Source organism: Flavobacterium humidisoli (genome assembly GCF_023272795.1).
GTDB classification, from domain to species: Bacteria; Bacteroidota; Bacteroidia; order Flavobacteriales; family Flavobacteriaceae; genus Flavobacterium; species Flavobacterium humidisoli.
Genome location: NZ_CP096829.1, coordinates 1210580 through 1441265 on the forward strand (window position 1 = coordinate 1210580; position 230686 = coordinate 1441265).

Here is a 230686-nt window from a genome sequence, read left to right on the forward strand (position 1 = left end):
AGTAGCTGTACTTTAACGTTTAATGAATATGCTCCTAAAAGAGGTTATACAGTTACGTTAAAAGCACAACATCAAAGAGGAAAAATTTATGATCAAATTTCAGTTCCAAAAGAATTAACAAAAAGAGTTACCATTAATTTACAAGGAGATCCAACTCCATTACCAGTTCCGCTTACCGCAAGTTTTACAGGCTCTAGCTATGTAACACAAAGTTCAATGGGATCTTGGTCTGCGACAGCATCTGGAGGAACAGCACCATATTCTTATTATTGGTGGCTCAAACGACAACAAGATCCAGATTCATTTTACTTGCAAGTAGCAACAGGTTCTATTTTATATATGTCAACAAATACATCTGTGAAATCGACATACTATAATTTGTATGTAAGAGTTGTTGATGCCAATGGGCAGTCATTCACAACACAGCCAAAAGTAGTTCAGTCAACAGGGCCATTAGTACCTTTTGATCTCTAAAACACAAAAAGCCTAGTTTATTAAAACTAGGCTTTTTTTTATCTCTTAAACAGAAAGTTTATCTATAATCAAAAAATCGAATTGGTTTTCGGCTCATCGGATTAAAAACCAACGGATTCAAAACTTCTTTTGAAGCAAATTCTATTTTTGGAGTTACCCTTAATTTGGCTCTAAAATGATCTTTTATTTCCTGAAGAAATTCGGGAGTTTGATTTTTGGCAGCAATTTTAATCAGGATTTCGTCTGTGCCTAAATCGTTAGTTGAAATTTCAATCAAATGATTTTCAATATTATCAAAGCTGCTCAAAACATCGTTCATTGCCGGCGGATAAAGAGTTGTGCCTTTATATTTAATCATTTGTTTTTTACGGCCAACAACTGGACCAACACGTAAGGTGTTTCTTCCGCAAGCGCAAGGCTCATCATGAAACTGAACCATATCTCCAGTTTTAAAACGCAGAAGAGGCATCGCTTCAATTCCTAAAGTAGTAAATGTTAACTCGCCCGTTTCCCCGTTTTTTACTGGCTGATTATTTTCGTCCAAAACTTCTACAATGATTAATTCTGGGTGATGATGTCCGCCCTTTCCGTGTTCACATTCTGTAAAAGCGGTGCTCATTTCGGTAGAAGCATAAGTCGAAAACAACTTAATATTCCATTTATCGGTGATTTTTTTGGATAGAATATTCATTGAAAAATCTTGTTCTCTCAAAGACTCTCCAATGCAAATTGCGCCTTTTATGCTCGAGTTATTATAATCGATTCCGTGGGCTTCAGCGTATTCAATTAATTTCAAAAGGAAGGAAGGAACCGTAATTAAATAAGACGGATTGTATTTTAAAATAGAATCCCACTGCATTTCTGGAATTCCAGCACCAACACGAATTACGCCGACTTTCAGTTTTCTAAGTCCTAGAAAATAGGCAAGACCTGCCATAAATTTTCGGTCAATTGTGGTCATCAATTGTACAACATCTCCTTCTGCAATTCCGGCGCAAGCAAATGAGATCGCTTCATTATAAGCTAAACGATCCAAATCTGAATCAGTTAAACCGAAAGTAACGGGATCGCCTAAAGTTCCCGAAGTCGAAGCGTAATCTATAATTTTATGTTGCGGAACGCACAAAAAATCATCGTTATATTGCTGTAAATCTTCTTTGGTTGTAACAGGTAAATGCTGTAAATCTTCCAGTGTTTTTACTTTCGAAATATCAATATTTTGTCCTGCAAAAAGTCTTTTATAAAAAGGAGAATTCTCACTGATGTAAGCTAAAAGTTCGGCTAATTTTTTTTCTTGAAAAATTTTAATCTCTTCTAAAGAATCTTTTTCTATTGCTGGAATCATTGTAATTTTCTTTTGACTTTTTTTAAATATTTTTCAATCTCTTCTTTTTGAGGAACTGTCGTGATTTCATGACTTAAAGCCTTTTCAAAATTAAGCTTTGCCTGAAGAAATTCCTTTTTTTGGTAAAAGTACAATCCTGCCTTATAATATACAACCCAATAATTAGGGTTTAACGCTTGATAATTCTGAAGAAACTCGGGAGAAACGTTTTTTTTCTTTTCTAAAATCGAATCTATTTTATGATCTTCAATTTTAAATTTTTTAAAATTCTGAAAAGCGGTCGTTTCTAAGAAAGGATCTTTGGCAATATTCAAACTTTCGTTCTGAAAAGATTTTGTTGCACTGTGGTTTTTACCAAAAATCGAATCTAAATCATAACAGATAAATTCACCCAATTGAAAGGGATTTGCGGAAACCCAGACTAATTTTTCTTTTGGTTTAAAGATAATTCCGTGATGCGCCAGTAACTGATTGAGTGCTTTTTCATTTCCATATCCTAAAGCAATATTTTGTAAACCGTCTTTATTTCGAAGAATTTCTGATGCAATTTCAGGATTTACTTTTGAATTCTCAGCCAGTAATTCCTGCATTCTTTCCAATCGATATTCAGAATGGCTGTTTGCAATTTGTTCCAGATTTCGTTTATCAGCTGCAAAAGCATCACCTTGAAAATGATTGGAACAAATGATTTGATCGCTGTTTGGAACATCATAAACATCCATTTTATTTGGTGAAACTTCTATTAAAATGGCTTTGTTATCATTGGCACTTCCCACCATAATGGATTCAGAAACAAATACTTTTCTTTTTTTTGCAATAGCAATAGCTTCATCTAAATTTTTGGCGTGTTGCAAAATTTCGCGTGTCAGAATTGAAATCGGAGTTTTCGCGCTAAGCGGAATCTTAGATTTGGAAGCATTTATTGTAACAGTCAATCCTTCGTAATTCATTCCAGAAACCGCTCCGATCATTCCTGGCCAAGTTACCATCATAAACGGATATCCTTCTTTTGGTTTGATAAAGGCGGCGATTTTATTTTCCGCGAAAGCGTCATTCACATAAAAATCAAAATTTCGTGCCAGAATTAAATTTCCATCTTCCGATTTTTCGTTCCAAGCCGCAAAAGAAGAACATCCCACCAAAGCCAAATCCTGTAACGCATGCCCAATATCATGAGCGGCATGTAAATATAAACTGCGCTGATATTGCGGTGCTATATTATCAAAGTCATTCGAAGTATATTGCGAAATGCCATAAATTTCAGTTTGATATTCGTCTGGAACATTCAAGTATAATTTTCGATTGTACCATTTTAAAAAATGGCGAAGCATTTTCTGCTGGAATTTTGACGGAATTAAATCGGTTATTTTGGAGAAAAAAATACGCTGCTGTTTTTGCAATAGAGAATCAGTTAAAGCACCGGTTGAAAGTCCAATTTCGAGTGGATCGCCTTCTACATACAGTTCCCAAAGACCTTGTTTATTTTTTAAAAGCGAATTTTTTCCAGAGAGAAAGATACTATCTGATATTTTTTCAACAACAGGTTTTGTCGAATTAAAAGCAGTGATATCGGGTATATGTTTTTTTGATTTTGAAGTGCCGCAGGAACCCATCAAGCTTAAAAAACCGATAAGGAAGAAATAAAAAATTCGGCTTTTCATGATTCAATTATTCAGATGCTTTTTTAATTTTTGCCAGCAGATATTCTTTTCCTACAATTTCAGAGCAAGTTATGACCGCTCCAACCGTAACACCCAAGACACCATGCATATTAATACTTTGGCCTGTAAGATAAAGATTTTCTACCTTAGTTTTAGCAGGAATCATAGTTTTCATCGGATTATTTGAATCTTTAACATATCCGTACATATTTCCACTGTCTCCACCAATATAATCACGATAAGAAAGCGGGGTAGAAGTATGAACCGATTTTATACAGTCTTTAATTCCAGGAAATTTCTTTTCAACTTCTTCTAAAAATTTTGCCGCTTTTTTAGCTTTGAATTCGTCATAACTTTCCCCTCTATCATTCTCTTCAAAAGTGGTGTTAAAAGTATTTTCCCAAACTTTGACATCATCATATTTCATATAAGTCAAAAACGTCATTCCGTCTGCCCATTCTTCATTTTTTTTCGAAGGATTCATAGAAGCCATAAAGGTTTTTGGCCATGAATTTTCGTCATAATCATAAGAACTCCAAACATCATCAGTACTTTTAAAATGGTAATAATTATGATTAATGTATTTAAAAGTTTTGGGCTTAAAAACGATATACAAACTGAAAGCAGAGAGTACGCTTTCAAGATTTTGAATTCTATTGAAAAACGGTTTTCTGAAATTTTCCTGACCCGCCATTTTCAAAGTCGTTTTTGGTTCGATGTTTGAAATAAAATACGTTCCAGAAACTTCAGTTCCGTCTTTCATTTTAACCGAATTTACCTTTTGGTTTTCGACTTCAATTTTGGTGACTTCTTTGTGTTTGAAAAACTCGCCGCCATATTTTTTTAATTGTTTCAGCAGTTGTTTGGTAATCTGACTTCCGCCATTTACGCATCGCCATGAACTTTCGATATACGAGTTGACTACAAGCGCATGAACGTAAAAAGGCGATTTATCTGGAATTCCAGCATATAGAAAATTGGATCCCGCGAGAACAGCTTTTAGTTTTTCATTTTTAGTAAAAGAATCGATGGTTTCTTTCGCGTTAAGCGCTAAAATTTCATCATCATATTTTCCTTCCGATTCTAGATTGTAAAGCGGAAATGCTTTGCAGACCTCCTTTATCTTTTGACAGTAGTTCCAGAGGTTTTCTTTTTCTTCGGGAAAGTAATTGGTTAATTGTTGAATGAAATTTTCGAAACCTTGTGCGTGCGGATATTCGGTTTGATCTTTATCAAAAGAAATAATATCAAAACCATTTTCGTCTAGTTTTTTCAGATTCAAATGATCCATTATTCCAATATATTTGAAATATTGATGAAGATTCTGGCCTTCGCCTAAACCTCCAATATAATGAATTCCCGTATCAAAAATGGTTTTATCTCTTACGAAAGTCTGAAGATTTCCGCCATATTGATTGTTTTTTTCGAGTACACAAACGCTGTAGCCTTCTTTCGCCAGAATTACCGCAGAAACCAATCCGCCTAAACCGCTGCCAATTATGACTACATCGTATTGTTTTTTCATTCTTTTTTATTTAAAACGAGCAAAGCATTTTCTTCAGAAACAATTTCAAAATTCTCAAACTGATTTTTCAAACGAGAACAATTGACTAAAATTATAGTAGAAACATTAGAAATTACTTTTTCGATTTCATTGTTATAACTTTCATCAGAAATTAAAAGCAAATCAAAATGAGTTTCAAGCACTGATTCTAGTTTATCGAGATAAACTATTTTTCTCTTTGTAACTATATAATTGGTTTTGGCAACCAGCAATTTTTCTTGATCATTTATAAAAGAAAATATTTTTCGCTGTGGTTCTTGTAATGCCAGTAAAACATCCAGCTGTCCGTAATCATTTCCTAAATGCAGTACTTTTGCTTTTGGCGCAATGTGTTTGTTTAAATTATAATAGACTTCCAGATTCTGTTTTAAATCTTTTTTTACATTATTTCCAATTTCGATTTCTTTATAATCGTAACTGTTGATTAGCATTGTTTTAAAATAATCCGGACCTTCAAGTTTTTGTCTTATTTTACGATATTCACCTTTAAAGAACGAACTGATTTGTTTGGTTCTTTCGGTATAATTAGTTCCAAATGAAAGATTATCAGGAGCAATTCTTTCTAAAATGGTAACTGTCAATTTTCCGTGATGAATGACAAAATCACCTTTTGGAATTAACTCCGAAGCACCGTGAATGACCACAGGAACAATATCAATTTTAAATTCTTCAGCCAAGAAAAAAGCACCTTTATGGAATCGTTTTACAACATTATTTTCGGAACGCGTTCCTTCAGGAAAAACCATTAGCGAATATCCCTGTTGTATTTTTTTTCGTAAATGTTCAACTCCGCCTTCTAAACCTTCAGAAACAGGATAAAATCCAGCTTTTCTCACCACACCGCCAAAAATAGGGGAGTTGTAAACCCAGTCGCTTACCAAGAAAATAATTTTTGGGCTCAGCATTCCAATGGCTAAAATGTCTAGAAAGGAAGAATGATTGGCAATAATTACGGCTGGTTTTTCGAAAGTTTCATTGAAATTATTAACGATTTTTTTACGAATAAAAGGATTGGAATACAATACCGATTTCATGAATTTTGAAATCACATATCGGAACGCTTTCATTTTTGATTTTTTGCTGAAAGGCAAAATCGGCATAATGGTAAAACTGAAAATCGACATTACGATTCCGCCCAAACCATAATAGGCAAACGAAATTACGCCATGAATAAAAGTTCGCAATTGAAAAGCCGGATTTCCTTTTTTAGGGCGATTCGATAAAAACAGCTTGAATAGAATCGGATAGAAAATGAACGTAATAATCAATGCGGCAAAAACCCCAATTAGGGAAACCAATGAAATGGAAGTAAGCGCAGGGTGTTTGGCAAAAATCATTGCACCAATTCCTAAGATCGTCGTGATAACGGCTAGAATAATCGAGGTTCTGTAAATGGCAATTTCGTTAACGCCGGTCGAATATTCTTTTTGTAATGCGCTCGTCATAAAAATACTAAAATCGACTCCGTGACCAAAAATCAAAGTACAGACAATCATACTGAAAATATTCATTTGAATGCCAAAAATGCCCATAATTCCTGCGGTTACAATTCCTGTTAGAGCAATTGGAATACAGCTGATTATAACCAATTCGATTCTTCGGAAAAAGAAAAACAGAATCAAGATTACGGCAACAAATGAATAATTGACAAGTGAATTGAAATCGGTTTTTAAAGTACTGAAAAACGTTTCGTTCATCTGCTGACGGTCAATTGCAATTATGTTTTCTTTTGCCGAAGCAGATTTTACAAAAACATTACGCTGTTCTGGCGATACTTTTACTAAGGTTGAAACCGTATAAAAGCCATTTTTTTCGGTTATAAATTCTTGTAATTGAAGCGCTTTAATCTTTAAAAAATCAGCTGCAGCAACAGGTTTAAACTCAAAATTTAAATGATCAAAAAACAGATCGTAAGTTGAAGGTTTAAAACCAAGTTTTGATCCTTCATTAATTAATTCGGATTTTATGAATTGTTTTTTCTGTGAAGTCCAAAATGAATTCCATTTATTAATTTTTTCAATTTGTTCTTTTTGCGAAAGTACAATACCGCCAACTGAACTGAAATTTAAAATTTTATCCTGCTGTTTTTCTTTAGATAAATCTTCAAAAAGCTTACTGTTATGTTGCAAAGCTTCTTCCATACTTTTTCCGTACGAAGCGACATAAATAGTTTTAGAAGTTAAACTCGTGCTTTCTTCCAATTGTTTTTCGGCAGCTTTGATTTCTTTGGGAATAAAATTCAGTTGCGATAAATCATTATTGAAGCCCACATCATTATAGGTAAAACAACAGATAATGGTAATGATAACACAAAGTCCAATTAAAATTTTATTGTTGTGAAAAGAAAAATGTGCCATTTTATCAATCACATTTTTCTTGTGTTCTGCCGGATTTTCTTTTGGATTATATAAATGAGGAACAATCAAAAGGGAGAAAATAGCCGAAGCCATAACGATAACAGCAGCGAAAATTCCGAGATCATTCAGCGCATCAGATTTTACAAAAAGCAGACATAAAAACGCCACGGCAGTTGTAGAGCTACTCATAATAACGGGCATTGTAATGTCTTTGTACAACGTTTTTACATCGCTATTATGTTTGTAATGTGTGAGAATATGAATAGAATAATCAATCGTAATTCCCAATAAGATAGAACCAATTCCTAATGAAATTGCCGAAATCTGTTCTTTAACGAAATATAAAAATGCCACAGCAAACAAGCCGCCAAAAACGGTTGGCAGAAAAATAATAAGCGGAATTAAGACTTTTCGATAAAACAAAATCAAAATCAGCATTAAAGTAAACATCGCGATTGATGTTGTCAAAATAATATCTCCTTTAATCTGATTGGCATTGGCAACAGCGATTAAAGCAGAACCAAAATAACTGATAGAAGTTTTTCCTTTAAATTGTGTATTTATATTTTCTTGAATCGATTTCAGTTTTTCAGCAAAAATCGTATTCTTTTCTGTTTCGCTCGAAGGAATATTAGAAGTGATAAAAAGCAGCAATTTCTTTTTATCCTTCGTCATTACAAAACCATTTTCGAGTGTAAAATCGTCTCCAATATTTAATTGCTGTAATTTTTTTAAAGCGATAAATGAAATCCCAAACGGATCTTGCAAAATAAAATCTTTGGTAACAAATCCAGAAGGAGAAATAATTGACTTGTAATTTCCTTGAACGGTTGCTGCAATACTATCTTTTTGGAGCTTCTTTTCAATAGCTTTATAATCGTTATCATCTAGAAAAAGAGGTAGATTATTGTAAACAAAATCTATGGTTTCCTGAATATTTTCTTCGTCAATTTTTCCTTGAATTCCTGTTATGTAAGGTTTGCAGGATTTAGAAACGCTATCTGAAAATATAGTTGCCATTTCTTTCAAATCCTCAGCGGAGCCATTTTTATCCAAGCTGAAAATTACGGTAGTTTTATCGGCAAAGTTTAATTGTTTTAAAACTTTGGCGGTAACATCGGTTTTGTCGTTGGTTGGGATAAGTTTGGTAATGTCTTCTTCAAACTTTAATCTTGAAGCAAAAAATCCAAAAACTAAAAGCATCAAAACAGCCAAAAAAACCGAAAGCGATTTTCTTCGATTTACAAATAAATGAATGGCATAAAAGTACTGATGCATGGTTTAGGTTTAAAATTTTTTTTGCAACGAATTTCACTAATTTCCACGAATTAATTTGTGCTAATTCGTGAATTCGTGGCGAAAATAAATAAATTTTATTTGATGCGTTTTTTACTAAAAGCCGTTAAAAGTAAATAACTAATAAGACCAACTGATAGTGCTGAAACGGTTGCTAAAATAAGACTTCCGACGATATATTGTGCAGCATTTTTTTGAATATCATCAAATGTCATCGAACTATCTAAAATTAGTGGGGCATCGCTGGAAACAAAAAAGCTTCCTACTTTCAAAGAACCGTAAATAATAAAGGGTATAAAAGGCGGAAAACTCACATTAGAAGTTAAATATGCGATTACTTTGTTCAGCCTAAAAATCGCGGCAAAAGTAAAAAGCAAAATAGTCTGGAATCCCCAAAAAGGAGAAAGTCCGATAAAAATTCCCAAAGCAATAGCAGCCGATTTTTTAAAATTAGAATCGTTGCTTTCTAAAATATCTTCTAGAAAGAATTTTTTAAAACCTTTTTTTTTTGCTCTTCTAAAGAAATCTCGAGGCTTAATATATAACAAAGCATTGGTTACCAAAACCGTATTCAAAATACTGATTCGGGTAAAATCTCGAAATGGACGGAAATGCGAAACTCTTTCTGCAGGATCGTATAAAACCTGAATCGGAATATTTTTAACTACAATTCCTTTCCAAGCAGCGCGTACGATAACTTCGATTTCAAATTCAAATTTATTGGTATAAAATCGTTTTGGCAGTAATCGAAGCGGATACAATCTAAATCCAGATTGTGTGTCGTCTAGTTTAATTCCAGTTTCAAACTTGAACCAGAAATTAGAAAACTTGTTACCAAAACTACTTTTCTTCGGAACATTTTCCTGAGTCATATTGCGGCTTCCAATCAAGAGAGTGTTTGGCTCATCTTGAATTGCTTCCAAGAAAACAGGAATATCTGCTGCAAAATGCTGTCCGTCAGAATCGATTGTAATGGCATATTCAAAATCCAATTCAAGCGCTTTTCTAAATCCGTTTCTCAGTGCTCGTCCTTTTCCTAAATTTTGAGGATGGTGAATTTGAGTCAGTTGCGAATATGATTTTAGAATTTCGCTCGTAGAATCGGTTGAACCGTCATTGATAATAATGACATTTGTGGTGAAATCTAAGATAGAATCCAATACTTTTTTCAGCGTTTTTTGATTATTGTACGTGGGTACAATAACGCAAAAGTTGGTCGAACTAAGTAATTCTTGTTGTGATTTCATGAGGTGTTTTTGAGCTTACTTCACGAATTGTTTCTCTTTTTCAGAGAAACTTTTAGATTGTAAAACAAAGTCTTTAAGATAATCTTTCAATGCCGCACCTTGAGATGCATAATATGTGGTTATGAATTTTTTATCTTCTTTAATGTTTTTCTTGTAGCCCGTAATACCAGGAACATCTTCCTGAACGCTTAATCGGATCATTCGCATTTCTATATTACTTGGATCACTTTTTATTGTTGCTTCAAGCAATTTTGCGCCTTCTTTAAAACGCTCAATTTTTTCACCTAATTTCTTTTCAAATTTAGAATCTACTAAAATAGAAGCAGCTTTGTAAGCTACTAAAATTTTATCATCATTACTTGAAACACCCGAAAGTTTGGCTACAAAGTCTTTGGCATTGCTTTCTGATTTTGCCACATCAGAATACATTTTGCGGATTGAAGCCAAATCTGGCGTTCCAGCAAAACTTACCCATAAAAATAATGTCAGTAATAGTTTCATAATTATATTTTTTTGTACACATTACTCAATTTAAGAGCAGTTGTGTCGTTAAAGTAAGTCGTGTTTTTCACTTTTACTAAACCGTCTTCAGTAGTTGTAACGTCCAATTCCAATCGTAATTCTGGAGTAGCTTCTGGATTAATCAGTGCCATGAATTTTACATTTGCCAAAGACTGGATCATCAGCGAACTTTTGGTAATTGATTCTGTAAGTTCTTTGATAATCTGAATCATACAAACACCAGGCATAATTGGATTTCCAGGGAAATGTCCTTTAAAAACCTCATGTTTTTCGTTGACTAAAATTGTAACAATATATTTTGAATCAGATACTTTTTCTTCTGATACTATTTTATAAAAATCTTGTAAAATCATATTTTTTATTTTCCAAATGAATAGGAAACCCCTAACTGAAAATTAATATTGGTGTTATAATCTCCAAACAAATAATGGTTATTGGAGTCATTTTGATAATAATCGCTGCTTAAAACATCTAGCAGACCTTTTTTAAATCGAGCTTCAAATGTCACACCTGAAGGCAGGGCATAAGCAACTCCTAAAACAAGGCCAAGATCATTTTGTGCTTTTCTAACCGCAAGATTATCATTCAATAAAATATCTAATGTTGGTCCTGCTTGAAACTGAATTCCTTGTGGCAGAGTAAATTTATTTATTACAGAAAGAGACAAATAGTTTATGTCAAGATCTAAATGCTCAACTTTATTTGTCTGTGTGTTTTCATCAAAATAATTTCGCGCAACATTATTAGAACCTTGTCTGCTGTAATTAATTTCAGGCTGAAGGGAATAAATTCTTGTTATCTTAATTTCCGTAAAACCACCAGCATAAAAATCAGTTTTATAATCGGCATGCATTTCAGAAATAGTCGAAAAACTAAATCCAGCTCTTAAACCTGGTTTAACTGATACTTGGGCTTGTATGTTGAATACTGTAAAAAAGACAGCAATTAAAAGTACTATTTTTTTACTCATGCTTTTTTATTTTGTCTTGAACGTATAGCTAATTCCAATCTGAAAAACCTGATTTAAGATTGCATCGTTAGTGTAATATCCATCATTATTATAATAATCATAGCCATAAATATCAACCAATCCTTGTTTAATTCTTGCTTCAAAAGTTAGTCCGTTTGGCAATGTGTAACCAACACCTCCAACTATTGCAAGGTCAAAATCTTCAGGATTAGAATTGATATAATTATCACCAACTTTTACATCTAAAGACGGACCTGCCAATATATGAAAGCCTCCTCCATTAAAATTAAACTTTGCAACAGCTCCAAACGTTATATAATTCAGTTCATAATTTACATTACGATAACTGCCGTTGTCAAAATATTCTCTTCCTTCATCACCTTGTCTTGAGTAAGTTATCTCAGGTTGTAAAGTGAAAAATTTATTAAATTTAATATCTATTAATCCACCAACATAGAAATCTGTCTTAGAACTGTTATCATCTATATTTGTTAATGTCGATACATTTAAACCTCCTCTAAGTCCAGGACTTACTTTTACCTGAGCTTCTGCTTGGATTCCGATTAATAAAACAAATGCAAGTACAACAAAATTTCTCATTTCTAATTGATTTAAAGTTTAGGATTAGTTTAAGTTTTTATTCTGATTTGAAATAATTCAGCTCAATTTTCAATTTAATATTCTGATGGATTATCTGAATCTTTTCCGCAAAAATATTGTTTTCTGAACTGAAAAGCAGGGTAAATTTTTCTTTTGTTTGAGAAGCATGGACGATCTTTTCTAATTTCTGATCTTTTTTGGAGATAAAAATATAATTGTCGCGCTTGCCATCTGCCGATTTATAAATGTCATCCGATTCGTTTTCAAATTGCTCTTGAATCTGATATTCTTTTTTTAAAAGCAGACGAAAATCTTCTTTTAAAGTATTAATCAAGATTTTTCGATCTAATTCTGATACAATTGAGTTGACTTTAAAATCGGTTTCAGATATTTCAAAATCCATTAATTTATTTCCGAATTCTGTCGTAAAAACAATTCGGTGTGTGGTGTCGTTTATTTTTTTAGCGATAAAAATTCCCGACAATTCATTTCCGTAAACACTAATATTGGTTTTATAAACATAATCTGTTTTGGAATCTGAAAAATACGGAACCGTATAAGACGTTTTGTCCAATTTTTTAGGCGTATAATTTTTTGTGACCGAGCCACAAGAAACCAATATAAAAGCCAGAAAGCAATTAATTAGTAAAAACTGAATCGTCGATTTTTGCATTGATCACTTTATTTTTAAGTACAATTCTAGTATAATCTTCAGATGATTCTAACAATTTTACTTGAACCACAGTTGCTTCTTCTTTATCAAAAGTCAGTTCTATTTGTTTGATGTATTTTTTCAAAGTCGCATCTTTCGGAACAAATTTCGCTAGATTCTGACCTTTCAGTTTAAAATAGGAAATTGTAAATTCTTTGTCGTCAAACATATTACCACTCACACTTCCCACAATTAATTTATTGATTCTTGCGAAGATTTTGCTGTTTCCAATATCAACCGCGCTTTTCTTTCCTTCATCGTTAATTAGGATTTTTCCATTTTTAAAAGTAATGCTGTAATTGTACGGTTTTTTGTATTGCCATTGCAGAAGTGCAGGTTCTTTAAAAACCATTTTTCCCGAAGTTTCAATGTCTTTAGATAAAAAATCTAAATGTTTGTATTGAACGAAATCGGTACTTAAAGTTTTGATTTTTTTGGCCACAACATTTACATCTTGCTTAAAAGAAGCAATTTCGGCATCGGTCATTTTTTGTTCCTGCGCGAACAAACCACTTGAAATAAATAGAATTAGTAATGCTATTTTAGTTTTCATATTTTTCAAAAATGTGCTTTAATTTGTTTGCCACTGATTAAAAAGATTCACACAGATTATTTTATTGAATAAAAATCCGTTTTTATCCGCGTCTTCGCGATAGCGAATCTGTTTCATCCGAGTTCAATTTCCATAAGCTCTAAGATTCAAAAGTTCTTCAATCGAAATCACTTCATAACTGTTTTGCTCTAAAAATTGCAAAAACTGTTCCAGTACCAAAACAGAGTGTTTTCCTGTATCGTGCAAAAGTACGATTCCGCCAGGAGAAATATGCTTAATTAGCCAATTGAAAATTAAGTCTTGATTTTTAGTTCCTCCGTCAAGCGAACGAATATTCCACCCGATTGTTTTATGTCCGGTTACATTTAAAGCTCTTCTTATCGAAGGAGTTGTAACTCCATAAGGCGGACGGAAAAAGTTTATTTTTTTGGAAGTATATTTTTCTAGAAGTTCATCCGTTTTCTGAATTTCTTCTCGGATTTGTTTGGCATTATAAAAATCAAAAAACTTTGAATGGCTGTAGGAATGGTTGCCAACTAAATGCCCTTCTTCAATAATTTGTTTGATAATTTTAGGATGTTTTTCGATATTTTTTCCAATGCAGAAAAAAGTAGCTTTGGAATTGTATTTTTTCAGAAGTGCTAAAACTTCTAAGGTAAATTCACTTGGACCATCATCAAAAGTTAAAGCAATTTTTTTTTGAGTTTCTAATGGATTGCTGCAAAAAGCTTTTACATGATAATTGGATGAAATTCTCGCAGAACCAACGGCATTTATTCCCAGCCAAAGAAAAATTACAGCAAAAAAACACCATATATTTATCGCTATATAAAAGTTTACAAGAAACATTAAAAGCAATAAAAAGATAAAAAATATCGAGATGTTTTTATGCGTTATCATTTTGATAGTAACGTAAAACTATGATTTTTCCCGTTTAATTGATTGTACAATAAAATCGTTTTATAAGATGGTTTTGAAACCGAATTCACTTTTACAATTTCCGGAATTTCTTGTGTTTTTAAAATTTTAGCCGCCATCCAAAATGCAAAAGCAGAAGCCGTATCATATTCGCCGCTCAAATGTTTGTAATACAAAACAGGCGTTTGTGTAAAAGCGTTTTCAGTCAGATTTCTGTAGTAATTTTCGAAAGCTGCGTTTCCATCAAAGCCTAAAACCAATGCATCAACATCTGAAATTTCTAAATTATGAGATTTTAGAAAAGATTTAATTTCAGTTTCAATTTCGTTTTCTTCCAGCGTATTTACAATCGCAATATCCAGAAGTTCAGCGTATGTGTTTTCTTTTCTTTCGTTTTCTAAAACAAAAAAACTAGCACCTTCGCCATAAACTGCACCACTTGTTGTAGAAGTTAAAACATCATAAGGAGCTGTATTGTCTGCTTTAATACGGCCGTTTAATTTAAAAAGAGCGGTTGTATATTCACCGTTTTCATCAACACCGCCCACCAAAATTGAATTGGCTTCGTCTTCTTCAATCTGCATTTTAGCATCCAAAAGAGCCGATTCAAAAGAAACTGCTCCATTTACATACGTAAAATTATAACCTTTACATTGCTGTAAAAGGGCAATCTGTGCGCCAACCGTATTGTGCGTCGATTGAATAAAAGAAGTTGGCGTTAAAAATTCTTCTTTATTGTCGAGAATGCTTTTCAGGAATTTTTCAGAATCTTCAATACATCCTAAACCAGTTCCGGTAATAATGGCGTCAACGTTTTCAACATTCGCATCTTTCATGGCTAGGGCAGAAGCTACAATTCCGTTTTTTACACCTTTTGCCATGCGTCGGCTTGCAGCAGGCGAAATATATTCTTTGTATGCCGGCGGAACAATCGCCAGTACATTTTCATCATGATTGACAATGGCTTCTTCTAAAAAAACAGTATCAAATGTTTTTTGAGTCGAAATACAGCCTACTCCATTTATATATGTTTTTTTCATTAGCTTTTTGAAAATATAAGGGTTGAACAATTTCCTCCAAAACCAAAAGAGTTAGATAAAACGTGTTCGATATTTTTATTTTTTAAGGAAGTCTGAGGTGTCAAATCGAATTCTTCCATCTGCGTTTCAAAATTCAAATTTGGATAAACGACATTATTTTGGATTGCCAAAACACTATAAACCGCTTCAATCGCAGCCGCAGCCGCTAAAGTGTGTCCTGTAAAAGGTTTTGTCGAGCTAAAATCGGGAACTGTTTCATTTTCGTAAATTCGGCGTAAAGCTCTTCCTTCAGATAAATCGTTATTTGGCGTTGCTGTCCCGTGAACGTTGATGTAATCAATTTCAGAAGGTTTTAATCCCGAAACTTCAAACGCTTTTTTCATAGCGAGAAAAGCACCGTCTCCATTTTCAGAAGAAGCAGTTTGGTGAAAAGCATCGTTTGCATTTCCGTAACCGGAAACTCTTGCCAACACTTTTTTATTTTGTTTCTCGACAATCTCATCCGATTCTAAAACCAAAAAAGCAGCAGCTTCTCCTAGGTTTAATCCTTTTCTGTTATTGTCAAAAGGTTTGTTGTAATCGTCAGATAAAATCATCAAAGTCTTAAATCCGTTGATGGTGAATTTAGACAAAGCATCAGCTCCGCCCACAATAACACGGTCCAATTTTCCAGTTTTGATTAATCTCGCACCCAGCATAATCGAATTTGCTGCAGAAGAACAAGCGGTGCTGATCGTAGAAACCATTCCTTTTAAACCCAGTTCTTCGGCAATTTTATCTGCAACATCGCCGCCGTCGTGACACGCAATATATTTTACGAGTTCCGGTTTCTCGAAATAATCGTAATAATGCTTCTCCGTCATGTCCATTCCGCCCACGCTTGTAGCCGAAATAAGTCCCGTTCTAAATTCGTTAATTGAGGTTATGCCGGCATTTTCAACAGCTTGTTTTGCTGCCAAAGTACCAATCATAGCGGTTCTCGAAAAATTATTATCGCTGTTTAAGTTCAATTCGGCGATGAGATCATCGTTGGTTTTTTTGATTTCACCCACTTTAATAACATCTGCATGAACTGTAGAAATATTGGAGATACGGGAAATCCCGATTTTATTTTCGATTAACGAATGATAATTCTCTTCAACCGAATTTCCGATTGAAGAAATAATTCCCATTCCCGTTATTGCAACACCTTTTGCCATTTTAGATTTTAGATTTATGATTTTAGACTATGGATTCTAAATGTTTCTTTCTAAGAAATCTAAAATCTAAAGTCTAAAATCTAAAATTTATTTAGTTCTATTCGCGCTAATGTAAGCAGCCATAGTTTCGATAGACTGGAAAATTGTTTTTCCTTCTTTCGGATCTACTAATTTAATTCCGTAGTCTTTATCTAAAATCACGATCAATTCAAGCGCATCAATCGAGTCTAAACCTAAACCGTCTCCAAACAAAGGATCGTTATCAGCAATGTCTTCGATTGTGATATCTTCAAGGTTAAGAGTCGTAATGATTTTATTTTTTAATTCTTCTTTTAATGCTTCCATGATTATTTATTATATAATGTATTGATAGTTTCGTTTGTATATTTTTCGTTTTCTTCCTTGCTGATCGTGCAAAGAAAAGCCTTATAATTATCATTAAAAAATTCAACCCAGCCACAAAGAACTGTATCCGCTTTATTTGTGTTTAACAAAATCCCCGAATAGTTCCACAAAAACTCAGAATTGAAAGCATCAAATATAAAGAAAGAATTTTCACTTTTTAGCTGATGGCGGATACTTATTTCGCCCAAACATATATTTGGCAACGTATAAACAAAAACCGCCGGACTTGGAAAATAGTTTTCTTTGTCTGAAATCGATTCCTGATATTTTACATCGGTATCTAAACTTGAAGATTTATTGGCCAAAACCAAAGCAATATTATTTTCCTCTTCATTTGAAGTGATCGGACTCAAAAGCAATTCTGATCCTAAAAAAGCCAGTTTGCTCAAAGCATCCATTTTGAAAAACTTTGGATATTGCATTTCAAAATTACGGTACGCTTGTTTGGCAAAATCTGCAAAATCGGTTGGGTCTATTTTGAACACAGATTTTCCATTGAGAACAATTTCGTTGTTTTCGATTTGGATATAGGATTGTATGTATGTTTTTTGAGTCATTTTGTTTTTAGTATAAATTGAAAATCTATACAATATAAATGGTTACATTTTCCATTGGTTTTGTAAAGCTTCTAATTTTGGTATTAAGCACGAATTGGATTCATTGGTTTCCGAAACAAAGATTTTGATTTTATCATTTTCTTTTTTTTCATTAATAATTGAATAATCTGAAGTATTAGATTTTCCAAAGATCTTTTTTCCGTCAGATCCGATATAATAATAATTAATCGAAACTTTTTGCGCGATATTGAATAATGGAATTCCAGAATTTAAAATAATAGAAATTATATTTGCGTCTTTTACAATACCATTTTTATATAAATTATATTCTCTCAAAGAAGGTTTTAGTGTAATCAATAAAAATGTCGCCCCAACTATAAAAAAGATAAAAGGGAGTAAATAAAAGATATAAAAAGGAAAAGTAAAAGGCTCCAAACCACTAATTTTTGATTGATTTTCAAACATTTTAATTTTAATCTCATCTCCAATTTTTATATTCTGAGTCTTATCAAAATCCATTGTCTGAAATTTATCAGAAACAATTTTGCCATTAGTTGTATATTGATAATTAAATAATAAAGGATGTTCCCCATTTATGGAAACATTTTTAATCGATTTAATATTTATTATTCTTGCTTTTTGTTCCAAACCATATTTCTTTATTTCATCTAGATTATATTTTTGATAAGGATCAAGAGTAAGTTCTGAAATAAAAAATACAAATGGAAATAGTATGAATAAAGAAGAAAATGTAAAAATAAATCCCATCAAAGAAATTGGCCCTTTTGATTTGATTAATTTTATTAGAATGGAAAATGGAACTTCTCTTTTTTTCATATTTTTCTTTTATTTTATCTTTTCAAAAACCACAGCCGTATTACAACCTCCAAATCCAGAAGCTGTTTTTAAAAAATAATCAATATTCGCCTCCTCATTTTTCTCAATCACATTAATATTTTCGCTTACCCCAATTTCATCAAAACCTTTCGATTCAAAAAGTATATTTTGATTGGCTGATTCTATTGCAATTACTGTTTCCAACAATCCCGAAGCGCCTAATGTATGCCCATAAAATCCTTTTAGACTATTTACAGGAACATTTTGTAAGCCCAAACGGCTGAGTGCAATGGCTTCCATTTCGTCGTTAAATGGAGTTGCGGTTCCGTGTGCTGAAATATAATCTAATTTATTAGCTTCGATTTGAGCTTCTTTCAAAGCATTTTGAATACTTCTAAACAAACCTTCGCCCGTTCTTGAAGGCCCAGAAATATGATTCGCATCGTTTATCGAACTGTCTCCAATTACTTTTATTTTTGCATTTTTGGCTTCCGCCGAAATTAAAACAGCTGCCGTTGCTTCGCCTAAACTTACTCCTGTTCTATTTTTAGAATATGGTTTACATGGCAGATCGCTCATTGCCTGAAATGCATTAAATCCAGACAAAACAAATTCTGAAACTTCATCGCCGGCAACAACAAAAACATTGTCATAAAGTTCAGACTGAATCATTCTTTTAGCAATTGAAACGGCTAAAATTCCAGAAACGCAGGCATTTGAAACTACGATTGGCTGTGTTTGAAATTGGAAAAAATCCGCAACATTTTTTGCTAAAACATCTAAATGTGCATTATTAAAACTTTCTTCAGAATTGTTTTTTAGAGCCGTAACATTTCCTTTTGTAGTAGAAAGAATAAAAGCCGTTTTTGAATTGAATTCAACTCCAGCATTTTTGATAATCGGATCTAAAGCCAAAATCATCAATTTCTCTAAACGGGAATATTGGGTTTCAGTACTGATTTTTGCAAAAGCACTGTTTATTTTTTCATCAGAAATGATTGAAGCATAAAACGGATTAGGCATCAAAGAAATATCATTTTGAAGCTGAATGCCAGAATCACCACGAAGAATCGTTTCGATATTGGACTCAACATCAAAACCTAACGGCGTGATACAATTTGTTTCGGTAATGTATATTTCTCTTAACATTTTATGATTTTATTTCTCCTACAAGGTTTCCAAATCCTTATAGGCATAGAATTTAAGCACAAACCTATTTGGATTGTGTTTTGCTTTTTTAAGTTATTTGATATAAATGAACTATTAAATTATGTTCATGACTGTAAAACACATATATTTTTTTATCGCATGAATCTTCACAAAATGGATAGGTTTCTATTTCGGTTACAAATATCATCTTATTACCACTTGGATCGTTTGGTGTTGCATCTCCTTGCCACCATTCCGGTTCTCCACCAATTTTTATATTAGCTATATTGAATTGTTTTCCAGTATTTAAAAACTCATTTTTTGAGTCTTCAAATTTTTCCTTTGTTTCAATTTGATATTTTTTCCAATCATCTGTTACATCAAAATAGCCTAAGTCAGTATCAAAGTCATATTTTCCGTTGGTAATTGTAAACGAAATCATTGTGTCATTACAATATTCAGTGAAATATTTTACAGTTTCTCCGTTATAAGGATCTTCATTAAATTGTATAACATGAAAAAATCCTTCCCAATTTTCATTAATTAATGATTTTGGAATTGAAACGACGGGCATAAATATTTCTGAATGTCTATCTGTTATCTTGTTAAAAGCATCTTCCAATTTTGGAAACAAGATTAATTGATTGGGCATAATATTATTTTTTCGACTACTGTTTTTTATTTTATACCTAAAAGGTTTTAAAAACTTTCTAGGAAAACGAAAACAAAAATGAATTCGTGTAAATTAGTGCAATCCGTGTTTTATTTCAACAACCCCACTTTTCGTTTCCATTGCTCATAAAAAGGAGGATTCGTCAGCATTAAATTCCCTTCTTTATCTAAAAAAACTTGAGTGGTTTCACCCGTGCAGGCTACTTCGCCTTTGTCGTCAATAATTTTAAAACGATAAATCATTTTGGCTGCGGGTGTATCAACAACTGTGGTTTCTATCGTTACCACATCTCCATAACGCAAAGACAATTTGTGTTCGCAAGTCGATTTTACAATTGGCGTCGTATAACCAGTTTTGGCAATATCCAGATACGTAAGTCCGTGCTGACGGCCAAACGCCTCTCGTCCATCTTCGAAATACGTGATATAATTGCCGTGCCAAACAATTCCAAGCGGATCTGTTTCGTTAAAACGAATCCTGATTTCGTGTGAAACGGTTAGATCTGTAGCTTCTTTAAACTGCTCTTTTCTTTTTATCATAAAATAATGCGATGGAAGTGGTAATAATGAAAAACAAAAATAATAAACTTATTCTTGGTATGATTTCGACGAAAGAAACGTTGCGCAATAAAACATCGTAAAAAGCTTCTAATCCCCAGTTCATTGGAGAAGATTTTGCAATAAACTGCATGATTTTCGGCATAGCAAAAACAGGAACCCAAACGCCTCCAATTGCAGCTAAAATAATAACGCTTGTTGCACCAAATGGCGCAGATTGTTCTTGTGTGCTGGCGATAGTTCCTAATAAAATTCCGAAACCAATTGCTGCGAAACCTGAAAATAAGGCTACAACGCTAGTCAATAAGAAATGGCCTTCGATATTAAGAGAAGGCAATCCGATTGAGGGAAATAAAAATACCGCCACAGCAACCATCATATAAAACTGAATCATACAAATGATTGAGTAGGTAATGGTTTTGCCAATAATCACAACCAGATTAGAAACAGGATTGGTTTTTAATCGGACAAAAGTTCCCTGTGATTTTTCTTTTACGATATTGATGGATAATGGAATCACAATGAAAAATATCGCAAAAAGTGTCCACGCAGGAACATTATGCTGTACCGAATTCGGGCGAACTTCTTTGTTGTTGATTCTTGGAATTATTTCTTTGAAAGTAATAAAGTTTTTTTGCTCAAAGTCAATCGTTTCTTCTCCTAATTGTTTTTGAAAAGTGCTGTAGATCGATTTGGTTTCAATCTGCGAAATCATTTTGTCGATTGAACTCATGACCGCATTCTTGAAACTCATCTGAACCGCTGGATCAAAATACAGTTTAACTTCTTTTTCTTTTATGATGCGTTGAGGTTCAGCTGTTGAAGTGCTGTCTGTCAGACCTAAATTGCTGACAATTTTCTCTACATTCTGTTCTACTTTAGTCTGTAAATCAGAACTTAGATTTTCAGGAATTACAATTGCCAGCTGAAATTTTCCTTTGTAAACATTTTCTTTGGCAATTTCTTCTGTAATTGGCTTATTGTCAATTTGTGTTACAACGGTAAAATATTTGCTTTTTTCTAAATTTTCAAAAACGGTTTTTGAAACAGATCCTTTGTCATTATCCACCAAAAGAATCTGAAGTTTAGAATCGGTTACGGCTTTAAAAGTGCTGTCTTGAATTAAGGTTACAGCGATTACCAAAACCAAAGGCATGACAAATAAAATAATCAGTCCGCCTAAATCTCTTTTTAGCAAAAGGAATTCTTTTACTACCGACATCCAAATTTTATATATCATCTCTCAAAGCTTTACCAGTTAATGAAATAAAAACATCTTCGAGATTTCGGGCATCTTTTGTAGATTCAATTAATGCCGATGGAGTGTCTTGCGCATAAATTTGTCCCTGATCTAAAATCGCGATTTGAGAACAGAAATCTTCGGCTTCGGCCAAATGATGCGAAGTATAAATAATGGTTGTTCCGTTTTGGTTTAGAACTTTCAAATAATCAATAATTGCCTTTTTAGAATGCACATCGACACCAACCGTTGGCTCATCCAAAAATAAAACTTTTGGATTGTGAAGAATTCCTGCGATCAGGTTTACACGGCGTTTCATTCCGCCCGAAAAAGTCTGAACTTGTTTATCGGCAAATTTCAATAAACCTAAAAGATCTAAAGTTTCGATTACTTTATCTTTTAAATCAGAACCTTTTAAACCGTACATGCTACCAAAATAAAGCAGATTTTCTCTGGCCGTCAAAGTCGGATACAAAGCATATTCTTGAGGAACAACGCCTATGATTTTTTTTATTTTTGAAGAATGATGCTGATAGTCTAAACCATCGATTGTAAAATGTCCAGAGGTTGGTTTTACCAATCCACAGAGCATGGAGATTAAGGTTGTTTTTCCGGCACCGTTTGGACCTAATAAACCAAAAATCTGGCCTTCATTTATATTAAGCGAAACATTGTTCAAAGAATACATTTCTGCATTTTTGTACTTTTTCGAAAGGGATTCTATTTGAATGATAGACTGCAAAATATTTTTTTAGCTGATCGCTTTTTTTAGTTTTTTGAAAAAGATTTCTTCTCTATTGGCAATGTCCAAAAGTTCATCGGCAATAGTGTTGTAGGCGTCTTCTTTTGCACTTCTGTTTTTATAAATGCGAGAAGCTTCAACGGCAAAATCACGCCATGAATCTCCAATTTTTGTCATTTCCTTAGAAAGATCTTTTAGTTCTTCATTATTTAAAATAACCGAAGCTTCCTGTAAAAATGCGGCATAAATAAAACGGAAACCACCGCCTCCGGTTCCAATTTCTTCCTGCATACGAACCATTTGAGCCAAGTAATGATTGGCTTTTCGTACTCCATGCTTTTTAGGCCATTTTCGAATTTGGCGCGAAACCATTTTGATTCCGCGAACACCAACAATTGGCATTGGCGCCAGCATATCTCTACAGGTATTTTTGATTCCCTTAATAATGGCGCTTTTTAAATCAATATTTGCCGGAATCTGAATTGGATAGTACATCTGTCCGCGAGGCGCAAAAGCTCCTTTGGCAAAACGTACTTTATTCATGTCTTCGTAGGTTAAAGTCGTAACGGTTTCCATTACAGGATCGCTCACTAAATATTCAGTTTCGGTTTTTCCGTAAACGACTAAATTGTGTGCGTTGAAGTGGAAACGATATTCGTCTGGGAAATAACTTAAATTGTAAACGCCAACCTGTAATCCGGTTGGAATATTGTTTTTTAAATTTTCATCTAATGCTTTATTAGCATTTGCCACAGAAGAAAATTTTTGTCTTTTTATTTTTAAGTTTAAACGGGTTGCCACTTTATTGAAAATCTGTCCAGGCAAAGTTCTATAACTGATTGCGGGAGCATAATTTACTTTAATGAAAGGCAGATATACAAAAAACAATCCTGAGCCAATACCAAAAACCATCGGTTCGCTAATGTTTAGTCCGCTGTTTTTTAGCAGATTTGACGCTACTCCATTCTCGCAATGAGCAGACTGATGATGTGTGAAATTTAATTCCATTTATTTGGTAATGCTGTTTTTTAATTCTTCGATTGATACTTCAAAAGTATCGGCATATTTCTGCAAAATCTTATCGTTTAATTTTGCAAAAACGCTTGGTTTAAAATGTCTTTTTACGCGCCATTTCCAGAATCCAACATAACTAGCTAAAATAGTAAGATCCATTTTATTGACTTCCATAAAATAAACTATCGGACTTACTTCACCATCTAAAACCTGTTGTCTGGCATCGGCAATTCGTTCGTTTATTTCATCAATAGAATTTGAAAGGGCAATTGTTTTAGGTTCCCAGCCAGTACTTAAAGTTGTGGTATAATTGCCATTTTCATCAGTTGCGTACAAAAGCTCCTTAACGTTGTTTTTTGTTAAATTGCTTTGATCCTGAGGTACTTTATCTTTTTCCATTACCTAGTTATTATTTTCAAGTGAAATTATTGCGAAACGGAAATTGTTTTTTGAATGAACAAATTAATTTCGCATTCTAAGAGAATCTGGTCTTCTACTAAGCTTTTGCATTTCATTGTGCATAAAGTATAATCGTCTCCAGTAAATTTAGAAACCAAATCGGCTTTAGTTATAATGTTGTCGCCAACTTTTGGCAGAGCATGAATTTTTACACTTTTTAAAGCGCTGATAAATCCAATTACATTTACGTTTTCATTTTCGATTCCGTTGTCGTCAAAAAAGTATTTTTTTCCAACAATTGCCGAACACGTCTGGGCTGTATTTTCGATTAATCCTGCTTCAATAAAAACCTTGTTCTGAACAAAAATATTGTCCTCTTTTATCAAAAAGATGGTTTCTACAAAGTCGGAATCTATATCCAAAATCAAATCCACCATAAGCATCGGTGCTCGGTGTGGTAAATAATTTTGTATGTCAACAGCAGAAGTAGTTTTCATCGATTGCTTTTATTTTGCCAAAACGGTTTTCATTTGTCCTCTGGCAATCTCTTCATTATTTAAAGTAGTAACAATATCCACTAAAGTAATTCCCGCAAATTCTTGTAGAATCGTCACTTCAGATTGAATAGTATCGCTAAGCTTTGGAAGCTTCTTAATTTCAATTTCTTTAATAGAACCAATGTATCCGGTCGGAGCAATTTCGTTTTTCAAAAAATATTGATATCCTGTATGCAATGCCACAGATTGTGCCATATGTTCTACTAATCCAGCTTCAAGAAAAACATCGTTTGACACGAAAATATTATCTTGCTGAATTTCTAAACCCGAAACCAAAGAAGTTTCAGAATAAGAATGCATAGCGTCTACCATAACAAAAGGAAGCTTTTGAGGCAGTAAATTTTCGACCATTTCTTTTTCTAAAAGCATTGTTTCCATTAACAAACCGTTAAATAGGCATAAGCAAAAGAGAATCTTCCGCTTTCTGGAACAGATAATAAAATTTTATCTCCTTTTTTCAAATTCCCTGAACCCATCAATTCTTCAAGAGCCAAGTAAATAGAGGCAGAACCTACATTTCCAACTCGAGAAAGATTCATGAACCATTTGTCATCGCTCATTCCGATACCTTTTTCGTTTAATCCTTTTTTCAATCCTTCAACAAAAAAGTTAGAAGAAACGTGAGGAATAAAATAAGTAATATCTTCTGATTTAATATTGTTTTTATCCATGGCGTCTTTCATGCTTTGAGCACCTTTTGACAGGATAAATTCGTCTAATAATTTAACGTCTTGTTTTATTGAAAAAACAGATTCGTTTAGCCATTGTTCTGGCGAATAATCGCTCCAGCCTTTAATTTCACCATTTTCCAATTTATCACCTCCAGCATACATACAGGTTTCTAATTCGTACGCATACGAAAAAGCTTCCATCCATTCGATTTTAAGAGAAATTGGTCCTCTTGGTTTGTTTTCCAAAAGAAAAGCTCCAGCACCATCTGACAGCATCCAACGAAGAAAATCTTTTTTGAATGCAATAATTGGCTGTTCTTCAAGGCTTTTTAAATTGTCAGCCTCGTGATTGTATTTTTGAGCATTCAGCCAAGTCGAAACTTTTTCGGATCCTGTGCAGATTGCATTTTTTGAATTTCCAGATTTAATAGAAAGAAAACCAAATTTAAGAGAGTTCATTCCGGCACAGCAAACTCCAGTTGAAGAGTTTAATTCTACCGATTTATTTTTTAGCAGACCGTGAACCATCGCAGCGTGCGAAGGTAAAAAAATGTCAGGAGTTGAGGTCCCGCATGAAAGTACTTCTAAATCTTGAGGCGTAAAATTTTCGTCGAATAACGGTAAAATAGCATTTTTGGTTAATTCGGCATTGCTGTGTGTGCTTTTTCCTTCTTTGTCAACAGCGTAATATCGGCTTGTAATTTTATTGTTGCGCAAAATAATGCGTCTTGCTTTAGAAGCAGTATCATTGATAAGGCCCAAGTAGGCTTCCATTTCTTCATTTGAAACGGCTTCGTTTGGCAAATATTTTGCAGCTTTTGTAATATATACTTCAAACATAATTTAAATTTCGTCTTCTAAACTCCCTGATAATATTGAGTTTCCTTTTTTATAGATTTTAACTTAAGCGGATAGGTAATAAGGTGCAATATATACACTATTGGTGAGATTAACCATATCGCAAGGAATAAATAAACATTAAATACTTTAAGCAGCTGTTTTCGGTTTTTTTGATTTTTATAAATGATATTTGACCATTTATTGAAAATTTTGTTGGCCGTTTTGTCAACAGTTACCAGATATGAGCTTATTTTTACAGCTCCAGCATCGACTAATTTGGGCTGTAATTGGGCAAAATTATTTTTCTGTAAAGAATCAAGCATGATTTCTCCAAACTGACTTGATTCTTGTATGTCTTTTTCTGAAACTCCCGGAAGCGGAAAAATACCTAAATATTTTTTCTTAACTCCAGAGAACATCCATTCTACAATGGTGATTACACTGATTAAATTTCCAACACGGTCTACCAAAGCTACGTTTCCGACCAAATTTGCATTGGCTTTTCTCAACAAAACTTTGATTTTTTCCTGAGCCATAATCCACATGTTTCTAGAACCGCTGATGGTAATAACAGGTGTATTGTTCAAAATTTTCTTGGCATCGTCACTTTTCAAAAATGAATTGATCGGAATAGAAGGAGACAAATACCAAACCTGATAATGAAATAATACTAAATCAAATTTTGTGTTTAAAATTTCCTCAGAAACAGGTTTTAATGCGGTCGGAATCTGTAAAAACGATTCTGGAAAGGCATCAAAAAACGATTCTTTATTCCAAGGAAAAGGAAACGGTTTCTCTAATTGTATTTCATGAAATGTGAGATTTATTTCTTCTGAATCTAGAAATGGTTTTGCAATATTTCTTGCAATAGATTCCAGCTGTCCAGATTGCGTATAATAAATTACGAGAACATTTTTCATTTTAGGTTTTTGGGCTTTGATGGTCAGCAAAAATAAGTAAATTTATTTAAACGAATTTTCTTATTTCGACCAAAGACATAGAATTCCCAATTTTTTGATTTATTGAAAAAAACTGAACCGAAAAGTGTTTGTTTGATGTTATTTTGGCAATGAATTTTTATTTTCTAACTGGTTCCAAAAATCAAAATAATTAAACCATTGCAAAGGATAGGTGTGTAGAATGCTTTCGACGCTTTTTACATATTCCTTCAAAAGCGCTTTTTCGTCTCGGTGTTTTACTTCGGCTTCTCTTGCGTATAAATGATAATGAAGATTTGGTTCTTTCATTACATAAACAAAAACCACAGGAACTTTTAATCTTGAAGCAATTAAAAATGGACCCGCAGGGAAATTGGCTTCTTTACCTAAAAAGTTTTCAGAAAGTGATTTTGTTCCTTCAAAATAGCGATCGCCTGTAAAGCAGATTAATTCGTTATTGGCTAAAGCGGCATTGATCTCAAAAATATGAGACAAATCTTCTTTGATGATAATGAACTTTACAGTTGGTTTTTGAGAAACGCTTTCGAGATAATTCTTGATGGCAGAATGCTCTAGATCTGTCGTAACAAGATTAATTTGGAAATTAAGATCAATATCTCCCAAAAAATGTTCGGCAATTTCAAAATTACCAACATGTGCACTAATCAAAACACCACCTTTTTTCTCGGCAAGTAATTTTTTTAGTGTTTCTATTCCGTCAAATTCATAAGTGAATTTGTTTCGCATTCCTGCGGAAATAGAAATTTTATCAATAATAGTCTGTCCAAAAGTATAATAGCTTTTGAAAACCATTTTTTTGGATTTGAAATAGGAGTATTGCAGTCTTTCTTTAAAATAATAGAAAATGGCTCTGTTGCTTTTTTTTAGAAATAAAAAATAATAAGAAGCAACAAAATAAAGTAGGACATAAGCCTCCTTTACACCCGCTTTTTGAATTAAAAAAACGAATATTTTATAACCTAATACAGTTCCTTTGGATTTACCATCCCATTGACTCATTTAAGCTGATTTGGCTTTTATTTTAGTTTCGATTAAGTCATAAAAACTTTGAAAATCAGAAATTCCAACAAAATCTGCTTCAACTAGTTTTACACCAAAGTTTGCCTCTATTGAAACGACTAAATCAACATAATCCAGACTGTCTAACCCAAGTGTATCTTTTAAATTAGCATTTGGTTCAATGTCGTCATTGTCTACTTCAAATTCATCAACTAAAAAACCATTAATTTTTGCTATAATCTCTTCTTTATTCATTGTTCAATTTAAACTTTTTAACCACCAACGCAGAGTTGGTTCCTCCGAAACCGAAAGAATTGGACAAAAATATGTCAAATTTTTTGTTTAACGTAGTTTTAACTAAATTTAATTTTGACGCATCTTCATCTGGTGTTTCCAAATTGATGTTTGGCGCGATAAAATCGTGCTGCATCATTAATATAGAATAAATGATTTCGCTGGCTCCAGCCATCCAGCATTCGTGGCCAGTCATTGATTTTGTAGAACTTACTGGAGGATTTTTTTCTCCAAAAACTTCAAAAATGGCTTTGGCTTCATTGGCATCTCCAACCGGTGTCGAGGTTGCATGAGCATTTATATATTCAATATCTGAAGCTTCTAATTTTGCATCGTCAAGTGCGCGTTTCATTGCTGTTGCTGGCCCTTCAACGTTTGGAGTAGAAATATGCCCTCCGTTTGATGAAAATCCGTAACCTCCGATTTCTGCAATGATATTGGCGCCACGTGCAATGGCAGATTCGTAACTTTCTAAAATTAAAGTTGCACCACCGCCACTCGGAATTAATCCGTCACGGCCAATATCAAAAGGTCTTGAAGCTTTTGTAGGATCGCCTTCTCTGTTGGAAAAAACGCCTAATCCGTCAAAACTGCTCATGGCATATTTGTTGATTTCCTGCGCTCCGCCAGTTATCACAATATCTTGGAAACCGCTTTTAATTAAAAAATAAGCCAAGCCAATAGAGTGAGAACCACTCGCACAAGCGGCACTTACCGTAAGATTGATACCGCGAAGTTTAAAAATCGTAGAGAGATTCATGGTTACCGTAGAATTCATCGATTTAAAAATAGCACCAGAACCAATAAGAGCAGTGTCTTTTTTCTCGCGAACAATGTCTGTTGCGTCAATGATTGCTTTAGAAACGCTGTCGTTTCCGTACATAATACCTACTTCGTGTTCATCAAAAAAAGCATCATCAATGTTTGCATTTTTTAATGCTTCTATAGTGGCCATATAAGCATATTCGGTTTCCTCACCGATGCTCATACGTTGTCTGCGCGTCAATAAATTTTTAAGATCGGCTTTCGGAACCATCCCTGTTAAGGCCGACTGGAAACCAAATTCTTTACGTTCAGAATCAAACTGAATACCAGATTTTCCTTCGTATAACGAATCTTTTACTTCGTCTAAAGAAGTTCCGATACAAGAATAAATTCCCATTCCAGTAATTACAACTCGTCTATTCATCGTCTTTCAAAAGTAATTTTTTATCCTTAAAGTGTAATTTTTAAAACAAAGGCACAAAGTTTTTATTTTTTAATCTTGCCGCAAAGGCACTAAGACACAAAGTTTTTTTAAGTCTTTTTTGCTAAAAACTTTGCAACTTAGCTCCCGATAGCTATCGGGATTGCGAGCAATTTTTAAAACTTAAAAACAAACTTCGCAAACATAGTATTCTTTAAGAATATATTCCGCCGTTAATATTGATAATTTCTCCTGTAATATAGCTTGCTTTTTTAGAAATCAAAAAGCTTACCAAATCTGCAACTTCTTCGGCTTCGCCAAAACGGTTTACCGGAATAAGTTTTAATAATTCTTTTTCGTCCAGCTCGCTCGTCATATCAGTTCTGATAAAACCTGGGGCTACAGCATTAACTGTAATATTTCTTTTTGCAACTTCCTGAGCCAGAGCTTTGGTTGCTGCTACAATTGCACCTTTTGCAGCCGAATAATTGGTTTGTCCCGCAGTACCTTTTACTCCAGAAACCGAAACCATATTTACGATTCGGCCGTATTTATTGCGTAGCATTTTTTGAATAAAAAATTGTGTAACATTAAAGAAACCGTTTACACTTGTATTCATAACGCCGTTCCAGTCTTCTGGTGTCATCCACATAAAAAGACCGTCTTTAGTAATTCCAGCATTGTTGACAATTGCTTCAACCAATTTTTCAGGATTTGCTTCCTGCCAAGCAGTTAAAACACTTTGTACGTTTTCAAAATTAGAAACATTAAAGCCTAAGATTTCTCCTGTCGCGCCTAATTTTTGTACTTCTTGTAATGTTTCTTCGGCAGCTGTTTGATTCGAATGATAGTTAATCAGAATATGATAATCGGATTCTACGGCCAGTTTTTTACAAATCGCACTTCCAATTCCTCTCGAACCGCCTGTTACTAATACACACTTCATTTATGTAGGGTTTATTTTTATTCGTCATAAAATGAAACCGCTTTATAGAATGCGATTTCATTTATGCAAATTTCTAATTTATTTGGAGATAAATATTATTTCTTTTTTTTCGGTGCTGATTTTGCAGCTGGTTTCGCTGCAGGCTTAGTTTCTTGTTTTGGTTTTTCGGCAGAAACAGGAGCTGCAGCTGGCTGAGGTTTTTCAGCGCTTTTAGAAAACAATTCAGCATTTTCAAACCATTGGTTGGCTAAAACGGTTCCATCTGGTTTTAGAAATCCCCATTTTCCTTCGTTTTTTACTCGGGCAACGCCATCAATAAATCCTTTGTCTTGTTGCACAAACATCGCAATAATAGCGTTTGTTGTAATGCCGTATTGTGTTGGAATTACCAGTTTTCCAGATTCGTTGATGAATCCCCAATTGCTTTCTTTTACTGGAGCCAGACCGTTTGTGCTAAAAACTTCTGCGTCACTGTAAGTTGGTTCAATTACAAATTTTCCTTCTGGATTAATGAATCCCCATTTTTTTCCAACTAAAACTGGCGCTAGATTTTTTGAGAACGCTTTTCCTTTATCATAAATAGGAAGAATGGCCCAATTTCCTTTTAAATCGATATAACCAATTTTTCCGTTCTTTTTGGCAAACGTCAAATCTTGAGTTTCAAAATCCCAGATTTTTTCAGCTCCATCAACGGGAATAAATTTTCCGCCGCTTACCAATCCGAAAGTTTTCTCTTTTCTAGCCCAAGTTGTTCCTTTAAAATAATTTCCAACTTCGGCATAAACCGGTTCAACCAATTCTTTTCCGTTGGTATCAATAATTCCCCAGTTTTTGTTCAGTTCTACTCTGGCGTAACCATTTTCAAAAGGTTTGATCTGATCGTATTTTGGTTCTAAAACAACAGTCATTTTATTGTTGATTAGCCCCACTTTATTGTTTTGTCTGAAGAAAGCAACTCCATCATTAAAATCAAATACTTTGTCAGAAACCGGTGCTTTTTGAATTTCTCCTTTTGTATTAATATAAACCCAGTCTTTATCTTTTTGTACAACTGCGATTCCGCTATTAAAATCTTTAGCATCTTTAAAATCGGCTGGAATTACCCAGGTTCCTTTGGCATCTATAAATCCCCATTTTCCGCCATTTTCTACAGCAGCTAAGCCTTCAGAAAAACTTCTGGCAGATTTGTATTGCGGTTCGATTTTAAAAGATCCATCTTTAGAAAGATATCCAATTTTGGAATTTTTCTTCACTAATGCCAATTCTTGACTATTAACAAATTGAATGCAGCTTAGCAATAAAAAAACAAGTGACTTTTTCATGATTTTAAGATTCAATATTAATACTGTAAAACAAATATTTTTAACTGTTTATCAAATAATCTTTTACTTTTTGAACAAAAGGATACATTACCTGATCTTCTTTAAATTCTGGAATTATTTTACGAACATCGTCGTACCAGTTTCTTGTAACAGACGAAATTTTATCTTTTTGTGCTAAATAATCAATTGCCTGAACGATTGTGATTAATTCGATAGCTAAAACTTCAAAAGAATTCTCAATAACTTTTGATGTAATTACCGCAGCATTGGTTCCCATACTTACAATGTCTTGATTGTCATTGTTGTTTGGAATACTATGAACGTACATTGGGTTTGACAGCATTTGGTTTTCGGCAGTTGTTGAGGTTGCAACAAACTGTACTCCCTGCATTCCGAAATTAAATCCTAACGTTCCTAAGTTTACAAATGGAGGAAGGATTTCGTTGATTTTTGAATTCAATAAATAATTCAACTGACGTTCTGCAAGCATCGTTAATTTGGTAATAACGATTTTCAGTTTATCCATTTCAAGGGAAATATAATCTCCGTGGAAATTTCCTCCGTGATAAACGTGTTTGTTTTTTACGTCTATAATTGGATTGTCATTTGCCGAGTTAAATTCGTCCTCTAAAATAGAAGCTACATTATTTATAGTTTCTAAAACAGGTCCCAAAATTTGAGGCACACATCTTAGTGAATAATATTCTTGAACTTTTTCTTTGAAGATTTCTTCGGTATTTTCTCCAGAATATAAATGGTCTTCTCTTTTACGGATTAAAGTACTGTCAGAAAGATTTTTTCTCATTCTTTCCGCCACTTCCTGCTGTCCTTTATGACGTTTGGTTTGGTTTAATTCTGCTGAGAAATGATCATCATAAGCTTGAACCAATTCGTTAATTGCGCAAGAAGCTTTTAGCGACCAATCTAATAATTTTTGAGCATAATGAACATTTACAACGCCAATTCCTGTCATTACAGAAGTTCCGTTGATTAATGCCAGACCTTCTCTAATTTCTACTTGAATTGGTTTTAAACCTTCAATTTCGAAAACTTCTGGAGTTGGTCTTCTTTCTCCTTTATAAAAAACCTCGCCTTCACCAATTAACACTAAAGCTAAATGCGATAATTGCACCAAGTCACCGCTGGCACCCACGCCGCCGTGTTCAAAAATTAAGGGCGTAATATCTCTATTGATTAGTTCTGCCATTAAATGAATTACAGAAGGATGAACTCCTGAATTTCCTAAAGACAAAGTATTTAATCTTGCTAAAATTGCAGCTTTTGCACACTCAGGACTTAATGGTTTTCCTGTTCCAGAAGAGTGGCTTCTAATTAAATTATATTGTAATTGAATTTGATCAGACTCTTTAATTCTATATTGAGCCATTGGGCCAAACCCAGTATTTACTCCGTATATAACTTTGTTTCCTGAGAATTCTTTTAAGAAATTAAAACTCTCATTTACTCTGTTTAGAACGACATCACTAATTTTAACTTTTTGATTTCCAAATATTATGGATTCAAATTCCGTTAAACTTAAATATTCATTAATTGTATTCATTAAATCGATTTTGGTTGTGCTAATTTAATTTTATTTATCAAAATAAATGTAGTTATTTTGATGTAGGCAAATGTAGGCTAATTAATGATAATAATTCTAATATGACAAAGGAGTTTGTTGATGTTTTAGTGATTGGTGCAGGACCATCTGGATGTGTTTCGGCATCGTATCTTTATAAAAACAACGTAAAGGTTAAGGTTGTAGAAAAAACAAAGTTTCCGAGACTTGTAGTAGGAGAAAGTCTTATTCCTCGAGTTATGGATCATTTTGCTGAAGCAGAATTGTTTGAAGCGCTTGATGCGATGAACTTCGAAAAAAAATTAGGAGCTCGTTTTATTAGAGGGGAAGAAATCTGCAATTTTGATTTTAGTATAAAATTTGGCGAAGGCTGGGACTGGACTTGGCAAGTTCCTAGAGCTGATTTTGACAATACAATGGCGCAGGAAATTGTTAGAAAAGGAATTGATCTGGAATTTGAAACAGAGGTTTTGGAAGTTTCTTTTGAGGGGAAAAATTCAAAAACTATCGTAAAAGATGCAGCGGGAAACCTAAAAGAAATTCACGCTAAATTTATCATCGATTCAAGCGGATACGGACGTGTTTTGCCAAGACTTTTAGATTTGGATACTCCGTCAAAACTAGACCCGCATTCTTCTATTTTTACACATGTTAAAGATATTAATAGAGAAGAAGGGGTAGAGGGAACTCAGATTTCTTTTGATATTTTGGAAACCGAAGTTTGGCTTTGGGTAATTCCGTTTTCGAATGGAAATACGAGTTTGGGAGTTGTTGGTCCGACCGATTTTATCAATTCTCTTTCTGAAAATAAAGATAATGCTGAGGCTCTCCGAAATGCCATTCAGAAATCGGATTATTATATTAAAAGATTTGCCGGAACTGAATTTTTATTCGAGCCAGTTAAATTAGAAAATTATTCAAGGGCAGTAAAAAGAATGTACGGCGATGGTTTTGCTTTAACTGGAAATAGTTCTGAATTTTTAGACCCAGTTTTCTCATCTGGTGTAGCTTTTGCAACTGAATCTGGAATGCTGGCGGCAAAATTATACTTAAAAGAATCGCAAGGAATTTCTGTTGACTGGGAAGTTGAATTTACGCAATACATGAAACGCGGAATTGCGGTTTTCACGACATACGTACAAGAATGGTATACAGGAAATCTTCAGACTTTATTTTTCCATCAGCCTGAAAATCCAGATGTGAAAGAAAAAATATGTTCTGTATTGGCAGGATATGTTTGGAATGAAGAAAATCCGTTTGTTAAAAAACATGATCACGTAATAGCCAATATGGCGTATTTATTAAATATGCAAAAAGAACAAAGCCCTGAATAATCAGGGCTTTTTTATAGAAAGATAATTCATTTTCTAGATTCATTCCGTAGGAATGTCTCATCGGTAGAATATGAAATTTGAATTGCGATAATACGTTCCGTAGGAACGTTTGATTAATTGATTCAGGTATATTATTTCCGTAAATCAGATGTCCCTACAGGACATTCATGCAAAACGACAATATTTTTTTCTACCGATCAGATATTCCTAACGGAATATTTTTAATCAATTACAATTCGAATATTTTATCCATTACAATCCATTTTTGTCCGGGTTTTGCCCAAGGTAAAGCTTGCTGAAATTTCCACATTAAAGTTTCCCATTCCTGAACTTTTTCATTTTCAGCATCGGCTTTGTCTTTTTTCTCAAAAGAAAAATTCTCGTCGCCTTCGATGATCATAAACAATCTATTTCCTGTGCAATAAATATCCAAAACTAAAATTCCAGCATCTTGAATGCTTTTTTTTATTTCTGGCCAAATACTTTCATGCAGTTGTTTGTATTCTGCAATTAAATTTGCGTCGTCTTTTAAGTCTAGTGCAAGACAAAATTTTTGAGCTGCCATAATTTTATTTTTGTTGATAAGCTACAGCAGTCTGTTTACTTGTACCTAAACCTTCAATTCCTAATTCGATTACGTCGCCTGCTTTAATGTAAATTGGATCTGGTTTGATTCCTAAACCAACTCCTGGAGGCGTTCCTGTACTGATAACATCGCCAGGAAGCAGGGTCATAAACTGACTTAAGTAATGTAATAAAAACGGAATTTTAAAAATCAAGTTTGAAGTGTTACTGTTTTGGAATGTTTTTCCGTTTACAGTTAACCACATTTTAAGATTGTTTACATCACCAATTTCGTCTGGAGTCGCCATAATTGGTCCAAGAGGAGCGAAAGTATCAGAACCTTTTCCTTTTGCCCATTGTCCGCCACGCTCGATTTGGAATGCTCTTTCGCTGTAATCGTTCAAAAGACAGTATCCAGCGATATAATTTGGTGCATCTTCTTCAGAAACATAGCTGGCTTTTTTACCTACGACAAATGCCAATTCTACTTCCCAGTCTGTTTTTTCGCTGTTTTTTGGGATAATCAAATTGTCATTTGGCCCGCATAAAGAAGTTGTAGATTTAAAGAAAATAATTGGTTCTTCTGGAATTGCAGCGCCAGTTTCTTCACAGTGATCTACATAATTTAATCCGATGCAGATAATTTTTGAAGGACGCGCAACCGGCGAACCTAAACGTACTGAATCGCTTACTTCTGGTAAAGATGGATTGTTTTTTAAAGCTTCTTCTAATTTTGCTAATCCGTCATTTTCAAAAAAAGCTTCGTTATAATCTGTTACGATAGACGAAACATCATATCTTTTATCATTTAGTAAAACCCCTGGTTTTTCTTTTCCTTCTTCTCCAAATCTAATAAGTTTCATAATCTTTAATTTTTTAGTAAAGTGTTTTTTCTGCCACGAATTCACGAATTTTTATAAATCATAATTTGTGAAATTCGCAGTTATTTTTTTGACGCAAATTTCACAGATTTTTTAATCCTTTTAATTCGTGAATTCGTGGCTATTTTTTCGGACAAATTTGAACTCTTTAATCTGTGGCTATTTCTTTTCTTAGTTGTTTAATTTAATAAAACCTCCATCAATTGGGTAATCAGAACCTGTGATGAAAGAAGATTCGTCGCTGCATAAAAACAAAGCGAGCGTTGCAATTTCTTCTGGTTTCCCCATGCGTCCGATTGGTTGTGACTGAGATAATTTTTCGAAGATTTCTTCTTCTTTTCCAGGATAATTTTTAGAAATAAATCCGTCTACGAAAGGGGTATGAACTCGCGCAGGAGAAATAGAATTACATCTGATTTTATCATTCAAATAATCTTTTGCTACTGATAAAGTCATCGCCATAACCGCTCCTTTTGCAGTAGAATAAGCAAAACGATCCGGAATTCCAACCCAGCAGGCAATAGAAGCCAAGTTTAAAATTACACCTCCGCCAGAACTTCTAAGCGCAGGAATCGATGCGTGAAGACAGTTGTAAACTCCCTTTACGTTTACATTCATAATACGGTCAAAATCAGATTCTGGAGTTGTGTCTACTTTTCCAACGTGAGCAATTCCTGCATTGTTTACCAGAATATGAATATTTCCGATTTTTTCGAAAGTTGATTTCACCTGTTCGTGGTTTGAAACGTCGCAGGCGTGAGCAAAAACATTTCCGCCGTTTGATTTTATTTCTGCAACCGTTTCTTTTGCGCTTTCTTCAGTTAATTCTAAAATATGAACTTCAGCTCCTTGTTTAGCAAATAAAACCGAAATCGCTCTTCCAATTCCGCTTCCACCGCCCGTGATAATTGCTTTTTTATTTTGTAATGAAAACATTTGATATAAATTTTTATGAGTTGTTTTTAATAGTCTTTTACAAAGATACGCCGCGTTTCCACGGAATAAAATCGTCTTGGTTTAATTGCACTGCTTTCGGAATAATTTCGCCGCTTGCCGCTTTGATGCAGTATTCTAAAATTTCCTCGCCCATTTCTTCAATAGATTTTTCACCACTAATGATTGGTCCGCAGTCAATATCGATAATATCTTTCATTCTGGTTGCTAGAACAGAGTTTGTTGCCACTTTAATTACAGGACAAACTGGGTTTCCAGTCGGAGTTCCCAACCCTGTAGTAAATAAAATTAAAGTTGCTCCAGAAGCCGCTTTTCCAGTTGTTGCTTCCACATCATTTCCTGGTGTACAAACTAAACTCAATCCTGGTTTTGTAACCAATTCGGTATAATCTAAAACGTCAACAACAGGAGAAGTTCCGCCTTTTTTAGCCGCTCCGGCACTTTTGATAGCATCTGTAATTAATCCGTCTTTGATGTTTCCTGGTGACGGATTCATGTGGAAACCAGAACCCACTTTATGAGCCAGTTCATCGTAAGATTCCATTAAATCTATGAATTTTTTGGCTTTATCTTCCGTAATACATCTGTCAATTAAATTCTGTTCAGCTCCACATAATTCTGGGAATTCGGCCAAAAGAATTTTTCCGCCTAAAGCTACTACTAAATCAGAAGTATAACCCACAGCAGGATTTGCAGAAACTCCGCTGAAACCATCGCTTCCGCCACATTTTACACCAATGCATAAATCGCTCAAAGGCGCATCGGTTCTTTCATATTGGTTGATTTCAATTAAACCTTCAAAAGTCTTTTTAATGGCATTAGTAATCAAAACTTCTTCGCTTTCTGTCTGCTGCTGTTCAAAAATAAACAAAGGTTTGTCAAATTCTGGGTTTTGTCTTTTTACGTCGTTTACAAAATCCTGAACTTGTAAATGCTGGCATCCTAAACTCAAAAGCGTGATTCCACCAACGTTTGGATGATTGGCATAAGAAGCCAATAAAGCGCTTAAAGTAGAAGCATCCTGACGCGTTCCACCGCAGCCGCCTTGGTGATTTAAGAATTTAATTCCGTCCACATTTTCAAAAACACGTTTGTTTTTCGGAGTCGGATTTAATTCAATATTAATATCGTTGATGTCATTTCCGTTCAAATAACCTTCCAGTAATTCGTGCGTAAATTGATTGTATTTGTCTGTTACAGCATAACCTAATTGCTTGTGCAACGCCTCTTTGATAACGTCAAGATTTCTGTTTTCACAAAAAACTGTCGGAACAAAAAGCCAGTAATTGGCAGTTCCAACACGTCCGTCTTTTCTTTTATAACCTTTAAAAGTTCTGTTTTCAAATTTAGAAACATCAGGGGCATTCCATTCGTAAGAAGCGTTTCTGTAAGCGTAAGGATCTGCGGCGTGTTTTAAGTTTTCGGTCGTCATTAAACTTCCTTTTGCCACATCACATTGTACTTTTCCGACCAAAACACCGTACATGTTTACTTCTTCTCCCTGCTTCATGTCCTGCATGTAGAATTTATGTTTGGCTTTGATGAGGTCTTGTAAAACGTAAGGTTCGTTTTCAAAAAGAATGGTTTCTCCTTTTGGTAAGTCGGTTAAAGCTACCAGAACATTATCGTCTGGGTGCAGTTTTACGACTAATTTTTTAGTTGTATCAAGCATTGTCTTGTTGTTTTTTTTCTTTTTTGTGTTGTCGTTTGCTGTAGTTAGGGAAGAAGTTAAGCACTTTGATTTCACTAAAATTTGGGCAGTAAACGAAAAATAAAATTAGTTTTTTTAGCCTTTTGTTATTAGTCTAATATTATCCGTGTATAATCTTTAATTATCTTTGCAGAATGAAATTGGAACAAACCAAAATAGCGTCTTATCTCAATACAAAAGTTTCGGTATTAAATCGTGTTGAGCCTTTTTTTCAGGCGCCCTTTCATTCGCATCCAGAATTGGAATTGGTGTATGTAAAAGAGAGTTACGGCAAGCGAATTATTGGAAATTCGGTAATGCCATTTGAACCTGGAGATATGGTTTTTTTAGGTTCGGATATTCCGCACGTTTGGCTGAATGATGAGAAATATTATCAAGGAATTGAAGATTTGAAGGCGAATTCGATTGTTGTATATTTTCATAAAGATATTTTTGGACCGACTTTTTACGAATTAAAAGAAACGCAAAAAATCAATGAACTCTTTTTTCAGGCTGGAAAAGGGATTTCGATTATCGGAAAAACCAATAAGCAGATTGCTAAAAAATTGGAGAAGTTAGTTTCAAAAAAAGACTTTGAGGTAATTGTCGGACTTTTTGAGATTTTGTCTATTCTTTCAGAAAGTCAGGATACAATCTATATCAATGACGAAATTTATTCTTTGATGCAGAAAGATTCAAAAGTAGATCGTCTTTCAGAAGTTTTTCAATATGTGAATAAAAATTATAAGAAGAATATTTCCTTAGAAGAAATTGCCGCTGTTGCGAATATGACTCGGACTTCTTTCTGCAGAATGTTTCGAGTTAAAACGAAGAAAAACTTTGTGGATTATCTGCACGAAATCAGAATCTCGAATGCCTGTAAATTGTTGCTGGAAACCGATAAAAGTATGTCTGAAATTGCGTATGAATGCGGTTATAAAACCGCTTCAAATTTTAATAAACTTTTCAAAAAAGTTAAAGGAATGACGCCATCTGATTTTAAAAATAATGCGAAGATGAGTTTTGCCACTCCCGATAGCTATCGGGATTAAAGATTAAAAGGATTTGAATTAAAATCTGCTCAATCTGCCAAATCTGCGTGAGACAAAAAATAGCCACGAATTCACGAATTATTCTTTGACAATCTTTGAGAATAAATTTGTGAATTCGTGGCTAAAAAAAATTAAATAGATCGATCTAAATGAGTGTAACCACCATCAACATAAATGATCTGTCCAGTGGTATGACTTGATTTTTCAGACAGCAAGAAAACCACCATGTTAGCAATTTCTTCTGCTGTTGTCATTCTGTTTTCTAGCGGAATATTTTTTGTAATTGCGGCTAATTTTTCTTCTTTATTTTCAAAAGTATTAATCCACGTTTCATAAAGCGGCGTGTAACATTCAGCTACAATTACAGCGTTTACACGAATGCTGTATTTTAATAATTCAACTGCCCATTCTCTGGTTAAAGCATTTCTTCCTCCGTTTGAAGCAGCGTAAGCTGAGGTTCCGCCTTGACCTGTTTCGGCAGTTTTAGAACCAATGTTTACAATGGCTCCTTTCGATTCTTTCAAATACGGAAGCGCATGCTGTGCCATTAAATAATAATGCACTAAATTTTTGTGAAGAGAAGCAGCGAAATCTTCATAATTTCCGTTCTCTAATCCTACACCGTCATTAACTCCGGCATTATTTACAAGCCCGTCAATTCGGCCAAATTTTGCGATTACGGTGTCAACGGCTTTTTTGCAGTCTTCAGGTTTTGTCAAATCGGCGGCAACTTGATGCGCTTCTTTTCCAATGGCTTTTAATTCTTCTACGGCTTTGATGTTGTCATTTTCGTTACGTCCAACGATAAACGGAATTGCATTTTCTTCGGCTAGAACTTTAACGATTCCTAAACCGATTCCTTTTGCGCCTCCAGTAACGATAATGATTTTTTGGGTTAATGATAACTGCATGATTTTTATTTATTATAATTTAAAGACTCTATAAAGGTATAGCAAATGTATTTCAAACCTATAGAATCATAGTTCTAACTTTATCTAAAAAGATATCTCATTTATCTAGTTTGAATATTTTTTGTTTCAATTTAGATTTAGTTTCTTACTCTTTTTATTTATTTCTAAAACTGATATTTATATGTATTAGGTTTATTTTTAAAAATTTACAGCTGTTGTTCAGATAAACAACAGCTGTAAAAATAGAGAGAATAGAACTGATAATTTATTACCAGAACTTAACATAAAGAGCCACAATAATCAGTAATGTAATTACTATTAAGACCGTAGTCTGTGGCTGTACTTTGAACATTCCAGGTTCTGTCTCGAATGCTTTTGGGTTTACTTTTGGACCAGCGAAACTTATCACAATCATGGCAATCATTGTAAATAAGAATGACAATCCCATACAAATATGGAACGGAATTTCGAAAGCTCCTTTTCCGTTATTATAAGCAGTATATAAAAGTGTATCATTTCCAAATAAAGCTGGAGCATATTCGTTGAATAAAACAGATAATAAGAATCCTAAAATTACTCCCACGATTGCAGCTGTTCCAGTAGTTCTTTTCCAGAACATACCTAAGAAGAACATCGCGAAAACTCCTGGACTAATAAATCCAGTATATTTTTGGATGTATGTAAATCCTCCAACTCCACCAATTCCTAAAACGTCATTCCAAGTAAATAGAACCGCTAAAAGCATGGCAGCAAAAACGGCAAGTCTACCAATGTTTACCTGTTGTTTTTCGCCAGCATCTTTCTGGATGTATTTTTTATGAATGTCTAAGGTATAAATTGTAGAAATACTGTTTACTTTTCCAGCTAAAGATGCTACAATTGCAGCAGTAAGTGCGGCAACAGAAAGACCTTTTAATCCTGTTGGAAGGAAAGTCAATACAGCAGAATAAGCTCCGTCTTTTCCTCCAACTAATTGTGGCAAATGCCCGTTTGTGTATAAAACATAAGCAGCAATACCAGGAAGCATTACGATAAGTGGCATTAATAATTTTAGCATACCCGCAAATAAGATTCCTGTACGAGCGGTTTGTAAATCTGCTCCAAGTGCTCTTTGTGTAATGTATTGGTTACATCCCCAATAGTTTAAGTTGATGATCCAGATGCCAGCTGCATAAGATAACAATCCAGGGAAAGTTAAATATTTATCGATTTCAAGTTGAGATGATGCTGCAGTTGGTTTTGGAATAATCATTTTGAAATGCTCCGGCGCTTCTTTCATTAAAACTTTGAAACCTGCAATTGCATTTTCGCCAACACCAAAATACTGCCCAACAGTAGTCAAAGCGATGTAAGAAGTTACCAAACCTCCAATGATTAAAACCGCAACCTGAATAACGTCTGTATAAGCTACAACTTTCATTCCTCCAAGAGAAATAAATAAAGCAAATACAGCCAAACCGATCATAATAGCGTGAAGATACTGACCTCCCGCAAGACCATTAATAGCAACTGCTCCCAAATAAAGAATAGAAGTTAAGTTTACAAAAACATACAAAAACAGCCAGAAAACTGCCATAATCAATGCAGTAGATTCGTTGTAACGTGTTTTTAAGAATTGTGGCATCGTGTAAATCTTGTTTTTAAGATAAACAGGAATAAACCATACAGCGACAATAATAAGTGCAATAGCGGCAAGCCATTCGTAAGCAGCAACAGCGATTCCTAAGAAGAATCCTTCACCGCTCATTCCGATGAATTGTTCTGCAGAGATATTAGAAGCAATAAGAGAAGCTCCAATTGCCCACCAAGTTAAATTTCCTTCAGCCAAAAAGTAAGCTTTAGCATCTTGTTCGTCTTGTTTACGTTTGCGGTAAACGGTGTAACCGTAGACCGAGACTACGATAAAATAAATAATAAAAACCGCATAGTCTGCGAAAGCGAGGTTTTGGTTCATTGTTAGTAGTATTTTAAATAATTATTATAGGGTTGTTTGTTTATGTGGTTTTAAATCAGTTTTTGTGTTGTCAAATCTTGTTAAAAATGCAAGATGTGTTTTATTTCTGTTATTTTTTTGCGAAAATAAAGCAGAAGCCAAATGTAAAATAAAAATTTAGAAATCAACTATTAGTAAATGTGTTTTTTACATTTATTCAATAGGAATTGTGTTAAATTTTTAGTTTTGGATTAAGTGCAACACGAAACCGTTAAGCTTTTACTAGGCTTTTGTAATGTACATCTGAAAGCTGTCTCAAAATTTCGGCGCTTTTTTCGGGTGTAATATCGCGCTGTGATTCGCCCAACATTTCATATCCAACCATAAATTTCTTTACCGTTGCAGATCTCAACAAAGGCGGATAAAAATGCATGTGGAAATGCCATTCTGGATGGATTAAACCATCTGTTGGCGATTGGTGAATGCCTGACGAATATGGAAATGAAGTATTAAATAAATTATCATACTTCGTTGTAAGTTGCTTTAAGATTTTCGCGAAAGCGGTACTTTCAGCTGCTGTAAAATTGGTGATTTTGTTTACAGCTCTTTTGCTGATAATCATGGTTTCATACGGCCAGATTGCCCAAAACGGAACTAATGCCACAAAATGATCATTTTCGATTACAATGCGATCGCCAGCTTTCAATTCGGCCTTTACGTAATCTTCTAACAATGTTGTCTGATTTTTATCGTAGTACGATTTTAAGCTATTTTGTGTTTTTTCAACCTGAGTTGGTAGAGAAGATTGTGCCCAAATTTGGCCATGCGGATGCGGGTTGCTGCAGCCCATAACACTTCCTTTGTTTTCAAAAATCTGAACGTGGTTGATGAATTTAATATTTCCTAAATCGGTATATTCTTTCTGCCAAGTTCTAATGATGTTTTCAATATCTCCAATTTCCATTTCTGGAAGAGTCAGATCGTGTCTTGGCGAAAAGCAAACCACTCTTGAAATTCCCTGTTCTGGTTTTGCCTTAAAAAAAGTATGTTTGATATCGTCTTCAAAAATGATTTCGTCCTGTTTCATGGCTGCAAAATCATTTTCAAAAACAAAACTGCTTTCGTATTGCGGATTATTCATTCCGTTGGCACGAACATTTCCAGGACACAAGTAACAAGTTGGGTCGTATTTAGGAAGTTCTTCTGTAGAAATAGTTTCATTTTGTCCTTGCCAAGGGCGTTTTGCACGGTGAGGTGAAACCAAGACCCATTCGTTAATTAATGGGTTGAAGCGTCTGTGCGGATCTTCGTTAATGTCAAAATTTTTCATTGTACAGTTGTGGTTTTAAAGTAGCGTTGTTCCGTTAGAGATTTTTACATCATAGAATTTTAATTCAATTCCAAATGTATCTAAATAAAGTTTAGAGAACTTACGCTTTACCTCATTTTCATTTCCTTTTTTAACTAAATTGATAGTGCAGCCTCCAAAACCGCCTCCCATAAGTCGGGAACCAATAATGGCATCATCTTCTTTTGCGGTATCAACAAGCATGTCTAATTCTTCGCAGCTTACCTCGTATTCTTTAGATAAGCCATCATGTGTTTCAAAAAGCAGTTCTCCTAAAAGTTCTATATTTCCTTGGTCTAAAGCTTCGCAAGCTTTGATAACACGATTGATTTCTTTTACAACAAAATGAACTCTGTCAAAAACTTTTTCAGTCATCTTATCCTTTAAGCTCAAAACTTGTTCTACAGAAGAATCTCTGAAACTTTTTACTTCTGGGAAGTGATTTTTTATGATAGATAAACCTTCCTCGCATTCAATTCTTCTCGTATTATATTCTGATGTAAAAAGTGAATGTTTTACATTAGAATCAAATAAAATTAGAGAATAATCTTTGAAGTCGGCATTGTGATATTCAAAATCTAAAGTGTTGCAATCTAATTTGATCACTTTATTTTCAAGACCGTGAACGCTTGAAAACTGATCCATAATTCCGCAGTTGATACCAACCCAGTGTTCTGCTTTTTGCCCTAATAATGAAATGTCTTTTTTCTCAATTTTTAAATCAAAAAGAGATTTGATTCCGAAAATCATTCCGCATTCCAAAGCTGCAGAAGAAGACAATCCAGAACCAACCGGAATATTACTGCTGAAAACACAGTTAAAACCATCAAACGAAAATCCGTTATCTTGCAATTGTTTGATTACGCCACGAATGTAATTGGTCCAGACCACATCGCTCAGTTTTACTTCCTGAGTTAAATCGATTTCAAATTCTTCATTCAAATCGATGGCAATTATTTTAGAAGTTTGAGTATTGTTTTTTTCAAAAGCAAAGCAAATCACTTTGTCAATTGCAGCAGGCAAAACATAACCGTCATTGTAGTCAATATGTTCTCCAATGATGTTGATTCTGCCTGGAGAAAGTACCGTTTTTTGAGGAGAAGACCCGAAGGATTTCTCAAAAAAAGCAACGGTATTTTGTATTAAAATATCATTCATTATAGTTGTTGTAATTGTGGTATTGTGTAAATAGTTAGTTTAAAGTTTCAAATTTGTAAAGTGTTTTTTGAGTGTATTCTTCCCCCTTTTTCAAAACAGCATTTGGAAAATGAGCATGATTTGGTGCATCTGGGAAATTCTGCGTTTCAAAACAAATTCCGCTTTGGGCATTGTAATCAACGTTTTCTTTTCCTTTCAGTTTTCCGAAACAATTTCCGCCTACATATATATGTACACTTGGCTGATCGGTATAAACATTCATTCTTAGGTTATTTTTTAAGCTGATTAATTGCGCTACGATTTCAGTTTTAGAATTCACTACAAAAGAATTGTCAATTGGAAACGGACAGCTTTTTGGGTTTCTAAAGTCAAAATCATGATTGCTTAAGTCGGTAAAATTTCCTGTTGGAATATTGTCAGAATTGGTCTCCAGCATTTTAGCCGATTTGATAAACATTTGCTGTTCTAAAACATTTCCGTCATGTCCATCAAGGTTAAAATAACTATGATGCGTCAAATTGATGATGGTATCTTCTGTTGAGGTTGCTCTGTATTCTAACTTCAATTCATTTTCTTCAGTCAAAGTATAAGTTAAATAAACCGTCATTTCGCCAGGAAAATTTTCGTCCAAATGGGCACTCAAAAGGGCAAAAGTAATAGAAGGATTTTCGCCAGAAGTTGCATTAACTACATTCCATGCTTTTCTTCCAAATCCCATTACTCCTCCATGAAGCGTGTTGCCGTTGTTGTTTCTATCTAGCTGAAACTTTTTATCATCAAGGCTAAAAGTTGCATTATGAATACGACCTGCATAACGGCCCACAGTAGTTCCGAAATAAGGAGCGCTTGGCAAATTATAGGATTCTAAATACGATTCTAAATTATCAAAGCCTAATACAACATCTGTTAGTTTTCCGTTTACCGGAATTTGGATTGAAGTTACAGTTGCTCCATAATTGATGATCTGAACCTTCATTCCAGTTTTATTAACCAGATCAAAAGAATAAATTTCTTCCTTATTCGGCATTAAACCAAATAATTTGCAATTATGAGTCTCTTTTAAATGCGATATGTGTTTTATTTCCATAAAAATTTTACCAAAAATGAAATCCAAAAATAGAAACATTTATTATTTTTGCATACCAGTACCTACCAGTTTTTGTTATTTATAGTCAAAATGACTTTTATTATGAACATTATTTCAATTCAAAATAACATCGGTCTGCCAAAATATAAGCAGATTATTCTTTCAATCGAAAAAGCGATTGAAGAAGGAAATTTGATTAAAGGCGATAGGCTTCCATCGGTAAATAAAGTCTGTCTGGCTTTTTCTTTATCTCGTGATACGGTCTTGCTGGCGTATGACGAATTGAAGAAAAGAGGAATCATTTACGCTATTCCAGGAAAGGGATATTACGTTAAAAGCGTTGAAATCACTATAACTCAGAAGGTTTTTTTACTTTTTGATGAGTTGAATATTTTCAAAGAAGATATTTATAATTCATTTTTAAAAAACATCGGAAAAAATGTTCAGGTCGATATTTTTTTCCACCACTTTAATGTTCAGGTTTTCAAAAAGCTGATAAATGACAGCAACGGAAATTATACAAAATACATTATTATGCCGACGAACTTAAACGATATCGTCGATTCTATAAAAACCCTACCAGTAAGCGACGTAATTATTTTGGATCAGACCAATTCAGATTTAAAAATGTTTCCTGCAATTTATCAAAATCACCAAAAAGATATTTTTGAAGGTTTGATGAAAGGCAAATCGCGATTATCAAAATACAAGAAACTGATTTTAATTTTCCCAGGTTTTAGAGAACCTCCAGGAATGAAATTAGGATTTGAATCGTTTTGCCAGACTTATGGTTTGGATTATGAAATTATTTCAGATTTTAGCAATCAATCTATTGCGTTGGGAGATTTATATATTATACCGCATGATCGTGACTTGCTCTTGGTTATAGAAAATGCAATGAGCAGAAATTTAAAATTGGGAGAAGATTTCGGAATTATATCGTACAATGAAACTCCATTGAAGAAAATTGCCGCAAACGGAATTACCACTATTTCAACCAATTTTGAGTTGATGGGAAAAATTCTGGCAGATATGGTTTTGAAAGGAACAAAAGAGCAGATCGAAAATAGATCTGCTCTTATATTACGTAACTCTTTATAAGCTATTGGTGTAAATTATAAATTGAGTACAAAATTATTTAGTAGTTTTTCTTCATATTTCTCTTTGTTGAAGGTATATAAGTAAGAACCTTTTCGAGAAGACTGCATGTCTTTTTCTTCTAGTTTATTTAGAATTTCCAGAGAATTTATTTTACTGATGAAATTTCTTTTGTCCAATTCTTTGCTCAAAATAGCTTCGTACAGTTCTAAAAGCTGGCGCATTGTGAATTTCTCAGGAAGCAATTCAAAGCCAATTGGTTTTACAGAAGTTTTGTATCGAAGCCTCTTAATAGCATTTTGAACCATTTCGTTATGGTCAAAAATTAAGTTTGGAGCGTCGTTAATCGGGAACCATTCAGCGTGGTAATTCTGGATCAATTCTGCATTGTGGTTTTCGATATTAATTAAAGCAAAGTAAGAAACCGAAATGGTTCTTTCTACAGGGTCACGATCAATTTCACTGTAAGCATAAAGTTGCTCCATATAAATATCGTTAAGACCTGTATAGGTATTTAAGATTCTAGTTGCGGCAGCATCTAAAACTTCATCACGTTTTAGAAAACCTCCAATTAAGGACCATTTCCCTTTTTCAGGCTCAAAATCTCTTTGAATCAAAAGGATTTTCAGACCATCATTGTCGAATCCGAAAATGATGCAGTCTACTGCCAGTAAAACTTTATCAGCAGAGCTATAACTATTTAGCATATATAATTAATTTGGATGGGTAAATATATGAACTTCTTAAAACGTATCATAATTTATTAATGTAGATTTTACACTTACATAATTAACTATTCAAATGTATAGTTAAAAAAGTTACTTTTTAGATAAAAATAACATACAAATCCTCTTTTTAAGATTTTTTTAAGAAAAAAACAGGACAGTCAAGGATAGTTTTTTGCAAAAATTGGTTCTGTTTAGACAAAAACACTAAAAAATAAACAATCTTTTACCTACAAAATAGTCTTTTTTATGAATTCAAAACATTAAAAAACAGATTATTTATGCTTTTTTTTCTCCCCTTCTTTTTTTGATTAAAAACCTTCTTTTTCATTAAAAGTGTATTTTTTACACAATTAAAATCAACAAAACAGCAGTTTTTTTGAAAAAACCTTGAATTTTTAAATGTTAATTTGACACTTAATTTGCGATATGTGTTTTTTTTTAGCTCTTTTTTTGTGATATTAATTTGTTTACATGATTTTTTTTTAGTTAAATTTACAAATGTAAGATTAACACTTATTAACTAAAACCACTAACCAATCTTAACTAAACCATTATGATTACAAAACAAAAATTACTTTTGTATTGCAATTTTCTATTGCCAAAAACAAATTGGATTTTAGCAGTATTAATGCTATTATTTTCTGTTAATCAGATGTCTGCTCAAGGCAAAACGATAACAGGGGTTGTTACATCGGCGCAAGACAATCTTCCTTTGCCGGGTGTAAACATTATAATAAAAGGAACCAAAACAGTTGCTACAACTGGATTTGATGGAGAGTATTCGATTAAAGCATCAACAAATGATGTTTTAGTTTTTTCATTTATAGGATTTCAGAACAAAGAGATAGTCGTAGGAAGCCAGTCTAAAATTGATGTGGCTTTGGGCGAAGACACCAATAAACTTAACGAGGTAGTTGTTATTGGTTACGGAACTCAAAAGAAATCAGATTTAACAGGTTCTGTAAGTGTTGTTAATTTAGAATCGGCTAAAAAAGTAGTTACGTATGATGCTGCAAAAATGCTTCAAGGACAAGTGCCAGGTGTTACTGTACAATCTTCAGGAGAACCCGGAGGTTTTGTGAATGTGAAGATTAGAGGTATAACTTCATTTAGCAACAATAATCCACTTTTTGTAATCGACGGAATTATGGTCGATTCACCTTATGATTTTGCTCCAGGAGAAATTGAATCAATGCAGGTTTTAAAAGATGCATCATCGGCTGCTATTTATGGTGTGCGCGGTGCAAATGGTGTTGTAATTATTACGACTAAAAAAGGAAAACAAGGCAAAATGGACATTAAGTTCAAGTCTATTGTAGGTCTTCAAAATGTTGCTAAAAAATGGGATGTTACCGATCGAGTTGGGTATCAGAAAATTACTAGCGAGGCTGAAAGAAATAGAGATATTAGAGCAGGTGTTCCTGTAAGTATTGCTCCAGGAAATGATCCAAATAGTCCATCGTACATATCGAATGTAAATACAGATTGGCAAAAAGAATCTTTTCAGACGGGTGTTGTACAAAATCAAGCCTTGACATTTACAGGAGGTGCAGAAAGTATTGCTTACAGCTTTAATGTTGACTATTTTAAAAATACAAGTTACATTAAAACACCTCAGGACTATGAAAGATTGTCTACCAATTTAAATTTAAATGGTAAAAAAGGAAAATTTAAATATGGTGCAAAAATAGCTTATACACAATCTGATAAGGAAATTTTTAATGAATACAATGCAGGTCAAACGGTTGTAAGTGATATTTTAGGAGCTATTCCGACTATGCCAGTTTATGATGCAAATAGACTTGGCGGTTATGGAGGTACAGACAACCTGACTCAGAGAGCAATTTCTATGAACCCTATTGGATACAACAATCTGATTGATAATAATGGAAAAAGAAATCGCTTCATTGGAGATGTTTGGGGAGAAGTCGAAATCGTAAAAGGTCTTAAATACAAACTGGATGTAAGTTATGACAGAACGGACTGGGAAAATAGAAAATTTATTCCGCCAAGTGATTTAGGATGGTATTATATTACTACAAATGACGAAGCATCTCTAGATGTTGAAACAGGAAACGAATTAAGAACGTTTTTGAATAATTTGCTAACTTATGAAGTGACTCTTGGTAAGCATAAAATTGATGCTCTTGCAGGTTGGATTCAGGAAAAAAGAGATTATCACAGATACAATATGAGAGGTGTAGGTTTTACGCCAAACGACATTCCGATGCTTCAATATGCAGATGCTAGAAATGCATCCGAATATAAATTTACGATTACAGGAATATCATATATCAGTAGATTAAATTATGCTTACGATGACCGTTATTTATTGCAGGCTAATTTTAGACAAGATAAAACGTCTCTTTTCAGTGAGAAAAATAATTCGGCAAATTTTTACTCTTTTTCCGGAGGATGGAAAATTAGCAACGAAAAATTCTGGACATTGCCAGAATGGATAAGCAATATTAAACTTAGAGGAGGTTACGGGACATTAGGAAATAATACCATTTCGCAATATTTCTTTGCTTCAACCGTAAACAGTTTTGCAGGTTATGATTTTAATAATGAACTTGCCCCAGGAACAACTGTAGTTGCGGCCCTTGACCCGAATGTAAAATGGGAAAAATCTACAAACTCAAATGTGGGTATCGAATTAGGTTTTTTAAACAATGATTTACAGTTTACAGCAGAATACTTTGTAAAAAAATCAGATGATTTATTGTTAGGAGTTCCGCTTCCGTTTTCTACAGGTGCATTTCCGGCAAGTGTTACCACAAATGCGGGATCAATGAAAAATTCAGGGGTTGAGTTTACAGCAGCTTACAGCAATCATCATCATAAATTTAAATATGATATTTCTGCAAACTTTGGAACACTGAAAAATGAAGTTACTAAAATCGGTGTAAACGGAAATCCGATCTACGGAGCAGTTTCTAAAACTGAAGTAGGAAGATCTGTTGGCGAAATGTTTGCTTGGGAAGCAATTGGAATTTTCCAAAATGCAGCTGAAGTTGCGGCTTCTCCAACACAAACCGGTGCAGCTCCTGGAGACGTGAAATTTAGAGATGTAAATGGCGACGGAATAATTACAGATGCAGATAGAACTTTCCAAGGAGTAACAATTCCTAAATATGGCTTCGGATTTAATTTCAGTGCTTCTTATTCTAACTTTGATTTCTCAATGTTTTGGCAGGGAGCAGGAGGTAACAAAGTATTTAATGCGATGTACCGCAATTTAATGATCGGACAATATACAAATCATCATACAGATGAGTTAAATTATTGGACACCAACTAATACCAATACAAATATTCCAGCTCCAGTTATTGGAGATCCAAATGGAAACAGCAGAGATTCAAACAGATTTATTGAAAGCGGCGATTATGTGAAGCTGCAAACAATGGAAATCGGTTATAACATTCCGATAAAAGATAAATTTATTGAAAAGGCTAAGGTTTACCTAAATGGTCAAAATCTGTTGATTATCTCTAAATATAAAGGATATGATCCTGACTTTAACAGTGACGGATTACTTTCAAGAGGATATGATGCAGGATCTTTTCCAAATCCAAGAACAATTTCTTTAGGAGTAGAAGTGAGCTTCTAACCAGGTCTAACCATTAAAACGTATTAAAATGAAATCTAAATTTTTTAGCTATATAACCGTTTTCCTTTCACTAGCCTTGGTAACCACAAGCTGTGTGGATAACGAAGATTTGACTCAACTAGATCCAAACAATGATTCAGTCGATAACTTTTGGAAAACAGATGAAGATGCATTGCAAGGTGTAAATGCTGCTTACGGAAGTTTACTGACAGACGGAACTTACATGAGAAGTACACCATTATTGCTGGACGCAAAAGCAGATGATTCTCGTACAAACAGCCCTTGGGCTTCAATGTACAATGTGGGGCACTTTAACTCAAACGTTGCAGATGCAGCGATTTATGGGTGGGCTTACGAAACCTATTATCAAGGTATTTACCGTGCCAATCAAGTGTTGACAAATGTACCCGGAATTGAATTTGAAGACGAAGCTTTAAAAAACAGGATTATAGGACAAGCTTATTTCTTAAGAGGATTGTATTTTTTTCATGCAGTAAACATGTTTAAGAATGTGCCTCTTCCAACAGATTTAGCGGTTTATTATCCTCAAAAAACACAAGAGGAAGGCTGGGCGCAAGTTATTGCAGATTTTAAAGCAGCAGCAGAATTACTTCCAAATTCTTATGTTGGCATTTCAGGATTAGATGCAGGACAAAAAGGACGTGCAACTAAAGGTGCTGCGTTAGGATATTTAGGAAAAGCCTATTTGTTTACAAAAGATTTTACAAATGCAAAAACAACTTTTAAGCAAGTAATAGATTTAGGGGTGTATTCTTTGGTAACAAATTACCGTGATAACTTCACAACAGCAAACGAAAACAATTCAGAATCTCTTTTTGAAGTACAATTTAGCCGTGATGCTGGAGGTGTTGATTTAGGTTGGGGTGGTGCTCCCGCTTCTGGATGGGGAAAAACATCTGCAAGAGCTATTACCTATGCACCACGTGCTTTTGGATGGACAGACGTTCAGCCAACTTGGGCATTGTTTAATGAATTTCACGATGAAAAAACAAAAACAGGAGAGCTTGATCCTCGTTTAGATGCTACTATTTTCTACAATAAGCCAGGAGGAATGCAATTGTACGGAAAAGATTTTGCCACATTCTATGCTTCAAGTCCAGCCGATTTAAATGATTTATTCTGCAGAAAGTACCAAAACTCTGACGGACAATTTGCAGACGAATACGATTGGCGTTCGGGAATCAATGAGCGTTTATTAAGATATGCCGATATTCTTTTGATGTATGCCGAATGTTTAAATGAAACAGGAGATACGCAAGGAGCTTATACTTATATTCAAATGGTAAGAGACCGAGTTAATCTTCCTGATTTAGCAACTGCGAAACCTGGAATGTCTCAAGCACAGATGAGAGAACAGATTGGGCATGAAAGATTTTTAGAATTCCCTCTTGAAGGACACCGTTTTGATGATATCCGTCGTTGGGGATGGCTTCAGGATCCTACTAAATTAGCTTGGTTAAAAGCAAGAGATGCAGAATTTAATTCTTATACAGCAGGAAGAGAATATTTCCCAATTCCACAATTAGAAATGGATAACAACCCGGGAACAATCCAAAACGACAGTTATTAAGTTTACAGTCTGGGCTTCAGTCGCAGTCTCACTGTATACTGGAACTGAAAAACAAAGACTAAAAATATTTTTGAGTTAGTTAAATACCTAATATCATGTGAAGGTGTGGATTCTTCACATGATATTATGCCTTAGAATTTGGAATACAAGAGAATTAATTTTTAACAGTAACTAAAATTAGAACAATGAAAACAATTACAAGTTTGGTTTTATTAGCGATATTATTTGGGAGTTGTCAAAATGAAGATATTGTCCTAACAGAAGAAGTAGCAACAGTTGTTAATGCTCAGGATTCACAGGTTACCAATTCAACAGCTAAAACAGTCAGCGGAAATGTGCCATCGCATGATCCAAGTACAATTGTAAAAAGTGGTGTTAATTATTATGTTTTTACTACAGGAGATAATATACCAGTAACATATTCTACAAATTTAACCAGCTGGGCATGGGGAACATCGGTGTTTTCATCAACGCCAAGTTGGATTACAGGATATGTTCCAGGATTCGTTAAAACCTTTTGGGCACCAGATGTTGCTTGGTTTAATAACAGGTGGAATATGTATTATTCCTGTTCGACATTTGGGTCAGCAACATCAGCTATTGGATTGGTTACAACACCAGCCATTTCGCAAAGTGCAGGAACAACATGGACAGATAGAGGTGTTGTCGTTTCTTCTTCATCAGCATCAGATGTTAATGCAATCGATCCGTCAATTTTAGTAGACGGAAGCAATGTCTATATGGCTTATGGTTCATGGCACGCAGGTATTGGCGTAATTCAAATTAATCCTTCGACAGGAAAAACAACAGGAAGCAGAACCATTGTTGCGGGTGGAAACAGCGCATCTTGGGAAGCTCCTTGTTTAATTAAAGAAGGAAGTTATTATTACTTATTTGTAAACCGAGGAACTTGCTGCAATGGAGTGAACAGCACCTATTATATTGTAGTTGGACGTTCTACAAGTCCGTTTGGACCTTTTGTGGATAAAAACGGAGTGTCTCTAAAAAGCGGCGGCGGAACGACCGTTTTGGCCTCACAAGGAAATTATATCGGTCCAGGGCATTTGTCCAGAATTACAGGAACTCAAAAAGGAGCTGTTCATTATTATGACGGAGCCGACAACGGAAATCCAAAACTTGAAATTGTATACTTTACTTGGTCATCAGGATGGCCGACACTTTCTTATTAAAAAATTAAAATTCAGAGGAAAGTTTTCGGGCTTTCCTCTACAATAAAAACCACTATGAAAAAAGCACTTTTAATTACAATTCTTATTTCGTTTTGCAGTCAGCTGAATTTTGCGCAGACCACAATTACCATTAAAAATACGGCCGATGCGCCAACAATTGACAAAAATATTTACGGTCATTTTGCAGAGCATTTAGGTCGTTGTATTTACGGAGGATTTTTTGTTGGAGATACTTCGAAAATTCCAAATACAAAAGGAGTAAGAAATGATATTATTGCAGCTTTAAAAGATTTGAAAATTCCAAATTTAAGATGGCCAGGAGGCTGTTTCGCTGATACTTACCACTGGAAAGATGGAATCGGACCACAAGAACAAAGACCAACTATTGTAAACAAATGGTGGGGCGGTGTTACAGAAGACAACAGTTTTGGAACTCATGATTTCCTTAACATGTGTGAACTTTTAGGTGCGGAACCTTATTTATCTGGAAACGTAGGAAGCGGAACGGTTCAGGAATTGGCAGACTGGGTTCAGTATACGAACTTCAGCGGTAAAAGTCCGATGAGTGATTTACGTGCTAAAAATGGAAGAAAAGAACCTTGGAAAGTAAAATACTGGGGAATTGGAAATGAAGCTTGGGGATGTGGAGGAAATATGACGGCAGAATATTATGCAGGAGAATATCGTAAATATGCGACTTTCATGTCAGACTGGGAAAATACTGGAGGAATCACAAGAATTGCTTCTGGATCAAACAGTGCAGATTATAATTGGACAGAAGTTTTAATGAAAGGTATTCCGCTGAATATGTTAGGCGGAGTTGGAGTGCACCATTACGCTGTTATTGATTGGGGTAAAAAAGGAGACGACAGAAATTTTACTGAAGAAGGTTATTTCAAAACCATACAGTCAGCTTTAAAAATGGAAGAATTGGTTACCAAGCATTCCGCTATTATGGACAAGTACGATCCTGAGAAAAAAGTAGCCATGATTGTTGACGAATGGGGAGGCTGGTATGAAGTAGAAAAAGGAACTAATCCTGGATTTTTATATCAGCAAAATACAATGCGTGATGCAGTTTTAGCAGGAGCAACGCTGAATATTTTCAATAATCATGCAGATCGTGTTCGTATGGCCAATTTAGCGCAATGTGTGAATGTTTTACAAGCCGTAATCCTTACCGATAAAGCAAAAATGATTGTAACGCCAACCTATCATGTAATGAAAATGTACAGCGTGCATCAAGATGCAAAATTATTGCCAGTAAGTTTCGAATCACCATCATATACTTTTAATGGAGAAAAACTTCCTGCGGTTTCAGTGTCAGCATCCAAAGATAAAAACGGAGCGGTTCATATCTCATTGGTGAATGTGGATGCAAAAAACAAAAACAAAATTGAAATTGATGTAAAAGATTTAGGCGTGAAAAACTTCACAGGAACGGTTATAACATCGGCTAAATTGCAAGATTACAATTCATTCGAAAATCCGAATAAAATTGTTCCGACAGCTTTTAAAGGTTTCGAAAATAAAAAAGGAAAACTGGAAATCACGATTCCTCCTTTCTCAGTAGTTGTTTTAGAGGGAAAATAAAATTATAAAGATGAAAAAATCAAATTTCATTCTCCAAACCGTTTCATACATTGGACTTTTAGTTGTGACGCTTATTGTGATAAGCTGTTCCAAAGATGATCCAGCGGTAGAAACGCCAGATCCAGATCCTGTGGTGACACCTCCGGTGGTAACGCCAACATTTGCAGGGCCAACTTATGCAGATAATTATACTGCATTTGCAAGCTGGGCCAGTAGATCACAATGGAATCTGGCAAACGTACACGATCCGTCAGTCGAAAAATCGGGAGAATACTATTATATGTATCAAACCGATGCTTCGTATGGAAATGCGCATGATGGCAACGGACATTTTTTCTACAGAAGATCAAAAGATTTAATCAATTGGGAATTTATGGGACCTTCAATGCTTCAGGCTCCGGCTTGGGTAAAAGATTCTTTAAATAATAAAAGAGCCAGAATGAGTCCAGCACTTCCTCCGATAGAAAATCCAAATTATGGATTTTGGGCGCCATGCGTTCGAAAAGTAGGGAATGTTTTCAGAATGTATTACAGCATTGTGGTTACCAATCCAATTACAGGAACAGACACCAATACTTCTTGGACAGAACGTGCTTTTATTGGTTTGGCTGAAACAACAGATTTGGCTTCTAATAATTGGGTTGATAAAGGAATGGTAGTCTGTTCTGAACCAGACGGCGTAAAAAGTTATGTTAGAAACGGAGGAAACGATTGGGATGCTTATTTTAAATTCAACGCCATTGATCCGAGTTTTATTGAAACCCCAGAAGGCGAACAATATTTAATTTATGGTTCTTGGCATTCTGGGATCGCGGCTTTAAAACTAAATCCGACAACAGGAAAACCAGATAAATTAAAAACAATCGACGATTACGGAGTTCGAATTGCAGGACGAGGAAACGTAAATTTAAATCGCTGGCAAGCACTTGAGGGACCAGAAATTATCTACAATCCCGATACTCAATATTATTATCTGTTTTTGGCTTATGACGAATTATCGGTTGCTTATAACACGCGTGTAGCTCGTTCTAAAAATATTCTGGGTCCTTATGTAACCAATACTGGAATGAGTATAACAAACGGTGCAGAATGTTTTCCGTTGATAACGCATCCGTATCAATTTAAAAATCATACAGGTTGGGTTGGATTTGCGCACTGCGCTGTTTTTCAAAATCCAGAAACAAAACAATGGTTTTATGCTTCGCAGGCCCGTTTGCCAGAAGGAGTTGCGGGAATTGCGGTTTCAAATGCAGTCATGATGGGACATGTGCACGGAATTCAATGGACAGAAGACGGCTGGCCTGTAATAGAACCAGAACGTTATGCTGGAGTACCAACAACCACTTTTGCAGAAGGAAATCTGGTAGGAACTTGGGAACAAATTACCATGAATTACCAATACAAAACCATGCAGAAATCGGTTACGATTTATTTAACGGCCGACAAAAAAGTAAGTGGCGATATAACGGGAACTTGGTCTTACGATCCTGCCAAAAAAATCGCGACCATAAACGGAGTTAAATGTAATGTAATTGATGCATGGGATTGGGAATCGGCAACCAGAAAAGTGACTTTAAGTTACACCGGAATCAATAGTGCGGGCTTGGCTGTTTGGGGTAAAAAGATAAATTAGAAAGTTCCAATTTTTTAAATACCAAATTCCAATTCGAAATTAAAAATAAAATCTGCGCAATCTGCCAAATCTGCGAGAGAAAAAATAAGCCACAAATTAAAAAAATCAATTTAATCTGTGAAATCTGTGGCAAAAAAAAGTAACAAATGAAAAATCTATTTATAAACCTTTCTGTTTTGCTTTTATCGATTGCAGCAACTGCTCAATCGGTAAAATTCAACAACCCTATTATTACAGATAAGTATACAGGAGACCCTGCAGCATTGGTTTACAAAGACAAAGTGTATTTGTATGCAGGTCATGACGAAGCGCCAAACGATTTTAATTTTTATAAAATGAATGAGTGGCTGGTGTATTCTTCTTCTGACATGAAAAAATGGGAGTCCCATCCAGTGCCATTAAAAGTAACCGATTTTAAATGGGCAAAAAGTGATGCATGGGCTTCACAGGTAATAGAAAGAAACGGCAAATTTTATTGGTACGTAACGGTTGAACATGAAACTGTTTCAGGAAAATCGATTGGAGTTGCTGTTGCAGATAATCCGCTGGGGCCCTTTAAAGATGCATTAGGAAAAGCATTAATCACCAACGATATGACCAAATTTAGCGATATAAGCTGGGATGATATTGATCCAACGGTTTTTATCGATACTGATGGACAAGCATACCTTTTTTGGGGAAATACAGCTTGTCATTACGCTAAATTAAAAGAAAACATGACCGAAATAGACGGCGAAATTCATCACATAAAACTGCCAAATTTCACCGAAGCACCATGGATTCACAAACATAACGACTGGTACTATTTGTCATACGCTTATGAGTTTCCAGAAAAAATTGCCTACGCCATGAGCAAATCCATTACAGGGCCTTGGGAGTTTAAAGGAATTTTGAATGAATTAGCAGGAAACAGCAACACCAACCATCAATCCATAATTGATTTTAAAGGGCAATCTTATTTCATTTATCACAACGGAGCATCAAAACCAAACGGAGGAAGTTTTAGAAGATCTGTCTGTGTTGACAAATTATTTTATAACAAAGACGGAACAATGAAACGTGTCGTAATGACATCTGAAGGAATTCAATAGTTTTCAGTCAACCCAAAACTTAAATTTCTTATATCACTTATATGGTTTATAAAAATATAAAATATACAATTTCGGCTTTTCTGATGTTTACCGTTTCTGCGGTTATGGCGCAGGAAATTGTTGTACACGATCCTGTTGCTATCAAACAAAAAGATACCTATTATTTGTACTGCACAGGCAACGGAATCAGTGTTTTTAGTTCCAAAGATTTAAAAAAATGGAACAAAGAACCACAGATTTTTGCAGAAAAACCAGTTTGGGCTAATGGCGTTGCAGCTGATTTTAAAAATCATATTTGGGCGCCAGATATTTCATTCCACAACGGTACATATTATTTGTATTATTCTGTTTCGGCTTTCGCTAAAAACACTTCGGCAATTGGCGTTGCAACCAATACGACTTTAGATCCAAAAGATAAAAATTACAAATGGGTCGATCACGGTATTGTAATTCAATCTCAACCCAATCGAGACATGTGGAATGCCATTGACCCGAATTTGGTTTTTGATGAGAATAATACGCCTTGGCTTTCATTTGGTTCTTTTTGGGAAGGATTAAAATTGGTAAAATTAAATCCCGATTTAAAATCAATTGCAGAACCTCAAGAATGGCATACGATTGCAAAACGCAAAAGAAGTTTCGAATTAGCAGATTCAGATCCGGGAGACGGTGCGCTTGAAGCTCCTTTTATCTTTAAGAAAAACGGTTATTATTATCAATTTCTTTCTTGGGATTTATGCTGTCGCGGAGAAAAAAGCACTTACAAAGTGGTTGTTGGAAGAGCTAAAAATGTAACAGGACCCTATTTGGATAAAGATGGAAAACAACTCGATCAAGGTGGAGGAAGTTTAGTTGTTCAAGGTGATGAAAATTACTTTGGAGTAGGGCATAATAGCGCTTACACTTTTGACGGAAAGGACTATATGTTTTACCATGCTTATGAAAAGAAAACGAATGGAAAGCCAAGATTAGTGGTTAAAGAAATACAATGGGATACTGATTTGTGGCCTGTTTTAAAATAAATAAAATCATCAGCTACAGATTTTAGGATTAAAAAAATTAAAATAAATCAGCTCAATCTGTGGGAAACAAAAAAATAAACACATAGAAACATAGATTTTAAAAATGAATAAAGAGTTAAGAAAACAAATCTAGATTTGAACACATAGCTATGTTTTTTCTATAAAATGAAATGCCTTTTTACAGATAAAGCAAAACTATGATTCTATGTGTTTAAAAAATAATTACACCGAATAGTTCAGTATAAAACAATATAATGAAGAAATACAATTTACCAATTTTACCAATTTTCATATCACTTCTGATTTTAGTTTCCTGCAAAGAGACCAAAAACGATGTGGTGCAGAATAAAACATCTGTTTTAAAAGCAGGTTACGAAATAGAGCCAGTTAACATTCAAAATGTAAAACTGACCGATTCTTTTTGGCTTCCAATTATCAAAAGAGTGCAGGAAGTGACAATCGAATATGCGATTAAGAAATGTGATGAAGAAGGACGTTTTGAAAACTTTTTAATTGCTGGAAAACAAAAAGCTGGAAAAGTGAGAGGCGATATGCCTTTTGATGATACCGATGTTTATAAAATCATAGAAGGAGCATCAAATACTTTAATCAGTGCACCAAATCCGAAATTGGAAAGAGTTTTAGATTCGATGATTGCCATTGTAAAAATTGGTCAGGAACCAGACGGATATATTACCACTTGGAGAACGATAAATCCTGCAAAACCACCAGCACCTTGGGTTCCTGTAATTGAAGGAAAACGTTGGGAATCTTTGCAGATTAGTCATGAATTGTATAATCCAGGGCATTTAATTGAAGCGGCGATTGTGCATTACGAAGCAACAGGAAAGACCAATTTTCTTGACATTGCTATAAAAGCTGCCGATATGCTGGTACGAACTTTTGGAGATAATCCAGGACAGGTAAAAGGAGTTCCAGGACATCAGATTGTAGAAACGGGCTTAATAAAATTATACCAGATTACAGGAAAAGAAGATTATCTGAAATTGGCGAAATACTATTTGGACAATCGCGGCAATCCAAACAATCATAAATTATACGGAGAATATGCACAGGATCATATTCCTGTAATTCAGCAAAATGAAGCAGTCGGGCATGCTGTTCGTGCCGTTTATATGTATGCAGGAATGACTGATATTGTTGCCATGACCAAAGATAAAGCGTATGAAAATGCCGTAAATAATTTATGGAACAATATGGTCAATAAAAAAATGTACATCACAGGCGGAATCGGATCAAGACATGACGGCGAAGCTTTTGGAGCAAACTACGAATTGCCAAATCTAACTGCTTACAACGAAACTTGTGCTGCAATTGGTGATGTATATTGGAATCACAGATTGCATAATTTATACGGAAAAGCACAATATTTTGATGTGATCGAAAGAACCATGTACAACGGATTAATTTCGGGTATTTCGCTTGACGGAAAACAATTTTTTTATCCAAATGCCTTAGAAGCAGATGGTGTTTACAAATCAAATAGAGGTTCTTGCACGCGTCAGGCTTGGTTTGATTGTTCTTGCTGTCCGACTAATTTAATTCGTTTTATTCCATCAATTCCGGGATTGATTTATTCGAAAACTAAAAACGATTTATATGTGAATTTATATGCTTCAAACAACGCTTCTTTCACAATAGGAAAAACCGATTTACAGATTTCGCAACAGACTTCTTACCCTTGGGACGGAAAAGTGGGAATTTCAGTTAATCCGAAAAAAGAAGCCAAATTCACTGTTAAACTTCGTGTTCCGGGTTGGGCAAGAAACGAGGTTTTACCGGGAGATTTATATACATATAAAAAAGTTTCAACTCAAAAACCAACTATCAGCATAAACGGAGAAACATTGGCAATTCAGCCTGAAAAAGGCTATTTCAATGTTACCAGAAACTGGAAAAAAGGAGACAAAATCGCTCTCAATTTCCCGATGGAAGTTCAGGAAGTTGAAACCAATTCTAAAGTAGAGACAAACAAAAACAAAGTTTCTTTAGAATATGGTCCATTAGTATATGCAGTTGAAGAAATTGATAATAAAAACAATTTCGATAAGATCGATATTTCATCTTCGGACACTTTCAAAGTGAGAAAAGAAGCAAACTTATTACAAGGCGTAAATGTAATCGAAAATTCAAAATTCAAAGCCATTCCCTATTATTCATGGTCAAACCGTGGCGTTGGAAAAATGAAAGTGTGGATTGATTTTAAAGACTGAATTTCTCACAAATAAATTAAACTCAAACAAACCAATATAACATGCAAACAAACATATTAAAAAATTGGGCACTTTTAGCCGTTGTTTTTGTAAGTGTTTCTTCCTGTACTGATAAAAAAGCAGAAAAAGAGCTGTCTAAAAAAGAAGTGACTACTACAAAAACAACCTTAACCAACAAACCTATAGTGTTGCAAAGAGCAGATCCTTTTATCTACAAGCATACAGATGGGTATTACTATTTTACAGGATCGGTACCAACCTACGACGCTATAGAGTTAAGACGTGCAAAGTCTATTGATGAACTTCAAAATGCCGAAACCTTTAGAGTATGGGAAAAACATAAAAGCGGACCAATGAGCCGTCATGTTTGGGCTCCTGAAATTCATTATTTAGATGGAAAATGGTATGTGTATTTTGCAGCAAGCGAAGAAAATGATATTTGGAAATTAAGACCTTATGTCTTGGAATGTACAGGTCAAGATCCTCTGCATGATAAGTGGATCGAATTGGGGCAAATGCAGGCAGCTGACGCAGATCCAAAAAGCTTTACCGATTTTTCTCTGGACGGAACGGTATTCGAACATAAAAATAAACGCTATTTCTGTTGGGCAGAAAAAACAGGCGGGCAGTTCGCAGCTTCTAATTTGTATTTAGCCGAAATGGAATCTCCTGTAAAACTAAAAACTGTTCAATTCATGCTAACGACTCCAGATTATGATTGGGAACGCATAGGTTTTTGGGTAAATGAAGGTCCTGCAGTTCTTAAACACAATGGGAAAATTTACATTACTTTTTCGGCAAGTGCTACCGGTTCTTGTTACAGTATGGGAATGATGGAAGCAGATGAAAATGCTGATTTACTGGATAGAAATTCTTGGAAAAAATCTAGATATCCAGTCTTGAAAACCAATGAAGCAAAACATATTTATGGGCCAGGGCATAACTCATTTACAGTAGATGAAAACGGAGAACCATTAGTAATTTATCATGCAAGGGATTACGAAAAAGCCGTTGGTGATCCAAAAGTTGTGCCTGCGACAGATAAAAGACCGTTGAAAGAAATTATTGCAGATCCGTTATATGATCCTAATCGTCATGCGAGAATGATGAAATTAAAATTTGATAAAAACGGTACACCAATATTCGAATTTAACTAAGTTGATTAAGATTTCTTATCTAATTCTGCGACTGTTTTAATGATTAAGATGAAATAATCGCAACATTATAAATGTAACATTGACATTTATTTTTTGTTTTGAGCTTAAATCTTTGTTTTGATGCATTTTTAGTAAAAATTAAGGAGCAGAATTTTATTAAGTGTTTTTTGTACACTTATAAAATTTTAATAATTATATTTGTCAATATTTTAAAAATAAAATACGAATGAAAAATTATGTAATAGGATTGGACTACGGAACAGATTCTGTTCGTGCGGTGCTTATTGATACAGAAAATGGGCAGGAGCTAGCATCAAATGTTTCTCATTACAAAAGATGGAAAAACAAACAATATTGTGACGCTTCTATAAACCAATTTCGTCAGCATCCTTTGGATCATATCGAAGGATTAGAAATTACGATTCAAAACGTTGTAAAAGAAAGTAAAGTAGATCCTTCATTAGTAAAAGGAATTTGTATTGATACAACGGGATCATCTCCAGTTCCAGTTACAAAAGATGGAACGCCATTGGCTTTGACAAAAGGTTTTGAAGAAAATCCGAATGCCATGATGGTATTATGGAAAGATCATACTTCGATTAATGAAGCAAACGAAATCAACGAACTAGCAGTAAGCTGGGGCGGAGAAGACGTGACCAAATACGTTGGAGGAATTTATTCTTCTGAATGGTTTTGGGCAAAAATTCTTCACATTGCAAGACAAGATGAAGCGGTTCGTAATGCAGCGCACACATGGATGGAGCATTGCGATTTAATGACGTATTTGTTAATTGAAGATAAAGATTTAAAAACATTTAAAAGAAGCCGTTGCGCCGCAGGACACAAAGCAATGTGGCATGCAGACTGGAACGGATTACCACCAGTTGAATTCTTAGAAAAATTACATCCGTATTTAGCGCAACTTCGCGGTAATTTATACGATGAAACGTATACATCAGATTTAGTTGCTGGAAATCTAAGCAATGAATGGGCAGAACGTTTAGGGCTTTCAACAGAAACAGTTGTGGCTGTTGGAACTTTCGACGCGCATTCTGGTGCAGTTGGAGCTAAAATCGAAGAAAATACTTTAGTTCGCGTTATGGGAACTTCAACTTGTGATATCCTAGTTGGTTCTTATGATGAAGTGGGAACCAAAACCGTTCGCGGAATCTGCGGACAAGTTGACGGTTCAGTTATTCCAGGCTTTATTGGTTTAGAAGCAGGACAATCTGCTTTTGGAGATTTATTGGCTTGGTACAAAGAACTTTTAATGTGGCCGACAGAACATTTATTAGGTTCTTCATCTGTTTTAAATGAAGAACAAAAAGAACAATTGAGAGAAGAATTCAGCGATAAATTAATTGTTGAATTAACGAAAGAAGCAGAGAAAATTCCAGTTTCAGAAAGTCTTCCAATTGCTTTGGATTGGATTAACGGGCGACGAACTCCAGATGCCAATCAGGAATTAAAAAGCGCTATTTCGAACCTTTCTTTAGGAACAAAAGCACCTCATATTTTCAAAGCTTTAGTTAACGCCATTTGTTTCGGAGCGAAGAAAATTGTTGATCGTTTTGAAGAAGAAGGAGTAAAAATCGACAGCGTAATCGGAATCGGAGGTGTTGCTCGTAAATCGCCTTTTATCATGCAGACTTTGGCTAACGTATTGAACAAGCCAATTAAAATTGCAGCTTCAGACCAGACACCTGCTTTAGGTGCAGCAATTTACGCAGCGGTTGCAGCAGGAATTTATCCAAACGTAATCGAAGCAAGCCAAAAAATAGGAAGCGATTTTGATGGAGAATATTTCCCTCAGACAGATAAAGTTGAAGCGTATCATAAACTGCTTTTAGGATACGAAAAATTAAGTGCTTTTGCAGATCCAAACTTAAAAATATCGCAACATGAGCTCTCTTTATAAAGATTTAAAACAAGAATGTTACGAAGCCAACATGCAGTTAAATGCATTGAATTTGGTGGTGTATACTTTTGGAAATGTAAGCGCTGTGGATAGAAAAAATGGTGTTTTTGCAATTAAACCAAGTGGCGTTCCTTACGAAGATTTAAAACCTGAAGATATTGTAATTGTCGATTTTGATAACAATGTTATTGAAGGCACAATGCGCCCGTCTTCAGATACTAAAACGCATGCTTATTTGTACAAACATTGGCCAAATATTGGCGGAGTGGCACATACGCACGCAACCTATTCTGTTGCCTGGGCACAATCGCAGCAAGATATTCCTATTTTCGGAACAACGCATGCCGATCACTTAACAGCTGATATTCCGTGTGCGCCCCCGATGGCAGATCACTTAATTGAAGGAAACTACGAACACAATACCGGAATTCAGATTCTAGATTGTTTCAAAGAAAAAAATCTTTCTTACGAAGAAGTAGAAATGGTTTTAATTGGAAATCACGGTCCGTTTGCTTGGGGAAAAAATGCAGCAAAAGCCGTTTACAACAGTAAAGTTCTAGAAGTGGTTGCCGAAATGGCGTACCTGACTTTGCAAATAAATCCAAACGCGCCAAGATTAAAAGATTCCTTAATAAAGAAACATTACAACCGCAAACACGGAAAAGATTCGTATTACGGACAGTGATAAAGTTTGGTTTCAGGTTTCAGGTTTTTTTGTTTCAAGTTGTTGGAACGTGAAACTTGGAACGTGAAAAATGAAAGAGACAAAACAAAAATAATAACATAACAATAAGATTTTCCGCATTTCAGAACCTGAAACCTGAAACAAAGAAAACTTGAAACAAAATAACAAAATGATAGACATTTCTCAAAAAGAAGTATGGTTTGTAGTAGGAAGCCAGGAATTATACGGTGAAGAAACATTAAGAAAAGTAGCAGAACATTCTCAGATAATTGCAAAAGGATTAGACGCTTCATCTAGTATTCCAGTAAAAGTGGTTTACAAAGATGTGGTAAAATCTCCATCTCAAATATTAGATGTTTGTTTGGCTGCGAATTCGGCTAAAAACTGTATCGGAATTATTGCCTGGATGCACACTTTCTCTCCAGCAAAAATGTGGATTGGTGGTTTAAATATCCTTAAAAAACCATTATGCCATTTACATACACAATACAATGCTGAAATTCCGTGGGGAAGCATCGACATGGATTTCATGAACTTGAACCAATCGGCTCACGGAGATCGTGAATTTGGTTTCATTATGTCTAGATTACGTAAAAAACGTAAAGTTGTGGTTGGACATTGGGAAGATCAAAGAGTTCAAAAACAATTAGGAATTTGGTCTAGAGTTACTCTTGGATGGGATGAACTTCAAAACCTAAAAGTAGCTCGTATTGGAGACAATATGCGTGAAGTTGCCGTTACAGAAGGAGATAAAGTAGAAGCTCAAATTCGTTTCGGAATGTCTGTAAACGGATATGATTCTTCAGATGTTACAAAACATATCGAGAAAGTTACAGACAAACAATTAGCTGATTTATTAGCAGTTTATGAGTCTTCTTATAACTTAACTGATTCTTTAAAAGAAGGCGGAGCACAAAGAAGTTCATTAGTTGAAGCAGCAAAAATTGAATTAGGATTAAGAGCTTTCCTTGAAGAAGGAGGATTTGGAGCTTTTACAGATACATTTGAAAACCTTGGAGTTTGGAAACAATTACCAGGAATCGCAACACAAAGATTAATGGCCGATGGTTATGGTTTTGGTGGAGAAGGAGACTGGAAAACAGCTGCAATGGTTAGAGCTTTAAAAGTAATGTGTGTTGGTTTAGAAGGCGGAACTTCTTTCATGGAAGATTACACTTACCACTTCACACCACAAAAATCATACGTTTTAGGTTCTCACATGTTGGAAATTTGTCCATCAATCGCAGACGGAAAACCTTTTTGCGAAGTTCACCCGTTAGGAATTGGAGGAAAAGAAGATCCAGCTCGTTTGGTATTCAACTCACCTGCAGGTGACGCAATCAATGTTTCTTTGGTGGATATGGGAACTCGTTTCCGTTTAATTGTGAACGAAGTGGAAGCTGTAAAGCCAATGGCAGAATTACCAAAACTTCCTGTTGCTAGAGTTTTATGGGATTGCAAACCAAATTTAGAAGTGGCAGCAACAGCTTGGATTTTAGCTGGTGGAGCGCACCATACAGTTTACAGTCAATCAATCACAACAGAATATATGGAAGATTTTGCTGATATTGCCGGAATCGAATTATTGGTAATTGATGAAAAAACAACGGTAAGAGACTTTAAAGATAAAATTAATGCAAACGAGGCATACTATCATTTGTTTCAGCATGGACTATAAATTAGTCAAAAGTCGAAAGTCATAAAGTCCGAAAGTTTTAGTTACTTTGAAGAAAAGACTTTATGACTTTTGACTTTAAAACTTTACTAACTAAAAAAAATAACCATTTATGAATGTATTAAAACGTTGCGTTTTCGGTTTAAGCCTTTTGAGTCTGGCTGCAGTTTTTGTTCAATGTAAAAACGATAAAAAAGCAGACACAGAAAAGGTTGAAACTGATGAAAAAGCTTTAGTTACAATTGACAAATCGGAATACGGAACTACTGCTAAAGGCGAAAAAGTAGAGAGCTATAAATTGAAAAACCAAAATGGGATGGAAGTAGATATCATCACTTTTGGAGGAAGAATTACAGATTTGAAAGTGCCTAATAAAGCAGGCGTTTCTGAAAATGTAGTAATCGGATTCAACTCTTTGGCTCAGTACGAAAAAGAAAATCCATTTTTTGGAGCTTTAATCGGAAGATACGGAAACAGAATTGCTAAAGGTAAATTTTCGCTTGACGGAAAAGAATATCAATTGGCAATTAACAATGCGCCAAATGCTTTACACGGAGGTCCGCAAGGATTTTTTAACGTAGTTTGGAAAGCTGATGAGGTTAAATCTGGAGATACAGCTTCTTTAAAATTATCTTATGTAAGTAAAGATATGGAAGAAGGCTATCCAGGAAACTTAAAGGTTTTTGTGACTTATACATTGACGAATGACAATCAGTTAGAAGTTTTGTATGAAGCAACAACAGACAAAAAAACGGTTGTTAACTTGACACAACATTCATACTTCAATTTATCTGGAGATTTTACCAAAACAATCTTAGATCACGAACTGACATTAAATGCAGATAAATTAGTTCCGGTTGATGCAGATTTGATTCCTACAGGAAAATTAGAAGATGTGGCTGGTACACCTTTCGATTTCAGAACTTCTAAATTAATTGGAAAAGATATCAATGCTAAAAATGAGCAGTTAGAAAAAGGAAAAGGTTACGACCACTGCTGGGTATTGAATAACCCTGAAAAAGGAAAAACAATTATTGCAAAAGTATATCACGCAGCAAGCGGAAGAGTTATGGAAATGACAACAGACGAGCCTGGAATTCAGTTTTACTCAGGAAATTTCCTTGACGGAACTCTGCCAATGCCAAACGGAGGAACTTTTGCACACAGAACAGGATTATGTCTAGAAACAGAACATTATCCAGATTCACCAAACCAGAAAAATTTTCCAACAACGGTTTTAAACCCAAGAGAAAATTATAAAACTAAAACTACTTTTAAATTCTCGGTAAAAAAATAATTTTAGAATCTGTTAATTAATTTAGTAATTCTTTAAAAACCTCGGAAGCTCTGTGTTTTCGAGGTTTTTTTTAAACAAATAAAAAATGCATTAAGATTATAGAGACTTTGTTAATTTGTTAAATTATTTCTTACGTTTGTGATATAACTATAACAAAAACCTCCCTTATGAAAAAAATATTTAAAGCATTACTAATGCTATTAACATCTTCATTATTTGGAATCGTAAATGCTCAGGTTCAGATGAATTTTAAATTCGACACGCCTTACGGTAAAAATACTGCTGTCGGAAAATTTGCTGAACTCAACGGAGCTAAAATCTACTATGAAGAATATGGAAAAGGAGAGCCTTTGTTATTGATACATGGAAACGGAGGAAATATTGAATCAATGGGAAATCAAATTGATTATTTTAAAAATAAATATAGGGTTATTGTTGCCGACAGCAGAGGACAAGGTAAATCGGAGTTGAAAACAGATTCTCTAACATATGTCCAAATTACAAAAGATACAGAAGCATTGGTTAGTCACTTAAAACTGGATTCGATAAGTATTATTGGATGGAGTGACGGAGGAATTGTTGGATTGCAAATGGGGATTTCGGGGAAGTCAAAAATAAAGAAAATTATAGCTATGGGGGCCAATTTAAGACCTGATTCTACGGCTATTTATTCGTGGGCGGCAAAAGATGTTCAGAATTTGAAAAAAACGATTGCTTCAAAGATTAAAGAAAAAGATACTAGCGAGAATTGGGGTCTAATGAAACAAATTTCTGGACTTTTAGTAGATCAGCCTAGTATTGCAACAAAAGATTTATCAAAAATTAAAGCAAAAGTCCTTGTAATAGCTGGAGATAGAGATGTAATCAGAAATGAGCATACGGTTGAAATTTTCGAAAATATACCAAAAGCGCAGTTGGGTATTATGCCTGGAGAGACGCATTTTGCGCCAGCTTCAAGTCCAGAATTATTTAATGCATTAGCAAATAAGTTTTTATCTGAACCCTTTAAAAGACCAGATTCAGATTGGACTAAATGGGGTAAATAAAATTCAATCAGCAGAATTATGTTATTTTAGCTACGAATTTCAGCTTCATTTAATTCGTGGCTAAAAAAACAAAAAAATGACTTCCAAACATACATTCAAAGCAGAAGCAAACTGGACTTCCAAGCAAGTTGCATCAGATTCTTCCAAAAGATTCTACAGCAAAAGCCATCAAATAAAAATTGAAGGGAAACCAGTTTTAGATATTTCAGCGGCCAAAGCCTTCAAAGGCGATCCGTCATTATACAATCCAGAAGATTTGTTATTGAGCAGTTTGGTCTCGTGCCACATGATGTCATATTTGTACGTGTGCTCTCAAAACGGAATAGAAGTTATCGAATATTCAGATAACGCAGAAGCAATATTAGAAGTAAATCCAGATGGGAGCGGGCGTTTTGTTGAAGCAAGATTATATCCGAAAGTAAAAATCTCAAATCCAGATCAAATTAACTTAGCATTAGAATTGCATCAAAAAGCAAATCAATTGTGTTTTATTGCTAATTCGTGCAATTTTCCGGTTTTGCATGATGCGAGTTGTGATGCAGTATAAAATCAAAAAAACCTCTTCCGTTAAGAAGAGGTTTTTGTACCCGGAGCCGGAGTCGAACCGGCACGGTTTCCCACAGGTGTTTGAGACCAGCGCGTCTACCAATTCCGCCATCCGGGCGTAGCAGACGAAAAAATAATCAAAAGCGATTATTTTAACGCAATAGAATGAAGTCATAAATGGCGCCATTCCTTTAACACGGTGCAAATGTAAAAAATAATTTTAAACGAACTACTAAAAATACTTAAATTTTTGCTTTCAGTGTTCAATAAATTTTATAAATTTGCAGCTCGTTAAAACGAAGCACACACAACTAACTACATCCGAGACATTTATACGCATTCCGCTTTATTGAAATATAAAGTTGAATTTTTTTAAAAGTAACGGGATAAAACAACAAATTACAATGTCGCACCTAGAACCAGAAGCTAAAATTTTTGCTTGTTCACAAAGTGTTTATCTTGCAGAAAAAATTGCAAAAGATTACGGAATTCCGTTAGGAAAAGTAACGATGTCAACGTATAGTGATGGAGAATTTCAGCCGTCTTACGAAGAATCAATAAGAGGTTTGCGAGTATTTATCGTATGTTCAACTTTTCCAAGTGCAGATAATCTGATGGAATTGTTGTTAATGATTGATGCGGCAAAACGTGCATCAGCAAGACATATTACAGCTGTTATGCCTTATTTTGGTTGGGCAAGACAAGATAGAAAAGACAAACCAAGAGTTCCAATTGGAGCAAAGTTAGTAGCAAACCTATTGACTGCTGCAGGAGCAACAAGAATCATGACTATGGATTTGCATGCAGACCAGATTCAAGGATTCTTTGAAAAACCAGTAGATCATTTATTTGCATCTACCATCTTTTTACCATACGTAGAAAGTTTAAAGTTAGAAAATCTGACAATTGCATCTCCAGATATGGGAGGTTCAAAAAGAGCATATGCTTACTCTAAGTTTTTAGAATCAGATGTAGTAATCTGTTACAAACAAAGAAAAGCAGCCAACGTTATCGATACTATGGAGCTTATTGGTGAAGTAAAAGGACGTAACGTAATCTTAGTAGACGATATGATCGATACAGGGGGGACTTTAGCGAAAGCGGCAGACCTAATGATCGAAAAAGGAGCGCTAAGTGTTAGAGCAATTTGTACGCATGCTATTTTATCTGGCGGGGCATACGAGAAAATCGAAAACTCAAAATTAACAGAGTTAATCGTGACAGATTCTATTCCGTTAAAGAAAGAATCAAAAAAGATAAAAGTGGTAAGCTGTGCGCCTCTATTTGCTGAGGTTATGCAGATGGTTCACCACAACAATTCCATCAGTGGAAAATTTATAATGTAAAAGCAATAGGCTTTAGGCTATAAGCCGTAAGCTAATCGCAATTATAAAAAGCTTAAAGCCTAGTGCTTAAAGCTTACAGCAAAATAGAATATTTATATTAATAACTATATTTTTTTTACAATGAAATCGATTACAATTAAAGGATCAGAAAGAGAAAGCGTGGGCAAAGTGTCAACTAAAGCCTTACGTAATGCTGGAGCGGTTCCTTGCGTGTTATACGGAGGAAATCAAGCAGTACACTTCTCAGCAGACGCTGCAGCGTTCAAAAACTTGGTTTACACTCCAAATGCACACACAGTTGTGATTGAGCTTGGAAAAGGAAAATCATTCAATGCAATTTTGCAAGATATCCAAGTTCACCCAGTAACTGACAAAATTTTACACATTGACTTCTTCCAATTATTTGATGATAAAGAAATCACAATGGAAGTTCCTGTGAAAATCGTTGGTACATCTAAAGGTGTTCTTGCAGGAGGTGTTTTACGTTTAAACCAACGTAAATTAAAAGTTAAAGCTTTACCAGCAAATCTTCCTGATTTCGTTGAAGCTGACATCACTCCACTTGAAATGGGTAACAAATTATATGTTACTAAAGTTGGAAAACCAGAGTACAAAATTATGCACCCAGACAACACAGTTGTTTGTCAAGTGAGAATCTCTCGTGCTGCTATGAAAGCTGCTCAAGAGGCTGCAAAAGCTGCAAAAGCTCCTGCAAAAGGAAAGAAAAAATAATTTTTTTCAAAACTCAATACAAAAAGCCTCAATCTTACGATTGGGGCTTTTTTTTTAGATGCTAAGTTTCTAAGATGCTGAGATGCTAAGGTTTTTTATTTAGGAAATTATCTAATTGACACATTTTCTAATTATCTAATTATCCAATTGCTACATTCTCTAATTAATCTTACTTTTGCAATCATGATAAAATGGATAACAAACCTGTTTTCATCAACGCCAAAAGAAGAGAACATAGAAAATATGAAAAAATATTTAATCGTAGGATTAGGAAATATCGGTGCAGAATACGTAAACACTAGACACAATATCGGATTTAAAGTATTGGATTATTTAGCCAAAAAAGAAGGGCTTTCATTTGAAACCGTAAAATTAGGTTCAATGGCTGAATATAAATTTAAAGGAAGAACCTTTTTTCTTTTAAAGCCAAATACTTACATGAACTTAAGCGGTAAGGCGGTAAAATATTGGATGGATAAAGAAAATATACCATTAGAGAATATTTTGGTCATTACAGACGATTTAAATCTGTCATTTGGTACGATTAGAATTAAGCCAAAAGGAAGCGACGGTGGTCATAATGGTTTAAAAAACATTAATCTAGTTTTAAATACGCAAAACTATACACGTTATAGATTTGGTATTAGTGATGAATTCAAAAAAGGACAGCAGGTAGATTATGTTCTAGGAGAATGGACAGCCGAAGAAGAAGTAAAACTCCCAGAACGTTTAGAAACTTCAGCAGAAATTATTAGAACTTTTGGAACCGCTGGTTTAGAAAATACAATGACAACATTTAATGGAAAATAAAGATTTTCAGATGTTTATATTATAAAAATGTAAATTATCAGTGAATTTAATTCAATTATAACGAAATAGTATTTTCAATTCCAAAGTTAAATGTCTAAATTTGGGATAAATTATTTATAAACCATAAAAATCATAATACCATGGCTTTTGAATTACCACAATTACCTTATGCATACGATGCATTAGAACCACATATTGATGCACGTACAATGGAAATCCATCATACAAAGCACCACAATGCCTATACTACAAATCTTAATGCAGCTATTGCTGGAACAGATTTAGAAGGAAAAACAATCGAAAACATCTTAATCAACTTAGATAAATCTAACGCTGCAGTTCGTAACAATGGTGGAGGTTTCTACAACCATAATTTATTCTGGACTGTAATGTCTCCAAACGGAGGAGGATTGCCTACAGGTGATTTATTGGCTGCAATTGAAGCTTCTTTCGGATCATTCGAAGAATTTAAAGCAAAATTTGCTAAAGCTGGAGCTACACAATTCGGTTCTGGATGGGCTTGGTTAACAGTTCAAAAAGGAGGAAAATTAGAAGTTGTAGGTACTCCAAATCAAGACAATCCATTAATGCCAGAAGTTGCTGGTAACGGTGGAACTCCAATCTTAGGAATGGACGTTTGGGAGCACGCTTACTACTTAAACTACCAAAACAGAAGACCAGATTATATTGAAGCTTTCTTCAGTGTAATTAACTGGACAGAAGTTGCTAGAAGATTTGCTTTAGACAAATAGTCTATTTAAAGAAAATAGAATATAGAAAAAAGACGGATGATCGAAAGATTGTCCGTCTTTTTTTATCTATACTTTTTTATTTCTCTTTGGTCTATAATCTATATTCTCTTATCTTTTTTCTCTTCTTACAAAATAAAAAAGGTGGAACTTCTTCCACCTTTTTTGCCCCAAATCTACCATAAACTTAACCTACTAATGTTATGGTTCAGTAAAGATATGGCGACTATTTTTTTGAAAGAAACTTTTCGGATAAAAAGCAACTATATCCGATTAAAGGTCTAGAATGGCTGTTTTATTAATTTGTTGATTTTCAACAATAAAAAAGGCGGAATCTCTTCCGCCTTTTTTGCCCCAAATCTACCATAAACTAACCTACTAATGTTATGGTTCAGTAAATGTATGGCGGACATTTTTATAAAGAAAATTTTTTAGATGAAACGCAATTATATCCGATAAAAACATCGTAACAACCTGTTTTTCAATTGATTGATTGTTTTAATAAAAAAGGCGGAATTTCTTCCACCTTTTTTGCCCCAAATCTACCATAAACTAACCTACTAATGTTATGGTATAGTAAATGTATGGTGGTTATTATTGTGATGAAAAAAATTTAGATGAAAGGTAAGTAAATCCGATTAAGAGATATAATCGGCTGTTTATAAATTGTTTGAGTTAATTCCAATAAAAAAGGTGGAATTTCTTCCACCCTTTTTGCCCCAAATCTACCATAAACTTAACCTACTAATGTTATGGTATCTCAAAAGTATCATAGCTTTTCAATTTCACCAAAGAAATAGGATGAACGGCAAAAAAAACCGATGAAATGCACAATTTAACCTTTTGTTAGTATTTTATTAATAAGCTCGAGCGTCTTTTCCTTCGTAAAAATTCATGAAGGCACGATTTACAACTCGATTTCCACCAGGAGTAGGGTAGTCTCCTGTAAAGTACCAGTCTCCTAAATTTTTAGGACATGCCTTGTGTAAATCGTCTACAGTTTGGAAGATGATTTTTACTTCGGCATTTATTTCTGGTGAGCTTAACATTTCTGCAATTTTATCTGAAATCTCCTCGTCTGTAAATTGGTCGTAAATTGCTGTTACGTAGTTTACCACATCTTTATCAAGGAAATTTTCTTGTGCTTTACATTTTGCATATACTTCATCTACAATATGGTAAAGGTTTCTTTCTTTTAATAAAGCAAGAGCTGCTCTAAAGGCTACTAGACCTTCTAGTTTTGCCATATCAATTCCATAACAATCTGGGTAACGAATTTGTGGTGCAGATGAAACGATTACGATACGTTTTGGTTTCAAGCGATCCATCATTTTAATGATGCTCATTTTCAATGTAGTACCACGAACAATACTGTCGTCTATAATAACCAGATTATCTTCTGGTTTAATTACGCCATACGTAACATCGTAAACGTGGGCAACTAAATCGTCACGGCTGCTGTCTTCGGTAATAAAAGTTCTAAGTTTAGCATCTTTAATTGCTACTTTCTCTGTACGAATCTTTACAGCTAAAAGTTCTTGAAGGGTTTCTGTTGTTAATGTATTTCTATTTTCAAGAATATAATTGTTTTTTCTCTGGTTTAAGAAATCCTGAGCAGCTTCAACTAAACCATAAAAAGAAGTTTCGGCTGTATTTGGAATATAAGAGAAAACAGTGTTATCTGTATCGCTGTCAATTGCTTTAAGAACAGCAGGTAAAATTAATTTTCCTAAATCTTTACGTTCTTGGTAAATTTCGGCATCACTTCCTCTTGAGAAATAAATTCTTTCGAACGAACAAGCTTTTTTGATTGTTGGTTCCAAGATTTGATTCATAGAAACATTTCCGTTTTTCTTGATGATTAAAGCGTGGCCAGGATCGATTTCTTGAACGCTTTCAAAAGGAACGTTGAATACAGTTTGAATAACAGGTCTTTCAGAAGCTACAACTACGACTTCGTCATCTTGATAAAAGTAAGCTGGACGAATTCCTGCCGGATCTCTAAAAACAAATGCATCACCATGGCCTAATAAACCTGCCATAGCATAACCTCCGTCTAAGTTTTTAGCCGAACGCCCTAATATTTTGGCAATATCCAAACGTTCTGCAATTACTGGAGAAGCTTCTCTTTTTGAGTAACCTTCAGCTTTACAGTCTTGATACAATTGCATTACTTCCTTATCCAAGAAGTGACCAATTTTTTCCATTACCGTAACAGTGTCAGCCATTTCTTTTGGATGCTGCCCTAATTCAACAAGATTTTCGAAAAGCTCTTTAACATTGGTCATGTTAAAGTTCCCAGCCAAAATCAAGTTACGGTGCATCCAGTTACTTTGACGTAAAAATGGGTGAACACTCTCGATGCTGTTTTTCCCAAAAGTTCCGTAACGAACGTGGCCTAAAAACAATTCTCCAACGTACGGGATATTTGCTTTTAGTTCTTTCATGTCGTCTCCAAGTTCTGGATGCGCTTTTAGTTCTTCGCTAACGCGCTCATTGATTTGTTTGAAAACATCTTGGATAGGCTGCGAATGATTTGATCGAACTCTGCTAATATAGCGCTGTCCAGGTTCAACATCAAATTTAATGCTAGCAAAACCAGCTCCGTCTTGTCCGCGGTTGTGCTGTTTTTCCATCATTAAATACATCTTCTGGATTCCGTAGAAAGCAGTTCCGTATTTTTCTTTATAATATTCAAGCGGTTTTAGTAGTCTAACTAAGGCTATACCACATTCGTGTTTTAAAGCGTCGCTCATTGTTTTTTGTTGTTTGTGTGTTGTTGTAAGTTGTGTGTATTAACGTAATAAAAAAGCCCCGTTTTATCGAGGCTCTTAGGCATTATATTTCTATGTCAAACTGAGTTAACGACTTAAATTGCTGTAATCGAATCGCTACTTCGGCTTTGCTTAATGATTCCATCCTTTCAGTTCCAAATTTCTCCACACAGAATGAAGCTAAATTTGAACCGTAAATAATTGCATTCTTCATGTTGTTGAATGAAATGTTTTCGCTTTGTGCTATAAATCCAGAGAAACCACCTGCGAAAGTATCTCCAGCTCCTGTTGGATCAAAAACATCTTCTAATGGTAAAGCTGGTGCAAAGAATACTTCTCTGTTGTGGAATAAAAGTGCTCCATGCTCTCCTTTTTTGATCACCACATATTTTGGTCCCATGTCTTGGATTTTAGAAGCTGCTTTTACTAATGAATATTCGCCAGAAAGCTGTCTCGCTTCTTCGTCATTGATTGTAATAACATCTACACGTTTAATAACGTCTAATAATTCTGGAAGAGCGCAATCCATCCAAAAGTTCATTGTATCTAGAACAACTAATTTTGGTTTTTTCTCCATTTGGTCTAAAACACTGCTTTGTACTAATGGGTGTAAGTTTCCTAACATTACAACATCAGCATCTTTGTAGTTTTGAGGAACCTTTGGCTGAAAATCAGCTAAAACATTCAATTCCGTTACAAGAGTGTCTCTAGAGTTTAAATCATTGTGGTATAAACCGCTCCAGAAAAAAGTCTTTCCACCTTTTACAATTTCGATACCAGAGATATCAATATTTTTTGAAGTTAAAAGATCTAAATGTTCTTGAGGGAAATCGTCGCCAACTACAGAAACAATGGCCGATTGCAAGTTAAAAAAGGATGCTGATAAACCAATATACGTTGCAGCACCACCTAATATTTTATCTGTTTTTCCGAAAGGAGTTTCAATCGCGTCGAAAGCAACTGTTCCAACAATCAATAGTTTATTCATTTTATGAATTTCGAATTAGGGTGCAAAGATACTTCATAAGTTACAATCTTGCAATGGTTTAGGTTCTCAAAATTTTCTTAAAAAAATGACAACGATTTCGGAGTAAAACTATTGTAAATGAATTGGTTAAAATTGATTTTTTGACGAGATTAAAATATGTTTTTTAGATTTAAATTGCAAGTTTTTTGAAAATAATTGCGAATAATTTACAACTGATTCTTCTGTCTTAATTTTTTAAATCAAGAAGATTTTCTTTTCTCACTTATAACACGAAAAATTATTTGCGTATGATTCTTTATTTATTTTATATTTTTAATCCAATTGATAGCATCTTTCATAGGTTCTTCAGAGCTTGAAAATGCGGTATTGTGACCCAAGTTTGGAAATAACTTATATTCGTAAGCTTTTCCTTTTAATTTTAATTTATCAAGATATTCAATTGATAATTTCACAGGAACTTGAATGTCTTTGCCTCCAAAAATCCAGATTCCTGGAATTGATAATTTAGAAAGAACACCTTCAGGATCTGTGTCAATAAATTCGTATTTATCAGGGTCATTGAATACATGTTTTCTTGCTTCTTCTTCTGAATGTGTGTCCCAAAATAAATTATTTCCATTTGTATAAAATTGGAATCTCAATTGTTCTTTAACCGTTATAAGAGCTCCGCTAAATATTGTCATAAATTTGACTTTCTTATTTTTCTCTGCAGCCAATGGAATGATCCAGCCAGCTTGACTACCACCGATTAAGCCGATTGGTATTTTAGTATTTGACAGAGATTTAGATAAAGTGTTTACAGCAGCGCTTGCATCTAAAGACAAAAGATTTAGATTGGAGAAATCAACATTGTTGGTTCCTACTTCTGGTCCGGCATATACACCCGCTGATTCACCGACTCCGCGTTTATCATACGTTAAAACCGCAATTCCATTGTTGGCTAGAATTGTAGCAAAGTCTAACATTCTTTTTTCTTGCCCAGATCCATGAACAATAACAACGGCAGACTGAATGTTATTAGGTATAAAAACAGTTCCAGCGAGTGAAATTCCTTCACTTACAAATTTTATTTCTTTAGTAGCAAAGTTTGTTGGAATTGCTGTGGCATAATTAGTGACAGAAAACAACAATATTAAAAGAGAATATGTATATGTTTTTTTTGCTCTTAAGATGCGTTTAAATATTGTCGTTTTATTTTTCATTTTTAATTTTATAGTTGATATTTCTTATCAAAGTAATTTTTCAAAATCCCAACCTGAATCAAAATCATAATGGGAACTATTAAAATGGCATACAAAATATTTTTAGAGAAATGAATTCCTGAAAAGGCTGTTGACATTCTATCAGAGTATAATTTCCCAACTTCGTCAATTTTGAAATCAGTTTCTGAAACTGAGAATAGAGATACATAAATTACTAATGCTGCTATAGCCAAGCCAATCGAAATCCAGATTGGTTTAGAAATTAAAGGCTTGTACGCTTTCAATTTTTTCTCTTCTAAAATTTGAACATTTGCCATAATTTTTGAAGTGAAATCTATTGATGGTGACTGCAGTTTTTCCTCAGCCATCATTTTATCAATAAGTTGTTCTATATTTTTATCGCTCTCTCTCATAACATTCTATTATTTCTGGTTCTAACTGCTGTCTCAAAATTACAGCTAATTTCTGTCGGCTCCTAAATAATTTTACTTTCGCATTATTGGCCGAAATGTTCATTATTTTTCCGATTTCTTCTAAATTCTGATCATCAAAATAAAATAAAGTTAAAAGAAAGTTTTCGTCGCTGGGTAATAAATTTAAACATTTTTGAATGGTTTGCTTTCGTTCTTTTTCTTCCAAAGCACTTAAAGCATTGTCCATTGTTTTGATTAAATGAGACGAAAAATCATCGATAGAAATATTTAAATCTTCCTTTTTATTTTTCTTTAAACGATCCAGACAAGTATTATAAGCAATTTTATAAATCCAAGTCGAAAATTTAGATTCTCCTTTAAATTTCGTCAGCGAATTATAAATCTTTATAAAAGTGTCTTGGGCAACTTCTTCTGCTTCTTCCCGGTTTTTAACCATTTTAAGAGCCAAAGTAAAGATCATATCTTTATAACGATCCACAAGAACGGCAAACGCACTGGTTTCGCCTTGCAGAATTTTATCGATATAATGTTGATCATGTATTGTGCTCATATTATATAGGACGACAGTTTGTTTGTTTAGGTTACAAGAATTGTGAAATAAATTCCAAAAAATAAATTCCAAAAAATAAATTCCAAATTCCAATCTTAGCATTTATATCATATAAAGTAGGAGTAAACTTTGACAAGTCTGAATGTGATATAACTTTGTATTTTAAATTTAATAAAGAGGGGAGTTTCTAAAATAATTTTAGACTTTAAAATTAACTGATTATCAGTAGTTTTTGATATTTTGAGCCTAAAATTTGAAATTTTTCACCAAAAGTTGTAACCTCAATTTAAAAACCCTCGTCATATGGGATATATCAATCAATTAAAAACGTAAAATATCATGGACGACAAAATTTTAATTCCAATTAGCTTTTTCTTAATGATCTTCGGAATTGTTTATCTTATTTATTCAACAAGAAACAGAGAGCGTCTGGCTCTTATAGAAAAAGGGGTAGATGCCAGTATTTTTATTCAGGGAAAAGGAAATGGAGTTCCAGCTTGGAAAATCTTTGTGGTAAATCTAGCATTCTTATTAATAGGTAGCGGTGTCGGAATTTTTCTTGCACTGTTAATTACCACTTATACCTCTTTAAACGACGGAGCGGTTTATCCTTCAATCATTTTCATCATGGCGGGAATCGGACTTTTGACTGGATTTAAAACAGCAAAAGATTTGGATAAAGAGTAAATTAAGGAATAAAGTTAGTACAAAAAACGCATCAAGTAATTGATGCGTTTTTTTATTCTTTTGATCCGATGGTTTCGTAATAAACATCAACCGAAAGTTTTGGTTGCATAGATGCCATAACAGCCAATTGATCGCAACGCTCATTTTGCGGATGATTGTTGTGGCCTTTAATCCATTTAAAATCGACTTGATGTTTTCGGTAGACAATTAGAAAACGTTTCCATAAATCTGGATTTTTTTTATCCTTATATCCTTTTTTCTCCCACCCAAAAACCCATTTTTTTTCTACAGAATCTACAACGTATTTAGAATCGGAAACGACAAGGACTTTCATGTTTGGTTTTTTGAGTTTTTCTAAACCTACAATTACGGCTAGAAGTTCCATTCTATTATTAGTAGTAAGACGAAAACCTTCATAAAATTCTTTTTTATGAGGAGTGCCAACCAATTCCATTACCACGCCGTAACCTCCATTGCCAGGATTTCCTTTTGCTGCGCCATCTGTATATATATGTACTTCGTGATTCATTTAATTTTAGATTTCAGATTTTAGATTTCAGATTGATCTAAAATTGATTTTTGTAATTGTAATTGATTTTTGAATTTGATTTTATTCTTCCAATATTCTATGAATAATCTCTGGGAAATGTTTTTGTTCCAGTTCATGAATCTTTTCTGCCACCGTCTCTGGAGTGTCTTCATCAGTCAAGGCCACATTTGCTTGAAAGATAATAGCGCCTTCATCATAGTTTTCATTAACGTAATGAATCGAGATTCCTGTTTCTTTCTCCTTATTGTTTACAATTGCTCTATGAATGTGCATTCCGTACATTCCTTTACCTCCATAGTTAGGCAAAAGTGCAGGATGAATATTAATTATTTTGTTTGGGTATTGCTCGATGATGTTTTCTGGGAACTTTAGTAAGAAGCCAGCCAAGATTATTAAATCTGGGTCGATTTCTTGTACTTTTTGTAGTACGTTTCTCTCTAAAAGTTCGTTTTTTGAGAAGATTTCGACAGGAATTTGATGATTTTTTGCTCTGTCAATAACTTTTGCCGAAGCATTATTGGTGAAGACTGAGACAACCTTCGCGATTTCGGTGTTCGAAAAATATTTTATAATGTTCTCTGCGTTAGTTCCTGATCCTGAGGCGAAAACGATAATTTTTTTCATAGAGTTGTGTGTTTTAAGACTGCAAAAAACGGAATAAAAATCGAAAATAAATAGCTTTAAAAGACCTTTCTTGAAATTAATTTTATAAATTAGTGTCACATTTATAAACTAAATAGTTGTTTTAAAATAAAGTTTTTTATTTTTGCCAACAAATTAAATTCTAAAATTAAAGATTATGTCAGACATTGCATCAAGAGTAAAAGCGATTATCGTAGACAAATTAGGTGTTGACGAAAACGAAGTTGTAACAGAAGCAAGCTTCACTAATGATTTAGGAGCTGACTCATTAGACACTGTTGAGCTTATTATGGAATTCGAAAAAGAATTTGATATTCAAATTCCAGACGATCAAGCAGAAAACATTGCTACTGTTGGTCAAGCTATTTCTTATATCGAAGAAGCAAAAAAATAATAATACCACACCCGAATTTTAAAAACTCCAAATTTGAATGATCAAATTCCAAAAAATGGGATTTGTTTTTAAAAAATGGGATTTTCTAAAAATCGGGTGTTATTATTTTTTAAATTTTTAAATTTCGATTGATTTTCAATCAAACAAGATATATTTATATAAATACCCATGGCTCTTAAGTAGCAATACGATTAAGAAAGCAATGGGTTTTATTTGTTTAAGACACAAAATACATATTTATGGCATTAAGGCGAGTTGTTGTAACAGGATTAGGTGCACTTACTCCTATTGGGAATAATATCCAGGAATATTGGAATGCACTTGTGAATGGAGTTAGCGGAGCCGCTCCGATCACATATTATGATACCGAAAAACACAAAACGAAATTTGCCTGCGAAGTAAAAAACTTCAATATTGAAGATTACATGGATCGCAAGGAATCTCGTAGATTAGATAAGTTTGCACAATATGCAATTGCTGCCAGTGATGAAGCTATTAAAGATGCTGGAATCACAAACGATAACGTAAACAAACAAAGAGTTGGTGTTATCTGGGGAGCAGGAATTGGAGGTTTAGAAACTTTTCAGGATGAAGTATTGTACTATGCAAAAGGTGATGGAACTCCAAAGTTCAATCCTTTCTTTATACCAAAAATGATTGCCGATATTGCTCCTGCACATATTTCTATGCGTAACGGCTATATGGGACCAAATTATACAACGGTTTCTGCTTGTGCATCTTCTGCAAATGCATTAATCGATGCTTTCAACTACATTCGTTTAGGAATGTGCGACGTTATTGTTTCTGGTGGTTCTGAAGCTGCAGTTACAATTGCTGGTATGGGAGGATTTAGCTCAATGCACGCTTTATCTACAAGAAACGAAAGCCCAGAAACGGCTTCAAGACCTTTTGACGCAACTAGAGATGGTTTCGTTTTAGGAGAAGGAGCAGGAGCTTTAGTTTTGGAAGATTATGAGCATGCTAAAGCAAGAGGTGCAAAAATCTACTGCGAAATTGGCGGTGGAGGTATGTCTTCTGACGCTTACCACTTAACAGCACCACATCCGGAAGGAATTGGAGTTATTGCAGTAATGGAAAATACATTGAGAGATGCAGGAATGACTCCTGATCAAGTTGATCATATCAACACTCACGGAACTTCTACTCCATTAGGAGACGTTGCAGAATTAAAAGCAATTAGTAAAGTGTTTGGTGACCATGCTAAAAACATCAACATCAACTCTACAAAATCTATGACAGGACACTTATTGGGTGCTGCTGGAGCTATTGAAGCAATTGCTTCTATCTTGGCAATGCAACACGGAATTGTTCCTCCAACGATTAACCATACAGTTGTTGACGAAAACATTGACCCATCTTTGAACCTTACTCTAAACAAACCTCAAAAAAGAGAAGTAAATGTTGCTATGAGTAATACATTTGGTTTTGGTGGACACAATGCTTGTGTATTGTTTAAAAAACTAGCTGATTAATTTTCTGTATATGAATATTATCAAAAAAATATTTTCTAAATCCCGTTCTCTAGAAGACGGGATTTTTTTTGACACTATTCAGAAAATTCTTGGTTTTCCGCCTACAAATGTTGATTTTTATCGAAGAGCTTTTACACATCGTTCTTCTAATAAATTAGATCAAAATGGGCATCCTATAAATTACGAACGCTTAGAATTTTTAGGAGATGCGATGTTAAGTGCCGTTATTGCTGCACATTTATTTAATAAAGCTCCAAATGGCGATGAAGGTTATTTAACCAAAATGCGTTCGAAAATTGTGAGCCGAGAGCATTTGAACGAATTAGGAAAAGATTTAAATTTAGTACAGTTTGTAGAAAGTAAAGTGCCGATTCAGCACTTTGGAGAAAACATCCACGGTAATATTTTTGAGTCTTTGATTGGAGCAATTTACTTAGATAAAGGCTATTCTTTTTGCGAGAAATTCATCCAGAAAAGGGTAGTTACTCCTTATGTTGACATTGCTCGACTAGAAGGAAAAGTTATAAGTTATAAAAGCTTAGTTATCGAATGGTGTCAGAAGGAAAAAAGAGTTTTTCATTATGACATTTTTGAAGATAATGGTATAGATGGCCAGCGTTTATTTGGTGTCAAATTGAGTATTGATGATAAAGTTGTCGCAAGAGCGCGAGCAACATCAAAAAAGAAAGCAGAAGAAAAAGCATCGCAACGAGCTTATTTTGCATTTCAAGAAAAAATTGACAAGAAATAGCTGCAAAAATGTTGTAACTATCACAAGGCTACAACGTTTTCGTTTATAATTTAACAAAACAAGCATGTCATAACTGTTGATGCTCCGTTTAGAAATAGTATATTTACAACTTGATTTTTCAAGACATGGCTATTCATAAATTGGATTTAGACGAATTTGACGAAATTGATTATTATTTAATGGCAATTCATACTTCATTAGAAGATTATAGATTAGCCTATTTTATCAATAAAATCCTTCCGATCAACTTAAGTAAGAGCAAAAACGAGATCCATGCTCAGACTAAGGAAGGTGAAGCAAATTTTTCGAGATTCTATTATTATGATGAAGAAAAAGCTGTTTCCTGGAATTTAATTCAGAATAAAAATGAAATCATTTCTGTGAGTACAAATGATTTTCAGAATTTGTTTTCTAATGAAACAAGTGAGGTTTCTACAACAATTCATTTACTTCCTGAATTTAAAAAAGTCGATTTTTTCCTGAAAATTGATAATAGCGAAGAGGCGCTTAATTTTTCAGAAATTCAACAAAAATTAAACACAATAGAAAGTATTGCGGCTATTTATGCCGTTGATACAGACAAAATAAAATCAAAAAACAATCTAATTTTTTAAAAAAAATGCTAACAAACAAGAAAACCAAAATTGTTGCTACACTTGGCCCCGCTTGTAGTACAAGAGAGATCATTAAAGATATGATCGATGCAGGTGTTAATGTGTTTAGAATCAATTTTTCGCATGCAGATTACGAAGGAGTAAAAGAAAAAATCGATATCATTAGAGGATTAAACGAAGAGTTTGGTTACACAACTGCAATCTTAGGAGATTTGCAAGGTCCAAAACTTAGAGTTGGTGTAATGGAAGAAGGTACTGTAGTACATGATGGTGATGAAATCACTTTTACAACTGCAGAAGATATTATTGGAACATCGAAAAAAGCGTTCATGAAATATCAAAATTTCCCAAATGATGTTAACGTTGGAGAGCGTATTTTGCTTGACGATGGTAAACTTATTTTCGAAATTGTTTCTACAGATAAAAAAAGTGAAGTTGTTGCTAAAGTTATTCAAGGTGGAGAATTAAAATCTAAAAAAGGAGTTAATCTTCCAAACACAAAGATTTCTTTACCAGCATTAACTGAAAAAGATATTGCCGATGCTATTTTTGCAATCGAACAAAGAGTGGACTGGATTGCTCTTTCGTTTGTAAAAACACCTCGTGATTTACAAGACTTACAAGAGTTAATCGCTAAGCATTCAGATGTTAAAATTCCAATTATTGCTAAAATTGAAATGCCAGAAGCTCTTGAGAACATGGATAAAATTGTAGCATACTGCGATGGTTTAATGGTAGCTCGTGGAGATCTTGGTGTTGAGCTTCCTGCTCACGAAGTTCCATTGGTTCAAAAAGATTTGATCAGAAGAGCTAAAACAGCTAGAATTCCAGTTATCGTTGCAACTCAAATGATGGAGACAATGATTACAAGTTTGACTCCAACAAGAGCAGAGGTAAACGACGTTGCAAACTCAGTAATGGACGGTGCAGATGCTGTAATGTTATCTGGAGAAACTGCTACAGGAAATTATCCAGTACAGGTTATTCAAAGAATGGCGCAAATTTGTGAAGCGGTAGAAAATTCTCCGCTTATTCAAGTGCCTCAAAATACACCACAAATAAAAACTAAACGTTTTGTTACTAAAACAGTTTGTCACCAAGCAGCATTATTAGCAAACGAAATCGAAGCTAAGGCAATCTGTACTTTGACAAATAGTGGTTATACAGCTTTCCAAATTTCAGCTTGGAGACCTTCAACGGCTCATATTTTAGTATTTACTTCAAATAGACGAATCTTAACACAATTGAATTTATTATGGGGAGTTAAATCTTTCTACTATGATAATGAAGAAAGTACAGATGATACTGTAACAGATGTAAATCAAATTGCAATTGAAAAAGGATATGCGCAAAAAGGAGATTATTTAATCAACCTTGCTGCAATGCCAATTAAAGATAAAGGAATGGTGAACACGATGAGGGTATCTGAAATCGAATAACTTTTTCTAAAATAATTTTAAAAAGCTGCTTATTAAAGCGGCTTTTTTTTTGGAATATTTTTTACAGAGCTTTATTACTCTTCCTGCTTTAGATGTTTTTGTCTTTTAAAGGGCATTTCGTCAATTAATTTTCCGATAAATTGCTGATTTCTATCTAAAAAAGGAGATTTTAGTGTTTCATTTCGCCATTTTTTTAGAAATATCATCTTCAAAATGGAATTTCAATCTTTATTTACTTCTTATTTGTCTTTTTTAATTAAAAAGATAACTTCTTAATTTTCTGACGTTTTTAGTGTGTTTCATTTTACAAAATGAAACCTTGTGGTGCAGATTCTTAAATTTTCTTGTTTCATATTATAAAATGAAACAAGCTCTTGCCCTATAAATCCAATTGTTCGCTCTTTTATTAGTTAAATTTGAGATATTAATAAAAAGTTAAAAATATTTTGTTTCAGATTCTTAAAGTAAAATGAATTTGCAACATTATGAAAACGAGACATCTATTTGGAAGTATTGTTTGAAAGTTTATCCTTTCCCATTTTTATTTTTTTGGATTTTCAAACTCCTAAAATATTAACAAGAATCATTAACGAATTTTTTTATTATGAAACAAATCAAATTTAATTATGGATTTGCATATACCTTAAAAGTATTAGCATTGCTGTTTTTTTCTGGAGTTTCTGCTACAGCACAGAGCAAAAAGCCAAATATTCTAGTGCTATGGGGTGATGATATTGGAACAACTAATATTAGTGCCTATAGTGATGGAATTATGGGATATACTACTCCAAATATTGATCGTTTAGCCAATGAAGGAATAAGATTCCTGCATTATTATGGAGAACAGAGCTGTACTGCTGGTCGTGCTGCTTTTTTAACAGGACAGCATGGTCTGAGAACCGGATTGACAAAAGTTGGTTTTCCTGGCGCTCCAATGGGAATGAGTCAGTTAGATCCTTCTGTTGGAGGAATCATGAAAAGCCTTGGATATGTAACGGGGCAGTTTGGTAAAAATCACGTGGGAGATCGTAATGAGAGTTTGCCAACAGTTAATGGCTTTGATGAATTCTTCGGAAATCTGTATCACCTAAATGCAGAGGAAGAGCCAGAATTGCCAGATTATCCAAAAGATCCTGAGTATCTTAAAAAGTTTGGACCTAGAGGAGTATTAAAATGTACGGCAACAAATGTTGATGACGGAACTACAGATCCTCGTTTTGGAAGAGTTGGAAAACAAAAAATTGAAGATACTGGAGCACTTACCAAAAAAAGAATGGAAACTATAGATGATGAAACGTCTGCTGCTGCAATTGATTTTATTAAAAGACAAAATGCTGCAGGTAAACCATTTTTCTGCTGGTTTAATGCTACACGTATGCACTTGCGTACCCATGTTAGAGCAGAACATAGAGGAAGATATACACATGGCGATAGCGAGTATATCGATGGTATGATCGAACATGATGAAACGATTGGAAGTATTTTGAAAGCATTAGACGATTTAGGAATTGCAGATAATACTATTGTCGTGTATTCTACAGATAATGGTCCTCATATGAATACTTGGCCTGATGGTGCAATGACACCATTCCGTTCAGAAAAAAACACAAACTGGGAAGGTGCTTTCCGTGTGCCTTGTTTGGTACGTTGGCCAGGACATATTAAGCCAGGTACTGTAACTAATGAATTAATGAGCCATAATGACTGGATTCCTACATTTGCTTCCATTGCAGGTGAGCCAGATATAGTAAATAAACTTTTAAAAGGTTACTCTGCAAATGGAAAAACATATAAAGTGCATTTAGATGGTTTTGACCAAAGTAAATTTTTGGAAGGCAAAACACCAAAAAGTGCCAGAGATAAATTCTTTTATACAGATGATGACGGACTTTTGGTTGGTTTGAGAGAAGGAGATTATAAATATGTTTTTGCAGAACAAAGATTAGGTGGGACATTAGGAGTCTGGGCAGAACCTTTTACTAAACTTCGTTTACAAAAAATATTTAATTTATATCAAGATCCTTTTGAGAGAGCCGATATAACATCAAATACTTTTTGGGATTATCAGTTAAATCATGTGCAACTAATGTATGGAGCGATACAGGATGTAGTTGTATTTGCAGAAACATTCAAAGAATATCCTCCAAGATCAATTCCACCAAGTTTCTCTGCTTATACTATTATGGAAGAAGCGATGAAAGATATTAAAGCACAAAAATATATTGAGAAAAACGTTCTTCCTAAATTAAAAGAGGATGAAGCAGAAACAAAAAAGAAAAAATAGAAATAGTATTTAATAAAAAAAAGCTTGAGTTACCCCATAACTCAAGCTTTTCAATAACTTAAAAATCAATATCATGTATAAGAATATATATATATTGCCCTTATTTTTATTGTTGCTGGTTTCTTGCAAAAAGGCGGATAATATTTCAACAACTACTACTACTTCTGATTCTGATACTACAAAAATTGCAACAAGCGCTGATCCGTTGCCAAGCTGGAATGATACTCCGTTGAAGAAAGAAATTATTGATTATGTGACCAAGGTAACCAAAGAAGGAAGCCCGGATTTTATTCCAGTTGAAAACAGAATAGCCACTTTTGATAACGACGGAACGCTATGGGCTGAAAAACCGTATGTTCAGGAATTATTTGCTTTTAATAGAGTTAAGAAAATGGTAGAAGCCAATCCGGCTTTAGCGCAAAAACAGCCTTTTAAAGCCGTGGTCGAAAAAGATAAAACTTATTTTGAAAAAGGCGGCGATAAAGCACTTATCGAATTAGTGGCCGCAACCCATACCGGTATGACAGAGGATGAGTTTGAAGCTTCGACAAAAGAGTTTTTTGGAAGTGCCCAATATCCTGGTAAAAATGTACCGCTGAAACAAATCAGATACCAGCCTCAATTGGAGCTTTTGAACTATTTGCGTGCAAATGGTTTCAAAACTTTCATTGTAACTGGCGGAACTGTTGAAGTGGTTAGAGCAATATCTCAGGATTTTTATGGAATTCCAAAAGACCAAGTTGTAGGAACTTCTTTCAAATATAAGTTTGATGATGCTAAAAATGCAGTCTTAAGAGAACCTGCTTTAGATCATTTTAATGATAAAGAAGCAAAACCAGTTGGCATACAATTGCATATTGGCCAACGACCTGTTTTTGCCTGCGGAAATGAAGGCGGAGCAGGTGATCTTGCCATGTTACGATATTCGCAAGGAAATAAATATCCTTCCTTTCAATTAATTGTAAATCATAATGATTCTATTAGAGAATACAGTTATCAGGAAAAAGATAACTTGTCTTTAAACACTGCAGCAAAATATAAATACCATGTAATTAGTATTAAAGACGACTGGAAAAAAGTTTTCCCAGATAAATAATTTGAATTTAGTTAAAATCTAAAATGAACAGCTTTTGCTGTTTAAAGACTGCTTCATTCTGATTTTGAAAGTTAACTCAAAAATTTAAAATAAATTGTTATGGAACAAATTAAGCTTTTTATCAGTCACAAATTGTTTTTTAGCACGCTTTTTCTTGCCATATCAATAGGAGCTTTTGCACAAGAAGAGCCAAAAGCAGGTTCAAGTGCACAAGAACTCGCCGATAAAATGGCAAATCCAGTTGCAAGCTTAATTAGTGTTCCGCTTCAAAATAATCTAACTTATGGAATAGGTGCTTATAACGGGTCAAAATATCAGATCAATATACAGCCAGTTGTTCCTTTTAAATTAAGTGAGAATCTAAACTTAATTACCCGTTATATCCTTCCAGTTGTAGATCAGCAGGATGTTACAGGAGAAAACACACATGAGTTTGGCTTAAGTGACGCAACAGTTACAGCATTTTTTGCTCCTAAAACTAAAGGAATTATCTTAGGAGTAGGTCCTGCTTTTTTAGTGCCAACTGCTACTGAAAAACTTTTAGGAACTGAAAAATTTGGAATTGGACCAAGCGTTTTGGTGATGCATCAGGGAAAAGGACTTTCGGTAGGTTTTTTAACCAATCAGATTTGGTCTGTAGCAGGAAATGCTGACAGAGCAGATTTCAATCAGTTCTACACACAGCTATTTCTAACACATAGTTATAAAAGTGGTGCAAGTTTAGGTATCACTTCAGAAATTACACAAAACTGGCAGGGAAATACAACCCTTATTACAGTTAGTCCAAATGTTGGCGCTATTACAAAATTAGGCGGTCAGACGATGCAATTTGCAGTTATGCCTTTAATACCAATTGTGGGGCATTCAAATATAAGACCAGATTGGGGACTAAGAGCGGTAGTTGCTTTTATATTTCCACAGTCTTAAAAACTTCCTCATTTAAAAAAAAAAAATTTGCCTATCAACTCCTGCAGGAAAAGGTTTTGCTTTAGATAAAACTTACATATGTTTAAAAAAAAAGATAATTCTTAACGAATCAAGATTTCCAGCTCCAATTGAAGAAAAAAATAACGCTTTTTAATACTCAAAAATAAAAGTTATGAAAAATAAAAGTCTCGTTGTCCTTGTGGTTTCTACACTGATTCTTGCTGTTGGATGTGAAAAAAAAACAGTCATAAATGAAGCGTCAACATCAGATACTGCTTCTGAATATGGAACTGAAATAAAAATGGATGGTGAATTGCCTTCAAAAGAATCTATTCCAAAATTGTTTGATGAAATGGATTTTCAGCAGGCAACGCAATGTTATTTGTGGGGATTGCCAATTGTGGCTTTTGCCGAATGGCAGCAGATTCATTACAAAACATTTAACGCAACCAGTAATGATCTCGTTTTTTATAACTCCTATAATGACCGTTTAGGAATATTGACAGGAAACGCTACGACGCCTTATATTATGTCATTTATTGATCTTGCAGCAAATGGGCCTACAGTAATCGAAATGCCGCCAGGACACACTGCAGGCGGACTTGGAGATTTTTGGCAGCGCGAGCAAGCCGTAATTGGCGAAATGGGACCTGATAAAGGAAAAGGAGGAAAATATATTTTGGTTCCACCAACAATGAAAGATTTTAAACCCGCTGGATATTTTATAGTTCCTTGTACAACGGTAAATATGTTTTTCGGATTCAGAGCTTTGGATCCTGATCCGAAAACAACTGAAACATTGGTAAAACAAGTAAAAATTTATCCATACGCACAACGTGCCAATCCCACGCCGACAAAAGTGGTGAGTCCGCCAGCAGGCAAAAAATGGTACGGAATTCAGCCAACAGGAATTGCTTATTGGGAACGCCTTCATGCTATTTTACAAAATGAACCTGTTGAAGACCGCGATCGTTTTTTCATGGCTTGGCTTAGAAATCTTGGCATAGAAAAAGGAAAACCTTTTACGCCAGACGAACGTCAGAAGAAAATTTTAATTGCTGCTGCTGCGAAAGGACAACAAATGGCGATGGCAAATTCATTCGAAAAACGCTTTAAGGATGTAAAACACTGGCCGGGTAAAAAATGGGATTATGTAATGATTATCAAAGATCCGTCTCAGCATGCAGATAATTACGATGAATTCTTCGAAAGAACTTCTTATTTCTATGAAGCCGTTACGTATTCAAAAGCTATGATTACCAAAATTCCAAATGTAGGTCAGGCTTATTTAGGAGCGTATTTTGACAATGAAGGAAACTGGTTAGACGGAGGTAAAAATTATACATTAAATGTTCCGGCAAATCCTCCAGCAGTTAATTTCTGGTCAATAACAGTTTATGATTCTGCAACTCGCTGTTTGATAGACAACCCACAAAAAAATGCCGATTTATCTTCTCGAAAAGACTTGATAAAAAATACAGATGGTTCTGTCGATTTGTATTTTGGACCAAAAGCTCCGGCCGGAAAAGAGAAAAACTGGGTGCAGACTTTACCAGGAAAACACTGGTTTACCTATATGCGTTTTTACGGACCAACAGCAGCTTATTTTGATAAGAGCTGGAAAATGGATGATATTAAAGAAGTAAAATAAACAGTAACCGACAAATCAATTAAAATGAAAAAGCAAATAATTTTATTTCTCTCGATCCTTATATTGATATTAGTTTCGTGTAAAAAAGATAAAGAAGACGAAGCTGTTGTCAATTCAGACGCATCTATTTCAGTTGATTCTGCCAGAGCAATTGCAAAAGAATCTTGGATATATGGTTTTCCGATATTTTACAATTACAAAACGGTATATTCTTATGCTTTAGACAAAAACAACGCAAATGGTGCGAAGAACTTTAATACTTTTAAAAATTATTCTAAAAGTTTTACAGCACTAGATACCACTATTGTAACTCCTAATAATGATACTCCATATTCGTGGGCAATACTGAACCTTTCAGATGAACCTATCGTGCTCGAAGTTCCTGAAATTACAAATAACCGTTATTATGTCATGCAGCTTATAGATGCGTACACCTACAATTTTGCCTATGTAGGTTCAAGAGCTACGGGAAATAAAGCGGGTAAGTACCTTATTGCAGGTCCTAAATGGAAAGGAGAAACGCCTAAAGGAATCGATAAAGTCTTTACTTCTGAAACTAATTTAGTAACGATTTTGGGACGTACCGAAATGGATAATGTGGGTGAAACAAACATTATCAAAAAAATCCAAAGCGGTTATCGAATAATTCCATTGCATGAGTATACTAAAACAACTGCTCCAGAAGTAGTGAAATATAATATGCCGTTGCCAGAGTGGAAAGAATCTGATTATAAGTCACTTGAATTTATTAATGTTCTAAATTCTTTACTGCAATATACTGTTCCTGATAAAAGTGAAAAAGAGCTGTTGGCACGTTTTGCCAAAATCGGAATTGTTCCAGGTGTGCCTTTTGATAAATCTAAATTTTCTCCCGAGATTCTTAAAGCAATTGAAGAAGGCATTGCAGAGGGAGGGAAAGTTTTAGAAGAAAGTATTAGTAAAACCACAAGTTCTCTTAATATTTTTGGTAGTCGGGCTGATTTAAAAAACAATTATGTTTTACGAGCCACTGCAGCAGCAATGGGAATATATGGTAATACAAAAGAAGAAGCAGTTTATGTTGGTTCGATGAATGATAAAGATGGAAAACCATTAGACGCTGCAAACAAATATATCCTTCATTTTAAGAAAGAACAGTTACCGCCTGTAGATTATTTTTGGAGTATAACGATGTATAATTTACCACAACGTAATTTGGTGAAAAATCCAATTAACAGATATTCTATAGGAGACCGTACAAAAGGACTTAAATATGAAGCAAATGGAGATTTAATTATCTATCTGCAAACAGATTCACCAGGAAAAGACAAAGAAAATAATTGGCTGCCATCACCACAAAAAGGTGGCTATAATATCATTGTAAGGCTTTATGGACCAGCCAAAAATGTTACAAGCGGAGATTGGAAAATACCATTGCCAGAAAAAACAAATTAAGTTATATTAAAACTGCTCTTATGGCTGAAAAATTCAAAAACACAAACAATATTTCATTTGATGTCGTAACATCAAAAGCGGAACGTTTTGAGAAAGGCGTTGCGATTAGAAAAGTTGTGCCCCTTTCAGCCCATCAGCAATTGAATCTCGCAGAAAATCGTGAAGATCCTGTAGAAATTCTCATTAAAACAAGTATTGGAAGAATCGAAAATCTATTGCCTATTCGATACAGCAGAATGATGGAGTCGCCTTTTGCATTTTATAGAGGAGCAGCCGCAATTATGGCTGCCGATTTGGCTCAGACTCCAAATACTGGAATTCATTTGCAGCTTTGTGGTGATTGCCATTTGATGAATTTTGGAGGATTTGCAACCCCAGAACGGCAATTGGTTTTTGATATTAATGATTTTGACGAAACATTTCCAGGTCCGTGGGAATGGGATTTGAAAAGGCTCGCGGCTAGTTTCGTTATTGCCGGAAGATGGCGAAAATTTTCCAATAAAAATTGTAAAGAATTTGCTTGGAATGTTGCAGACAGCTATAAACGGCACATGTTGGATTATAGTAAACTCTCAGCGCTTCAAATTTGGTATGCCGATATTGATCTCGCAGAATTGATCGAATTAGGCGGAGACAAAGACTTTAAAGAATTTGATCAGAAGAGAATAAAAAAAGCATTAGAATATACCGCGCATGAAAAGGAGTTTGCTAAAATGACCTATTTTGATGGAGCCAGAGCACGTATAAAAGACGACCCGCCTTTGATATTTCATCCAACCGGAGATCTTGAAAAACAAGTTGTCAAAGAAGGCGAAATTATCCATAATAGATATTTAGAATCCCTTTCAGAAGAAAAACAAGTTTTGCTAAGCAGATATAAGCTTCATGATATTGTCATAAAAGTTGTTGGGGTTGGCAGTGTTGGAACGTTGTGCGGAATTAGTCTGCTGATGTCGGCAACTGGAGAACCTATTTTTTTACAGTTTAAAGAAGCCAGAAAAAGCGTATTGGAAGGAAATGTAAAAACACAAGGAAAATACAGCCATCAGGGCGAGCGAATTGTAATGGGACAAAAACTAATGCAATCTGCATCTGATATGTTTCTAGGCTGGACAGACGACAGCAAAAACAAATTTTTCTACATACGCCAGCTTAGAGATGCCAAAGTAAAACCAGTTCTAGAAGTTATGAAACCTAAAAATATGGCAGAGTACGCCAAAGCCTGCGGGTGGGCACTTGCAAGGGCTCACGCACGTTCGGGAGATCCTTCGCTGATTTCCGGCTATATTGGAGATACCAACGAATTTGCCAATGCCATTTCGGAGTTTTCAGTTTTATACGCCGACCAAAACGAATCGGATTATAATAAAATGCTGGAAGCGATAAAACACGGAAAATTGCCTATCGCTGCAGAAATTTAATTCTTTCTTAATTGATATTTTCAAAAGACAGAGAATATTGATGTAGCTGTACAAAGTAAATTAAACATTAAAAAATTGCACAAAAAATACTAAAAAATGTAAAGTAAGATTTTATTTATTTAATACTGTTAATTAAATAAAATGATTTATCTTTGAGAGTAGTCTAAGTGATTGTTTAGTAGGTATTTGTGTCGTGCTGACAATTATTAGTACATTTTTACTCTCCGTTCAAGATTTTTACGATTTTAATACATTCGAGTTAAACTGATTTAATTATTAATTTAATAAATACCAAAACATGAATATTAAAAGAACAAGTCTTCGTATAATCCCAATCTTATTTTTGGGTTTGTTTTACAGTTGCTCTCCAACTGTAAAAGTTACAACTGATTATGATCATGCAGCTAACTTCAGCGAATACAAAACTTTTGCAGTTTATGACTTAAAAGCGCAGCAAGGTCAGGTAAATCAGTTAAATGTTGATCGTGTTGCAAAAGCAATCCGAAATGAAATGCTTGCAAAAGGATTTACAGAATCCAGCAATCCTGATTTAAAAGTTAATGCTGTTTCTATTCTAAAAAATAAAACTCAAGTGACAGCCGATTCTAATTTTTATGGCTATGGAGGAATGTATCGTCCATACGGATATTGGGGCGGCGGTGCCATGATGGGCGGCGGTAGCACAACATTTAATACCTACGATTATGTTGATGGCTCGCTTGTAATAGACATTGTATCTACAAAAACTGGCAAATTGGTTTGGCAGGGAATCGGAAATGCTGAAATTGACAGTAAACCAGATAATCCAGAACAGTTTATCAATGATGCAATCAAAAAAATATTAACTGGTTTCCCTCCAGGAGCAGTTAAAAAATAACTACAGCCAAATATTGTACTTGCCAGACTTCGGCAAGTACAATGTTTTATACTTCTGCATACGCCCCCATCGTATTCTATTTTTAAGATTTTAAGAAAAACCATTCACTAATTAAGCTAAAAAAAATGATCGATATTTTACTTTCCCTTTTCTTTTTTATAGCCACAATTGCTGGCCTTGCCACTGCAATTATGGTTTTATTTTCCAAAAAAAATTACTCAAAAAGTTTCTTTTTGGGAATGTTTTTATTGAGTCTTGCGTTGGTAAGTATCTACAATTTTTATTTGTCGGCCAATTTGTTTAAAAATTTCCCAGATCTATTTACCATTACAAAAGCGTTTATATTTTTAACCGCTCCTTGCTCTTTTTTGTACGTTAGAAACATTTTATCATTAAATAAAAGTTTCAGAAAATACGACTGGCTGCATTTTGTGCCATTTGCTATTTATTTCTTTTTAACGCTCGTTGTTTATGTCGGAAGTTACACGAATATAAAAGTGGTCCATTATATTGCGGGATTAATTAAAAATCCATTTTCTGTTTTAACACTGACGATTTGGCTTTTCTATGTCTTTTTTCAAACCATGTTGATTTTAAACTATGATCTGAAAAAATTTACAGGAAATCAATTTCATCAAACTAAAGTAATTAACTGGATTAGAGTATATAATCTCATGATTTTGTTTCTATTTTCGGCACTTTTTGTGCATCATTTTTTATTGCAAAAAGTAGAGGCAACAGATCTTTCGTGTTACATTCTCATTTCTTCTGTATTGTTTTTTACAGTGGGCTGGCTTTATTTCAAGCCCCAAATCTTTCTTGACGAAGAAGAGTCATTCGATTTTGTTGTCGACAATACAGTAGTGGTAAAAACAAAAGAAACAAAGAATACGCTTCCAATTGCAAACGAACTGACTCTTGAAAAAAGAGAAGAATACCTTTTTAAATTAGATTATGAGTTAAACGCTAAAAATCTATTTTTAAAGAAAGATTTTGTAATCAGAGACTTGTCTGATGAAACAGGAATTTCTGTGCATCATTTGTCCAATTTAATCAATTCTGAATTTGGTCTTCATTTTCAAGATTATGTTAATCTTAAAAGGATTGAATATTTTAAAGACAAAATAAACGATCCCGAATGGAAAGATTTATCCTTAGAAGGTATGGCCTGGGGTTCTGGTTTTAAATCCCGAACAACTTGTTTCAGGGCATTTATAAAACATACCGGGAAATCTCCATCAGAATATTTTAAAACAATCCGAATAAATCCTGATAGTGCAGGAGCATACTACTTTAAGTAAAGTTTTTTCTGGAAAATAATTAGTAATGACTATTACAGCGTTTTAATGCAAAAATATTCCACAATGAAATTAAAAATTAATAGTTCAGGAAAAAAAGTACAGTTGGCTTTTGTGCTCATACTGTTCTTCATTTCTTTTTATTGCAATGCCCAGCTAAAAGGCGGCCATATTCTTGGCGCAATGGGACTTCAATCTGGAACTCAGACACCCGAAAGAACCTTAAGCGTCTATATTCCGGGTTATATTTATAGCGCATCTTCTTTAAGAAACGGAGACGGAGACAAAGTTGGTAATCCAGATGTCACCATGTTTATTACCGGTGTCGGCGCGTCTTATGTAACTGATTATAAAATTTTAGGAGCCAATTATGGTGCTACTATTTTATTGGCAGGCGCTTCCAATACTATTCAGGGAAGTTATATAGATTCTAAAAGCGATTTTGCGTTTACAGATATGTACATACAGCCTGTTCAGCTAGGCTGGCACAATAAAAAGGCTGACTTTGTTTTTAGTTACCAGTTGTATCTTCCAACAGGAAAATATGAACTTGGAGGAAGTAACAACAGCGGTTTAGGAATGTTTATGAATGAGTTTTCAGCGGGAACAACTTTATTCTTTAATGATAAAAAAACATTTCATTTTTCAGCATTAGCCTCTTATGAAATCAACGGAAAAAAGAAAGACACTGATATAAAAACAGGCGATATCTTAAGTATTGAAGGAGGTTTAGGAAAAACTTTTTATTGTATGAATGCCGAAAAAACCGCACCCAAAGGAATATTCAATGCAGGGTTGATTTATTACCTGCAATATAAAGTGTCAGACGATAAAATTCCAGTAGGAAGCATTTTGGTTGTCGAGCCCGACAAAGATAGAGTAGGCGGACTAGGTGCTGAGGTTAATTATTTGCATATCGGCAGCATGACTTCGGCAGGTTTTAGATGGATTGGAGAAGTAAATGCTATAAATAGATTTCAAGGAAATACTTTTTTTATCACGCTGGCACATGTATTCAGCTTTAAGAAAGAATAATTCCTAAATAGTGTTTTCGAAGGGATCAAAATGTAAATCTAAAACGATAAATATTATATGTATAACAAATTGACATCACAGAAAAAAGTCCTGTTTTTGCTTTGGATAATACTATCGTTTAATGTTTTAAATGCGCAAAAGCACCATGTCGTTTTAAAAGATTCGTTAGATGGAGCTATTGATTTAAGTGACTTCTTAATTTACGCCAACGGATTCTTAATAGTGCCCACTATTGTTACAGAACCTGCCCTTGGAGGATTTGGAGCTGCCGTAGCTCCCGTTTTTTTAAAGAAACGCCCGCCTGTTATTGAAGCAGATGGAACCAAACGTATGGTAAATCCAGATATTACGGGTGGAGTTGGAATGTATACTGCCAATAAAAGCTGGATGGCAGGAGCTTTCCGCTCAGCCACACTTGTAAAACCTAAAATACTCTATCGAGCTTTTGCAGCTTATGGCGACATGAATTTATCCTTTTATGCCAATAATCTGCCCAATCAATCAGATCAGGAATTTAAGCTCAATTTTAGATCGACGATATTTTATACACAATGGCTCAAACAGTTTAAGAATGCCAAATGGAGTGCAGGACCGCAATATTTATTTTTAAATTCGAAAATAAATCTGCCCGATTTTAATCTTCCCCCGCCATTTGTAGATCCAAAAGACATAAAAAGCACCATCAGCCAGCTTGGGCTCGCGCTTCAGTTTGACGGACGTGACAACATATTTACGCCAGATAAAGGAATACGGCTTCAATCCGATTTTTTCTGGTCAGATAAAGCGCTGGGAAGCGATTATCAGGCGTGGCGCATCAATTTATCGGCGATTGGATATTATCCGTTGGCCAAAACACTAATTGGCGGACTAAGGATTGAAGGAGAACAGGCGTTGGGGAGTCCGCCTTTTTATTTAAAACCAGGAATCAATATGCGCGGAATTCCAGCGGCGAGATATATGGGAAACACCAGTATTGTGAGCGAGTTAGAATTTCGATGGGATCTTTACAGAAGATGGAGCTTAATGGGTTATGGAGGTCTTGCAAGCGCCTTTAACGATTGGGATCAAGCTTTTGCCAAACCTGTTGTTTACAGCTACGGAACAGGTTTTAGATACCTTATTGCCAGAAAATTCAAACTCCGAATGGGAGTCGATGTTGCCAGAGGGCCAGAAGAGTGGGCTTACTACATCGTTTTTGGAAGCAACTGGCTTCGATAAAATAAAGAATTAGAAAAACTTGTAAGAAGTTGTTTGTAAAATAAAAAAAGATACGAAACCTCAATACAGTGTTATTGGGGTTTTTTATGTTAAATATCTTAATAATCAGAGCTATTAAGAAAACATTAACAACTAAACATTACACAAATTGTATAATATTTAATTTTTTTGTAACAAATTAGAAACATTGCAGACTAATTTTAGTAAACTTTAATCATAACTTATGAATACATTTTCATTCAAATCAGTGTTTGCTGCTTCAATCTTTTTGGCTGGAACTGCAGGCTGTTTTGCGCAAGACATTTTAGTAAATTCACTTAAACTAAATGCGAGCGACAAAAGTAAAGAGAACTTCAAATTTACAGAAGTAATTAACTTAGGTACAACATCGGTAAAATCTCAAGGATCATCTGGAACTTGCTGGAGTTACTCAACAAACTCATTCTTAGAGTCAGAAATGATTCGTTTAGGAAAACAGCCAGTTGAGCTATCTCAAATTTATTCTGCAAGAAACGTATATGTAGAAAAAGGAGTAAACTATGTTCGTATGCACGGAGCAATTACACTTGGAGACGGAGGAGCTTTGCACGATGTAATTAACATGTATAAAAAATACGGAACTGTGCCAAGAGAAGTTTATACTGGATTAAACTACGGAACAGACAAAAACAAATTTGCCGAAATGGGCGCTCTTATCGAAGGTGTTCTTACAGCAGTGGTGAAAAACCCGAACGGAGAATTGACTCCAAACTGGCAAAAAGCTTACGCAGCTGTTATTGATTCTTATTTAGGAAAAGTGCCAGATAACTTTACATACAAAGGAAAAAGCTATACGCCGCAATCTTTTGCTAAAGAAGTAGTAGGTATTAACCCAGACGAGTATGTAGAAATGTCATCTTTCACCAATGCTCCGTACTACCAAAAAACAACGATGATGGTGCCAGACAACTGGTCATTGGATCAAGTTTACAACGTAAAATTGAACGATATGACAGACGTTATCGACAATGCACTTAAAAAAGGATATACTGTAGCTTGGGCAACAGATGTTAGCGAGAAAAGCTTTAGCTGGAAAAACGGTGTTGCTTACGTTGCATCTAAAAAATTCGACGATATGACGGCTGAAGAAAAAGCAGACATGTTTAACGGACCAAAAGCAGAACCAGAAATTACTCCAGAAATGCGTCAGGCTGCGTTTGATAACTACACTACAACAGACGACCACGGAATGCACATTATTGGTCTTGCAAAAGATCAAACTGGAAAAGAATACTATATCGTAAAAAATTCTTGGGGAGAAACAAACGATTACAAAGGTTTCTTGTTTGTAACTAAGAACTTCGTAAAATATAAAACTACTGCATTACTAGTAAACAAAGGAGGAATTCCTGCTGAAATTGCTAAGAAACTAGGGGTTTAATTATCCTGAGAGTTTTGTAAGAAATAGAAAGCGCCACAATGAAAATTGTGGCGCTTTTTTGTTTTAATGAATTATCAGAATATTAATTTTAGAATTATGGATTTCCATAATATTATACCATTCGGAATTTTTAATATTGTTTAAGATAGGATATCTTGTAATTGATTATATTTGAATTCCTTCATATAAATTAACAAGATATTTCGTTTGTGAAATTATAAACAATAGCCTATGGAAGTTAAAAAGATAGTATTGCATAGAATTGATAAAGAAAAAAAAGAAAAAGGAACTCTTAAATTCTCAAATAAATTGATGGAAATTGATGAAACTGTAATCGGTTTTGTCGAAAGATTAATTAAAATCTATAATTCAAAAAATCCTTCTCAAGGAACTTTTGAAGAAGATGACGTTAACTATCCTTTTCAAGTCAAAGTGAAAGAATATTTAGAAAACCAAGATTTTTTAACTTTTACTACAGATGCAATGCATATTTTGAAGAGTAGGATGGATATCAATACAACAACTGGAGGATATGTGGTATTTATTCATTATGTAGAAAAACAAGTAGATTTTATCATCAGTTCGATGATGGATAAAGATACCCAATATACTAATACAGAAGAATTAGGTATACAGAAGCTAATGACATTAAATATAGAGAAATTAGCAAGAGCAAATAGATTAAATCTAGACAAATGGAAAAATAATAACGGAAGGTATTTGACATTTATAAAAGGAACGCGAGCAGTATCTCAATATTTTGTAAAATTTATCGGAGCTACTGATATTTCTTCAGCAAAAGAAAACTTTAAAAAATTGAAAGATACAATTAAGCAATATGTTGTAGAAGAAAAAATCTCTAGAAAGCAACAAGATGCAATTAGAGAGAAAGTTTCTTCTTACATAAACAAGTGTTTTTTAGATAAAAGTGATGTTGAAATAGAATCCGTTTCTGCAATCGTTAATACACAAAGTCCTTTGTCATTTTTGGAGTTTATTTCTAAAAATGAAATTGAAATTAGTGGAAGAATTGGAATACATTCAAAAGGTGATTTCGATAATTTTACAAGAAGCATTTTAAAAGAAGATGGTTATCATTTGGTATTCGAAAAGGAATTAATAAAGAAAGGAAAGATAACAAGGGATGGTAATTGTATTGTAATACATGATGTGCCAACGGATAAATTAAATTCTACTTTTGATATTATTAATTCAGAAAAAGATGAATCAATTACAGAATAATGTTTTAAGCAGTGCTATTTCATTAATTAAGAAAATAGAAAGTAAAATATTTGAAGGAAGTTTTGTTTCAGGTACAATTTCACTGACAAGTGAGTGTATTAATGATGTAAAAGTTCTTAAGAATAGAAGCTTAATAGAATTGTTTACGGGAAATTATACTAGTATTGATAATGAGGAACTAGATGCTTATCTTAACGATGATTTAAGGATTGAAATAAAAATCGGGGATATTCCAAATTATTATTACCTTTTAGATGATTTTGTTTCTGGAAATAAATTTGAATGTGTACAGAATGATTATTTTATCGAAGAAATCAATTATAGAAAAGGTATCGATGTTAATTCTTTGATCGCTCAATATGAGAATAATCTTCTGATTATCGATTTTTTGCAAAATATTGCAGAGAATAAAAAAACAATTGGTCATCGATTAGAACTTTTCTTTTATAAGTCAGGAAAAGGTGCAGATTTAAAGATTGAATACGACATCAAGCAATTGAAAAAATTTAATATATCAGTCCCAAGTGATATAAAAAAACAACTGCTAGATTCGTTTTCTGGGAATGATAAAAAACAACTTTTTATTAATGAATTAGTCATATTTATTGAAAAGTATGGAAATTCATATGTGAAACTTGTTGAAAATTGGGATAACCTGATGTCAAACTACGAAAAAAGCTATGCTTTATTTATATCCGGGTTTTCATTTGAAAAAATAAAAACATCATCAAACGAACATTTCCAAAAATTAGTAGATCGAATTTATGATTCAATTAGTAAAGCATCAAATTATATTTTTGGGATTCCAATAGGTTATATATTGCTTCTTAATAATTTTGATTTTACAGGCTCTTTAATTTTAAAAAATTTAGGATTGTTAATTTTATCTCTAATATTTTTTATACTTATTCGATGTGTATTATTCAAAAACATTAGAGAATCTATAAAAGCGATCGAAAATGACATAGATGATTTTGTTCAAAAGATTAAAGATGTCAATGAATTACAAGAAATATATAACCGACTAGAAAAGTTAAAGAAACAGGAGCTTAAAAAACAAGAAATGAAGTTAAGTTTAGTTAAAATCTTAACGACTGTTATTTTTGCAATAACAGTTTTTAGTTATTTATATATATTTATAGATTTAAGTATATTTTTACTTCCCTTTTAGCAACCTCTCCAAATACTCCACTTTATCCTTTTCAGCCTGAACCAAACGCTCATAAAGTTCTACAACTTTATCAAGTGGGTTGAAGTTGCAATTATGGTTTACAGTTGGTCCGCTATGAATAACAGAACCTTCATGATTATTTTGAATGTTGTTTAATACAACTTCGTCACTATAATTCTTAATAGCATCAGCTGAAACACCCAAAGCTTCTGCAATAGAGTTTAGTCTTTCATCGTCAACATTTTCGCTTCCTTCAATGGTAGAAACATATTGCTGGCTTACACCTATCGCAATAGCAAGTGCTTCTTGTTTCATTCCTCTAAGCTCTCTAATTCGGCTTATGTTTCTCCCGATATGTTTTGGTTTTGTTGCTGTGCTCATACTTCAAAGATATTAAAAATCCTTAAAAATTAGGAATATAGTAAAATACAATCTTTTTACTTGTGAGATAAAATCGTAATCTATTTTGTTAGAATGTATTCTATCGTTTATTTAGTTAAAGCAAAAATACAATTTTTCGTACAATAATTATTCGTGTCCAAACCATAAATAAGCTCCATGAAAACAGAAAAGAAAAGCAATGCAAATCAAAATAAAATAATAGAATCGATAGCCAGATTGGTGTCAGATATTAATTTCGATGGAGAATTTAAAAACCATCCAGAATATTTAACCGAGATTTTTGAGCATCTGCTAGAAACAGAATCAGGAGACAGTCGTTCCTTACGACTTAAAATGCTAAGCTGTATTAGAACCAGTAAAATGTTATCAAAAGCGCTAGAACCATTTTCAGACGAAGAAATACAAAAAGCCTGCGTTCAAATGATAAATTCATAAAAAGCGGTACTTTATCGTTTTTCTAAGTAATTTACAGTCAGAATAAAAGCTAAGTAAAAGAAAATCAGTAACTTTAGGCTGAGTTTTTTAATTGGGGCATCTAATTTTATTCAAAAATCATGAAAAAGTATGAAGCAATTTTATGTACACTTGCGTTCGTATTTTCTCTTGGCTGTTTTGCCCAGCGCACCAACCATGCCTCCGCTTCTCCAGCAACAGGAAAAACGACACTATTGACGGATAATCTTGCTAATAATAGTGATTATGTTATACAATCTTATTATGTAGAAGAAAGAATAAATAAGCTTTTTGGCGGTAGAATTATTACCTACCAAGTTTCAAAATTGGACATGGTCGATACTTACGATCTAGGTCCTAACAATACAAGAACAGTAATTCCTAATTACGTAAAAAGAAAACCTAAGGTAGCTCCAAATGCAATAGAGGCTAAAACGCTTGTTGCAAGTTCGTCTGTCTCTGTAGAGCCCGTTAAAGTCGAAATTACAGCTCCCGCTCCAACAACTTCAAAATATGTAACTGTTAATATGGTTGACACGTACACAAAAGTGGTGGACAAAGGGTATAAATCTGTAGATATGCTTAAAAAAGTTGCAGATCGTTTTTATTTTGATGGCAATCTAAGTGCAGCAGCAGGTTATTATGCTCAATTATTTGAAGAAACCAAAGATTTGGATGCTATTTATTATTACAGATATGCACAGTCTTTAAAAGCAATAAATGAAGATGAAAAAGCGAATGCTTTGATGAAAAGGTTCAAGAGTGAAACTTTGACAATGAAGTAAGTTGCTGTTATTTTTTTACCGAAGAGGGCGCTGAGATTTTACGCAGAGTACGCAAAGGTTTTTAAGCTTTTGCGAACTTTTCGTTTTACTTAAAGAATCAGTTTTGTCATTTCGACCGAAGGGAGAAATCCCACATGTGGATTGACACAGATTGGGAATGAACTTTGTGGAGTTTCCAGTGTGATTTCTCCCTTCGGTCGAAATGACAAGATTGGCGGTCTGCGTAAAACCTTGCGCTCTTTGCGGTTAAATAATCAGTCCTACGTATTGTAATTTGTAATTTTAAACTTTGGAATAATTCAAAAAAAAAAGACGATCAATTTGATCGTCTTTTTTTTAAGCTCCCCCTCTTGGGCTCGAACCAAGGACCCTCTGATTAACAGTCAGATGCTCTAACCAACTGAGCTAAGGAGGAATCACCTTAAAAGGTTAATATGTTTGCTAAAAAAAGTTGCTCCCCCTCTTGGGCTCGAACCAAGGACCCTCTGATTAACAGTCAGATGCTCTAACCAACTGAGCTAAGGAGGAAGTTGTTGCTCTTTTTAGCGAGTGCAAATATAAAACTATTTTTAGTTTCTCAAAAACATTTTCACTCTTTTTTTGACTTTTTTTTACTTGCCTACAATCGCCTTGTAAATGTCGTTACCGTTAGCAAACAGTAGTAGTGAAATAAGTAAAACAAAACCAACCATTTGCGCATTCTCTAGGAATTTATCGCTCGGTTTTTTGCCGCTAATTATTTCATACAATAAAAACATCACGTGTCCACCATCTAGTGCAGGAATTGGCAATAAATTCATAACTCCAAGCATAATCGACAATAAAGCCGTGATCGACCAGAAAACTTCCCAGCTCCAAGAACTAGGGAAAATGTTGTAAATCGCAGCAAAACCACCCACTTGTTTGTAAGCTTTAGTTTCTGGATTAAAAATCATTTTTAATTGTTTTCCGTAACCTACTAATTGATCTTTTCCTTTTTGAAGACCAACTGGAATAGATTCGAAGAAACCGTATTCTTTAGTGCTTATTTTATAGTAACCTAATTTTTCTAATGATTTCATGTCTAAACCACCAGCAAAAACGCCTAAAGTTCCTTCTGGAGAAACTTTCACAGTAAGAGGAGTTTCTTTCAAATCACGTAAAACAACAGCTGAAATTTCTTTTCCTTTATTAGCGGCTAAGATTGCTTTTGCTTCGTCAAAATATTTAATTTTTTGTCCGTTAAGAGAAAGAATCAAATCTTTTGCTTTTAAATTTTGGTTCTGAGATTCTTCTGTAACTTTTCCAATTGCAAAAGGTCTGCGAATATCAACAAGCATTCCTTTCTCTGTTTTAGAAAGCTGGTCTACAAAATCTGTTGGCATAGTAATCGTTTGCTGTTGTCCGTTTCTTTCAATCAAAACGTGTTTTGCCATGATTACATTCATGTTCATATCACTGTCAAAGTTTTCTACCGCTTTACCATCAATAGAAATGATTTTATCGCCAGTTTTAAAACCAGCTTTCAGCATAGCAGGATTTTCAATCGCAACACCATCTTTTAAGTCAGAGTTTGCAATGTAAGTATCTCCGTAAGCAAAAGCCATTCCGATATAGATAATAAAAGCCAGGATAAAGTTTACGGTAACACCACCAAGCATAATAATTAAACGTTGCCAAGCCGGTTTTGTACGAAATTCCCAAGGCTCAGGCGGAAGCGCCATTTGCTCTTTGTCCATACTTTCGTCAATCATTCCAGAAATTTTCACATAACCTCCAAGCGGAAGCCATCCGATACCGTATTCTGTTTCTCCAATTTTCTTTTTGAATAGTGAATATTTAACATCAAAAAATAAATAAAATTTTTCGACTCTGGTTTTAAACAATTTAGCAGGGATAAAATGCCCTAATTCATGAAGAATAATAAGTAAAGATAAACTCAATAGAAATTGAGAGAGTTTGATAACTATATCCATTTTTTATTTTTAGTTCGTATTTAACGCACAAAAGTAGCGTTTTCTTATTTAATTTAAGAGCGCAAGATAATGTTTAAGGTTTTAAATGTTTGTTAATTAATAAACATTTCGATTTCTCTTTTTAACAAGATACTGTAACTTTACTTTTCGAACACTGCCTTACTCAATTGGTAGTATAAAATCATTAAAAGTTACAAGTATATGGCAACGAAATTATTTTCTCCTCTTACTATAAAAAATATCACTTTAAAAAATAGAATCGCGATCTCGCCAATGTGCCAGTATTCTGCAGTTGACGGATTTGCAAACGATTGGCATCTGGTTCATTTAGGAAGCCGTGCCAGTGGAGGTGCTGGACTTATCATTCAGGAAGCGACTGCAGTTTCTCCAGAAGCCAGAATTTCTCCTTCCGATTTAGGAATCTGGAAAGACGAACATATAGAAAAACTAAAACAAATCAACGCTTTTATTGTTTCTCAAAATTCGATTCCTGGTATCCAGTTAGCGCATGCAGGTAGAAAGGCCAGTGTTTCGGCTCCGTGGTTGGGCAATAAAAAATTGGATTTCGCTCAAGGCGGATGGCAGACCGTTGCCCCAAGTGCGATTCCGTATCATGATGACGAGCCGTTTCTCCCAGAAGCTTTAGACAAAAACGGAATCCAAAAAGTGATTTCAGATTTTAAAGCAGCAACAAAACGAGTGGTAGAAGCTGGATATCAGGTTTTAGAAATCCACGGTGCTCACGGCTATTTGTTGCATCAGTTTTTATCTCCATTGACAAATGTGAGAACAGATGAATACGGAGGAAGTTTTGAAAACAGAATTCGTTTTACTTTAGAAATTGTAGAAGCAGTTCAAGCTGAATGGCCTTCAGATCTGCCTTTGTTTGTTAGAATTTCTGCAACCGACTGGGCAGAAAACGGATGGAATCCAGAAGAATCTGTGCAGCTTTCAAAAATATTAAAAGAAAAAGGAGTAGATTTAATAGATGTTTCATCAGGCGGATTGGTTTCGCATCAGAAAATCACATTAGGGCCGGGTTATCAGGTGCCTTTTGCAGAAAAAGTGAAGCAAGAAGCGGGAATTTCTACAGGCGCAGTTGGTTTAATTACAGAAGCCAAACAAGCCGAAGAAATTTTAAATAAAAACCAAGCCGATTTAATTTTATTCGCCAGAGAATCTTTGAGAAATCCAAACTTGCCTTTAGATTTCGCTAAAGAATTAGATACCGATATTCAATGGCCAAAACAATACGAAAGAGCTAAAATTTAAATTTTATTAGCCACAGATTTTACAGATAAAATGATTTCTTTTTAATGTTTTTCGATACGAATTTCAGGAATTATTTTAAACTTTTAAAGCAATGATTTGTGTAAATTCGTGAAATTCGTGGCAAAAAAAACCTTTTTAATCACATTAATCTGTGGCAAAAAACTAAAAATAACATGCAAAAAATAAAAACAGCACTTTTATCATACGGAATGTCGGGAAAAGTTTTCCATGCTCCATTTTTAGATATTCACGAGGGATTCGAACTTTTAGGTTCTTGGGAAAGAAGTAAAAAGCTGATTCAGGAAGATTATCCATACGTAAAAAGTTACGCATCGCTTGACGAACTTTTAGCCGACGATGTAGATTTGGTAATTGTAAACACGCCAGTTGGAACGCATTACGAATATGCTAAAAAAGTGCTTTTGGCAGGAATACATGCAGTTGTAGAAAAAGCGTTCACCACAACTGCGGCAGAAGCAAAAGAATTGGCAAAAATTGCAAAAGAAAAAGGATTGAAATTGGCTGTTTTTCAGAACAGAAGATGGGATAGCGATTTCAAAACCGTTAAAAAAGTAATTGACGACGGCCTTTTAGGAGATTTGGTCGAAGCTGAATTTCATTTTGACCGATATAATCCGTTGTTGAGTCCGAAAGCGCATAAAGAAACAGCCAACGATGGAGCTGGAGTTTTAAAAGATTTGGGACCACACATAATAGATCAGGCGGTAAGTTTGTTTGGCTGCCCAAAGGCTGTTTTCGGAGACATTCGTGTAACGAGAGAAAACTCTGTAGTAGACGACTGGATTGATTTGACTTTGTTTTATTCTAATTTCAGAGTCCGTTTAAAAGCAGGATTTTTTGTGAGAGAAGCCAATCCGGCATATACCCTTCACGGAAAAAAAGGTTCTTTCTTAAAACCTCGAGGAGATGTTCAGGAAGATGATTTGAAAGTGGGCAAAAAACCAAACCTAGATTCTTGGGGAACAGAAGCTGAAAGTCTTCAAGGACTTTTACATACCGAAATTAATGGTAAAATTGTGAGAGAAAAAATCCCAACGCTTCAAGGCAATTATTTCAGTTTCTTTGATGGCGTTTACGATTCGATTGCAAACAACAAAACAGAACCTGTTACAGCAGATGAAGGTGTAAAAGTAATGCAGGTTATAGAAGCCGCAATTGCAAGTAATGCCCAACAAAAGGTAATAGGCATATCATAATACATTCCGTAGCAACAAAGAAACAGAATGTTTAAAAAAAGGAGCTGTCTCAAAAATGGAGAATGCTCCTTTTTTTGCTTCAATAAAAAAACAAACAAATTATAATTCTACTAAAGCCTAAAAATTGTAATTTTAGTAATAAGAATTCAACTGAAAACCTTTGAATTTATAAACAATAACGTTGTATATTGTGCATAACCTTAGACTTTATGCACTTTAACGAGCGTTTTTAGTATTTTTGACAACATTCCAATAAAATTCAATATGCTGTTAAACATTAATCCATTATCGCTTTTTCAGACCAAAGCCAAAATCAAGAAAGTATTTAGAGAGGCTAAAGCTTCCTATTTAAATCGGATTCGTTTTGCTGTTGGAATGTTTTATTTCGGAATGGGTTTGAGTTTTGCCACATGGGCGAGCAGAATTCCAGATATCAAAACAGCTTTACATTTAACAGAAGGCGATTTAGGTTCTATTCTTTTTGCACTTCCGGTTGGACAGCTAATTGTTATGCCTTTTTCAGGAAAAATGGTAACCAAATTCGGTAGCCACCGTATTCTAATTTTCTCTTTAATAATGTATGTTTTGTGCTTAATCAATTTAGGTTTGGCGACAACATCGTTACAATTATCATTAGGATTATTTTTGTTTGGTGTATTCGGAAATCTTGCCAATATCGCCGTAAACACACAAGGGGTTTATACTGAAGTTTTGTTCAAAAAAACAATCATGTCCTCTTTTCACGGAATGTGGAGTTTTGCTGGATTTACAGGCGCACTTGTAGGTTTGGGAATGTTGGCTTTAAAATTAAGTCCGCTGCATCATTTTATAATTGTAGCCGGAATTGTTTTATTGATGGTGGCCTTTAACTTTAAATTTTTGGTTAGAGCCAAAGAAAAAAAGAAACCAAAAGAAGAAGGCAAAAAGCTATTTGTAAAACCAGATACCGCTTTACTTTGGTTAGGTGTTATCGGATTCTGCAGTATGGCCAGCGAAGGCGTAATGTTCGACTGGAGCGGTGTTTACTTTAAAGATATTGTAAAAGCACCTGGACCATTGGTAGTTTTAGGCTATACTTCTTTTATGATTATGATGGCCAGCGGAAGATTTTTAGGCGACGGATTAATCAATAAATTTGGACGCGAACGCGTTATGCAGATTAGTGGCGTAATGATTTCGGCAGGACTTTTTACAGCTGTTTTTCTTCCTTATATTATTCCGTGTACAATCGCCTTTATGTTTGTAGGTTTGGGTGTTGCCACAATTGTCCCAACAGTTTACAGTATTGCAGGTAAAAACCCGACAGTTCCTGCGGGCGAGGCTTTAACTATTGTTTCAAGTGTAAGTTTCTTAGGGTTTTTGATGGGACCTCCTGTAATTGGACATATTGCGCAAAGTTTCGGACTGCAGTTTTCTTTTGCCTTTATCGGAATTTTTGGTGTTCTGATTGCTTTTATGGTTTCTAAAATTAGAACAGAAGCGTAATAGTTTGCCTTTTTAAAATTGTCTTTTATTAACTATTCTTTCATTACATTAAAATAAATTTAAAAGAATTTACTTATAATTAAATATTTTGTTTATTTTTGAATTTCCAACTTCATTACTTGAAGTTTAATATTCTCTTTTTTCCAAAAACCAATTTTATCTTTTGAATTAAGGATGGCAATCCTAGACTATTTTCAAAATTAATAAATAGGTTTTAATGGTAAAAAATTACGCATTCTTCTTTATTTTTTGGTTCTTTAATTTTGCTTTTTCGCAGAAAGAAATTACGGTAACAGGAATTGTTATTGATGCCCGAACACAGAATCCATTGGAAAGTGTAGTGGTAACAATACAGAACACAGCCGTGATGCAGCTTACATCAAAAACAGGGAAATTTGAACTTCATATATTTCCCAAAAAAGAGCAGCTGCTTTTACTCAGAAGTCAGGGATACAAAGATTTTCTTTTAAAAGTAAGGTCTAATTCTGGACAGGATATTAATCTCGGTATTTTACAATTAGAAGATACTTATTCAGACGAAGTTCCGGGTGCATTGATTACGCTCTCAGAGAATGATTTTTCAGATGATAATAGTTCATCTGAAATGACATCCGGACTTTTACAATCTTCAAGAGATGCTTTTATGCAGGCGTCGGCATTCAATTGGGGACAGGCTAGATTTCGTATTCGTGGTTTAGATAGCGAAAATGCAATCACGATGCTTAACGGAATACCAATGAATAAAATATATGATGGAAGACCGCAATGGAGCAATTGGGGCGGTTTAAACAATGTGCTTCGCAATCAGGAATTCTCAGTAGGAACAGCAGCTTCCAATTATACTTTTGGGGGCGTTTTAGGAACACAACAGATTTTTACTCGTGCTTCTTTGTATAGAAAAGGAACATCATTAACTTTTTCGGGAAGCAATACCACTTATTTATGGCGGGCAATTGGAACCTATGCTTCGGGAATGAATGCTTCTGGCTGGGCTTTTGTAGTTTCGGCTGGAAAACGGTGGGCAGATGAAGGGTATTTTGAAGGTACAAATTTCGATGCCAATTCTTTTTTTCTTAGTGTCGAAAAGAAATTAAACAAAAGAAATTCAATCAATTTTACTGGGTTTTATACGCCAAATTCCCGCGGGAAGAACTCTGCTAATACTGCTGAGGTTACCAATTTAATGGGCGAAAAATACAACTCGTACTGGGGATTTCAGAACGGAGAAAAGCGAAATGCAAGAATAAAAAATGTAGAAGAACCTTTGTTTATGGTGAACCACTATTTTAAAATGGATGATAAAACCAATTTGAATTCTGCGATTATGTATCAATTTGGGAAAGTTGGAAACAGCAATATTGATTACCAAAATGCAGATAGTCCCGATCCAGTTTATTATAAAAAAATGCCAAGTTATTTTAGTTCACTGTATGCTAAAGACCAAGGAGAGTTTTCGGGGGAGTTTACTCCAGATTATGAAAATGCAGAAAAAAACAAGACAGCTTTTTTAGCAAATCCCCAGATAAATTGGGACGAAATGTATTTCGCCAATCAAAAGATTGGACAAAATGGTTATGTGCCGGCGCAAAGCCATTATGTGCTTTACGAGGACAGAACAGATGATCGTACCTTGGCAGTAAATTCAAATCTTAATACACAGATAACGCCTAATATCTCTTTTGATGGCGGATTAACTTTTAAGAAATTAAAATCGCATAATTTTCAATATTTACTGGATCTTCTTGGCGGAGCATATTTCGAAGATATTGATCCGTTTTACAAAGGAAATCTTTCTCAATCCGATTTGCTGCATCCCAATCGTCAAGTAGGTAAAGGAGATGTTTACGGATACAATTACAATTTACGGGCTAGTACTTTAGATGTTTTTGCGCAGTTTAAATTTAATTACAACAAAACAGAATTCTTTTTAGCGCAATCTTATTCAGTATCAGATTACCAAAGAGAGGGATTGTATCAAAATGGATTGTATCCGACAACTTCTTTAGGAAAGAGTGCAAAGGTAAATTTTGAAAATTTCGGATTCAAAGGCGGATTTACGTATAAAATTTCGGGAAAACAGTTATTGTTTTTTAATGCTGCACATTTTACCAGAGCGCCTTCTCTTCGAAATGTTTTTTCAAATTCACGATTAAATAATACGATTGTTGACGGAATTGAAAGTGAAAATATTAGTAGTGCTGAGGCCAATTATGTATACCATTTTGCAAAACTCAAATTACGTTTAACGGTTTACTATTCCTTGATTAAAAACACGTCGAAAACCTCTTATTTTTATGCGGAAGGAATTTTTGATAACGGGTCGGGTTATGATTCAGCAAATGCATTTGTCAGCCAGACTTTGACAAATTTGGATAAGAAAAATACGGGAGCAGAATTAAGTTTTGAATATCAAATTTGGCCGACATTAAAAACAACATTATCTGCAGCATTTGGAAATTACGTATATAACAGCAATCCGAATGTAATCATTACAAACGATGCCAATAAAGCAAAAGATGGAGCACAAAGCGTTTTTGATTTTGGTTCGGCTTATTTGAAGAACTACAAACAGCCAGGAACTCCACAGCAAGCCTATTCGTTTGGACTGGAATATCGCGATCCAAAATTTTGGTGGCTGGCTGCTAATATTAATTATTTGGCGGAAAGTTATATCGATGTTTCACCAATCTCTCGAACATCTCAATTTTACATCAATCCAGCCAATAGCTTTCCTTTCCCTGAGGCAACTCCTGAAAGGGGAAATGAATTATTAAGACAAGAAAAGTTTGATCCTGTATCATTATTAAATATTAGTGGTGGAAAGTCGTGGCGAATTCGTAAAAAATATATTGGACTTTTTGCCAGCGTCAATAATGTTTTCAATTCAATATATAAAACTGGAGGTTTTGAACAGGCTCGTAATGCAAATTTCAGAGCTCTAAATCAAGATATTTCCAGCGGGTCTCCATCGTTTGGTCCTAAATATTACTACGGTTACGGAAGAACTTATTTTTTAAATCTCACCATTGGTTTGTAAATCAAAATCTCATGAAAAATCTATTTTTAAATTCATTTTTTGGACTATCATTATTTATCATCACGAGTTGTAGCAACGAAGTCGAAACGCCGAAATTGATGTGTACACAGCCAGATTTCACAGTAAATAAGGCTGTAGAAAAAGTATATGAACTTTCAAATAATACAGCCAAACAATATTTATACGATGATATAATCGAAGCGTATGTAGTTTCTAGTGACGAAGGCGGCAATTTTTTTAAAACAATTTCATTGCAGACATTGGCAACCGCTACCGCTCCCTCGATTGGTTTTAGTGTTCCAATAGATGCCTCAAATACGTATATTGATTACCGAGTTGGAAATAAAGTATATGTAAAACTTAAAAATCAATTTACAGATTTATACTATGGCGGATTAAGAATTGGGAGTTTATATGTAAGCAATGCCGGTGATCCGACAATCGGCAGGATTTCTCAAAATGAGTATAAAAATGTACTGAACGCTTCCTGTGCAATAATTGATGAAAAACTTTTGGTTGAATCGCTAACCATAGAAAAAGCACTCAATGATAGTAAGTTAAACACATTAATAGATTTAAATGATGTGGAATTTACAGAAGCTGCACTGGGACGCCATTATTATGAAGAATCAAATAATGTGGGTGGATCTACAAATTGGAATCTGCGAGATAAAACAGGAAACCAGATTATTTTTAGAACAAGCGCCTATGCAAAATTTGCAGATCATTTTGTGCCAGAAGGAAGCGGAAAAGTAAGAGGTATTCTAACAAAATTTGGAACTGATTATCAATTTATGGTTCGATATGAAACTGATATTGTAATGACTGGAAAAAGAAATACTCCATTTTTTGCAGAAGATTTTCAGTCGGTTAAAAACAATGTCAATTTTGCGCTTCCGGGTTGGAGCAATATTGTAGAGAAAGCCACAAAATTGTGGAAAAGCATGGTTTATGCCGGAAATGGATATGCCGAATTTAATACTACAAGTACAACCGCTGCTGAAAATATAGCTTGGCTGGTTTCTCCTAAAATTAACTTGAACGGTTATAAAAATTCGATACTATCATTTAGAAGCGCACAGCATGATTTAAAAGTAGATTCGCCTTTAAATACTTTAGAAGTGTATGTTTCAACCAATTTTGACGGTGCCAGTGTGACCAAAGCAAAATGGACAAAATTAGAAGCAAAAGTGCCAACGCTTTCAACGCCTTCTCGAGAATTTATAAGTTCTGGGGGAATCGATCTTTCTGCTTATTCTGGAAACATACATATTGCATTTAAATATATTGGTTCGGGAAAAGACAAAACATTAAATGGCGCTTTTATGGTAGATGATGTAAAGATATTTGGAGAGAAGTAATATGTATTTAAAGAAAAGTAAATGAACATTCATAATTAGCTATGTAAGAGGTTTATCGTCTAAATGCAAACATTCTTAAAATTCATTAAAATTTGTAATTATCACAATAAGATATTCTTGATAATTGCAATATTTGTATTATTTTTCTTTCTTATTTGGTTAAATCCTTATATTTGACCTTCTTAAATATAAGATATGTCTTACATGAAACCTTTTTCTTATGATGATTTTTTAACATATAAAATCCAAGAGGGAGATACGCCAGAAAGTGTAGCCGAAAAGCTAGACATTGATTTGTATGCCTTAAGAAGTTATCATAATCGTTACTGTGAATCCGTTGAAGATTGTATTGGACCGACTTTTCCAAGACATCTGAAATTTCTTATTATTCAATCACAAGAAGAAAAGGAGAAAATAGAAGCACATCGTGAACCTATCCATTTTTCTACTCAGAATTTCAAACTACCTTTCCTTCCATCGCACTTAAATAAAAGATATTTGGCGATGTATGATATTGAAAAAGGCTCCGAAAAAAATTCAATAAAGGAAGAAATTGATGTAAAGTGGCTAGCTACAGATAAAAATGGCTATTCACTTATAGAGATTGATAGAAAAGCCTTGTTTGTAAATGAAAATTACGAAAAATCGATGGCTGACGAGCTGGCTGAAAAAACTGCAAAAGTATTTTATCCCATTGATGTTATCGTTGATTCAAATGGAAAATGTATTGATATAAACAATTTTGATGAGATTCGAGAACGTTGGAATGATGTTAAAAAAGAAGTTCTGAAAGAATTTGAAGGTGAAATAGTCGAAGAGCGTTTGAAAGCATTCGAATTAAAATTAGACGATAATGATATTATAAGAGAATCATTTCTAAATGATTGGTTTTTAAGAGCTTTTTTTAATGGTTTAAATGTTGAATACAAAGAAAGTTTAACAATAAAGAATGTTATTGGATTTCCTATTTCTAAGAAAATTGGAGAAGTGAAATTTGAAGTTGAACAAACTATTATGCCAAAAGTAGATCAATACAATTTGGTTAATATTACTCAAAAAGGAGTTCTTGTTGATGAGAGAAGCAAAAATGATTTTGAAAATAATTTACTTTTTCCATATGATAGTTTAGAAGAAAATAAATCTGAACAATTGGAAGCAATTTATGAAGCTTACTATTTTTTAAATCCTAATACGAATACTGTTGAAAGCCTCTTTCTAGAGTGTGAAATAAAGCTTGACATACCACAAAAAATTGCAATTACAATTTCTGGTTTGGAAGAAACAGGAAAGTTAATCCTTGATGGTAAAATTAAGCTGCATGTACCTATGCAAAAAAAAGAACCCAGCTTATTTCGAGAATTTTTTTGGATCATAGTTCTTATCGTAACCTTGCTGTCAGTTCTAATTTGGATATTTCTAAAACTTCAAAAACATAACTATGAGTGATAAACATATGGTAGTTCAAGGTGCTATTTGTAAGTGTACATTGAGTGTTGAGCCGAAAACAGACATTTTGAAAGTAAAAACACAATCAAAGCATTATGCCAATGATAAAGACTGTGAGAAACTGCTTGCCACAACAAAAGATATTGGCAAAACATTCGAGAAAAATACATTTGGTAAATGCAAAAAGCAGCCTTCAGGTAGTGATTATTTACCCTGTCAAGTTCAAATAACAGAATGGAGAAAATTCTATGAAAAAGTTACATTAAGTAATGAAGGAAAAATATTGCTTGAAGATAGCAGGGCAACTTGTGCAATGGGATTACCTGACTGTATAGAAATAATTAATCATGGACAAATTGCAGAACCATCAAAACAAAACTTTGTAAAAGCCAATCCTGATGTGCAGAATAAAATTAATCCATTGCTGGATTTAAATGCGGTTGATAAACCAAAGTACGATTTTATAGGAATAGAACAAAAATAAGTATGGCAAGAGGAATAAAAAAAATTGAATGGACAAGGAAAGGAAAAGTAATTACAAGAGGTTCTGTTGCAAATGAAAAAGCGATAATACATGCGGATCAATTTGTATATTTTAAAATTGCAGAATGGCATGATGGAACCAATGAAGAAGATAAAAAAAGAAATATTCTTTGGCACTTTCAAACCCATACACCTAGAGAAAGTATTCTTAAAATATATAAGAAAGCTGAGGATGCTTATAGTATAACATTACCTAAAAAGCTTTGTGGTCCATTTGCTTATTATTTACAGGCAAGTTTGCCTACTTTAGATTATTCAAGATCTGCCGGCTTAGTTATTAGCGGATGGTGTGAACCACGAATAGTTTCTAGTTCATGGGCAACTGAAACAAAAGGAAAAGATGTTAGATTGTCTCACCAATTTTCTTATGGACATCCTGTTTATCTTCATTTAGATACCGAAGGATTGAATGGTTACAATAATATAATTATTGAAGTTTATCGAAGAGTAAAAGGAGGAAACAAAGCGGCAGATGACCAACAGATAAAAGTTTATACTCAAATTCCAGTTATAAATGGTGAAATTGATATTATCTTAACAGATACAATAAGTTGGAAAAAAACAAATGAAGTATGAGAATTTTATATTAAAGTTAAAAACCCATCGACAAAAGAATATATCAAAGACTACAATAATGATGTTTATCATGCTCGTTATCTGCGTATACAAAATAAAACTGAACTCGTTCCTATTAAAATTGAGACAGGAATCAGTAAAGCAAAAGTACAAAGCGAACAAAAAAAATATGAAAAAAATCCTGGAAGTTGTAAGTTTACAAAAATAGGGATTACCTACAATGAAGATTATGAGGTAATTTTTGATGAAGGGAAATTTATTCGAAGAGTAAATCCAAATGACAATTTTGATACGCTTGAAAAAATATATTATGATTATGACAAATGGGAGATTCGTTCTGATGCAAAACCTATTTTAGATAAAGTTGCTGTTTATTTAAAAGAACCGCCTTTGCTGCCAGTAGAATTGGGCGCACATACCGACATTAGAGGAACAGATGAATACAATATGGACTTGTCTGCCAAAAGAGCAGATTCTGTTGTAAAGTATTTAATATCAAAGGGGGTTCCTGCTACTATAATCTCTGCCAAAGGCTATGGAAAAACTAAATTAATTCATAAAGGAGATCATATTTCTGAAGCACTGCATCAGGAAAACCGTAGAACGACCCTAAGATTTAAACTTTTTGAAAATGATGCAAAAGCGCTTGTTCATGATGTAATTGCTCCGAGTTATAAAATGCCTGCTACATTTCGCATTGATATTGAAGGGTTTACAAGAAAAGGATGTCATAAAACAAAAGATCATTTAGATAAAATTATTTCTTATGATAGTTACCAAGAGTTAGATTCACATAGTTTAAAACGAGATAAACCTAATGATATAATTCTTAAACTGCATTCGAGAATATCTACAATTCCCAAAATTACAGATGCTCTTGTATTTGGTATAAGTTACAAGAATATCTACCACTATTATTTACATTCTTGTACTTACTATTCGATTACTAAAAATCCAACATTAGTTATAAATGCCTATCCAGATATTGTTTGGATCGGACATTTCCAGTATAACTATATGCACCAAGAAAAAAATGATGAAAATGTAAAAGCACCGTATTATTTTCATAACAAAGCTTTTGAACTAAAAAATGGTATCGAACAAGAAATCACCGAAATAAGTAATTCTTTATTTGGTAAATTAATGTTTTTTCTTCCTAATGGCTGGCTTGCAAAGGAAGTTTTCCTTCCGTATGTTCAAAAGCAAGCAAAAATTTATGATGTTGGTTTACATGCTATTTTTGATCGAAAGTTAGAGAAGAGAGGAGAAGCCTTGAATTTGAAGGGAACAGAATTAGATTTTATAAAAACAAATAATACGACAAGATATATCGCAGCGTATATAATTTATGAATTTGTAGCCCTAGGAATTATAATTGATTTACTAATGCTTTATTTCACAAGAGGAAAAAGTGCGGAAAGTAAACTAGCCAAGATTGTGACTAAAGTCAAAAAGATATCTAAATATATTAATGACGCTGGCGCAGAATTAGTGCCTTCATCTATTGCTATAAATACAGGTATGTATTATAAAATGATGGCAGACAGAAGAATTTCATTAATTCTTGAAGCCAATATAAAAGCAGATCCACTGGTTGCAATAAATTATGAAAAGAAATACACATTAAAAAGCCTTCTTTTTGATAATGCAACAAAAGAAGAAAAAGATCAAGACAAGCAAAAGAAAAATAAAGCCATAAGTGATGCATTATCTAAAATAGGTAAAAATGATATTATGCTTACTTTACATATGTGTGGCGAGATAAATTTGGAGCAGAATTTACAATATAATGTGTTGACCGAGCAGTATAGTTTAAAAGATCAGTTTAGTGCCTTAGTTGAAAATAATTCAACAACTTATAGTAAAAAAATAAAAGGTAGTATCTCACTAGATGGAGACTATTCTAGAAAATTCTTTGAATTTTCGCCCTTAGAAACGAAAGTTAATGCTAACATTTCATTAAAAGTAGATTGTGAAGCTATTTTAATTTCAAAATTTGGATATGATAAAAAAAACGGCAAAGGTTTGTATCTTGAGCAAATACTGAAATTTTCTGGACTTAAAGGAACCTTTACTGGAAGTATACAAGCTAAAAATGATGATTTAATAGATTACGATTATTCGCCAAACAATGGCGAGCCAATTGATTTCATTATATTTAAAGATAAAACAATAATACTAAATTCAATTCAACTTTTTCAAATTAAACAACAAAACTAATATTTTATGAAATTAACTTTTGTGGTCATTTTATGTACTATAAGTATTTTATCATCTTGTCAAAATTCAACAAACACAAATATGCAAAATTCAGAAATAACGGAAAAAAATATTGTAAATAAATTATATTCGAATGTAAAACACTATGACTATGAGCCTATGTATTATTTAACATTTATACAAAACTCATGTTTTTCTGAAATCTTAATTAATGATTTTCCAGTAAATAAAAATTTTCAAAAAGAATCTCAAAGTAAAACATTAGATATAAATAATTATATTTTTAAAAGTGGCATTCAAAAAGTTACTTTTAGGTTGTATCCAGCTGGAAAGGTAGGTTTAATAGATTTTTCAACCTTAGTTGCGGATACGGAGATGAAAATACAAATAACAGAATCTGATAATAATAAAAGGGACATTGATGGAAAAAAAATATCGTCTTATGAAACCCCTACTATAAGAATACAAACTAGCAATGGGGCTGAAAACAATAGTTTTCAGAGCGCAGGTAAGTCTTATTTTGAAGCTAGTTTTACTTTTGTAGCAAAAGTGCCTTATGAACTTGAAGGTTTTGAAGATGCTCAAAATTTAAAAGAATTGGACAGAGAAACATTAGAAAAGAAACTATTATTAAATTATAAAAAAATAAAAGAAGTTTATCAAAGTAAGAATTACGATGATATAGCAAGAATATCTTTTGACAATTTAAAAAATCAATTTATATCTGAATATCAAACTCGAGAGCAGATAAATGAAGTTTGGGAAATGCTTATGAATTCTTATAAACAACCAACGTTTGAAATGCAGCCAATTGAGAACTATAAAATGGTATTTTTTGCCGATGGTAAATTAGTTGTTTTGATGCAAGAATCTAAAGATTCAAGATTAAGAGGTAATACTTCTTTATGGGCTAAATTTGATAAAGGACAAGGAGTAAAAGCATTATTTTGTAATCGCTATTTTTATATTCCAAAAGGAGAAAAAGAATTTAAGATTTTTTAATTCATTGTTGCATTTAAATATATTGGTTCGGGAAAAGACAAAACATTAAATGGCGCTTTTATGGTAGATGATGTAAAGATATTTGGAGAGAAGTAAGAAGTAATTTAGAATAATGAAAATAATCTGCTGATTTTTAAGGTATTGTTGAAAAGTTTGTAGTTTTTGTATTTCAAAACGTTAAAATCTAATTGAATTTTGTATTTTGGTCGTCCCAAATCAATACAAGAACAAATATGAAAACCTACTTTATTGCCATCTTAATGATGGTGTTTCCTTGCTTGATGCACAGTCAAGACGACGTTAAACTAAAGCAGATTAACATTGTAAAAACCAATTACCAAAACTCTAAAGACGGCGAAATTGTTAACAAAACAATGGTTTTTAAAGACGGTAAACTTCAAACGATAACTACTTCAGATGTTGTACAGCATTTCTATTACAACAAAAACGGTTTGCTAGATATGACTGTAAAAGACAAAGTTGGAAGCGATTGGAAAGAAGTAATTAACTATACTTACAACGCTGATAACAACATTACCAAATTTGTGAAAAAATATCAGGAAGGACCTAATTATATTACAAAAGTGGTTTCGTTTGTATACGAAGGAGCAAGGGTAAAAGTAACTACAAAAAAGAGTACCAACCATCAGAATTTAGTAGACGATATTGAATATCTTGTTGAAAACGGAATTATTGTAAGACGTACTTCACGAGATAGAAATAAGGCTATTGTTGGAAAATTAGAATATGTTTATGTAAACGATAATGTATCAAGACATAAAGGATTGGTTGGAGATAAAATCTCTAAATCATTTACTTATGATGATAAAAAGTCGGTTGACCAGTTAATCGTTCAGAGTCTTTTTGGAGATAATTACAAAGTTATTGTTCCGATGATTTCTTATCATGAAGAGGAATTTGAGTTCGAATCTATTTCTTATAATAACGAAATGAATTTCAGCCCATCATCTACAGCTTTAGTTGCGGTGAGCAGAAAATATAAATACAACAAATTAAATTACCCAATTTCTTGTTCTCAAATAGAAGAAAACGGAATTGTGAAAACGGAAAAAACGTTTATTTACGAATAAAGGTTTTAAACTTAGACCATTTATTGATAAGTGGAACCTTGTTGAGTTTGTCTTGACGGGTTCCATTTTTTTTGAACTTTATTATTCTAATATAAATGTAAAAACAAAATTGTATAATTGATTGTAGCCGACAAATGATTAAATTTGCACCTTATTCAAGACTATGTTAGAAAAAGAAGTTATAAATTTTGAGAGAACAGTTATTGTTGGTATTGTTACTCAGAATCAAAGTGAAGAAAAACTAAATGAATATTTAGACGAATTGGAGTTTTTAACTTTTACCGCAGGAGGTGAAGTTATTAAACGCTTTTCGCAGAAAATGGAGCGTCCTAATCCGAAGACTTTTGTTGGGACAGGAAAAATTGACGACATTAATCTTTTTGTAAAAGAGAACAAAATATCGACTGTAATTTTTGATGATGAATTGACACCATCACAGCAAAAAAACATTTCACGAATTATTGATGCTAAAATCTTAGACAGAACAAACTTAATCTTAGATATTTTTGCGCAAAGAGCAGAGACTTCTTATGCGAGAACTCAGGTAGAACTGGCTCAATGTCAATATTTATTACCAAGACTTTCTGGTTTATGGACACACCTTGAGCGTCAAAAAGGAGGTATTGGTATGCGTGGACCTGGGGAAACGGAGATCGAAACAGACAGACGTATTGTTCGTGACAGAATTTCATTGCTGAAAGATAAAATCAAAACGATTGACAAACAAATGAGTATTCAGAGAAGCAATCGCGGTGCAATGGTTCGTGTAGCTTTGGTTGGATACACTAACGTTGGAAAATCGACTTTGATGAATGCAGTTGGTAAAAGTGATGTTTTTGTTGAAAATAAATTGTTTGCAACTTTAGATACTACCGTTAGAAAAGTGGTTATTAAAAACCTGCCTTTTTTACTTTCTGATACCGTTGGATTTATTAGAAAATTGCCAACACAATTGGTAGATTCATTTAAAAGTACTCTAGATGAGGTTCGTGAAGCCGATTTATTGCTGCATGTTGTAGATATTTCGCATCCAGATTTTGAAGATCATATCGAATCTGTAAATAAGACTTTGCAGGAAATAAAAAGCAACGACAAACCAACGATCATGGTTTTTAATAAAATCGATGCTTACAAACATCTTACTATTGACCAAGATGATTTGATTACAGAAAGAACCAGAAGGCACTGGACGCTTGATGAATGGAAACAGACATGGATGAGCAATGTTGGTCACGATAAAGCTTTATTTATTTCAGCCAGAAACAAAGAAAACTTTGAGGAATTTAGAGAAACAGTTTATGAAGCTGTTCGTCAGATTCATATAACGCGTTTTCCTTATAACAATTTCTTGTATCCTGATTATAAGGATGCAGTTGAAAAGGATGAAGAAGAGGAATAGTTATTAATCGCAAAGAACGCTAGGATTATTTAAGTATAATCAGAAAATATAAAGTTCGCAAAGCTATATGTAGATTTAGCTTTGCGAACTTTGCATTTTATATAAAACGTAGCTTATGAAAACCTTAGTGCTCTTTGCGGTAAAATATTAGCGGTTTCCATTTTTCAGATTAAAATCCGAAATTAACTCCTAAACCAAATACTTCTCTTGTTTGAAGTCCAGCAAATGCATTATCATCATAAATAGCTTGAAAAGATAAATTAGCAGACAAAAACTTGTTGATTTTCATTATAACATTTAGCGAATAATTTATATCGACATTTTGTGGGTCTTCGAGATAATTGGAATAAAGATTAAGCGTGTTCTCAGCAGTTACGTTGGTCATGATTGCCAGTTTATAATAAACTGAAGCATAAAAACCAAGTTCGTAACGCATGCTTTTACCTTCGTCAACGCCAAAATAACTGCCATCTACATATGGCAGACCAGTAAATCTATCAATTCCACTTGTATAGGCATTGTCTACAAAAGTAAATTTAGAAGTTAGCGGCGCAAAATTTATTTTAAGATTGTCGTCTTTTGTCCAGTAAATACCAGGACCCGTGGTAAGATATCCAGGAGACATAAATTTGGTTTGTTCGGTCCTTATTTGCTTTCCATTGGCATCTTGATCATAAATGTAACCAGTTGAAAATTGTGTCCTGAAATTTAGGAAGTATGAATAGTACCATTGTCCAAAAGCTTTTTTTCCAACTATAGAATTGAATTCTAAGCGGTCATCTGTTTTTTTTGTGAAGTCATCATTTTTGGTTTGAAGTAGACCGTATGATGCTAAAACTTTGTTGTCCCAAGTTAGATCCTCTTTTTTGTAGTTGAAATCGTAATTGATTCCAAGTGTTCCAGAAAAGCTGTCTTCACCTCCTGCAATCCAGTTGTTAAAACTTGATTGGTTTAATAGAAGGGAAACAGTTCCTTTTGTTTTCCAGCCTTCTCCTTCTATAGTATCATTAATTTTTTTTACTGCTTTTTCGGTATTTTGAATTAACTCTTTTTCTGAATTTTGGGCTTGTAAAAAAGTGATGTTTACTAAAATGAAAAGTAATAAGGTTATCTTTCTCATGGTTTTTAGTTTAGAGTGTATGATCAAATATACTAAAAACCAATGGAAAGTTAAGAGATGTTAAGCCATTATTGCAGGTTATTTCTTAGATTCTTTGTATAAAGGTACTGCAGAGCATGCTTCGCCATACATAATACTGCGGGCAAATGGCTGTAAATAAGTAGTAGCCAAAATATAAGCTCGCATTGGAACTGGCTTTCTAGAACAGCCTTTTACAATAACGGGTTTACTTTTGTAAACAGAATAATCGATTTTGCTTAAAATTTCTTCGTAAAGACTTGCGTCAAGATCTTCAATCGTTCCGTTTACTACTTTTTTTGCAAAAGGAGCCAAATGAACACTCACTAAAATTAAAGCCCAAGCAGGGATAATAGCATCTGTACTGCAGTGTACAGCAACATATTGATCTTGATATTGTGACCAATCATGATTTTTAAGGTGTTCTCTAAAGTCTTTTTCTTTCAATAAAAAACCTTCCAAAAGCCATTGCGAAATGTCAATCTGCACACGCATTCCTTTCGGATAATAATCCTCTAAATCAAAAACTTCTAAAGCACTATTGGCAACTTTATTGATAATTTCTTCCATATGAAAAGTTAGTTTCAAGTTTGAGGTTTCAAGTTCCAAGTTGAGTAACATGAAACTTTAAACCTGAAACCTGAAACAAATATTTTTTTAAAGCATTCCTAATTCTAATTTTGCTTCTTCGCTCATTAAATCTTTGCTCCAAGGCGGATCGAAAGTAATTTCAACGTCTACGTCTTTAATGTTTTCGATTGTTTTTACTTTTTCTTCTACTTCTCTTGGTAAACTTTCAGCAACTGGGCAGTTTGGAGAAGTAAGTGTCATAAGGATTTTTACTTCGTAATCTGTGTTTACCATAACATCGTAAATTAATCCTAGTTCGTAAATATCTACAGGAATCTCAGGATCGTAAATACCTTTTAAAACTCTTACAATTGATTCTCCTAATTCGTTTGTGTCTATTTCTTGTTCCATTTTATTATTTGTTTTTTTGCCACGAATTTCACAAATTTTCCGAATTAAAAATTAGTGTTAATTCGTGTAATTTGTGGCAGAAGAAATTTAATTTTTGTTTTTTGCATCAAAAGCCAAAGCATACATTTTGATGTTTTTTATCATCGAAACCAAACCGTTCGCGCGTGTGGCAGATAAATGTTCTTTTAATCCAATTTCATCGATAAAATCAGTATCGGCTTCTAGGATATCTTTTGCTTTTTGATTGGAAAAAGCACGAATTAAAATTGCGATTATTCCTTTTGTCAAAATAGCATCGCTATCTGCTGTAAAAACAATTTTATCATCGTTTTGTTCTCCTTGCAGCCAAACTTTTGACTGACAGCCTTTAATTAAATTATCGTCGGTTTTGTATTCTTCTTTGATTAACGGAAGACTTTTTCCTAATTCGATGATGTATTCATAACGTTGCATCCAGTCATCAAACATTGAAAACTCGTCTATTATTTCGTTTTGTATTTCTTTTATTGTCATAATTATTCTTTAGAAAAATCAACTAATAAATTTACTAGTTTTTCGATTTCTTTTGGAGGAAAACCATTGTCGAAACCTGGAGTTTCATACATTTTTCCGTCTTTTACTATTTTTAAATTTCCTATTGCAGCACCGTCATAAGTACGTTTGTCAGTTGGTGCTTTTAAAGTAGAAAGTCCTTCTAAATTTACTTTTGAAAACGCATCAACAATTTTGTTCCATTTTGCATCATCAATATTGCTTTTAACGGCTTCCGTATTACGTTCCTTAACAACCGAAACCGTTTTATCTTGTACAGTTATCACTTTAAAATAACCTCTAGAATGAGCAGAATATTCAATTTGTGTCGATTTCATATCGGTCTTTTTTTGACTGCAACACCCAGTTGCAATAAAAAGAGTTAAAAGCAATAGTGATAATATCCTCATAGGTTTCTTTTTTTTAGCTTAACATGGTTTGTGCTTTTTTCACAGCATCAATCATTGCGTCAATTTCTTCTTTTGTATTATAAAAAGAGAAAGAGGCACGAATTGTTCCTGGAATACAGAAGAAATTCATAATTGGCTGTGCACAATGATGTCCTGTTCTCACGGCAATTCCTAATTTATCTATAATAGAACCAACATCATACGGATGAATTCCATCAATATTAAATGAAACTACAGAAGCTTTATTTTTGGTGTTTCCGTAAATTCGGATGCCTTCAATTTCGTTAAGACGTTTTGTAGCATGTTCTAACAATTCATTTTCATATTCATGAATTTTATCAAAACCGATCTCGTTTAAATAATCAATTGCAGTTCCCAAAACAATTCCGCCAGCAATATTTGGCGTTCCTGCTTCAAATTTATGAGGTAAATCTGCGTAAGTTGTTTTCTCGAAAGTAACTTCTTTGATCATTTCACCGCCGCCTTGGTAAGGAGGAAGTTTGTTCAACCATTCTTCTTTACCGTAAAGAATTCCTGTTCCTGTTGGCCCACACATTTTATGGCCAGAAAAAGCATAAAAATCACAATCTAATTCTTGAACATCTGGTTTTAAATGCGGAACAGCTTGCGCGCCGTCAATTAAAACTGCTGCGCCTACAGCATGTGCTTTATCAATAATATATTTGATTGGATTGATTACACCCAATGCATTTGAAATATGATTTACGGTAACTATTTTTGTTTTTTCTGAAAGCAATTTGTCAAATTCCTCAATGATTAATTCTCCATTGTCATTGATTGGAATAACTTTTAAAATTGCTCCAGTTTTCTCGCATAACATTTGCCAAGGCACAATATTGCTGTGATGTTCTAATGAAGAAACTACAACTTCATCGCCAGGTTTTAAAATGGAAGCAAAGCCATTTGAAACCAAATTAATTCCATGAGTTGTTCCCGAAGTAAAAAGAACTTCATGAGCATGTTTTGCGTTGATATGGTCTTTTACTTTTCCGCGTGCGACTTCATAAGCGTCAGTAGCTAACTGGCTCAAAGTGTGTACGCCACGATGAATATTGGCATTAATTTCGTTATAATATTTTACTTCAGCATCGATCACAACTTGTGGTTTTTGCGAAGTAGCTCCGTTGTCGAAATATACTAATGGCTTTCCGTTTACAGTTTGAGAAAGTATCGGGAAATCAGCTCTTATTTTTTGAATATCTAGCATGTCTTATTTAGAAAAAATCTATTTACAAAAGTACTAAAACTAAATTTGTTTATACAGCAATTCTATAATTTCCTTTTATGATGCCATTGATTAAAGGCTTAAATGATGATTTTGTAAAAATCAGTTCGCTTTTCTGAATTATCTGAAACAGTTTTATAATTTGATGCTTAAAATCGTGAACATAAATTATTTATATTGCATTAAAAATAACTTAAATCATCATGAAAAAATTTCTCAAAGTACTTTTGCTTGTTGTGGTTCTTGCTTTTTTGTATTTCGGATTTACCACTTATCCGAAGCTGGATTTGATTTCTGGTTTTTCTGCCAAAAGTGTCGCCTCAGGACATTTTATAGATAATCGTCCGCTGGATTTAATCCAAAAAACCGACAATGATATTGATATGATTGATCTGGCGAAAAACTCCATTGATGAGGCAGGAAAATTTGCAACTTCAAATGTTTATGGGTTAAAAGAGAGAAAAGCGATTTACAGAGAAGGTTTAGGTGCTGTTTTGATTAATGATGATTTTGATATTTCGAAACCGTATCTTCTTCCAAAAAGAACAAAACTAGAAAATAATCTTCCTTTTCCATACGGAAATCAGGAGCCAAAAGATACCGCATTTTCGAATATTGATTATTCCAAATTAAAAAAAGCGGTTGATAATGCTTTTGATAAACCTAGTGGCGGAACAAAAAGAACTCGCGCTGTTGTAGTTTTATATAAAGACAAATTAATTGCCGAAAAATATGATACAGGGTTTAATAAAGATAGTAAAATTTTAGGATGGTCGATGACGAAAAGCATTACAAGTTCGGCTTTTGGTGTTTTGGCTAAACAAGGTAAAATCGACATTTATAAACCTGCTCCAGTTGCCGAGTGGAAAAATGATGAACGCAAAAATATTACGCTTAACGATTTGCTTCACATGAATTCTGGTTTAGAATGGGAAGAGAATTACAGCACAATCTGCGATGCCACTAAAATGCTTTTTCAGGCGGAAGATATGGGGAAAGTACAAATGGATAAACCGGCGCAGTTTAAACCCAATACACATTGGAATTATTCTTCTGGAACAACCAATTTATTATCCCTGATTTTAAGAAGACAATTTAAAACGCAGCAAGAATATCTTGATTTTTGGTACAGCGCCGTAATCGACAAAATCGGAATGAACTCGATGATTGTGGAGCAGGATATGAGCGGAACTTTCGTAGGTTCATCATACGGATGGGCAACACCGCGCGACTGGTCTAAATTTGGATTATTATATCTAAGAAAAGGAAACTGGAACGGTGAGCAAATTCTAGACGAAAGCTGGGTAAAATATACTGCAACTCCAACGAATACTTCTGAGGGTAAATACGGAGCGCAGTTTTGGTTAAACGCGGGCGGGAAATTCCCAGATGTTCCTCGTGATATGTTTTATTGCAGTGGTTATCAAGGACAGATGGTGGCTATTATTCCGTCTCTGGATATGGTGATTGTGAGAATGGGAGTAAGAGAAGGTGATAAAAGTTTTGATTTTAATGGGTTTTTGAAGGAGGTAATTGAGAGTGTGAAGAAATAATGTAAAATGAAAAGAAGTAATGTTTTGTTTCCAGTTTTCATTGTTATAATTGGTTGGTTTATTGGAGGCTTTGGTTTTACTACAAAACTTGGACATCCAATAAGTACTATTTGTTTTTATTTGGGATTAGGATTAATCTTTTTAGGATTTATATCGTTTATTTTAAGAGTAAAAAATAAATAAAGTTTTACCGTAAAGTAAAAGGTAAAAAGCACAAAGTTCGCAAAGTTTTGTTAATAAACCTTTGCGAACTTTGCGTAACCTTTGTGTCTTTGCGGTAAAACCTGACTACAAATCAAATCCTAAGTTCACTCCTAATTTCATAGCAATGATTTTAGTAATCCTTTGTTTTAATTCAGGTATTTTGATGCTTTCGATTACGGCATTTGAGAATGCGTACATCAATAAAGCTTTAGCTTCTTTTTTCGGGATTCCACGAGACTGCATGTAGAACATTGCTGTTTCATCAAGCTGTCCAACAGTACAACCGTGAGAACATTTTACATCATCTGCAAAAATCTCTAATTGTGGTTTTGCGTTGATAGTAGCTTTGTCGCTCAATAAAATGTTGTTGCTTTTTTGGAAAGCGTTTGTTTTCTGAGCTTCTTTTTCTACCAAAACTTTTCCGTTGAAAACTCCTGTTGAGCGATCAGAGAAAATTCCTTTATAATCTTGGAAACTTTCGCAGTTTGGAGTTGCGTGGTTTACCAAAGTGTAATGGTCAACGTGTTGTTTGTCGTTTAAGATAGAAATTCCGTTAAGCGTACTTGTCAATCTTTCTCCAAAATGGTAAAAGTTTAAGTTGTTACGAGTTAAATTTCCACCAAACGAAAATGTATGAACAGAAGCGTGACTTTCTTGTTGCTGAGAAACATAAGTGTTGTCAACTAAGTTAGCTTCGCTATTATCATTTTGAATTTTGTAATAATCAACAATCGCACGTTTTTGAGCAAAAATCTCAGTAACAGAGTTTGTTAAAACTGGGTTTTCATTCAAGCTTTGGTGACGCTCGATAATTTGTACATGTGAATTTTCACCCACAATAACCAAATTTCTTGGCTGAACCATTAAGGCAGCTTCGTTTCCTGTTGAGAAATACATAATCTCAATTGGTTTGTCGGCTACTTTTTTCTTCGGAATATTGATAAAAGCTCCTTCAATTGCAAAAGCAGTGTTTAATGAAGTCAAGCTGTCATCTTTACTTGCAATTTGATTAAAGTAGGTATCAATAACCATTTTGTATTTTGGTTTGGTTAATGCCGATGACATCAAACAAACATCGATTCCGTCATGCGTAGTAGAAGATAAATGCGAACTAAAAACCCCATCAATAAACACTAATTTATAAGTGTCAATTTCGTGTAAAAAGTATTTTTTTACCTGATTAAATTCGATTGCATTTTCCTGTTTAGGAAAAACCGTAAAGTCATTTTTTAAGATGGCATTTAGCGATGTATATTTCCAAGCTTCTTCTTTTTTGGTTGGGAAACCTTTATTTTCGAAGTTTTTTAAAGCATTTGTGCGTATGTCATGTAAATCTGAATGTACATCGACACGCTCCTCAAAAGCCATAAAAGACGATACTAATTTTTCTTTTAAATCCATTGTTCTTTTTAGTCTTAAAGTCGAAAGCCGAAAGTCGAAAGACTTTAGATTGTCGACTATTTTTGTGAAAAAATCATAAACTAAGTTGAGTCTAAACAGACTGTACAACTTTTGACTTTATGACTTTTGACTCAAATATTTTATGAAACCACTTAGTAGCTTCGATATTTCTGTTATCGATTCTAAAAGCATTTCAAATTCTTCTTTTATAATGTATTCTAAATCAAAAGCTAAATATAATTGAGATCTGACTTCTCCTGCGGATGCTTTGGCTACATGTAAAAAATAAACAAATTCTTTATCTGTATTTCTCTCAAAGCCCTCTGCTATATTTGATGATATAGAAAGCGATGCACGTCTTATTTGTCTAACAAAATCAAAGTCTTTTTTAAAATTAGAATTTTCAGTAATCAAATATATTTTTTTATTGAAGATTCTGGATTTTTGCCAAGAATTTATTTCTTCAAAAGATTTAAATTTACTCATTGCTCTACTTTCGACTTTTGACTTTCGACTTTCAGACTATATTAATTCTCCGCTTTAATCCAGTCGTATCCTTTTTCTTCCAATTCGTAAGCCAATTCTTTTCCGCCAGATTTTACGATTCTTCCGTTGTAAAGAACGTGAACGAAATCAGGAACGATATAATCTAATAAACGTTGGTAGTGTGTAATAACGATAATTGCGTTTTTGTCGCTTTTTAATTTGTTTACACCATTCGCCACAATTCTTAAAGCATCGATATCAAGACCAGAATCGGTTTCGTCAAGGATAGCCAATTTTGGCTCTAACATTGCCATCTGGAAAATCTCGTTTCTTTTTTTCTCACCTCCTGAAAAACCTTCGTTTAAAGAACGAGATAAAAATTTACGGTCGATCTCTAATAATTCAGATTTCTCACGAATTACTTTCAGCATTTCGTTTGCTGGCATTTCTTCTTGACCGTTTGCTTTACGAGTTTCGTTGATAGCAGTTTTCATAAAGTTTGTAACACTAACTCCAGGAATTTCTACAGGATATTGGAAAGAAAGGAAAACTCCTTTGTGTGCTCTTTCCTCAGGAGCTAAATCAGCAAGATCTTCTCCGTCAAGAATTACCTCTCCATCTGTAACTTCGTAGTTTTCGTTTCCTGCAATAACAGCAGAAAGTGTACTTTTTCCAGAACCGTTTGGTCCCATTATCGCGTGAACTTCTCCAGCTTTAACTTCTATATTAATTCCTTTAAGGATTTCTTTATCACCAATTGAGGCGTGAAGGTTTTTTATTGATAACATCTTTTTTATTTGAAAATTAGATAATTTGGAAAATTTGAAATTCCAAGATTGCCATTTTTATTTTTTTATTCGTAATGTCCTTTCAGGGAAAGGATATTTAGTATTTCAATTGTGTTCTCATCTATGATTTCATAGATTAATCGATGTTCTCTATCAATTCGTCTTGACCATATTCCCGTTAAATTATACTTTAAAGCTTCGGGCTTGCCAATTCCGTCAAAAGGATGGAGTTGTATATCTTCGATTAGTGCATTTATTTTTTTGAGAATATTTTTATTTCCAGATTTGACCCAAAAGTCTAAATCTTTTTTAGCTTTTGGAGTAAATATTATTTGCATAAAGCTTTTAATTCCTCCATTGTCATTTTAATTCCTCTGCCTTCTTTTATATCTTTTTGTCCCTGTAAAATTTCTTGCACAAATTCAGGATTATATGGTTTTTCATTTTCTTCAACAATTTCAAAACCAAGAGATTTTGCCAGTGATTGAAAGACTGGGAAATCTTTTTTCTTTACATTTTTTAAGATGATGTCCATATCGCTTTGTTTTTTATCCCACAGATCCTTCTAAAGAAATCTCTAATAATTTTTGAGCTTCTACAGCAAATTCCATCGGAAGTTTATTCAATACATCTTTACTGAAACCGTTTACAATTAAGGCAATCGCTTTTTCAGTTGGAATACCTCTTTGGTTGCAGTAAAATACCTGATCTTCTCCAATTTTACTTGTAGTTGCTTCGTGCTCGATTTTTGCTGATGGATTTTTACTTTCGATATATGGGAAAGTATGCGCGCCACAATTATTACCCATTAACAATGAATCACATTGAGAAAAGTTTCTTGCGTTCTCAGCTCTTGGAGAGATTTGCACTAAACCACGGTAACTGTTTTGTGATTTTCCAGCCGAAATACCTTTAGAAATAATAGTCGATTTAGTGTTTTTTCCTAAATGGATCATTTTAGTTCCAGTATCAGCTTGTTGGAAATTATTAGTAACAGCAATTGAATAAAATTCTCCTACTGAATTATCTCCTTTTAATACGCAAGAAGGATATTTCCAAGTTACAGCAGAACCTGTTTCAACTTGTGTCCAAGAAATTTTAGCGTTTGTTTCGCATAAACCTCTTTTAGTTACAAAGTTGTAAACTCCACCTTTTCCTTCTTTATTTCCAGGGAACCAGTTTTGAACTGTAGAATATTTAATTTCTGCATCGTCCAAAGCGATTAATTCAACTACAGCAGCGTGTAATTGATTTTCATCACGGCTTGGAGCAGTACATCCTTCAAGATAAGAAACGTAACTTCCTTCATCGGCAATAACAAGAGTTCTTTCAAATTGCCCCGTTCCTGCCTGATTGATTCTAAAGTAAGTTGAAAGTTCCATTGGGCATTTTACACCTTTTGGAATATAACAGAAACTTCCGTCAGAGAAAACCGCTGAGTTTAATGCTGCGTAGAAGTTGTCTTTTTGAGGTACAACAGTTCCTAAATATTTTTTTACTAATTCAGGATGTTCTTTGATGGCTTCAGAAATCGGACAGAAAATAATTCCTTTTTCTGCCAATGTTTTCTTGAACGTTGTGGCTACAGAAACAGAATCGACTACAATATCCATAGCGACATTGTTCATCTTTTTTTGTTCATCGATAGAAATTCCTAACTTTTTGTACATCTCTAATAATTCTGGATCAACATCATCCAAAGTTTTATTAGGATCTACTTGTTTTGGAGCTGAGTAATAAGAAATTGCCTGAAAATCTGGTTTTTCGTAATGTACGTTTGCCCATTCAGGCTCGATCATTTCTTTCCAAGCACGAAAAGCCTCGATACGCCATTCGGTCATCCATTCAGGTTCTTCTTTTTTAAGAGAAATAGCTCTTACAATTTCTTCGTTTAAGCCAATAGGGAAAGTTTCAGATTCTATATTGGTATAAAATCCGTACTCGTATTCTTTAGTTTCCAGTTCGATCTTTAAATCGTCTTCGGTGTATTTGCTCATTATTTTTGTTATTGTCTAATGTTTTAAAGTCTAAAGTTCGAAAGTCAATTGAAGTCTCTAATGACTTTATAACTTTCCGCTTTTGACTAAAGAGAGAATGATTCTCCGCATCCGCAAGTTCTGCTTGCGTTCGGATTGTTGAAAACAAATCCTTTTCCGTTTAATCCGCCAGAAAATTCTAAAATTGTCCCAGCTAAATAAAGGAATGATTTTTTTTCTACAGCAATTTGTATGTCGTTGTCAACGAATATTTTGTCGTCATCTCCTTTGGTTTTGTCAAATTTTAAATCGTAAGACAAACCAGAGCATCCACCACTTTTCACGCCTACTCTTACGTAGTCGCTTGCGGCGTCAAAACCATCATCCGTCATCAGGTCGATGATTTTCTTTTTGGCAGTATCAGAAACTTTTATCATTGTTCTTAGATGTTTGTTTTTAATGAACATTTTTTGTCTGTAATGAATTTATTACAGATTTAAAACGCTAATTTTCAATGTTAAATAGAAATTATCTGCAAAGATACGACTTAAAAACCTTTTTCCATAACGGTTCACATTATTATAACAAATGTGAAAATAGATAATACTTATTTTGACAAAATTGGAATCAAAATCCGAAAAGGAATTGTTTTTAGAATCTTGCTGCAAATATCGCTCCTAAATGTTAAAAAACAAGTATTTCTACTGATTATAGTCCTTATTTATTCGGTACTTTTGCAGAAAATTGTGAGTAATTATGAAAAAACAACACAAAAATAAGTGGCTAAACCCCTTATTGGCAGTAATTTTTGTTTTTGGATTAGGTGCTGCAGTATTGGTTTTTAGCAGTGAATCTGATAAAATTAACAAAGAAGTTAAAACTGAAGGCGATAAAGCTTTAGTAATTAATAATGAAAGAACGGAACAGGAAAACATTTTAGATTCATTGAGTGCACTAAAAACGGCATACGATCTGGTCATTAAAGAAAATACAGCCCTGTCTAAAGAGTTGGAACTGGAACGTAAGAATGTCGAAAATTTAATGGAAATTATAAAAGTTTCGCAAAATCCGTCGGCAGATCAAATTAGAATTTATCGAAATCAGCTTTCGGGGCTAAAATCTTCATTGGATAGTAAGGTCATAGAGATTAAGCAGCTAAAATCTCAGAATAAAAATTTATTGACTGAAATAGAAAGTCAGAATGTTGTCATGTACAAACAAAAGGCAGAGAATGACACTTTGATTTCTAAACAAGTGAAATTGGAATCGACTTTAAAAGATGCTTCAAAACTTTATTTAAGCAATTTTAAAGCAATTGCGCTTCGGGAAAAGAACTCTGGAGCAGAACTAGAAACGACAAAAGCAAAGAACACAAAGAAACTTAAAATTAGTTTTACCGTTAACGGAAATGCCGTTGCAAAGACAGGAAAAAGAGTTTTTTATGTTCAGGTTTTAGACCAAAAGAATACAGTTTTGGGTGACAATAAGTTGATAGAATTTGGAAATGATAAAGCACTAGTTTATAGTTTTATTGTTAGCACCGATTTTCAAGGTAAATCTCTCAATGCTTACGGAATTTTAAATGCAGATGGTTTTAAGAAAGGGACTTATTTTATAAATTATTTTGATAAGCAGGACATAATGGGTAGCACTTCTATTACATTAGAATAGTCTGAAAGTTTTTTAGCTTTAAATTTAGCAAAAGGAGTTTGAATTTTCTAGCTTTGTTGTTTTAGAAAATCATTCTCATGAAACTTTACCCAATAGAATCTGGAAATTTTAAGTTAGATGGAGGCGCAATGTTTGGCGTTGTTCCTAAAACGATTTGGAATAGAACCAATCCCGCCGATAACAATAACTTAATTGATATTGCTGCACGATGTTTATTGATTGAAGACGGAAATCGTCTTATTTTAATTGACACGGGAATGGGCGATAAGCAATCAGAAAAATTCTTTGGGTATTATTCGCTTTGGGGATCGCATTCTTTAGATAAATCCTTGGCAAAATATGGTTTCAACCGAGATGATATTACAGATGTTTTTATGACACATCTTCATTTTGATCATTGCGGAGGAAGTGTACAATGGAATGCCAATAAAACAGGTTATGAACCTGCTTTTAAAAACGCTAAATTCTGGACAAACGAATACCATTGGGAATGGGCAACAAAACCCAACGCAAGAGAAAAAGCTTCTTTCTTGTCTGAAAATATTTTGCCAATGCAGGAAAGCGGACAATTGAATTTTATTGAAAGACCAGAATCTGATTTTGGTTTCTCAAAAGAATTAGGTTTCGATATTTACTACGTAGACGGACATACCGAAAAGCAAATGATTCCGTACATTAAATATAAAGAGAAAACCATTGTCTTTTGCGCTGATTTATTGGCTACAGCTGGACATATTCCGCTTCCGTATGTAATGGGATATGATACAAGACCTTTACTGACAATGCCAGAGAAATCGAAGTTTTTAAACGCAGCGGCAGATCAGAATCATTATTTGTTTTTAGAACATGATGCTCACAATCAAATTATAACTGTGGAACACACCGAAAAAGGTGTTCGATTAAAAGATGTTTTTACTTGCGAAGAGATTCTTTAGAAGAAATTTTAAGATATAAAAAAATCCCATTTTCAACAGAATGAAAATGGGATTTTGTTATTAAGAGGTGATGATTATTCTACGATAACTTTTTTAGCAGAAGCGGCATCTCCATTAATTAAATACACATAATAAATTCCTCTAGGCAAGCCAGATAAGTCGATCGTATTATCTGTTTTTGCATTGTTTAAAGTAAAAGATTTTACTAATTGCCCTAAAGAATTATAAACTGTTGCTTTGTCTAAAGCGATATTCTTAATGTTTAGTTCTCCTTTTGTTGGGTTTGGATATATTGTAGCTCTAGAGAATACTAAATCGCCAATACCTAATGATTTACATGATGATGAGTAGGCTGCTGTAGCATCTTTTATGCCAGCCCAATTTTCATTAGAATAAGCAACATCATCAACTTGAATACAACTCAATTTGCTGTTTCTTAAGAAGCTGGTTGTATCAACATATCCTGCTTTTTTACCAGTTTGAGAAGGCAGAATAAAATTTTTATTGTTCCCATTTTGAACATTTAATGATGTTAAAGGATTGTTTTCAACGAAAATAAGTTCTAAAAGAGGGTTGTGAGAAAGATCTAAAGTCGTCAATTGATTATTGCCTAGATTAAGATATTTTAAAAGAGGATTTTGACTAAGATTAATCTCTTTAATTTTGTTGTCATTAAGATACAGCCAGACCAATTTTGGATTTGATATTACGTCAATCTCAGAAATATTAGTATAGATGCAGTTTAGTTGATTCAAGTTAGAGAGATTGGATACATCTAAAACCGTTAAATTATTATTGCCACAATAAATACTTTCTAATTCAGGATTTGCTGAAAAGTCTATACTCGTTAAGAGATTTTGATCTGCTACTAAGTAGTGTAAATTTGTGTTTTGCGATAAATCAATTGAAGTAATCTGATTTTTGCTAAATGTTAGGTTGAACATGTCCTTGTTTTCAGTAACATCAAGACTTGTTAATTGATTCTCAAATAAGTTCAAAGCTCTTAAGGCTTTATTATGTTTTACATTGATGTTTCTAATGTTATTATAATTACAATTTAGATACATTAGTGCTTTAAAATCTTCGATTCCTGTTAAATCACTTATGTTTAAACTTTCTAAATTTAATGAAGTTACTTCAACAATGCTTTCTGTTTTAACTTTACCATTTTTACCATCGGTATCAATTTCTAGAGCAATTAACGCATCCTCAAAATTAGAATCTGGGATTAAAGTGTATTGTGTACAATCTTCATTATAATTTGAAGAAGCATCTTTAAGAGTGGCCCAATTGTCATTTGAATAAATAACATTGTCAACTTCGATACAGCTTAAGCTGGGATTTGAAGTAAAATTAGAATTTAGACTGAAATTGGTATTGTTTCCGTTCTTTAAACACAAACTTTCTAAAGAGTTAGAACTACAATCTACAAGCGTTAACGCTTTATTTTGAGAAAGATCTAATGTTGTTAATAAATTTTCAGAACACTCTAAAGTATTTAAACTGGTAAAGCCCTGAATTCCAGTTAAGTTTTTTATAGAACTAGAAGAAACATCTAAGGAAGTTATACCCGAAATACTGCTGTTTAAAACAGATCCGTTTTTACCGTCAGTATCAATTGAAAGTGCAATTAATTTATCTTCAAAAGCAGGATCTGGTATTGCGGTAACTTGAGAACAGTCAAAAGCCGAATATGAGCTGTTGATTCTTTAAACGTAGACCATTTTTCATTAGAATAAATAGCATTGTCTACTATAATACAAGTAAGTGCTCGATTGGAAGTAAAATTAATAGAACTGATATGTGGGTAAAATCTGGAGTTGTTTGTGTTTTTTAAATTCACGATAGTAAGAAATTTATTATCTGAGCAATCTAAGGAATTAAGAAGAGTGTTTTTAGAAAGATCCAAACTTGTCAGTAAATTGGATTTACACCAAAGAGTACTTAATTTTTTATTATTTGACACATCAATGTTTTTCAGTTCATTTGAACTACAAAAAAGATCTATTAAATTATTATTTTGTGATATGTCTAAAATTGTTAGCTTATTACCAGTGATGCTTAAATTTGAAAGCTCGAGATTATTTGAAATATCTAGTGTTGTCAAATTATTAAATCCAGCGTCAATGTAAGTTAATGCCAAGTTTTGTGAAAGGTTTGCAGTAGTTACTTTGTTAGACATAAAATCTAAAGACTTAAGAGATTTGAAATCTTGAATACCAGTTAAATTGGTAATTTTATCATTACTATTTCTAGAATTAACATCTAAAACTTCGATAGTATCAATTTTTGAAGTTAATACTTTTCCATCTGGGACTCCAGAATCTAAACCTAAAGCAATTAGTTTATTTTCGAAATTAACATCTGGAATTAATGTGAATCTTTCACAAGAAGTACTAAATGTAGCAGTTGCATCTTTTTTATCTGCCCATGTTGTATTAGAATAGGTTGCTTCATCAACCATAATACAAGTTAATTTTGGGTTATTGATAAAGGTTGTATATAAAAGCTGGAAATTATTGTTATTTCCGTTTTTTAAATTTAGGAACTTTAAGTCATTATCATTGCAGGATATTTCGATAATTTTTGGGTTTTTGGAAATATCTAAATCTGTAATCTTATTGAAATGACAGTTTAATATGTACAGTTCTGGATTATGCCATACATTAATGCTTGCCAGTTCATTATAATGACACATCAGCTGTTCTAATAGAGTGTTTTTAGAGACATCTAAACTTTTGATTTTATTTTGGTGACAAATTAACGAAAATAACTTTTTATTGTTTGTTACATTTAAACTTGTAAGTTCATTAATTCCACAATTTAAATCTGTCAACTCTAGATTTTTGTCGATGTTTAAACTTGTCAATTTATTGCTTCCGCACCATAAACTTATCAAAGTAAGGTTTTTATCAACATTCAAAGCCGTTAACTGATTTCCTCCACAGCTTATAAAATTTAATGCTAAATTATTATCTGTATTTAAAGAAGTAAGTTTATTACTCTTAGCGTTTATTGAAATTAATAATGTATTTGCAGTTATATTTAAATTGGTTAATACATTTGATGAACAATTTAATATAGTCAAATTAGTGTTTTTAGAAATATCTAATGCCGGTAGTTTGTTTTTCTGACAATCTAAATTTTCTAATGCTGTATTTGTACTTAAATCTAATGTTGTTAGTTGATTATTGCCAAGATCTAAATAATTTAATTTTGTGTTTTTTGAAAGATTGACACTTGTTAGAGAATTTTGATTTGCAATTAAAGATTGTAAAGAAGTAAAGGCTTCAATTCCCGTTAAATCTGAAATAGAACTTCTTGAAACATCCAAACGAGTTACTGATGAAATGCTTGATGTTAAAACTTGTCCGTCTACAGTGCCAGAATCGATACCCAAGTCAATCAGTTTGTTTTCAAAATTTACATCTGGAATAGATGTGTATTGCTGCGCATAAATTGAAAAATTTGCTAAAAATAGCAATAAAAGTAGTTTTGATTTCATAGGCTAAAAAGTTGTAAATATGAGCGAGACAATAATACAATATTAGTACTATTGTTTTTTACGGAAAGACGTATTAAAAACAGTATTTATAAAAAATCCCATTTTCAACTAAATGAAAATGGGATTTTTTGATTTAACTAATTGTAATTTTCTAAGCTTAGTTTGTTTTGAATTTCCAAACCTGACCTATGGTTTCACCACCTTTATTGTCTTTTACAACAATTTTCCAATAATACTGTGTAGTTGGTTGTAGCGTAACATCAAACGATTTTGAACTTGTATTCTCGCTTACTTTTGCTGTTGGCGGATTTGCAGTTCCAAAATAGACATCATAAGTTAGAGCATCAGAAGCATCAACATCTGATGCATTCCATTGCAAACTTGCAGTTGTTGCGCTCAAAGCAGCATTGATTGTTGGAGCAATCAATTCTGGCGAAAAAGGCAAATGATTCACCACAGCTGCTCCCGCAGTATAAAACTTAAAGGTTGAAGAATAAGCACTTGACAATCCTTTCGCGTCTGTAGCTTTTACTCTCCAGTAATAAGCAGTGTTTTTTTCTAATGCTAAAGCGCTTGTAGAAAGAGATGAATTATCTAGCGTACTTACAATTTGAGAAAATGCATTATCTTTTGCAATTTGAATTTGATAAACAATTGCATCTTTTTGCTCATCGGTTGAAGCGTTCCACTGAAAAGAAACATTGTTGTCTAGGCATAATTTATTGTCTGCCGGAATCGTTAACACTGGTACAGAAGGAGCTGTATTCTCTGCTGGTGGATTAACAGGATCGTCTCCACCTCCACCTCCACCTCCGCAGGCTGCAAATATTAAACAGATTATGGATAAATATATAGAATTCTTCATTTTTTTATTTTTTTATAATTTTAATGTACTCTGGAGTTTCTAAATTGATTTTAGCTGCATAAATTCCTGAAGGTAATTTTTCAAGATTTAAAAGGGCTTTTCCATTTTCAATATTATAAGTTCCGTGAGAAACCAATTGTCCGCCAAAATTGTATAAATCAATAGTAACTTCGGTTTTAGCAGATGGAATTTCAATTTCTATAACGCCAGAAGTAGGGTTCGGATAGGCCGAAAGTATTGTCCCTAATTCATAAGAAGTAACTTTTTTAGCAAAAACACCTTCACAAGCTTTTGCAGTTGCGACTTCAACTAATCCGGCTTTATTTAAGGCAACCGTAAAGCTTTTATCTGTTGTTTGAAATTGTTCTGTACCATCAACAAATACTGTGAAAGGGGCTGTCCCTTCGGTAATTTCAACGTTTACATTCTTAGCGCTTACATCAGATTTTCCTGTTGTAGTTGCCGCTTTTGGAATAGTTACATTAAAGTTTTGTTCAAAAAGTTCGTTCGGAATAGTAATTGAAATAGTGTAGTTTCCAGGAGCTAAATTTGAATAGTTTAAAGAGTTGTTTGTAAATGGCAATACTTTATCATTAATTTTCGCCTGATAAGCAAAAGTCTCTTTTGCAGTGATACTTATCGCTCCATTATTTTCTCCTTGACATGATTCTCCTTTTGTTTCAACATTAAAATTATTAGGAAGAAGCGTAAGAGGTCCAGCACAGTCTTCAGAAAATCTAACATTAGGATCTGCATAATAAGACCACATTGTTTTAGCATACGTTGCATCAGTAACCTGAATACATTTTAAATCAGGATTGTTTTTATAATTAGGAACGTCTAAGTTGATGGAAAAATTCTTTAGACCATTTTGTAAATTTAAACTTGTAAGCTTGTTATTGTTACAATTTACATAACTCACCTTTTTATTTTGTGAGATATCAAAAGTCGTTAATTGATTATTATAAAAATCCACATATTGTAGCTCAGGATTATTTACGACGTTTAAAACTTTAAGTTTATTGTTCGAAACTAATAAATATGATAATAAAAGATTTTTTGTTACATCTATTTCAGTAATTTGATTTTCATATAAATAAGCGTCTGTTAGTTTTGAATTTTTAGATAAATTAATATATGTCAAATTATTTTTGCTAGCCGTCAATTTTATTAATTCAGGTAAGAACGTAACATCTAATTCATTTAATTGAAGGGAAGTACAGTCTAATTCTTTAAGTTTTAGATTTTTTGAAATATCAAATCCTGCAATTGTATTATAACCACATGAAAGAGAGGTTAGATTGATATTTTGGGTAACATTTAGACTAGTTAATTTGTTGTTTGAGCATTTGAATTCTGATAGCTTAATTGATGAAGTTACATCTATATCAGTCAGTAAATTATTGCTGCAATTAAAGTAAACCAAATTTGGTTTATTGGTAGTGTTTAATACGGACAGCTTGTTGTTTTCAACATACAGCTGTACTAACTCACTTTGATTAGAAAGATCCAAACTGCTTAATTCGTTGTCGCTACAAGCTAATAAACCTAACTTGCTGTTTGTTACATCTAGACTTTTTATTTTATTACTTCTGCAGCTAACTTGATATAGTTTTTTATTATTAGAAATATTAAATTCTGTCAAGTAATTACGAGATACATCGATAGAAGATAGCTCTGTATTATTTGAAATGTCTACAGATGTTAATTTGTTAGAAGCGCAATATAAGTTAACCAACTTTGTGTTTTTGCTAACATCTAAACTAGTTAGTTGATTACCATCACAATATAATTGTGTCAATGCGGTGTTTTTAGAAACATCAAGTTTAGTTATTTTTCCGCAGCCACCACCGCTACTAGACACACAACCGTTTCTGCAGTCTAATACTTCCAATGCAGTAAAGTCTTCAATACCACTTAAATCAGCAACTAAGGTTGGGTCAAGAGTCAATGATTTAACCGTTTTAATATTAGATGTCAATACTTGTCCATCTGTTGCCCCGCTATCAAGACCTAAAGCGATCAATTTTTTTTCGAATTCAACATCAGGAATCTTAGTGTATTGAAGAGAAATTTCATTAATATCTACCACAGAAACATTATCAATCAAAATTTCAGAATTTAGACCTCCATAAGTCCAAATATCAACTTCAATATTTTCAGAAACAGTTGGAGTATATTCAAATTCTAGTTTTCTCCATTCTGTAGTAGAGAAAGTTACATCTGATTTTTTGATTAATTCTGCCTTAAAAGTGTCTGGTTTATGATATAAACTGAAATCAATAGAAGAAAAATTGCCTTTTGAAAGTCTGTGGTATAATGTAACTCTATATGTCTTACCAGCAGTTACAGGAAAATAGTCCGTATTAATGAAGTTAAATGTTCCACTGGCAACCATCATATTGATACTTGATGAACCATTTTGAGCTGCAGCGCTTTTAGAAACATAACCGCTAAAATATTGATACCAGTTGTCTGGTTTAGAGGACACAGACCAAGTCTCAAAACTTCCGTTTGGGACTAAGTTGGTTTGCGCATAAAAAGAAAAACTTGCCAATAATAGCAACAAGAGTAGTTTTGTTTTCATAGAATAAGTTTACGATTAGGTCGCGCAAGTATAGAGCAATAAAATGGATAATCTTTACGGGAAACCACAAAACTATATTATTTGTTAATTTTTTTACATTTCAAAAACTCCTTAGTATATTTTTAATGTTGCAGAATTATATTTATAATGATTTGAGTGGTAAATGTTTGAGGATATTATAGTTTTGAGTATTTTTCGTCAAAATTTCATAACACATTGTTAACAGTTAGCATTTTGTAACAAAAAAGCATAATTTAGACCCATCTTTTAACTTTACAATTAATTATAGATACATGAGTCATATAAAACCACTTAAATTATCTGCGTTTGCATTACTTGTTTTAGCAGGTTGTAATGCAACTTTACAAGCACAAACTTCTGTGCCAAAACAGCCAATTGTGGCTCCTTTAGCAGTAGTAAAAAAAGCACCAGTTAGCGAAAATGAATTAAAAAGATGGAGTCACCTTGATTTGATAAAAGATTCTATTCCGGGAATGAGTGTAGACAGAGCTTTGACTGAATTACTGCAAGGTAAAAAAGGGCAGAAAGTAATCGTTGGAATTGTAGATTCTGGTGTAGATATCGAACACGAAGATCTGCAGGGAATGATCTGGACAAATAAAAAAGAAATTCCTGGAAACGGAATTGACGATGATAAAAACGGATTTATTGATGATGTTCATGGCTGGAATTTCTTAGGAAATGCTGTTCATGAAAATCTAGAAATGACTCGTATCGTTAAAAAAGGAGACGACGGTTCTGCGCAATATAAAGAAGCTTTAGCACAATATACTGAGAAAAATGATAAAGCGCTAAAAGACAAACAACAAGTAGACTTTTTGCTTGATGTTCATAATACAATCAAAAAAGAGCTTAATAAAACAACATACAAAATTGAAGATTTAAGCGCAGTAACTTCTACAGATCCAAAAGTAGCAAGAAGTAAAGCGATTATGACTCAGATCTTTACCAATGCTGGACCAACTTTTGATCCAGAAGCTGATTTTGGAGAATATAAAGACCAAGTTTACGATCAGTTAGAGTACAACTTGAACAAAGATTATGACGGAAGAAAAATCGTAGGTGATAATCCAGAAGATATAAAAGATGCTCATTATGGAAATAATGTTGTTTTTGGTCCAGATAAAGAAAAAGCGCTTCACGGAACTCACGTAGCTGGAATTATTGCGCAAATTCGCGGCAATAATTTAGGTGGAGACGGAGTTGCTTCTCCAAATGTTGAAATTTTGACGGTTAGAGCCGTTCCAGATGGAGACGAATACGATAAAGATATTGCTTTGGCAATTCGTTATGCGGTAGACAACGGAGCAAAAGTAATCAACGGTAGTTTTGGAAAAAGCTTTTCTCCACACAAAGACTGGGTTTATGATGCAATTAAATATGCGGCTAAAAAAGATGTTTTAATTGTTCATGCTGCTGGTAACGATGGTTATAATATCGATGAAACTAAAAATATTAATTATCCAAACGATTCTAAAGACAACATAAAAGAATTTGCAGATAATGTAATTACAATTGGAGCGATTAATAAATCGTACGGAGAAAATGTTGTTGCTCCATTTTCAAACTTTGGAAAAATAAACGTAGACGTTTTTGCTCCAGGGGAAGAAATTTATGCAACAGTGCCAAATAACAAATACAAATATTTGCAAGGAACTTCAATGGCATCTCCAAATGCGGCAGGTGTTGCAGCTTTAATTCGTTCTTACTATCCAAAATTGAAAGCAGCTCAAGTTAAAAAGATTTTAATGGACTCTGGAGTAGCACTTCCTTCAATGGTTGTTTTAGGCGAAAGTGAGAATCCAGATGAAAAGCCAGTTGCGGTTTCTTCTGCAGAATCATCAAAAACAGCTAAGATGGTAAATGCTTATAATGCGTTATTAATGGCTGAAAAGATGTCTAAAAAATAAACAATAATAAACGATTAATCCAATGGAAGGGCTAACGCTCTTCCATTTTCTATTACATATAAACATGCGAAAAATTATTTTACTTTCTTTCCTAAGCTTAGGTTTTAACTCGGCTTTTGCACAAAGCGCCCCATATTGGCAGCAGCACGCTGACTATAAAATGGAGGTTTCTATGGATGTAAAAAACTATCAGTACAAAGGGAAACAAGAATTGGTTTATACCAATAATTCTTCTGATACTTTAAAAAAAGTATTCTATCATTTATATCCAAACGCTTTTCAACCAGGAAGCGAAATGGATGCACGTCTTCATTTTATTAAAGATCCAGACGGAAGAATGGTGAACAAAGTAAAACAAGCTGACGGAAAAGAAGTAAAACAGAGCCGTATTGAAACTTTAAAGCCAAATGAAGCAGGTTATTTAAAAATTACAAACTTCAAACAAGATGGTGCTGTCGCTCAAACAAGAGTTTCTGGAACGATCTTAGAAGTAACTTTGGCGAAACCAATTTTACCGAATTCTAAAACGACTTTTACATTAGATTTTGACGGACAGGTTCCAGTACAGATTCGTCGTTCTGGAAGAAACAATTCTGAAGGAGTAGAGCTTTCAATGTCACAATGGTATCCAAAATTAGCCGAATTTGATTTTGAAGGATGGCATGCAGATCCATACATTGCAAGAGAATTTCATGGTGTTTGGGGGAATTTTGATGTGAAAATTACAATTGATAAAGACTACACAATTGGTGGTTCTGGGTATTTGCAAGACAAAAATTCTATCGGACATGGTTACCAAGATGCGGGTGTAACGGTTACTTATCCTAAAAAAACAAAAACATTAACTTGGCATTTTATTGCACCAAATGTTCACGATTTTACATGGGCTGCAGATAAAGAATATACACATGATATTGTAAAAGGACCAAACGATGTCGATTTGCATTTCTTCTACAAAAACAACGAAAAAACGACTGCAAACTGGAAACAGTTAGAGCCATTAATGGTTAAAGTAATGGAATATTACAACCAGAGAGTAGGAGCTTATCCGTACAAGCAATATTCATTTATTCAAGGTGGAGACGGTGGAATGGAGTATGCAATGTGTACTTTAATGTTAGGAAACGGAACTCTTGAAGGAATTCTAGGAACAGCGACACACGAATTAGGGCATTCTTGGTTCCAGCATATTTTAGCTTCAAACGAATCTAAACACCCTTGGATGGACGAAGGTTTTACAACTTACATCGAAGACAGTGCTTTGAATGAATTAAAAGGAGACAAAAAAGAAGTAAGTCCTTTTGTAGGAAATTATAAAGCGTATTATAGTTTAGTAAATTCTGGTAAAGAACAGCCACAAACAACGCACGGAGATCGCTATGATGAAAACCGTCCATACAGCATTTCTTCTTACGTAAAAGGAAGTCTTTTCCTTTCTCAGTTAGAATATGTAATTGGAAAAGATAATGTTGATGCGACTTTAAAAAGATATTTCAACGATTTCAAATTCAAACATCCAACTCCAAACGACATCAAAAGAACAGCTGAAAGAGTTTCTGGAGCTGAGTTAGATTGGTATTTGATTGATTGGACACAAACTACAAATACGATCGATTACGGAATCAAAGACGTTGCTGACAATGCAGGAAAAACAACAGTTTCTTTAGAAAGAATTGGAAGAATGCCAATGCCAATCGATTTGAGAGTGGATTACACAGACGGAACATCTGAGACATTCTACATTCCATTAAGAATGATGAATTTTATTAAGCCAAATCCAAATCCGAACGAGAAAAGAACAGTACTAGAAGACTGGGCTTGGGCACAGCAAAACTATAGTTTTACAATTGACAAAAACAAAACATCAATCAAAAAAATCACTATCGATCCAAGCGGATTAATGGCTGATGTAAAGCAAACTAATAATGTTTTTGAAGTGAAGTAATTTCTAGAAAATATTTATAAAAAAAGCCCTTAAAACTAATTTTAAGGGCTTTTTTATTTTCAAATTTATTCCAAAATCGTAATGTTTATGCCGTTTTTATAGTAGCAGTAGTAGCGTCTGGCTTTGTTTTTTTGAAAGGAACCCATTCTCTGTAACTAGCAGACCTCCATAACCATTCAATCGGGCCATAATTGTATTTTGAAAGCCACCATTTACTGATAAATAATTGAATGATAAAGATGAAAACAGCAAACAAAAAGTAAAACCAATACGGCATTGAATCTGCAATTCCGAATCCAATTCCAGAGAAAATAATACCTGCCAATATATTTTGGCTCATATAATTGGTCAATGTCATTTTTCCGCCTGCACTAAAATAGCTGAAAACCGTTTTTAACTTGCCGTTATTATACAAAATACAAATTCCGCTTGATATAAAAATCATCGTACTTAAAACCAGCCAATAAAGAGGGTGAAATATTTTTAATAACGGAGCTTTGTATATTATCGCAATATTAAATCCGATCCCGATAAGTACAGCAACAGCCAAACTAATAATGCAGACAGATTTTAAAAGTTTCTTCAATTCTGTTAAGCGATTGAAAAAGTTTAGTTTTTGAAGCAAAAAACCAAAAAGCATACAGCCCAACATTACATAATGAGCCGTAATCGCATAGCCTGGAATTATAATTTGTTCGTAAAATGACGCAAGCAGATTAAATCTGAAAAAGTCAATCCAGTTTCCAGAATGATATAGTTTTAAATATTCGGGATTTGTTGCAATTGCAGGATGCTCAATTTTTAAACCATTTACATAAGCCATTACAAAAGGAACTGTAAGTATAATTACAGCAGAAATAATGGCCAAAGTTTTGGTAGAACATTTGTAAAAAAGTAATAATACAAGCCCTAAAAAGGCATAATCTTTTAAAATATCGCCAAGCCAAAAAGCAGAATTAATAAAGGCTAAAATAAATAGCAAAAACATTCGCCATGCAAAAAAAGCGACAGGATTTTTTCCTTTAGAAGCAACATTGTTAATCAAAATTGCAAATCCGTAGCCAAATAAAAGAGTTAGTAATGTCCAAGATTTTGCTGCAAATAAATAACGGTTAATAAATTGTAGCGTTTCAGAGAAAGCATTATGCTTAAGCTCTTTTTCTATACCGATGTATAGAAAATCCAAATAATTGCCAATGGCTACACCCAATATAGCCCAGCCCCGAAGTATGTCGACAATTGCAGTTCTTTTGCTTTGCTCGACAGGATAATAAGAATTTGTCATTTGATTGATGTTTTTGTTGTGATTTGATTGATGATTTTGGAATAAACTTGATTAATGTTTAACGTAGTCAAAAGTAGATAAATTATAGATTCAATATTTTTTCTAATAAATAAATCCATAAAAAAAGCGTGTCACTTTGAAATAACACGCTTTTAAATCTTATCCTTTTTTAAATTATGCTAAATGCTCCAGCATATCTTTAGTCATAGTTTCCAAATCAAATTTATGATTCCATCCCCAATCTTTCCTCGCTTCAGCATCGTCTATACTTGCCGGCCAGCTATCAGCAATTTTCTGACGGAAATCTGGATTATACGTAATTTCAAATTCAGGAATATGTTTTTTGATTTCAGCCGCAATTTCAGTTGGAGTAAAGCTCATTGCAGCCAAATTGTATGAAGAATGTATTTTAATTTCTTCAGCTGGCGCTTTCATAATATTGATCGTCGCATCAATCGCATCATCCATATACATCATGGGCATTTTGGTTTCAGAAGACAAAAAACACTCGTATTTTTTATCGGCAATCGCTTTGTAGAAAATATCAACGGCATAATCTGTAGTTCCGCCGCCTGGAGGAGTAGACCAGCTAATTAAGCCTGGATAACGAATACTGCGAACATCTACACCATAAATATTATGGTAGTATTCGCACCATCTTTCACCTGCTTGTTTACTAATTCCGTAAACTGTAGAAGGTTCCATTACGGTATATTGAGGCGTATTTTCTTTTGGAGTTGTTGGTCCAAAAACAGCAATACTAGAAGGCCAGAAAATCTTCTGAATCTTTTTGGCTTTAGCTAAATTTAAAACATGAAAAAGAGAATTCATATTCAAATCCCACGCAAAAGCTGGGTTTTTTTCAGCGGTTGCCGATAAAAGTGCCGCCATTAGATATACATCTGTAATTTTATGCACTTCTACTAAATGTTCTATTTGATTAAAATCTAAAGCATTGACCACTTCAAAAGGTCCCGAATTAACAACATCAGTATTTAATTTTCGAATATCAGAAGCGATAACATTCTCGGTTCCGTATATTTTGCGCAGTTTTTGCGTCAGTTCTGTTCCAATCTGACCGCAAGCGCCAATGATCAATATTTTAGGATTCATTTCATGATGATTTTTAGAGACACAAATATAACGTTTTCGCAATTACTTGCGCTTTTTTGAAGAATAAATTATAAATTCAATAATTTAAAAGTTTGTTTGTTATATTATTCTCTTTTAAGAGTGTGTCTTTGTGCCTTTTTAAGAATCCCAATAAAAAGCGCTATTTTATTGATATAATGATCCAATGACTTTTTTTAAATTGATTCTCCGATAGGGGATAAAAAAACGAAAAAATAACCTTGATTTATAGAATCTTTAGCAAAAAACAGAATTCGTAATTGTAAATTTACTTCGTAACTTTGCAGCCTAACATTTTAATAAATGAAATACAAAATATCTCTTTTTCTGCTTTTGACAACTGTGTTATTTTCTTGCCAAAATGAAAATGAAAAACGCCTTGCAGAAAATGCAAAAGAAGCAAAAAAGAAAGAAGCTATTTTTAACAACATAAATAAAGGTTGGACTTTTCTAGACGAACCCATTAATGAGATTTCAGAATCACAATTGAATTCCTGGACAGAGTGGCGTGAATTTAATAAAGAAATTGGAGAGAAGCCTAGAAAGACCATTGGGGCTTTTCAGAAAAAGTCGGCAGCGATTTCTAAGAAAGCAATGGCTTTAAATAACAATATTCCGGCTCAATTTAATCAGCCACAGATCAAAAGCCGTATTTCTATTTTGATTACTAAAATTAAAATGTTGGATTTATTTATTCATTTGAGCACCATTCCAGATGATAAAGTGGTGTTTTTGATACAAGAAATCAATAAAGAACTGATTTCTTTAGAAAGACAAATGGATAAAATTGTCGAAAAAGCCAAAATACCCAAAGAACAAGGAGAAGAAGATTTCCTTAGAATGTTAGACACAACACGCGCGATTCCGAGTTCGGCACCGCCTTTAGATAAAAATATACCAAAAGTTGAGTAAAAACGCTTTATATACAACCTACGATAATCTGCCAAAAGCCGAGCAGATTGCTAAAAGTTTACTGGAAGGGAATCAGGTAAAAATGAATATCAGCGGATTGTTGGGATCTGCTGTTTCTTTTATAATACGTTCTGTTTTCAGGAAAACCGAACTGCCCTTTCTTATTGTTTTAGACAATAAAGAAGAAGCGGCGTACTATCTAAACGATTTGGAGCAGATGATTGGAGAACAAGATGTGTTGTTTTATCCAGCATCATTTCGCCGTCCCTATCAGATTGATGAAACAGACAATGCCAATGTTCTACTTCGGGCTGAGGTTTTAAATCGAATAAATTCAAGAAAAAAACCTGCCGTAATTGTTACGTATCCTGAAGCGCTTTTTGAAAAAGTTGTTACCAGAAGAGAACTCGATAAAAACACTTTAAAAGTGGCTTTAAATGATAAAATTTCGATTGATTTTATTAACGAAGTTTTATTTGAATACGAATTTAAAAGGGTTGACTTCATTACAGAACCTGGAGAGTTTTCAGTCCGTGGAGGAATTGTCGATGTGTTCTCTTTCTCAAATGATCATCCATACAGAATTGAGTTTTTTGGAAACGAAGTAGACAGCATCAGAACTTTTGATGTGGAGACGCAATTATCTGTCGAAACACATAAAAAAATCACGATTATCCCGAATGTGGAGAACAAACTTTTTCAGGAAAACCGAGAAAGTTTTTTAGATTATATTGCCGAAAAAACAGTTCTTTTCATTCAAAATACTGACGGACTTTTTAGCCAATTAGACAAACAATTTGCAAGAGCAGAAGAAGCTTTTGAGAAACTTTCGAAAGAAATAAAACACGCCACTCCAGAACAATTATTCTTAAATCAGGCTTCGTTTATTAAACGTGCTTTAGATTTTTCGGTGGTAGAATTGGCCTCAAGACCTATTTTTAAAACTACTAAAAAATTCGAATTTCATATTCAGCCACAGCCATCATTCAACAAACAATTTGATTTGTTGTTGAATAATCTGAGCGAGAATCATTTTAACGGATATGTAAATTATTTGTTCTGTTCGAATGAAACACAAGCAAAACGTTTTCACGATATTTTTGAAAGCTTAGATGAAGCCAATTCAGAAAATATCAGAAAGCAGTATCATACCATTGTATTGCCTTTATATCAAGGGTTTATTGATGAAGAAAATCAGATTACGGCTTATACCGATCATCAGATTTTTGAACGTTATCATAAATTCAACATCAAAAATGGATATTCGAAAAAGCAGAATATCACGCTTAAAGAATTAACGGCACTTTCGGTTGGAGATTATGTAACGCATATCGATCACGGAATCGGGAAGTTCGGGGGACTGCAAAAAATTCAGGTTGAAGGTAAAACGCAGGAAGCTATAAAATTAGTTTATGCCGATAATGATATTGTGTATGTGAGCATTCACTCGCTGCATAAAATATCGAAATACAACGGAAAAGACGGAACTCCACCTAAAATCTATAAACTTGGATCGAACGCTTGGAAGGTTTTAAAACAAAAAACCAAAGCGCGCGTCAAACATATTGCATTCAATTTGATCCAGTTGTATGCAAAACGCCGTTTGGAAAAAGGGTTTCAGTTTGCGCCTGATAGTTATCTTCAAAACGAATTGGAAAGTTCGTTTATTTACGAAGATACGCCAGACCAAATGAAATCGACGGCGGAAGTAAAAGCCGATATGGAAAGCGATCGCCCAATGGATCGTTTGGTTTGTGGTGACGTTGGTTTCGGAAAAACAGAGGTTGCGATTCGCGCTGCTTTTAAAGCGGTTGACAATAGTAAACAAGTGGCAGTTTTAGTGCCAACTACGATTTTGGCATATCAGCATTATCGAACTTTTTCTGAGCGTTTAAAAGATATGCCAGTTACAATTGGTTATTTAAACCGATTTAGAACGGCAAAACAAAAAACACAGACTTTAAAAGATTTAGCCGAAGGAAAACTAGATATCGTAATCGGAACGCATCAATTGGTAAACAAAAATGTAGTTTTTAAAGATCTTGGTTTATTGATTGTTGATGAGGAACAAAAGTTTGGTGTAAATGTAAAAGATAAACTGAAAACTATTGCAGCAAATGTTGATACGCTGACATTAACAGCAACGCCAATTCCGAGAACGCTCCAGTTTTCGTTAATGGCGGCAAGAGATTTGTCTGTAATTACAACACCTCCGCCAAATCGATATCCGATTGAAACAAATGTGGTTGGTTTTAATGAAGAAATTATTCGTGATGCGATTTCGTATGAAATTCAGAGAAACGGACAAGTTTTCTTTATCAATAATAGAATTGAAAATATAAAAGAAGTGGCCGGAATGATTCAGCGTTTGGTTCCAAATGCAAGAGTCGGAATTGGTCACGGACAAATGGACGGCGCCAAACTCGAAGAACTGATGTTAGGTTTCATGAATGGAGATTTTGACGTTTTGGTGGCAACAACCATTATCGAAAGCGGTTTAGACGTTCCAAATGCGAATACAATTTTCATTAATAATGCGAATAATTTCGGATTGTCAGATTTGCATCAAATGCGCGGTCGAGTAGGGCGAAGCAACAAAAAAGCATTCTGTTATTTCATTTGTCCGCCGTATTCATCCATGACGGAAGATGCAAGAAAACGTATTCAGGCGTTGGAACAATTCAGCGAATTGGGAAGTGGTTTTAACATCGCAATGAAAGATTTGGAGATTCGTGGTGCTGGAGATTTATTGGGGGGAGAACAAAGCGGTTTCATTAACGAAATTGGTTTTGATACGTACCAAAAAATCATGAATGAAGCGATTGAAGAATTGAAGGAAAACGAATTCAAAGATTTGTATCCTGAAGAAAATGATATTGATACCAAAGAGTATGTAAAAGACATTCAAATTGATGCCGATTTCGAGCTTTTATTCCCAGATGAATATATCAATAATGTTTCGGAACGTTTGGTTTTATACAACGAATTAGGAGCAATAAAAGACGAAGCTGGTTTACAAGAGTTCGAGAAAAAACTAATTGACCGTTTCGGACCATTGCCAAAACCTGCAGTTGCTTTATTAAACAGCATCAGAATAAAATGGATCGCAACAAAAGTCGGAATCGAGAAATTGGTTTTGAAACAAGGCAAAATGATTGGCTATTTCGTATCCGATCAGCAATCAGATTACTATCAATCTGTGAAGTTTAGAAATGTCTTGAATTTTGTTCAAAAGCATAGTAATCTTTGCAAAATGAAAGAAAAACAAACCGTAAACGGCTTACGTTTGTTATTGACTTTTGAAAATGTGAAGTCGATAAAACGTGCGTTGGAGTTGATGGAATTGTTTGAGGAGTAATATAATCAATATAAGATACTAAAACGCATGTGTTCTCTTTTGAAATACAAATGGGTTTTTGATTATTAATATAATATAAATCAATTTTGAATAAATTTGCAGAAAAATCCTATTTTTAAGAAATCAAGATTTATGGAGAGTGAAATTAAAATACTTAAAGATTTTGTTGAAGGAAATATTTCTGCTGAAGATTTTGAAAAATGCCTTTTTGAAAATCCAAATTTTGCAGAACTGCTTTCAGATGAAACATTAAACTTAAGGCAAACCTATATTGGAAACTCTACAATATTTCTATACTTGGCAGAACTAAAAATACAAAGTATAAGTGGAAGGTTAAACGCACAAGGAGCAGTGCAATTATTTTTGACTAAAAAAGAAATTGGTTTTAATAAGTTTACAAAATATAGTGATGATTACGGTCTTATATTAGACTCTCAACCAAAATATATAGATGCGAATCTGGCTTTTATTGAAAAGTATATTTTGCCTAATGATTTAACGAAATCTAAGACAGAATTAAAAAAAGAAATTAAGGAGAAATATTTACATCTTTTTAAATATCAAACAAAACCGCCAAAGTGGATACAAAGCCCAAATTGGATTATTAAGAATGACAAACCTCTTTTCTTTTTAGGACAATTTGAAATTAAGAATTGCGATATTTTTCATGATGACGGTGCTGTTTACTTATTTGTTAATGATGAAACAGGAGATATAGAAACGGTAAAGCAATTTTATTAAAATGAATTATATTAATTCATATCTATAAAAATTAAGTTTTCTTTATCTTTTATTTAAGAAAAACCTTAGAACTAAAAAGTTTTCTTTGAACCAAAATTTTCAAAGACAATTTATATGCAGAATCAACTTCTTGTTCTTTTTTTACTTCTTGGATTTACTTCAATTTTCGCTCAGGGAAAAGATAGAATTATTTCTAATGATTCCTTAAAATCAGAAACAATCGATCCGCTTCGTCCAGCAAAAGCAGCTTTTTATTCAGCAGTCTTGCCTGGTTTAGGACAGATTTATAATAAAAAATATTGGAAACTCCCGTTGGTATATGGTGCTATTGGTACGAGTGCCTATTTCTACATCGACAATCAGAAGAATTACAATCTTTATAGAAACGAATACAAAAATAGGCTTGAAGGTAAAAAAAGCGATTCTGAATTTTTAGCAAGATTAAGCGAAAGCCAGTTGATTACAGCTCAAAAAGGCTATCAAAGAAATAGAGATTTATCTGCTTTGTTTATGGTGGGTTTTTATGTCTTAAACATTATAGATGCCAACGTTGATGCTGCTTTATCTCAGTTTAATGTAAATGAGAATTTAACTTTTAAACCCGCATTAAATAAAAACGAAATCACATCGGAGAATAATTTCGGACTTGCTCTGAATTATACATTTTAAAAGATAAAAAAAGCGCATGATAATTTCATGCGCTTTTCTATTTCAACCAAATCGAATTTATTTAACGATAAGTTTTTTAGTAGCTTTAAAATCTTTAGAAATAACATTTACAACATAAACTCCTGAAGATAAATGATGATTCACTTGTCCTGAAGCCGAAAGTCTTTCTGTCAAAAGAGTTCTTCCGTTTAAATCTGAAACGAAAATTTGAGCAGAATCTCCGCTTGCTAATTCAGGCATTACAATATTAAACTCATTATTAATTGCAGGATTTGGATAAATGCTAACTTCGGGTTCAGTTGTAGAAACTTCTTCCACATTTAGAGCCATTTTTGAAGTTCCAATTGTTGTAGCTTCCAATTGCCATTGTGCACTATACCATCCATCTTGCGAATTTCCGTATTGCGCAGCGCCAGTTTGGTTTTCAACATGAATAATATTTCCAGACTGCCATCTGTTTCTTAAACGAACCCAAGTTCCGTCAATGTAATCGCTTGACCATTGCGCACTCCAGAAAGTAGTATCGGTTATATTGCATTGTACATTTCCGGTTTGCCCTTCGATATTCATCAATTCGCCAGTTGCTACATTTTTTAGGACAAAATAAGTGGCATCAATAGCAATTTTCTGCCATTTGTAATTGTTTCCAGAAACGGTTGCTCCGTATCCTGTATTTGTTCCTGCATCAGATAAATAAGCACCTGTCCATCTGTTTTTGATAGTGTAATAATTTCCTCCATTAGGAGCTGTCGTAACCGACACTAAACATGTGCTGGTTTTGCTTCCATCAACAGTTGCAACGGTAATTGTCGCCGTTCCATTCGCTACAGCGGTAATTAAACCAGAAGCATTTACAGTTGCCACAGCCGTATTGTTTGAACTGTATGTTACCGATTTATTCGTTGCATTTGAAGGAAGAACCGTTGGAGTCAATTGCTGTGTTCCGCCAACATTTAATGATGCTGTGGTTGGACTCAAACTTACGCTTGTAACTGCAACACCTGTTCCAGGATTTGAATCGTACCAAGTGCCATTCATGTACCAGCCGTTTTTATCTCTGTTTAAATCTGCAGTTTGATTGGTTCCGTCATTAAAAATTAAATTGGTTGAAGTTACATTGGTAAATGTATAACTGTACCACCCGTTTCCAGCATCGGTCATGTTTACGCCCGGCCACGTTGCATTTGCTAAAATTCCCGTGGGTAAAGCACTCCAATAATAGATTTTAATTCCAGTTCCCCAGTTTGATGGTTTATAGAAATAAACGGTAAAATTCGTATTTGGATTAACCGTAATGGTAGCCGACGCTGTTTTATTTCCGTCTTGTGTTGTTGCTGTAATAGTTGCTGTTCCGGCAGAAACTGCCGTTACAAGTCCGCTTGAGTTTACCGTTGCAATTGCGTTGTTGCTTGAACTCCATGTTACATTTTTGTTCGTGGCATTTGCTGGAGAAATTGTCGCCGAAAGCTGTTGTGTATTTCCAGCATACAGACTTGCAGAAGTTGGGGAAACTGCCACAGAAGAAACTGGAATTGCAGCAACAGTTATAGCAGAAGTAGCCGTTTTGTTTCCGTCAACTGTTTTAACTGTAATCGTTGCTGTTCCTGCTGCAACTGCCGTAACCAATCCAGAAGCATTTACAGTTGCTACAGCTGTATTGCTCGATGTCCAAGTTACGTTTTGATTGGTTGCATTTGCTGGAGCAATCGTTGCATTTAACTGCTGTGTTGTGCCTAAACCAACTGTTACCGTTGTCGGACTAACCGAAACTCCAGTTACCGCTACAATTGGCGCATTGGTATTCGTTAACACTAAATATTCGTAAGCGGCAAAACTGCGTGTTGTACCTGCTGTTAAAGTTACCGTAGCATTGTTATTATACGGATTTACATAAGTTCCTGCTAAAGCTGCTGGGATTACATACGATTTTGATGCATTTCTCAAATTCGACATTACGATTACTTTTTCTGAACCTAATGTTTTGGTAAAAATGCTAATGTCGTCATTTGCATAGGTTGTTAAATCTCCACGACGAATTGCAGCACTTGTCGTTCTGAAATTTAAGATTTTTGCAAAATCTGCGGCTGCTGTTGGATTTTGAGACCAGTTAAATTTAAAGTTCTGCCACGGCCAGTCAGTTTTGGGTTCGTAGTCGATTTCTTGTCCGCTCATTAAAAAAGGAACCCCTCTCATGTAGGCTGAAACTAAGAAGTTGGCAACGATTCCGTTATGGTTTTTAAATGCTACGAATGGTCTTCTTACGCCATCATCATTCGTGTAAGTATCATGGTTACCAGTATATCGAACGATTTGCTGATTTCCAGTTGCTTTAGCATATTCATAAGTAGTTTGGTCTTGAAGCCTTTGAGAAACTGGCCCTCCATTCGCAATATCATATAAACCACTGTGAAACCATCTGTCGCCATAATTCATGTCGAAACCAACTTGAAAGTTTTCTTGTCTGTCTCCTTCGGCTAACATTAATAAGTTATGAGAAGTTATGCTTCGAAGATTTGAATTCACTTCTGACCAAAAATCCAAAGGAGGATTATTAGCATAGTCACAACGGTAACCATCAATGTTGGCGGCAAAAATCCAGTAACGCATGGCATCTTTGATCGCTGCTCTTGTTGCCGAACTGTTAAGATCTAGCGCTGCAATATCGGAGAAGTTTCCTAATTGCTGAATTGTTGTGCCAGTTCGTTTATAATATTCAGGATGTGAAGCAATCCAGACATTGTCCCAAGAAGTTCCGTTGATGGCAATATCTAGAATTACTGCCATTCCGCGGCTGTGTGCACCATCAACTAAAGTTCTTAGATCGGCCAAAGAACCATATTCTGATCCTACGGCTTTAAAATCTTTGATACAATAGGGCGAAGGTGAACTTCGGGAATCGGTACCGTGGGGAAAAATCGGCATTAAATAAATAACATTGGTGCCGAGTGCTTTTATATTGTCTAATCTGGCGGTTACTCCGGCTAAATCTCCGTTGGCACTAAACGGACGAATATGCACCTGATACATATTGATATCTCTTGTGTCAGGCACTCCAGCAAATGGTGTTCCATACTGCGGAGGATCTTGTGCATAAACTGAACTTGCAAATAATAGTAGAAAGCAAATTAATGCTTTGGTAATATGAAATAATCTAGTGGTAATTTTGATTTTCATAATAATAGTTTTTTGAATGCTTGTCGGCATTTCTAACTAAAATTCATTCTCACTCGCATTGTTTTTAAATTCGACAAACATTTTGTGGTTAATAGTTTCAAAATAGTAAGTTTTTTGCTCAAAAATGAGCATAGGTTTTTCTGCCACGAATTATCGAATTAAGGATTTATCTAGAAAATCTTAATTCTGCAATTCGTGGTAAAAAAACTTAGATACTGAGTATCTTAAATTATAATTTTTTCAATCCCTTTAATTCTGCAGAATTTCCTTCTTTGATGCTGATAGCAACACCTCCTCCTGGAGCTAAATACTGCTTCAATTTGCTTTTTGAGTTTACGATCACTTTAGTAACGGTATATTTCTGTGGATTCTGATTCCAATTGGCATCTTTAGCATCGGCATAAATGGTAGCAATGAAGTTTTTTCCAGCGGGTAAATAATCAAATGAAATATTGGCTGTTCTGGCATTTTCATCTGTAATTCCGCCAATAAACCATTCGTTTTTGCCTTTTGCTTTACGGGCAATTGTAATATAATCTCCAGGTTCGGCTTCAAGAATATAACTGTTATCCCAATCTACAGCCACATCTTTAATGAACTGAAATGCATCTGGAAAACGCTCATAATTCCCCGGAATATCAGCAGCCATTTGCAGCGGACTGTACATAGTTACATAGTAAGCTAATTGTTTTACTAAAGTGGTATTCACTCGTTGTGAACTTCCTGTTCCATAATACGAAAGATCGGTCTGGAAAATTCCTGGGGTATAATCCATTGGACCTCCCATTAAGCGGGTAAATGGTAAAATTGTAGTGTGATCTGGAGCTAATCCTCCCATAGATTCGAACTCAGTACCGCGCGCTGATTCCTGAGCAATCCAGTTTGGAAAAGTTCGGTTTAATCCTGTTGGTCGAACGGCTTCGTGACTGTTAATCATAATTTTATAATCGGCAGCACGTTTCGCAACGTTGATGTAATGATTTACCATCCATTGTCCGTCATGATGTTCGCCACGCGGAATAATCTGCCCTACATAACCTGTTTTTACAGCATCATAACCGTTATCATTCATAAATTGAAAAGCACGATCTAGACGACGCTCATAATTGGTAGCCGATCCAGAGGTTTCATGATGCATGATAATTTTCACCCCTTTTGAAGCTGCATACGCATGAACCGCTTTTACATCAAAATCAGGATATGCAGTTACAAAATCAAAAACATCTTCTTTCCAATTGCCAATCCAGTCTTCCCAACCAATGTTCCAACCTTCGATAAGGATTGCATCAAAGCCATTTTTAGAAGCAAAATCTATGTATTCTTTTGCACGTTCTGTTGTAGCTCCATGTTTTCCATTTGGAGTAAGTTTCGTAAAATCATCTGTCATTTTTACGTTGTTTTCTTTCCCGAAAGCCCACGTACTTCTTCCTGCAACGAAATATTCCCACCAAATTCCGATGTATTTTACTGGTTTAATCCATGAAACATCTTTATAACTGGTTGGTTCGTTAAGGTTTAAAATTAATTTTGAAGCTAAAATATCAGTTGCTTTATCACTCACCACAATAGTTCTCCAAGGTGTTTGAGCATCAGTCTGCATATAGCCTTTTGCACCAACGGCATCGGGCGCCAAATGACTTGTCATTTTGTTGGTTTTAGCATCAACTTCAAGATACATTGCGGGATAGTTAATTAATCCTGCTTCGTGAATGTTGATATATAAACCATCATTAGACTTCATCATTGATGGTGTTTGTACGGACAATTCTTTGATTGGATGCTGTGCATTAATCTCAATCGTAGCTTTTTTCATCAAAGAAGGGATTTCTGAAATCTTCGAAGTTGTATAAGCATATTCGTTGGTGTCATAATCTCCTGGAATCCAGAAAATTTTATGATTTCCAGCCAATTGAAATTCGGTGCGTTCTTCTTTAATTACAAAATAATTCAGGTCATTTTGTTTAGGAAATTCATATCTAAATCCCAATCCGTCGTTAAATAAACGGAAACGAATGCGGATAAATCTATTGTTGTTTTTCGCTTGCGCTAAAGTGACAACCAATTCGTTGTAATGATTGCGAATTGTTTTTTCTTCTCCTAAAACTGGATTCCAATTTTCATCCACAGAAGATTGTGCTGTATTTGTAATGGTAAAACCATCCATAAACGAAGCATTGTTTTTAAGTTCTAAACCTAAAGAACTTGGTTTAATAACTGGTTTCTGTTTGTATGATAATTGGTAAGACGGAATGCCGCCTTCTTTTAACTCAAATTTTAGAGAAAGGTTTTTGTCTGGCGAAGTTATTTCTTGTGCCTGAAGTGAAAATACACTTAGGATAACAAAAAATAAAAGCGCTGCTTTTTTGTTCAAACGCATCTGAAGCAATGTTTTTTGGGATTGAAAATTCATTTTATTTAGTTTTTTGCAAAGCTAACTTTATTAAAAGCTTTTATTCTTTTTTAAGTATTAAATATTGGTAAGCTTCTAAATTAATTTCTGTACCAATAGAAATTGTACTTCCAGTTAATGCATCTTTCCAGTTGGTATTAGTCAAAGCAATTGGAGCCGTGTATTTAATAGATTTATTTTTAATATTGGCTACAATTAAGACTTTGTCATTTGTCGTTTCCATTGTAAAAACGCTTGCCTCGTTACTGCTGTAGCCTGTCAGTTTTCCTTTTCGAAGCGCTTCACTTGAATTTCTAAAGGCAATTATTTTCTGATATTCCAAAAGCATGTCATTATCTGCAGTAGACCAATCGATAGGGACGTTGTCAAAATAATCGATGCGTTTGCTGTACCCAATTTCCTGACCATTATAAATCATAGGAACAGATTTCATGCTTGATGCAATTACAAAAGCCGCAAGAGAACCTTTTTTTCCTCCAAAAAGTTCAAGTGGAGTTCCGTCAGAAAGATTCACGTCGTGATTTGTGGTATAACGTACAATTCTTCTTGAAGCATCCAACTGTCCATATTCTTTAGAGCTTTCAGTTTGAAGATAACTTGCAGGCTGAGCTTCTGAAAATACTTTTTCTAAAGCGCCGAAATAAGCAAAACCAAAAGTATAATCGAATCCTGCATCAAAATGATTTACTCTAGTACCTTCTGCCATTAATATCATTCTTTGGTTCTTGATTTTACGTATTTTAGAAATCGCCTCTGACCAGAAATTCATCGGAACAAAATCGGCTGCATCACATCTAAAGCCATCAATGTTGGCATTGTAAACCCAATATGACATGGCATCAATCATAGCTTTTTTCATTTCTGCATTGGTGTAATTTAACTGCGCCACATCTTGCCAGTTTGTTCCAGGCGGAATGGTAATGTTTCCGCTGGCATCTTTTTGGTACCAATCAGGATGAGCCGTTATCCATTGATTGTCCCAAGAAGTATGATTGGCAACCCAGTCTAAAATCACCGCCATATTTTTGCTGTGTGCTTCTGTAACTAAAGCGCGAAGATCTTCTAATGTTCCGTAATCAGAATTAACAGCTTTGTAGTCCTTAATAGAATAAGGGGAGCCTAATTTTCCGGCTGTTTTTATTTTTCCAACAGGATAAATAGGCATCAGATAAATGACATTGGCACCTAGTTTCTGAATATCTCCAAGTCGTTTCTGAACACCTTTTAAGTTTCCTTCAGGACTAAAAGAGCGCACATTTACCTGATAAATTACGGCATCTTCGTTGGCTGCCACTTTATCAAATGAAGATCCATACTGCTGATATTCGTTTTCTGTCCCTGGATTTGGCTCTGGTTTAGGGTTTTCTTCAGAAGAACTGCACGACACAAAAGCTATTGAAAGCAGTAAAGCAAGAAAAATGTTGGAGTTAGACTTCATAATTTTAAAATTAAATTGGATAGGTTTGAGCAAGCATTTTTTTTAGATAACCTGCCTTTTGCTCAGAAAGGCAGGTATCACTCAAAACTAATCTAACGAGTATGAATGTGCTAGATTATTTTTTAACTATAGTGCAAGTTGCTGTTGCAGGATAGCCATTTGTGTTTGGATCGGTTTCATCAATCGTGAAGGTAACTTCATAGGTTCCTGCCTCAGAAATGGTGTAAGCACCTGCATTATCTTTAGTAATAACATTTTTAGACTCATCAGCAGGGCCATAATTTACATCCCATTTGTTGTTCAATCTGAATTTCAATGCTCCAGGAACTAAGTCTGCTGTTACTTTCCATGTTTTAGTTTGATGATCATAGCTCATTGGTGTGCTGTTGTCCCATCCTCCCGCTTGAGAAGTTCCGACAATTCCCCATGCATAAGCAGTTGCAGACCATTTTAGCGAGTTCAAATTTACTTTAATTTGGTACGAACCTGCACTTGGAAGAAACAAATTGTCATCATCCATTCTAACTAAATCTTCATTAGTAGCACCAGCACCATAAAATTCAGCCCAAGTTCTGGCTGTATTTAATTTGAATGCTAATGCAGTACCTTCAGCAGTCATGTATCCTTGATAGACTCCTTTTTCTATTGCTGTTAAAGCTGCAGCAGTTTCGACCGCCCAACCTTGATAATCACCAGGCATATAAATTTCGCCAAAAACAACTGCTTTTTCATAAGGAGTTACCGTTATCTCAATAGGTTCTGAATAAATATTTCTATCCATGGCAGCCACGACTCTTACAGCTAATTTTCCGTCTGCGTTTGGCTGGATTCCTAAATCGGTTGCAATTTTATTCAAATCACGAACAGTAAAAGATTTACTCAAAACATCGTTTCCTGCTTCAAACACTTTAGCATTTAACCATGCCTTATTACCAGAAGTATTTGCTGGCAAATCAAACTGAACCGTATATAAAACGGGAGCTTCAATCGGGAAAGCAACATCAGACCAAGAAATAGTTGTTGCAGTTTCGTCGGCTGTATCTTCTGTAAGTACAATTTTGCTTGCAGAAGATGTAATGGCTGCAGGGAAACTAACCGATTTTAAAACGGTTAATTCTGCGTCAGATTCACAAGAGGTAACCACCATTACTAATGCAAGTAATGTTGCGAATTTATTTATATATTTTTTCATATTATTTAGCTGTTTTAGTAACCTGGATTTTGTTTAAGTCCTGGATTTGCATTTAAAGCTGAAGTTGGGATAGGGAATATTTTTCTATATTCTTCTGAAGCGCCTCTGAATTCATTTGGCAACAAAAATTTATCAAAACGAATCATGTCTTCTCTACGATGTCCTTCCCAATTTAATTCACGTCCTCTTTCATCAAAAATATCATCAAGAGTTGGGTTTGAAGCTAAAGCAGCAAGACCAGCACGAGTTCTAATAGCATCAACTAAAGGTTTCGCTGCTCCAGGATTCCCCAAACGAACATTACATTCAGCTGTCATTAACATAACATCGGCATATCTGTAAATTGGAAAATCATTTGAAGCTCCGCCACCGTTCATTGAACCTGCAGGATAAAATTTAACATTTCTAACACCTTCTTGAGCACCTGCTCCCGGATTATCTAATGAAGCTATGTCTAGTGTATAATTTACGTTACCTGGTTGAGGTCCTAACAGAAATTGTTTTTTACGAATATCTTTATCGTCATACTTTAGGTAAAAATCTTTTGGGACAACAGATCCGTTCCAACCACTGTAACCAAATAGAGCATTAGCATGTGGTCCAATTAAGCTGCGTACAGTAAAAATATTACGGCCTACAACATCTACGGTAGTATAAATAGATAAAATGGTCTCATCTTGCGGATTAACATCTCCAAACAATTCATAGTATTTATTTCCTAATGGACTTGAAGCATCTGAAAGAGCAGGATGTAATGAAAACCCTCCGCCATTTACAACATTACAAGAGGCTAAACATTCTTCCCATTTTGGAGTTCCAGTTAAAACGCCTGCATTCAGGTATACTTTAGCTAGCAAAGTATACCCAGCCCATTTGTTGAATCTGCCGTAAAATTCTCCACCCTTAGTACCAGGTAATAAATCAATATTTGCCTTTAATTCAGAAACTACGAAATCAAATACTTCTTTACGACTTGCTTGTGGTATTTTATCAACAGTAATATTGTTGTCTGTGTAAAATGGCACATTTCCAAAATCATCAATTAATAAATAATAGAAAAAAGCTCTTAAAACTTTTGCTTCAGCAATTTTTGATGCATCAGCTTTAGAGTCTTCCAATAGTTTTATTGCAAGGTTTGCATTGAAAACGGATACATATAACCAGTTCCAAGTATTTCTAACTACTTCGTCTGTTGGCAGCCACTGGTGTTTAAATAAAATTGCAAATTCAGTAGACCAGTCACCTGTATTTCTATGAGGAATAACCTGATCATCGACACACATTGAGTTTAAGTCGTACCAACCCAAATCTGCGCCGGCATAACCAACTCCATTCCAGTTACCAGGAATTTGTCCGTATACACCAGCTAAAGCGATATCTGCTCCTTGAGGAGATCCATAAAAATCTGAAGCAGGATATTTGTCATACACATTTTCATCAAGATCAGTGCAAGCTGTAAGAGCAAAGAAACAGATGCTTCCTGCTATAAATATATTTTTTAATTTCATTTCTTTTACTATTTAAATTTAACATTTACACCAAACGAAATGCTTCTGGTACGAGGATAAATTCCTCTATCACCTCCAAAATAATCATTTACGTCACCGCTACCACTTAAGTTAATTTCAGGATCAATACCTGAATATTTTGTGATAAGGAATAGGTTGTTTCCAGTAAGAGAAAGTCTAATTGACTCTATAAATCGATCTTTAAAACTAAAATTGTATCCTGCTGTAACGTTTTCTAAACGAACAAAAGAACCGTCTTCTAACCATAAATTTGAGGAATATTGAGAGGTGAAAATGCCTAAGTCAACAGCGCTTTCTAAAACATTACTTTTTCCAATGTTTTCCATATAGCTTGAACGTTGATTTACTGTATTGTAAATTTTATTTCCTCCAGAACCTCTTACTAAGAAAGAAGCGTCAAACTTTTTATATCTCAAAGTTGGATTGAAAGCAAAAGTATAAGTTGGTAAAGCTGAACCTTGCATTACACGATCTGCACTCGTATTACTTTGATCGAAATTTCCGTCACCATTTTGATCTACAACTGTTTCAGCGTTAGCAGCATTTTTTCCTTCGTGTTGTAAAATGTTAAATGTACCAATTGGCTGTCCTTCTATTAAGTAAGAATTTGGCGCACCCCAATCTATATAGTTTGTTTTCAATGGTACACCATTAATTTCTCCGTTTAACTTAAGAACCTCATTACGCATAAAAGATACATTTCCAGCCAAAGTTAAAGTTGTATTTTCATTGCTAATTACATCATATGCTAAAGCAAACTCGACACCTTCATTTCTTAGACTACCAATATTGGCTTGAATTTGTTCGTATTGGTAAGGCGGCAGAGAAACGGTATAATTGAATAATAAATTGTCAGTTGTAGCAGTATATAAGTCAACTGTACCTCTCAATCTGTTATTAATTAAGCCAAAATCAAGACCAATATTAGTTTGTTTTTTAGTTTCCCATTTCAAATCAGGATTAGCATTTTGAGTAATTTTGTAATTTGAAATCTGAGAACCTCCAAAATAAGTAGTTCCTGCAGGACCTACTAAAGAAATTGATCCTTGAGGCTGTAAACCTTGCTGATTACCAGTAACGCCATAACCTACACGTAATTTCAAATCATTGACCACAGATTGATTAGCCATAAACGATTCTTTTGCAATTTGCCAAGCGACTGAAGCAGATGGGAAATTACCCCATTTATTGTTTTCTCCAAACACAGAAGATCCATCACGTCTGATACTTGCTGTAACCAAATAACGGTCTAATAAAGAATAATTTACTCTTCCTAAAAAAGAAACTAGAGTTCTGTCATTTTTAGAGGATTTAATATCTCCAGGCAGAGCTTTACTAATATCACCTAATTGAAGGTTATTGTAAGTTGCTAAATCATTAACAAAACCTCTTACTTGAGAATAATTTTCTTGCTTGCTTTGGTATTGCCATTCGTAAAGACCTAAGGCATTGATTGAGTGAACACCAAATGTTTTTTTGTAATTCAAACTAATATCCATTAACTTCTCTTCTTGGCGAGTATTATTAATGTTTCCAAAACCTTTTTGGTTAATTGCGTTTGCATCTGTAGATTTTGCCGGATTATAAAAACCAATTGAATTATTAGCTTTTCTCCAGCTTCCAAACCAACCTGCCTGCAAACCATCAACGATATCTAAATCTGCTTTAAGGCTTCCAAATAAATTATCATATTTTCCCTCGTTTGTAATTTCTTGTTGAGCCGCATAAGGATTCAAATATTGAAATAAGTTAGGATCTGTATAATAAGTTGTTCCGTCTGCTTGAAACACAGGATCAGTCGGACGCATTTGATAAGCTTGAGAAATTAAATTCGAAACCTGATTTACTCTACCAATACTTTGTACGCTACTTTGAGTATTGCTAATTCCGTTAGTTAAAGTATAATTTAGAGTCAATTTATCATCCAATGCTTTTTGAGTCGCTTGTAATCTTGCAATATATTTTTTATTACTAGAGTTAATTACAACACCATCTTGCAAAATAGCACTCAGAGACCCGTGGTAACTAAATTTATCACTGCCTCCACCAAACGAAAGTGTATGAGTTTGTGTAAATCCTGTTTGTGTTAAAATTCCGTACCAATCTGTGTTTGCGCCGTGATTTGCAGATGCCGGAACTCCCACACTTTGCGCTGCCGCCCACCATTGGTCAGCATTTAGGAAATCCAATTTTTTTGGAATAAAATCGATAGAAGAAGAACCTACATATTCAAAAGTTGTTTTTCCTGATTTGTTGGTTTTAGTAGTTACAATGATAACTCCCGGCGCTCCTCTAGATCCATAAATGGCAGTTGCCGAAGCATCTTTCAAAATATCAATAGACGCAATTTCAGTTGGAGGTATAGAATTTAATAAATCTAAGTTTCCCTGAATTCCATCTACTACCACCAAAGGGTCGCTTCCGCCAATTAAAGAACTTACTCCACGAATACGTACACTTGGTCCAGAGCCTGGTTCACTTCCAATCTGGTTAATATTTACACCTGCCGCTTTTCCAGAAATTAATTGCAGCGGATTTACTATTGGACCTTGATTCATGTCTTTTGCAGCAATAGAAGAAACGGCACCCGTTACATCCTTTTTAGAAACAGAACCGTAACCCACTAAAACAACCTCTTGTAAGTTGGTAGCATCTGGTTCCAATTGAATATTTAAAACGCCATTTCCAGCAGGAACTTTTTTAGTTTTATACCCTACAAAACTTACTACGATAATAGATGAACTGCTTTCGACAGTAAATTTAAATTTACCATCAAAATCGGTTACCACACTATTTTTTGTGCCTTCTTCGATGATAGAAGCTCCAGGAAGCGGAGCACCATTTTCGTCGGTAATAATTCCAGAAATAGTTTCTTTTTCATCTTGAATATTTTGCGATTTAAATTCTGGTTTTTTAAGGATAATCTGTGTGTCTCGAATTTTAAATTCGGTTGGGGTTCCTTTAAAAATTTTATCTAAAACAGTATAAATCGATTGTTCTTTTACAGAAATAGAAACCGTTCGATCTAAGTCGACATCACTCATTTTGTAAATAAATCTAAAATCTGTTTTTTGCTCAATGGTCTCAATAACCTTTTCGATTGTTGAATTGTTTAATTCAAGGGTAACTTTTGTTTTTTGAGCATAAGTACTTGCTTTGATATTAAACATGGCGACCAAAATAAGTAGTGTAGTTAATTTCAATTTTAGGTCATTTTGGAACAATGAGTATAGAAACCCATTATTCTTAGATTTTTTTTTCATAATTTTGTTAATTGATTGTAGTTAATTCGTTATATTCAATCACTTAGTTAATCGGAAATTGTTCGCAGCTCTTTCCGATTTTTTTATTCCCGTAATGTTATCTCATCATATATTTTTATTGGTTTTAGTGGTTATTTAATTAGTATTTGATTGTTTTTTATTGTGTAATTAATGCCATGAACATCATTAAAATAGCTCATCACATTCTCGATTGATTCTTCTTTAAAGCTGGCATTAAACTTCTCGTTAGCCAGTTTTTCGTTTTTATTAATGATCGTTACGTTATAGCGTCTTTCTAATTTGGTAATAATGTTTTTGAAAGTCATGTTTCTAAAAGTCAGTCCGCCATCAATCCAAGAAGTATAAATCTCAGTAAGAACCGATTTTGTAAAAATCGAAGCATTTTCTTTATTGAAACTTCCTTTATAGCCAGGTTTTAAAATAGTGTTTTTAGAAGCATCAAATTCCTCGTTTGAACGGTACATTCCAACAGAACCTTCAACCAAAACTACATCGGTAACAGCATCTTCCGGATAATTTGAAACATTAAAATGTGTTCCTAAAACACGTACATTCAGTGCATCAGCATTTACAATAAAAGGATGTTTTTTATCTTTTGCGACATCAAAAAAAGCTTCTCCGTCTAGATAAACCTGACGATTTTCTCCAGCAATAAATTTTACAGGATATTTTAAAGTTGTTCCAGCGTTTAAATGAACCATAGTTCCGTCAGATAATTGCAGACGAAATTTTTTGCCAAATGGAATTTTAAGTGTGTTGTAAGCCAATTTATCAGAATCGGTTTGTTTTTCGTAAACTAATTTATCGCCGTTTTGATTTCCAATAATATTTCCTTTTTTATCATGAACCTGAACTTTTCCATTTTCAGAAATAACCTGAACACTTCCATCTTCCATTTGAAGCACAATGTCCGAACTTTTAAAATCGAATGGAACTTCTGCGCTCTTAGCAAAAAAGCCTTGTTTGTAAGCAAAACCAACACCCAAAAGAACTAAGACAGAAGCCGCAATAGAAATATATTTTCTATAATTAGATTTTCTTGGCTGTAATTCTATTACTGTTTCTTGTTCTTTTGCGGCAGATAAAATATTGTCGAAAATGGAATTAGCTTTTTGTTCGTCCATTTTTGGCATTTCGCCTAAAAGAATTTTCACTTCTTCTACTGTCGGAAAATCATCAGTTAGCTTATTATTGCGACAATAGGCAATAACTTCTTCTGTTTCTTCGGCAGTACATTGATTTAAAATAAATTTCTCTAAAAGCGTTTTTATTTCAGAATTTGAATTCATTAAGAATGTTTTTAGGTCCTGTGTTTCTATAATACAGCTGAAGTGAAGTCGAGTACTACTCAAACGTTATAAATTTTTAAATTTTAACATTTAAAACAGTCTTTTTGTTTTTATGTGTCTGATTTTTAATGATTTGGAAAGATGTTATTTTTTAAATAATTAATGATTAACCAGTTTTTGTCATCTAGAAGAATTTCCACAAAGAATAAAATTTATAGCCAAGCTTAGAAGTGCTAAAGTTTATTTAATTGCCACCAGTTTTAACTGGAGGTCATAAAATGTTTCATAATGATAGGCTTTAGCCAAAATAAATAGTTTGGCTAAAGCCTTTCGTGCGGTTTCCCTATAAACCTCCAGCTAAAGCAGGAGGCAATTGATTTTTTTAACCACAGATTAAAGTATTAAAAAGGGATTTTAATCAGTGGAAATCCTTTAATCTGTGGCTAAAAAAGATCAAAAGTTTTAATCAAAAAAAAATCACTCCGAAGAGTGATTTTAAGGGTAATATTTGTGGTTTTGGTTAGATAATTTCATCGTGAAGTTGAAAAAAACCGCGCATCGATTCGAGCGCTTTACTCATTTGGTTCCGGACTGTGTTTATCGAGATTCCGAGTTCCTCGCTTATTTCTTCATAGCTCATTCCTTTCTTTCGCGACATTTTGAAAATCTGCCGTCGTTTGGGCGGGAGCTGTTTTATAGCTTGTTTTCGAAGTTTTTTGCAATCGGCTTCCCGAACCGCATAATCTCCGTATTCATGTGATTTCTGACTTTCGTAGAAAACGGCTTCTTTCAATAAAATTTCATTCGCAGCCTTATTCAAAACATTGAAAGCCTGATTTCTGGCAATGGTAAAAATGTAGGCTTTAAAAGATTGATCTACATTCAAACTTTCGCGATTGAGCCAGACTTTCATAAAAACATCCTGAACATTTTCCTCAGCAGCTTCTTTTGATTTAAGAAGACTAACGCTGTATCCATAAATATCTTGGCGGTACATATCAAAAAGTTGGCGAAAGGCTTTTTCGTTTCCTTTTTTGAGTTCACTTACCAATAATTTTTCACTATGGTTGGCCGCTTCTAACAATTTAATTTGCGTTTATTTAATTCCAGTGGTATTAAACTATCAAAATGCGAGGTCTGATGTCTGACTTCTTCGCAAATATATAAAAATATTATTCGCAACAAATTATATATAAAAAAACTTAATTCGGATTTTTTGTTAGTTTTTTAAAGAAAGACATAAAAACTCTTGTTAAGTCGCGGTTACGCTCGTAAGTGTTATTTTGACGCTATTGATAAATAAATTTTGATTGTGAATTTGTCTTTTGAGAATATTCTTATTTCAGAAATATGGAATTCGAGCTTTTATTTCGATTTATTTCAAAAGAAAAATCCTTTCATCTTTAAAAGAAAAGACAAAAGGATTTTGTTATTTATAAATTCTAATTTGATCTATTTTACGAATTAGTTTTTCAGGTCTTTAATTACTTTAAAAGCTACATCAACTTGATCTTCTCCAACTAAGATTGTAAATTCATTTGAAGTAGAGATTACCTCATTGATAATGATTCCTTCCCAGGCCAAACGCTGGAAAATGAAATAGTAGATACCAGGAACAACAATATTTTCTTTTGGTAATTTTACAGTAATCGAAGCTAAATTATCTAATTTTTGGATTAATTTTTCTCTCATAAAGTGTTTCTCAACCAAGTGATTTACACTACTGCTCACTACGATATTCGTTTCATTTACTCCACGAGATGAGGTGTAAAAAATATCAGATAGAGCATTAATATCAGAGATCAAATCTGCTTGTTTGTTTAAGACAGTTTCAGATGCAGCAAAAGTGTAATCGGTAAGTTCCGAACGAACTGTGATTTCACCTATATTCTTAATTACTTTATTGATTTTGTGGTTTAGTTTAAAATCTAGTTCTTCCGTTAGTCGTTTTAAAGACATTACAACAGCGCCTTGTTTAACTTCTTTGCCAAACTCACTTTCTAATTCGGTCATAATATTTCGCGAAAGTGAAGTTAGGTTAATAATTCCGAGCGACAGGGCATTTAATAAAAATGGTTTTGTTTTAATGTAGTTTTCTACAATAGAAGAAACAGTTTTCATAATTCTTTTTTTTTTGGTAACAGTTGAGTTGGTAGTTAATTTAACATTGCGATGTTATAATTCTTTGCAAATATAAATAAAAAAACAAATTGTTACAATTATAACAATAAAAAAATATGTTAAAAGTGATAAAAAGCGTCGGTAAGATGTTCAATTGCAAATGATTCCCCGTTTTTATGGACGGCAACGATGTCAAAACGGATTTCTAAATCTTCCTGAAAATCCTTTTCCCTATCGTTTATGTAGGCATTTACTGCCTTAATGAGTAATTGAATTTTTTTGGACTTCACAAAATCTTGCGGAGAACCAAAATCTAAACTTGAACGAGTTTTAACTTCAACAATTGCCAAAACATTACCTTTTTGTGCAATTATATCTATTTCTGCCTTTTGTATAACAAAGTTTCGTTCTATAATTGAATATCCATTTTCTTCAAGATGTGCTGCAGCTAGATCTTCTCCTAATTTTCCTAAATCGTTATGTTCTGCCATGTTTTTTTTGTTTCAAGTTTCAAGTTTCAAGTTTTTGCACGCAAAGACGCGAAGTCACCAAGAATATTAAAACTTTGCGACTTCGCGTTTGTGCGAGATTTTATGTGGTATTGTTAGATTCGCTTAAATCATAAGCAATGCGATATTACCTTTTAAAAGTAACCGTACTTCCAGAAGCAGTAACTTCTATAGAAACAGTATTTCCCATAATTAAAGCTCTGTTGTCTCTAATATGGCCGGCTGGGAAATTAAAAATTACGGGAATATTGTATTTTTTCGTTACATCATCAATAATTTCTAGGGCATTTTTTCCCCAAGGCACTTCATTGTCTTTCATGCTTGTCATTCCGCCAATGATAATTCCTTTTAGATTTTCGATACATCCGTTACGTCTTAGATTCATCATCATACGGTCTATATGATACAGATATTCGTCTAAATCTTCAATAAATAAAATTTTATCCTTGCAGTCAATTGCCGATGGTGATCCTAATAAACTATATAAAATAGATAAATTACCGCCTACTAATTCTCCAGTTGCACTTCCGAAACGATTCATGGGAGTTGGACTGATAGAGTAGGAAATAGGTTCGTTAAATAAAGCGGCTTTTAACGAGCTTACCGCATCTGGAGTCGCTCTTGGAACTGTTACCGGCATAATGCCATGAATAGATTTGTAACCCATCGTATTCAAATGATTATGAAGAACCGTTACATCGCTAAAACCAATAACCCATTTTGGATGCTGTTTGAATTTGGTAAAATCTAATAAGTCTAACATTCTAACAGTTCCGTACCCGCCTCGTACACACCAGATTGCTTTAATATTCGGATTGTCTAATTGCTTTTGAAAATCAGCAGCTCTTTGCTCATCTGTTCCAGCCAATTGATGATAATCTAATCCAATTGTAGATCCAATTACGGCTTCTAAACCCCAACTATGCAATAAATCTATTGTTGGTTTTAAATTGTCATCAATGTTTTTTCTTGCTGTTGCCAAAAGAGCGACAGTATCTCCTTTTTGTAAATAAGGTGGTGTTATCATGTTTTGTTGAGATTGACAGTTGAATGATTGCAAAGCAAAAATAAGAAATGCGAGTTTACAAAAGACAAAGTGTTTCTTTATATAGTGAAAGCAGTTTTTATTCATTTTTTTCTTTTGCTTAAAATTATAAAATTAATCTTTAAGGTTTAATAATTTAACCTCCATATTGTTTTTGCAGCTCAGCCAAAAACAACATCAAACCTTTGTCAGCTTCTTCAGACTGCACATTGGCAAATAAGATAAAAGCTTTATCGATGTCTTTGCAAATATACACTTTGGTTAAAAATGTTCCTGGATTTCCGTAGTGAAAAGAATATTTTAGGCCCGATTTTTCATTTATTTCAGAATACCATCCAAAAGAAAATTCTGGAAAACCAAAATGCATTTTATTAAATTCTTCTTCAGATAGTACTTTTGATTTTCCTAAGAGACCTTGTAATTGCATCTGCGTAAATTTGCAAAAATCAGGAAGATTGACATTGATATTTCCTGCCGAGGAAAGCCAATTTAATTTATAATTCACTAATGATTTTTCAGGCTTCAAATTTTCATCATGTCCCCAAGGCTGGTTTATATCAGTAACGTTTGGCTGTCCAAAACCGAAGTTAATATTTAGCTTTTTACCCAATTCTTGCACTAAACTTTCATAACTTTTTCCAGTTGCTTTCTCGAGCATTAAGCCTGCAGCAACAAAACTGGGATTGGAACCATACCATTCTTGTTTTTCAGAAACAATTTGTTTTTGCTTAAAAAACCAGCTTATAAATTCATAACGCTGTTCTTGATTATTTCCTTTAATTTCTTGTTGATTTGGAGTTTCATTTCCGTAAGACCAAGTCGGAATTGGTGCTCTAAATGTCAAGAAATCTTGCAAGGTTACATTATAAATTTCTGGATTACTTTCTGCTTTTAATTCAGGATATAAGTCAAAAAATTTGGTATTCCACTTTATTTTTCCTTCTTTAACTAAAGTCGTTGCAATATAACTTGTGATTGTTTTTGTGATGGATCCTAAACGAAAAATATCATTAATTTTTGCTTTATGAGAAGACTTATAACGCTGAAATCCTAAAACCTCAATTTCAAGAACAGAATCTGAAGAAACAACTGCATACGCCAATTCTGGAATTTTATATTGTTTTCTGATTTCCTCTGCTCGAGAACCATTTTTTTGCCCGTAAAATGGATTTATAAAGCTCAAGAATAAAGCAAAAAACAGTATTTTTTTCATGTTATAAATTATCAGATTTTTGGAGCAATATACAAGACTTTTGTTAGAAACAAATCTAATATTTTAAATTTAATTTAAGTAAAAATCTTACAAAATAATTAATTTTGTCTTTTTAAAAAATCTTCTCTATGCCGTTAAAATATAAATTCTGTTCGATTTTTCTTTTTTCGTTGACCGTTCTATTTAGCCAACCCAAAAAATACAAAATCCACACCATAGCTTTTTACAATTTTGAAAATCTTTACGACACGGTAAATGATGAATTTACAAATGATGACGAATGGACGCCAAATGGAGCACAACGTTGGACAACAGAAAAATACCAGCAGAAATTAAAAAACTTAGCAAGGGTTATTTCTGAAATAGGAATGCCCGAAAATTCAAATGCGCCAACCTTAATTGGTGGAGCTGAAATAGAAAATCGTGGCGTTCTAGAAGATTTAATAAAAGAACCAAAGCTATTGCCACTAGATTTAGGAATCATTCATTTTGATTCTCCAGACAAACGAGGAATCGATGTGGCTTTGCTATATCAGAAAAAATATTTTAGACCCACTTCTTATTCGAATATTCCTTTAATTATTTATAAAAAAGAAATTATCAAAAAAGAGCAAGAAGAGGAAGTTTTGGATGACGAAATTGAAGTAAAAAAAGAAGATAAAAATCGAGTTTTTACAAGAGACCAGCTTTTGGTTTCGGGATTTTTGGAAGGCGAAGAAATACATATTATTGTCAATCACTGGCCGTCCAGATCTGGTGGAGAAAAAGCAACAATGATATTTCGTGAAGCCGCAGGAAAATTGAACCGAAAAATTATCGATTCATTACAGCAAATTAATCCGCAGGCAAAAGTATTGACAATGGGAGATTTTAATGATGGACCATTTAATAAAAGTATAAAAACAGGGTTAGGAGCTAAGGGAATAAAATCTGAAGTAGCTGAATTTGATGTTTTTAATCCGTTTGAAGAGCTTGCTAAAAAAGGCTTAGGAACTATTGCTTATCGGGACTCTTGGAATATTTTTGATCAAATTATCATGACAGAATCTTTAATTAAAGCCGATTTTTCGACTTTTAATTTTTGGAAAGCAGGTATTTTCAATAAGCCTTATCTTATTCAGAATTTTGGGGCTTATAAAGGTTATCCTTTACGGAATACACTCAGCGAAGCAGGTTTTAGTGATCATTTTCCGGTTTATATTTATTTGATAAAAGAGTTTTAAAGGTAGAAAAGCACTGCAGTGCGTCTAACATTTTTCAGAAATTAAATTACATAACTATACACACACTGCGGTGCGTCTCTACAATTTCACTAACTTAGCTTTTCATAATTTAGTATTAAAAAAATGGCTATAGCAAAACCTTTTAACCTCACGCAATGGATTGACGAAAATCGTCATTTACTTAAACCGCCTGTTGGAAATAAAAATCTTTATGTTGATTCTGGAGATTATATTGTAATGATTGTTGCAGGTCCAAATGCACGAAAAGATTATCATTATAACGAAACAGAAGAGCTTTTTTATCAGTTGGAAGGAAGCATTAAGGTTGTCATTCAGGAAGATGGACAGCGTAAAGAAATGGAATTAAATGCAGGCGATATGTATTTGCATCCTGCAAAAGTGCCGCATTCTCCTGTCCGTTCAGAAGGTTCTATCGGACTTGTGATCGAAAGAAAACGTGCAGGACAAGGTTTTACAGATGGCTTGCTTTGGCATTGCGATAACTGCAATCATAAATTATATGAAGTATATTTTGAATTGCATAATATCGAAAAAGACTTTCTTCCTCATTTTGAACATTTTTACAATTCAGAAGAATTAAGAACTTGTGATAATTGCGGAACTGTTATGGAAACAGATTCTAGATTTACGGCTAAGAAATAATATTTTATTTAATAGAAAAACGAAACCCGACAGATTTTTGAAACCTGTCGGGTTTAATTATGTTCTTCGTTTAGGATTTATAAAAAAATAATACTTAGAATCAGTGGCAAAATAAAATTACAACTCAAATTTCTTCCCCTGTTCAGGATAAATAATCTTCAATCCTAAATCATTTTGAGCTTTTAGCTGCTCTTTAATCTTTGCAATATTCTTTGTTGGAGGTTTCAAATGTGTAATAATAATTTTAAAGTTTTCAAGAGAACCTTTTCCTGACAACTCTTCTAGAACATGAAGTTCTTTCATTAAATAATTCGGAGTCAAATGACCAAACAAAAATTTATCTGGCTGTTCATTTGGAAAAGAAACTTCAATAAAAATTCCCTTCAATTGTTTGGCCTTTACCAATGGAGCAACAACTGTCCATAAATCACGAAGATTATTGCTTTTTTCTACTTCATCTGGTCCTGTATCACCCAAATACAAAGCATAATCATTGTTGCTTTTAACTAAGAATGCAGTGCTCTCAAACGGATTAACATGACTTAGAGAAAATGCTTTAACCGTCATTTTAGTATTCGTTAAAGCAGTTTCTTCGCCTAAATTTAAGGTTTGAAAGTGGTATTTTTTTAAAGGAAAACCAGGTCCCGAGTCTCCAAAATTTGCCCAAGTCTGATCGTTAAAATAATGATTTTCCATCATTTCCATGCACTTATTAGTAGCGTAAACCGTCTTTGAAGAATCGGCAGGAGAATTGATGATCAACCCTGAAACATGATCTAAATGGGCATGAGAAATCAAATATCCTTTAATGTATTTTCGTAAAACTTCATTTGTGGAAACTTTAAAAGTTTTCTTTTCTATAGCTTTTTCAATACCAGCATTTACAGTTCCGGCATCAAGGCAGATATAATCGGTGGTATTTGATGGAGCTATTAAATAGGAGGAAAGATTTTTTTCGTCAATTCCGCCCATTACTCCTAAAGGAACTACAGAAAAAGATGGTTTTTCTTTTTGAGAAAATATATTGGTTGTAACTAAAAGAAAACAAAGCAGAAGCCTAACGCAATGGGTCATGATTTTAATTTTAAGTACTGCAAATTTTATTAAATAAATTCAATATTGAGGTTTCGTTTCTGTTAATACTATAAAATAAGCTTAAATTTACTTTCATTTATGAATTAAGTTCAATGAGAAATTAATTCTAAAATAATATCTTTACATAAAAATATAACAATTTTAACCAAAAAAGTTACAATGACAACAATAGCATCGCAATTTGGAATGAAAGAAGCTCTTGAAAAATTGGGCATCAAGACAATAAATGAAGGAACATCAACGGGAATTAATAATTTTTCTTCAGGAGAAATTTTAGAAAGTTATTCGCCAGTTGACGGAAAATTAATTGCTTCGGTCAAAATGTCAACAGCAGCAGATTACGAAAAAACAATTCAAACTGCGGCAGAAGCTTTTAAAACTTTTAGATTAATTCCTGCTCCTCAGCGTGGTGAAATTGTACGTCAGTTTGGGGAAAAATTGAGACAAAATAAGGAAGCGCTTGGTAAATTGGTTTCTTACGAAATGGGGAAATCATTGCAAGAAGGATATGGGGAAGTACAGGAAATGATTGATATTTGCGATTTTGCGGTAGGTTTATCACGCCAGCTTCACGGTCTAACAATGCATTCTGAAAGGCCAGGCCACCGTATGTACGAGCAATATCATCCGTTAGGAATTGTTGGAATTATTTCTGCATTTAATTTCCCGGTTGCAGTTTGGTCTTGGAACACAGCTTTGGCATGGATCTCTGGAGATGTTTGCGTTTGGAAACCTTCAGAAAAGACACCTCTTTGTGGTATTGCTTGCCAAAATATAATTGCTCAAGTTATTAAAGAAAATAATCTTCCAGAAGGAATTTCGTGCTTAATAAACGGAGATTACAAAATAGGGGAGTTATTGACTGCAGACACTCGTATTCCGCTTATTTCTGCGACTGGTTCGACTAGAATGGGAAAAATTGTAGCACAAACTGTTGCAGGAAGACTAGGGAAATCATTATTAGAATTAGGAGGAAATAATGCTATTATTGTTACTCCAGATGCAGATATTAAAATGACGGTTATCGGAGCTGTTTTTGGAGCTGTTGGAACAGCTGGACAACGTTGTACTTCTACTAGAAGATTGATTATTCATGAAAGTATTTATGATAAAGTAAAAGACGCGCTAGTTGCGGCTTATAAACAATTAAGAATCGGAAATCCGCTGGACGAAAATAATCATGTTGGACCACTAATTGATACTCATGCTGTCGAAATGTATGCAGCAGCTTTAAATAAAGTAGTGACTGAAGGCGGAAAAATTTTGGTAGAAGGTGGAGTACTTTCTGGTCAAGGTTACGAAAGTGGTTGTTATGTAAAGCCTGCAATTGCAGAAGCTGAAAATTCATTTGAAATTGTCCAGCACGAAACATTTGCTCCAGTTTTATATTTAATTAAATATTCTGGTGAAGTAGAAAATGCAATCGAAATTCAAAATGGAGTTGCTCAAGGATTATCTTCTGCGATTATGACGAATAATTTACGTGAAGCCGAAAGATTTTTATCTGCAACAGGTTCTGATTGCGGAATTGCTAATGTTAATATTGGAACGTCTGGAGCAGAAATTGGAGGTGCTTTCGGAGGTGAAAAAGAAACTGGAGGCGGACGCGAATCAGGTTCCGATGCTTGGAAAATTTATATGAGACGTCAAACGAATACAATCAATTATACAACGAATCTTCCATTGGCGCAAGGGATCAAATTTGATTTATAATTGCATTAATATATAAAGAAAAAAAGGCTTCCAAATGGAAGCCTTTTTAAGTTAAGTTAGTTTTACTTTTTTATAAGAGTTTGGTTAAATGATCCGTCAACAGTATAAATTTTGGCTAGGTAAGTGCCGGGAATTAAACCGCTTGTATCTATGCTTTCAGAATTTCCGGAGTTAACAACTAGATTTCCAGAGATGTTGTAAATAAGTACTTTTTGTACTTTGTATTCTGGATCTGATAAGTATAATATGCTTGAAACAGGATTTGGATATAAAACGATTTTAGGAGCTTCTGTACTTTCTTTTGCAGTAGTTTCAGTTACAGCAGCCATTCTTAAAGTGTTTCCGCCATAAACTGTACTAATGTAGAATAAGTTGGCTACAGATCCTTTGGTTATGGTATGAGAACCAGCAGCAATTGAAGCGATTACAATTCCGGCAGATGCGGTATAGGAAACATTATCAACTTTAATAGTTCCAGTAAAATTTGAGTCAAAAACCAAAGTTAGGGTAGAAGCGCTGGCTGTTGTATACGTTATTGATGTGCTAGATTCTATTTTTAAACGCTCAGTCAATGTTAATCCATTATAAGTTACAGATCCAGGAGTTGAATTCATGTTTCCTGTAATAGAGTAGAAGGTACTTGTTTTTCCAGATGTTGTAAAATTATGCAGTTCAGATCCACCAGTTGAGCCTGTTGTAACTGTTATTGTTCCTGATGCAGTTACAGGTGTTCCTGCAGTGCCTGACGTTGTTACAGAATAAGATACATTTGCTGTTGGAGTTCCAGTAATAGTTATCGTTTTTGCCGTTGTGTTTTTTACAAAAGACAATCCAGAAGCAGATAATCCTGTTACAGTGGCATCAGTAGCGTTTCCGCCCCAAGTAAATACAATAGATGCAATTGCTGTTCCTGAAGAAACTGTTTGGCTATTGTTGCCAGATGAAGTTAATGTTTGTGTTCCAGCTGGAGTTACTGTTACAGTTCCAGAACCAGTAGCTGGGGAACCACTAGTTCCAGAAGTTGCAATTGAATACGAAACTGTTGCAGTTGGTGTACCCGAAATTGTTATGGTTTTAGAGGTAGTATTTTTTACAAATGTCAGTCCAGAAGCAGGCAATCCTGTTACAGTTGCATCAGTTGCATTTCCGCCCCATGTAAATACGATTGAAGAAATTGCTGTACCGCTTACAACAGTTTGATTGTTGTTTGAGGCAGAAGTTAAAGTTAAAGTCTGTGTTCCAGCAGGTGGATTTCCTTCCCCTTGTACTGCAACTAAAGTTCCAGTATAGTTTGTAAGTGCGGTTTTTAATGCAGTAATGACTAAAGAAGAAGTATCATCCGTTGCGTTATTAAATGTCCATTTTAAATCTCCTCCAGAAACACGTCCTGCATATTGAGTCGTTTTTGTTTTCGCTGCAGCGGGAGTATCGATTACTAAATTTTTCACATACAAATTAGCATCTGTATCAAAGTTGTTGTAAACATTAGCGCCCGATTTAGATTTTACAGCACTGCTCACCGTTTCTCCTCTAGTTGCGGCTACGTAAGCATCAAAATCTGTTGTAGAACTTATTTTTCCTGAAATATTGTACAATGGATTTGGATCGTTGTAAGCTACAAAACGCATATTATTTGTTCCATTTGATGCATCAAAAGTATTGTTGAAAGCTTTTATGCTTCCTCCAGCTTCACCAGAGAATGTTCCCATTGTACCAGCATTATTCACTTGGTTTGCTTCGTCCCAAATATCAGAACCTTGTAGTGAAGTTAGCATTGGGTGCTTACTATTTCTAAAATAGTTTCCTTCAACAAAAAGTGAAGATCCCATAGTTGATCCTGCTCCATATTTAGAAACTCCGTCATAATAGTTGTTATAAATATGGGCTGAATAATAACGTACACGAGGATGGCGTGAGTCGGAGTGGTCAAACCAGTTGTGATGATACGTGATATAAAGTCCAGAAGTTGTTCCTTCACTTAAACCTAAAAGACTTGCTTTTCCATTATCCCAAAAGTGGTTGTACGATAATGTGATATAAGTTGAAGTTTTATTGTCTAATGCACCATCACCTTTTATTTGGTCAGCATCACTACCTGCATTTCCGTAGAACAAATCACAGTTATGAACCCAAACGTGGTCATTGTCCTGCTGCATTCCTACGTTATCTCCAGCAGTACTGTTGCAGTTCATAAATCCAAGATTGCTTACTTCTATGTTGGAAGCCGATTTCAATCGTACTCCCCATCCATTTGCAACGGCATCATCACCGATACCTTCAATTGTAACATAGCTTGCAGCATTGTTTGCATTTTCAATAACAACATCGCCACCTTCCATAACCGTCATATCAGTAATATTTCCGATTAAACGTATAATAAACGGACGTGTATCTTTTCCTTTCTTGATAGCGTAAAGAATATTCTGCAAACCAATGCAAGGATTTGAACTTGCACCAGTAATATTCATCGAAATGGTGTTTTTGGTATTTTGAGTAATGTACAGAATTACGGCATTATCTTTAGGGGTTCCGTCTGCTTTGTATCCTCCAGGAACGCGCCCGCTTTCAAAAGCAAATCCGTTTCTGTCGTGTGCGGTTACAGTTAGATTTCCTGTTGTAGCTCCAGTTCCTTCTGTGCCATTTACAACAGGTTTTACTTTTACAGTGTAAGTTCCGGCTTTAAGCCCCGGAATGTCAGCTCGGAAATAAGAACCATAACTTCTAATAAGCTGGTCGTCTATTTTCTGGTCTGTAAATCCGTTGCCTGTGTAATATACATTGTAAGTCTGGGCACCGCTGACCGGCTGCCATTTTACAAAAGCAGTTTCCAACCAGCCAGAAGCTTCATTAATTTGGATAGTTTGGGCCCATAATTGAACTGTCATGAGAAAGACAGCCACGAAAAGTAGGTTTTTTTTCATAAGGTTTGTTTAAGATAGTTAATAAAATAAGTAAGTGGTTTTACTTTCGATTTCAAGTGGTTTAATTGTAATCGATTACACAAAATTATATATTAATTTTTAATAGTATAATTTTTTTGCCAAAAAAAAGAGTATGCTTTAATTATTGTGCTTTTAAAATATTAAAAATGTAATAAATTGCATTAATTGTAATTTATTACATATTTTGTATTGAGTACGGAAAGCCGTATTTTTCTCGCTTTTTATAATTTCAAAAGTTAAACAAAAAAGAATAGAAGAGATCTGTAATTTTTTTTTATTACATAAATTACATTTGATTTTTTTGTAGGAAATAGATTCTTTTTGTGTTTTGAATAACAGATTATTCTTAAAAGTTTTAAATAGAATTTTGAATTGTCTTTCAAAATTTAGTCTATTTAGAAATAAAAAAAGCCCTTTTGATTTTACTCAAAAGGGCCTGAATTAATATTTTTTGACAGTTAGTTAGTCTTTACTAGAAAGTTTTGATAAAAGTCTTAAGAATTCGATATATAACCAAACCAATGTAATCATTAATCCCATTGCTCCGTACCATTCCATAAATTTTGGCATTTTTTCTCTGGCTCCTTTTTCAATTAAATCAAAATCTAGGAAAAGATTAAGAGCTGCTATGATAATAACAAAAACGCTAATCCCAATACTCATCATAGAGTTTCCATAATGAACAGGCTGCCAGCTGGTAAACATAGATACCACCCAAGAGATTAAGTAATAAGTAGCAATGGCCAATGTTGCCGCTACAACAACAGATTTGAACTGTTCCGTAACTTTAACAATTCTAAATTTGTATAAACCAAGGCAAACTAAGAAAGTAACAAGTGTTGCACCAACTGCATTAATTACTATTCCGGGAAATTTTAATTCAAATATTGCAGAAATACCTCCTATAAATAATCCTTCAAATAAAGCATATCCTGGTGCTAGGTAAGGAGATAGCTGTGGTTTGAACGAAGAAACTAATACTAAAATGAAACCAACAATTGCTCCTCCAATTGTAGGCAACATAGGGTTCATTCCGTTAAAAGCCATCCACCATGTTACCATAGCAGCTCCACATAAAATTAAAAATAAGATTGCTGTTTTGTTGATGGTTCCAGATACCGTCATTTCTTGATTGTAATCAATAATCTGAGCTTGGTGTACTTCTGTTCTTGATTCAGTATTAGACGAAAAACGCTTACTGTTTAAAAATGGATTTTTTGAATTAAAGTTCATATTTTAATACATTTAATTGAACCCAAATATATGGAGATTTTTTGATGTGCAGTTGCATAGAAGAAATTTTTAACATGAATTTCTGTTCTTTATTTAGGTCAAAAAAAAATCCATTAAAACTAATTTAATGGATTTTCGAATATTTTGATTTAAAGAAATTATCTTATTTTAATAAGTCTAAAACTAACGATGGGAATAAACCTAAAGCAATATTTAAAACAATTGATACTACAGCTGTAGCATAAATAAGGAATGGTCTTCCTGTTCTTTCTTGATTAGGTTCTTTAGAATACATTGCAATGATCAGTTTGAAATAATATCCAACACTAATGATAGAATTGATTACTGCAACGATTACTAAACCAATGTATCCCGCTTGAATTGTTTGATTGAATAGGAATAACTTAGCAAAGAATCCAGAGAAAATAGGAATTCCAGCCATTGATAATAATGATGCTGTTAGAACTGCAGCCAATAGCGGATTTGTTTTTCCTAAACCATGAAAGTTTGTAATATCTTCATTATCTTGATCTCTACATACATATAAAATTACACTGAAAGCTGCGATTCCTGCTAATGCATAAGCAGCAGTGTAGTACAATAGAACTCCAGCTGATGCAGAAACAGTTAACAATGTCATTAACATGAAACCTGCGTGAGAGATTCCAGAGAAAGCAAGCATACGTTTTACGTTTACTTGTCTTAATGCCATAATATTACCAACAGACATTGAAGCAATAGAAATAATAACGACTATAACTTCAAAAGTATGCAATAGATCTTGATTTTCTAATGAAGAAATGAAATTCATGCCAGCAATGAGCTTAAATAAAGTTGCAATGGCTACTACTTTTGCCAATGTACTCATTAAAGCAGTTGTTAAAGCAGGAGAACCTTCATATACATCTGGAGCCCAGAAATGGAAAGGAACAGCAGCTACTTTAAATAACATTCCAACAACCATTAAAATCATTCCGATTGGGAACCAGATTGGTAACTCAGCAGAAAGTGCACTTTCGTGAATATCACTAATATCAAAACTTCCCATTGCCCCGTAGATCAAACAGATTCCGAATAAGATAATTCCTGATGCGAAAGATCCCATTAAGAAATATTTCATACCTGCTTCGTTACTTTTGATATTCAAACGATCACTTGCAGCAAGTACATATAAAGCAATAGATAAGATTTCAATTCCTAAAAAGAACATCGCTAAGTTTCCGAAAGAAACCATTGCTACAGCTCCAGCTAGTAAGAAAACTTTAATAGCGACATAATCTGAAATTTTTGTTGGATGATTTTGGTAAAAATTATGACTTAATGCTACAAGGAAAATCGTCAAAACGATAAACAATGATGAAAAAGCTGTAGAAAACTTACTCACTGCTATCATATTGTTGTAATAACTTTGTTCTGTTCCAAATTCACAGTAATTAAGTGCCAATACACCTATTAAACCCAAAATGGTAATAGGGACTATGGCCTTTCTTAAATTAAGAATTTCAAACAATAGGCAGAAAATACCCAATCCTGTTATAGCTATTAATGTATTCATTTTTATCTTTTTGATTTAGGATTTCAATTTTGAAGTGAAATCCTAATTTATTTTTTGTTTAAAATATTAGTTCTTATTGATAACTTGTAAAATAGTTTCCAAGCTTGGTGTAATCAAGTCTGTGATTGGTTTTGGATATAAACCAAAGAATAATAAAACTGCAATGATTACCGCAAATGAAACTCCTTCATTAAGCGTAACATCAGTAAAAGTTTTAGAATTTGTTTCACCTAACATTACATGCTGGAACATTCTTAACATATAGTAAGCTCCTAAAATGATAGTTGTTCCACCAAGAATAGCAAACCAAATATTGATTTGAGATAAACTGTACAATACTGTAAACTCTCCAACAAAGTTAAATGTGCTTGGTAATGCAACAGAAGCTAATACTAAGATTAAAAACATTGATGTAAATTTTGGAGACTGAGTACGTATTCCGCCCATTTCTCCAATTTCTCTAGTTTCATATCTTCTGAAAATTACTTCAGCAGCAAAGAATAATCCAACTACAACAAAACCGTGAGCAATCATTTGCAAAACAGCTCCTCTTAAACCATCAAGAGTTAAGGTGTAAGATCCTGCAGCAATTAAACCAACGTGAGCAAGAGAAGAATAAGCCAATAATTTTTTCAAATCTTTTTGTCTCAAAGCTACGATAGATCCGTAGATAACTCCTGCAATTCCTAAAGCAATAAAAATATTCATGTATTCTTTTGCAGCTAAAGGAGCAATTGGCAATTGCCAACGAAGTACGCTGTATAATCCCATTTTTAACATGATACCAGATAAAAGCATTGTTCCAACTGTTGGAGCTTTTTGGTATACATTTGCTTGCCAAGTGTGGAAAGGAATAATTGGAATTTTGATAGCATAAGCTAAGAAGAAAGCCAAGAAAATCCAGAATTGCTCGCAAGCAGATAACTCTACTTTATATAAATCTTCGATTAAGAAAGAACCAGCTTTTTGGTATAAATAGATAAAGGCAGTTAACATGAATAATGAACCAGCAAGTGTATAAATAAAGAATTTAATTACTGCTTTTCTACGCTCTTCAGCATCACCATTACCCCAGATTAAAGCAATAAAGTAAATTGGAATAAGAGCTAACTCCCAGAAAATATAATATAAAAGTCCATCAGCAGCTAAGAAAGTTCCTGTCATAGCAAAAGCCATGAACAATATCAAAGCATAAAAACCTTTTGAATTGTTATATTCATTTCCGAAAGAAGAAAATATGATAATCGGAGTTAAAGCTGCAGTTAACAAAACCATTGCAAGCCCAAGTCCATCACCGTTTAAAGCGAAAGAAATTTTTGGCTGCGTAATCCAGCTGTTAAGTACGCTGATATTTTCGCCTGCATTATAATTATTCAATAATACAATCGAACATCCTAAAGCAGCTAAACTAAATAGTAAAGCAACTTTCGAAGCTAGTTTGTCACCAGAAAAGTAAGTGGCAAATGCACCAATTAAAAGTATAATTAATATAGTAGAAACGTTCATAGTAATAATATTATTGAGCTAAAAATATATAGGAAACAATTGCGCAAAGTCCTAAAACAAATACAAATAGATATAATCCTATACTTCCGGTTTGTAATTTTTTTCCTTGGAAAGCAACTTCGTTTGCTATTTTACCTAATCCAAATACAAGTGCAGATAATCCTGTCTCGATATAGTCTCTAAAGAATTTAGATAAACTATTAATTGGCTGAACAAATACTGCATCGTAAATTTCGTCTACATAATATTTGTTGTATAGCACTTTGCTTAAACCAGTAATGTTTTCATCAGATTCTGGAACATTATCTTGTTTAAAGTATTTCACATAAGCAATTAAAATTCCAAGTAATCCGCCTAATACTGCAACACCCATTAAAGTGTATTCTGTTGCGCCTAAGTGGTGTTCTTCACCTGCCACTTTTGTGAAAAGAGGAGCAAGGTAACCATTTAACCAACTGTTTCCAGGCAAACTTATTAATCCGCCAAAAGTCGCTAGAATAGCTAAAATGATAAGCGGAATAGTAATTAACGAACCACTCTCGTGTAAATGATGTTTTTGCTCTTCAGTTCCTCTAAATTCTTTGAAGAAAGTTAAGAACATTAAACGGAACATATAGAAAGCTGTCATGATTGAAGCAACAGATCCAACAACGTATAATGGAATACTGTGGTGGAAGGCTGTCAATAAAATTTCGTCTTTAGAAAAGAATCCTGAGAAAAATGGAACTCCTGAGATTGCTAAAGAAGAAATCAACATTGTCCAGAAAGTAATTGGCATAGCTTTACGCAAACCTCCCATGTTACGCATATCTTGCTCTCCGTGTAATCCGTGAATTACAGATCCAGATCCTAAGAATAAACAAGCTTTAAAGAAAGCGTGAGTGATTACGTGGAAAACGGCTACTTCATAAGCTCCAAATCCTAATGCTAAGAACATTAAACCTAATTGAGAAACTGTAGAATAAGCCAGTACTTTTTTGATATCGTTTTGAACTAATCCTATTGTAGCCGCAACTAATGAAGTGATAGCTCCAATAATTGCAATTACACTTTGAACATCTGTTGCAAGATCAAAAACAAAGTTTAATCGTGTTACCATAAAGATACCCGCAGTAACCATTGTAGCAGCGTGAATCAAAGCAGAAACTGGAGTTGGTCCAGCCATCGCATCAGGTAACCAAGTATATAACGGAATTTGAGCAGATTTACCACAAGCTCCAATAAATAAACATAAAGCAGCTAAAGAAAGTAATGGCAAATTTAAATTAGAAGCTCCAGCAATTGCCGTTTTTAAAGTTGCATAATCTAATGTAGAGAACATCGAACCAATGATGAACATACCGATTAATAAACCTAAATCTCCAATTCTGTTCATGATGAAAGCTTTTTTTGCAGCATCATTGTAATCTTGGTTTTTATGCCAAAATCCAATTAATAGGTAAGAACAAAGTCCAACACCCTCCCATCCAATGAAAAGAACTAATAAGTTGCTTCCAATTACAAGTGTAATCATGAAGAATACAAATAGATTTAAATACGCAAAAAACTTATGCATATTCTCATCATCGTGCATGTAACTGATAGAGTATAAGTGAATCAAAGATCCAATTCCAGTTACAAAAAGTAACCAAAGAACAGATAATTGATCTAATAAAAATCCAAGATTGATTTTTAAGTTGCTAATTTGAATCCAATCAAATAAAGTAACCTCAATTCCTTTTCCAGTCGAAGTTATTTGATTAAAAAGTAAAAGAGAAACTACAAAAGAAATTGCTACGGCAATAGTTCCGATTGCACCAGAAACTGTTTTGCCTAAGCTTTTTCCAAAAAAGACATTTACTAGAAAACCTAGTAAAGGAGTTAAAACTAAAATTAAAGCTAAATTGGTATCCATTTCTGATTATCCTTTTAAATTTTTTAAATTATCGATACTAATTGATCCGATATTTCTAAAGATAGAAACTAAAATGGCCAATCCTACCGCAACTTCGGCTGCAGCAACCGCCATCGAGAAAAACACAAAAACTTGTCCTTGTGCATCTTGATGATAAGTTGAAAAAGCAACAAATAAAAGGTTTACCGCATTCAACATAATTTCGATAGACATGAAAACGATAATAGCATTTCGTCTGTACAATACACCAAAAATACCAATACAGAAAAGTACAACACTCAAAAAGATGTAGTTTTCAATACCTATTTGATTTAATATATTACCCATTATTTATTTAATTTTTCTTTTTTAGACAATAGAACTGCTCCAATCATAGCAACCAAAAGTAAGATCGAAGCAAATTCGAACGGAACCATATATTCGTTCAATAATATTTTACCTAAAACTTTAATTGATTGGAAATCTTCTCCAGTAGAATCGTATTCACCCACAATCGGTTTCGAGTTAATAAAGATTGTAATTAAAACAATCAATATTAAACAGAAAGAAACAATAGCGCCTAAACGTGTAATTCTAGGGCGGTGAACTTCTCGCTGTTCGTTCAAGTTCATCAACATGATGGTAAACAAGAACAGAATCATAATAGCTCCGGAGTAGACTATTATATGGACAACAGCTAAGAACTGAGAATTTAATAGTAAATAATGACCAGCAATTGAAAAGAAACAAATTACCAAGTAAATGGCACTATGAATCGGATTTCTGCTGAAAATAGTCAAAAAAGCAGTAATAACGGTAATAAACGCTAAAAAGCAAAAGATAACTTGAACGGTTGTTGCGTGTGCAAAATCAGGAATATGTATCATTTAGTTAGCGTTTTTAAGTTGAGCGTTTTTCAAAGCCATTTCTAAAGGCATTACTAATTTATCTTTCCCGAAAATGAAATCTTCTCTATTGTAATTAGCAGGAACTAATACTTTAGATTCAGTTAAGTAAATAGCGTCTTTTGGACAAGCTTCTTCACATAAACCACAGAAAATGCAACGAAGCATATTGATTTCGTAAATTTCTGCATATTTCTCTTCTCTATACAAGTGTTTTTCATCAGGTTTGCGTTCTGCAGCTTTCATGGTGATCGCTTCTGCAGGGCATGATAAAGCACATAATCCGCAAGCTGTACAGTTTTCACGGCCTTGTTCATCACGTTTCAACATATGTTGACCACGGTAAACTGGACTCATTTCACGAACCTGCTCTGGGTAATGAATGGTAACTTTTTTTCTGAAAAGGTGTTTTACTGTAATAACCAAACCTTTCACAATCGCCACAAGATACAATCGTTCAACAAAAGACATGTCTTTATTTGACACCACCTTTTTTCTACCCGATAATGATATAGTTTCTATTGACATTTTTACTATTATAGTTTATGATTTACAATTTGACATCAATCAAATTCAAAATCTATTTTGTTTTTTATTTGAAGCTAATTACAGTTCTTAGAATCCTAAAGCAGCTAAGATTTCGTGTCTTAAAATAACTACGCCTGTAATCATGATATTAATAATTGAAAGCGGAATTAAAATTCTCCAGCCTAAATTCATTAATTGGTCATATCTAAATCTTGGAATTGTCCAACGTACCCACATATAGAAGAAAATGAAGAAACATATTTTTATAAATAATGCTCCAATTCCTAATAAGTTTGCTGTATTTACACCTACATTTTCTACCATCCATTGCATTCCTGGGTAGTTGTATCCGCCAAAGAATAATACAGAAATAATAGTAGAAGAGATAAACATACTTGCATATTCAGCAAATAAATAAAATCCCATTTTCATAGATGAATATTCGGTATGGTAACCTCCAATTAATTCGTTTTCACATTCTGCTAAATCGAAAGGAGTTCTGTTTGTTTCTGCAAATGAACAGATTAAGAAAATTAAGAATGATAATGGCTGATAAAAAACATTCCAATTCATTCCTTGCTGCTGTAATGAAATTTCTTTTAAACTCATTGTTCCAGTCATCATCAATAAAGCAATTATTGATAATCCCATTGCAACCTCGTAAGAAACCATTTGAGAAGCGGCACGAATAGCTCCCATCAAAGAGAACTTGTTGTTAGATGCCCATCCACCAATCATGATGCCGTAGACTCCAACAGAAAGAACTCCGAATATGTATAATAAAGCAATGTTTACATCTGTAGCTTGAAGAATAATATCTCTTCCGAAAAGATGCAAACGATCTCCCCACGGAATTACAGCACTAGTCATTAAAGCAGTACTCATTGCAATTGCAGGACCAACTACGAATAAAAATCTATTTGGCGTGTTTGGGAAAAATTCTTCTTTAGAGAATAATTTCATACCATCTGCAAGTGGTTGTAATAAACCTCCCCATCCGGCGCGGTTTGGTCCAACACGATCTTGCAAGAAAGCAGCAACTTTACGTTCTGCCCAAGTAGAATACATCGCCATGATCATTGTTACCGCAAAAACGACAACAATAACAACACTTTTTTCTATAATAAATGCACTTTCCATTTCTTACTATTTTTGATCTTTATCAGTTAATGGAATTGCAGCCATACTAATTTTTTTACGGTCAATATCTCTACCTAAAAGAATATTCTTTTCAGTATCAATTTCAACTTTCTCTAATTTTTGAGTGTAATTGTTTTGGTTAATAACAGAATCTTTTTCAAATTCTCTTGGTCCTTCAATTACCCAGTCATTTACATTTTTATGATCAAAACGACAGCTGTTGCAGATGAATTCTTCAACTTCATGGTACTCATCTTTACGACCAGTTACACGCTGAATTTCTCCACCAAACATCCAAACCGTAGTTTTTCCGCAGCACCCTGGAGTAGTACATTCTCTGTGCGCGTTATAAGGTTTGTTAAACCAAACTCTTGATTTAAAACGGAAAGTTTTATCTGTTAAAGCTCCAACTGGACAAACGTCAATCATGTTTCCAGAGAACTCATTGTCGATTGCTTTAGAAATTCCAGTTGAAATATTAGCGTGGTCACCACGGTCTAATACTCCGTGAACTCTATTGTCTGTCAATTGATCCGCAACTTGCACACATCTTTGGCATAAAATACAACGATTCATGTGAAGTTGAATATTTGGACCAATATCTTCTGGTTCAAATGTTCTTTTTTCTTCAATGTAACGTGATTTTGGATTTCCGTGTTCAAAACTTAAATTCTGTAAATCACATTCACCAGCTTGATCACAAATTGGGCAATCTAATGGGTGATTGATTAATAAAAATTCTGTTACAGATTTACGGGCTTCAGTTACTCTTGCAGACGATTTACTGTTTACTTCCATACCATCCATACATCCTGTTACACAAGATGCCATTAATTTTGGCATTGGTCGTGGGTCAGCTTCACTTCCTTTAGAAACTTCAACTAAACAACAACGGCATTTACCACCGCTGCCTTTTAATTTTGAGTAATAGCACATGGCTGGCGGAACTAAATCTCCTCCAATCATACGTGCAGCCTGCAGGATCGTTGTTCCTGGTTCTACGTCTATACTTTGACCGTCTATGGTTACTTTCATCTCTTATTTTGTTTTTTTAGTTTCAGGTTTAAAGTTTCAGGTTGAACTTGAAACTAAAAAAACTTGAAACTTGAAACTATTATATAATTACTTTACCGCCAACTAAATGTTTCACTTGTGAAAAAGGCTCGGCAACAAAGTGATCTCTATTTTTAATTTTTTCTGGGAAACGAACGTGATATTCAAATTCATCTCTAAAGTGACGAATCGCAGCAGCTACTGGCCAAGAAGCAGCGTCACCAAGAGGGCAAATTGTGTTTCCTTCGATTTTGCTCTGAATGCTCCACAATAGTTCGATATCTTCTTCACGACCTTGGCCGTTTTCGATTCTCCATAAGATTTTTTCTAACCATCCTGTTCCTTCACGGCAAGGTGTACATTGTCCGCAAGATTCGTGGTGGTAAAAACGAGCAAAGTTCCAAGTGTTTCTTACGACACAAGCAGTATCGTTGTAAACAATAAATCCTCCAGAACCTAACATAGATCCAGTAGCAAAACCACCATCACTTAAAGATTCATAAGTCATTAAACGATCTTCGCCATTTGCTGTTTTGAAAATCAATTCAGCTGGTAAAATTGGCACAGAAGAACCTCCAGGTACAAATGCTTTTAATGGACGACTTGAAGACATTCCTCCCAAATATTCATCAGAATTCATGAATTCGTCAACACTTAAACCTAATTCAATTTCGTAAACGCCAGGGTTTTTGATGTGTCCTGAAGCAGAAATTAATTTAGTTCCAGTAGAACGTCCAATTCCAATTTTAGCATAATCATCACCAGAATTGTTTACAATCCAAGGCACAGTCGCAATTGTTTCAACATTGTTTACCACAGTTGGATTTGCCCAAAGACCAGAAACCGCTGGGAAAGGTGGTTTAATACGAGGATTTCCTCTTTTACCTTCCAAAGATTCGATTAATGCTGTTTCTTCTCCACAGATATATGCTCCAGCTCCACAGTGTACGTGAAGTTCAAGATCATAACCTGTTCCTAATATATTTTTTCCTAACCATCCGGCAGCTTTTGCTTCGGCGATTGCTCTTTCTAAGATTTTGAAAACCCACATATATTCTCCACGGATGTAGATATAAGATAGGTTAGCACCCAAAGCGTAGCTTGAAGTGATCATTCCCTCGATCAATAAGTGAGGAATATATTCCATCAAGAATCTATCTTTGAATGTTCCAGGCTCAGATTCGTCGGCATTACAAACTAAGTGTCTTGGTCTTCCTGATTTTTTGTCAATAAAACTCCATTTCATACCAGCAGGGAAACCTGCTCCACCACGACCACGTAATCCTGATTTTTTTACTTCTTCAGTAACTTCGTCTGGAGTAAGTGTTTTTAAAGCTTTTTCTACAGAAGCATAACCACCATTTTGGCGATATACTTCGTAGGTTTTAATTCCAGGAATATTGATTTTATCTAATAATATTTTTTGTGACATCTTATTTATCGTGTAATATTATTTTATCATCTCTACAATCAGCAATAATCTGATCGATTTTCTCTTCTGTCAGTTTTTCTTTGTAGAAATCTCCCAACTGCATCATCGGAGCATATCCGCAAGCACCTAAACATTCTACACCAGCAATGGTAAACATTCCGTCTGGAGTTGTTTCGCCCATTTTAATGCCTAGTTTCTCAGAAGTATAATCCATTAAATCCTCTGCGCCTCTTAAACAACAGCAAGAAGTTTGGCAGAACTCAAACATATACTTACCAATTGGCTTTTGGTTGAACATCGTATAGAAAGTAACCACTTCATAAACCTCAATTGGTTTTATCTGAAGAATCTCGGCAACTTTATCTTGCAATTCAATACTAAGCCAGTTGTTATGTGCATCCTGAACTTCGTGCAAAACAGGCAATAAAGCCGATTTTTGTTTGCCCTCAGGATAATGGCTGATCAATTCATTGATGCGATTCATCAATGCCTCAGTCATGTTTATTTCTTGTTTGTAATGTTTACGTTCCATTTTTAATTTTAGATTTTAGATTTTAGATTTTAGATTTTTTTAATCTTGGTCTATAATCTATGATTCTTCAATCATTGTTTAAGTTTTAGATTCTTCAATCTGAATTTTTCAATTCCTAATTATAATTTTAAACCTAAATTCTAAAATCTGCATTCTCAATCAGCAATCTAAAACCTAAAATCTAAAATCTACAATTTGTTAGGCATCTAATTCTCCTGCAATTACGTTCAAACTTGAAAGGATGATAATTGCATCAGAAAGCATAGCGCCTTTAATCATTTCTGGGAATGCTTGATAATAAATAAAGCATGGTCTTCTGAAATGTAATCTATATGGAGTTCTACTTCCGTCAGTTACTAAATAAAAACCAATTTCTCCGTTTCCTCCTTCTACAGGGTGGTAAATTTCTGCAACTGGTACAGGAACTTCTCCCATTACGATCTTAAAGTGATAAATTAAAGATTCCATAGAAGTGTAAACATCTTCTTTTGGAGGAAGGTAGTAATCTGGAACTTCAGCATGGTATTCATTTCCTGGAGGCATTTTTTCTAACGCCTGACGAATAATGCTTAAACTTTCCCAAACTTCAGCATTACGAACACAGAAACGATCATAAGTGTCTCCTGATTTTCCAACAGGAACTATAAAATCAAAGTCTTCATAAGATGAGTAAGGTTGTGCTACACGTACGTCGTAATCAACTCCAGCAGCACGCAAGTTTGGACCTGTAAATCCGTAAGCCATTGCTTTTTCAGCAGTGATGCCACCTACGTTTACAGTTCTATCAAGGAAAATTCTATTTCTCTCGAATAAGTTTTGAAATTCTTGCCAAACTGGCGGAAATTCTTCAAGGAATTTATCTAGTTTTTTGAAAACTTCTGGAGACCAGTCTCTTTCAAAACCACCAATTCTTCCCATATTTGTAGTCAAACGAGCTCCACAAATTTCTTCATAGATTTCGTAGATTTTTTCTCTAAATTGAAAAACGTATAAGAAACCAGTATACGCACCAGTATCAACACCCAAAATACCATTACAGATGATGTGGTCCGTAATACGAGCCAGCTCCATAACAATAACTCTTAAGTACTGTGCTCTTTTAGGAACTTCTATACCTAATAGTTTTTCTACAGTCATCCACCATCCCATATTGTTGATAGGAGAAGAACAGTAGTTCATACGGTCTGTAAGAGGTGTAATTTGATAAAAAGGGCGATTTTCGGCAATTTTTTCGAATGCTCTGTGGATGTAACCAATAGTTGGTTCAGCCTCAAGAATTTTTTCACCATCCATCAACAAGATATTTTGGAAAATACCGTGTGTAGCAGGGTGAGTCGGACCTAAATTCAGTACAGAAAGTTCGCTTCCGTCTTCGTTTAGTCTCTCCTTAATTATTTTAGCATATCGATGCTCTGGTGGTAATAATAGTTCTGACATTTTATAATGTTGAATTATTTTTTAGCAATTTGTTGTTGTTCTTCCGAAGAATCGGTCATCCTTATCTGTTCTTCCACTGTCTTCCAATGGGAATTCTTTTCTCATTGGGTGAGACTGCATTTCATCCATATTTAAAATACGTTTCAATTGAGGATGTCCTATAAAGTCAATCCCATAGAAATCGAAAGTTTCTCTTTCCATCCAGTTAGAAGACAAGAAAATGTTTGAAACCGATTTAATTTCTGGTTTTTCGCCGTTTAGGAAAACTTTGATTTTCAATCTTTTGTTTTCGTACCAGTTGTGTAAATGATAAACAACTGCAAACTGACGTTCTGTTTCGTTATCTGGATAATGAATGCCGCACAAATCTGTTAGGAAGTGAAAGCGTAATTCGGGATCATTTTTTAGGAATAGAATCAGGGGCGTAATTTTATCAGCCGAAGCTTCTAAAGAAAAAATATCTCTTTCTTGCTGAAAATTGAAAACATCGTTATTAAATGTTTCAGTAAGTTTATCTTGGATCAGGGTGTTTTCTAAAGCCATCTTATGAGATATTATATGAAGCTAATAATTCTTGGTATTCAGGTGAGCTTCTTCGTCTCACAGATTCGCTTTTTACCAGGTCTTGAAGTCTCATAACTCCATCAACAATTTGTTCTGGTCTTGGCGGGCATCCTGGTACATAAACATCAACAGGAATTACTTTGTCAATTCCTTGAAGAACAGAGTAAGTGTCAAATACTCCTCCTGACGAAGCGCATGCTCCAACAGCAATTACCCAACGAGGTTCTGCCATTTGTTCGTATACTTGTCTTAAAATTGGGGCCATTTTTTTAGAAATAGTTCCCATTACTAATAACATATCGGCTTGTCTTGGCGAGAAACTCACACGCTCAGAACCAAATCGAGCTAAGTCATAGTGAGATGCCATTGTTGCCATGAATTCGATACCACAGCATGAAGTCGCGAAAGGAAGCGGCCATAATGAGTTAGCTCTTGCTAAACCAACAACATCACTAAGTTTTGTAGCGAAGAAACCTTCACCAGTAACTCCTTCTGGCGGCGCAACCATATTTACTTTTGAATCGCTCATTTTATTTTAGATTTCTGATTTTAGATTTTAGATTCATTGAAATCGTAAAAAGTAAAATCAATTTTTTAAATCAGTACTTTAATTTGAGTTTAAATTTTAAATCATAGTATTTAGATAAATCTAAAGTCTCAGATCTAAAATCTAAAATCATTATTCCCACTCTAATGCTTTCTTTTTGATGATGTAAAAGAAACCAACTAAAAGCAAAGACATGAAAACTAACATTTTTAGCATTCCTTCAATTCCTAAGTCTTTGAAATTTACTGCCCAAGGATAAAGGAAAATAACCTCTACGTCGAATAATACGAACAAAATGGCAACTAAGAAGTATTTTACAGAGAATGGAATACGGGCGTTACCAACAGATTCGATACCACACTCGAAGTTTTTATCTTTAACTTCAGAGGTTCTTCTTGGTCCTAATTTTCCAGAAATAATGATTGTTCCTACCACAAAACCAACAGCTAGAATAAACTGCATTAAAATAGGAATGTAACTGTATTGATCAGATTGCATAAACTTCGATTTTTTACTTAAAAAATGAGCCACAAAGATAACTTGGAACTCTGTAAAACACAAGCTAAAAAAGGATTTAAGTAGGGTAGTAAACCGCGTTTATGTCTAATTTTTATTCATTATAAATAACATTGCGTTATTTTAATATTTTTTTAAGAAATGGGTAAAAAAAAAACGTCCCGATAGTTCGGGACGTCTTCTGAGACCATTCAGAGGCAAAAAAAATAAATTGCTATATTTTTCTTAGATTACTGCTACTTTAGCAGCAACTTTCCCTTTTCTTCCTTCTTCTTCTTCATAGCTTACACGGTCACCTTCGCGTAATTCTTCCGCGTTAATTCCTGAAGCGTGAACGAAGATGTCTTTTCCTGTTTCTTCGTCTGTAATGAATCCATAACCTTTAGATTCATTGAAAAATTTTACTGTACCTGTACGCATTTGTAATGTAATAATAATTTATAATAAACAAATGTAATATTTAAAATCATACAAAAGACATATACGTGTTAATTTTTTGTAAAAATTATTGATTTACAGTGTTTTTACGCGGTTTATTGCGTCAATTTCTTTATAAAATACCATAATTTGCGAATCATTAATTGTAGGAATATAAAATCATTACGTTTGTAGGAATATGATAATTCAATAAAAAATAGGCTTTAAGATTTTTCCTAGTATTTCGTTAAAAATAAAAAGCCGCTGAAATTTCAGCGGCTTTTATCTTTTTATGAATAATTTACTTCAAATTAAGCAATATCTACTTTAATGCGAAGTTCTTTCAATTGTGCGTCGTCAATTGCAGCAGGAGCATCTATCATTACATCACGTCCTGAATTGTTTTTAGGGAAAGCGATGAAATCTCTGATTGTTTCCTGACCTCCAAGAATTGCCACAAGTCTGTCAAGACCAAAAGCAAGTCCTCCGTGAGGCGGTGCTCCAAATTGGAAAGCATCCATTAAGAACCCAAATTGTGCTTTTGCTTCTTCTTCGGTAAATCCTAAATATTTAAACATTAACTGCTGAGTAGCTTTATCATGAATACGAATAGATCCACCACCAATTTCGTTTCCGTTTAAAACCATATCATAAGCATTTGCACGAACTTTTCCTGGTTCTGTTTCCAGTAAAGCCATATCTTCTGGTTTTGGAGAAGTAAATGGATGGTGCATTGCATGGTAACGACCGCTTTCTTCGTCTAACTCTAATAATGGGAAATCTACAACCCATAATGGAGCAAATTCTTCAGGGTTACGTAAGCCTAAACGAGTTGCTAATTCCATACGTAAAGCAGAAAGCTGAGCGCGTGTTTTGTTTGCTGGACCAGAAAGAACAAAAATCATATCTCCAGGATTTGCTTCTGTTGCTTTTGCCCAGTTTGTCAAATCGTCTTGATCGTAGAATTTATCTACAGATGATTTATAAGTTCCGTCTTCGTTGCATTTTACGTAAACCATTCCTGATGCTCCAACTTGTGGACGTTTAACCCAGTCAATTAACCCGTCGATTTCTTTACGAGTATAATTTCCTGCTCCTGGAACAGCAATTCCCACAACTAATTCAGCTGCATTAAATACAGGGAATTCTTTATGCTGCGCAAATTCGTTTAACTCTCCAAACTTCATTCCGAAACGAATGTCTGGTTTGTCGTTTCCGTATGTTTTCATGGCGTAGTCGTAAGTAATTCTAGGGAATTTATCTACTTCAATGCCTTTAATTTCTTTTAATAAGTGTCTTGTCAATCCTTCAAAAATATTCAAGATATCTTCTTGCTCTACAAATGCCATTTCGCAGTCAATCTGAGTAAACTCTGGCTGACGGTCTGCACGTAAATCTTCATCACGGAAACATTTCACAATTTGGAAATATTTATCCATTCCGCCAACCATCAAAAGTTGTTTGAAAGTTTGTGGAGACTGTGGCAATGCGTAAAATTGTCCTTCGTTCATACGGCTTGGTACAACGAAATCTCTCGCACCCTCAGGAGTCGATTTGATTAAGTAAGGAGTTTCAACTTCACAGAAATCTAAATCAGAAAGATATTTGCGAACTTCCATCGCTACTTTATGACGGAATAATAAACTGTTTTTTACAGGATTTCTTCTGATATCCAAATAACGGTATTTCATTCTGATATCTTCTCCGCCATCAGTTTCATCTTCAATTGTAAAAGGAGGAGTAAGTGCAGTGTTTAAAATTGTTAATTCTGAAACTAAAATTTCAATTTCACCAGTTGGGATGTTTTTATTTTTAGCTTCACGCTCAATAACAGTTCCTTTTACTTGAATTACAAATTCACGTCCAAGTGTTTTTGCCAATTCAAAAACAGTTTTATTAGTACGACTTTCGTCAAAAATAAGTTGTGTAATTCCGTAACGGTCACGTAAATCGACCCAATTCATAAATCCTTTATCACGTGATTTTTGAACCCAGCCCGCAAGTGTAACTTCGGTATTAATATTTGAAGCGTTTAATTCGCCACAATTATGACTTCTATACATAATCAAAATTTTAGACTGCAAAAGTAAATACAAAATTCAAGATAATATAGTAAAGTGATAAGTTGATTCAGAATAATTTCAAATAAATTGTTAATTGTGAAATTCCGAAGCATTTATTCTTTAGTTTTGATTCACTAAAAACTAATATTAATACCTATGAAGAAACTTTTTGTTGCAGGTTTAGTAATTTTTACTGCTTTAAATGGTACTGCTCAAAGTAAAAGTTCTATTAAGTTCACAGCTAAAATTACTAATAGAAATAGTGATACTTTAGTAATTAAAGGAAGAGACAACTTCAAGCAAGTAATTCCGATTGATAAAAAGCAAGTTTTTGCTGCCACTTTTGATGCTCCTCAGGGTTTTTATGTTTTCTCTGACGGAACAGAGTCTTCAAACTTATATTTAAAGCCGAATTCGGAAGTTAATTTGACTATGAATGCTAAAGAATTTGATGAGACGATTGTATATAAAGGTAAAGGTGTAGAAGAAAGTAACTTTTTAGCACAACAGGCATTAAAAGATGAAAATTTTCAGAAAGATGCTTTTGCCAAAGAATCGGGAGAATTTAGCGCTTTGCTGGATAATAAATTTAAAACGGATACAGAAAACTTAGAGAAAGGAGATTATGCTCCAGAATTTAAAACAGCTCTAAAACGCAGTTTTGAGAGTTTTCATCAATATGTAGCTCAAGAATATGAGCGAGTTTCAAAAGCAAATAAAATGGTTGGAAAAGCATCTCCAACTTTTGATTACGAAAATTTTAAAGGAGGAAAAACAAAACTGGCTGATTTAAAAGGCAAGTATGTTTACATCGATCTTTGGGCAACATGGTGTGCACCTTGCAGAGCTGAAATTCCTTATCTGCAAAAAATTGAAGAAAAGTACCACGGAAAAAATATAGAATTCGTAAGTATTTCTATTGATAAGGCAAAAGACAATGAAAAATGGAAAAAGTTTGTAACCGATAAAAAATTAGGGGGCGTTCAGCTATTTGCAGATAAAGATTGGGAATCTGAATTTGTGGTTAACTATGGTGTAACAGGAATTCCAAGATTTATACTTGTAGACCCAAATGGTAATATTCTAAAATCTGATGCGCCTAGACCTTCTGATCCTGAGTTGGATAAACAGCTTACAGCATTATTGAACTAATTTATTTACGAAATTTATAACGTTATCGTAAAGTTGAAATATTTTCTAAAATACCAGTAAAACCAGTGCTTGAGCGCTGGTTTTTTTATTTTGTCTGTTTTTCCAATGTTAAGTTTTTAATCAATGTTACCAAATTGTTAAGTAAAAGTTTTTTTAATGTAAACTATTAACTATATTTGATAAAGATTTCTTAACATTAATACCTAAAGATATGAAAAAGAGTGTAATTTTAGCTGCAATATTGTTCTCTGGAATTGTAGTTGCACAAGAAGGAAAGCCTGAATTAGAAGCTGTTGGAAACAAGGTAAAAGCAACCTATTACTATGAAAGTGGTAAAGTGCAGCAAGAAGGCTTTTTTAAAGACGGTAAATTAGACGGTGTTTGGGTATCTTATGACGAAAATGGAAACAAAAAAGCCGTTGGAGAATACGCAGACGGAGTTAAAACTGGAAAATGGATTTACTTTAATGAAGACAGCTTGAAAGAAGTTGCTTATGTTGATAACAAAGTAAGTTCGGTTAAAAATTTACAGAAAAATGCTTTAGCAAATAGAAATTAGTATAATTTCAAAACTAACTATAAGAAGACCGTCTCGTTTTTAACAGGACGGTTTTTTTATGCTTTTACTTTTTTAGATTTTCTGTTTCTTCCAAACCAAATTATAAATCCGCTAACAGGTAGTGCAGCGGCAATTAAGCTCACGGTAAAAGCTATAATTTTTCCAGGAAGATTTAAAACTTGTCCTGTATGTATTCCGTAATTCATTTCGATAACCTGAAGGCCTAGACTTTTTTTATCGAAAGGCTGGCTTTGGAGCAGTTTTCCGCTTGACGGATGAAAATAATAATTGCTCTGCTGATCGTAACGTAAAGTATGCGGATAGGCACCTGTACTCACAATATCGCCTTTTTGTTGTGGAATCATTACAAAGAACATTTCTGCTTTTGGCTTTAATTTTAGTGTTTGAGCAAAGGCTTTGTCAATTGCTGTAACTGAATTTGTTTTGAATACAGTTGTATCAATTACGGGTGTTTTTGTTTCGACTTCTTTGTCTCCGCCTAGATTGAAAGATTTGTAAATTCCGTCACCAACCCATTCGTAAGTAAAGGTAAGTCCAGTTATAGCCAGAATTAAGGCAATTAATGAAATATAAAAACCGGTCGTATTGTGCCAGTCGTAATTTACTCGTCGCCATTTTGCGGACCATTTTATGGTGAAACTTCTTTTAATATCGCTTTTTCGTTTTGGCCACCATTGTATAATTCCTGAAATCAGTAAAAGGATAAAAATAATGGTTGCTCCTCCAATAATATGTTTTCCTATATAATCTGGCAGAAGCAGATATAAATGGATGTATTCTACAATAATAAAAAAGTCGGTTTCTGGGTTTTCTGACTTCAAAAATTTACCCGTATACGGATTAAAGTATAAGTAGAGATTTCCAGTATCTGAATAAGTATAAACAATGGCCGATCTGTTTTTTCCATAATAAGCAACCATACTGGCTTTGTTTTCAGGAACAGTTTGTTTTGCTTTTTCCTGAAGTTGAGATGGCAGTAGAAAAGGTTTGTTCTCAGGTTCTACAAAACGCCATTCTTTTCTTGTTATGTCTTTTATTTCGTCATGAAAACAGAAAATACAGCCTGTAATGCAGATAATAAAAACAATAAGCCCAGAAATTAATCCGAGCCATTTATGCAGAAAACGTATTTTCGTTTTGAATCCCATTTTTGATTAAAAGCGTAAAAGTATACGCAAAATCAATAGAGGACAAATTATTTAAGCTAATTTTTAAGAAACTGCTTTTTTAGGTTTTAAATGATAAGCTGTGTATAATGAAATTGAAGCTAGGAAAATCCAGAAAACGTCGATAAAGAAAATCTGGAATTTGTTCTCCATAAAGGAAGTCCAAAACCAATCTCCAGAAACGATTCCGTTGGTAATTGGAATTAAGAATCCTAAAATACTTCCTGAAATCAAACAGAATTTGTTGGTAAAAGCATCATTCTTTTTAATGATAAAGAAGATAGTCAGCAATAGCCAGCCTCCAAAATAAAGTGCATATAAATTAGACTGACTTAACGGATAGAAAATTTTGCTTCCAATAAAAGCCAAAGCTGTTATTGGATACATGCTTAAGCAAATCGCCAAATAGATACGAACAACAGCAGCATTGAAACGTCTTTTCTTTTCTGGCATGTTATTTTTTTGTCGCGCAACTAACCAAATCATAACCCCAGAAATAATGACAAAACAGGTTATAATTCCTAAAAGGAAACTTACGATTTTCAAGGCATATCCGCCATAATCACCAAAATGTATTCTATACAAAACATTTTTTACAACATCTAAATAACTGGTTTGTGCTATAGGATCTTTTTTGGCAATTTCTTTTCCATCAGCAATTCGGTAGACTACTTTTCCTATTCCAGTAAATTTTTTATGATTTAGAAGTTCGCCTTCCACTAAAACATGCATATTGGCATCTCCATAATTCTGGATAAAAACGCGGGTAATTTCAAAATCGGCCCAGTTCTTTTTTGTTTTAGCAACCAACTCACTAATGTTGAATGGATTTGCTAGTTTTTTATTTTCAAATTTATAATCAGCATCAGTATATTCCAGTTCTTTATATAATTTATCTTGGTCTCCTTTATACAAAGCCATTACGGCTGGTGCGACAATTAAAAGTTTAATCATAAAAAATGCACCTGTAACTGCATATACAAACTGAAAAGGCAAACCAATCATTCCTAAAGCTGTGTGTGCATCTGTCCAGAGTGTTTTTAATTTTTCTTTCGGACGGAACATGTAAAAGTTTGAAACAATTTTATTCCAATGCAATAAAACTCCCGTAACAATTGCAAATAAAAAGAATAAAGCTGTAAAACCTGACAGATAATACCCTGCCGGATAAGGAATTTGTGCAAGAAAGTGTAAGCGGTATAAAAGTTCTCCCAACGAATAAGATTCTTCGTAGGTATAAGTTTTATAGTTTTTGGTGTCTAAATAAAAAAAATCTCCTGCTTGCTGTTTTTTTGGAGCCAAGGTGTCTTTGGTGCCTTCCATATAAATAGCTACTCGATTTTCTACAGAAGGTTTAGAAATGGTAATATTTCTTCCGTGCAATACATATTTTTTGTCAAGATATTGCAGCGCATTGTTGTAATCTAATTGAATTTCTTTTGTGATTGCTGTAGATTCACTTCTTTCCCAATTGATGATTTCATCTCTAAAAAAAGAAAAAGATCCAGCAAAGAAAATTACAAAAAGAACTACACTGATAACGATTCCGCTGACAGTATGGGTATGAAAATAGATATTGTAATGACGGTTATTCATAAATATTATTGTGCCATATGGTTATAGGTTTGACCCAAATAAATAAAAAGACAAAAAAGTAAAGATAGCAGAATGTAAACTCCCCAGATTTTCCAGCCACTTTTGGCTAAAAAAGCAATAACCATTAATGCTACCCAAAGAATAAAACCGCTGAAAGCCATCGTGATTAATACATCTTTTCGGCTGAACCATGCGGCAAGAGCCAAATGAAACGTAACAGAAACAAAGTATCCGCCTAAAATTGCAGCAGTAATTTTGGAAAAACGAGGCCAAAAAGAAGGATTTAGATATTTTGGATTTGCTGGCATATTAATTTAAAATAGATTTTAGTTGTAATAAAATTCAGTTACAGCAATAAAAACCAATAATACCAAAAGTAACTTACTATTTATTTTTTTTAATGGTGTAAGAATAATGATTAAACTTCCAACTGTCATTAGCTGAATAAAAAACATCAAAGTGCCACAGCCTAATGATTGTGTAAAAAGCCACATCATATAAGCAGATAACAAAAGTATTAAACCAATGATTTTAGTTTGCTTTGGATTTTTCTGCATCCATTTTTCAAAACCTAAATCATACGATAACACTGCTCTTTTTGAAGTGTAATAAAGAGTGTAAAAAGCTAAAAAAACGATAAGGCTGGCAATTGTAATCATAATCTTTAAAATTTAAAAAACACCTTTCTTTTACGAGAAAGGTGTTTTTGCTGTTTTTTATTAGAATCTGTACGAGAAGTTCGCCGCTACAGTTCTCATATTTCTTGGATGAATTGTTGACCAACCATCATATGTATCAACATTAGCAATATTGTCTAATTTTAATGTCAAGGTGTATTTTTCTGTTCCGTAGAAAATAGAAGAATTTAAAACAGTATAAGAAGGTATTGTAAATTGACCAACACCGTTTCTGTTCATGATTAAGTTTTTGTCAGCATAGTTTCCTCCAAATCCTAAACCAAAACCTTTTAAATCTCCTTCAGGGAATTTATAGCTTGCCCAAAGATTTGCTAAGTTTCTTGGTCCTGAACTCTCTGGTCTGCGTCCTACAAAAGAAGGGTCTCCCGCGTTTAAGACAGCATCAACATAACTGTAACCCGCTACAATGTTTAAACCGTCAATAGGATTTGCCACGAATTCTGCTTCAAAACCTTTATTTCTTTGTGCTCCATCTTGATAAGGTGTTTGTGATGTTGCAGTATAAACTACATAAACTTGGTCTTTTACCTGAATGTCATAGTAGCTTAATGTAGCGTAAAGTTTATCTTTAAACACGTTTAATTTTGTACCAATTTCAAACTGGTTAGCGTGTTCTGGTTTGAAAGTTCTTGGTCGAGTAGTTCCGTCACCTAAAATTTCTGTTACTGGAGCAGAATTAGCAAAACCATCCATGTAATTTGCAAAAAGCGAAACTTTATCTATAATTGGCTGATAAACGATACCAAACTTAGGAGAAAAGGCAGTTTGATTAAAATCATCTGCATTTGTTGATAAATCACCAGCAGTTACAAAACGGTCAACACGTAAACTTGCCATTGCTGATAAAGCAGGTGTAAAATTGATTACATCAGAAAAATAGGCGCTGTAAACTTCTTGTTTTGTTTTGTTCATACTAATTCCAGCACTTGCAATAAGAGCATCAGTTCCAGCTTTAGTTAAGTTTCCATTATCTCCATTAGTGATGTATTTAGTAGGATCTGTGATGTTATAAAGATATTGATTCACAGTTGCAACATCTAAATTACCAATGTAGATATTACCATTTCTTACGTAATTAGAGCTATTGTCAACCATGCCTCTATTAAAGTAATCTAAACCAACAACAAGACGGTTTCTTAGGCTTCCTATTTTAAAGTCTCCAATAAAGTTTTGTTGAATATCTGTTGTTAGAGTTGTAGAATTTTGATAATTCATAGAACGTCCTAACACAATTCCTTCGCTTATTTCGGCTGGTGCGTATTGTGTTCCTTCATATAAATAACTATAGTATCCATTAGATGAAGAAGAACCTCGTGAAACTACAGTTTGTGAAGTCCATTGGTCATTGAATTTGTACATCATTTGACCTTGTAAATTGTATGAAGGAGTTTCGATTGCCAATTCATTACTAGTGTAAGAACGTTTGTTGTCGTAACCTAATTCATCCATATTGTGAACTCTCAACGGGGCTGCTCTGTCTAAAAATAACATAGTAGCGTTCGTCTGTTTGTTGTTCATGAATTCCGTATTAATGAAAAACGAAAGTTTGTCATTTACTTGGTAAGATAATGATGGAGCAAAAAAGAATGATTTTTTAAATCCAGCATCTTGGAAGCTATTTTCTGTATGATAAGCAGTATTTACACGAAAATTAATTCTGTGCTCTTCGTCTACAGGAGTATTAACATCTGCCGTTACTCTGTTTAAACCGTTGCTTCCAGCAGTGTAGCTAACTTCTCCTCCAAAATGATCATAAGGTTTTTTTGTAGTTAAGTTAATTAAACCTCCATAAGAGATTAAACTGCTTCCGAATAAAGTACCAGAAGGTCCTTTAATTACTTCAATTTTATCTATGTTAGCAGGGTCTAAACCTCCGTTTGTTAATCCTGGTAATCCATTAGTCATTGTTGGTTGTACAGCAAATCCTCTTAAAGAGAAATAACCTGCACCATCACCTCCACGACCTGTAGAAGCCCAAAGAGGTGTTAATCCTGGAGCATTTTTAAGAGCATCGTCAAGGTTGGTAACAACTTGTTCTTTTAATAACTCAGCAGTAATTGTAGTATAAACTTGTGGATTTTCAAGATTTTTAAGAGGTAATCTTGATACCTGTTGTGTTTCTTTACGAGCTAGCGGATTTTTTCTGTTTCCGTTTACAACAATTTCATTTAATTCTTGAGAGTTTTCACTAATTCTAAAATCCTCAATAATTGAATCGCCACCATTAAGGCTAACGCTTTTTTCTTTAGAAGAATAACCAATTCCAGAAACTTTTATCACATAGTTACCTGGTTTAATATTTTTAATTTCATAGAAACCGTTGGCATCTGTGCTAGTTCCTATTTTTGTTCCTTTCAATGTAACAGATACATTATCTGCAGCTTGATTATTTGTTAAGCTAATTTGACCTTTAATAGTTGCTTTTTCTTGAGCCAAAGCCGAAACGCTGGTCATTAAAGCAAAACAAAAACTCAAAAAAGAAATTGTAAATTTTAATTTCATTTTTATTTAGAATTAATTTTGATAGTGCAAATTTAATTGTTGGACTGCAACCAAACAAGTTATTCTTATTTATTCTAAATTAAATATTTTTTAAAGGGTAAAATTTACAATTTTTTAAAAAATTAACACCTTAAGTTAAAATTAAGCTAATCTTAAGCAAAAAAACCTGCTCAAATTAATGAACAGGTTTTTATTATTGTCAAAAATTACTCTAAAAATTACAACTCTAAAGCACGTTTAGCGTCGCCATTCATTAATAATTCTACTGGATTTTCTAAAGCCTCTTTTACAGCAACTAAGAAACCAACAGACTCACGTCCGTCGATAATTCTGTGATCGTAAGAAAGGGCAACGTACATCATTGGGTGAATTTCAACTTTACCGTTTACAGCGATTGGACGCTCGATAATGTTGTGCATTCCTAAGATTCCTGATTGAGGAGGGTTGATGATTGGAGTACTTAACATACTTCCGAAAACACCACCGTTAGTGATTGTAAAAGTTCCTCCAGTCATATCGTCAACTGTAATTTGACCATCACGAGCTCTTAAAGCTAATCTTTTGATTTCAGCTTCAATTCCACGGAAAGTTAAAAGTTCAGCGTTACGAACAACAGGAACCATTAATCCTTTTGGTCCAGAAACTGCGATTGAGATGTCAGCAAAATCATAAGCGATTTTGTAATCACCGTCCATCATTGAGTTAACATCTGGATATAATTGTAAAGCTCTTGTAACTGCTTTTGTAAAGAATGACATAAAACCTAAGCCTAAACCACCGTGTTTCGCTTTAAAAGCATCTTTGTACTCATTACGAATTTGGTTGATAGGTGTCATGTTTACTTCGTTGAAAGTAGTAAGCATAGCTGTTTCATTTTTAGCTGAAACTAGTCTTTCTGCTACTTTACGACGTAACATTGATAATTTTGTACGCTCAGTTCCACGGCTTCCACCAGTTGGAGTTCCCATAGAAGGTACTGCATTTATAGCATCATCTTTAGTGATTCTTCCTCCTTTACCAGTTCCAGAAACTGTTGCTGGAGCAATATTTTTCTCGTCTAATATTTTTCTTGCTGCAGGAGATGGAGTTCCAGCTGCATAACTTGTTGCTGCAGGAGCTGCTTTAGGAGCTTCTGCTTTTACTTCTGCCTTTGGAGCTTCTGCTTTCGGCGCCTCTGCTTTTGGAGCTTCAGCCGCTGGAGCCGCGCCACCTGCTGGTTTAGCAGCATCTGTATCAATTAAACAAACTACAGCACCTACTGCAACTGTATCGCCTTCTTCAGCTTTTAGTGTAATTACACCGCTCATTTCAGCAGGTAATTCAAGAGTAGCTTTATCTGAATCAACTTCAGCAATAGCCTGATCTTTTTCTACATAATCTCCGTCTTTTACTAACCAAGTTGCAATTTCAACTTCTTTTATTGATTCCCCTGGTGATGGGACTTTCATTTCTAAAATCATCTTGTTTTTGTTTAAAGTTTTAGTTAGTTTCAAGTTTCAGGTTTATGACTAAACGTGAAACTTAAAACTGAAACAATTATTTTTTATTATCTAATTTGTGTATGACATTTCAGGAAGGACCTTTGCAAATTCTTCTCCTTTTTCTTTTGATTTATTATATTTTGCAGTAGATCTTTTAACTACACTTTCGAAATCTGCTGCGCCTTCTTTGAGATCTTCCGCTGTAGCGATATATTCTTTCTTTTCTGAAATCGCTTCTAGAATATTTTTTTTCTTTTTCTCAAATTTTTTAGGCGTTTTGTAATTCTCCGGTCTTGGATCAAATGCTACTAATTTTACACCTGCTTTTATTGCGCCCATTTGCACTTCAGAATCAACAATATAAATTTTGTTTGCTTCAAGTTCTGCTTCAATAAAACTTGAATTTTCTGATCTTGACCAAAACAAATGTTTTCCAGGATCGCATTCGTAAATTAAATATTTCCCATAGTTAAATTTGCCTAAATATTTTTCTCCATCAAAATATTTAAAATTTATCAACATTCCCATTCCGGAAGACCTTACGAAGTAAACAATTGCTTTTCCTTCGGTCGGTTTTTTTAATTCTTGAGCATTAATTGATATTGATAATAAAATAACAATAAATAGAAATATTTTTTTCATAAATCTATCTAAATAAATTTTTATCGAATACCATTCTAATTGCATCTGCATGACGACGTTTTGCACGTGTGTAGCTTCCAGATGCTGGAGCAGAATATGCTTTTAATGAAGCCAATCTCCATTTTACAAGATCAAAGTTCATTAACATAAAGCTGTAAGCTCCCATGTTTTTAGGCTCTTCTTGCGCCCAAACATAATCGTCAGCATTTGGATATTGTGCAATAATTTCTTTGATTTGATCTACTGGGAAAGGGAATAATTGTTCGATACGAACCACTGCAACATCATTTCTTCCGTTGTTTTCTCTTTCTGCGACGATATCATAGTAGAATTTACCTGTAACAAAAACTAAAGTTTTTACACCTTTTTTGTCTACTGTATTATCATCAATTGTTTCTTGGAAACTTCCGTTTGCAATTTCTTCAACTGTAGATACACATCTTGGATCACGCAATAAACTTTTTGGAGAGAAAACTACCAAAGGTTTACGGAAATTCGTTTTCATTTGTCTTCTTAACAAGTGGAAGAAGTTAGCTGGCGTTGTACAATCAGCAACATACATGTTGTGTCTTGCGCAAAGTTGTAAGTAACGTTCCATTCTTGCAGAAGAGTGTTCTGCACCTTGTCCTTCATATCCGTGAGGCAATAATAAAACAATACCGTTTTGGTTGTTCCATTTATCTTCACCACAAGAAATGTATTGGTCAATCATAATTTGAGCACCGTTAGAGAAATCTCCAAATTGTGCTTCCCAAATTGTTAAGGCTTTTGGGTTTGCTAATGCATATCCATAATCAAAACCTAAAACACCATATTCTGATAAAAGTGAATTGAATACACCAAAGTTTCCTTTTTTGTTTTCAATAGCGTTCAATAAGATTACCTCTTCTTCAGAATCTTCTACTTTTACAACAGCATGACGGTGAGAGAATGTACCACGCTCAACATCTTGACCAGAAATACGAACGTCAAATCCTTCTGTTAAAAGAGAACCGTAAGCCAGTGCTTCTGCAGTTCCCCAATCAATGGTATTGTTATCGTAACCAGCTTTTCTGTCTGTAACAATTTTACTTATTTTGTTGATAAACTTTTTATCTTCTGGTAAAGTTGATATTGTTTTAATGATAGAATCTAATCCTTCTTTGGCAAAAGTAGTATCAACTTTTTGAAGCATTTGGGTATCTGTTACTTGAACAAATCCGTCCCATTCGTTTTTCATGAATGGAGTAATGATTGTTAAGTCTTTTTTACGTGAAGCTTCTAAGTTTTCTTCTAGAGCAGATTTATATTGTTTTTCTAGAGCATTAACATAAGACGCGTCAATTACACCGTCAGAAAGTAATTTATCTGCGTAGATGTCTCTTGGGTTTTTATGTTTAGCAATGATTTTGTATAAAACAGGTTGTGTAAAACGAGGTTCGTCACCTTCGTTATGTCCGTATTTTCTATATCCTAATAAGTCAATAAATACGTCACGTCCAAATTGCATTCTGTAGTCTAATGCAAAAGATACAGCGTGTACAACAGCCTCTGCATCATCAGCATTTACGTGTAATACTGGAGAAAGAGTTACTTTGGCAACGTCTGTACAATAAGTAGAAGAACGAGCGTCTAAGTAGTTTGTTGTAAATCCAACTTGGTTGTTGATTACAATGTGGATTGTTCCTCCAGTTTTGTAACCATCAAGTTGAGCCATCTGAATGATTTCATATAAAATACCTTGACCTGCAATTGCAGCATCTCCGTGTACTGCGATTGGCAATACTTTAGAGAAATCATCAGCATAATATTTATCTTGTTTAGCTCTTGTAATACCTTCAATTACAGCTCCAACAGTTTCTAAGTGAGAAGGGTTTGGCGCTAAATTGATATTGATGCTTTTTCCTGATCTTGTTTTTTTGTCGGCAGTTAGACCTAAGTGGTATTTTACGTCACCATCAAAATATTCTTGATCGTAATCTTTACCGTCAAACTCACCAAAGATATCTTGAGTAGATTTTCCGAAGATGTTTGCCAAAACGTTCAAACGACCACGGTGAGCCATTCCCATTACGAATTGTTCAACACCTTTTTCGGCAGCTTGCTCGATCAAAGCATCTAAAGCTGGGATGATAGATTCTCCACCTTCTAATGAGAAACGTTTTTGTCCAACATATTTAGTATGAAGGAAGTTTTCAAAAGAAACAGCTTCGTTTAATTTATTTAAGATTGTTTTCTTTTCTTCTGTAGAAAAATTAGGCTGATTAACATTTACAGCTAATTTATCCTGAATCCATTTTACAACGCCAGGATTTCTAATGTACATATATTCAATACCGATATGCTGGCAGTAAATAGCCTTAAGACGATTTACGATATCTTGTAAAGAAGAAGGCACCATGCCGATCGTTTGAGCAGCATCAAAAACAGTCGAAAGATCGGCTGTTGTTAATCCGAAGTTTTCAATATCCAAAGTTGGAGATGAAGTTCTACGGTCACGAACAGGATTTGTTTTCGTGAATAAATGCCCGCGCGTACGGTATCCGTCAATTAATTTTAGTACATTGAATTCTTTTTGCAGTTTTTCTGAAACCAAGCTACAGTCTGCGTTATCGCTAGTCACGTACTCAACGATAGTTTGCACTGGATTTTCGTCGTTATAAGTTGTTTGTCCAAAGTCAAAACCTTGAAAAAAACTTCTCCAGCTAGGCTCAACACTGTCTGGGTTAACTAAATATTGATCGTATAATTGTGCAAAAAACTCGGTATGCGCTGCGTTTAAAAATGAAAACCTATCCATAATATGAGTGAATATACTTTTTTGTTATATAGAAAGGCAAAAGTACAACAATCACATTTATTTAAATCTTTTTTTTACGTACTTTTACGTAAAAATTTGTTAAAATAAACGTTAACTATGAATAAAATTCAATTTTCAATCGATTGCAGATGTTTTTTTGTGATTTTGGCTGTCTTATTTTCAAGTTATAGTATTGCACAACAAAAATATGTCATTGACAACAGTAACCATTTTTGGGACAAAGTTCAATTTGGAGGTGGTTTAGGTCTTGGGTTTGGTTCAGGATATACTAATGTCTCAGTAATGCCAAGTGCCATTTACAATGTCAACGAAATTGTTGCGGTTGGAGTTGGATTGCAGTTTGGTTATTTGTATCAAAAGAATTATTACGAATCATTTGTTTACGGCGGAAGTTTCATCACACTTGTAAACCCGATTCCGCAACTGCAATTATCTGCAGAATTGGAGCAAGTTAGGGTCGATACTGATTATGATGAAAATTATTACCATTCAGGTTTTTCCGATGCTTATTGGAATACAGCCTTATATCTAGGAGCAGGTTACAGAACAGGAAGTGTAACCATTGGAGCGCGTTACGATGTTTTGTACGATCCGAATAAAAGTCTTTACGGTTCTGGATTTATGCCTTTTGTGAGAGTGTATTTCTAAAAGTGGCTAAGGTTCTGAGATGCTAAGATTCTAAGTTTTTTAAAAGCGAAAATTTGAAAAAATATATTTTTATAATCATTGGAGTTATTACTTTTAGTTGTAATAACTCGGAGAAGTCAAAAAATACTAATGAAAAGGTTGTAAAAAAAGATTTACGACCTTTTTTTGATTCTGATAAGATTGATCATTATTTTGTGAATTATACTCTTGATAGCATAATTATTTCTGGAGCAGAAAGTCAGAAATCAAAAAAAGAGAAGGAGTTTGAAGATATATTTATGGGATATTTTCCGGATAGTATTCCTAAAAAGAGTTTTGAAGAAATTTTGTTAAGTCATAATTATAAGAAATCCAATCTTACAATTAAACAGCAAAAGGAAATTGAAAATGTATTCAGCGAAAAAGATTCTCTGCAAATGAGTGCATATGCGTGTGTTCCCGAATATCGCGACATTTTTATTTTTAAAAAGAAAGAAAAAACGATTGGAATAGCAAAGATTTGTTTTAGATGTGGTCGTTTCCAAATTGTTGGAAGCAAAATTGACACACAATATTTTGGACTTTGGTCAGAATTAGATAAACTGCACAATATCGTTCGTCCTAATGAGAAAAAAACTTAGAACCTTAGCATCTTAGAACCTCAGAAACTTATTTATAATAATTTCGAAACCAAACCTTCTGCCATTCTCTTTTTAAGATTAAGAAAGCAACTTGTTCGGCTAGAATAACCAAATCGGATCCGTCAAGTTGTTTGATTTCATTTTCGGGAACATCAATGATGTAGAGGAGATTTAAGTATTCAGCAAATTTGTATTGAATCATTCGGTAGACTTTTTCGTGAAGCTGAATCTTTAATTCATCTGGGGAAATGCTTAATGGAAAATCGATTCCTTCATTGGCCAAATTAAAATCCTTATTAATCTGCTCAATAAGATTTAAATATAAAGTCTCTGCTTGCGCCTGAGCTAACAAAGATTCAGTATTTACGGGTGCTACAAACATGAGGTTTTAGATTTTAGATTGCTGATTTATGATTGTAGAATTTGTTATTGAAATTGACTTTTGAAATTGTTATTTTTAAACTTTTCGTCCCATTAAATTTTCTCCGAAAGTCCTCAAAACATTTTTCTTTTCATTGCTGATTTCCATTTTTTCTAATGTTTCAAAAGCTTTAAAAGTGTACATTTCAATTGCATCTTGTGTTGCTTTTGAAGCTCCAGATTGATTAAAAATTGCTTTGGCAGTTTCTATTTTTTCTGTGTTATCTTCTAACTGAAGCGTGAATAATTTTTCTAATTCAGAAGCTTTTTCGTCAGAAGAAAATTCTAAGGCTTTTAGATATAAATATGTTTTTTTGTTTTCTATAATGTCTCCACCAACTTGTTTTCCAAAAGTTTCAGGATCACCAAAAGCATCTAGATAATCATCTTGAAGCTGAAAAGCCAATCCTAAATTTAATCCGAAATCATAAATTAAATCGGCTTCTTTTTCAGAAGTTTTAGATACAATTGCACCCATTTTCATAGCCGCCGCAACCAAAACAGCTGTTTTGTATTCAATCATTTTAAGGTATTGCGGGATTGTAACATCTTTACGAGTTTCAAAATCTACATCCCACTGCTGTCCTTCGCAAACTTCAAGCGCTGTTTTGCTGAATAATTTGGCTAGATTTCTAAAAACAGTTGGCTCATATTGTTCAAAATATTGATAAGCCAAAATAAGCATGGCATCTCCAGAGAGAATTCCAGTATTTAAATCCCATTTTTCATGTACGGTAACTTGTCCTCTTCTTAAAGGTGCGTCGTCCATAATGTCATCATGAACTAGCGAAAAGTTATGAAAGACTTCAACCGCCATTGCTGCCGGAAGCGCAATCGAATAATCAGTGTCAAAAACCTCTGCAGCCATTAAAGTTAAAACAGGGCGGATGCGTTTTCCGCCAAGTCCTAAAATATATTCTATAGGCTCGTAAAGATTTTTAGGTTCTTTATGTATGTTTTGGCTTTGAAGATAATTGATGAAAAAATCTTGGTACTGACTTATATCGTGCATAATGAATTCTGATTTCGAGGCTCAAAGATACAATTCAAATATGAATTTCAATTATTGAAATGATTAAAAGCTTCTTAAAGAATTGGAAAGGGTTCTTAACCATTCTCATTTCTAAGATGTTAAAATTTTTTCTAAAAAACTTGGAAACTTTTTTGGTATTTAGAGTTTCCTATCTATATTTGCAGCGTTATAATGGAAACTAAGAAAACTGTAAAAGTTTCCTTTAAGAGTTTGAATGATTTATAAATTCAATTAAATCAAGTATTTATGAAAACAAAATGGACCTTAGATTCTAGCCAGTCAGATGTTTTATTAGAAATGAGAAGATCGAGAACTGCATATATGAGTGGAAGCACAAATAAATTTGATGGCTATGTAAACATTGAAGATAATGAGATTGAAGATGCTTCGGTTGAATTTTCTTTGGATATCAACAACAAAAATGAAAGTTTCCAATCTATAGATGCTTATTTACAGCTTCAAGACTTTTTTGAAGAAGATGAGCATCCAATTATTAGCTTTAAATCGACTTCATTTCAAAAAGTAAATCAGAACATCAATTTCTTCAAAGGAGATTTAACCATAAAAGACATTACAAGAGTAGTTGAATTGGATGCTGAATTTCTGGGAGAAAATATTTATAATGGAGAAAAGAAAGTAGCTTTTGAAATTAAAGGAAATATAAAACGAGAAGACTTTGGTTTAGATTTTAACTCATTTAATCATTCTTCTGGCGCCGCTTTGGGTAAAGACATCAAACTTATAGCAAATTTAGAATTTAGCATATAAATCTTACTAAAAGAATAAATTAATGTAAAATTATTACAAAAATATTGGAAACTATTTTTTTTGATTTTAGTTTCCAAAGTATATTTGTAAGGCAATTCGAGAATTTAAAATGAAAGAGAAGATTATAGCAAAAGCAAGCGAGTTATTTTTAAAGCTTGGTTTTAAGAGTGTTACAATGGATGATATTGCAGGTGAAATGTGTATTTCGAAAAAAACGATTTACAAATATTTCTGCAACAAGGAAATCTTGATTGAGGAAAGCACATCATTAGTTCATGGCCAAGTGCACGAAATCATGGATACGATTATAGCGAAGAATTATAATGCTATTCATGAAAATTTTGAGATTAGAGAAATGTTTCGTGATATGTTTAAAAACAACATGGACACATCGCCAATCTACCAGTTAAAAAAGCACTATCCAGAGATTTACCAAAACATCTTGTCTTATGAAATTGATCAGTGCACACAGCTTTTTAGGGAAAATATTGAAAAGGGAATCCGTGAAGGACTTTACAGAAGCGATTTGAATGTAGAGGTTTATGTGAAATTTTACTATACACTGGTTTTTCATATTAACGAAAATACTGTTTCTGAAAGCGAAGCACAAAGAATTGAGCTAGAGGCATTAGAATATCATACACGAGCAATGGCGACTGAAAAAGGAGTCGAGGAATTAGAAAAGCAGCTAAAAAGAATAAAAAATTAATTCATCCAAATATATTCAATCGTCATTATTCTGAGAGAGGATGGGATATGACGATACTATCTCAAAATTTAAAAAATAAATATTTAACTACTTATGAAAAGAATCTTTCTTATAGTTTTGTGTACAATAGGCATAACCGCCGGCGCACAAGTCAAAACCTTAACCTTGAAAGAGGCTGTTACATACGCGCTTGAAAATAAAGCCGATGCAAAGAAGGCAAAGCTTCAGGTTGAAAACAGCGAATATAAAATTCAAGAAATACGTTCGAGAGCATTACCACAAATAACTGCAAATGGTAACTTAACATATAACCCTATTATTCAAACTACCGTTATTGATGGAGCAGGATTTGGACAGCCAGGAACAACAATTCAGGCTGCTTTTGGTCAGAAATGGACATCAACAGCAGGGGTTTCTTTAACTCAGGCAATATTTGATCAGGCGGTTTTTACAGGATTAAGAGCAGCACAGTCTACACGTGAATTTTATCAAATTAATAGTCAGTTGACAGACGAACAAGTTATTGAAAGAGTTGCGAATAACTACTACTCTGTTTATGTACAGCGCGAAAGACTAATTTTATTAGACAGTAACTATGTAAATACTCAAAAAGTTCGTGATATTGTACAGGGGCAATTTGATAACGGTTTGGCTAAAAAAATAGATTTAGATCGTATTATTGTTAAAATGTCTAACATTGACACAGAGCGTCAGCAAGTTAAAAACCAAATTGAACTGCAAGAAAATGCCCTGAAATTCTATATGGGTATGCCTATTGAATCTCAATTTGTGATGCCTAAAGAAGAATTTGAAGTGGTGCCGGCTTCTCTAACAGAAGAGCCAAATGTTGAAAACAGAACAGAATATCTTCTTTTAAAGAAACAAGAAGAGCTTTTAGTATTTAATAAAAAGGCAATTCAGGCAGAATATTACCCTACACTTTCATTGACTGCTGGTTATAACTATATTGGTCAAGGTCCACAATTTCCTTGGTTTGCAAAACCATCTTCTGGAGTATATTGGTCAGATTTCTCTGGAATTGGATTAAATTTAAGAGTGCCAATTTTTACAGGTTTCGGAACTCGTTCTAGAGTAAGACAAGCCGATGTAGAAATCAGATCTCTTCAAGAAGATATCAAAGACACTAAACTTTCTCTTGATTTAGATTATAGAAATGCGATGGCACAGATTAATAATAATCTTGTGACTATTGAGAATCAGAGAGAAAACATGCGTTTAGCGTTAGAAATTTTAGGAAATACCAAAAACAATTACCTTCAAGGTTTAGCATCTTTAACCGATTTGTTAGACGCAGAAAATGCATCGCTTGAAGCTCAAAATAACTTTACAAGAGCAGTTTTAAATTATAAAATTGCCGAAATATCTCTAATCAAATCGAAAGGCGAACTTAAATCTCTTACTAAATAACAAATTATTACAATGAAGAAAATAATTATAACAATCGTAATCATAGTCGTGGCTTTTGTCGGGATTAACTACATTCTAAATAAAAACAAAACAGAAAACGAAGCGAAAACAGCAATTGTAGCAGAAAAAAATGCAGCGGTTTCTGTAAAAGTAGCTACAGTAAAAACAGAAGATGTTAACTTAGGTTTTACTGCAAACGGAAACTTTGCACCGATTCAGGAATTGACTTTTTCTGCTGAAAAATCAGGAAAAGTAATTAGTGTTTTAGTTAAAGAAGGTGACTACGTAAGAGTAGGACAAACTCTTTTAACAGTAAGAGGCGATGTTATCAATGTAAATGCTCAAGCAGCAGAAGCAGCATACCAAAACGCAAAATCTGATTATGCTAGATACGAAAATGCTTTCAAAACGGGTGGTGTTACAAAACAACAATTAGATCAAGCAAAATTGGCTTTGACTAATGCTCAATCTAACTATACTCAGGCTAAAATTAATGTTGGGGATACAAGAGTAAAAGCTCCAATTAACGGATACATCAATAAAAAATATATCGAACCAGGTTCTATTTTAGCTGGAATGCCTGCAACTGCTTTATTTGATATCGTAAATGTTTCTAAATTAAAATTGACTGTTACTGTAAACGAAACTCAAGTTGCTAGTTTAAAATTAGGACAAACGGTAGATATTACAGCAAGTGTTTATCCTGATAAGTCATTTAGCGGAAAAATTACTTTTATCGCTGCAAAAGCAGATGCGTCTTTAAATTTCCCTGTTGAAATTGAGATTACAAACAATGCAAACAATGACCTAAAAGCAGGTATGTATGGAACTGCAAACTTTGGTGCTAAAAACCAAAAACAAAACTTGAAAGTTGTTCCTAGAAATGCTTTTGTTGGAAGTGTGAGCAGCAACGAAATCTTTGTTGTAGAAAACAATGTTGCAAAATTGAAAAAAGTTGTAGCTGGAAGAATTTTAGGAGATAAAGTTGAAATCATTAATGGTTTAAATGACGGAGAAGTAGTAATTATTACAGGTCAGATCAACCTACAAGACGGAAATACAGTAGAAATTATTAAATAATTTAAAGCATTAAGCTATAAGCCGTAAGCTATAAGCTTATTGCCTAGAGCTTAAAGCCTAAAGCAATAAATATGAAATTAGCCGAAATATCCATAAAACGTCCGTCGTTGGTAATTGTATTGTTTACAATTCTGACTCTTGGTGGATTGTTCAGCTACAGCCAATTAGGCTACGAGCTGATCCCAAAATTCGAAACCAACGTTATTACGGTTTCAACTGTATATCCTGGAGCTTCTCCAAGTGAGGTTGAAAATACAGTGACAAAGAAAATTGAAGATGCGATTGCGTCTCTGGAAAATATCAAGAAAATTGATTCTAAATCGTATGAATCTCTTTCTGTAGTGTCGATTACATTGACATCAAATGCAAATGTTGATATTTCGATGAACGATGCGCAACGTAAAATTAATGCCATTTTAAGTGATCTTCCAGATGATGCAGATCCGCCGTCATTGACTAAATTCTCTTTGAGTGATTTACCAATTATGACGCTTGGTGCGAATGGAAAAATGGATGAAGCAGCGTTTTACGATTTGATCGATAAAAAGATTGCACCTGTTTTATCTCGTGTACAAGGTGTGGCACAGGTAAACATTATTGGTGGTCAGGAACGTGAGATTCAGGTAAATCTTGATGCTGTTAAAATGCAGGGTTACGGACTTTCTGTTCCTCAGGTACAACAGACAATTTTGACTTCAAATTTGGATTTCCCAACAGGAAATATCCAGACTCGTAACCAAAAAATCTTAATCCGTTTAGCAGGTAAATATAAAAACGTAGATGAATTAAGGAACTTAGTGGTTTCTTCTCAAAACGGAATACAAGTTCGTTTAGGAGATATCGCTGACGTTCAGGATACACAAAAAATTGCAGAAAAAATTGCACGTGTAGATCAAAAAAGTGCGATTGTACTTCAAATCGTAAAACAATCAGATGCGAATGCCGTTGCGGTAAGTGAGCAGTTGATTAAGACAATTAAAACTTTAGAGAACGATTACAAATCGGCTCAATTGAAGTTGGAAGTAGCAAAAGACAGTACAGTCTTTACTCTTGAAGCAGCAGATTCTGTTGTACACGATTTATTAATTGCGGTTATTCTGGTAGCTTTCGTAATGTTGTTCTTCTTGCACAGTATTAGAAACTCATTGATTGTAATGGTATCTATTCCAGCATCTTTGATTGCTACGTTTATCGGAATTTATTTATTAGGTTATACGCTTAACTTAATGTCTTTACTTGGTTTATCTCTTGTTGTTGGTATTCTTGTGGATGACGCGATTGTGGTATTAGAAAATATTTACAGACACATGGAGATGGGTAAAAGCCGAATCCGTGCAGCTTATGATGGAACTGCCGAAATTGGTGCAACGGTAACTTCGATTACATTAGTAATTGTGGTAGTGTTCTTGCCAATTGCAATGAGTACAGGATTAGTATCGAACATTATTACGCAATTCTGTGTTACCGTAATTATCTCTACGATGTTCTCATTATTGGCTTCGTTTACAATTATTCCGTGGTTGTCTTCTCGTTTTGGAAAACTAGAGCATATTGAAGGTAAAAACATTTTCGGAAAAGTCATATTAGGATTTGAAAGCTACCTAACTCGTTTTACTAACTGGGTATCAAACTTGCTTAACTGGTGTTTAGATCACTACATTAAAACAATGGGAGTTATTCTAGTATTGTTTTTTGGAACGATCTTCTGGTTAATGGGAGGTGGATATATTGGAGGAGAGTTCTTCGCATCATCTGATAGTGGTGAGTTCTTAGTTCAAATCGAGATGCCAAAAGATGCTTCATTAGAGCAAACTAACTTTATGACGCAAAAAGCGGAAGCTTTCTTAAAAGGAGAGAAATATGTTTTCAGCCAAATTACAACTGTAGGACAAACCAGTGAAGGTTTAGGAGCTGCTCAGGCAACTGCTTACAAAGCTGAGATTGACGTTAAAATGATCGAGCAAAAAGATCGTACAGACGATGCCAACGTATACGCTGCAAAAGTAAAACGTAAATTAGAAAAAGTTTTAGTTGGCGCAAAAGTTAAAACGGTTCCAGTAGGTATTTTAGGTACCGCTGAGGATGCGACTTTAGGTTTGATTGTAACAGGTCCAAACGTAGAAAGCGCGATGAAATTTGCAAAAATGGCTGAAGCTGAATTACGAACTATTCCTGGAACAACTGAGATTAAATTAACAGTTGAGGACGGAAACCCTGAGATCAACGTTCAAGTTGATAGAGATAAAATGGCCGCTTTAGGATTAACACTTCAAACGGTTGGTTTAACTATGCAAACAGCTTACAGTGGTAATACCGATGGTAAATTTAGAGCTGGTGAATACGAATATGACATCAATATCAAATACAACGAATTTGATAGAAAAAACATCACAGACGTTAGTAATTTGATTTTCATCAACAATGCTGGTCAGCAAATTAAATTAAACCAATTTGCAACGATTACTGAAGGTTCTGGACCAAGTAAATTAGAGCGTAGAGATAAAACAGCTTCTGTAACTGTACAAGGTCAGAACGTTGGGGTGCCAGCAGGAACAATCGTTCAGCAATGGCAAGCAAAACTGGATAAATTGCAAAAACCAACCGGAGTTAACTACATCTGGGGTGGTGACCAAGAGAACCAATCTGAAGGATTTGGTACTTTAGGAATTGCATTATTAGCCGCTATTATTTTGGTTTACCTTGTAATGGTTGGATTATATGACAGCTTCGTTCACCCATTTGTCGTATTATTTGCTATTCCGCTATCGTTCATTGGAGTTTTATTTGCCTTAGCATTAACAAACAACACTTTAAATATCTTTACGATCTTAGGGGTAATCATGTTGATTGGTCTGGTGTGTAAGAATGCGATCATGCTTGTCGATTATACGAATCAACGAAGAGCGGCTGGAGAATCAATTAGAAATGCTCTAATCCAAGCAAACCACGCTCGTTTACGTCCGATCTTGATGACAACAATTGCGATGGTATTTGGTATGTTCCCAATTGCATTAGCATCTGGAGCTGGAGCTGAATGGAAAAACGGATTAGCATGGGTAATCATTGGAGGTTTGATTTCATCATTATTCCTTACTTTGATTGTTGTGCCAGTTATCTACGATATTATGGAGAAAATTATCCGTAAGTTCTCTAAAGGAGAAAAAATCGATTACGAAGCTGAAATGCATGCTGATTATGTGCCAGCAGAAGTTAGTGAAGACGGTTTTAATCCGAAACATACACATTAATAGTTTTGATTTTCAATAGAAATTCCAAAGTCCGAAATTGGAATTTCCCCATTAGAATCCCAAGTTCCTTCAATTAGGAATTTGGGATTTTTTTTTGATTCTTGAAAAATATAGAGATAAATTTTAAATCATTTCATAATGAAATTCAAGTTCATTCAAATTGGAATTTGGAATTTTAGTATTGGAATTTTAGCCTTGAGATTTGGAATTTTTCTATTGTTAATTGAAAAATCTGTTTATTTGCATCACCTTACTAAAATAACTATGCTACAAAAAGATAAATCTGCAGCGATTGGTTTTATTTTCATAACCATGTTAATTGACATTACAGGATGGGGAATTATTATTCCTGTTATACCAAAATTAATCGAAGAATTAATTCACGGAGACATCAGTGAAGCCGCAAAAATTGGTGGCTGGTTGACTTTCGCGTATGCGATAACCCAATTTGTATTTGCTCCTGTAATTGGAAATTTGAGTGATAAATTCGGAAGAAGGCCAATCATATTAATTTCCCTTTTTGGATTTTCTTTAGATTATATTTTATTGGCATTCTCGCCAACCATTATTTGGCTTTTTATCGGAAGGATTATTGCTGGAGTCACTGGCGCAAGTATAACAACTGCTTCAGCTTATATTGCAGATGTTAGTACGCCTGAAAATAGAGCCAAAAACTTTGGATTAGTCGGCGCCGCTTTCGGATTAGGATTTATAATCGGACCAGTTATTGGGGGGCTTTTAGGCCAGTACGGATCGCGAGTTCCTTTTTATGCTGCAGCCATTTTATGTATGGTAAACTTTCTTTATGGATTTTTCATTTTGCCAGAATCACTTAAAAAAGAAAACCGCAGACCTTTCGATTGGAAACGGGCCAATCCAATTGGAGCAATTTTAGGTTTGAGAAAATACCCAACTTTAATTGGTTTAATTGCCGCAATATTTTTGTTGTATGTAGGTTCTCATGCGGTACAAAGCAATTGGAGTTTCTTCACCATTTATCAATTTAATTGGAATGAAAGAATGATTGGAATTTCTTTAGGAATAATTGGTCTTTTGGTAGGAGTTGTGCAAGGTGGATTGGTGCGTTATATTAATCCGAAGATTGGAAACGAGAAAAGTATTTACATTGGTTTAGCTTTATATACAATTGGAATGTTGTTGTTTGCTTTTGCAACAGAAAGCTGGATGATGTTTGTGTTTTTAATTCCGTATTGTCTTGGCGGAATTGCTGGACCAGCACTACAATCTGTTGTTGCAAGTAAAGTAGAACCGAGCGAGCAAGGAGAAATTCAAGGAACTTTAACCAGTTTAATGAGTGCTTCTTCTATTATTGGTCCGCCAATGATGGCTAATACCTTTTATTTTTTCACGCACGATGATGCACCGTTTAAATTTGCTGGAGCACCTTTTATTTTAGGAGGAGTTTTAATGTTGCTAAGTACAGTTGTTGCTTATTTTTCGTTGAAAAAACATGTTGTTCCGCAAACCGAAAAGGAACAGTAAAAAGGTATTTTTGAAAGTAAAAAAGCCTTCATATTTAAATTATGAAGGCTTTTTTTATTTGTAGCGAATTTTTATTCCTTAATAAATTTCATTGCTTTTTCTTTTCCGTCAGATTTTACATTTAAAATGTACATTCCTTTTGAAAGATTAGCCAAATCAATTTCATCATGTGTGTTATGTACTTTTTTAGATAAAACAGACTGTCCTGAAACAGAGAAGATTTGAACATCTTCAATAACCGATTTGTTTGTAACAGTCAAAATATGTTTTACAGGATTTGGGTAAAATTGGAAATTAGCAAATTCAAAATCAGGAGTAGAAAGCGAGCCGTTTAATTTTGCAGTTACTGCAAGACGTTGTTTACTTTCGATTCCGTTTATAGTTTGCGAAGCATAATACGTTACACCATCAACCAAAACAGTAGATAACGGTAGAGGAGTTTCTGCAGTAGATTTGCTTGTTTTTCCCGTTGTTGAACTTCCAGGAGTGCTGTACCATTTTATGTTTTGACCGTTGATAACAAGATCTCCTAAAGTTTGTCCTTGTTTGAATTCTGCATTTATAGAAGTTTTCCCATCAATTACTGGAGCTGATGGATCAACAACGAAGTCTAACATCAAAAAACAACCAATCGTATCTTGAACAATAGCAATGTAGGTTCCAGGAGTTAAATCGGAGAAGACATTTTGATTTGAAAAAAGATTTAAATTTGGAGAAATAGCATATTTTAATTCAGCATTCCCGCCAATAGCATTGATAGTTGCAGTTTGATTTTCTACTGTAACATTAGCACTCATTAAGGTGGGAGCAGTTAAATTTATAGCCACATTTTCGGTACAATTATTATTATCTTTTGCTGTTACGACATATAAGCCAGGAACGAGGTCTTGAAAAATATTGGCTTCACTAAAAGAACCTCCATTAATAGAATAAGTTATTGGAGACTGCCCGCCTATAACATTAGCCATGATTATTCCATTATCTCTACATGTTACATTGGAAATAACCATTCCTGTAAGAACAAAAGGGGCTGAAGTCGCTACTGTAGCATTAAATGAAAAAACAGTATTATTAGCATCACGAACAAGAATAGGATAGTTTCCAGGTTGGAGAACAATATAAGTATTTGAAGCAGAATAATTAATACCATTATCGAATGAATATTGGTAAGGTCCAGTTCCTCCAGAAGCAGTAACAGTTATTACTCCCATTGGATTAGAACAGTTTGGCTGTGCCACATCGGCTGTAGCTGTTAGCATAGATAAAGGTGCTTCAACTATTATTCTTAGAGTTTGTGAAAGACAACCTTTAGCATCTTTAGTACTTATATCATACGGTCCAGGAGCAAGATTGTTAATAGTAAAAACGTTAGAAGCTAATAGTATAAAATTTCCAATAGGGCTATTTGCTGCTACAATCGAATAGCTGTAAGGAGCTATTCCTCCAGTTACATTCATCGTTACCATTCCGTCGTTGCTATTTGGGCTTGTTGCATTAACAGAAGATATTAATGTAGCGGAAGGAGGTGTAGAAGGTACAATTGTTACTACTTGAGAAACAATGCAACCAGAAGAATCTTTTACAAATAGAGTATAATATCCGGCAGATAACTCGGTTCTATTAATATTAGAATAAGAACTCCCTTGGTTAAACGAATAGCTGTAAGGTTGTTGGCCTCCGCTTGCATTAATAGTAACAAGACTATTGCCTCCGCAAATTTCTGCTTCGTTAACAGTTACAGAAGCAGTTAATGAAACAGGTGATTCTATAGTTAGCTCAGAGGTTTCTACACAACCCTTACCATCTTTAACATTGATGATGTGTGTTCCGGGAGCGGCACCAAAAAAAGTATCACTTTGTTGGTAATCATTGCCATTAACAGCATATTGGTAAGGAGCCTCACCACCATTAGCTGTAATTTTTATCATTGAACTATAATTCAGTGAGCAGTTTTCTATTTTAGTAGCGGTTGCCGAAACTGTTAATGCTGTATAAGGGGTAATAGTAGCATAAATATTAGCTATTGTAGTCGAACTGTCTTTAACATACAAATTATAAGATCCAGGAATTAAATTTGGAAATATGTTCGAAACTTGATAATTTATACCATCTATGGAATAAGAATAAGAGCCATATCCCCCTAAAGCTTTAAGTGTTATTGTACCAGTGGCATTGTCGCAAGATATATTGGTTACATCTGCTCCAAGTGTCAAAGGAGGTGATAATGGTTCATTAACAGTTATTGGCTTTGTAAACATGCAACCTTTAACATCGATCACTTCGACAAGATAATTTCCAGCGGTTAAATTTTTAAAAGTATTTGAACTTTGCCAATCTGTAATTACTCCAGTAAGATTATTTAAACGATAATAATAATTTGTTGTTCCTCCAGAAGCTGTTACTGTTATTTCTCCATCATTACCATTAGGAGTTTTGACATCTATAGCCGTTGTAAAGGCGGACAAAATTGGAGGTTCAACAATATCTACAGGGAAAATATAAAAACATCCTACAGCATCTTTTATCGAGATATCATAATGACCAGCAGCTAAATTTGAAAATATATTTGAAGATTGGTAAGTATTGCCATCTTTAGAATAAGAATAATTTGGTATTCCTCCAATAGGAGTAACTTCTATTCTTCCATCTTTTGATCCAAAGCAACTATTGTCTAATTTTAAAATCGTACCTGTGAGTGCGTTTATTTGAGGTACAACTAAAGTAGAATCTTTTGTACACCCATAATCATCCTTAATATGGATATTGTACGTTCCGGGAGCTACATTATTAAAAGAGTTCCCAGATTGATAATTAACTCCATCTAACGAATATTGAAGAGGGCTTCTACCGTATCTAGCACCAATGTAAACTCTTGAGTTTCCACATTCGGGATATGAAACACCGGCGCTAGCAAATTCAATAGCATGATTTAAAATGATCATAAAAGAATTACCACTCCATCTGTTGTTGTTAATAAATATATTAACATGAATTTGCAGTTGACTTTCGTTGAAAACAAAATTCTTTGGATCCGAAATTGCAAATTCATCATATTGTGCATATGTATTCTTCGTATAATATTTAACGGTAAGAGTTTCGCCAGGATCTAGGCTTATATCTTTAGTCAATTCATCATATCGGCTGGTCAAATCAAAAACATTATCACCAGCACAATGTATAATGCTGCTAATCTGAGCAAAAATTAAAGTAGGCAATAAAAAAAGAAAAAAAAGTAGAGTTTTTTTCATACAGATATATTTGTTAAAATAGCTCAACAAATATATCAAAAAAAGGGATTGTCTTATTTTAAATACAAATAATGGTTAAAATAATCAATAATTGCTTTTCCTTGCAATAAAACATCGGCACCAATAATACCGTGAACAGGTTTTGCCTTGTACGATTCTAATGCTTCGTTTACATGCGAAAGATCAAAAATGACGATGCTAAAATCTTTACTTTTCCAGCTTCCCAATTGCAGTTTATTTTGAGACGAAATCTGTGTTGCCATTCCAGTTCCGCCAGCTCCAGAAGCTTTTGTTTTAGAATTTTTTGCTGCAAGTTCAAAACGTTCAATAGACTCAAAACCTACACAAGTGTTTGATGCGCCTGTATCTAAAATAAAATTACCAGAATAGCCATTAATTTTAGCTTTAATTAGTAAATGCTGTGTTTTGGTTATTTTAAACTTTATTTTTTTGTACTTCTCTATTTTGAGAATTTCGTGAAGATTTTCCATTCCTAGTATTGATTGAAACTCAAAAATAAAGCAATTAAACCCAAAAAACTAATGATATGCAAAAGATATAATGGGACAGCTTTTAGAAGTTTTGAAATATACGTTCAGTCATTTTTCATTTGTCTTTTTAATTTTTTAAAGCTTTTTAATGAAGTCTTTTTGATTATATACAATTGATTCTAATGTGGTTACCTTTTGTTTTTTAAGATTTTTAGGATTCTTTTTTTTAAATTAGCTATAAAATGCTTTTTTATGGATCTAAACAAAATTCATCCTGATCAAAAATATATCGACGGACTTGCCGCAAATGACTCGGTAGTAATTGAAATGATATATAAAAAGTTTGCGCCCAAAGTGGTCCAGTTTATAACCAATAATTCTGGAGATAAAGATCAAGCGCAGGATGTGGTTCACGAAATCATGGTTTTGCTATTTGATCAGGCGAAAGAGGGAAAATTTCACTTGACATGTCCATTTGATGCCTATTTTTTCTTGCTCTGTAAAAGACGCTGGCTAAACGAACTCAAAAATTCTGCCCATAAAGATGTAACAATTTATGAAAATGTGGTATCTGCTAATGAATCTGCTCACGAATTGATTGCTCAGACCGAAAAATTTGAAGAAGAACAAAAGCGTTATGGAAACGAAAATAAACTGGAAACAGAGGAGGATAGAATTGCTTTTGAAGAAAACCTGACTAAAATTTCAGATAAATATTTCAATAAAAAGAAACATAAAACGGCGTCGCTTAAGCCTTGGTACTTTGCCGTGGCGATTTCTATAATTGTTATGTTCGGATTATTTTTCTTTGATTATAAACATTATCCTAATTTTGAAGATTATGACCATCCAGAAAGTGCTTATTTTACAGAAAGAGGAGTTTCTGAAGCAGTTTTAAAACAAGCAGAAAATAATTTCAACGGAAAAAGATATGAAACGGCGATTCCGATTTTTGAAATGATTTTGAAGGAAAACAATTCAGACGAAATAAAATATTTTTATGCGGTTTCATTATTGCAGGTAAGCAAATACGTAAAAGCAGAAACCATTTTTAAAGAATTGGAAGCTGGAAATTCTATTTACAAAGAAAAAGCAAAGTGGAATCTGGCTTTGTCTAAACTAAAACAAGGTAAATATGACGAATGCAAAGCCATTTTACAGACCATTTCGCAAGACTATGAAGGTTATGATGACGTAGAACAACTGATGGAAGAATTGGAATAAAAATTAATTATTAAGAAAAATTTTATCTCTTTACGGGAAACCTCAATCGAATTTGGAATTTTAGTTCTAAATTCGATTTTCTTTTTAAAGAATTAGTCCAAAATCTATTTAACCAAACCATTAAACCAAAATGAAAAAAGTTATCCTATTATTTCTGTTTGTTTGTTCTCAAACTATTTTTAGTTTCAATAAAATTACTGAGACTGAAAAATTGGCTGCGACTTGCAAAATTTGGGGTTTCTTAAAATATTATCATCCAAAAGTGGCTAATGGAGAATTGAATTGGGATAATCAGCTTTTGGAGAAATTGCCATTAATAGAAAAAGCACAAACTAAAGAAGAGTTCTCCTTAATCTTAGAAAATTGGATCGATGATCTTGGACCAGTAAAAGAAATCGCACCGATTGCTATACCAAAAGAGGTTAAGTTTTTTGATAAAAATTTCGATTTAAGCTGGTTTAATGATAAACTATTTTCTAAAAAGCTTTCAAAAAAAATAAAATTTATCGAAGAAAACAGATTTCAAAGTAATGAAGAATTTGGGCCAAGTTTTGACGGTTTTAAAAACTTAAAAAACTATTTTAATCTGGATTACACGAATAAAAATTCAAAACTTTTAATGTTTTATGCGTATTGGAATGTGGTAGAATATTTTTTTCCATACAAATACATAATGGATCAGAAATGGGATAAAACTTTAAATGAGTTATTGCCCTCTATTGTTGAGTCCAAAACACCAGAAGATTTTTATAAAATATTGAGAAAAGCAGCTGCAAAACTCAATGATACTCATGTCCAGTTTCATATTTACCCTTCTTCTACAACAGCGAAAAATAGGTTTTATTTTCCTGCTACAGGTAAAGTAATAGATGAAAAATTAGTAATTACCGAGATTTTAGGAGATAGTCTTGCAGAAGTCGACAATATTAAAATTGGAACTGTAATTACTAAAATAAATGGCAAGAGCATTAAAGAAATTATGGAAGAGAAAAGAGATATTGTTTCTGCTTCAAACGAGGTTGCTTTTCTAGATAAAGTTCTACCCACAATTTTAGTAAGCGAATCTGAAAAGGTAAACGTAGAATTCCTGAAAGATGGAAAATACGAAACAAAGTCAATGACTTGGTTTAACTATCACGATTCGCATCGAAATGAGTATAAAAAAGGAGCACAGATAAAGAAAGATAAATTTAAACTTTTGGACAATAATATTGGTTACGTAAACATGGGAGTTATTAAACCCAAAAATGTTCCTAATATGATCGATGCTCTCAAATCGACAAAAGCTATAGTTTTTGATATGAGAAATTATCCAAATGGAACTTTTGGAGAAATTGCTAATTTTTTGAATTCTGAAGAAAAAGAATTTTGCCTTT

At 33.9% G+C, this 230686-nt stretch carries 196 protein-coding genes and 3 tRNA genes (2 of these 199 cut by a window edge); 81 read left to right on the forward strand and 118 right to left on the reverse strand.

What is annotated here, in order from left to right:
- On the forward strand, positions 1–474 hold the final stretch of the coding sequence (locus M0M44_RS05555; RefSeq protein ID WP_248728877.1) for a hypothetical protein. 675 nt of this gene lie to the left of the window's left edge; the window shows 474 of its 1149 coding nt (coding positions 676–1149); its start codon lies beyond the left edge, outside the window; its stop codon occupies positions 472–474.
- Positions 475–532: 58 nt separating this feature from the next.
- Here the strand turns inward: M0M44_RS05555 and flxY are convergent, their stop codons facing one another.
- From flxY to flxA, 34 genes are all read right to left on the reverse strand, one after another.
- Entirely contained in the window at positions 533–1819 is a 1287-nt protein-coding gene (gene flxY / locus M0M44_RS05560; RefSeq protein ID WP_248728878.1) for a flexirubin biosynthesis putative acyl-CoA ligase FlxY, read from the reverse strand.
- Positions 1816–3480: a C45 family autoproteolytic acyltransferase/hydrolase gene (locus tag M0M44_RS05565; RefSeq protein ID WP_248728879.1), complete on the reverse strand. Its 1665-nt coding sequence runs from the start codon at positions 3478–3480 to the stop codon at positions 1816–1818. Before M0M44_RS05565 ends, flxY begins: the two co-directional genes overlap by 4 nt.
- Before the next feature lie 7 nt (positions 3481–3487).
- Positions 3488–5005 carry a phytoene desaturase family protein gene (locus M0M44_RS05570; RefSeq protein ID WP_248728880.1) on the reverse strand — a complete coding sequence of 506 codons (1518 nt, stop codon included), beginning with the start codon at positions 5003–5005 and terminating at the stop codon, positions 3488–3490.
- The gene (locus M0M44_RS05575) at positions 5002–8679 is read right to left on the reverse strand and encodes a 1-acyl-sn-glycerol-3-phosphate acyltransferase (protein ID WP_248728881.1); all 3678 of its coding nucleotides are present in this window, start codon (positions 8677–8679) and stop codon (positions 5002–5004) included. The genes M0M44_RS05570 and M0M44_RS05575 overlap by 4 nt, the downstream gene beginning before the upstream one ends.
- 95 nt (positions 8680–8774) lie before the next feature.
- Positions 8775–9944 carry a DUF2062 domain-containing protein gene (locus tag M0M44_RS05580; protein ID WP_248728882.1) on the reverse strand — a complete coding sequence of 390 codons (1170 nt, stop codon included), beginning with the start codon at positions 9942–9944 and terminating at the stop codon, positions 8775–8777.
- A 15-nt stretch (positions 9945–9959) separates the two neighbouring features.
- Entirely contained in the window at positions 9960–10445 is a 486-nt protein-coding gene (locus M0M44_RS05585; protein ID WP_248728883.1) for a hypothetical protein, read from the reverse strand.
- A 2-nt stretch (positions 10446–10447) separates the two neighbouring features.
- Positions 10448–10819, reverse strand: coding sequence for an ApeI family dehydratase (locus M0M44_RS05590; protein WP_248728884.1), 372 nt, complete (start codon positions 10817–10819; stop codon positions 10448–10450).
- Between the two features lie 5 nt (positions 10820–10824).
- A complete protein-coding gene (locus M0M44_RS05595) occupies positions 10825–11436 on the reverse strand; it encodes an outer membrane beta-barrel protein (RefSeq protein WP_248728885.1) in 612 nt (203 codons plus the stop codon).
- 6 nt (positions 11437–11442) lie between these two features.
- A complete protein-coding gene (locus M0M44_RS05600) occupies positions 11443–12036 on the reverse strand; it encodes a porin family protein (RefSeq protein ID WP_248728886.1) in 594 nt (197 codons plus the stop codon).
- A gap of 37 nt (positions 12037–12073) precedes the next feature.
- A complete protein-coding gene (lolB2, locus tag M0M44_RS05605; RefSeq protein WP_248728887.1) occupies positions 12074–12709 on the reverse strand; it encodes a flexirubin biosynthesis protein LolB2 in 636 nt (211 codons plus the stop codon).
- Complete coding sequence (gene lolA2, locus M0M44_RS05610; RefSeq protein WP_248728888.1) at positions 12675–13301, reverse strand: flexirubin biosynthesis/transport protein LolA2; 627 nt, start codon at positions 13299–13301, stop codon at positions 12675–12677. The genes lolB2 and lolA2 overlap by 35 nt, the downstream gene beginning before the upstream one ends.
- 123 nt (positions 13302–13424) lie before the next feature.
- Positions 13425–14201 (reverse strand): polysaccharide deacetylase family protein, encoded by a 777-nt coding sequence (locus M0M44_RS05615; protein ID WP_248728889.1) that lies wholly within the window; start codon positions 14199–14201, stop codon positions 13425–13427.
- Positions 14198–15259 carry a beta-ketoacyl synthase N-terminal-like domain-containing protein gene (locus tag M0M44_RS05620; protein WP_248728890.1) on the reverse strand — a complete coding sequence of 354 codons (1062 nt, stop codon included), beginning with the start codon at positions 15257–15259 and terminating at the stop codon, positions 14198–14200. Before M0M44_RS05620 ends, M0M44_RS05615 begins: the two co-directional genes overlap by 4 nt.
- Positions 15259–16458, reverse strand: a complete 1200-nt coding sequence (locus tag M0M44_RS05625) for a beta-ketoacyl-[acyl-carrier-protein] synthase family protein (RefSeq protein WP_248728891.1) — start codon at positions 16456–16458, stop codon at positions 15259–15261. Before M0M44_RS05625 ends, M0M44_RS05620 begins: the two co-directional genes overlap by 1 nt.
- Positions 16459–16545: 87 nt before the next feature.
- Complete coding sequence (locus M0M44_RS05630) at positions 16546–16803, reverse strand: phosphopantetheine-binding protein (RefSeq protein WP_012023174.1); 258 nt, start codon at positions 16801–16803, stop codon at positions 16546–16548.
- A 2-nt stretch (positions 16804–16805) separates the two neighbouring features.
- Positions 16806–17420 carry a beta-ketoacyl-[acyl-carrier-protein] synthase family protein gene (locus M0M44_RS05635; protein ID WP_248728892.1) on the reverse strand — a complete coding sequence of 205 codons (615 nt, stop codon included), beginning with the start codon at positions 17418–17420 and terminating at the stop codon, positions 16806–16808.
- A gap of 42 nt (positions 17421–17462) precedes the next feature.
- On the reverse strand, positions 17463–18257 hold the full coding sequence (locus tag M0M44_RS05640) for a hypothetical protein (RefSeq protein ID WP_248728893.1): 795 nt from the start codon (positions 18255–18257) through the stop codon (positions 17463–17465).
- Between the two features lie 9 nt (positions 18258–18266).
- Complete coding sequence (locus M0M44_RS05645) at positions 18267–19406, reverse strand: beta-ketoacyl synthase N-terminal-like domain-containing protein (protein WP_248728894.1); 1140 nt, start codon at positions 19404–19406, stop codon at positions 18267–18269.
- An 88-nt stretch (positions 19407–19494) separates the two neighbouring features.
- Positions 19495–20058, reverse strand: a complete 564-nt coding sequence (locus M0M44_RS05650; protein WP_248728895.1) for a hypothetical protein — start codon at positions 20056–20058, stop codon at positions 19495–19497.
- A 110-nt stretch (positions 20059–20168) separates the two neighbouring features.
- The gene (locus tag M0M44_RS05655; RefSeq protein WP_248728896.1) at positions 20169–20618 is read right to left on the reverse strand and encodes an acyl-CoA thioesterase; all 450 of its coding nucleotides are present in this window, start codon (positions 20616–20618) and stop codon (positions 20169–20171) included.
- On the reverse strand, positions 20593–21876 hold the full coding sequence (locus M0M44_RS05660) for an ABC transporter permease (protein ID WP_248728897.1): 1284 nt from the start codon (positions 21874–21876) through the stop codon (positions 20593–20595). Before M0M44_RS05660 ends, M0M44_RS05655 begins: the two co-directional genes overlap by 26 nt.
- Positions 21866–22564 (reverse strand): ABC transporter ATP-binding protein, encoded by a 699-nt coding sequence (locus M0M44_RS05665; protein WP_248729989.1) that lies wholly within the window; start codon positions 22562–22564, stop codon positions 21866–21868. Before M0M44_RS05665 ends, M0M44_RS05660 begins: the two co-directional genes overlap by 11 nt.
- Positions 22565–22627: 63 nt before the next feature.
- The gene (gene darH / locus M0M44_RS05670; protein WP_248728898.1) at positions 22628–23626 is read right to left on the reverse strand and encodes a BtrH-related acyltransferase DarH; all 999 of its coding nucleotides are present in this window, start codon (positions 23624–23626) and stop codon (positions 22628–22630) included.
- Positions 23627–24031 (reverse strand): flexirubin biosynthesis protein DarG, encoded by a 405-nt coding sequence (gene DarG / locus M0M44_RS05675; protein ID WP_248728899.1) that lies wholly within the window; start codon positions 24029–24031, stop codon positions 23627–23629.
- Between the two features lie 26 nt (positions 24032–24057).
- The gene (locus M0M44_RS05680; protein ID WP_248728900.1) at positions 24058–24528 is read right to left on the reverse strand and encodes a hotdog family protein; all 471 of its coding nucleotides are present in this window, start codon (positions 24526–24528) and stop codon (positions 24058–24060) included.
- Positions 24529–24537: 9 nt separating this feature from the next.
- Positions 24538–24966 (reverse strand): hotdog family protein, encoded by a 429-nt coding sequence (locus tag M0M44_RS05685; RefSeq protein ID WP_248728901.1) that lies wholly within the window; start codon positions 24964–24966, stop codon positions 24538–24540.
- The gene (gene darB, locus M0M44_RS05690) at positions 24966–26099 is read right to left on the reverse strand and encodes a dialkylresorcinol biosynthesis protein DarB (protein WP_248728902.1); all 1134 of its coding nucleotides are present in this window, start codon (positions 26097–26099) and stop codon (positions 24966–24968) included. Before darB ends, M0M44_RS05685 begins: the two co-directional genes overlap by 1 nt.
- A 17-nt stretch (positions 26100–26116) precedes the next feature.
- The gene (locus M0M44_RS05695; RefSeq protein WP_248728903.1) at positions 26117–27019 is read right to left on the reverse strand and encodes an NADPH-dependent FMN reductase family protein; all 903 of its coding nucleotides are present in this window, start codon (positions 27017–27019) and stop codon (positions 26117–26119) included.
- Positions 27020–27157: 138 nt separating this feature from the next.
- Positions 27158–28057 (reverse strand): LpxL/LpxP family acyltransferase, encoded by a 900-nt coding sequence (locus tag M0M44_RS05700; RefSeq protein ID WP_248728904.1) that lies wholly within the window; start codon positions 28055–28057, stop codon positions 27158–27160.
- Positions 28058–28312 carry an acyl carrier protein gene (locus M0M44_RS05705; protein WP_008465907.1) on the reverse strand — a complete coding sequence of 85 codons (255 nt, stop codon included), beginning with the start codon at positions 28310–28312 and terminating at the stop codon, positions 28058–28060.
- On the reverse strand, positions 28305–29540 hold the full coding sequence (locus tag M0M44_RS05710; RefSeq protein ID WP_248728905.1) for a beta-ketoacyl-[acyl-carrier-protein] synthase family protein: 1236 nt from the start codon (positions 29538–29540) through the stop codon (positions 28305–28307). The genes M0M44_RS05705 and M0M44_RS05710 overlap by 8 nt, the downstream gene beginning before the upstream one ends.
- Before the next feature lie 211 nt (positions 29541–29751).
- A complete protein-coding gene (gene flxB / locus M0M44_RS05715) occupies positions 29752–30483 on the reverse strand; it encodes a flexirubin biosynthesis SDR family reductase FlxB (protein WP_248728906.1) in 732 nt (243 codons plus the stop codon).
- Between the two features lie 95 nt (positions 30484–30578).
- The gene (locus M0M44_RS05720) at positions 30579–31805 is read right to left on the reverse strand and encodes a WG repeat-containing protein (protein WP_248728907.1); all 1227 of its coding nucleotides are present in this window, start codon (positions 31803–31805) and stop codon (positions 30579–30581) included.
- A 40-nt stretch (positions 31806–31845) separates the two neighbouring features.
- A complete protein-coding gene (gene flxA / locus M0M44_RS05725) occupies positions 31846–33366 on the reverse strand; it encodes a flexirubin biosynthesis tyrosine ammonia-lyase FlxA (protein ID WP_248728908.1) in 1521 nt (506 codons plus the stop codon).
- Between the two features lie 101 nt (positions 33367–33467).
- On the opposite strand from flxA, the gene M0M44_RS05730 reads away from it, so the two are divergent.
- Positions 33468–34718 (forward strand): NAD(P)/FAD-dependent oxidoreductase, encoded by a 1251-nt coding sequence (locus M0M44_RS05730; protein WP_248728909.1) that lies wholly within the window; start codon positions 33468–33470, stop codon positions 34716–34718.
- A 229-nt stretch (positions 34719–34947) separates the two neighbouring features.
- On the opposite strand, the gene M0M44_RS05735 is transcribed toward M0M44_RS05730, so the two are convergent.
- The 4 genes from M0M44_RS05735 to M0M44_RS05750 form a co-directional block, all read right to left on the reverse strand.
- Entirely contained in the window at positions 34948–35283 is a 336-nt protein-coding gene (locus tag M0M44_RS05735; RefSeq protein ID WP_248728910.1) for an L-rhamnose mutarotase, read from the reverse strand.
- Between the two features lie 4 nt (positions 35284–35287).
- A complete protein-coding gene (locus tag M0M44_RS05740; RefSeq protein ID WP_248728911.1) occupies positions 35288–36145 on the reverse strand; it encodes a fumarylacetoacetate hydrolase family protein in 858 nt (285 codons plus the stop codon).
- A gap of 189 nt (positions 36146–36334) precedes the next feature.
- A complete protein-coding gene (locus M0M44_RS05745; RefSeq protein ID WP_248728912.1) occupies positions 36335–37099 on the reverse strand; it encodes an SDR family NAD(P)-dependent oxidoreductase in 765 nt (254 codons plus the stop codon).
- A gap of 37 nt (positions 37100–37136) precedes the next feature.
- Positions 37137–38789 carry a UxaA family hydrolase gene (locus M0M44_RS05750; protein ID WP_248728913.1) on the reverse strand — a complete coding sequence of 551 codons (1653 nt, stop codon included), beginning with the start codon at positions 38787–38789 and terminating at the stop codon, positions 37137–37139.
- A gap of 173 nt (positions 38790–38962) precedes the next feature.
- Here M0M44_RS05750 and M0M44_RS05755 point away from each other — a divergent pair, with 173 nt between their 5' ends.
- On the forward strand, positions 38963–39859 hold the full coding sequence (locus tag M0M44_RS05755; RefSeq protein ID WP_248728914.1) for an AraC family transcriptional regulator: 897 nt from the start codon (positions 38963–38965) through the stop codon (positions 39857–39859).
- Positions 39860–39990: 131 nt separating this feature from the next.
- On the opposite strand, the gene M0M44_RS05760 is transcribed toward M0M44_RS05755, so the two are convergent.
- The 5 genes from M0M44_RS05760 to M0M44_RS05780 all read right to left on the reverse strand — a co-directional run bounded on the left by M0M44_RS05760 (position 39991) and on the right by M0M44_RS05780 (position 46296).
- Positions 39991–40770, reverse strand: coding sequence for an SDR family oxidoreductase (locus M0M44_RS05760; protein WP_248728915.1), 780 nt, complete (start codon positions 40768–40770; stop codon positions 39991–39993).
- 268 nt (positions 40771–41038) lie between these two features.
- Entirely contained in the window at positions 41039–42724 is a 1686-nt protein-coding gene (locus M0M44_RS05765) for a sodium/sugar symporter (protein ID WP_248728916.1), read from the reverse strand.
- Between the two features lie 250 nt (positions 42725–42974).
- Positions 42975–44033: a UDP-glucose--hexose-1-phosphate uridylyltransferase gene (locus M0M44_RS05770; RefSeq protein WP_248728917.1), complete on the reverse strand. Its 1059-nt coding sequence runs from the start codon at positions 44031–44033 to the stop codon at positions 42975–42977.
- Between the two features lie 15 nt (positions 44034–44048).
- Positions 44049–45209, reverse strand: a complete 1161-nt coding sequence (gene galK / locus M0M44_RS05775; RefSeq protein WP_248728918.1) for a galactokinase — start codon at positions 45207–45209, stop codon at positions 44049–44051.
- Positions 45210–45243: 34 nt separating this feature from the next.
- Complete coding sequence (locus M0M44_RS05780) at positions 45244–46296, reverse strand: aldose epimerase family protein (protein WP_248728919.1); 1053 nt, start codon at positions 46294–46296, stop codon at positions 45244–45246.
- A 102-nt stretch (positions 46297–46398) separates the two neighbouring features.
- Between M0M44_RS05780 and M0M44_RS05785 the strand changes: the two genes are divergently transcribed.
- On the forward strand, positions 46399–47397 hold the full coding sequence (locus M0M44_RS05785) for a GntR family transcriptional regulator (RefSeq protein ID WP_248728920.1): 999 nt from the start codon (positions 46399–46401) through the stop codon (positions 47395–47397).
- A gap of 14 nt (positions 47398–47411) precedes the next feature.
- Here the strand turns inward: M0M44_RS05785 and M0M44_RS05790 are convergent, their stop codons facing one another.
- Positions 47412–48101 carry an NUDIX hydrolase gene (locus M0M44_RS05790; RefSeq protein WP_248728921.1) on the reverse strand — a complete coding sequence of 230 codons (690 nt, stop codon included), beginning with the start codon at positions 48099–48101 and terminating at the stop codon, positions 47412–47414.
- A 574-nt stretch (positions 48102–48675) separates the two neighbouring features.
- Between M0M44_RS05790 and M0M44_RS05795 the strand changes: the two genes are divergently transcribed.
- From M0M44_RS05795 to M0M44_RS05865, 15 genes are all read left to right on the forward strand, one after another.
- Positions 48676–51732, forward strand: coding sequence for a SusC/RagA family TonB-linked outer membrane protein (locus M0M44_RS05795; protein ID WP_248728922.1), 3057 nt, complete (start codon positions 48676–48678; stop codon positions 51730–51732).
- A gap of 28 nt (positions 51733–51760) precedes the next feature.
- On the forward strand, positions 51761–53323 hold the full coding sequence (locus M0M44_RS05800) for a RagB/SusD family nutrient uptake outer membrane protein (RefSeq protein ID WP_248728923.1): 1563 nt from the start codon (positions 51761–51763) through the stop codon (positions 53321–53323).
- A gap of 185 nt (positions 53324–53508) precedes the next feature.
- Positions 53509–54513, forward strand: coding sequence for an arabinan endo-1,5-alpha-L-arabinosidase (locus tag M0M44_RS05805; protein WP_248728924.1), 1005 nt, complete (start codon positions 53509–53511; stop codon positions 54511–54513).
- Between the two features lie 54 nt (positions 54514–54567).
- Positions 54568–56106: an alpha-N-arabinofuranosidase gene (locus tag M0M44_RS05810; RefSeq protein WP_248728925.1), complete on the forward strand. Its 1539-nt coding sequence runs from the start codon at positions 54568–54570 to the stop codon at positions 56104–56106.
- A 10-nt stretch (positions 56107–56116) separates the two neighbouring features.
- Complete coding sequence (locus M0M44_RS05815; RefSeq protein ID WP_248728926.1) at positions 56117–57739, forward strand: arabinan endo-1,5-alpha-L-arabinosidase; 1623 nt, start codon at positions 56117–56119, stop codon at positions 57737–57739.
- Positions 57740–57885: 146 nt separating this feature from the next.
- Complete coding sequence (locus M0M44_RS05820; protein ID WP_248728927.1) at positions 57886–58830, forward strand: glycoside hydrolase family 43 protein; 945 nt, start codon at positions 57886–57888, stop codon at positions 58828–58830.
- A gap of 41 nt (positions 58831–58871) precedes the next feature.
- The gene (locus M0M44_RS05825; RefSeq protein ID WP_248728928.1) at positions 58872–59852 is read left to right on the forward strand and encodes an arabinan endo-1,5-alpha-L-arabinosidase; all 981 of its coding nucleotides are present in this window, start codon (positions 58872–58874) and stop codon (positions 59850–59852) included.
- A 254-nt stretch (positions 59853–60106) separates the two neighbouring features.
- Complete coding sequence (locus M0M44_RS05830; protein ID WP_248728929.1) at positions 60107–62086, forward strand: glycoside hydrolase family 127 protein; 1980 nt, start codon at positions 60107–60109, stop codon at positions 62084–62086.
- A gap of 41 nt (positions 62087–62127) precedes the next feature.
- Positions 62128–63243: a glycoside hydrolase family 43 protein gene (locus M0M44_RS05835; protein WP_248728930.1), complete on the forward strand. Its 1116-nt coding sequence runs from the start codon at positions 62128–62130 to the stop codon at positions 63241–63243.
- A gap of 226 nt (positions 63244–63469) precedes the next feature.
- Complete coding sequence (locus M0M44_RS05840) at positions 63470–65161, forward strand: ribulokinase (protein ID WP_248728931.1); 1692 nt, start codon at positions 63470–63472, stop codon at positions 65159–65161.
- Positions 65145–65846, forward strand: coding sequence for an L-ribulose-5-phosphate 4-epimerase (locus tag M0M44_RS05845; protein ID WP_248728932.1), 702 nt, complete (start codon positions 65145–65147; stop codon positions 65844–65846). The genes M0M44_RS05840 and M0M44_RS05845 overlap by 17 nt, the downstream gene beginning before the upstream one ends.
- Positions 65847–66015: 169 nt before the next feature.
- Positions 66016–67524, forward strand: coding sequence for an L-arabinose isomerase (gene araA / locus M0M44_RS05850; RefSeq protein ID WP_248728933.1), 1509 nt, complete (start codon positions 66016–66018; stop codon positions 67522–67524).
- 109 nt (positions 67525–67633) lie between these two features.
- Positions 67634–68818 (forward strand): aldose epimerase family protein, encoded by a 1185-nt coding sequence (locus M0M44_RS05855; RefSeq protein ID WP_248728934.1) that lies wholly within the window; start codon positions 67634–67636, stop codon positions 68816–68818.
- Positions 68819–68985: 167 nt separating this feature from the next.
- Positions 68986–69864, forward strand: coding sequence for an alpha/beta fold hydrolase (locus M0M44_RS05860; protein ID WP_248728935.1), 879 nt, complete (start codon positions 68986–68988; stop codon positions 69862–69864).
- A 76-nt stretch (positions 69865–69940) separates the two neighbouring features.
- A complete protein-coding gene (locus tag M0M44_RS05865) occupies positions 69941–70411 on the forward strand; it encodes an OsmC family protein (RefSeq protein WP_248728936.1) in 471 nt (156 codons plus the stop codon).
- Positions 70412–70448: 37 nt separating this feature from the next.
- On the opposite strand, the gene M0M44_RS05870 is transcribed toward M0M44_RS05865, so the two are convergent.
- Positions 70449–70528, reverse strand: a tRNA-Leu gene (locus M0M44_RS05870).
- Between the two features lie 286 nt (positions 70529–70814).
- Here M0M44_RS05870 and M0M44_RS05875 point away from each other — a divergent pair.
- The 4 genes from M0M44_RS05875 (at position 70815) to M0M44_RS05890 (ending at position 74050) form a co-directional block, all read left to right on the forward strand.
- Positions 70815–71756 carry a ribose-phosphate pyrophosphokinase gene (locus M0M44_RS05875; protein ID WP_177211423.1) on the forward strand — a complete coding sequence of 314 codons (942 nt, stop codon included), beginning with the start codon at positions 70815–70817 and terminating at the stop codon, positions 71754–71756.
- A gap of 120 nt (positions 71757–71876) precedes the next feature.
- Complete coding sequence (locus M0M44_RS05880) at positions 71877–72488, forward strand: 50S ribosomal protein L25/general stress protein Ctc (protein WP_026727205.1); 612 nt, start codon at positions 71877–71879, stop codon at positions 72486–72488.
- Positions 72489–72671: 183 nt separating this feature from the next.
- Positions 72672–73298, forward strand: a complete 627-nt coding sequence (gene pth / locus M0M44_RS05885; protein ID WP_248728937.1) for an aminoacyl-tRNA hydrolase — start codon at positions 72672–72674, stop codon at positions 73296–73298.
- Between the two features lie 140 nt (positions 73299–73438).
- Entirely contained in the window at positions 73439–74050 is a 612-nt protein-coding gene (locus M0M44_RS05890) for a superoxide dismutase (protein WP_095930681.1), read from the forward strand.
- Between the two features lie 854 nt (positions 74051–74904).
- Here M0M44_RS05890 and M0M44_RS05895 read toward each other — a convergent pair.
- From M0M44_RS05895 to M0M44_RS05915, 5 genes are all read right to left on the reverse strand, one after another.
- The gene (locus M0M44_RS05895; protein ID WP_248728938.1) at positions 74905–76803 is read right to left on the reverse strand and encodes an amidophosphoribosyltransferase; all 1899 of its coding nucleotides are present in this window, start codon (positions 76801–76803) and stop codon (positions 74905–74907) included.
- A gap of 82 nt (positions 76804–76885) precedes the next feature.
- Positions 76886–77809, reverse strand: coding sequence for a PfkB family carbohydrate kinase (locus tag M0M44_RS05900; protein ID WP_177211420.1), 924 nt, complete (start codon positions 77807–77809; stop codon positions 76886–76888).
- Between the two features lie 299 nt (positions 77810–78108).
- Positions 78109–79011 (reverse strand): alpha/beta hydrolase family protein, encoded by a 903-nt coding sequence (locus tag M0M44_RS05905; protein WP_248728939.1) that lies wholly within the window; start codon positions 79009–79011, stop codon positions 78109–78111.
- An 8-nt stretch (positions 79012–79019) separates the two neighbouring features.
- Positions 79020–79424 (reverse strand): hypothetical protein, encoded by a 405-nt coding sequence (locus M0M44_RS05910; RefSeq protein WP_248728940.1) that lies wholly within the window; start codon positions 79422–79424, stop codon positions 79020–79022.
- Positions 79408–79995, reverse strand: a complete 588-nt coding sequence (locus tag M0M44_RS05915) for an RNA polymerase sigma factor (protein ID WP_248728941.1) — start codon at positions 79993–79995, stop codon at positions 79408–79410. The genes M0M44_RS05910 and M0M44_RS05915 overlap by 17 nt, the downstream gene beginning before the upstream one ends.
- A 339-nt stretch (positions 79996–80334) precedes the next feature.
- On the opposite strand from M0M44_RS05915, the gene M0M44_RS05920 reads away from it, so the two are divergent.
- On the forward strand, positions 80335–80682 hold the full coding sequence (locus tag M0M44_RS05920) for a DUF6249 domain-containing protein (protein ID WP_095930687.1): 348 nt from the start codon (positions 80335–80337) through the stop codon (positions 80680–80682).
- 52 nt (positions 80683–80734) lie between these two features.
- Here M0M44_RS05920 and rnhA read toward each other — a convergent pair whose 3' ends face one another.
- Both rnhA and purN read right to left on the reverse strand, forming a co-directional pair.
- Positions 80735–81211 (reverse strand): ribonuclease HI, encoded by a 477-nt coding sequence (rnhA, locus tag M0M44_RS05925; protein ID WP_095930688.1) that lies wholly within the window; start codon positions 81209–81211, stop codon positions 80735–80737.
- A gap of 81 nt (positions 81212–81292) precedes the next feature.
- On the reverse strand, positions 81293–81856 hold the full coding sequence (gene purN / locus M0M44_RS05930; RefSeq protein ID WP_248728942.1) for a phosphoribosylglycinamide formyltransferase: 564 nt from the start codon (positions 81854–81856) through the stop codon (positions 81293–81295).
- A gap of 175 nt (positions 81857–82031) precedes the next feature.
- Here purN and M0M44_RS05935 point away from each other — a divergent pair, with 175 nt between their 5' ends.
- The 18 genes from M0M44_RS05935 (at position 82032) to M0M44_RS06020 (ending at position 103639) form a co-directional block, all read left to right on the forward strand.
- Positions 82032–82268, forward strand: coding sequence for an acyl carrier protein (locus M0M44_RS05935; protein ID WP_007137004.1), 237 nt, complete (start codon positions 82032–82034; stop codon positions 82266–82268).
- 239 nt (positions 82269–82507) lie between these two features.
- A complete protein-coding gene (gene fabF, locus M0M44_RS05940; protein WP_111368511.1) occupies positions 82508–83761 on the forward strand; it encodes a beta-ketoacyl-ACP synthase II in 1254 nt (417 codons plus the stop codon).
- Between the two features lie 10 nt (positions 83762–83771).
- Positions 83772–84512: a ribonuclease III gene (gene rnc / locus M0M44_RS05945; protein ID WP_095930691.1), complete on the forward strand. Its 741-nt coding sequence runs from the start codon at positions 83772–83774 to the stop codon at positions 84510–84512.
- A 125-nt stretch (positions 84513–84637) separates the two neighbouring features.
- The gene (locus M0M44_RS05950; RefSeq protein ID WP_095930692.1) at positions 84638–85126 is read left to right on the forward strand and encodes an IPExxxVDY family protein; all 489 of its coding nucleotides are present in this window, start codon (positions 84638–84640) and stop codon (positions 85124–85126) included.
- Between the two features lie 5 nt (positions 85127–85131).
- Positions 85132–86565, forward strand: a complete 1434-nt coding sequence (pyk, locus tag M0M44_RS05955; RefSeq protein WP_248728943.1) for a pyruvate kinase — start codon at positions 85132–85134, stop codon at positions 86563–86565.
- Between the two features lie 604 nt (positions 86566–87169).
- Positions 87170–88849 (forward strand): arylsulfatase, encoded by a 1680-nt coding sequence (locus tag M0M44_RS05960; protein ID WP_248728944.1) that lies wholly within the window; start codon positions 87170–87172, stop codon positions 88847–88849.
- Positions 88850–88922: 73 nt separating this feature from the next.
- On the forward strand, positions 88923–89945 hold the full coding sequence (locus M0M44_RS05965) for an HAD family hydrolase (RefSeq protein WP_248728945.1): 1023 nt from the start codon (positions 88923–88925) through the stop codon (positions 89943–89945).
- 99 nt (positions 89946–90044) lie between these two features.
- Positions 90045–90872: a hypothetical protein gene (locus M0M44_RS05970; RefSeq protein ID WP_248728946.1), complete on the forward strand. Its 828-nt coding sequence runs from the start codon at positions 90045–90047 to the stop codon at positions 90870–90872.
- A gap of 172 nt (positions 90873–91044) precedes the next feature.
- On the forward strand, positions 91045–92523 hold the full coding sequence (locus tag M0M44_RS05975; RefSeq protein WP_248728947.1) for a DUF1254 domain-containing protein: 1479 nt from the start codon (positions 91045–91047) through the stop codon (positions 92521–92523).
- A 24-nt stretch (positions 92524–92547) separates the two neighbouring features.
- Positions 92548–93957: a DUF1254 domain-containing protein gene (locus tag M0M44_RS05980; RefSeq protein ID WP_248728948.1), complete on the forward strand. Its 1410-nt coding sequence runs from the start codon at positions 92548–92550 to the stop codon at positions 93955–93957.
- A 20-nt stretch (positions 93958–93977) separates the two neighbouring features.
- Entirely contained in the window at positions 93978–95378 is a 1401-nt protein-coding gene (locus M0M44_RS05985; RefSeq protein ID WP_248728949.1) for a DUF2252 domain-containing protein, read from the forward strand.
- A 298-nt stretch (positions 95379–95676) separates the two neighbouring features.
- Positions 95677–96255, forward strand: a complete 579-nt coding sequence (locus M0M44_RS05990) for a DUF4136 domain-containing protein (RefSeq protein ID WP_248728950.1) — start codon at positions 95677–95679, stop codon at positions 96253–96255.
- 125 nt (positions 96256–96380) lie between these two features.
- Entirely contained in the window at positions 96381–97556 is a 1176-nt protein-coding gene (locus tag M0M44_RS05995; protein WP_248728951.1) for a helix-turn-helix domain-containing protein, read from the forward strand.
- 63 nt (positions 97557–97619) lie between these two features.
- Positions 97620–98588: a SphA family protein gene (locus M0M44_RS06000; protein WP_248728952.1), complete on the forward strand. Its 969-nt coding sequence runs from the start codon at positions 97620–97622 to the stop codon at positions 98586–98588.
- A gap of 57 nt (positions 98589–98645) precedes the next feature.
- On the forward strand, positions 98646–99806 hold the full coding sequence (locus M0M44_RS06005; protein WP_248728953.1) for a BamA/TamA family outer membrane protein: 1161 nt from the start codon (positions 98646–98648) through the stop codon (positions 99804–99806).
- Positions 99807–100029: 223 nt separating this feature from the next.
- Positions 100030–101226 (forward strand): C1 family peptidase, encoded by a 1197-nt coding sequence (locus M0M44_RS06010; protein WP_248728954.1) that lies wholly within the window; start codon positions 100030–100032, stop codon positions 101224–101226.
- A gap of 231 nt (positions 101227–101457) precedes the next feature.
- A complete protein-coding gene (locus tag M0M44_RS06015) occupies positions 101458–102468 on the forward strand; it encodes a nucleoid-associated protein (RefSeq protein ID WP_248728955.1) in 1011 nt (336 codons plus the stop codon).
- Positions 102449–103639: a hypothetical protein gene (locus M0M44_RS06020; RefSeq protein WP_248728956.1), complete on the forward strand. Its 1191-nt coding sequence runs from the start codon at positions 102449–102451 to the stop codon at positions 103637–103639. The genes M0M44_RS06015 and M0M44_RS06020 overlap by 20 nt, the downstream gene beginning before the upstream one ends.
- Here M0M44_RS06020 and M0M44_RS06025 read toward each other — a convergent pair.
- Positions 103625–104020 (reverse strand): helix-turn-helix domain-containing protein, encoded by a 396-nt coding sequence (locus tag M0M44_RS06025; protein WP_248728957.1) that lies wholly within the window; start codon positions 104018–104020, stop codon positions 103625–103627. The genes M0M44_RS06020 and M0M44_RS06025 overlap by 15 nt on opposite strands.
- Before the next feature lie 177 nt (positions 104021–104197).
- On the opposite strand from M0M44_RS06025, the gene M0M44_RS06030 reads away from it, so the two are divergent.
- Together M0M44_RS06030 and M0M44_RS06035 are read left to right on the forward strand one after the other, a co-directional pair.
- Positions 104198–104476 (forward strand): hypothetical protein, encoded by a 279-nt coding sequence (locus M0M44_RS06030; RefSeq protein ID WP_248728958.1) that lies wholly within the window; start codon positions 104198–104200, stop codon positions 104474–104476.
- Positions 104477–104595: 119 nt separating this feature from the next.
- The gene (locus M0M44_RS06035; RefSeq protein WP_248728959.1) at positions 104596–105279 is read left to right on the forward strand and encodes a hypothetical protein; all 684 of its coding nucleotides are present in this window, start codon (positions 104596–104598) and stop codon (positions 105277–105279) included.
- Between the two features lie 341 nt (positions 105280–105620).
- On the opposite strand, the gene M0M44_RS06040 is transcribed toward M0M44_RS06035, so the two are convergent.
- The 3 genes from M0M44_RS06040 to rseP form a co-directional block, all read right to left on the reverse strand.
- Positions 105621–105694, reverse strand: a tRNA-Asn gene (locus tag M0M44_RS06040).
- A 39-nt stretch (positions 105695–105733) separates the two neighbouring features.
- Positions 105734–105807: transfer RNA gene (locus tag M0M44_RS06045), tRNA-Asn, on the reverse strand.
- Between the two features lie 83 nt (positions 105808–105890).
- The gene (gene rseP / locus M0M44_RS06050) at positions 105891–107234 is read right to left on the reverse strand and encodes an RIP metalloprotease RseP (RefSeq protein ID WP_248728960.1); all 1344 of its coding nucleotides are present in this window, start codon (positions 107232–107234) and stop codon (positions 105891–105893) included.
- A 201-nt stretch (positions 107235–107435) separates the two neighbouring features.
- Here rseP and M0M44_RS06055 point away from each other — a divergent pair, with 201 nt between their 5' ends.
- The 12 genes from M0M44_RS06055 to hflX all read left to right on the forward strand — a co-directional run bounded on the left by M0M44_RS06055 (position 107436) and on the right by hflX (position 123883).
- Complete coding sequence (locus M0M44_RS06055) at positions 107436–108506, forward strand: NADH:flavin oxidoreductase/NADH oxidase (RefSeq protein ID WP_248728961.1); 1071 nt, start codon at positions 107436–107438, stop codon at positions 108504–108506.
- Positions 108507–108679: 173 nt separating this feature from the next.
- On the forward strand, positions 108680–109723 hold the full coding sequence (locus tag M0M44_RS06060; protein ID WP_248728962.1) for a Gfo/Idh/MocA family oxidoreductase: 1044 nt from the start codon (positions 108680–108682) through the stop codon (positions 109721–109723).
- A 264-nt stretch (positions 109724–109987) separates the two neighbouring features.
- Positions 109988–111208, forward strand: a complete 1221-nt coding sequence (locus M0M44_RS06065; protein WP_248728963.1) for an MFS transporter — start codon at positions 109988–109990, stop codon at positions 111206–111208.
- Positions 111209–111425: 217 nt separating this feature from the next.
- Complete coding sequence (locus tag M0M44_RS06070; protein ID WP_248728964.1) at positions 111426–114245, forward strand: TonB-dependent receptor; 2820 nt, start codon at positions 111426–111428, stop codon at positions 114243–114245.
- Between the two features lie 11 nt (positions 114246–114256).
- Positions 114257–115606, forward strand: a complete 1350-nt coding sequence (locus tag M0M44_RS06075; RefSeq protein WP_248728965.1) for a DUF5689 domain-containing protein — start codon at positions 114257–114259, stop codon at positions 115604–115606.
- A 195-nt stretch (positions 115607–115801) separates the two neighbouring features.
- Positions 115802–117052, forward strand: coding sequence for a hypothetical protein (locus M0M44_RS06080; protein WP_248728966.1), 1251 nt, complete (start codon positions 115802–115804; stop codon positions 117050–117052).
- Positions 117045–117536 carry a DUF4280 domain-containing protein gene (locus M0M44_RS06085; protein WP_248728967.1) on the forward strand — a complete coding sequence of 164 codons (492 nt, stop codon included), beginning with the start codon at positions 117045–117047 and terminating at the stop codon, positions 117534–117536. Before M0M44_RS06080 ends, M0M44_RS06085 begins: the two co-directional genes overlap by 8 nt.
- Before the next feature lie 2 nt (positions 117537–117538).
- Positions 117539–118171: a hypothetical protein gene (locus M0M44_RS06090; RefSeq protein ID WP_248728968.1), complete on the forward strand. Its 633-nt coding sequence runs from the start codon at positions 117539–117541 to the stop codon at positions 118169–118171.
- A 303-nt stretch (positions 118172–118474) separates the two neighbouring features.
- Entirely contained in the window at positions 118475–120391 is a 1917-nt protein-coding gene (locus tag M0M44_RS23820) for an OmpA family protein (protein WP_420842776.1), read from the forward strand.
- A 6-nt stretch (positions 120392–120397) separates the two neighbouring features.
- A complete protein-coding gene (locus tag M0M44_RS06100; protein ID WP_248728969.1) occupies positions 120398–121393 on the forward strand; it encodes a hypothetical protein in 996 nt (331 codons plus the stop codon).
- Positions 121394–121626: 233 nt separating this feature from the next.
- Positions 121627–122484 carry a hypothetical protein gene (locus M0M44_RS06105; RefSeq protein ID WP_248728970.1) on the forward strand — a complete coding sequence of 286 codons (858 nt, stop codon included), beginning with the start codon at positions 121627–121629 and terminating at the stop codon, positions 122482–122484.
- A 163-nt stretch (positions 122485–122647) separates the two neighbouring features.
- Positions 122648–123883, forward strand: a complete 1236-nt coding sequence (gene hflX / locus M0M44_RS06110; RefSeq protein WP_248728971.1) for a GTPase HflX — start codon at positions 122648–122650, stop codon at positions 123881–123883.
- Positions 123884–124052: 169 nt separating this feature from the next.
- Here hflX and M0M44_RS06115 read toward each other — a convergent pair whose 3' ends face one another.
- The 6 genes from M0M44_RS06115 to M0M44_RS06140 all read right to left on the reverse strand — a co-directional run bounded on the left by M0M44_RS06115 (position 124053) and on the right by M0M44_RS06140 (position 128171).
- On the reverse strand, positions 124053–125003 hold the full coding sequence (locus M0M44_RS06115) for a DUF3078 domain-containing protein (RefSeq protein WP_248728972.1): 951 nt from the start codon (positions 125001–125003) through the stop codon (positions 124053–124055).
- A gap of 78 nt (positions 125004–125081) precedes the next feature.
- Positions 125082–125591 carry a DUF2480 family protein gene (locus M0M44_RS06120; RefSeq protein WP_163398525.1) on the reverse strand — a complete coding sequence of 170 codons (510 nt, stop codon included), beginning with the start codon at positions 125589–125591 and terminating at the stop codon, positions 125082–125084.
- Positions 125592–125678: 87 nt separating this feature from the next.
- Positions 125679–126002 carry an SUF system Fe-S cluster assembly protein gene (locus M0M44_RS06125; protein ID WP_012023258.1) on the reverse strand — a complete coding sequence of 108 codons (324 nt, stop codon included), beginning with the start codon at positions 126000–126002 and terminating at the stop codon, positions 125679–125681.
- A gap of 87 nt (positions 126003–126089) precedes the next feature.
- Positions 126090–126515: a SufE family protein gene (locus M0M44_RS06130; RefSeq protein ID WP_248728973.1), complete on the reverse strand. Its 426-nt coding sequence runs from the start codon at positions 126513–126515 to the stop codon at positions 126090–126092.
- 2 nt (positions 126516–126517) lie between these two features.
- On the reverse strand, positions 126518–126871 hold the full coding sequence (locus M0M44_RS06135) for a hypothetical protein (protein WP_248728974.1): 354 nt from the start codon (positions 126869–126871) through the stop codon (positions 126518–126520).
- 85 nt (positions 126872–126956) lie between these two features.
- Complete coding sequence (locus tag M0M44_RS06140; protein WP_248728975.1) at positions 126957–128171, reverse strand: aminotransferase class V-fold PLP-dependent enzyme; 1215 nt, start codon at positions 128169–128171, stop codon at positions 126957–126959.
- Between the two features lie 221 nt (positions 128172–128392).
- Here M0M44_RS06140 and M0M44_RS06145 point away from each other — a divergent pair, with 221 nt between their 5' ends.
- Entirely contained in the window at positions 128393–129742 is a 1350-nt protein-coding gene (locus M0M44_RS06145) for a serine hydrolase domain-containing protein (RefSeq protein ID WP_248728976.1), read from the forward strand.
- Positions 129743–129748: 6 nt separating this feature from the next.
- Complete coding sequence (locus tag M0M44_RS06150; protein WP_248728977.1) at positions 129749–129925, forward strand: dolichyl-diphosphooligosaccharide--protein glycosyltransferase subunit 2; 177 nt, start codon at positions 129749–129751, stop codon at positions 129923–129925.
- Positions 129926–130030: 105 nt separating this feature from the next.
- Here M0M44_RS06150 and sufD read toward each other — a convergent pair whose 3' ends face one another.
- The 7 genes from sufD to M0M44_RS06185 form a co-directional block, all read right to left on the reverse strand.
- Positions 130031–131347: a Fe-S cluster assembly protein SufD gene (sufD, locus tag M0M44_RS06155; protein WP_113677126.1), complete on the reverse strand. Its 1317-nt coding sequence runs from the start codon at positions 131345–131347 to the stop codon at positions 130031–130033.
- Between the two features lie 117 nt (positions 131348–131464).
- A complete protein-coding gene (locus tag M0M44_RS06160; RefSeq protein ID WP_248728978.1) occupies positions 131465–131833 on the reverse strand; it encodes a four helix bundle protein in 369 nt (122 codons plus the stop codon).
- A gap of 41 nt (positions 131834–131874) precedes the next feature.
- Positions 131875–132621, reverse strand: coding sequence for a Fe-S cluster assembly ATPase SufC (sufC, locus tag M0M44_RS06165; RefSeq protein ID WP_029271512.1), 747 nt, complete (start codon positions 132619–132621; stop codon positions 131875–131877).
- A gap of 65 nt (positions 132622–132686) precedes the next feature.
- Positions 132687–132959 (reverse strand): Txe/YoeB family addiction module toxin, encoded by a 273-nt coding sequence (locus tag M0M44_RS06170; protein WP_248728979.1) that lies wholly within the window; start codon positions 132957–132959, stop codon positions 132687–132689.
- Positions 132950–133156, reverse strand: a complete 207-nt coding sequence (locus M0M44_RS06175) for a DUF2683 family protein (protein WP_248728980.1) — start codon at positions 133154–133156, stop codon at positions 132950–132952. Before M0M44_RS06175 ends, M0M44_RS06170 begins: the two co-directional genes overlap by 10 nt.
- Before the next feature lie 13 nt (positions 133157–133169).
- On the reverse strand, positions 133170–134618 hold the full coding sequence (gene sufB, locus M0M44_RS06180; protein ID WP_248728981.1) for a Fe-S cluster assembly protein SufB: 1449 nt from the start codon (positions 134616–134618) through the stop codon (positions 133170–133172).
- 86 nt (positions 134619–134704) lie between these two features.
- Positions 134705–135034: a HesB/IscA family protein gene (locus M0M44_RS06185; RefSeq protein ID WP_068841559.1), complete on the reverse strand. Its 330-nt coding sequence runs from the start codon at positions 135032–135034 to the stop codon at positions 134705–134707.
- Positions 135035–135353: 319 nt separating this feature from the next.
- Between M0M44_RS06185 and M0M44_RS06190 the strand changes: the two genes are divergently transcribed.
- Together M0M44_RS06190 and M0M44_RS06195 are read left to right on the forward strand one after the other, a co-directional pair.
- Positions 135354–136268 carry a coiled-coil domain-containing protein gene (locus M0M44_RS06190; protein WP_248728982.1) on the forward strand — a complete coding sequence of 305 codons (915 nt, stop codon included), beginning with the start codon at positions 135354–135356 and terminating at the stop codon, positions 136266–136268.
- Positions 136269–136345: 77 nt separating this feature from the next.
- The gene (locus M0M44_RS06195; protein WP_248728983.1) at positions 136346–137203 is read left to right on the forward strand and encodes an MBL fold metallo-hydrolase; all 858 of its coding nucleotides are present in this window, start codon (positions 136346–136348) and stop codon (positions 137201–137203) included.
- 74 nt (positions 137204–137277) lie between these two features.
- On the opposite strand, the gene M0M44_RS06200 is transcribed toward M0M44_RS06195, so the two are convergent.
- From M0M44_RS06200 to M0M44_RS06215, 4 genes are all read right to left on the reverse strand, one after another.
- On the reverse strand, positions 137278–138603 hold the full coding sequence (locus M0M44_RS06200) for a T9SS type A sorting domain-containing protein (RefSeq protein ID WP_248728984.1): 1326 nt from the start codon (positions 138601–138603) through the stop codon (positions 137278–137280).
- Between the two features lie 230 nt (positions 138604–138833).
- A complete protein-coding gene (locus M0M44_RS06205) occupies positions 138834–140708 on the reverse strand; it encodes a leucine-rich repeat domain-containing protein (protein ID WP_248728985.1) in 1875 nt (624 codons plus the stop codon).
- Positions 140709–140865: 157 nt separating this feature from the next.
- Complete coding sequence (locus M0M44_RS06210) at positions 140866–141573, reverse strand: glycoside hydrolase family 78 protein (RefSeq protein ID WP_248728986.1); 708 nt, start codon at positions 141571–141573, stop codon at positions 140866–140868.
- A gap of 4 nt (positions 141574–141577) precedes the next feature.
- Positions 141578–144160, reverse strand: coding sequence for a T9SS type A sorting domain-containing protein (locus M0M44_RS06215; RefSeq protein ID WP_248728987.1), 2583 nt, complete (start codon positions 144158–144160; stop codon positions 141578–141580).
- A gap of 293 nt (positions 144161–144453) precedes the next feature.
- Between M0M44_RS06215 and M0M44_RS06220 the strand changes: the two genes are divergently transcribed.
- Together M0M44_RS06220 and M0M44_RS06225 are read left to right on the forward strand one after the other, a co-directional pair.
- Positions 144454–146091 (forward strand): S8 family peptidase, encoded by a 1638-nt coding sequence (locus M0M44_RS06220; RefSeq protein ID WP_248728988.1) that lies wholly within the window; start codon positions 144454–144456, stop codon positions 146089–146091.
- A gap of 64 nt (positions 146092–146155) precedes the next feature.
- Positions 146156–148036 (forward strand): M1 family metallopeptidase, encoded by a 1881-nt coding sequence (locus tag M0M44_RS06225; RefSeq protein ID WP_248728989.1) that lies wholly within the window; start codon positions 146156–146158, stop codon positions 148034–148036.
- An 85-nt stretch (positions 148037–148121) separates the two neighbouring features.
- Here M0M44_RS06225 and M0M44_RS06230 read toward each other — a convergent pair whose 3' ends face one another.
- Both M0M44_RS06230 and M0M44_RS06235 read right to left on the reverse strand, forming a co-directional pair.
- Positions 148122–149321: a DUF418 domain-containing protein gene (locus M0M44_RS06230; protein ID WP_248728990.1), complete on the reverse strand. Its 1200-nt coding sequence runs from the start codon at positions 149319–149321 to the stop codon at positions 148122–148124.
- Between the two features lie 174 nt (positions 149322–149495).
- On the reverse strand, positions 149496–150434 hold the full coding sequence (locus M0M44_RS06235; protein WP_095929615.1) for an L-threonine 3-dehydrogenase: 939 nt from the start codon (positions 150432–150434) through the stop codon (positions 149496–149498).
- A 321-nt stretch (positions 150435–150755) separates the two neighbouring features.
- Here M0M44_RS06235 and M0M44_RS06240 point away from each other — a divergent pair, with 321 nt between their 5' ends.
- From M0M44_RS06240 to M0M44_RS06255, 4 genes are all read left to right on the forward strand, one after another.
- A complete protein-coding gene (locus tag M0M44_RS06240) occupies positions 150756–151364 on the forward strand; it encodes a hypothetical protein (RefSeq protein WP_248728991.1) in 609 nt (202 codons plus the stop codon).
- The gene (mfd, locus tag M0M44_RS06245) at positions 151357–154722 is read left to right on the forward strand and encodes a transcription-repair coupling factor (RefSeq protein ID WP_248728992.1); all 3366 of its coding nucleotides are present in this window, start codon (positions 151357–151359) and stop codon (positions 154720–154722) included. Before M0M44_RS06240 ends, mfd begins: the two co-directional genes overlap by 8 nt.
- Before the next feature lie 132 nt (positions 154723–154854).
- Positions 154855–155463: a hypothetical protein gene (locus tag M0M44_RS06250; RefSeq protein WP_248728993.1), complete on the forward strand. Its 609-nt coding sequence runs from the start codon at positions 154855–154857 to the stop codon at positions 155461–155463.
- Positions 155464–155577: 114 nt separating this feature from the next.
- Positions 155578–156132 (forward strand): DUF5683 domain-containing protein, encoded by a 555-nt coding sequence (locus M0M44_RS06255; RefSeq protein ID WP_248728994.1) that lies wholly within the window; start codon positions 155578–155580, stop codon positions 156130–156132.
- A 57-nt stretch (positions 156133–156189) separates the two neighbouring features.
- Here M0M44_RS06255 and M0M44_RS06260 read toward each other — a convergent pair whose 3' ends face one another.
- The 12 genes from M0M44_RS06260 to M0M44_RS06315 form a co-directional block, all read right to left on the reverse strand.
- Complete coding sequence (locus M0M44_RS06260) at positions 156190–159306, reverse strand: Ig-like domain-containing protein (RefSeq protein WP_248728995.1); 3117 nt, start codon at positions 159304–159306, stop codon at positions 156190–156192.
- Positions 159307–159535: 229 nt separating this feature from the next.
- The gene (locus M0M44_RS06265; protein ID WP_248729990.1) at positions 159536–161683 is read right to left on the reverse strand and encodes a glycoside hydrolase family 97 protein; all 2148 of its coding nucleotides are present in this window, start codon (positions 161681–161683) and stop codon (positions 159536–159538) included.
- Positions 161684–161756: 73 nt separating this feature from the next.
- Positions 161757–163154: an alpha-amylase family glycosyl hydrolase gene (locus tag M0M44_RS06270; RefSeq protein WP_248728996.1), complete on the reverse strand. Its 1398-nt coding sequence runs from the start codon at positions 163152–163154 to the stop codon at positions 161757–161759.
- Between the two features lie 115 nt (positions 163155–163269).
- The gene (locus M0M44_RS06275; RefSeq protein ID WP_248728997.1) at positions 163270–164346 is read right to left on the reverse strand and encodes a SusE domain-containing protein; all 1077 of its coding nucleotides are present in this window, start codon (positions 164344–164346) and stop codon (positions 163270–163272) included.
- A gap of 14 nt (positions 164347–164360) precedes the next feature.
- Entirely contained in the window at positions 164361–165854 is a 1494-nt protein-coding gene (locus M0M44_RS06280; protein ID WP_248728998.1) for a RagB/SusD family nutrient uptake outer membrane protein, read from the reverse strand.
- A gap of 8 nt (positions 165855–165862) precedes the next feature.
- Complete coding sequence (locus tag M0M44_RS06285) at positions 165863–169078, reverse strand: TonB-dependent receptor (RefSeq protein ID WP_248728999.1); 3216 nt, start codon at positions 169076–169078, stop codon at positions 165863–165865.
- A gap of 191 nt (positions 169079–169269) precedes the next feature.
- Entirely contained in the window at positions 169270–170448 is a 1179-nt protein-coding gene (locus M0M44_RS06290; RefSeq protein ID WP_248729000.1) for a FecR family protein, read from the reverse strand.
- A 520-nt stretch (positions 170449–170968) separates the two neighbouring features.
- The gene (locus M0M44_RS06295; RefSeq protein WP_248729001.1) at positions 170969–171532 is read right to left on the reverse strand and encodes an RNA polymerase sigma factor; all 564 of its coding nucleotides are present in this window, start codon (positions 171530–171532) and stop codon (positions 170969–170971) included.
- 380 nt (positions 171533–171912) lie between these two features.
- Positions 171913–172569, reverse strand: a complete 657-nt coding sequence (locus M0M44_RS06300; RefSeq protein WP_008466087.1) for a hypothetical protein — start codon at positions 172567–172569, stop codon at positions 171913–171915.
- 119 nt (positions 172570–172688) lie between these two features.
- Positions 172689–173060, reverse strand: a complete 372-nt coding sequence (locus M0M44_RS06305; protein ID WP_248729002.1) for a YraN family protein — start codon at positions 173058–173060, stop codon at positions 172689–172691.
- 145 nt (positions 173061–173205) lie between these two features.
- Complete coding sequence (locus M0M44_RS06310) at positions 173206–174105, reverse strand: S66 peptidase family protein (RefSeq protein ID WP_248729003.1); 900 nt, start codon at positions 174103–174105, stop codon at positions 173206–173208.
- A 154-nt stretch (positions 174106–174259) separates the two neighbouring features.
- Positions 174260–175336 carry a serine hydrolase domain-containing protein gene (locus M0M44_RS06315; RefSeq protein WP_248729004.1) on the reverse strand — a complete coding sequence of 359 codons (1077 nt, stop codon included), beginning with the start codon at positions 175334–175336 and terminating at the stop codon, positions 174260–174262.
- A 128-nt stretch (positions 175337–175464) separates the two neighbouring features.
- Here M0M44_RS06315 and M0M44_RS06320 point away from each other — a divergent pair, with 128 nt between their 5' ends.
- A complete protein-coding gene (locus M0M44_RS06320) occupies positions 175465–176559 on the forward strand; it encodes an endonuclease/exonuclease/phosphatase family protein (RefSeq protein ID WP_248729005.1) in 1095 nt (364 codons plus the stop codon).
- Positions 176560–176682: 123 nt separating this feature from the next.
- Positions 176683–177222, forward strand: coding sequence for a 3-hydroxyanthranilate 3,4-dioxygenase (locus tag M0M44_RS06325; protein WP_248729006.1), 540 nt, complete (start codon positions 176683–176685; stop codon positions 177220–177222).
- Positions 177223–177339: 117 nt separating this feature from the next.
- Here the strand turns inward: M0M44_RS06325 and M0M44_RS06330 are convergent, their stop codons facing one another.
- The gene (locus M0M44_RS06330) at positions 177340–178296 is read right to left on the reverse strand and encodes an MBL fold metallo-hydrolase (RefSeq protein WP_248729007.1); all 957 of its coding nucleotides are present in this window, start codon (positions 178294–178296) and stop codon (positions 177340–177342) included.
- Between the two features lie 180 nt (positions 178297–178476).
- Here M0M44_RS06330 and amaB point away from each other — a divergent pair, with 180 nt between their 5' ends.
- Positions 178477–180030 (forward strand): L-piperidine-6-carboxylate dehydrogenase, encoded by a 1554-nt coding sequence (amaB, locus tag M0M44_RS06335; RefSeq protein WP_248729008.1) that lies wholly within the window; start codon positions 178477–178479, stop codon positions 180028–180030.
- Between the two features lie 62 nt (positions 180031–180092).
- Here the strand turns inward: amaB and M0M44_RS06340 are convergent, their stop codons facing one another.
- The 18 genes from M0M44_RS06340 to aspS all read right to left on the reverse strand — a co-directional run bounded on the left by M0M44_RS06340 (position 180093) and on the right by aspS (position 200273).
- Entirely contained in the window at positions 180093–182951 is a 2859-nt protein-coding gene (locus M0M44_RS06340) for a pectate lyase family protein (protein ID WP_248729009.1), read from the reverse strand.
- Between the two features lie 483 nt (positions 182952–183434).
- Positions 183435–184205 carry a Bax inhibitor-1/YccA family protein gene (locus M0M44_RS06345; RefSeq protein ID WP_248729010.1) on the reverse strand — a complete coding sequence of 257 codons (771 nt, stop codon included), beginning with the start codon at positions 184203–184205 and terminating at the stop codon, positions 183435–183437.
- Positions 184206–184368: 163 nt separating this feature from the next.
- Positions 184369–185760 carry an NADH-quinone oxidoreductase subunit N gene (locus tag M0M44_RS06350; RefSeq protein ID WP_248729011.1) on the reverse strand — a complete coding sequence of 464 codons (1392 nt, stop codon included), beginning with the start codon at positions 185758–185760 and terminating at the stop codon, positions 184369–184371.
- A 66-nt stretch (positions 185761–185826) separates the two neighbouring features.
- The gene (locus M0M44_RS06355; protein ID WP_248729012.1) at positions 185827–187266 is read right to left on the reverse strand and encodes a complex I subunit 4 family protein; all 1440 of its coding nucleotides are present in this window, start codon (positions 187264–187266) and stop codon (positions 185827–185829) included.
- A 10-nt stretch (positions 187267–187276) separates the two neighbouring features.
- Entirely contained in the window at positions 187277–189160 is a 1884-nt protein-coding gene (nuoL, locus tag M0M44_RS06360) for an NADH-quinone oxidoreductase subunit L (RefSeq protein ID WP_248729013.1), read from the reverse strand.
- A 6-nt stretch (positions 189161–189166) separates the two neighbouring features.
- Positions 189167–189487, reverse strand: coding sequence for an NADH-quinone oxidoreductase subunit NuoK (gene nuoK / locus M0M44_RS06365; RefSeq protein ID WP_008466103.1), 321 nt, complete (start codon positions 189485–189487; stop codon positions 189167–189169).
- Positions 189487–190026 carry an NADH-quinone oxidoreductase subunit J family protein gene (locus M0M44_RS06370; RefSeq protein WP_095929645.1) on the reverse strand — a complete coding sequence of 180 codons (540 nt, stop codon included), beginning with the start codon at positions 190024–190026 and terminating at the stop codon, positions 189487–189489. Before M0M44_RS06370 ends, nuoK begins: the two co-directional genes overlap by 1 nt.
- Positions 190027–190572 carry a NuoI/complex I 23 kDa subunit family protein gene (locus tag M0M44_RS06375; RefSeq protein ID WP_111286267.1) on the reverse strand — a complete coding sequence of 182 codons (546 nt, stop codon included), beginning with the start codon at positions 190570–190572 and terminating at the stop codon, positions 190027–190029.
- An 87-nt stretch (positions 190573–190659) separates the two neighbouring features.
- On the reverse strand, positions 190660–191712 hold the full coding sequence (gene nuoH, locus M0M44_RS06380) for an NADH-quinone oxidoreductase subunit NuoH (RefSeq protein ID WP_095929647.1): 1053 nt from the start codon (positions 191710–191712) through the stop codon (positions 190660–190662).
- Between the two features lie 6 nt (positions 191713–191718).
- Entirely contained in the window at positions 191719–192747 is a 1029-nt protein-coding gene (locus tag M0M44_RS06385; RefSeq protein WP_248729014.1) for an NADH-quinone oxidoreductase subunit G, read from the reverse strand.
- A 79-nt stretch (positions 192748–192826) separates the two neighbouring features.
- Positions 192827–194197 (reverse strand): NADH-quinone oxidoreductase subunit NuoF, encoded by a 1371-nt coding sequence (nuoF, locus tag M0M44_RS06390; protein ID WP_248729015.1) that lies wholly within the window; start codon positions 194195–194197, stop codon positions 192827–192829.
- Between the two features lies 1 nt (position 194198).
- Positions 194199–194729, reverse strand: a complete 531-nt coding sequence (locus M0M44_RS06395) for a complex I 24 kDa subunit family protein (protein ID WP_057115709.1) — start codon at positions 194727–194729, stop codon at positions 194199–194201.
- A gap of 198 nt (positions 194730–194927) precedes the next feature.
- Positions 194928–196166 (reverse strand): NADH-quinone oxidoreductase subunit D, encoded by a 1239-nt coding sequence (locus M0M44_RS06400; RefSeq protein WP_091490525.1) that lies wholly within the window; start codon positions 196164–196166, stop codon positions 194928–194930.
- A gap of 21 nt (positions 196167–196187) precedes the next feature.
- Positions 196188–196709: an NADH-quinone oxidoreductase subunit C gene (locus M0M44_RS06405; protein WP_248729016.1), complete on the reverse strand. Its 522-nt coding sequence runs from the start codon at positions 196707–196709 to the stop codon at positions 196188–196190.
- A 1-nt stretch (position 196710) separates the two neighbouring features.
- Positions 196711–197259, reverse strand: a complete 549-nt coding sequence (locus M0M44_RS06410; protein WP_095929653.1) for an NADH-quinone oxidoreductase subunit B — start codon at positions 197257–197259, stop codon at positions 196711–196713.
- Positions 197260–197409: 150 nt separating this feature from the next.
- Complete coding sequence (locus tag M0M44_RS06415) at positions 197410–197775, reverse strand: NADH-quinone oxidoreductase subunit A (protein WP_095929654.1); 366 nt, start codon at positions 197773–197775, stop codon at positions 197410–197412.
- Positions 197776–198018: 243 nt separating this feature from the next.
- Positions 198019–198213: a cold-shock protein gene (locus M0M44_RS06420; protein ID WP_007137066.1), complete on the reverse strand. Its 195-nt coding sequence runs from the start codon at positions 198211–198213 to the stop codon at positions 198019–198021.
- A gap of 308 nt (positions 198214–198521) precedes the next feature.
- Complete coding sequence (gene aspS / locus M0M44_RS06425; protein WP_248729017.1) at positions 198522–200273, reverse strand: aspartate--tRNA ligase; 1752 nt, start codon at positions 200271–200273, stop codon at positions 198522–198524.
- Between the two features lie 156 nt (positions 200274–200429).
- Between aspS and M0M44_RS06430 the strand changes: the two genes are divergently transcribed.
- A complete protein-coding gene (locus M0M44_RS06430; RefSeq protein ID WP_248729018.1) occupies positions 200430–201425 on the forward strand; it encodes a TlpA family protein disulfide reductase in 996 nt (331 codons plus the stop codon).
- 211 nt (positions 201426–201636) lie between these two features.
- Positions 201637–201984, forward strand: coding sequence for a toxin-antitoxin system YwqK family antitoxin (locus M0M44_RS06435; RefSeq protein ID WP_248729019.1), 348 nt, complete (start codon positions 201637–201639; stop codon positions 201982–201984).
- A gap of 56 nt (positions 201985–202040) precedes the next feature.
- Here the strand turns inward: M0M44_RS06435 and M0M44_RS06440 are convergent, their stop codons facing one another.
- The 8 genes from M0M44_RS06440 to M0M44_RS06475 form a co-directional block, all read right to left on the reverse strand.
- Entirely contained in the window at positions 202041–203153 is a 1113-nt protein-coding gene (locus M0M44_RS06440) for a PepSY-associated TM helix domain-containing protein (RefSeq protein ID WP_248729020.1), read from the reverse strand.
- Between the two features lie 63 nt (positions 203154–203216).
- Positions 203217–204767 carry a PepSY-associated TM helix domain-containing protein gene (locus tag M0M44_RS06445; RefSeq protein WP_248729021.1) on the reverse strand — a complete coding sequence of 517 codons (1551 nt, stop codon included), beginning with the start codon at positions 204765–204767 and terminating at the stop codon, positions 203217–203219.
- Positions 204768–204772: 5 nt separating this feature from the next.
- The gene (locus M0M44_RS06450; RefSeq protein WP_248729022.1) at positions 204773–205075 is read right to left on the reverse strand and encodes a hypothetical protein; all 303 of its coding nucleotides are present in this window, start codon (positions 205073–205075) and stop codon (positions 204773–204775) included.
- 18 nt (positions 205076–205093) lie between these two features.
- Positions 205094–205426: a hypothetical protein gene (locus tag M0M44_RS06455; protein WP_248729023.1), complete on the reverse strand. Its 333-nt coding sequence runs from the start codon at positions 205424–205426 to the stop codon at positions 205094–205096.
- 60 nt (positions 205427–205486) lie between these two features.
- Positions 205487–207967 (reverse strand): TonB-dependent receptor, encoded by a 2481-nt coding sequence (locus M0M44_RS06460; protein WP_248729024.1) that lies wholly within the window; start codon positions 207965–207967, stop codon positions 205487–205489.
- A gap of 218 nt (positions 207968–208185) precedes the next feature.
- Complete coding sequence (gene odhB / locus M0M44_RS06465) at positions 208186–209427, reverse strand: 2-oxoglutarate dehydrogenase complex dihydrolipoyllysine-residue succinyltransferase (RefSeq protein ID WP_248729025.1); 1242 nt, start codon at positions 209425–209427, stop codon at positions 208186–208188.
- Positions 209428–209517: 90 nt separating this feature from the next.
- The gene (locus tag M0M44_RS06470) at positions 209518–210090 is read right to left on the reverse strand and encodes a hypothetical protein (protein WP_248729026.1); all 573 of its coding nucleotides are present in this window, start codon (positions 210088–210090) and stop codon (positions 209518–209520) included.
- A gap of 4 nt (positions 210091–210094) precedes the next feature.
- Complete coding sequence (locus M0M44_RS06475) at positions 210095–212869, reverse strand: 2-oxoglutarate dehydrogenase E1 component (protein WP_248729027.1); 2775 nt, start codon at positions 212867–212869, stop codon at positions 210095–210097.
- 117 nt (positions 212870–212986) lie between these two features.
- Between M0M44_RS06475 and M0M44_RS06480 the strand changes: the two genes are divergently transcribed.
- The gene (locus tag M0M44_RS06480; protein WP_248729028.1) at positions 212987–213538 is read left to right on the forward strand and encodes a hypothetical protein; all 552 of its coding nucleotides are present in this window, start codon (positions 212987–212989) and stop codon (positions 213536–213538) included.
- A 53-nt stretch (positions 213539–213591) separates the two neighbouring features.
- A complete protein-coding gene (locus M0M44_RS06485) occupies positions 213592–214158 on the forward strand; it encodes a hypothetical protein (protein ID WP_248729029.1) in 567 nt (188 codons plus the stop codon).
- A 28-nt stretch (positions 214159–214186) separates the two neighbouring features.
- Here the strand turns inward: M0M44_RS06485 and M0M44_RS06490 are convergent, their stop codons facing one another.
- Together M0M44_RS06490 and M0M44_RS06495 are read right to left on the reverse strand one after the other, a co-directional pair.
- Positions 214187–214540: a hypothetical protein gene (locus M0M44_RS06490; protein ID WP_111286231.1), complete on the reverse strand. Its 354-nt coding sequence runs from the start codon at positions 214538–214540 to the stop codon at positions 214187–214189.
- A 75-nt stretch (positions 214541–214615) separates the two neighbouring features.
- Entirely contained in the window at positions 214616–215590 is a 975-nt protein-coding gene (locus tag M0M44_RS06495) for a polyprenyl synthetase family protein (protein WP_248729030.1), read from the reverse strand.
- A gap of 267 nt (positions 215591–215857) precedes the next feature.
- On the opposite strand from M0M44_RS06495, the gene M0M44_RS06500 reads away from it, so the two are divergent.
- From M0M44_RS06500 to M0M44_RS06525, 6 genes are all read left to right on the forward strand, one after another.
- The gene (locus tag M0M44_RS06500) at positions 215858–216379 is read left to right on the forward strand and encodes a YceI family protein (RefSeq protein WP_248729031.1); all 522 of its coding nucleotides are present in this window, start codon (positions 215858–215860) and stop codon (positions 216377–216379) included.
- A 109-nt stretch (positions 216380–216488) separates the two neighbouring features.
- Complete coding sequence (locus tag M0M44_RS06505) at positions 216489–217088, forward strand: TetR/AcrR family transcriptional regulator (protein WP_248729032.1); 600 nt, start codon at positions 216489–216491, stop codon at positions 217086–217088.
- 93 nt (positions 217089–217181) lie between these two features.
- Entirely contained in the window at positions 217182–218516 is a 1335-nt protein-coding gene (locus M0M44_RS06510; RefSeq protein WP_248729033.1) for a TolC family protein, read from the forward strand.
- Positions 218517–218528: 12 nt separating this feature from the next.
- Positions 218529–219596, forward strand: coding sequence for an efflux RND transporter periplasmic adaptor subunit (locus tag M0M44_RS06515; RefSeq protein ID WP_248729034.1), 1068 nt, complete (start codon positions 218529–218531; stop codon positions 219594–219596).
- 71 nt (positions 219597–219667) lie between these two features.
- Entirely contained in the window at positions 219668–222844 is a 3177-nt protein-coding gene (locus tag M0M44_RS06520) for an efflux RND transporter permease subunit (RefSeq protein ID WP_248729035.1), read from the forward strand.
- A gap of 138 nt (positions 222845–222982) precedes the next feature.
- Positions 222983–224347: a TCR/Tet family MFS transporter gene (locus tag M0M44_RS06525; protein WP_248729036.1), complete on the forward strand. Its 1365-nt coding sequence runs from the start codon at positions 222983–222985 to the stop codon at positions 224345–224347.
- Positions 224348–224418: 71 nt separating this feature from the next.
- On the opposite strand, the gene M0M44_RS06530 is transcribed toward M0M44_RS06525, so the two are convergent.
- Positions 224419–227595 (reverse strand): T9SS type A sorting domain-containing protein, encoded by a 3177-nt coding sequence (locus M0M44_RS06530; RefSeq protein ID WP_248729037.1) that lies wholly within the window; start codon positions 227593–227595, stop codon positions 224419–224421.
- A 53-nt stretch (positions 227596–227648) separates the two neighbouring features.
- Complete coding sequence (locus M0M44_RS06535; RefSeq protein ID WP_095929782.1) at positions 227649–228086, reverse strand: retropepsin-like aspartic protease; 438 nt, start codon at positions 228084–228086, stop codon at positions 227649–227651.
- Between the two features lie 252 nt (positions 228087–228338).
- Here M0M44_RS06535 and M0M44_RS06540 point away from each other — a divergent pair, with 252 nt between their 5' ends.
- Together M0M44_RS06540 and M0M44_RS06545 are read left to right on the forward strand one after the other, a co-directional pair.
- The gene (locus tag M0M44_RS06540) at positions 228339–229310 is read left to right on the forward strand and encodes a tetratricopeptide repeat protein (RefSeq protein WP_248729038.1); all 972 of its coding nucleotides are present in this window, start codon (positions 228339–228341) and stop codon (positions 229308–229310) included.
- A 130-nt stretch (positions 229311–229440) separates the two neighbouring features.
- Positions 229441–230686, forward strand: the 5' portion of a protein-coding gene (locus M0M44_RS06545; RefSeq protein ID WP_248729039.1) for a S41 family peptidase. Its footprint extends 401 nt past the window's final position; the window shows 1246 of its 1647 coding nt (coding positions 1–1246); its start codon is at positions 229441–229443; the stop codon falls past the right edge of the window.

Coding starts and splice junctions, on each gene's coding strand:
- M0M44_RS05640 (WP_248728893.1), bottom strand. CDS start 18,257: ATGAAAAAAAGAGAAGTTCCATTTTCCATTCTAATAAAATTAATCAAA.
- M0M44_RS05840 (WP_248728931.1), top strand. CDS start 63,470: ATGAAAAATTATGTAATAGGATTGGACTACGGAACAGATTCTGTTCGT.
- nuoK (WP_008466103.1), bottom strand. CDS start 189,487: ATGGGTAATATATTAAATCAAATAGGTATTGAAAACTACATCTTTTTG.
- M0M44_RS05630 (WP_012023174.1), bottom strand. CDS start 16,803: ATGGAAGCATTAAAAGAAGAATTAAAAAATAAAATCATTACGACTCTT.
- M0M44_RS06505 (WP_248729032.1), top strand. CDS start 216,489: ATGAAAGAGAAGATTATAGCAAAAGCAAGCGAGTTATTTTTAAAGCTT.
- M0M44_RS06160 (WP_248728978.1), bottom strand. CDS start 131,833: ATGAGTAAATTTAAATCTTTTGAAGAAATAAATTCTTGGCAAAAATCC.
- M0M44_RS06215 (WP_248728987.1), bottom strand. CDS start 144,160: ATGAAAACAAAACTACTCTTGTTGCTATTATTGGCAAGTTTTTCTTTT.
- lolB2 (WP_248728887.1), bottom strand. CDS start 12,709: ATGCAAAAATCGACGATTCAGTTTTTACTAATTAATTGCTTTCTGGCT.
- M0M44_RS05695 (WP_248728903.1), bottom strand. CDS start 27,019: ATGAAAAATGTTCTCGTAATTTATTATACGCAATCTGGACAGCTGGAA.
- M0M44_RS05570 (WP_248728880.1), bottom strand. CDS start 5,005: ATGAAAAAACAATACGATGTAGTCATAATTGGCAGCGGTTTAGGCGGA.
- M0M44_RS05745 (WP_248728912.1), bottom strand. CDS start 37,099: ATGTTTTCATTACAAAATAAAAAAGCAATTATCACGGGCGGTGGAAGC.
- M0M44_RS06510 (WP_248729033.1), top strand. CDS start 217,182: ATGAAAAGAATCTTTCTTATAGTTTTGTGTACAATAGGCATAACCGCC.
- M0M44_RS05860 (WP_248728935.1), top strand. CDS start 68,986: ATGAAAAAAATATTTAAAGCATTACTAATGCTATTAACATCTTCATTA.
- M0M44_RS06015 (WP_248728955.1), top strand. CDS start 101,458: ATGGAAGTTAAAAAGATAGTATTGCATAGAATTGATAAAGAAAAAAAA.
- M0M44_RS06410 (WP_095929653.1), bottom strand. CDS start 197,259: ATGAGCGATTCAAAAGTAAATATGGTTGCGCCGCCAGAAGGAGTTACT.
- pth (WP_248728937.1), top strand. CDS start 72,672: ATGATAAAATGGATAACAAACCTGTTTTCATCAACGCCAAAAGAAGAG.
- M0M44_RS05685 (WP_248728901.1), bottom strand. CDS start 24,966: ATGGAAACAATGCTTTTAGAAAAAGAAATGGTCGAAAATTTACTGCCT.
- M0M44_RS06350 (WP_248729011.1), bottom strand. CDS start 185,760: ATGAATACATTAATAGCTATAACAGGATTGGGTATTTTCTGCCTATTG.
- M0M44_RS06300 (WP_008466087.1), bottom strand. CDS start 172,569: ATGAAAACTGTTTCTTCTATTGTAGAAAACTACATTAAAACAAAACCA.
- M0M44_RS06370 (WP_095929645.1), bottom strand. CDS start 190,026: ATGATACATATTCCTGATTTTGCACACGCAACAACCGTTCAAGTTATC.
- M0M44_RS06460 (WP_248729024.1), bottom strand. CDS start 207,967: ATGAAATTAAAATTTACAATTTCTTTTTTGAGTTTTTGTTTTGCTTTA.
- M0M44_RS05700 (WP_248728904.1), bottom strand. CDS start 28,057: ATGAGTCAATGGGATGGTAAATCCAAAGGAACTGTATTAGGTTATAAA.
- araA (WP_248728933.1), top strand. CDS start 66,016: ATGATAGACATTTCTCAAAAAGAAGTATGGTTTGTAGTAGGAAGCCAG.
- M0M44_RS05880 (WP_026727205.1), top strand. CDS start 71,877: ATGAAATCGATTACAATTAAAGGATCAGAAAGAGAAAGCGTGGGCAAA.
- M0M44_RS06070 (WP_248728964.1), top strand. CDS start 111,426: ATGGTAAAAAATTACGCATTCTTCTTTATTTTTTGGTTCTTTAATTTT.
- M0M44_RS05825 (WP_248728928.1), top strand. CDS start 58,872: ATGGTTTATAAAAATATAAAATATACAATTTCGGCTTTTCTGATGTTT.
- sufD (WP_113677126.1), bottom strand. CDS start 131,347: ATGGATTTAAAAGAAAAATTAGTATCGTCTTTTATGGCTTTTGAGGAG.
- M0M44_RS06275 (WP_248728997.1), bottom strand. CDS start 164,346: ATGAAAAAATATATAAATAAATTCGCAACATTACTTGCATTAGTAATG.
- fabF (WP_111368511.1), top strand. CDS start 82,508: ATGGCATTAAGGCGAGTTGTTGTAACAGGATTAGGTGCACTTACTCCT.
- M0M44_RS05970 (WP_248728946.1), top strand. CDS start 90,045: ATGGAACAAATTAAGCTTTTTATCAGTCACAAATTGTTTTTTAGCACG.
- M0M44_RS06530 (WP_248729037.1), bottom strand. CDS start 227,595: ATGAAAAAAACTCTACTTTTTTTTCTTTTTTTATTGCCTACTTTAATT.
- flxA (WP_248728908.1), bottom strand. CDS start 33,366: ATGAATACAATTAATGAATATTTAAGTTTAACGGAATTTGAATCCATA.
- M0M44_RS05935 (WP_007137004.1), top strand. CDS start 82,032: ATGTCAGACATTGCATCAAGAGTAAAAGCGATTATCGTAGACAAATTA.
- M0M44_RS06345 (WP_248729010.1), bottom strand. CDS start 184,205: ATGAACTTTAATTCAAAAAATCCATTTTTAAACAGTAAGCGTTTTTCG.
- nuoH (WP_095929647.1), bottom strand. CDS start 191,712: ATGGAAAGTGCATTTATTATAGAAAAAAGTGTTGTTATTGTTGTCGTT.
- M0M44_RS06265 (WP_248729990.1), bottom strand. CDS start 161,683: ATGCGTTTGAACAAAAAAGCAGCGCTTTTATTTTTTGTTATCCTAAGT.
- M0M44_RS05590 (WP_248728884.1), bottom strand. CDS start 10,819: ATGATTTTACAAGATTTTTATAAAATAGTATCAGAAGAAAAAGTATCT.
- M0M44_RS06195 (WP_248728983.1), top strand. CDS start 136,346: ATGAAACTTTACCCAATAGAATCTGGAAATTTTAAGTTAGATGGAGGC.
- M0M44_RS06495 (WP_248729030.1), bottom strand. CDS start 215,590: ATGCACGATATAAGTCAGTACCAAGATTTTTTCATCAATTATCTTCAA.
- purN (WP_248728942.1), bottom strand. CDS start 81,856: ATGAAAAAAATTATCGTTTTCGCCTCAGGATCAGGAACTAACGCAGAG.
- M0M44_RS06520 (WP_248729035.1), top strand. CDS start 219,668: ATGAAATTAGCCGAAATATCCATAAAACGTCCGTCGTTGGTAATTGTA.
- M0M44_RS06170 (WP_248728979.1), bottom strand. CDS start 132,959: ATGCAAATAATATTTACTCCAAAAGCTAAAAAAGATTTAGACTTTTGG.
- M0M44_RS06320 (WP_248729005.1), top strand. CDS start 175,465: ATGCCGTTAAAATATAAATTCTGTTCGATTTTTCTTTTTTCGTTGACC.
- M0M44_RS05730 (WP_248728909.1), top strand. CDS start 33,468: ATGACAAAGGAGTTTGTTGATGTTTTAGTGATTGGTGCAGGACCATCT.
- M0M44_RS05565 (WP_248728879.1), bottom strand. CDS start 3,480: ATGAAAAGCCGAATTTTTTATTTCTTCCTTATCGGTTTTTTAAGCTTG.
- M0M44_RS06130 (WP_248728973.1), bottom strand. CDS start 126,515: ATGACAATAAAAGAAATACAAAACGAAATAATAGACGAGTTTTCAATG.
- M0M44_RS06210 (WP_248728986.1), bottom strand. CDS start 141,573: ATGAAGAATTCTATATATTTATCCATAATCTGTTTAATATTTGCAGCC.
- M0M44_RS05785 (WP_248728920.1), top strand. CDS start 46,399: ATGAACATTATTTCAATTCAAAATAACATCGGTCTGCCAAAATATAAG.
- M0M44_RS05835 (WP_248728930.1), top strand. CDS start 62,128: ATGCAAACAAACATATTAAAAAATTGGGCACTTTTAGCCGTTGTTTTT.
- M0M44_RS06480 (WP_248729028.1), top strand. CDS start 212,987: ATGAATAAAATTCAATTTTCAATCGATTGCAGATGTTTTTTTGTGATT.
- M0M44_RS05735 (WP_248728910.1), bottom strand. CDS start 35,283: ATGGCAGCTCAAAAATTTTGTCTTGCACTAGACTTAAAAGACGACGCA.
- M0M44_RS05635 (WP_248728892.1), bottom strand. CDS start 17,420: ATGACTCAAAAAACATACATACAATCCTATATCCAAATCGAAAACAAC.
- M0M44_RS06310 (WP_248729003.1), bottom strand. CDS start 174,105: ATGATAACACCACCTTATTTACAAAAAGGAGATACTGTCGCTCTTTTG.
- sufC (WP_029271512.1), bottom strand. CDS start 132,621: ATGTTATCAATAAAAAACCTTCACGCCTCAATTGGTGATAAAGAAATC.
- M0M44_RS06185 (WP_068841559.1), bottom strand. CDS start 135,034: ATGATAAAAGTTTCTGATACTGCCAAAAAGAAAATCATCGACCTGATG.
- M0M44_RS06125 (WP_012023258.1), bottom strand. CDS start 126,002: ATGGAACAAGAAATAGACACAAACGAATTAGGAGAATCAATTGTAAGA.
- rnc (WP_095930691.1), top strand. CDS start 83,772: ATGAATATTATCAAAAAAATATTTTCTAAATCCCGTTCTCTAGAAGAC.
- rnhA (WP_095930688.1), bottom strand. CDS start 81,211: ATGAATCACGAAGTACATATATATACAGATGGCGCAGCAAAAGGAAAT.
- aspS (WP_248729017.1), bottom strand. CDS start 200,273: ATGTATAGAAGTCATAATTGTGGCGAATTAAACGCTTCAAATATTAAT.
- M0M44_RS06240 (WP_248728991.1), top strand. CDS start 150,756: ATGAAATACAAAATATCTCTTTTTCTGCTTTTGACAACTGTGTTATTT.
- M0M44_RS06235 (WP_095929615.1), bottom strand. CDS start 150,434: ATGAATCCTAAAATATTGATCATTGGCGCTTGCGGTCAGATTGGAACA.
- M0M44_RS06490 (WP_111286231.1), bottom strand. CDS start 214,540: ATGTTTGTAGCACCCGTAAATACTGAATCTTTGTTAGCTCAGGCGCAA.
- M0M44_RS05990 (WP_248728950.1), top strand. CDS start 95,677: ATGAATATTAAAAGAACAAGTCTTCGTATAATCCCAATCTTATTTTTG.
- M0M44_RS05920 (WP_095930687.1), top strand. CDS start 80,335: ATGGACGACAAAATTTTAATTCCAATTAGCTTTTTCTTAATGATCTTC.
- M0M44_RS05585 (WP_248728883.1), bottom strand. CDS start 10,445: ATGAAACTATTACTGACATTATTTTTATGGGTAAGTTTTGCTGGAACG.
- M0M44_RS05960 (WP_248728944.1), top strand. CDS start 87,170: ATGAAACAAATCAAATTTAATTATGGATTTGCATATACCTTAAAAGTA.
- M0M44_RS06220 (WP_248728988.1), top strand. CDS start 144,454: ATGAGTCATATAAAACCACTTAAATTATCTGCGTTTGCATTACTTGTT.
- M0M44_RS06525 (WP_248729036.1), top strand. CDS start 222,983: ATGAAATTCAAGTTCATTCAAATTGGAATTTGGAATTTTAGTATTGGA.
- M0M44_RS05650 (WP_248728895.1), bottom strand. CDS start 20,058: ATGCCCAATCAATTAATCTTGTTTCCAAAATTGGAAGATGCTTTTAAC.
- flxY (WP_248728878.1), bottom strand. CDS start 1,819: ATGATTCCAGCAATAGAAAAAGATTCTTTAGAAGAGATTAAAATTTTT.
- nuoF (WP_248729015.1), bottom strand. CDS start 194,197: ATGTCACAAAAAATATTATTAGATAAAATCAATATTCCTGGAATTAAA.
- M0M44_RS06175 (WP_248728980.1), bottom strand. CDS start 133,156: ATGGACATCATCTTAAAAAATGTAAAGAAAAAAGATTTCCCAGTCTTT.
- M0M44_RS05655 (WP_248728896.1), bottom strand. CDS start 20,618: ATGATAAAAAGAAAAGAGCAGTTTAAAGAAGCTACAGATCTAACCGTT.
- M0M44_RS05680 (WP_248728900.1), bottom strand. CDS start 24,528: ATGAAAACTACTTCTGCTGTTGACATACAAAATTATTTACCACACCGA.
- M0M44_RS06000 (WP_248728952.1), top strand. CDS start 97,620: ATGAAATTAAAAATTAATAGTTCAGGAAAAAAAGTACAGTTGGCTTTT.
- M0M44_RS06385 (WP_248729014.1), bottom strand. CDS start 192,747: ATGAAAGTAACCATAGACGGTCAAAGTATAGACGTAGAACCAGGAACA.
- M0M44_RS06075 (WP_248728965.1), top strand. CDS start 114,257: ATGAAAAATCTATTTTTAAATTCATTTTTTGGACTATCATTATTTATC.
- M0M44_RS05780 (WP_248728919.1), bottom strand. CDS start 46,296: ATGGAAATAAAACACATATCGCATTTAAAAGAGACTCATAATTGCAAA.
- M0M44_RS05790 (WP_248728921.1), bottom strand. CDS start 48,101: ATGCTAAATAGTTATAGCTCTGCTGATAAAGTTTTACTGGCAGTAGAC.
- M0M44_RS06270 (WP_248728996.1), bottom strand. CDS start 163,154: ATGAAGTCTAACTCCAACATTTTTCTTGCTTTACTGCTTTCAATAGCT.
- M0M44_RS05765 (WP_248728916.1), bottom strand. CDS start 42,724: ATGAACCAAAACCTCGCTTTCGCAGACTATGCGGTTTTTATTATTTAT.
- M0M44_RS06065 (WP_248728963.1), top strand. CDS start 109,988: ATGCTGTTAAACATTAATCCATTATCGCTTTTTCAGACCAAAGCCAAA.
- darH (WP_248728898.1), bottom strand. CDS start 23,626: ATGGAATTAAATTTCACACATCATCAGTCTGCTCATTGCGAGAATGGA.
- lolA2 (WP_248728888.1), bottom strand. CDS start 13,301: ATGAAAACTAAAATAGCATTACTAATTCTATTTATTTCAAGTGGTTTG.
- M0M44_RS06085 (WP_248728967.1), top strand. CDS start 117,045: ATGAGTGATAAACATATGGTAGTTCAAGGTGCTATTTGTAAGTGTACA.
- M0M44_RS05750 (WP_248728913.1), bottom strand. CDS start 38,789: ATGCTTGATACAACTAAAAAATTAGTCGTAAAACTGCACCCAGACGAT.
- M0M44_RS05845 (WP_248728932.1), top strand. CDS start 65,145: ATGAGCTCTCTTTATAAAGATTTAAAACAAGAATGTTACGAAGCCAAC.
- M0M44_RS05995 (WP_248728951.1), top strand. CDS start 96,381: ATGATCGATATTTTACTTTCCCTTTTCTTTTTTATAGCCACAATTGCT.
- M0M44_RS06420 (WP_007137066.1), bottom strand. CDS start 198,213: ATGCGTACAGGTACAGTAAAATTTTTCAATGAATCTAAAGGTTATGGA.
- M0M44_RS06260 (WP_248728995.1), bottom strand. CDS start 159,306: ATGAAAATCAAAATTACCACTAGATTATTTCATATTACCAAAGCATTA.
- M0M44_RS05800 (WP_248728923.1), top strand. CDS start 51,761: ATGAAATCTAAATTTTTTAGCTATATAACCGTTTTCCTTTCACTAGCC.
- M0M44_RS05915 (WP_248728941.1), bottom strand. CDS start 79,995: ATGAGCACAATACATGATCAACATTATATCGATAAAATTCTGCAAGGC.
- M0M44_RS06140 (WP_248728975.1), bottom strand. CDS start 128,171: ATGCTAGATATTCAAAAAATAAGAGCTGATTTCCCGATACTTTCTCAA.
- M0M44_RS06450 (WP_248729022.1), bottom strand. CDS start 205,075: ATGCCAGCAAATCCAAAATATCTAAATCCTTCTTTTTGGCCTCGTTTT.
- M0M44_RS06540 (WP_248729038.1), top strand. CDS start 228,339: ATGGATCTAAACAAAATTCATCCTGATCAAAAATATATCGACGGACTT.
- M0M44_RS05770 (WP_248728917.1), bottom strand. CDS start 44,033: ATGAAAAATTTTGACATTAACGAAGATCCGCACAGACGCTTCAACCCA.
- M0M44_RS06120 (WP_163398525.1), bottom strand. CDS start 125,591: ATGGAAGAAATTATCAATAAAGTTGCCAATAGTGCTTTAGAAGTTTTT.
- M0M44_RS05900 (WP_177211420.1), bottom strand. CDS start 77,809: ATGAATAAACTATTGATTGTTGGAACAGTTGCTTTCGACGCGATTGAA.
- M0M44_RS06005 (WP_248728953.1), top strand. CDS start 98,646: ATGTATAACAAATTGACATCACAGAAAAAAGTCCTGTTTTTGCTTTGG.
- M0M44_RS06280 (WP_248728998.1), bottom strand. CDS start 165,854: ATGAAATTAAAAAATATATTTATAGCAGGAAGCATCTGTTTCTTTGCT.
- M0M44_RS06405 (WP_248729016.1), bottom strand. CDS start 196,709: ATGGCTTTAGAAAACACCCTGATCCAAGATAAACTTACTGAAACATTT.
- M0M44_RS06090 (WP_248728968.1), top strand. CDS start 117,539: ATGGCAAGAGGAATAAAAAAAATTGAATGGACAAGGAAAGGAAAAGTA.
- M0M44_RS05660 (WP_248728897.1), bottom strand. CDS start 21,876: ATGATATATAAAATTTGGATGTCGGTAGTAAAAGAATTCCTTTTGCTA.
- M0M44_RS06150 (WP_248728977.1), top strand. CDS start 129,749: ATGAAAAGAAGTAATGTTTTGTTTCCAGTTTTCATTGTTATAATTGGT.
- M0M44_RS06375 (WP_111286267.1), bottom strand. CDS start 190,572: ATGTCAATAGAAACTATATCATTATCGGGTAGAAAAAAGGTGGTGTCA.
- M0M44_RS06325 (WP_248729006.1), top strand. CDS start 176,683: ATGGCTATAGCAAAACCTTTTAACCTCACGCAATGGATTGACGAAAAT.
- M0M44_RS06515 (WP_248729034.1), top strand. CDS start 218,529: ATGAAGAAAATAATTATAACAATCGTAATCATAGTCGTGGCTTTTGTC.
- M0M44_RS06060 (WP_248728962.1), top strand. CDS start 108,680: ATGCAAAAAATAAAAACAGCACTTTTATCATACGGAATGTCGGGAAAA.
- M0M44_RS05620 (WP_248728890.1), bottom strand. CDS start 15,259: ATGAAAAAAACATATATAAATGGAGTAGGCTGTATTTCGACTCAAAAA.
- M0M44_RS06290 (WP_248729000.1), bottom strand. CDS start 170,448: ATGAATTCAAATTCTGAAATAAAAACGCTTTTAGAGAAATTTATTTTA.
- M0M44_RS05820 (WP_248728927.1), top strand. CDS start 57,886: ATGAAAAATCTATTTATAAACCTTTCTGTTTTGCTTTTATCGATTGCA.
- M0M44_RS05760 (WP_248728915.1), bottom strand. CDS start 40,770: ATGCAGTTATCATTAACCCAAAAAATCATTATCGTTACTGGAGGCGCA.
- M0M44_RS06250 (WP_248728993.1), top strand. CDS start 154,855: ATGGAGAGTGAAATTAAAATACTTAAAGATTTTGTTGAAGGAAATATT.
- M0M44_RS06030 (WP_248728958.1), top strand. CDS start 104,198: ATGAAAACAGAAAAGAAAAGCAATGCAAATCAAAATAAAATAATAGAA.
- M0M44_RS05890 (WP_095930681.1), top strand. CDS start 73,439: ATGGCTTTTGAATTACCACAATTACCTTATGCATACGATGCATTAGAA.
- M0M44_RS05895 (WP_248728938.1), bottom strand. CDS start 76,803: ATGAGCGACGCTTTAAAACACGAATGTGGTATAGCCTTAGTTAGACTA.
- M0M44_RS06340 (WP_248729009.1), bottom strand. CDS start 182,951: ATGAAAAAAAACCTACTTTTCGTGGCTGTCTTTCTCATGACAGTTCAA.
- M0M44_RS05740 (WP_248728911.1), bottom strand. CDS start 36,145: ATGAAACTTATTAGATTTGGAGAAGAAGGAAAAGAAAAACCAGGGGTT.
- M0M44_RS05645 (WP_248728894.1), bottom strand. CDS start 19,406: ATGTTAAGAGAAATATACATTACCGAAACAAATTGTATCACGCCGTTA.
- nuoL (WP_248729013.1), bottom strand. CDS start 189,160: ATGGATACCAATTTAGCTTTAATTTTAGTTTTAACTCCTTTACTAGGT.
- M0M44_RS06430 (WP_248729018.1), top strand. CDS start 200,430: ATGAAGAAACTTTTTGTTGCAGGTTTAGTAATTTTTACTGCTTTAAAT.
- M0M44_RS06500 (WP_248729031.1), top strand. CDS start 215,858: ATGAAAACAAAATGGACCTTAGATTCTAGCCAGTCAGATGTTTTATTA.
- M0M44_RS06305 (WP_248729002.1), bottom strand. CDS start 173,060: ATGGCAGAACATAACGATTTAGGAAAATTAGGAGAAGATCTAGCTGCA.
- M0M44_RS05705 (WP_008465907.1), bottom strand. CDS start 28,312: ATGAATAAAGAAGAGATTATAGCAAAAATTAATGGTTTTTTAGTTGAT.
- M0M44_RS06470 (WP_248729026.1), bottom strand. CDS start 210,090: ATGAAAAAAATATTTCTATTTATTGTTATTTTATTATCAATATCAATT.
- M0M44_RS05575 (WP_248728881.1), bottom strand. CDS start 8,679: ATGCATCAGTACTTTTATGCCATTCATTTATTTGTAAATCGAAGAAAA.
- M0M44_RS06115 (WP_248728972.1), bottom strand. CDS start 125,003: ATGAGAAAGATAACCTTATTACTTTTCATTTTAGTAAACATCACTTTT.
- M0M44_RS06105 (WP_248728970.1), top strand. CDS start 121,627: ATGAAAACCTACTTTATTGCCATCTTAATGATGGTGTTTCCTTGCTTG.
- M0M44_RS05975 (WP_248728947.1), top strand. CDS start 91,045: ATGAAAAATAAAAGTCTCGTTGTCCTTGTGGTTTCTACACTGATTCTT.
- M0M44_RS05580 (WP_248728882.1), bottom strand. CDS start 9,944: ATGAAATCACAACAAGAATTACTTAGTTCGACCAACTTTTGCGTTATT.
- M0M44_RS05950 (WP_095930692.1), top strand. CDS start 84,638: ATGGCTATTCATAAATTGGATTTAGACGAATTTGACGAAATTGATTAT.
- M0M44_RS06315 (WP_248729004.1), bottom strand. CDS start 175,336: ATGAAAAAAATACTGTTTTTTGCTTTATTCTTGAGCTTTATAAATCCA.
- M0M44_RS06445 (WP_248729021.1), bottom strand. CDS start 204,767: ATGAATAACCGTCATTACAATATCTATTTTCATACCCATACTGTCAGC.
- M0M44_RS06355 (WP_248729012.1), bottom strand. CDS start 187,266: ATGAACGTTTCTACTATATTAATTATACTTTTAATTGGTGCATTTGCC.
- sufB (WP_248728981.1), bottom strand. CDS start 134,618: ATGAGCAAATACACCGAAGACGATTTAAAGATCGAACTGGAAACTAAA.
- galK (WP_248728918.1), bottom strand. CDS start 45,209: ATGAATGATATTTTAATACAAAATACCGTTGCTTTTTTTGAGAAATCC.
- darB (WP_248728902.1), bottom strand. CDS start 26,099: ATGTTTGAAGTATATATTACAAAAGCTGCAAAATATTTGCCAAACGAA.
- M0M44_RS06475 (WP_248729027.1), bottom strand. CDS start 212,869: ATGGATAGGTTTTCATTTTTAAACGCAGCGCATACCGAGTTTTTTGCA.
- odhB (WP_248729025.1), bottom strand. CDS start 209,427: ATGATTTTAGAAATGAAAGTCCCATCACCAGGGGAATCAATAAAAGAA.
- M0M44_RS06025 (WP_248728957.1), bottom strand. CDS start 104,020: ATGAGCACAGCAACAAAACCAAAACATATCGGGAGAAACATAAGCCGA.
- M0M44_RS06035 (WP_248728959.1), top strand. CDS start 104,596: ATGAAAAAGTATGAAGCAATTTTATGTACACTTGCGTTCGTATTTTCT.
- M0M44_RS05865 (WP_248728936.1), top strand. CDS start 69,941: ATGACTTCCAAACATACATTCAAAGCAGAAGCAAACTGGACTTCCAAG.
- M0M44_RS05600 (WP_248728886.1), bottom strand. CDS start 12,036: ATGAGAAATTTTGTTGTACTTGCATTTGTTTTATTAATCGGAATCCAA.
- M0M44_RS05855 (WP_248728934.1), top strand. CDS start 67,634: ATGAATGTATTAAAACGTTGCGTTTTCGGTTTAAGCCTTTTGAGTCTG.
- M0M44_RS05665 (WP_248729989.1), bottom strand. CDS start 22,564: ATGTATTCTTTGAACAATGTTTCGCTTAATATAAATGAAGGCCAGATT.
- M0M44_RS05805 (WP_248728924.1), top strand. CDS start 53,509: ATGAAAACAATTACAAGTTTGGTTTTATTAGCGATATTATTTGGGAGT.
- M0M44_RS06145 (WP_248728976.1), top strand. CDS start 128,393: ATGAAAAAATTTCTCAAAGTACTTTTGCTTGTTGTGGTTCTTGCTTTT.
- M0M44_RS05985 (WP_248728949.1), top strand. CDS start 93,978: ATGGCTGAAAAATTCAAAAACACAAACAATATTTCATTTGATGTCGTA.
- flxB (WP_248728906.1), bottom strand. CDS start 30,483: ATGAAGTGTGTATTAGTAACAGGCGGTTCGAGAGGAATTGGAAGTGCG.
- M0M44_RS05875 (WP_177211423.1), top strand. CDS start 70,815: ATGTCGCACCTAGAACCAGAAGCTAAAATTTTTGCTTGTTCACAAAGT.
- M0M44_RS06435 (WP_248729019.1), top strand. CDS start 201,637: ATGAAAAAGAGTGTAATTTTAGCTGCAATATTGTTCTCTGGAATTGTA.
- M0M44_RS06395 (WP_057115709.1), bottom strand. CDS start 194,729: ATGGAACGTAAACATTACAAACAAGAAATAAACATGACTGAGGCATTG.
- M0M44_RS05720 (WP_248728907.1), bottom strand. CDS start 31,805: ATGAAAAAGTCACTTGTTTTTTTATTGCTAAGCTGCATTCAATTTGTT.
- M0M44_RS06225 (WP_248728989.1), top strand. CDS start 146,156: ATGCGAAAAATTATTTTACTTTCTTTCCTAAGCTTAGGTTTTAACTCG.
- M0M44_RS05830 (WP_248728929.1), top strand. CDS start 60,107: ATGAAGAAATACAATTTACCAATTTTACCAATTTTCATATCACTTCTG.
- M0M44_RS05710 (WP_248728905.1), bottom strand. CDS start 29,540: ATGAATAGACGAGTTGTAATTACTGGAATGGGAATTTATTCTTGTATC.
- M0M44_RS06535 (WP_095929782.1), bottom strand. CDS start 228,086: ATGGAAAATCTTCACGAAATTCTCAAAATAGAGAAGTACAAAAAAATA.
- M0M44_RS05625 (WP_248728891.1), bottom strand. CDS start 16,458: ATGGCAAAAGGTGTTGCAATAACGGGAATGGGAATTATTTCTTCAATC.
- pyk (WP_248728943.1), top strand. CDS start 85,132: ATGCTAACAAACAAGAAAACCAAAATTGTTGCTACACTTGGCCCCGCT.
- hflX (WP_248728971.1), top strand. CDS start 122,648: ATGTTAGAAAAAGAAGTTATAAATTTTGAGAGAACAGTTATTGTTGGT.
- M0M44_RS05815 (WP_248728926.1), top strand. CDS start 56,117: ATGAAAAAATCAAATTTCATTCTCCAAACCGTTTCATACATTGGACTT.
- M0M44_RS05980 (WP_248728948.1), top strand. CDS start 92,548: ATGAAAAAGCAAATAATTTTATTTCTCTCGATCCTTATATTGATATTA.
- M0M44_RS06010 (WP_248728954.1), top strand. CDS start 100,030: ATGAATACATTTTCATTCAAATCAGTGTTTGCTGCTTCAATCTTTTTG.
- M0M44_RS06190 (WP_248728982.1), top strand. CDS start 135,354: ATGAAAAAACAACACAAAAATAAGTGGCTAAACCCCTTATTGGCAGTA.
- M0M44_RS05795 (WP_248728922.1), top strand. CDS start 48,676: ATGATTACAAAACAAAAATTACTTTTGTATTGCAATTTTCTATTGCCA.
- M0M44_RS06415 (WP_095929654.1), bottom strand. CDS start 197,775: ATGCAATCTGATCAATACAGTTACATTCCTATTTTAATGCAGTTTATT.
- M0M44_RS06400 (WP_091490525.1), bottom strand. CDS start 196,166: ATGTCAGAACTATTATTACCACCAGAGCATCGATATGCTAAAATAATT.
- M0M44_RS05910 (WP_248728940.1), bottom strand. CDS start 79,424: ATGAGAGAGAGCGATAAAAATATAGAACAACTTATTGATAAAATGATG.
- M0M44_RS05905 (WP_248728939.1), bottom strand. CDS start 79,011: ATGAAAAATAAAACGACAATATTTAAACGCATCTTAAGAGCAAAAAAA.
- amaB (WP_248729008.1), top strand. CDS start 178,477: ATGACAACAATAGCATCGCAATTTGGAATGAAAGAAGCTCTTGAAAAA.
- M0M44_RS05755 (WP_248728914.1), top strand. CDS start 38,963: ATGAAATTGGAACAAACCAAAATAGCGTCTTATCTCAATACAAAAGTT.
- M0M44_RS05595 (WP_248728885.1), bottom strand. CDS start 11,436: ATGAGTAAAAAAATAGTACTTTTAATTGCTGTCTTTTTTACAGTATTC.
- rseP (WP_248728960.1), bottom strand. CDS start 107,234: ATGGATATAGTTATCAAACTCTCTCAATTTCTATTGAGTTTATCTTTA.
- M0M44_RS06080 (WP_248728966.1), top strand. CDS start 115,802: ATGTCTTACATGAAACCTTTTTCTTATGATGATTTTTTAACATATAAA.
- M0M44_RS06230 (WP_248728990.1), bottom strand. CDS start 149,321: ATGACAAATTCTTATTATCCTGTCGAGCAAAGCAAAAGAACTGCAATT.
- M0M44_RS06455 (WP_248729023.1), bottom strand. CDS start 205,426: ATGATTACAATTGCCAGCCTTATCGTTTTTTTAGCTTTTTACACTCTT.
- M0M44_RS06055 (WP_248728961.1), top strand. CDS start 107,436: ATGGCAACGAAATTATTTTCTCCTCTTACTATAAAAAATATCACTTTA.
- M0M44_RS06255 (WP_248728994.1), top strand. CDS start 155,578: ATGCAGAATCAACTTCTTGTTCTTTTTTTACTTCTTGGATTTACTTCA.
- M0M44_RS05810 (WP_248728925.1), top strand. CDS start 54,568: ATGAAAAAAGCACTTTTAATTACAATTCTTATTTCGTTTTGCAGTCAG.
- M0M44_RS06205 (WP_248728985.1), bottom strand. CDS start 140,708: ATGAAATCAAAACTACTTTTATTGCTATTTTTAGCAAATTTTTCAATT.
- DarG (WP_248728899.1), bottom strand. CDS start 24,031: ATGGAAAAAGATAAAGTACCTCAGGATCAAAGCAATTTAACAAAAAAC.
- M0M44_RS06100 (WP_248728969.1), top strand. CDS start 120,398: ATGAAATTAACTTTTGTGGTCATTTTATGTACTATAAGTATTTTATCA.
- M0M44_RS06440 (WP_248729020.1), bottom strand. CDS start 203,153: ATGGGATTCAAAACGAAAATACGTTTTCTGCATAAATGGCTCGGATTA.
- M0M44_RS06020 (WP_248728956.1), top strand. CDS start 102,449: ATGAATCAATTACAGAATAATGTTTTAAGCAGTGCTATTTCATTAATT.
- M0M44_RS06135 (WP_248728974.1), bottom strand. CDS start 126,871: ATGAAATCGACACAAATTGAATATTCTGCTCATTCTAGAGGTTATTTT.
- M0M44_RS06330 (WP_248729007.1), bottom strand. CDS start 178,296: ATGACCCATTGCGTTAGGCTTCTGCTTTGTTTTCTTTTAGTTACAACC.
- M0M44_RS05615 (WP_248728889.1), bottom strand. CDS start 14,201: ATGATAACGCATAAAAACATCTCGATATTTTTTATCTTTTTATTGCTT.
- M0M44_RS05965 (WP_248728945.1), top strand. CDS start 88,923: ATGTATAAGAATATATATATATTGCCCTTATTTTTATTGTTGCTGGTT.